We start from the raw sequence: 226,584 nt of genomic DNA on the forward strand, positions 1-226,584 counted from the left end.
TCTACCGCCCCGAGCGGGTCACCTTCTTCTGCCTGGGTGCCGCGCTGCACCCGGTCGAGGAGATCCCGCACGTGGCATCGGTGGTGTCGCTGGCCGACGGGGAGGGGGTGTCCCGGACGCTGGCAACCCTGGAGGTGCTGCTGCGGGACCGGGAGGCATCCTTCAAGCGCTACCAGATCGACGTGGCCGAGTTCCGCGACCGGCGGTTCGGCCCGGCCCGCGGCGCCGGCACCCCGGGCACCGACCCGGACGACAAATTCGGTGACGTGTTCCTCGTCGTCGACAACTTCGGCGACCTCTACGAATCGGACATGGCCACCGGGGATCGGGTGATCCGGCTGGCCCGCCAGGGTCTGTCCTACGGCATCCACGTGATGAGCAGCGCCAGCGGCTGGCTGGTCGGGCAGCGGCAGGCGCTGATCAACATCTCCAACGCCCGGATCCAGCTGCGGTTGAGCAACCCCGACGAGACCCAGATGGGCATCGGCATCGAACATCGCCGGGCCGCCCGCCGGGTCCCGGACCGACCCGGCTTCGGGGTCAGCGCCGAGGGACACGAGCTGCTGATCGGGCTGCCGGAGATCGACGGCCCGGACGGCCGGCTGACGGTACGCCAGACCGGGCGGGCGATCGCCGCGGTGACCGGCGCCGGGAAGCGCGAGACGCTGGCGCGGCTGCCGCGGGCGGTGGCGCTGCGCACCCTGGTCACGGCGTTCGCCGCGGGCCCGGCCGGCGCGGATCCCTGGAACATCCCGTTCGCGCTCGGCGAGAGCGTGCTGGCGCCGCTGGCGCTGCCGACCGGCGCGCTGCCGAACCTGCTGATCGTCGGGCGCCAGGGCTGCGGGAAAACCACCGCGCTGGCCGCGTTCGGCCAGGCCGCGATGGCGCGGCTGGGCGCCGAGCGGCTGCAGATCCACATCATCGACCCGAAGACCAGCCTGATCGGCCGGGTGCAGGGACCGCAGGTCGTCCGGTACGCCTACACCGCCGAGGACATCGACGCCACGATGGCCGAGCTGGCCGAGCTGCTGGCCCGCCGGCTGCCGCCGTCCGGGCTGACCCAGCAGGAACTGCTGGACCGCGAGCCCTGGACCGGGCCGCACCAGCTGGTGCTGATCGACGACGAGCAGGAACTGCGGGCCGCCGGGGCGGTGCTGGGCAAACCGGCGGCCAGCGCGCCGCTGTGGCCGCTGATCGAACGCAGCCGGGAGATCGGGCTGCACGTGGTGGTGGCCCGGGCGCCCGGCAACTGGGCCGGGGTGTCGCTGATGAACCCGCTGCTGCAGCGGCTGACCGCCGCGCGCACCCCGACGCTGTTCATGGACAACGATCCGGCGATGGTGAAGGTGTTCGGCCGGATCAGCGCCGCGCAGTTGCCGCCCGGCCGCGGTCAGTTCGTCACGGTCGAGGGCGAGATCGAGGGCGTGCTGATCGGGCTGCCGGACTGACCGCCTCGGATCAGTGTGCGGCCGACGGGGTCTCGATCGCCGGCGCGGTCGTGCCGAACTGCAGCACGCCGTCGTCGATCCGCCGGTACCGCAGGTTCAGCGCGTCGACCGGCAGCACCGCGCGCAGTCGCCACGGCGATTCGGTGCCGCGCTTGGGAAACGCGTCGATGTCGCGCAGCGCGTAGGTGGAGTTCTGCTCCAGGTACGGGGTGCGCGCCAGGGCCGCGTCGGCCCGGGCCGGCGCCACCCGGTGCTGACCGCGGGCGTCGAGGTGGTTGATCAGCCGGCAGGCGTATTCGGCGGTCAGGTCGGACTTGAGCGTCCAGGACAGGTTCGAATACCCCAGCGAGAACACCAGGTTCGGCACGCCCTCGAGCATCATGTCCTGGTAGCACACCCGCTGCCCCGGATCGATCTCCTCGCCGTCGACCACCAACTCGATGCCGCCGAGGAACTTCAACCGAAACCCGGTGGCGGACACCACGATATCGGCGGGCAGCCCCGTTCCGGACTTCAGCTCCAGGCCGGTCTCGGTGAACTGCACCAGCTCGTCGGTGACCACCCGTGCGGTGTCGCCGTGCAGCGCCTCGAAGAAATCGTTGTCCGGCACGATCGAGATGGCTTGATCCCAGGGCAGATAACGCGGATTGAAGTGGGTGTCCACCGGATAGCCCTTCGGCAGGGCATGTTTCATCGCGCCGCGGAACACCGCGCGCATGAACCGGGGCACCCCCTTGGGCACCCCCTTGCACATGTGGTAGGCGACGGTCATCCGAAAGATGTTCTTGGCGCGGACGATCGACCACATGGCGCGCGCCGGCAGGATCTTGCTCAGCAGCTTCGCCAGGTGATCGACGGCCGGCATCGAGAGCACATAGGAGGGCGACCGCTGCAGCATGGTGACCGACGCGGCGGTGCGGGCGAGCACCGGCAGCAGGCTGACGGCCGTCGAGCCGCTGCCGATGATCACCACCCGCTTGCCGGCATGATCGAGGTCCGCCGGCCAGTACTGCGGATCGACCAGGACCCCGCCGAACCGGGACCGCTGCGGGTAGTCGGGCAGGTAGCCGGCCGCGTAGTCGAAGTAGCCCCCGCAGACCAGCAGGAACGCGCAGCTGATGGTGACGGGCTCGCCGTCGCGCTCCACGTCCAGCGTCCAGCGTCCGGTCTGGCTGGACCACTGTGCCCCGGCGACCCGGTGATTGAACCGGATCTGCCGGTCGATGCCGAACCGGCGGGCGGTGTCCCGGATGTAGGCCAGGATGTCGGCGCCGTCGGCGATGGCGGTGGTGGACAGCCAGGGGTTGAAGCCGAAGCCGTAGGTGAACATGTCGGCGTCCGAGCGGATGCCCGGATAGCGGAACTGATCCCAGGTGCCACCGGCCCGCGGACGGGCCTCCAGCACCGCGTAGGTCTTGTCCGGGCAGTCCCGCTGCAGGTGGTACGCGGCGCTGATTCCGGAGATTCCGGCACCCACGATGACCACGTCGACATGGTTGCTGGCGGCCGGTGCGGGCGGCTGGTCGTCTGACACGCGGAAGGTCTCCTCGGCCGGTGGGCAGGGCATTACAAGACAGGCCGTCACCGTACCGTCAGTAGTTTCGTTTACAAATGAAACACGTTCTAATCCTGTTAGGGTGCGGATTGGTCAGGGCCTTCGGGACCCGATGAAGCGATTAGGAGACCCGTTCATGTCGCGTCTGGACACCCAGGCCCCCCTTCTCACTGACCGCCCCCTCGACGATGACCCGATCGTCATCGTCGGAGTGGCCTGCCGACTGCCCGGCGGGATCGACTCGCCGGAGTTGCTGTGGCAGGCCCTGGAGACCGAACGCGACGTGGCCGGGCCCTTCCCGGACGACCGCGGCTGGGCCCTGGACACCCTCATCAGCGAGGACCCGGACGAGATCGGCACCACCTACTCCCAGGGCGGCAGTTTCATCGAGGACGTCGGTGACTTCGACGCCGGCTTCTTCGGCATCGCGCCCCGCGAGGCCAATGCGATGGACCCGCAGCACCGCCTGGTGCTGGAGGTGGCCTGGGAGGCGCTGGAGCGCGCGCACATCGACCCCACCACGCTGCACGAGTCGGAGACCGGCGTCTTCATCGGCGAGATCTTCGACGACTACCGGGAACGGTTCATCACCCCCGAGGGCGGGATGGGCGAGCACGAGGGCCACCTGCTGCTGGGCAACGCGCGCTGCGTGCTGTCCGGCCGGCTGGCCTACGCGTTGGGCCTGAACGGGCCCGCCATCACCTTCGACACCGGCTGTTCGGCGTCGCTGGTGGCGCTGCACCACGCCATGCTGTCGCTGAAGTCCGGGGACTGCGACCTGGCGATCGTCGGCGGCGTGACGGTGATGTCCGCGCCGTCGTTCCTGATCGGTTTCTCCCGGGTGCGCGGCATCGCCGCGGACGGCCGGAGCAAGTCCTTCGGCGCCGACGCCGACGGGATGGGCCTGGCCGAGGGCGCCAGCCTGTGCATCATCGAACGCCGATCGGATGCGCTGCGCCGCGGCCACCCGATCCTGGCCGTGGTGCGGGGATCGTCGGTCAACCAGGACGGCGCGTCGGGCACCCTCACCGCGCCCAGCCAGCGGGCGCAGGAATTGCTGATCGGCAAGGCGCTGCGCAACGCGGGCCTCGGCCCGGCCGACGTCGACGTGGTGGAGGCGCACGGGACCGGCACCAGCATCGGCGACCCGATCGAGGCGCGCGCGCTGATGAACACCTACGGCCGGGAGCGTCCCGACGATGCACCGCTGTGGCTGGGTTCGGTCAAATCCAACATCGGCCACACCCAGGCCGCCGCCGGCATGGCGGGGGTGATCAAGATGATCGGGGCGATGCAGCACGACCTGTTGCCGCGCACCCTGCACGTCGAGCAACCGTCACCGGAAATCGACTGGACGGCAGGCAATGTCGCGCTGCTCGCCGAGCATCAGGCCTGGCCGCCGAGCGAGCGGCCCCGCCGGGCCGGCATCTCGTCGTTCGGTGTCGGCGGCACCAACGCCCACGTCATCATCGAGGAGCCGGGCGCCCGGGACGTTCGCGCCGCCGACGACTCGGCGGCGTCGCAGGACGCACCGACCGCCGTGCCGCTGCTGCTGTCGGCGAAGTCGGCGGCGGCGCTGCGCAGCTACGCCGGCCGGCTGCGCGGGCACCTGCTCGACGGCCACGCCGGTGACCCCGCCGATGTGGCCTGGTCGCTGCTGAACACCCGCTCGCTGTTCCGGCACCGGGCCGCGGTGGTGGGCGGCACCGCCGCCGAGCTCGCCGAGGGTCTGGCGGCCATCGAATCCGGCGGCTACGCCGGCAACGTCGCGGTCGGGGAGGCCACCGCCCGCCGGGTGGCGTTCGTCTTCCCCGGCCAGGGCTCGCAGTGGGTCGGGATGGGGGTCGACCTGCTGCGCAGCAGCGAGGTGTTCGCCGTCAAGATCGACGAATGCGACGAGATCCTGGCCCAGCACCAGGACTGGTCGGTGCGCAAGGCGCTGGAGGTCCCCGACGACATCGACTGGACCCGCGTCGACGTCATCCAGCCGCTGCTGTTCTCGGTCAACGTGGCCCTGGCCGCGCTGTGGACCTCCTGGGGTGTGGCGCCGACCGCGGTGATCGGCCACTCCCAGGGTGAGCTCGCGGCGCTGCACGTGGCCGGCGCGCTGTCCCTGGCCGATGCCGGCTACCTGGTCGCCAAGCGCAGCCAGGTGATCCGCGCCCACGCCCGCGACGGCGCGATGCTCGCCGTCGAGGCTTCCGCCGAACAGGTCCGCGCCGAACTCGATGGCCGGCCGGGCCTGGAGATCGCCTCGATCAACGGACCGCGCACCACCGTGGTGGCCGGCGACGTCGCGGCGGTGGCCGAACTTCGCGAGCAGCTGGAACGCGGCGGCATCGAGGCCCGCGGCATCGCGGTGGACTACGCGTCGCACACCGCCCACGTCGACGCGCTCAAGGATGAGCTGGCCGCGGCGCTGAGCCGCGACATCACCGTCGCCGCCGCACCGGTCCGGTTCTACTCCGCGGTCACCGGCGAGCAACTCGACACCGAAACCCTGACGTCGGACTACTGGTTCGACAACCTGCGGCAGCCGGTGGACTTCCAGCGCGCCGTGCGCACCGCGATCGCCGACGGCTGCAACGCCTTCATCGAGGTCAGCGCCCACCCGGTGCTGCTCGCGCCGCTGGAGCAGATCGTCGAGGACCGCGGCAGCGACGCCGTCGTGGTGGGCACCCTGTCCCGGGATCGGGGGACCGTGGCGAAGGTGGCCGGCTCGGCCGCCACCCTGCACTGCGCGGGCGCCGACGTCGATTTCACCGCGCTGTTCCCGGACTGGCGGCGCCCGACGGTGGACCTGCCGACCTACCCGTTCGAACGGATCCGGCACTGGCTGGAGCCGGAGCAGTCCCGGCGGCCGCTGCCGGGGGCGACGGCCGTCGACCACCCGTTCCTGACCATGATGGCGCCGCTGGCGGCCGGGCCGTCCACCGCGTTCTTCGGGGCGATCTCCCCGCGCGATGAGCTGTGGCTGTCCGACCACGCGGTACGCGGCAACGTGCTGGTGCCCGGCACGGCGTTTTTGGACATGGCGTTGTTCGTCGCCGACCGGCTCGGGTACGCCGAGGTCGAGGAGCTGACGGTGGTCACCCCGCTGCTGCTCGAGGAGGACGGGGACACCGTCGACGTGCAGGTGGTGGTGGAGGACGCCCTGTCGGAGAACACCGCGGTGGAGAACGCCGGCGCCGACTGCGCAGCCATCACCATCTATTCGCGCGACGGCGAGGCGGACTGGACCGTCAACGCGATGGGCCTGCTGCGCCGCGGGGCTGCGGCGCCGGGGGACGGCCCGTCGGCACTCATCGACGCCGCGGCGTGGCCGCCGGCCGATGTCGAGGCGCTCTCGGTGCCCGCGATGTATGACGACCTGTCCGCCCGCGGCTACGAGTACGGTCCGGCCTTCCGCGGCCTGAGCCGGGCGTGGACCGGCGCCGGCCGCGCGTACGCCGAGATCCAGGCCCCCGCGGCGCTGGGCGAGGTGGGTGACCGCACGCGGATCCATCCCGCCGTGCTCGACGCCGGCCTGCACGCCGGTGTCGCCGGATTTGGCGACGGGTCCGGCGCCGAGGTGCTGCTGCCGTTCTCCTGGCGCGGGGTTCGGATGCACCGCAGTGCCCCCGACTCGCTGCGGATGGCGGTGGTGAACCAGGGCGAGAAGCAAGCCACCATCACCGTCACCGACGATGCCGGGCAGCTGGTGCTGACCGCGAAAGCACTTGAGCTGCGCGCGGTTCCCGCCGACACGACGCTGGGCAAACCGTCCCGGCTGGCCTATCGGCTGGGCTGGAAACGCCACGACCTGCCGCACCGGGAGGACCCGGTGCCGGTGCTGACCCTCGGTGCGGCCTCAGGCGGGGTGTGCGGGGTCGAGGTCCTCGGGCACCTCGAGGACATGGCCGCCCTGACCGGCGCCGCGGCTGCGGTGACCGCCGGCGCCGGCGCCGGCGCGGTGCTCTACCGCGTCGATGCCCCGGCCGCCGAAGCCGCTGCCGATGCCGCCGCGGACGCGGTGGCCACGGTGCTGGCCGACACCCAGCGGTTCCTCGCCGACCCGGCCCTGGACCGCAGCACCCTGGTCGTGGTCACCAGCGGGGCGGTCGGCTGTCGCGATGCCGACATCGTGCAACCCGGCAGCGCGGCGATCTGGGCATTCCTGCGGGCCGCGCAACGCGAACACCCGGACCGGATCGTCGCCGTCGACGTCGACGCCTGGGATCCGCCGCTCCCGATCGGGGACCTGATCGGCAGCGGCGAGCCGGTCGCGGCGGTGCGCGGCGGCCAGGTGTACGTGCCGGAACTGTCCCGGCTGCACCACAACGAGCCGACCCTGAGCCTGCCCGCGGACGCGGACTGGCACCTGCTGGCCGGTGACGACGGGCTGATCGACAACATCCACGTGGCGGCCGACGCCGCCGATCCGGCTCCCCTGGAACCGCACCAGGTGCGGTTCGCGGTGCGCGCCGCGGGCCTGAACTTCCGCGACGTGCTGATCTCGCTGCGGACCTACGCCGGCACCGTCGGCGCGCTGGGCCTGGAGGCCGCCGGCGACGTCCTGGAGATCGGCAGTGCCGTCGAGGACATCGCCGTGGGCGACCGGGTGTTCGGCTACTGCACCGGCGGATTCGGCAGCATCGCGATCGGCGACTGCCGGGCGCTGGCCAAGATCCCGGCGGACTGGGGCTACCCGGAGGCCGCGGCGCTGCCGGTCACCTTCGGGACCGCCTACTCGGCGCTGCACGACCTGGCCGAACTGACCGCCGACGACCGGATCCTGATCCACTCGGCGGCCAGCGGGGTGGGGATGGCCGCGGTCGGGCTGGCCCAGCACGTCGGCGCCGAGATCTACGCGACCTCCAGCCCGGAGAAGTTCCCCATCCTGCGGGCCATGGGGATCCCCGAGCAGCGGATCGCGTCGTCGCGCAACGCCGACTTCGAGCGCGAGTTCCGGGCCGCCTCGGGTGGTCGCGGCATGACGGTGGCGCTGGACGCCTTCTCCGGGCGGATGGTCGACGCTACGCTGCGCCTGATGGCCCCGGAGGGCAGATTCGTCGAGATCGGCCGCGCCGACATTCGCGACGCGCGTGAGGTCGCCGAGCAGTACTCCGGGGTGCGCTACCACGTCTTCGATCCGTTCGAACTGGGGGCCGAGGCGCTGGGCAACCTGCGCGGCGCGGTCGCGGACTTGGTGCACTCCGGTCAGTGGCCACGAATCCCGGTGCGCGGTTGGGACATTCGGAACATCCGGGAGGCGTTCCGGTTGATGAGCACCGGGCGGCACACCGGAAAGCACGTGGTGATCAACCCGGCCTCAATGTCGGCGGTCCGCGGCGGCACGGTCCTGATCACCGGCGGTACCGGCATGGTCGGCCGGCACCTGGCCCGGCATCTGGTGGCGCGCTGGGGAGTCGGCCGGGTCGTGCTGCTGTCCCGTTCGGGGCCGGCCGCGGCGATGCCCGCCGAGTTCGTCGAGCAGTTGCGCGAACTCGGCGCCGAAGTGGAACTGCGGGCCTGCGACGTCGCCGACGCCGAATCGGTGGCACAGGTGGTGGCCGATGTCGCCGCCGCCCACCGGGTGGTCGGCGTGGTGCACGCGGCCGGGGTCCTCGACGACGGCGTGCTGGAGTCGATGGACGCCGAGCGGATCACCACGGTGTTCGATCCGAAGGCCAACGGGGCCTGGAATCTGCACGCCGCGACCCGGCAGTTGGATCTGGAGTTCTTCGTGATGTGCTCCTCGGTGGCCGGCGTTTTCGGCAGCCCGGGGCAGACCAACTACGCGGCCGCCAACGGCTACCTCGACGGGCTGGCCGCCTGGCGTCGGGCGCACGCCCTGCCGGCCACCTCGATCGCCTGGGGCCTGTGGAGCGATTCCAGCTCGCTGACGGCGAAGGTGCTCGATTCCGGTGCGGACTCCATCGACCGACTCGGGGTTCGGGGCTTCTCGCCCGCCGAAGCCGTTGCGGCGTTCGACGAGGCGCTGCTGTCCCCGGGTGCCAGCACCCTGGTCGTTCGGATGGAGGAGGACGCCGCCAGCCTGCTGAAGCTGCGAACCACCCTGCCGCCCAAGCGGTCCCGGTCCACCGAGCCGGCCCGCCGCCCCGCGGATCCGGCCGCCGCGCCGCCGCTGCGGGAGGTGCTCGCCGCGGCGGCCCCCGAAGCCCGGGAGGGCCTCACGATCGAGGCGGTGTGCCGGGAGATCGCCGCGACGGTCGGGATGACCGACCAGGCCGGGGTCGACCCGGACTGCTCCTACCGGGAGCTCGGATTCGACTCGCTGATGGCGGTCGAGTTCCGCAACCGGTTGAACAGTCTGACCGGCCTGCGGCTGCCGGCCGCGGTGGTGCTCGACCAGCCCACCCCGCGGCTGCTGGCGCAATCCATCGTCGCCGCACTGCAGGACGAGGCCGGCGAGGCGGCGTCGGTGCCCGGCGAGCTCGCGGCGGCCCGGTGACATCGGATGAGCTCACCAACCAAAGGGATTGAGATGCGCCGTGATTCGGCGCTCGAGGACGAGATCCGGGAGATCGACACCGGGGTGCCGATGACCCGGTTTGCCCGCGGCTGGCACTGCCTGGGTCGGGCGGCGGACTTCCGCACCGGCACCCCCACCGGGGTTGAGGCATTCGGCACCCGACTGGCGATCTTCGAGGACGACGAGCAGCGGTTGCAGGCGATCGAGGCGCGCTGTCCGCATCGCGGCGGGGACCTGAGCCGGGGTTCGGTCAAGGACGGCAATCTCGCGTGCCCGCTGCATGATTGGCGATGGGCGGGCGACGGGCACTGCGTGGATGTGCCCTACTCCCGGCAGCCGCCGCCGGCCGCGGCCAGGGTCCGGTCTTGGCCGACGCTGGAGGAGAACAAGCTGCTGTTCGTCTGGAACGACCCGGAAGGCAATCCGCCGTCGCCGCAGGTCGCGATCCCCAAGATCCCCGACCTCGATGAGTGGACCGACTGGTCGTGGGACGGCACGGTGGTCACCGGCACCCATCCCCGCGAGTTCGTCGACAACCTGGTGGACTGCCCGCACTTCTTCTACCTGCACTTCGGGGTGCCGTCGCACTTCCGGGTGCTGCTGGAAGGGCACACTGCCGCACAGTATCTGCGGATGACCGGCCGCAAGGACATCGGCCCGGGCAGCGAGCATGACACCACCATGTCGGTGTATTCGGTGGCCACCTATCACGGGCCGGCGTACCTGGTGAATCATCAGGACTTCGACCTGGAGGGGATGAAGATCTACGGCATCGGCCTGTTCACCTACTACCCCGTCAATGCCGAGACCATGCACCTGAACTGGGCGATGTCGATCAAGCGGATCGACGGGCTGCCGGACAATGTGACGCAGTTGATCGCCAAGAGCATGGCCGAGTCCACCTCGCTGGCGCTGCAGCAGGATGTTGAGATCTGGCGGTACAAGACCCGGATCGACAATCCGATGCTCAGCGAGGACGACGGTCCGATCTACCAACTGCGGCGCTGGTTCGATCAGTTCTATGTCGACGCCGACGCCGTCACCCCGACGATGACCGACCGATTCGAGCACGAGGTGGAGATCGAGACCGCGCGCCAGTATTGGGAGCAGGAGGTCGCCGCCGGACTGCAGGCGGCCGCGGCGGCGGCCGATTCGCCGTCCTGACCACGCAACACCGCGAGCCGTCCACACCGTTAGAGGGAGCAGAACCATTCGGGAATCAATGATCGTCTCGGCCGTCCGGACCCCGTTCTCCCGGGCCTTCGTCGGCGGCCTGGCGGGGGCCTCGGAATTCGTGCTGGCCGAGCACGTGGTCGCCGCGGCGATCGACCGCGCCGGCGTGGCGCCGGAGTCGATCGACGACATCCTGCTCGGCGAGGTGTACCAGGGCGGCGGATGCCTGGCCCGGCACACGGCGCTGGCGTTGGGGCTGCCGCCGGACACCCCGGGCGTCGCGGTGGGCGGGTTCTGCGCTTCCGGCATGCTCGCCGTGCATCTCGGGGTCGCCGGCATCCGGTCGGGCATGAAGCGCGCGGTGGTCGCCGGCGGGGTGTCGTCGTTCTCGAACTCCACGGTGTCCTATGTGATGGGCAGTGACCCGCGCAGCGCGGCACCGAGCTGGGCGCCCAGCCATCCCGGCGCCAGCAGCATCCCGGACGGGGAGCTGACCCGAATCATCGGCGAGGCCATCGCCGCCAAGTTCGACATCAGCCGCGCCGAACTCGACGAGTGGGCGCTGCGGGCGCATGGGCGCGCCGCGGCGGCCGTCGACAACGGCGAGTTCGCCGACGAGATCGTCGCGGTGACGCTGCCCGACGGCCAGATCGTCGACACCGACGACACCCCGCTGCGCGGCCTGGATGCCGAGGCCGCGGCGGCCTCCGCGCCGGTGATGGGACCGGGCGGGTTGACCACGGTGATCAACCAGACCGGGCTGACCGACGGGGCCGCCGCGGTGGTGATGTGCGACGACCGGCTGGTCGCCGAGCAGCAGCTCACCCCGCTGGCCGTCGTCACCGGCTGGGCCAACGTCGGCGCGCCGGCCGACGACAGCATGGCGGCGGTGATCGTGTCGGTGCGCCGGGCGCTGGCGGTCGCGGGCAACCGCCTGGCGGACATCGACCTGTTCGAGGTGCACGATTCGTTCGCGGCGATCGGCATCGCCTTCGAACGCGGCCTGGAACTCGACCGCGACAAGATCAACGTGCTCGGCGGCGGGCTCGCGCTGGGGCACCCGTTCGCCAGCTCGGGTGCCCGAGTGGTCACCACCCTGGTGCACGCGCTGCGCCGGCGGAACCTGCGGACCGGCGTCGGGGTGATCGTCGGCGCCGGCGGCATGGCGACCGCCATCGTGCTGGAGACGGTGTAGCCCCGATGACCGATGTGCGGGTGATGGCGGGCACGGACCGGCGCCGCGACCGCTGGCGGCGGTGGCTGGCCGAGACGGCCGGGTTCGCCCGGGCGATGGCCGACCGGTCCGAGCAGCGCCGGCTGGAACGCATCTATCTGCTGTCGGACACCCACAACTGGCTCGGTGAGCAGACCCGGTACCTGAACATGGGCTACTGGCGGAACCCGGCCGGGACGCTGGACGAGGCCAGCGCGGAGCTGGCCCGGCTGGTCGGGCAGCACGCGGAGCTGGGCCCGGGCCTGCGGGTGGTGTCGGTGGGTGCGGGATACGGCGAGGAAAACCTGCTCTGGCGCCAGGAATTCGGCGTCACCGACGGAGTCGGTGTGGAAATCTCGAGCCATCAGCGGCACGCCGCGACCGAGCGGGCGGCGGAGTTGGGCCTCGGCGAGGACGTCACCTTCACGGCGGGGACCGCGGCCGAACTGCCGTTGCCGGACGCCAGCTGTGACCGGGTGATCTCGCTGGAGTCCGCCCTGCACTTCCCGTCGCGCCGGGAGTTCTTTGCCGAGGCGGCCCGGGTGCTCGCCCCGGGCGGCCGGATCGTGCTGGCCGACATCATCCTCAAGGAGAGCGTCTACCGCAGGCTGCGCCGGCTCCCGCTGCGGCACCGGGTCTTCCCGGACGGGCTGTTCGCGCCGGGGACGCTGGCCGAGGCACTGCGGCAGGACGGGTTCGAGGACGTGACGGTCACCGTCATCACCGAGGGCGTCTTCGAGCCGTTCGCGCGCTACGTCGCGCGGCGCAGGCGCAGCACCGAGTATCGCCGGATCCATCCGGCGCTGCGACTGGTGTACTCACCGCCGGCCGCCCGCACCCTCGGCCGGTACTGCGACTACGTCATCGCGGTGGCCGAGCGACGCGAGGACGCCGGGGATTCGGCGCGCTGACGTCAGTGGCTCGGCTGCTGGGGCAGGCGACCGTAGATGGCGCTGAACCACAGGTGGGCCAGGGTGTCGACGACCTTCTCGTCGGCCACCGCCGGCGGCTCACCGGCCAGCGCGGCGTACATCGCGCGCTCGTTGAGCAGGTTCAGGGACACCGCGATGTCGCGGGCGGGCAGCGTGGTGGGGGCGTTGCCGCGCTCGCGTTCGGCCTCGATCAGCGCCGCGGTGTAGTCCACCCATCGCTCCATGAACCCCGACCAGGCCGCCTGGAAGTCCGGGTTGACCGGTTTGACGGCCGCGCCGGCCAGGGTGACCGCCCGGTGGTTGCCGAATGCGGTGAAGAAGGCGCTGATCCCGTTGCGGATGGTGATCAGGGGATCGCCGAGGTCCAGGGTGCCGACCAGGGTTTCGAAGATCTGGTCGGCGTCGGCCATCATCCGCTCGAACAGCGTCAGCAGCACGGCGTCCTTGGAGGCGAAGTAGAAGTAGAAGGTGGGGCGCGACAATCCGGCGCCTTTGGCCAGGTCATCGACGGAAATCTCGGTGAACGACCGGTCGGTGAGGAGGCGTTCGGCGGTGTCGAGAATGCCCTGCTGGCGTTCGTCTCCGGACGGTCGGGTGGAGCGTCGCTCGCGCTTCTGGTCCAGGGTGGTCACACCTCGACCTTATCCCCCTGTTGAAAAATTCAACAGACTGTTGACCGGATCAACACAGTGTTGATATTTTGGGGTCATGACCGAACACGTTGATGTGCTGATCGTGGGCGCCGGCATCTCCGGCATCAGTGCCGCCTGGCATCTGCAGAAGGACTGCCCCAACAAGAGCTACCTGTTGCTGGAGCGTCGCGAGGACCTCGGCGGCACCTGGGATCTGTTCCGCTACCCAGGCATCCGCTCGGACTCCGACATGTACACCCTGGGCTTCAATTTCAAGCCGTGGACCTCCGCGCGCAGCATCGCCGACGGCGGTTCGATCAAGAACTACCTGCGCGACGCCGTCGTCGATGCCGGCATCGACACCCACATCCGGTACGGCCAGAAGGTGCTGACCGCGGACTGGTCGGACGCCGAGAACAAGTGGACCGTCACCGTCGAGGCCGACGGCAAGACCTCGCAGATCACCGCGTCGTTCGCGATGGTGTGCACCGGGTACTACAACTACGACGCGGGCTACCGTCCCGAGTTCCCGGGTGAGAAGGAGTTCAAGGGCCAGTTCGTGCACCCGCAGCACTGGCCGGAGGACCTCGACTATCAGGGCAAGAAGGTCGTCGTGATCGGCTCCGGCGCCACCGCCGTGACGCTGATCCCGGCGCTGGCCAACTCCGGTGCCGGCCACGTCACGATGCTGCAGCGCTCGCCGACGTTCGTCGGTGTGCTGCCCGGCATCGATCCGCTCACCGCGCGCACGCTGAAGTACCTGCCGACCTCCGTCGCGCACCACGTCAACCGGCTCTACAAGGTCGGCTTCTCCACCGCGCAGTACCAGCTGGCCCGACGGTTCCCCGGCTACATGCGCAAGACCCTGCTCACCATGGCCAAGCACCGGCTGCCGGAGGGCTACGACGTGGACCGGCACTTCAACCCGCGGTACAACCCGTGGGATCAGCGGGTCTGCCTGGATCCCGATGCCGCGCTGTTCAAGGCGATCAAGCACGGATCGGCCGACGTCGTCACCGACACCATCGAGACCTTCACCGAGAAGGGCATCAAGCTGGGCTCCGGTGCGGAGCTCGAGGCCGACATCGTGATCACCGCGACCGGGCTGGACATGCAGTTGGGCGGCGGCGCGAAGCTCAGCCGCAACGGCCAGCCGGTGGACCTGTCGGAGTCGGTGATGTACAAGGGTGCGCTGCTGTCCGGCGTGCCGAACGCGTCGGTGACCGTCGGCTACCTCAACTCCTCGTGGACGCTGAAGGCCGATCTGGTGTCCGGCTTCGTCTGCCGGGTGCTGAACTACATGGACGAGCACGGCTACAACAAGGTCGAGGCCGAGGTGCCCGCCGACGTCCAGGCGCAGCCCTTCACCTCGGACTTCAACTCCGGCTACCTGCTGCGCGCGATGGACCAGCTGCCCCGCTCCGGGGACCGCGGTCCGTGGAAGTTCCGGCAGAACTACCTGCAGGATTACAAGATCCTGCGGCGTGACCCGGTGGACGAGAAGTCGCTGCACTTCAGCAAGCACCGCGCCGCGGAGCCGGTGACCGCCTGACGGCCGGGCCTGACTCGACGAGCGGTGTTTTTCCGCGAGGAAGCGAAAACCGCACGGACCCAACCGGGTTCGTGCGGTTTTCGCGTTGCAGGACTAGAGGACTAGGCGATGACGATGCCGTCGTCGTCGCTGTGCACGACGTCACCGGGGCGGAACGTCACCCCGCCGAAGATCACCGGAACGTCGCGCTCGCCGGCGCCGGTCTTGCTGCTCTTGCGCGGGTTGGTGCCCAGCGCCTTGATGCCGATCGCCAGGGTGGCCAGGGTCGCGGCGTCGCGGACCGCGCCGTTGACGATCAGGCCGGCCCAGCCGTTGCTGCGGCCGAGTTCGGCGATCAGGTCGCCGACCAGGGCGGTGTGCACCGAGGCGTCGCCGTCGATGACCAGTACGCGGCCCTCGCCGGGTTCGGACAGCACCGACTTGAGCAGCGCGTTGTCCTGGAAGCAGCGCACCGTGGACACCGGTCCGGCGAACATCGCGGTGCCGCCGTACTGCCGGAGCTGCAGGTCGCAGCTGCGGACGTCGGGGCCGATCTCGTCGACGAGGTCTGCAGTCGGTTTCGGGGTGACAGTCACCCCGATGATGTTACTGACCGGCGAGCTAGCCGGATTCGCGACCGCTGCGCAGCCGCCGGATCAGCAGCAGCACGGCCAGCACGGCCGCCGCGGCCGCCGCCAGCGGCAGCAGTGAGCGGCCGGGGGCTTCCAGTGGCAGCGGCTCGGGCGGGGCCGGGATGGCGGCCCGCTCGACGATGGAGCGGGCCGCCGCGGCGGCCTGCTTCGGGCCGTCGATGACGGGTGCCGGGGCGGCCGGCGCGGGGGCAGGCTCAGCAGCGGGCTTGGGCGCCGGTTTGGGGGCCGGCGTGACCGACCCGGGCGCGGCCGGTGCCTCAGCGGCGGGCGCGGGTGTCGGAGCGGATGCCTTGGGGGCGGGCGCGGCGGGCTTCTCCTGCGCTGCCGGAGCCTGGGGTGCCGGCGCTTGGGGTGCCGACGCTTGGGGTGCCGGAGCCTTCTTGGCGGGGGCCTTTTTCGCCGGGGCCTTTTTGGCGGGAGCCTTCTTTGCCGGGGCCTTCTTGGCGGCTGGCGGCGTGGCCGCCTTCTTTGCCGGCTCGGGCTTGGCGGGCTGGTCCTGCGCGTCGGCCATGGGTGCGGCTCCTTCTCAGCTCAGTGTCTGTAGGGCACGGATGGCCCCATCATGCCAAATGGCGAATGCCGATCAGCACACCCCGAGGCGGGCCAGCAGGTCGGCCTCGATGCCGTCGAGCTGCTGGGAGATCGCGTCGTGCGCCGTGCGGCGGCGCGCCGGGGGCATGGTGTCGGCGGCGTTCACGGCCGTCGCCAGGTCGGTCAGCCGGGCGGTGGTGGCCGCCACGAACTGCTTGGTTTCGGGATCCTTGGGGCGTTGCTCGTGCACCGTCGCCAGCGACTTCTCCGCCCCGGCGATCCGCGCGGAGAGCGCCGCGCCGGGCCCGGAGAACTGGCCGATCTGGGCCAGCGGGACGCCGAGCCGGTCCGCGCGCTGTTCGTCGAGATAGCCGCGAACTGCGATGGCGGCGCGATAGCCGACCGGCACCAGCACCGGGGCCAACAGCCGGGTGACGGTCAGGGTGCGGCGGACCCGGGCCGGCGAAAACAGCCGGCCGTCGCGGGCGGCCTTGGCCTGCAGTTCGGCGGCTTTCAGTGTCGTCTTGTCGGCGTCCAACTGGGCGCGCAGCTGAGCCCGGGTGGCGCGGTTCTCGGCCCGCTCGGAGGACTTGATTCGGCGGTGCTCGTTCTTGGCCTCGTACTTGGCCTGCAGTTTCGCCTTCTTCTTGAGCGCCTTGGCCTCGGCGCGCCGGGTCGCCCTGCTTTTACGCTTCTTGAACAAGCCCATCGGCAAACTCTAGCCCGCGGTCAGTTCGCGAGTTGCTCGCGGCGGCGCAGTTCCTCGGCCGCGCCCGCCAGCTCCTGCTGAGACTCCGGGGACAGCCCCACGGCCAGCGTCGCGATGCGCCGCGCCCCTTCGTCGGCGCGCACCGCGGAAAGCCAGGTCAGTTCGGCGTCGAGCTTGTCGTAGGCGTCATCGTCGGTGAAGTAGGCGGGTTTGATGCGGAAGTAGTTGGCCAGCGCGGTGATGGTTGCCGACGACGGGTTGGTCCGGTTGCCCGACCGGAGCTGCGACAGGTACGGCGCCGACATGGTGATGCCCTCGGACTTCAGCGCCGCGATCACCTCGGCGGAGGTGTGCGGACCTCGTCCGGGCGGGTAGACAGCCTCGAACAGGCGGTTGAGCCGGGCGGCGAACGTCGTGCTCATCTGGCAGTGACCTTCCGTAGGCAAGGCGCTACGCAATCAGGAAGTACTGATTTGCTGACCATCGTAGCGAGGTTGTCGGAGACAACCAAGTGCAAACTTTGGCTGAAGCTTACATTCCACTCCGAATCTGTCGGATCCGGGCCGTCTCATCGCCGTGTGGCGGGCGGATTCTCGTGGTCCGCCAAGCGGAACGGCGTTACCCGGTTACCGGCCGGTAGATTGGCCGCGCGGCACGTGACAGCCGTCAAGTTGTCCGGGACCGCCGGTCCCGGCAACTTTGCGTACCGATGTTGTCGTCGTCGAGCCGGCTTTGCTGTCCGGCATTTGGCCTGGTCCGGGGCGACAAAAAGCGGGACGCCGTGCCATGGCACGACGCCCCGCTTCTGCGGCCGGACGGGTCGGAATCAGCCGAAGATCAGGCCCTTGGTCTTGGCGACGGCCGCCGCGTAGCGGTCCTGCACGTCGGCCCAGTTGACCACGTTCCAGAAGGCCTTGACGTAGTCGGCCTTGACGTTCTTGTACTGCAGGTAGAAGGCGTGCTCCCACATGTCAACCTGCAGCAGCGGGATGATGCCGAGCGGCACGTTCGCCTGCTGGTCGTAGAGCTGGAAGGTCAGCAGCTTGTCGCCCAGGCTGTCGTAGCCGAGCACCGCCCAGCCCGAACCCTGCAGACCGTTGGCCGCGGCGGTGAACTGCGCCCGGAACTTGTCGAACGAGCCGAACTGGTCGTCGATGGCCGCGGCCAGGTCGCCCTCGGGCTTGTCGCCACCGTTGGGGGAGAGGTTCTTCCACCAGATGGAGTGGTTGACGTGGCCGCCGAGGTGGAAGGCCAGGTTCTTCTCGTTGAGGAAGATCGCCGCGTGGTCGTCCTTGGCGCGCGCCTCTTCCAGCTTCTCCACCGCGGAGTTCACCCCGGCCACGTAGGCCGCGTGGTGCTTGCTGTGATGCAGTTCGTTGATCTGGCCAGAGATGTGCGGCTCAAGAGCGCTGTAGTCCCAGTCCAGTTCCGGCAGGGTGTAGTCGGCCACGGAACATCCTTTCTGATTCGGTTATAGAGCCCGGACCCGGTGGCGCCGGCATGCGCCGACACCGCCGAACCCGGTTGTGGGCGGGGTCTCCGCCCGTTGGGGGGTGCAGCCTGCAATGGTCATCGACAGCGATGGCCTTTGGGCCTACCAACCACCTTGCTCCATGTGTACCCGCAAGGCAAGGATGGCGCTTGGCCGGGGTGGCCTCGAGTGAGAACCCTGGGCAGTTGGTGAGGCGTTTCGCCGGCCGGGCGTTATCGAGTGGGAGCCCAGGGACGCTGGTTTTGGCGGCTGGGTTCATCGAGTGGGAAACCAGGGATGCTGGTGAGACGTTTTGATGGCCGTCGTCATCGAGTGAGACTTCAGGGACGCTGGTGAGAACTGTTGCCGGCCGGGTTCATCGAGTGAGAAATCAGGGAGCTTAGTGAGAAGTTTCTGCGACCGCCGTCATCGAGTGAGAAACCAGGGATGTTAGTGAGACGTCAGGGAGCTTAGAGAGAACCCAGGACGGCGCTCGTCATCGAAAGGGAAACCTGGGACGCGTTGTTCGAGTAGACCCCGCCTCAGTTTCTCACTCGATGAAAACCCCCCGCCCTGACGTCTCACCAGCGTCCCTGGGTTCTCACCAAGCTCCCTGAAGTCTCACTCGATTTCGGGCCCCGCCAAAACGTCTCACCAACGTCCCTGAGTTCCCACTCGATGAAGCGCGGCCGGCAACAGTTCTCACCAGCGTCCCAGGGTTCTCACTCGATGCCGACGGCAGCCGGAAGTTCTCACCAGCGTCCCAGGGTTCTCGCTCGATGAGCGCGGCCGCGAAAACGTCTCGCCACGCCCCTGCAGTCTCGCTCGATGAACACCGGCGAACCCAATTGTGGGCGGAAGTGGGGGCCTGCGGTCAGAGAATGACGATGAGCAGCAGGATCGCGAGCACCAGCGCGATCAGGCCGGCGCGCAGCACGGCGGGCAGGTAGGAGCGGTTGTACACCGTCGATGACGCGTTCCAGTTGGTCGGCGCCGTGGATCCGGAGCCGAGCGGCTGTGTCGCCATCTGCGTCCCTTCAAACTAAGTGCAAACATTTGCAAGCGTTTGCAAGCACCGACCCGGTGAATCCCGTCACAGCGAATGGGTGTGTCCGCGATCATATCGACGTCGCGAGCAATGGGGAAATCGGGCGGCTGTTGGGGCGCCCCGCAGCGCCCGAGGGTCGGTGCGGCCCGACCGGCAATTCCGCGCAGCCGGGGTTTGATGCGCCGCCGGGTGCGGCCGCCTCGCTAGGCTGGTCCGGTGATCCAGGTGTGTTCGTCGTGCGGGACGCGGTGGAACGTCCGCGATCGGCAGCGCGACTGGTGCCCGCGTTGCCGTGGCGCGCTGCTGGCACCGGCTGCCGCTGCGCCGGTGCCCGTCGTCGCCGGGCCCGCCGCGGGACGTGCTGCCGCCGGGCCCGCCGCGCGCTCGCCCGGGCTGCCCGCCGGGCTGCGCTGGATTGCGGTGCGCCCGGGCGCCCCGATGCCGCGACGCCCAAGCCGTCGCGGACTCGGGCCGACGCCGCGCTATGCCTACATTCCGCGTTGGGGCCTGTCCGACGGGCTGGCGCCGGTGCCGGCGGAACCGGAGACGCCGGTCCAGCAGGGGCCCGCCCCGGAGACCGTCGAACGGGTGCTGCGGCTGGTGCTGATCATGCTCGGCCTGGCCGCGCTGGCGCACCTGCTGCGCTACCTGCTGCTGATGCTGAACCGGACGATGCTGCTGCATCCGCTGGTGGCCGCCGGGGCGAACGTGTTGACCATCCTCGCCGAACTCGGCGCGCTCGCCGCGCTGCTCGGGCTGGCGATTGTGGCGACGCGCTGGCTGATCTGTCGGCGCGAGGCGGTGTTCGCCGGGCTCGGCCAGGTGGAACCGCGCAGCCGGGAGACGTTGTGGGTGGGTTGCCTGGTTCCGCTGGTGAACCTGTTCTGGGCCCCGGTCTACGTCGTCGAGCTGGCCCGCGCCGACGGCCGCTACGGCCGGTTGCGCCGACCGATAGCGATCTGGTGGGTGCTGTGGGTGCTCAGCGCGCTGCTGTCCACCGCGGTCACGGTGATTTCGCTGCTGGCGGTGCTGCATGCCTACGCCGACGACCTGCAGGGCGTCGCCGACACCACGATGGCGGCGGTGGTCTGCTACCTGCTGGCGGCGCTGGCCGTGGTCGCGCTGCGCCGGGTGTTCGACGCGTTCGAGATCAAGACCGTTGACCGGCCGACCCGCCGCTGGGTGGTGGTGGCCGATGCCGGGGCAGGGGCCAAGCTGGACCGGACTGCTGCCCCCGAAAAGCCGGCCCTCGAAGACTCAGCCCCCGAAACCCCGGCCCCCGAGGACGCGGCCCCGGAAAACCCGGCGGCCTAGCGCGATGATGTCGGTCGGCGGCAACGGCGGGCACCCGTTCGTCGTCGCGCACCGCGGGGCATCCGCCGAGCTGCCCGAACACACCCTGGCCGCCTACGAGGCGGCCCTGCAGCAGGGCGCCGACGGCCTGGAGTGCGACGTCCGGTTGACCCGCGACGGTCACCTGGTGTGCGTACACGACCGCCGGGTGGACCGGACCTCCGACGGCAGCGGCGCGGTCAGCGAGCTGACCCTGGCGCAGCTGCGGGCACTGGATTTCGGCGGCTGGCACCCGGGCGCGTCGGGCCTGGCCGAGCCGGCCCGGACCGGGCTGCTGACGCTGGACCGGCTGATCGAGCTGACCCTGGACTGGCAGCGGCCGGTCAAGCTGTTCATCGAGACCAAGCACCCGGTGCGGTACGGCTCGCTGGTGGAGAGCCGGCTGCTGGCGCTGCTGAACCGGTACGGGCTGGCCGCGCCGCCGTCGGCGGACCTGTCCCGGGCGGTGGTGATGTCGTTCTCGGCGTCCGCGGTGTGGCGGGTCCGCCGGGCCGCGCCGCTGCTGCCGACGGTGCTGCTGGGCGAGACGTCGCGGTTCCTGGGTGGCAGCGCCGCGACGACGGTCGGGGCCACCGCGGTGGGGCCGTCGATCGGCACGCTGCGGGGATACCCGGAGCTGGTGGATCGGGCCGCCGCGCAGGGCCGGGCGCTGTACTGCTGGACCGTCGACGAGCGCGCCGACATCGACTTCTGCCGGTCGGTGGGGGTGGCGTGGGTGGCCACCAATCACCCGGGACGCACCCGGGACTGGCTGGCCGAGGTCGGCGGCTAGTTGCCCGGGGCGCCGGCCGGGCTCGGCGCGGTCGGGTCACCGCCGCCCGGGCCCATCTCGCGGGAGACGAAGTCCTCGACGTCGAACAGGTTGCCGTTGGCGCGGTCGACGACCCGCAGCAGCGTGGTCATGGTGGCGACCTCTTCGACCTGCTCCTTGAGGAACCAGCTCATGAACTCCTCGCCGAGGAAGTCCATCTCGTGGCGGGCCGCGGCGGCCAGCGCGGAGATCTGCCCGGTCACCTCGCGCTCGAAGTCCAGCGCGGCGGCGACGGCGTCGCGCACCCCCTCGAAATCGTTGCGGACCTCCGGGATGCCGGGGATCGGCACCGCGATGCCGCGATCGAGCAGGTAGCGCACCAGCATCAGGGCGTGGTCGCGCTCCTCGGCGGCCTGCCGGTAGAAGAATCCGGCCAGCTGCGGCACGTCGAAGCCGTCGAAATGCACGGCGATCGCCAGGTATTGCTGGGAGGCGGTGAATTCGTTGCGGACCTGTTCGGCGAGCAGGCTGTGGAACTTGGTGTCGGCCGCGGCGGTCTCAGGCATTGGGTCAGAATATCGCAGGTCAGCGGGCTGCGCACCGAAGGACTGCCTAACTCAGGCCAGCTTTCCCTAAGGGTGTGAGCGCGCGGACCGGGCAGACTTCAAGTTAGCTGAGTCACACGCCGGGCGGGTTCAGATGCCGCCGCCGGCGACCGGGGGAGCGGTCGGATCGGCCGAGCCGCCGGTGTTGAGTTCGCGGGCCACGAAGTTCTCCAGGTGGAACAGGTTGCCGCTGGCCCGGTCCACGATCGTCAGCAGCGTCGTCATCGCGGCGACCTCCTCGACCTGCTCCTTGAGGAACCAGCCCATGAACTGCTCGCCGAGGTAGTCGCCCTCGTCGCGGGCGGCCTTGGCCAGCCGGGTGACCTGATCGGTGACCTCGCGCTCCTGCTGCAGGGCCAGCTCGACGGGCGCGCGCACCGAGTCGAACTCGGTGATGACCGCGGGCACCGCCGGGATCTTGACCTGGGCGCCCTGATCCAGCAGGTAGCGCACGATCATCATCGCGTGATTGCGCTCCTCGACGGCCTGCTGGTAGAACCGCTGCGCCAGCTGGGGCAGGTCCTGGCCGTCGAAGTACACCGCCACCGCGGTGTACTGCTGGCAGGCGAAGAATTCGTTGCCGACCTGCGCGTGCAGCAGGTCGAGGAAGCTGGATTCCGGGGCGGCGGTCATGGACTCAGACCCTAACTCAGGGCTGGGCGTCCAGCGCGGACTGCGGGACCGGCCGATCGGCGCGCAGGGCGGCGAACAGGTCGGTGGCGGCCTGCTCGTCCCACATCACCACATCGCCGGAAGAATTCCAGGTCAGCTGCCCGACCGGGACGGTGATCGTGGTGGCGCCGCGCAGTGCCCAGCCGAGTCGGGCCAGGTCCCAGACGTGCGCGTCGGTGTCGACAACCAGCGCGTCGGCCGCCGCCCGCGGAAGCGCCACCCAGTTGATCGGGTTCAGCCACACCGCCGGGCTCTGCGCGCGTTTGAGCACGGCGGTCAGGAACTCACGCTGGTTGGCCATCCGGTCCAGGTCGGCGCGCGGGGTGGTGCGGCTGCGGACGTAGCCGAGCGAACCGGGACCGTCGAGCACCTGGCAGCCGGCGGGCAGGTTGATCCCGGCCAACGGATCGTCGAGCGGGTCGGCCGGGCACACCGTCACCCCGCCCAGCGCGTCGACGACGTCGGCGAACCCGCCGAACCCGATCTCGGCGTAGTGGTCGAGCCGCAGGCCGGTGGCCTGCTCGACGGTCTGCGCCAGCAGCGGGGCCCCGCCGTAGGTGTAGGCGGCATTGACCTTGTCGCTGCCCCAGTCGGGGATCGGGAGGTAGGAATCCCGCGGGATCGAGACCATGGTCGGCGCGGTGCTCGACCCGAGCGCGGGCAGGTGCACCAGCAAGATGGTGTCGGTGCGGCCGTCGCCGATGTCGCCGCCGGTGGCCAGCGTGCCCTGCTGCTGCTCGGACAGGCCCTGGCGACTGTCGGAGCCGACCAGCAGCCAGGTGGTGCCCGCGCCGGCCGCCGGCCGGTCCGGGTATGCCGGCAGCGCGTCGATCCGGTGCAGCTGGCCGTCTAGCCAGAATGCGCCGGCCACCAGCCCGCCGCCGCCGAGCAGCAGCACCGTCAGCAGCAACCGGATGACGATGCGGCCCCAGCGGCGGCGCTTGCGGGGGGCCGACGGTCGCCGCGGTTCGCCGACCGGCGGTGCCGGGCGGCGCGGTGGGGCCGGCGGCGCCGGGGGTGACGACGGGCGGTCGGCCGCCCGAGTCCGGGGCCGGCGGGCCGGGGCAGCCGGTGCGGCAGCGGCGCGCGGCGGTTGCCGGGCGGCCGTCGTCCGTCGCGGCAGCGGCGTCGTCGGTTGCGGGGGCGGCGGGGCGGGCTCGCCGGAGGGCTGCGGCATCGGGCGCGGGGGGTTCGGGTGCTGTGGCGGACCGGGTGGCTGCGGCAGCGGACGTTGCGGTGGGGCCGGTCGCGGCGGCGGGGCCGGGCGCTGCGGTGGAATCGGGCGCTGCGGTGGCGCCGGGCGCTGCGGGGCTCCGGGCGGCGGCCCGGGTGGCCGGGTGAATACCGGGGGCGGCTCGCGCTCGGGCCGTGAGCCGCTGTTCATCCACTCAATTTACGTGCTGGCGGGCCCCGGCCCGGTCAGCGCAGCCAGTCCAGCCGCCCGGCCAGCAGCGCATAGCCGACGAACGCGACGATGTCGATGACGGCATGCGCGACGATCAGCGGCCACAACCGGCCGGTGCGCCGCCAGACGTAGCCGAAGATCAGCCCCATCGCCAGGTTGCCCAGCCCGGCGCCGATGCCCTGGTACAGGTGGTAGGCGCCGCGCAGCGCCGCCGAGGCCAGCAGCGCGCGGCCGGGCCGGACGCCGAGCTGATCGAGTCGGGTCAGCAGGTAGCCGACCACTACGACCTCCTCCGCCCACGAGTTCGCGACGGCCGCCAGGATCAGCGTGGGAATGCGCCACCAGCTGCTGCCGATCTCGGCGGGCACCACCTCGGCGGCCAGGCCCAGCGAACGCGCGGCCAGGTACAGGCCGAGGCCGGGCAGACCGATCAGCGCGGCCAGCCCGAGTCCGCCGAGCAGATCCGGGCCCGGCCGGAACCGTCCCAGCCCGATCCGGCGCAGCGTGGTGCCGGTGCGCCACAGCAGGTAGAGCGCCAGTGCACCCCAGGCCAGCAGCTGGAGGATGCCGGCCAGCTGCATGCCGAAATCGATGAGATCGAAATAGGACCGCCGAGGGTTGAGCGCGACGCGCTGCTCGGCCAGACCGCGCAGCCAGAAGTCGATCAGCGTGAGGGTGGCGGTGAAGGCGCTGAGCCCGAACGTCACCGCCAGGACGATGGCCAGTTCGGTCCGCAGGGCGCGCCGGTTCACCCGGCTACGGTATCCGGCGGGCCGGCCGGAGATCCGGCGACGGCGACGGCGTCAGCGCCCGCGGGCGCGCAGGCCGTTGACGAACGGGCAGCCCATCAGGATGCGGATCGCCTGGCTCAGCCCGGCGGCGTTGTCGACCGGCTTGGCGAACGGCAGCCGCACGTCGTGGTCGCCGGCGTCGGTCTCCACCCGCAGCCGGAAGCCGTACCGGTCCAACCCGAGCGGGCGGACCCGGCCGTGCTGCAGCGGCCCGGGCAGCTTGCGGGTCAGCCGGTCGATGACGTCGCGGTGGGCCGACTCGAGGTGGCGCAGCCAGGAGGTTTCCATCGCGCAGAACGGGTCGGGGTCCGCGGCCAGCAGGGCGGCCACCCCGACGGCCTCGGCGCCGTCGGAGTCCGCGACGACCACCGAGTCGGCCTCCAGCAGCAACAGCGTGTCGGAGTCGCCGACCTGCAGCAGCGCGGGGTTCGGGTCCTCGGCGGCGACCAGGTCGAGCACCCCGGCGACCTCGGACTGCGGAACGGGGCGCAGCCGGCCGCGGATCCAGACCAGCGAGCGGACCGGTTCGCGCAGCGGCAGCGGGGCGTAGTCGGTGAGCTCGAGCACCGCCTGCACGTCGCCGTCGTCGTGGCGCAGGCCGGCGGCCACCCCGCCGGACGGGACGGTGACGGCGAACGAGCCGTCGGCGAGGAGGTGGTGGATCGCCGTCGTCTCGGGCTCGGCCCCGTCCACGGCCAGGATCGCGCCGCCGGCCCGCAGGCAGGCCGAGCGGATGCGCTCCGCGGTGGACGGTGCGGAAATAGTCGCCAGCGGCACGGCAACTCCTCTCGTTAAGTAAGGCTAACCTAAGCATAAATTGAGGCGGGCGCAAGGCCCAACGGATTAGGGTCTGTAGCTGTGGCGCGCATCGCATACCTGGGCCCGGCGGGCACCTTCACCGAGGCCGCGCTGATCCGGCTGGTCGCCGACGGCCTGATCCCCGGCGCCGGGCCGGCCGAGCCGCTGCCGCTGGACAGCACGCCGGCCGCGCTGGAGGCGGTCCGCACCGGGGCGGCCGAGTTCGCCTGCGTGCCGATCGAGAACTCCATCGAGGGGTCGGTGCTGCCGACGATGGACGCCCTGGAGGCCGGGGCGCCGCTGCAGATCTTCGCCGAGCTCACCCTCGATGTCGCGTTCTCCATCGTGGTCGCCGCCGGCCGCGACGCCGCCGATGTGCGCAGCGTGGCGGCCTTCCCGGTCGCCGCCGCGCAGGTGCGGCGCTGGCTGGCCGAACGGCTGCCCGGCGCCACCGTCGTCCCGGCGATCTCCAACGCCGGCGCGGCGCTCGACGTCGTCGACGGCCGGGCCGACGCCGGGGTCTCCACGGCGCTGGCCGCCGCCCGCTACGGGCTGGCCACCCTGGCCGACGGCGTGGTCGACGAACCCAACGCCCGGACCCGGTTCGTGCTGGTCGGGCGCCCCGCGCCGCCGCCGGCGCGCACCGGCGCCGACCGCACCTCGCTGGTGCTGCGGATGGCCAACGAACCGGGCGGGCTGGCCGCGGCGCTGTCCGAGCTCGGCATGCGCGGCATCGACCTGACCCGGATTGAATCGCGGCCCACCCGTCGTCAACTGGGTACCTACGTGTTCTTCGTCGACTTCATCGGCCACGTCGACGACGAGGCGGTCGCCGAGGCGCTCAAGGCGCTACACCGGCGCTGCGCGGAGGTGCGCTACCTGGGGTCCTGGCCGGTGGACAACCCGGCCGGCGCGACCCCGCCGCGGCTGGACGAGGCCGACCGGTGGCTGGATCGGCTGCGCAGGGGCGACCGGTGAGATGAGCGGGCGTCTGCTGCTGGTCCGGCACGGCCAGTCCTACGGCAACATCGACCGCCGGCTCGACACCCGGCCGCCGGGCGCCGAGCTCACCCCGCTGGGCCGCGAGCAGGCCCGCAACTTCGCCCGGCTGCGGCCCGAGGCGCCCCGCCTGCTGGTGCATTCGCTGGCGGTGCGCGCCGTGCAGACCGCCACCGAGATGGGCGACGTCGCCGGGATCGGGGCGCTGGAGGTCGACGGCATCCACGAGGTGCAGGCCGGTGACCTGGAGGGACGCAACGACGACGCCGCGCACGACGAGTTCCGCCGGGTCTGCCTGCGCTGGCACCTCGGCGAGCTGGACGTGCCGATGCCCGGCGGGGAGAGCGGCGCGCATGTGCTCGACCGGTTCGTCCCGGTGCTCACCGAGCTGCGGCTGCGCTACCTCGACGACGAGGCCTGGACCGGCGACATCGTCGTGGTCAGCCACGGCGCCGCGATCCGGCTGGTGGCCTCGGCGCTGTCCGGGGTGGACCGCGGGTTCGCCGCCGACAACCACCTGGCCAACACCGATGCGGTGGCGCTGGCGCCGATCGCCGACGGCCGGTGGAGCTGCGTGCAGTGGGGCGCGTTGGTGCCGCCGTTCGCCCCGGAGCCGCCGGACGCCCCGGAATCTTCGGGTGCCGCCGCGCCACCGCCGGGCTCTGCGGCGTCGCCGGAGCCCGCCCGGGCCGACGAGCGGCCCGACCCGATGGGCTAGCCCCAGCCGAGTTCGTGCAGCCGGTCGTCGTCGATGCCGAAGTGGTGCGCGATCTCGTGGATGACGGTGATCGCCACCTCCTCGACGACCTCGTCCTCGGCCTCGCACATCTGCAGCAGCGCACCCCGGTAGATGGTGATGGTGTCCGGCAGCGCGCCGGCGTAGGTGGAGAAATCCCGCTCGGTCAGCGCGATGCCCTCGTACAGGCCCAGCAGCTCGGGTTCCTCCGGGTGCAGCTCCTCGACCAGTACCACCACGTTGTCCAGCGCCGCGGCCAGCCGCGGCGGGATCAGGTCCAGCGCGTCACCGACGAGTTCCTCGAACCGCCGGTCGGTCATGCGTACCGGCATCGCCGCTAGGGCGCCGGCCCCGGCGGCGGCCCGGGCGGCGGGGGTCCCGGCGGCGGCAGCTCACCCGGCGGCGGGGGCGGCGGGGCTCCGGGCGGCGGCGCGTCACCGGGCGGCGGGGGCGGCGGCGGCCCACCGGGCGGCGGACCCTCCATCGGCGCCTGCTCCGGCGGCGGCGGAGCACCGGGCGGCGGCGGGTTGAACGTGTTGCCCTGGGCCGGCGGGGCGGGGCGCTCGGCGGTCGGGGACGGCGCCGTCGCGGTCTGACCGGGCATGTGCTGGTTGCTGTTCCCGGTGTTGCCGCTCTGGGACTGCGAACCCTGGGACTGCGAACCGGTGTCGTACTGCGGGGAGTAGGTCACCACCGGCGGCACCACGACCGGCGGCTGGTTCAGCCGTTCGGCCGGGATGTCCGGCGGCGGGATCGGCGGCTGACCGTTGATCAGCAGCGGGCCCTTGGCGCTGTTGACCAGCGTCGCCCAGCCGCCGTTGCCCAGCGTCGCACCGATCCGGCAGGCCACCTGGTGGCTGCCGGCCGACCAGCTCGGCAGCGAGATGGTCTTGTAGAACAGCGTCAGGGTGGTGGCCCGGAACGCGACCGGATCCAGGTAGTCGTCGGTCATCTTGGTGCACAGTTCCTTGATGAACGCGTCCTGGTCCTTGTCGTCGGGCAGCCCGCCGGGGAACTTCTCCGACAGGTTCACCACGCCGGTGATCTCCACGGCGTGCGCCTCGCTGCAGTCCACCGGGCTGTCGGTGGGCTGGTTGGTGGTCGGCGCGACGCCCAGGCAGGTGCCGGCCGGCCAGACCTTGGACTGGTCGCCCTCGGCCACCTTGCCGGTGAAGGCCAGCTGGGTGCCGGCCCGGTCGGGCAGCTGCAGGCCGCACAGCACCCGGCGCTCGCCCGCGGACCGCCAGGCGTCCTCACCGGGCCAGAGCATGCTGACGGTGAACCGGCCCTCCGGGTCGTAGCGCGGCCCCAGGTAGTTGCGGACCGCGACCTGGCACTGCTCGGAGACGATCTGCTGCACCCGCGGCGCCGAGGGCGGCGGCGCATCCGGGCCGTACTCCGAGCCCGGGAAGGTCTTCATGTCGATCGCCTCGGCCACCTCGAACAGGTGGTCCTGGGAGCAGTCGACGACGACCGCGTGGTCCGGGGATTCGGTCCAGGTCAGGCAGTCCCCGGCGACGGCCTTGTTGAAGGTGTCGGTGCCGCGCCCGGCCGGGGTGACCGCGTTCTTGATGCCGAGCAGGTCGCCGTTGCCGGTGACCGGCAGCGCCGTCACCACGCCGGCGATCAGCAGCCCGCCCAGCGCGGTGAGCAGCAGGATCCGCCGGGCCGAGGTGGGCTGCAGGGTGCGGCGCCAGGCGCCGCGCGGGGCCGCCTCGGCTTGCAGGTCGTCGGCGGGCAGGTCGTCGGCTTGCAGGTCGTCGGCATGGACGTCCTCGGCGGGCAGGTCGTCGGCGGGCGCCTTCTCGGCCGGCCGCTTGGTGACCGACACCGTCGGGGCGGCCGTCTCGGCCTCGGGCTCGAACTCCGCCTCATCGTCGTCGTCGGGGTATTCCCAGACGTCGTCGGTGGAGCGGGTCTGCAGCGCGGCATCCTCGGCCGCGCCGTCGGCGTCGGCGGGTGCGGTGTCGGCGGGCGCGATGTTTTCGGGCGCGGACTCGGGTGCCGCCTCGGGCGCCGTCTCGGACGCGGCGGTCTCGTCGGGGTCGCGGGCGCTGTCCGATGCGGGGGCGTCGTCGGAGGCGCCGGCGTCGTCGGAGTTCAGGGAATCGGACATCCCGACCATTGTGACAGGCGGGTCCGGGCTGTCCCACTGTTGCGGACAAAAGTAGGGTTGGCGGGCGTGATCGACCTCAAGTTGCTCCGTGAAGACCCGGACCGGGTGCGCCGGTCGCAGATCAGCCGCGGGGAGGATCCCGCGCTGGTCGACACCCTGCTGTCGGCCGACGCGGCCCGGCGCGCCGCGATCGCCTCCGCCGACGCGCTGCGCGCCGAGCAGAAGACGGTCAGCCGGGACGTCAAAACCGCCTCCGCCGACGACCGCCCCGCCGTGCTGGCCCGCGCAAAGGAACTGTCCGCGCAGGTCAAGGCGTCCGAGGCGGAGCGCGATGAGGCCGAGTCGGCGTTCAACGCCGCGCACCTGGCGATCGGCAACGTGATCATCGACGGGGTGCCCGCCGGCGGCGAGGACGACTTCGTGGTGCTCGACACCGTCGGCCAGCCCCCGGCCATCGACGACCCGCGCGACCACCTGGCGCTCGGGGAGGCGCTCGGGCTGCTGGACATGGAACGCGGCGCCAAGGTGTCCGGCTCGCGGTTCTACTTCCTGACCGGCCGCGGCGCGCTGCTGCAACTGGGGCTGCTGCAACTGGCGGTGCGGGTGGCCACCGAGGCCGGGCTGAGCCTGATGATCCCCCCGGTGCTGGTCAAGCCCGAGGTGATGGGCGGCACCGGCTTCCTCGGGGCGCACGCCGACGAGATCTACCGGCTGCCCGAGGACGACCTCTATCTCGTCGGGACCTCCGAGGTGCCGCTGGCCGGCTATCACTCCGGGGAGATCCTCGACCTGTCCGACGGGCCGCGGCGCTACGCCGGCTGGTCGTCGTGCTTTCGCCGGGAGGCCGGCAGCTACGGCAAGGACACCCGCGGCATCATCCGGGTGCACCAGTTCGACAAGGTCGAGGCCTTCGTCTACTGCCGGCCCGAGGAGGCCGAGGCCGAGCATCAGCGGCTGCTGGAGCTGCAGCGGACCCTGCTGGCCCACATCGAGGTGCCGTACCGGGTGATCGACGTCGCCGCCGGCGACCTGGGCTCCTCGGCCGCCCGCAAGTACGACTGCGAGGCCTGGGTGCCCAGCCAGGGCGCCTACCGCGAGCTGACCTCGACGTCGAACTGCACGACGTTCCAGGCCCGGCGGCTGGCCACCCGCTACCGCGAAGAGAACGGCAAGCCGCAGATCGCGGCGACGCTGAACGGGACGCTGGCCACCACCCGGTGGCTGGTGGCGATCCTGGAGAACCACCAGCGGTCCGACGGCAGCGTCGCGGTGCCCGCCGCCCTGGTGCCCTACGTCGGTGCGGAGGTGCTGTCGTGATCGAGCTGGATCTGCCGGAGATGCGGACCTGGGCCGGATTCGGGGTGGCCGGCAACTTCGCCGGGCACCTGGAGCAGGCCGGCGAGGCCGTCGACTTCGCCGGCGTGGTCTCCGAGGGCGAGGCGCCCAAGGGCATCTTCCCCTGGTACCTGCCGGGCGGGCCGGGCCTGCTCGGCCAGTTCCCGCTGTCCACGTCGCGGCTGCGCACGCCGGAGGCCAACGCCGACGGCAGCCCGCTGAACCTGCAGATCGAACCCGAGGTCGGGCTGGCCTGCCGGATCGCCTGGGACGGCGACACGGTGGCCGCGCTGGAGCCGTTCGCGCTCGGCGCGTTCAACGACTGCTCGATCCGCCGGCCCGGCGCGCCGAAGATCAGCGACAAGAAGAACTGGGGACCGGACTCCAAGGGCGTGGCCCCGCGGTTCTTCGAGATCTCCGACCTGTCCCCGACCGGCCCGACGTCGAAGCTGCGGCTGGAGTGCCTGCTGGAGCGTGGCGACGGGCAGCGGCACGCCTACGGGGTGAACAGCCCGCTGCAGGGCTACTCCTACTTCGGCCAGCGGCTGCTGGACTGGATCGTCGACCGGCTGGCCAACCAGAAGGGCTCGCCGGACACCCCGCTGGAGGATGTCGGCGCGCTGCTGGTCGCGGCCGGGCGGCCCACCCATGCGCTGATCGGCATCGGCGCGACCCGCTACACCGAGCTGGGTGCGAGCACCTACCTGCGGCCGGGGGACACCGCGATCGTCCGGGTCTACGAGGAGGACGTGCCGGCCGCCTCGGTGCTGGAGCAGACCGTCAGCTGAGGGCGGCACGGGGCCGTCAGGGCAGCTCCGGCAGCACCTCGGTGAGCCGCTCGACGAACTCCTCCGGGCGCACCGGGGTGAAGGCCGGGTGCCACCAGCCGTCGTCGAGCTCCACGGTGACCAGCGTGCTGCGGCTGGGCCGGGCCAGGTCCATCGGCAGCCAGCGACGCAGATCCGAACTGCCCCACAGCCGGTAGCGGTTCACCCAGTTCAGCGGCTCGGCCCGCCAGCGCCGAATCGCGCCCAGCGGAATGACTTTCGAGGTGCCCGACGGAAAGTGGTAGCGCCGCAGCGTGATTGCCCGGCCGTCCAGCTGGATCAGGCCGTCGTCGTAGGGCCTTGGCGGCGCGGTGCTCACAGCTTCTTCGATCGCAGTTCGTGGCCCTTGGAGGTCAGGCAGCGGCCGTTGTCCAGGTTCCACTGCCAGCCGTGCAGGTTGCAGGTCAGGGTGTTGCCCTCGATGATCCCGAACTTGGACAGATCGGCCAGCAGGTGCGGGCAGCGGCGCTGAATCTCCCAGCCGTCCTTTTCGATCGACGCCGAATCGTCGTGCGCCTCGGCGAACCAGCCGTCGGCGTAGGCGATCCGCTCGTCGGTCAGGCACTTGAAGAAGGTGTACAGGTACTCGTTGTAGCCGCCGACCCGCCAGGCCTTGAACCGGGTGGACAGGAAGATGGTGTTGACCCAGTCCGGTTCGTCGTCGCGCAGCACGGTGCGCACCAGCTCGGGCGCGATCTCGAAGCCGTAGCGGAACTTCTCGTCCGGAATCGTTTCGCGGACAGCGCGTTTCGGGAAGTCCAGCACCACGGTCTCGCCGCCCAGACGCAGCTCAACCGGGTAGCCGATGCCGTCGCAGATCTGATCGGACTGCACCATGATCGGCTCGAACCGCTCCCGCAGCGGCTCCAGCAGTGAATCCCCTTCGGCGGGTGCCCAATTGGCCTTCTCGGCGGCCAGCACCGGGGCCATCCGCTGGGCGTAGTCCGCGATGTAATCGGCCTTGCCGGTGGTGAAGATCGCCTCGACCTGGTCGGTGGGCAGCGGGTGGGTCAGCGAAAGCAGCTCGGTTCCTTGGAAATCCGCGGCACTGCCGGGGATCATCAGCAGGCCGCCGTCGTGACCGTTGCGCCGCATCTGGTCCAGGAACACCATCTGGTCGGGGAAAATGTTGGCCGGGTCGCCGTGATCGTCGTTGAGGAAGCGCAGCTCCGGGTCCAGGAAGCACGGCGGGCCGGCCGACGGGATCACCCAGGTCGCGCCGACCTGCGCGATGTATTGCCGGCAGCGGTCCATCTGGCGCTGGCGCTTCTGCACCCCGAACGCCTCCTTGGCGCGCTCGGGCATGTCGTAGACCATCGGGTACCAGATCGCCCCGGAGTACTGCAGCGCGTGCACATCGACGTGGCCGAACTCGGCGGCCACCATGTCCAGCTCGATCGGCCGGGCGTCGTTCATGTTGAACAGCACGGTCTGGCCGTCGGAGACCACCAGGCCGGAGTCGCCGATCGGCCCGTCGGCCGGCGAGCGCAGCGCGATGATCATCACGTCGAGCTCGCCCTTGGGGCCGCTGACGGTGTGCTTGACCGAGTTGGTGGTCTCGAAGAAGTTGTGGAAGCCCAGCGACTCCAGCTCGCGCCGCAGGTCGGGCACCGGGTAGTCCGGCAGCAGCACCACGGCGTCCTTGTTGACGTGCGCGGTCAGCAGCGCCGGGTCGTAGTGATCCTTGTGCAGGTGCGAGACGTAGAGGTAGTCGCAGTCGCCCAGGGCCGCCCAGTCCAGCTGGGAGTTGTCCGGGAAGACGAACCAGGAGGCGAAGTACGCGGGGTTGACCCACGGGTCGCACAGGATGCTGCCCGCCGTCGTCTCGATCAGGAAGCCGGCATGACCGACGCTGGTGACCTGCACTGATATACCTTCCGAACTGCTCCGAGGATGTCCGGGGGCTGTCCGCGACACCGCATCGAGTTTAACGGTCGACGGATTCGCGGGCGTCGGACAACCGGGTCAGGTCGCGCAGTCGCCGGCGCGCAGCTCCGAGGTCGGGATGCGGGCGACGAACATGCCGGCGTGCACCGGCCCGGTGCGATACGAGGGCAGATAGATCACCAGCTCGTCGCCGTCGAGCAGCCAGGCGCGGTAGCCGTCGGTGTAGCGGGTGTAGTCCGGCAGCTCGGACCGCCCGTCGGTCGGGGTGTAGGTGGACCGCACGTACTTCTTGACCAGTGGTTCCAGTTGCTCCTCGACGGGATCGGTCGAGCAGAACAGGTCGGCCAACGCGAGTTGGCGGCCGGTGTGGCGATCGAAGGTGAAGGTGTCGAGCTCGTCGTTGGGATGCGGGCCGCCCAGATACCAGTCATTGCTGAACAGCACCGAGGTGGTGTTGGGTGCGTCGGTCAGTACCCGGCTGGTCAACCTCGCGCGGCCGTCGCGGATCAGCGCGTCGGCCGGGTGGCCGAATTTGGTGAAGAAATCCCGGAGGAACGCCCGCAGCGGCGGGCCGGTGGTCGGGTCCTCGACCAGCTCGACCGGGAAGTCGGCGCTGATCTCGACGTTGATCTGGTTGGCGTTGGTGGCGGTCGCCGAACATTGCCCGGCTGCGCCGTCCCAGTTCCCGCCCACCTCGGCGCACAGCGCTGCCGAGGGCGAGGGATCGGCGATCGCCGGAGCTGGGCTCGCCGCGACCGCGAGCAGGACCAGAGCCAGGGCTGCTCGCCGGATCCGCGCAAAGTTCACCGCTGAAGTATCTCGCGCGGCCGGGCCGTGCGGGCGCGGAAATTTTCGCGGTGCGCCGCGGGGTGCGGGGTCGATACTGGATCGATGGGCAGCGTCATGACCGAGCGCGGGATCCGGTAGCGGTGACGGCCCGGGTGTTGCGGGGGATCGCGGTCGCCGCGGTGGTGGTGATGCTGGCGGCCTGTCAGCCGTCCTCGGGCACCCCGGCGGAAACCACCCCGGCATCGGCTGCCGCGCCGGATCAGTCCGCAGTGTTCTTCCCGGGGCCGGCGGACTCCTACGGGGTCACAGTGGACCAGACCGATCGCGAGCACCTGGCGCAGTTGTATGCGCTGCGCCAGATCGACCCGTGCGGCTTCATCGCGGCCGAGGCTTTCCCCGACCGCACTCAGCCGGCGCTGCACGGCGACTACAGCTACACCTACAACTCGGTGCCTGCGCTGGTGATCCGCGCTGATCGACGGCGCACTCTTGGCGGCAACGCGTGCGCGGTCGCGTTCCCGGACAGCAAGACCGGGCTGCTGCTGACCGTGTATCCGGGCGACCCCGGCGGTTACACCGGCCCGGCGCCGTTCACCCCCGATCCCGAGCACCCGGGGGTGACCAAGACCACCAGCTGGGGCAAGTGCACGTACCGGGTGCGGCTGCCGCTGACCGCGATGGCCGGGGCGCCGGCCTCGATGCAGGATCCGATGCTGCAGCTGGCCCCGATGACCGACGGCCGCTGGGACCTGGGGGACACCACCCGCTGCGACCTGGCCGGGGCGCTGGCCGGCGATGCCGCCGCACAGGTCCGCGACAGCGGCATCCCGGTGCTGGCCGAGCAGAACTCGGTCGCCGCGCGGTATCTGAGCAGCGACCCGTGCGCGGCCGCGGCGGAGCTGTCCGCTCGGGAATTCGCCTGGTCCGACCCGAAGCCGCAGTCGCAGTGGCCCACCACCTGGCGGCACCCCGGTACCTGCGAGCTGCGACTCAGCGGGCAGGGTGGCGCGGTCATCCGGCGCGGCTTGGGGGCCTGGCCGCAGCTGGCCGACGGCGTCGTCGACCCCGCCACCGGGGAGCGGGCGGTCCGCCGCGAGCATGACGGGGTCACCGTGTTCGGCTTCCCCGGCGACGACGGCTGCGGCTCGTTCGCCCTGGCGAAGGCGGCCGACGCGCTGCCGGTGGTCGACGTCGGATCCGGCGCCCCGGGACTGTCCGCACCGACCCCGATCGTCGTGGTCGAGGTGTTCGGCCGCTGCAGCGATCGGATCGCCGACAGCGCGGTGGCAGCGATCAAGCGCGGGACCCGATAGCGGGCCGCGGATTCCGGTGCTGGGGTACCAACGCCGCGGCGGTGAAAACGTTGAACTCAGCTGACGTCCGGCACCGAATCGGGTGGGCGCGCGCCCGCCGCCGGCAGGGGAGTCCGAACCAGAGACCGCCTTGGCGCGGCTGTTGCGCCGACGGCCTGCACAGATGTCCGCTGGGGCGGCCGCCAGATGGATTATCCACTTGGCACCCCTGATTTCACCCCAGTTGTGCAGGCCGGTGGGGGTGACCGGTGCGGCCGGGCCGCCCGGGCGGTGACCGCGCCGGCACCGCGGCACCCGCAACGCCCCTCCCCACCGAACTTCGCCGCGGATTAGGCTCAGGGGCGTGGAACCCGTATACGGCAGCGCGATCCGTCTGGCCCGGTTGATCTGGCGAGTGCAGGGCCTGAAATTCACCGTCACCGGCGTGGAGAACGTGCCGAAGACCGGCGGCGCGGTCATCGCCATCAATCACACCAGCTACTTCGACTTCACCTTCGCCGGGCTGCCGGTCTACCTGCAGGGCGAGGGCCGGCTGATCCGGTTCATGGCCAAGCAGGAGGTCTTCGACCACAAGATCACCGGGCCGATCATGCGCAAGCTGCGGCACATCCCGGTGGACCGGGCCTCCGGCGCGGAGTCGTTCGCCGAGGCCTGCCAGCGGCTGCGCGAGGGTGAGCTCGTCGGGGTGTACCCGGAGGCGACGATCAGCCGCAGCTTCGAGCTCAAGGAGTTCAAGTCGGGCGCCGCCCGGATGGCGGTGGAGGCCAACGTGCCGATCGTGCCGACCATCGTGTGGGGCGCCCAGCGGATCTGGACCAAGGACCACCCGAAGAAGATGTGGCGGCCGAAGGTGCCGATCTCGGTGGCGGTCGGTGAGCCCATCCAGCCGACCCTGCCCGCCCCGGAACTGACCGCCCTGCTGCACTCGCGCATGCAGCACATGCTCGAGCAGGTGCAGGACTCCTACGGACACCCGCCGGGCGAGTACTGGGTGCCCCGCCGGCTCGGCGGCAGCGCGCCGACGATGGCCGAGGCGGCGCAGCTGGACGCCGACGAGCTCGCCGCCCGCGCCGCGGCGCGGGCCCAGCGGGCCGCGGAACACCCCAAGGACCAGTAGCTTTCGGGATGGAACCGAATTTCCGCGAGCCGCAGACCGCGCCCCTGCTGATCGCGACCGATGTGGACGGCACGCTGCTCGACGACGACGAGCGGGTCAGCGACCGCACCCGGGCGGTGCTCGGCGCGGCGATGGCCGACGGCACCCGGTTCGTGCTGGCCACCGGCCGGCCGCCGCGCTGGATCGCGCCCGTCGTCGACGACCTGGGCTTCGCGCCGATGGCGGTCTGCGCCAACGGCGCGGTGATCTACGACCCGGCCGCCGACCGGGTGCTGTCGGTGCGCACCCTGTCGGTCGAGCAGCTGGTCGAGCTCGCCGAGATCGCCGCCGCGGTGATGCCGGGGGCCGGGCTGGCGGTGGAGCGGATCGGCAGCGGGGCGCACGATGCCGTCACCCCGCAGTTCGTCAGCTCGCCGGGCTACCAGCACGCCTGGCTGAACCCGGACAACACCGAGGTGTCGCTGACCGACCTGCTGTCCGCGCCGGCCATCAAGCTGCTGATCCGCCGGGCCGGGGTGAGCAGCGCCGCGATGGCCCGGCAGCTGGCCCCGCACGTCGACGGCCAGGGCGATCTGACCTACAGCACCGACAACGGCCTGATCGAGGTCGTCCCGGCCGGCATCAGCAAGGCGACCGGGATCGCCGAGATCGCCGCGCCGCACGGCATCGGCGCCGAGGAGATCGTGTCGTTCGGGGACATGCCCAACGACATCCCGATGCTGACCTGGGCCGGGCACGGGGTGGCGATGGGCAACGCGCACCCGGAGGTGATGGGCGTCGCCGACGAGGTGACCGCGCGCAACTCCGAGGACGGGCTGGCGCGGGTGCTGGAGCGCTGGTGGGGCTGACCCCGGCGGTCAGCCGACGCTGATCGGGCTGAAGCGTTCCAGCTGCACCGGCGGCCCGCTGTCGGCGGGCGGCGGCAGCAGCACGGCGACCGCGTCGCTGACCCGGGTGACCTGGCCGGTCTCCCGGTCGAAGTTCAGCGTGCCGTGCTGGAAGTTCTGCACCACCCAGAGCGGCTCCTGGATCTCGGCGCTGGTCGGCAGGCCGAGCAGCCCGCGTTCGAAGCCGAGCGAGGCCCAGGCGGCGTAGATGGCGCCGGTCAGCGGCTGGGCGCCGGTGGCCGGGGACCAGTAGACGGCGCCGCGCTCGAAGGTGGCGTAGCGGGCGTCGCCCGCGGCCGCCGATTCCGGTGAGGTGGGCACGCCGAGTGGGCCGGCCGCCCCGCCGGAGGCCAGCCAGCGGGCCCCGATGGCGCCCTCGCGCAGCCGCTCCTCCAGCGTCGGCGGCGCAGGCGGCACATTGAACCGGGCCGCGATGTCGCGGATCTCGTCCATCCGCCCGTAGCCGGCCACGCCCGGGCATTCGGTGATGCCGACGTCGCGGTGGGCGAAGATGGTCGGCAGGGTGGGGGTGGCCCCGGCCGGATAGAACGTGTACGAGCCGCCGGCCGAGGTCAGCGCGACGGTGCCGTGGGGGTCGACGTGCGCCAGCGCCAGCCGCCAGCCGATCAGCCGGCCGGTGTTGCGCAGCTGGATGTCGGTGGGCGGGACGGTCTCGAAGTCGCCGAGCATGGCCACGCCCCAGGTGTCCCGGTTGAAGCCGCCGGTGTGGGAGCCCTCGACCGGGCGGTCCAGGCCGCCGGCCCGGCCCTCGAAGACCTGGCCGTACTTGTCGACCAGCGCGTTGTAGGCCATGTCGCACCAGCCCAGCGTCTGGGTGTGGTACGCGTAGATCGACTGCATGATCGCCACCGAGTCCTGCGGCGAGTAGTCGTTGCTGCCGGCGGTGTGGTGCACGACGGCGGCCTTGACGCCGGCGTCGTAGGCCGGCGGCCCGCAGGCCCGCAGCCGCTCGTCGGCGCCCCACTGCGCGCGGGTGATGACCTGCGGCGCCTGGCCGGGCAGGATCGCCGCGGCCGGCGGGGAGAACGCGCCGTCGGCGGGCGCCTGCGGCGGGGTGATCAGGATGGCGTTGAGGTTGCCGATCGGCTCGTCGACGTTGACCGGGCGGTAGCCCAGGTCGGTGTCGGCCCGCGGCCGGGCGGGCGGGCTGACCGGCGCGCCGGCCGGTCGGGAGACCTTGATCTGCACCGCGGTGGTGCGCCCGACGAAGACCGCGTCGGTGCCGCGCGGGCCGTCGCGGTTGGCGTCGCTGCCGTTGGATTCCAGCGCGTCGGCCTGGTACCAGGGGCCCCAGCCGCCGTCGTCGCGGCGGGCCCGGACCTGTGCGGTGGTGCCGGTGAGGTCGTCGCCGGTCAGCGCGACGACGGAGAACGGCTGCTGCTGGGAGACCTCCCGGACGGTGGTGCCGCCGCCGACGCCGGCCAGCGGCTTGGTCACGACGGTGGCGTCCAGCGCGCGGGGGGCGGGGCGGTCGGTGGGCAGTCCGTTGATCGCCCACGGCACCAGCACGGCCGTCGCCGCCAGGGCAGAGAACAGCAATCGCGGTGCGCGGGACGACACCAGGCAGATGTTACGGATGTGCTAGATGATGACGCTGTTACGACACGGTATTAATGAGGACTATGTGAACAAGTAACGGAACCGCAGGGGAGCCAGCCGCCCTGCGGTTCCGTCTTGTTACAGGTCTGTCCGGATCAGCCGATCGCTGCGGGTGCGACCGCGGCCGCGACCGGGGCGACCGCTGCCGCGGCCTCGGCGGCCGGGGCAACGGCGGCCGGAGCCGCCGCGGCGGCCGGGCCCGCGCTCTTGATGGCGCCCATGATGGTCGGCATCAGCACGCCCTTGAGCAGGTCGACGGCCTGGCCCGCACCCAGCGAGTTGGCCGCGCTGCTCAGATCGCTGATCAGCCCGGGCTTGCTGGCCGGCATGCCGGTGCCCAGTCCGCCCAGCCCGCCCAGCGACGGATCGCCGAGGATCGGGTAGGTGTCGGCGCCCAGCCCGATCGGCGCGGCGATCGGCTGCTCGCCGGGCAGCCCGATCGGGTTGCCGACGCCCAGCGGGCTGGTCAGGTCGGTGGTGCCCAGCCCGATCGGCGCGGTGCCGCCGGGGGTCAGCGCCGGGTTGGCCAGGTCGCCCACGCCCGGGACGGTCAGGCCGGCGGTCGGCCCGCCCGGGGTGGTCAGGCCGGCCGCGTCGGTCAGCCCGGGCACGGTCGCCGCCGCGGTGCCCGCGGGATCGGTCAGGGCCGGGCTGACCAGCCCCGGGGTGGTCAGGTCGGTCACCGACGGGGTCGCCAGGCCCGGAGTGGCCAGGCCGGGCGCGGTGGCCCCCGGCGTGGTCAGGCCGGGGCTGGTCAGGCCCGGCGAGGTCAGGCCCGGGCTGGTGAGGCCGGGGCTGGTCAGACCGGGCGAGGTCAGGCCCGGGCTGGTGAGGCCGGGGCTGGCCAGGCCGGGGGTGGTCAGGCCGGTCAGCGGCTGTGCGCCGGCGGGGTTCACTCCGGTCGGCAGCGGCGGCATGTTGATGCCGAACTGCGACAGGCCCGAGCTCAGCGCGGACAGCAGTTCATTGGGCAGGTCGGTGATGACGGCGGCCTGGGTGAACTCGCGGTGCTGCGGTGCCGGCTGGGAGTCGGCGACAAGTTCGGCGGCCGCGACGGCGGCAAAAGGACTTGCGACGGCCAGGGCGGCGACTGCGCTCATGGCCCTCGAGAGCTTGCGTCGGCGACGGTTCGGCACGGAAGTCTCCTCAATTCGGTTGCGTATCCCGGCGGCGTCAGGTTCGACATCCGGGGACACTGTCGGCGAGATCGATGTTACGAGTGGGATTGGTGTGAATAGAGTGGCGAGACCGGATCGTGAGGGAATCGCGACACAGGGATGTCCGAAGGGTTATCGAGCCGAGTCACGGGCGCGGTGGGACGGCCCCCGCGCGGCGGTCGGATACCCTGACAGCCGATGACTGACAGCTTCGACCTCTTCGTCGTCGGCTCCGGATTCTTCGGCCTGACCATCGCTGAACGGGTGGCCACCCAGTTGGGCAAGCGGGTCTTGGTTGTGGAACGCCGGCCGCACATTGGAGGCAACGCCTACTCCGAGCCGGAACCCGAGACCGGTATCGAGATCCACCGTTACGGTGCGCACCTGTTCCACACCTCGAACACCAGGGTGTGGGACTACGTGCGGGAATTCACCGACTTCACCGGGTACCAGCACCGCGTCTTCGCCATGCACAACGGGCAGTCCTACCAGTTCCCGATGGGGCTGGGCCTGGTGTCGCAGTTCTTCGGCCGGTACTTCTCCCCGGACGAGGCGCGCGCCCTGATCGCCGAGCAGGCCGCCGAGATCGCCACCGCCGACGCGGCGAACCTGGAGGAAAAGGCCATCTCGCTGATCGGCCGCCCGCTGTATGAGGCGTTCGTCAAGGGCTACACCGCCAAGCAGTGGCAGACCGACCCGAAGGACCTGCCCGCCGCGAACATCACCCGGCTGCCGGTGCGCTACACCTTCGACAACCGGTACTTCAACGACACCTACGAGGGCCTGCCGGTCGACGGCTACACCGCCTGGCTGCAGAACATGGCCGCCGACGAGCGCATCGAGGTGCGCACCGACACCGACTGGTTCGACGTCCGCGACGAACTGCGCGCGGCCAACCCGTCGGCGCCGGTGGTTTATACCGGCCCGCTGGACCGCTACTTCGACTACGCCGAGGGCCGGCTGGGCTGGCGGACCCTGGACTTTCAGGTCGAGGTGCTCGACGGCTGCGGTGACTTCCAGGGCACCCCGGTGATGAACTACAACGACCCGGACGTGCCCTACACCCGGATCCACGAGTTCCGGCACTTCCACCCCGAGCGCGAGTACCCGGCCGACAAGACCGTCATCATGCGGGAGTACTCCCGCTTCGCCGATGACGACGACGAGCCCTACTATCCGATCAACACCGAGACCGATCGGTCGCTGCTGGCGGCCTACCGGGCCCGGGCCAAGGCCGAGACGGCCGCGGCGGGCGTGCTGTTCGGTGGCCGGCTGGGCACCTACCAATACCTGGACATGCACATGGCGATCGCCAGCGCGCTGAACATGTACGACAACGTGCTGGCGCCGCACCTGCGCGACGGTGCCTCGCTGTCCGAACCGCGAAACGATGTCAAGGAATGAGCAGCCGACGATGAGCGACGTACCCTCCGGCCCGATCGGCCCCGGCCAGTCCAAGGCCGTCAGCCTGCTGTCCCGGGTGATCCTGCCGCGGCCGGGTGAGCCGCTGGACGTACGCAAGCTCTACATCACCGAGGCCGACACCAACTCCCGCCGGGCGCACGCCCCGACCCGCACCTCGCTGGACATCGGCGGGGAGGCCGAGGTGTCCTTCGCCACCTACTTCAACGCGTTCCCAGCCAGCTACTGGCGGCGCTGGTCGATCCTGGACGCCGTGGTGCTGCGGATCGAGCTGACCGGCGCGGCCCGCGTCGACGTCTACCGGTCCAAGGCCACCGGCGCCCGGATCAGCGTCGCCGGCGCGCCCGCGGTCAGCGAGAGCGACGACAAGCCCGCGGTGGTGGAGTTCGAGATCAGCCTGGCGCCGTTCGAGGACGGCGGCTGGATCTGGTTCGACATCACCACCGACACCGCCGCCGTGCTGCACAGCGCCGGCTGGTACGCGCCGGTCGAGGCGCCCGGCCGCGCCGACATCGCCGTCGGCATCCCGACCTTCAACCGGCCGGCCGACTGCGTCAGCGCGCTGGCCGCGCTGACCTCCGACCCGCTGGTCGACGCCGCGATCGGCGCCGTCATCGTCTCCGACCAGGGCGACCGCAAGGCCAAGGACCACCCGGACTTCGACGCCGCGGCGGCCCGGCTCGGGGACCGGCTGAGCATCCACAACCAGCCCAACCTGGGCGGCTCCGGCGGCTACAGCCGGGTGATGTACGAGGCGCTCAAGCACACCGACTGCGAACAGATCCTGTTCATGGACGACGACATCCGCATCGAGCCGGACTCGATCCTGCGGGCGCTGGCGCTCAACCGGTTCGCCAAGTCCCCGACGCTGATCGGCGGCCAGATGCTCAACCTGCAGGAGCCCAGCCACCTGCACGTGATGGGCGAGGTGGTCAACCGGGCCAACTTCATGTGGACCAACGCGCCGTTCACCGCCTACGACCACGACTTCGCCAGGTACCCGCTCGACGACGTCGAGGAGGCCGACAGTCAGCTGCTGCACCGGCGCATCGACGTCGACTACAACGGCTGGTGGATGTGCATGATCCCGCGGTCCGTCGCCGAGGAGCTCGGTCAGCCGCTGCCGCTGTTCATCAAGTGGGACGACGCCGACTACGGGCTGCGGGCGGCCGAACACGGCTACCCGACGGTCACCATGCCGGGCACCGCGATCTGGCACATGGCCTGGAGCGACAAGGACGACGCCATCGACTGGCAGGCCTACTTCCACCTGCGCAACCGGCTGGTGGTCGCCGCCATGCACTGGGACGGCGAGGTCAAGGGCCTGGTCGTCAGCCACCTCAAGGCCACCATCAAGCATCTGATGTGCCTGGAGTACTCCACCGTCGCGATCCAGAACCGGGCCATCGACGACTTCCTGGCCGGCCCCGAGCACATCTTCTCCATCCTGGAGTCGGCGCTGCCGGAGGTGCACCGGATGCGCAAGGCCTTCCCGGACGCGGTGGTGCTGCCCGGTGCGACCGAGTTGCCCGCCCCGTCGGGACGGGTCCGGGTGCACAAGCCGCCGGTGGCGCCGCCGATGATCCTGCTGCGGCTGGCCCAGGGCCTGGTGCACCAGTTCCGCCGCGCCGACCCGGCCCACCACCAGCGGCCGCAGCTCAACGTCCCCACCCAGGACGCCCGTTGGTTCCTGCTGTGCAAGGTCGACGGGGTCACGGTGACCACCGCCGACGGCCGCGGCGTGGTGTACCGCCAGCGCGACCGGGCCAAGGCCGCCGGGCTGCTGCGGGCCTCGCTGCGCCGCCAGCTGAAGCTGGCCCGTAAGTTCGACACCATGCGGCGGATCTACCGTGAGGCGCTGCCGGAGCTGTCCAGCAAACAGAAATGGGAAACCGTGCTGCTCGAGGCGGACGTCGATGCCTGAGGACACCGGGTTGCCCGACGGCGCCCGGCCCGACGCCGCCCGGCCCGATAACACCGACTGGCCCGGTGACCCCGACGCGCCCGCGCCGGAGGAGACCGCGCTGATCCTGGTGCAGGCCGGGCTGGCCGGACGCCCCGGCGTGCTGCCCGCCGCCCGCGGCCTGTCGCACCTCGGCGAGCACAGCCTGGGCTGGCTGATCATCGGCGCGCTGGCCGCGGTCATCGTCCCGGCCCGCCGCCGGGAGTGGCTGACGATGGTGGTCGGCACCTTCGCCGCGCACGCCGCGGCGGTGCTGATCAAGCGGGTGGTCCGCCGTCGCCGGCCCGATCACCCGGCGATCGCGGTCAACGTCGGCACCCCGAGCAAGCTGAGCTTCCCGTCCGCGCACGCCACCTCCACGACGGCGGCCGCGCTGCTGGCCGCCCGGGCCAGCGGCTCCCGGCTGCCCTGGCTGGTGGTCCCGCCGATGCTGCTGTCCCGGCTGGTGCTGGGCGTGCATTACCCCAGCGATGTGGCGGCCGGAGCCGTGGTCGGCGCCGCCGTCGCGGCCACCACCGCCGGCATCGCCGACCGATTGGAGCGTGCCGCATGAGCAAGCCCGCCGCTGCGCCGAGCAACGTCGTCGTCGGCGTCATCAAGGCGATGCGTCCGCGCCAGTGGGTGAAGAACCTGCTGGTGCTGGCCGCGCCGTTGGCCGCCTGGGGCGACGACCAGGACTTCGACCACCAGCAGGTGCTCATCCACGTCGGGCTGGCCTTCGTGGTGTTCAGCCTGGCCGCGTCGTCGATCTACCTGGTCAACGACGCCCTGGACGTGGAGGCCGACCGGGCGCACCCGACCAAGCGGTACCGGCCGATCGCCGCCGGGGTGGTGCCGCCGTGGCTGGCCTACCTGCTCTCGGCAATCCTTGGGGTGGCCGCGCTGGTCATCGGCTGGACGGTCAACGCCAACCTGGCCCTGGTCATCGCGATTTACCTGGCGATGCAGCTGGCCTACTGCTTCGGGCTCAAGCACCAGGCCGTGCTGGACATCTGCATCGTGTCCTCGGCCTACCTGATCCGGGCCATCGCCGGCGGCGCGGCCGCCGACATCCGGCTGTCGAAGTGGTTCCTGCTGGTGATGGCGTTCGGCTCGCTGTTCATGGCGGCGGGCAAGCGCTACGCCGAGCTGCAGCTGGCCGAACGCACCGGCGCCAAGATCCGCAAGTCGCTGGAGAACTACACCGGCAGCTACCTGCGCTTCGTCTGGACGCTGGCGGCCACCGCGGTGGTGCTGTGCTACGGCCTGTGGGCCTTCGAGCGCGACGGCAGCACCGGCTCCTGGTACGCGGTGTCGATGATTCCGTTCACCATCGCGATCCTGCGCTACGCCGTCGACGTCGACGGCGGGGAGGCGGGCGAGCCGGAGGACATCGCCCTGGGTGACCGGGTGCTGCAGGTCCTTGCGGTGGGCTGGATCGGAACCGTCGTTGCAGCGATCTTCCTCGGCTGAGCCCGGTCCCGCGCCGACGGCGCGGGCGACCTGGCCGAATTTTCCGTACTCGATGTCGGTACGGGTGAGCCTGTGGTGCTCGGTGGCGGTGATCGCCGTGCTGTTCGGCTGGGGCGCCTGGCAGCGCCGCTGGATCGCCGACGACGGGCTCATCGTGCTGCGCACCGTGCGCAACCTGATGGCCGGCAACGGCCCGGTGTTCAACGCCGGCGAGCGGGTCGAGGCCAACACCTCGACGGCCTGGACCTACCTGACCCTGCTGGGCGGCTGGGTGGCCGGACCGGTGCGGCTGGAGTACGTGGTGCTGGCGCTGTCGCTGGCGCTCAGCGTCGCCGGGGTGGTGCTGGCGATGCTCGGCGCGGCCCGGCTGTACGCGCCCAGCCTGGTCGGCCGCAACGCGCTGCTGCTGCCGGCCGGCGCGCTGGTCTACATCGCGATCCCGCCGGCCCGCGACTTCGCCACCTCCGGCCTGGAGACCGGGCTGGCGCTGGCCTACATCGGGCTGCTCTGGTGGATGATGGTGTGCTGGTCGCAGCGGGTGCGCCGGCCGGTGCCCGACCCGGCCGACCCGACCGGCCCGGCCGGCGAGCGCCGCGCCGTGGCCTTCACCGCGGCGGTCTCCGCGGTCGCCGGCGCCAGCGTGCTGGTCCGCCCGGAACTCGCCCTGCTCGGCGTGCTGGCGCTGCTGCTGCTGTTCATCGCCGCACCCGGCTGGCGTCGCCGGGCGGTGGTTTTCGTCGCCGGCGGCCTGCTGCCGGTCGGCTACCAGATCTTCCGGATGGGCTACTACGGGATGCTGGTGCCCAGCCCGGCCGTCGCCAAGGACGCCTCCGGCTCGAAGTGGTCGCAGGGGCTGACCTACCTGGCCAACTTCAACGGCCCGTACCTGCTGTGGATCCCGGCGGTGCTGCTGGTCGGCACCGGCCTGGTGCTGCTGGTGGTGCGCAGCCGGTCCTGGTGGGTGCGCCACGACGCCCCGCCCGGCGCGTCCTGGCTGACCCGCACGCTGCAGGCGCCGCTGGCCGTCGTCGCGGTGTTCGTCGGCGCCGGCCTGATCCAGGCCGTGTACTGGGTGCACCAGGGCGGGGACTTCATGCACGGCCGGGTGCTGCTGCTGCCGATGTTCTGCATGCTGGTCCCGCTGGCGGTGATCCCCGTCGTGGTGCCGATCGGCCGCGCGGTCTCCCGGGAGGCCGGTTACCTGCTGGCCGGCGCGACCACCGTGCTGTGGATGGCGCTGGCCGGCTGGGCGGCGTGGGCGGCCAACTCGCCGGGGCTGGGCCGCGACGGCACCTGGGTCACCGATTCCGGCATCGTCGACGAGCGCCGGTTCTACTCCCAGGCCACCGGGCACGCGCACCCGCTGACCGCCGCCGACTACCTGGACTATCCGCGGATGCGGGCGGTGCTGGTCGCCATCAACAACACCCCCGAGGGTGCGCTGCTGCTGCCGTCGGGCAACTACGACCAGTGGGACGTGGTGCCGGCCATCCCGCTGCCGCCGCAGCTGCCGGTCAACGACCCGGCCCGGCTGAACCCGCCGCACACGGTGTTCTTCACCAACATGGGCATGCTGGGGATGAACACCGGCCTCAACGTCCGGGTGATCGACCAGATCGGGCTGATCAACCCGCTGGCCATGCACACCCAACGTGTCGAGCGCGGCCGGATCGGCCACGACAAGGAGCTGTTCCCGGACTGGGCGGTCGCCGAGGGTCCGTTCCTCAAGGAGCCGCCCTACATCCCGACCTATCTGGACGAGGACTGGATCGTCCAGGCCGGCGCGGCGCTGGGCTGCCCGGAGACCGACGCGATGCTGACCGCGATTCGGGCCCCGATGGGCCCGCGCCGGTTCCTGTCGAACCTGCTGCACGCCGCGGAGTTCACCAGCTACCGCATCGACCGGGTGCCCGAGTACGAGCTGGCCCGCTGCGGGCTGCCGATCCCGCCGCTGCGCGGCGAGCCGTATACCGGGCTGCCCGCCACCGGTCCGTGACGCCGGTCGCGGTACCCGGCGCCGGTACCGTGTCAGCATGGCTCGCACCCGCAACGAATCCCGGCGCAAACGCCACCTGATCCTCGGCCTCATCGCCGCCGCGGCGGTGGCCGTCGTCATCGGGCTGGTCGTGGTGATCGGTGTGCTGCTCTACGGCAGCCGGTCGACCCCGCCCTCGCCGCTGCCGCCGGAGGCCAAGCCGACCACCGGGCCGAGCACCCCGGGCGCCAAGCCGCGCCCGGAGTTCCAGTCCGCGGACTGCCCGGACGTGCAGCTGCTGGTCATCCCCGGCACCTGGGAGTCCTCGCGCACCGACGACCCGCTGAACCCCGGACAGTTCCCGATCGCGCTGCTGCTGCCGATGAGCCGTGGGATCAGCGCGCAGCTGCCCGGCGAGCGGGTGCAGGTCTACACCGTCCCCTACACCGCGCAGTTCAACAATCCGCTCGGCGGGGACAAGCAGATGTCCTACAACGACAGCCGCGCCGAGGGCACCCGCACCGCCGCCAAGGTGCTGACCGACATGAACGAGCGCTGCCCGCTGACCAGCTACGTGCTGGTCGGGTTCTCCCAGGGCGCGGTGATCGCCGGCGACCTGGCCAGCGACATCGGCAACGGCCGCGGCCCGATCGCCGAAGACCTGGTGCTCGGCGTCACGCTGATCGCCGACGGCCGCAGGCAGGTCGGGGTGGGCCAGTCGATCGGCCCGAACCCGGGTGGGCAGGGCGCCGAGATCACCCTGGCCGAGGTGCCGATGCTGTCCACCCTGGGGCTGACCATGAGCGGTCCGCGCGACGGCGGCTTCGGCAAGCTCAACGACCGGACCAACCAGATCTGCGCGCAGGGCGATCTGATCTGCGACGCCCCGGAGGGCGCGTTCAACATCGCCAACCTGCCCAACACGCTGAACACCCTGGCCGGTGGCGCCGGCCAACCGGTGCACGCGATGTACGGCACCCCGCAGTTCTGGGTGCTCGACGGGCTGACCGCGACCCAGTGGACCGAACAGTGGGCGCGCGGGCTGATCGACAACGCCCCGCACCCCAAGCACGGTTAGCTGTGCTGCCCGGGCGGCGTGAATTCGGTCTCAGTGCGACCCGCAGGAGACCGTTCGCGCGGACCCCGCGGTTGCCCGGTCCGACCTGCGCGGTCGGTGCCGGGCGGCGGGCCGGCGGGCGCCGCCCGGCAAATTTGACCCACCCGGTGGATCCATAATATTAAGAAGAACGTAAGATCGCTTACTTGGGGCGGGCCCTCTGTACGATCTGGAAGATTTGTGCCGCATGCCGGCGCGTTGACAGGAGAGATGCATGGCGTTTCACAACCCCTTCATCATTGACGGCCGCATCGAGTTCCCCCGGGACACCAGCATCGTCGAGCACGTCGAGAACTGGGCGGAGCTGCGCGGCGACGAACTGGCCTACCGGTTCCTGGACTACTCCACCGAGCGCGACGGCGTCGCCTGCGATCTGACCTGGGCGCAGTTCAGCGCCCGCAACAAGGCGGTCGCCGCCCGGCTGCAGCAGGTCACCGAGCTCGGTGACCGGGTGGCGATCCTGTGCCCGCAGAACCTGGACTACCTGGTGGCGTTCTTCGGCGCGCTCTACGGCGGCCGGATCGCGGTGCCGCTGTTCGACCCGTCCGAGCCCGGCCACGTCGGCCGGCTGCACGCCGTCATCGACGACTGCAAGCCGTCGGCGATCCTGACCACCACCGAGGCCGCCGAGGGCGTGCGCAAGTTCTTCCGCAGCCGCCCGGCCAAGGAACGCCCGCGCGTCATCGCCGTCGACGCCATCCCCGACGAGGTCGCGGCGACCTGGGTGCAGCCGCCGCCGCTGACCGAGGAGACCATCGCCTACCTGCAGTACACCTCGGGCTCCACCCGGATCCCGACCGGCGTGCAGATCACCCACCTGAACCTGGCCACCAACGTGCTGCAGGTCGTCGAGGCGCTGGAGGGCGAGGAGGGCGACCGCGGGCTGTCCTGGCTGCCGTTCTTCCACGACATGGGCCTGATCACCGCGCTGCTGTCGCCGATGATCGGCTACCGCTTCACCTTCATGACGCCCGCGGCGTTCGTCCGCCGCCCGGAGCGCTGGATCCGCGAGATGGCCCGCAAGCCCGAGGACACCGGCGGCACCATCTCGGTCGCGCCGAACTTCGCCTTCGACCACGCCGCCGCCCGCGGGGTGCCCAAGGACGGCGCCGAGCCGCTGGACCTGTCCAACGTCAAGGCCATCCTCAACGGCAGCGAGCCGATCTCCGCGGCCACCGTGCGCCGGTTCAACGACGCGTTCGGCCCGTTCGGCTTCCCGGCCAAGGCGATCAAGCCGTCCTACGGGCTGGCCGAGGCGACGCTGTTCGTCTCCACCACGCCGAGCTCGGAGGAGCCGACGATCATCTCGGTGGACCGCGACGAGCTCAACGCCGGCCGGTTCGTCGAGGTGGCCGAGGATTCGGCCAAGGCCGTCGCGCAGGCCGGCGCCGGCAAGGTCGGCATCGGTGAGTGGGCCGTCATCGTCGACGCCGAGTCCGCCACCGAGCTGCCCGACGGCCAGATCGGCGAGATCTGGATCAGCGGGATGAACATGGGCACCGGCTACTGGGGCAAGCCCGAGGAGACCCGGGACACCTTCCAGAACCTGCTGGCCTCCCGGATCGCCGACTCGCACGCCGAGGGCAACGAGCCGGACGCCACCTGGGTGCGCACCGGCGACTACGGCGCCTACCACAACGGCGAGCTGTTCATCACCGGCCGGGTCAAGGACCTGGTCATCATCGACGGCCGCAACCACTACCCGCAGGACCTGGAGTACTCCGCGCAGGAGGCCAGCAAGGCGCTGCGGGTCGGCTACGTCGCCGCCTTCTCGGTGCCGGCCAACCAGCTGCCCGACGAGGTCTTCGCCGACAGCCATTCGGGTTTGCGGCGCGATCCCGACGACAGCTCCGAGCAGCTGGTTATCGTCGGGGAGCGGGCCCCGGGCGCGCACAAGATGGAGCCCGGCCCGATCACCGACGACATCCGCGCCGCGATCGCGGTCCGGCACGGCGTCACCGTCCGCGACGTGCTGCTGACCCCGGCCGGCGCCATCCCGCGCACCTCCAGCGGCAAGATCGGCCGGCGCGCCTGCCGGTCGGCCTACCTGGACGGCACCCTGCGGGCGGGCAAGGTCGCCAACGCCTTCCCCGACGAACTCGACTGACGGCGAACCGGAAAGTGCGCCGCCGCCCGGGCGCCGAGTCTACGAAGCTAAGTGAGGCCTTCGATGTCTGACGACACCGCCAACACCGACCACTCCGAGGCTCCCGCCCCGCGGACCGACATGTCGGTGCCGCAGATGCGGGCCTGGCTGCGTGACTGGGTGGCCGGCGCCACCGGGCAGTCGGCGGACAGCATCAGCGAGTCGACCCCGATGGTCGAGCTGGGGCTGTCCTCCCGCGACGCCGTCGCGATGGCCAGCGACATCGAGGACCTGACCGGCGTCGCGCTGACCGCGACCGTCGCGTTCCGGCATCCCACCATCGAGGCGCTGGCCCAGGTGATCGTCGAGGGCGAACCCGAGCCGGAGGACGTCGACGGCGACGGCGAGGACTGGTCCCGGCCGGCCGACATCGACCCGGACACCGCCGACATCGCGATCGTCGGCCTGGCCACCCGGCTGCCCGGGGACCTGAACACCCCCGACCAGACCTGGGCCGCCCTGCTGGAGGGCCGCGACGCCATCACCGACCTGCCCGAGGGCCGCTGGGAGGAGTTCCTCGACGAGCCCCGGATCGCCGAGCGGGTCGCCCGGGCCCGCACCCGCGGCGGCTACCTGTCCGACATCAAGGGCTTTGACGCCGAGTTCTTCGCGCTGGCGAAGATGGAGGCCGACAACATCGATCCGCAGCAGCGGATGGCCCTGGAGCTGACCTGGGAGGCCCTGGAGCACGCCCGGATCCCGGCCTCGGCGCTGCGCGGCACCCCGGTCGGGGTGTTCGTCGGCTCCTCCACCAACGACTACAGCTTCCTGTCGGTGGCCGACCCGACCGCCACCCACCCGTACGCCATCACCGGCACCGCCAGCTCGATCATCGCCAACCGGGTGTCCTACTTCTACGACTTCCGCGGCCCGTCGATGGCCATCGACACCGCCTGCTCGTCGTCGCTGGTCGCCATCCACGAGGGCGTCAAGGCGCTGCGCGCCGGCGAGGCCGACGTGGTGCTGGCCGGCGGCGTCAACGCGCTGGTCACCCCGCTGGTCACCATCGGCTTCGACGAGGTCGGCGGGGTGCTGGCCCCGGACGGCCGGATCAAGTCGTTCTCCGCCGACGCCGACGGCTACGCCCGCTCCGAGGGCGGCGGCATGGTGGTGCTCAAGCGGGTCGCCGACGCCCGCCGCGACGGCGACGAGATCCTGGCCGTCATCGCCGGCTCGGCGGTCAACCACGACGGCCGGTCCAACGGCCTGCTCGCCCCGAACCCGGACGCCCAGGCCGAGGTGCTGCGCAAGGCCTACAAGGACGCCGGCGTCGACCCGCGCACCGTCGACCTGATCGAGGCGCACGGCACCGGCACCATCCTCGGCGACCCGATCGAGGCCGACGCGCTGGGCCGGGTGGTCGGCCGCGGCAGGCCCGCCGACCGGCCGGCGCTGCTCGGCGCGGTGAAGTCCAACATCGGGCACCTGGAGTCGGCCGCGGGCGCGGCGTCCATCGCCAAGATCGCGCTGGCGATCTACCACGACAAGATTCCGCCGTCGATCAACTACGCCGGCCCCAACCCCTACATCGACTTCGAGCGGGAGCGGCTGCGCGTCGTCGACCAGGTCACCGACTGGCCGCGCTACAGCGGCCACAAGATCGCCGGGGTGTCCGGGTTCGGTTTCGGCGGCGCCAACGCGCACCTGGTGGTGCGCGAGGTGCTGCCCAGCGACCTGGTCGAGCCCGAGCCGGCCGCCGCCGCACCGCAGCCGGCCGGCGCGGACGCGGCCGATGCCGGCGACGCCGGCGTCGGTGGGGTCCGGATGGACGAGTACGGCGAGTTCATCGACGACGCGATGGCCCGCGAGGAGTCCGCGGCCACCGAGATCGAGCTGCCCGGCCTGACCGAGGAGGCCCGCCGGCTGCTGGACGAGGCGCTCGACGCGCAGGCCGCCGCCGAGCTGGCCGACCCGCCGCGCCGAATCGTGCCGCTGGCCGTGTCGGCGTTTCTGACCTCCCGCAAGCGCGCGGCCGCCGCCGAGCTGGCCGACTGGGTCGACAGCGAGGCCGGCCGCGGCACCCCGCTGGAGGCCATCGGCCGGGCGCTGTCCCGGCGCAACCACGGCCGGTCCCGCGCGGTGATCCTGGCCCACGACCACGACGAGGCCGTCAAGGGCCTGCGCGCGCTGGCCGACGGCAAGCAGAGCCCGCTGGTGCTGGCCGCCGACGGCCCGGTCACCAACGGCCCGGTCTGGGTGTTCGCCGGCTTCGGCTCCCAGCACCGCAAGATGGGCAAGGCCCTCTACCTCAGCAACGACACCTTCGCCGCGTGGATCAACCGGGTCGACGCGCTGATCCAGGACGAACGCGGCTACTCGGTCGTCGAGTACATCCTCGACGACGCGATCGACTACACCGACGCGACCGTCGAGTACCCGATCGAGGTGGTGCAGACCGTCATCTTCGCGCTGCAGATCGGCCTCGGCGAACTGCTGCGGGCGCACGGCGCCGCGCCGGCGGCCGTCGTCGGGCAGTCCCTCGGTGAGGCGGCCGCCGCCTACTTCGCCGGCGGCCTGACCCTGGCCGACGCCACCCGCACCATCTGCTCGCGCGCGCACCTGATGGGTGAGGGCGAGGCGATGCTGTTCGGCGAGTACATCCGGCTGATGGCGCTGGTGGAGTACTCCGCCGAGGAGATCGCCACGGTGTTCTCCGACTTCCCCGGCCTGGAGGTGTGCGTCTACGCGGCACCGAACCAGACCGTCATCGGCGGCCCGCCCGAGCAGGTCGACGCGATCATCGCCCGCTGCGAGGCGGAGGGCAAGTTCGCCCGCAAGATGCAGACCAAGGGCGCCAGCCACACCCAGCAGATGGATCCGCTGCTCGGCGAGCTGATGGCCGAACTGCAGGGCATCGAGGCGCACCCGCTGGCCTGCGGGTACTTCTCCACCGTGCACGAGGGCGCCTTCGTGCGGCCCGGCGGTGACCCGATCCACGACGTGGACTACTGGAAGAAGGGGCTGCGGCACAGCGTCTACTTCACCCAGGGCATCCGCAACGCGGTCGACTCGGGCTACACCACCTTCCTGGAGCTCGCGCCCAACCCGGTGGCGCTGATGCAGGTCGGGCTGACCACCATGGCGGCCGGGCTGCCCGACGCCCAGCTGATCCCGACGCTGGCCCGCAAGGCCGACGAGGTCGACTCGATGACCGTTGCGCTGGCGACGCTGTTCGTGCACGGCCACGAGCTGGACTTCCGCACCCTGTTCAGCCCGGCCTCGACCGTCACCGACGGCCCCGCCTACGGCAACATCCCGCCGACCAAGTTCCGCCGCAAGCCGCACTGGCTGCAGGCCCGGTTCACCGGGGACAGCTCGGTGATGATGCCGGGCAACCACGTCGCAACCCCGGACGGCAGGCACGTCTGGGAGTACTCGCCCAAGGGCGAGGTCAGCGCCGCCGACCTGGCCGCGCTGGTCAAGTCCGCGGCCGCCCAGGTGTTCACCGACGCGGTGCTGACCGCCTACGAGCAGCGCGCGGTGGCCGGCGCCGGTTCGCGGCTGGTGACCACCCTGAGCCGGCACCCCGGCGGGGCGACCGCGCAGGTGCACGCCCGGATCGGGGAGTCCTTCACGCTGGTCTACGACGCGGTGCTGACCCGCGGCGGGCAGCCGGGCGCGTTGCCGGTGGCCGCCGGTGCGGTCGCCATCACCGCCGACGCGCTGCCGACCGCGGTCGGTGCGGCCGCCACCGGCACGGTGGCGCTGGCCGGTGAGGTGATCGAGCCGGCCGATGACGCCGCCATTCTGAGCGACCACCTGACCGCCGGGGCCGGGCTGGCCGCCGGGTTCGCCAAGTGGTCGCCGAGCACCGGCGAGACGATCGGTGCCCGGCTGGCCGCGATCGTCGGCGGGGCGATGGGCTACGAGCCCGAGGACCTGCCCCGCGAGGTGCCGCTGATCGAGCTGGGCCTGGACTCGCTGATGGCGGTCCGGATCAAGAACCGCGTCGAGTACGACTTCGACCTGCCGCCGATTCAGCTGCAGGCCGTCCGCGACGCCAACATCAACGACGTCGAGGAGCTGATCAGCTACGCCGTCGAGCACCGCGACGAGGTTGGCCAGCTGCACCAGTTCCAGCAGACCGCCAGCCCCGAGGAGTTCGCCAAGGCCCAGGCCGAGCTGCTCGGGGGGGCGAGCACCGCCGCCGAGATGAAGGAGCGGCTGGCCTCGCTGGACGCCGCCGCCGCGGGCGAGGCTGCCGAGGGTGCCGCTCAGCCGCTGGAGGCCGCGGAGCTGAACCTCAGCGCCACCGACGCCGCCAACACCCACCCGCAGGTCGACGAGCTGCCCCCGCCGCCGACCGACCCGTCCGGACCCGGTGGCGCGCCGCTGCCCCCGCCGCCGTCCGACCCGTCCGGACCGGGCGCGGCCGCCGGGGCGGCCAAGCCGAACCTGGCCGCGGCCGCCGCGGCGCTGAACCAGGAGGCGGTCGCCGCCGCGCTGAACTCCGACGTCCCGCCGCGCGACGCCGCCGAGCGGCTCGCCTTCGCGACCTGGGCGATCGTCACCGGCAAGAGCCCGGGCGGCATCTTCAACGCGCTGCCCGCCCTGGACGACGAGGCCGCGGCCAAGCTGGCCCAGCGGCTCTCCGAACGCGCCGAGGGCAGCATCACCGCCGAGGACGTGCGGGCCGCGGAGAACATCGAGGCGCTGGCGACCACCGTCCGGGAGTTCCTGGAGGCCGGTGAGCTGGACGGCTTCGTCCGGACCATCCGCCCGGCCGACAGCGACGACCAGGTGCCGGTGTATGTGTTCCACGCCGCCGGTGGCTCCACCGTCGTCTACGAGCCGCTGCTCAACCGGCTGCCGGCGGGCACACCGATGACCGGCCTGGAGCGGGTCGAGGGCACCATCGAGGAGCGTGCGGCGCAGTACGTGCCGAAGCTGCTTGAGCTCAACGGCTGGGTCGACGGCGGCAAGGGCAAGCCGTTCCTGCTGGCCGGCTGGTCGCTGGGCGGGGCGCTGTCCTACGCCTGCGCGCTCGGGCTCAAGGAGGCCGGCGCCGACGTTGAGTTCGTCGGGCTGATCGACACCGTGCATCCCGGCACCCCGATCGACACCTCCACCGAGGGCACCCGGGCCCGCTGGGACCGCTACGCCAAGTTCGCCGAGAAGACGTTCAACGTGCAGATCCCGGCGATCCCGTACGAGGAGCTGGAGGTCCTCGACGACGCCGGCCAGGTGCAGTTCGTGCTGAACGCCGTCAAGGACGCCGGGGTGCAGATCCCGGGCGGCATCATCGAGCACCAGCGCACGTCGTACCTGGATCAGCGGACCCTGGACCTGGCCACCCCCAAGCACTACGACGGGCACGTGGTGCTCTATATGGCCGACCGCTACCACGACGACGCGATCACCTTCGAGCCCGCGTACGCCACCCGGGCGGCCGACGGCGGCTGGGGCGCCTACGCTTCGGATCTGGAAGTGGTGAACATTGGTGGCGAGCACATCCAAGCCATCGATGAGCCGTACATTGCCAAGGTGGGTGCGCACATGAGCCAGACCATCGACCGGGTCCAGAACGAATGGAAGGGCCGCAAGTGACCGACGCCGTGGAGCAGTCCGCGAACACCACCGCCGCCAAGCTCGCGCAGCTGCGCGAACGCCTGGAGGTGGCCAAGGATCCCGGCGACGAGAAGTCTCGGGCCCGCCGCGACCGGAAGGGCCTGCCGACCGCGCGGGCGCGGATCCACGCGCTGCTGGACCCGGGCACCTTCCTGGAGATCGGCGCGCTGGCCCGGACCCCGGGTGACCCGAACGCCTACTACGGCGACGGCGTGGTCACCGGCCACGGCACCATCAACGGTCGCCCGGTCGCGGTGTTCAGCCACGACCAGACGGTGTTCCAGGGCACCGTCGGGGAGATGTTCGGCCGCAAGGTCGCCCGGCTGATGGAGTGGGCGGCGATGGTCGGCTGCCCGATCATCGGCATCAACGACTCCGGCGGCGCCCGGATCCAGGACGCCGTCACCTCGCTGGCGTGGTACGCCGAGCTGGGCCGTCGGCACGAGCTGATGCGCGGCATCGCCCCGGAGATCTCGATCATCCTCGGCAAGTGCGCCGGCGGCGCGGTCTATTCGCCGATCCAGACCGACCTGGTGGTCGCCGTGCGCGATCAGGGCTACATGTTCGTCACCGGCCCGGACGTGATCAAGGACGTCACCGGCGAGGACGTGTCGCTCGACGAGCTCGGCGGCGCCGACGCGCAGGCCCGCTACGGCAACATCCACCAGGTGGTCGACGACGAGGCCGCGGCCTTCAAGTACGTCCGCGATTACCTGGAGTTCTTGCCGGGCAACACCTTTGACGACGCGCCGGTGATCAACGCCGGGCTGGAGCCCGAGGTCACCAGCCACGACATGGAGCTCGACACCATGGTGCCGGATTCGGACAACCAGGCCTACGACATGATGGAGATCCTGCTGCGGATCTTCGACGACGGCGACGTGTTCCAGGTCGCCGAGCAGCGCGGCCAGGCCATCATCACCGCGTTCGCCCGGGTCGACGGCCGGTCGGTCGGCGTGATCGCCAACCAGCCGATGTACATGTCCGGGGCGATCGACAACGAGGCCTCCGACAAGGCCGCCGGCTTCATCCGGTTCTGCGACTCGTTCAACCTGCCGCTGGTGTTCGTGGTGGACACCCCCGGCTTCCTGCCCGGCGTCGAGCAGGAGAAGGGCGGCATCATCAAGCGCGGCGGCCGGTTCCTCAACGCCGTAGTTGAGGCCGACGTGCCGAAGGTGACCATCACCATCCGCAAGTCCTACGGCGGCGCGTACGCGGTGATGGGTTCCAAGCAGCTCTCGGCGGACCTGAACTTCGCCTGGCCGACCGCCCGCATCGCGGTGATCGGCGCCGAGGGTGCCGCTCAGCTGCTGGTCAAGCGGTTCCCGGATCCGACCGCGCCGGAGGTGCAGAAGATCCGCGCCGACTTCATCGAGGGCTACAACCTCAACATGGCCACCCCGTGGATCGCCGCCGAGCGCGGGTTCATCGACGCGGTCATCGAGCCGCACGACACCCGGCTGATGCTGCGCAAGGGGATGAACCTGCTGCGCGACAAGCAGAACCTGCACCGCATCCAGCGCAAGCACGGCCTGACCCCGATCTAACCGGGGTTTGCGGCTGCGGGGCTGGGGTCGGGGCTTCGGTTTCGGGGCTTTGGCCTTAACGGCTTCTGCTTTGACGGCTTTGGCCGCCTCGGCGGTCCCTGGGCGCTTGGTGCGACGTTTTTCCGGCCGCGCTCATCGAGTGAGAATCCTGGGACGCTGGTGAGACGTTTTGATGGCCGTCGTCATCGAGTGGGAACTCAGGGACGTTAGTGAGACGTTTTGGCCGGCGTCGTCATCGAGTGAGAAACCAGGGACGTTAGTGAGACGTCAGGGACGTTGGTGAGAACCCAGGACGGCGCTCGTCATCGAAAGAGAAACCTGGGACGCGTTGTTCGAGTAGACCCCGCCACAATGTCTCACTCGATGAAAACCCCCGCCCTGACGTCTCACCAACGTCCCTGAGTTCTCACCAAGCTCCCTGAGTTCTCACTCGATTTCGGGCCCCGCCAAAACGTCTCACCAACGTCCCTGAGTTCCCACTCGATGAGCGCACCCGGCAAAAGTTCTCACCAGCGTCCCTGGGTTCTCACTCGATGCCGACGGCCGCCAACACTTCTCACCAGCGTCCCTGAAGTCTCACTCGATTTCGGGCCCCGCCAACACTTCTCACCAGCGTCCCTGACGTCTCACTCGATGCCGGGCCCGCCCAATGCCTCACCAGCGCCCCGGGGTTCCCCCTCGACCCGGCGCGGCCGGGCACCCGAACCCCCGGCTACGGCTTGATCCGGATCCGGCCGTCCTTCCACAGGCCCGAGTGCGTGGCGGTGCCCAGCTCGATCTGCGCCGGCGGTGCGTCGACGACGGTCTCGAACCGGTGCAGCGAGCCCCAGTCCTGGCCCCAGTCCCGGGACAGGTAGGCGGCCATCACGTGCGCGCGCAGCAGCAGGTCGGTGATGCCCAGCAGGCCGCCGTTCATGCCGTCCTGCCAGGTGTCGGTGCTCTGCAGCTTGGCCAGGTAGTCCGGGCTGATCCGGAACTTGGGCACCTCGGTGACGCCGTTGGCGTGCAGCATCGGCTGCTGGCACGGGAACACCAGGCCGACCGCCCAGTCCATCAGCACCGGTTGCTCGGAGCCGATGTACTCCTGCACGCTGCGCAGCTCCGGGACCCGCGGCGGGGTGACGGCCACCCAGTCGCCCTGGCTGAGCGACCGGTCGTTGGCGACCACCCGGACGAAGGTGGCGTCGGCCGGGATCTGCTCGCGCGGGTAGCGCAGGTTGCGCCAGGACGGCGTCGGGCCGACGTCGTACGGGGTCAGCCGGCCGCCGGGCACCGGGGCGCCGTCGGGGCCGGGATGGCCGTATTCCAGCTCGACGGCCTGGGCCTCGGTGCGGCCCTTGGCGACGCTGTCGGCGGTGATGGTGCCCGCGGCGGTGACGACGACCAGCGGGTGGGCGTCGTCGGCCGGCGGCAGCTCGTACCAGGCCGAGGCCAGCGTCGCCGGCTGCTGCGGTCCCTCGGTGTAGCTGCCGGCCACCGGCACTCGCGCCGGATCCAGCCCGTAGGGCAGCGGCACCGTCGACCCGTTGATGCCCGGGGTCTTGAGCTTGATCGGCTGATCCCAGTCGTAGTCGGTGCCGGGCTTGGGATTGTTCAGCCGGATCGACTCGGCGACGATCTTCTCCGGCACCCCGTTGGCGCTGAATCGAACGGGCTTGTCCCCGCCGAGGGCGCCGAGCGGGCCGAACGGGCCGCCCACCGGGGTCAGGAAGCCGTCGTTGGGGTCCGGTTCGACGAGCACGTCGTCGGCCATCCCGCAGCCGCCGCTGAACGCGCGCAGGTTGGCCCACGCGTTGGAGTAGGTCGGGTACTGGCGCACCGCGCCGATCAGCATCGACGCGACGAACACCAGCACCATGAACCCGGCGGCGATCGGCAGCGGTGCCGCGGTCAGCGCGCGGACCGCCCGGCCCTGGCCGCGGCCGGGCGGGGCGAAGTGCAGCCAGAACGCCCACACCGCGGCGACCGCGAACGCGGCGAACAGCATCGTCGAGACGGTGATCCCGCCGATCGCCGGGACGTCGTTGTTGAACGGCACCCCGTAGGTCGAGACGTACCACCAGCCGTTGGTCGACGCCCAGGTCAGCGCCATCACGAACAGCAGCGCGGCCAGGAACGTCATCCGGTTGCGGGCCGAGCGCAGCACGATCGGGGAGACCAGCACCGCCGTCACCGCGGCCATCGCCGCGCCCACCGCGGCGAACAGGCCGAAGTGGTGCACCCACTTGGTGGGGGTGAACATCAGGAAGAAGATGGTGGCGAAGATGACGCCGATCAGCCGCCACACCGGATCACGCGCCACGCCCGGGATGCGCTTGCGGCGCAGCATGATGAACATGGTGGTGAACAGCGACAACCCGGTGATCATGAAGCCGAACCGGCGCGACATCGAGCCGTCCACGGTCTGCAGGATCAGGTAGTAGTAGCGCAGGTTCTCGGTGTACCACTCCTGGCTGGGCCCGATCGCGGTGCGGATCCGGGTGGCCTCCAGGACGGTGGCCAGGGTCTGGTCGGCGAACACCACCGCCAGGATCACCGTGCCCGCGGCCAGCAGCGGGGCCAGCAGCGGCCAGATGCCGAACTGGCGGCGCTTGCGCACCAGGATGCGGATGATCGGCCGGCCGCCGGCGACCAGCGCGGCCACCGCGATCAGGCCGGTCGGCTGCACCCCGAGGGTGAACGCCGCGGTGATGATGGCCAGCGCCGCGGTGCTCAGCCGGCTGGACCCGATGGCCCGCTCCACCAGCACGTAGGTGACCAGCGCGCCGGTGGCGATCTGGCCCTCCGGGCGCAGCCCGTTGTTGAACGGCATCCAGGCCGCCAGCAGCACCATGCCGGCCGTCCACAGCGCGGGCCGCGACGCCGCCACCGCGGGCCCCAGCCGGGGCAGCACCTCGCGGCTGAGCAGCAGCCAGCAGACCAGCGAGCAGATCAGGTCCGGCAGCCGGATCCAGATGCTGGCGTCGCTGACGTGGGTCATCAGCGCCAGCAGGTTGTAGTACCAGCCGAACGGGTCCTCCGGGCTGCCGAACCAGCGGAAGTAGTTCGACATGTAGCCGGCGTGGTCGGCGACCCGGGCCATGCCCAGGATGTAGCCGTCGTCGCTGGAGTTCGCGCCGGCGATGTACCAGAGCACGAAGGTGCCGATCACCACGACGTCGACCAGGGTGAAGGTGCGCCAGCGGCCCGGGATCAGCCGGCGGGCGCGGTGCCCGTCGGTGCGTTCCAGCCGCCACAGCGCCAGCAGCGCGACCACCGTGCAGACCACCGCCAGCACCATCGCGGCCAGCTTCAGCGTGGTCGGGGTGGTGGTGAACCGGGTGTCGATGGTCGCCGAGAAGCTCAGCCCGGCCGGCGCCGGGCCGGCCAGATCGGTGAACACCCCGACGATCGCCGGGCGCAGGTTCGGGTCGGGGAACCCGGTGCGGGCGGGGCTGCCGTCGTCCTTGGTCAGCCCGACGAAGGTGGCGTAGGTGCCGGCCTCCGAGGAGGTGATCTCGATGCGTTCACAGCGCGGGTCGGCGACCTTGCTGCGGGGCATGCTGGCCACCACCACGTTGCGGTCGGTGACGTCGACGCGGCTGCTGGTGACGGTGACCATCAGCGCGTTGAGCGCGGCCTGCTTGCCCTTGGCCGGTGCGGTGCCCAGCACCAGCCCACCGGTGGGCGGCAGATCCCGGATCACCTGGCAGGGGATCGTCGCCTCCAGCGACACCGGCGCCTGGGAGATCAGCGGCGCGGTGACGCTGCCCAGCTGGCCGCCCTGCGGCCAGTTCAGCGTCGCGGTGGTCTGCACCACCGGCAGCAGCGGGATGGACACCGCCAGGAAGAAGCCGAGCAGCCCGGCGACGGTGGCGATCCACCGGGCGACGGTGACGTCCCGGTCCGCGCGCGGCGGCGACGCCGGGGCGGGGGTGGACGGCGGGGTGAGGGTAGAGGTCATGGCAGGGCCCTGATCGGTCCGGGGCGGTACCAGCCGAAGACGCGCTGGACGCCGGTGTCGATGACGGCGTCGGGCGCCGACGCGGCGGGGACGACGCGGATGAAACGTTCGATGGAACCCCAGTCCCGGTACCAGTCGTCGCGCAGGTAGGTCGGGACGGTGGCCGTGGACAGCAGCGCCTGGATGAACAGGAACGGGCCGCCGGCCTCGGCGGACTGCCACTGGTTCGACGAGATCACCATCTGCTTGAAGTTCGGCAGGATGCGGAACTCGGGCAGCTCGGCGACCCCGAGGTGCTCGGTGAACGGCCGCTGGCAGGGGAAGTTCGCCGCGGTGGCGATGTCGGCCAGCACCGGGGTGGTGCTGCCCAGGAACTCCTGCGCGGTCTGCAGGATCGGCACCCGCGGCGGGGTGAACGCGAACCACTGGTCCTCGGAGAGGTTCGGGTCCTCGGCGACGATCCGGGCCACGTCGGCCTCCGGCGGCGCCCAGGCCAGCGGGAAGCGCAGGTTGCGCCACGCCTTCTGCGGGATGACGTCGATCGGCTGGGACTGGCTCAGCGCCCGGAACCGGCCGTCGGCCTCCCGCACGCCCCACTCCAGCTTCAGCGACTGGCCGTAGTTGAAGGAGCCCTCCTCGTCGTAGGACCAGATGGCCCCCGCGGCGGCGACGGTGACCAGCGGCCGCGCCGGGCTGCGCGCCGGCAGCTGGTACCAGGCCGAGGTGGCCTTGGCGGCGACGGCGTTCTCGCCGTAGCTGCCCATCACCGGGGTGCGGGCCGGGTCCAGGCCGAACGGCAGGAACACCCGGGAGCCGTTGACGCCGACGGGCCCGTAGCCGCCGCCGGTGCCCGCCGCGTAGGCGACCCCGATGTTCGGCTTGTCCGGGGCGCCGGCGGAGTTCACCGTGCCCGGGTTGCCGACCACCGGTTCGGCGGGCTCCAGGGTCTCGTTGACGCCGTTGGGGGTGAAGCCGACCGGGGACGTCCCGCCCAGCGGGCCGTACTTGCCGAACCGCTGCCCGTCGACGGGGGTCAGCAGGCCGGCGTTGGTGTCGGCCTCGACCAGCACGTCGTCGGCCATCCCGCAGCCGGCCGGGGCGCTCAGCGCGGCCAGGTTGGCCTTGCCGGTGGTGTACACCGGGTAGCGGCCGGCGAAGCCCTTGGCCAGCGAGCCGACCTCCAGCAGCACCATCAGCACCGCCACCACCAGCATCGGGGTGGAGGCGAGCATCCGGTTGCGGCGGGTGTCGGCGACCTCGGTGTGCCCGGCGTAGTCCATCCGGAAGTGCAGCCAGCCGGCCAGCAGGCCGGCGACGATCGCGCCGACCAGGAACATCGTGGTGACCGGGTAGCCGGCCAGCACCGGCTGCTTGTCGAACCACGGCACGCCGTAGTTGTTGGTGTAAAACCAGCCGTTGATGCCCGAGGTCGCCCAGGCCAGCACGAACAGCAGGGCCATCACGTACAGCGCCAGGTTGCGTCGGCTGTGCAGCCCGACCCGGGCGAACGCGAACGCCGTCACCGCGCCGAGCGCCCCGGCCAGCCCGGCGAACGCGCCGAACTGCACCGCCCACTTGGTCGGGGTGAAGGTCAGCAGCAACAGCCCGACTGCGGTGGCGCCGACCAGCCGCCACAGCGGGCCGTTGGCGGCGCCGGGCACCTTGCCGCGGCGCAGCAGCACCGCCAGCACCCCGAACAGGCACAGCAGCATCAGCAGCACGGCGAACCGGCGGGTCAGCGAGCCGTCGACGCTCTCCTCGACGGTCAGGAAGTAGTAGCGCAGGAAGTCCTGGTACCAGGCGATGGTGGGGCCGACCTTGTACTTGATCCGCGCGGACTCGGCGACCGCGGCCAGCGTCTGGTCCCGGAACACCAGCACGAAGACCAGGGTCAGCGCGGCGGCCAGCGGCGCGAGCTGCGCCAGCAGGCCCGCCGCGGCGCGCCGGGACCGCAGCACCGCGGCCAGCGCCCGGGTGCCGACCAGCAGCGGGGCCAGCGCGATCAGGCCCTGCGGGGCGGTGGTGACGCTGAACACCGCGACGACGATCGCGACGGCCGTCGGCCACAGCCGGCGGGTGGCGATGGAGTTCTCGACCAGCGCCCAGACCGCGAGGGTGCCGAACGCGATCAGCGGTTCGGGGCGCAGGCCGTTGTTGAACGGCAGCCAGGCGGCCAGGAACACCGCCGCGCCGGTCCACACCGTGATCGGGCTGTCGGCCAGCCGTCGGCCCAGCCGGGGCAGCACGAACCGGCTCAGCAGCAGCCAGGTGCCGAGCCCGGCGAGGGTGGCCGGCAGCCGCAGCCAGACGCCCTGGGTGCTCACGTGGGTCAGCTGGGCCAGCAGGCTCTGGTACCAGTCGAACGGTGCCTCGGTGGCACCGAAGTAGCGGTAGTAGTTGGCGTGGTAGCCGGCGTCGTCGGAGATCCGGGCGATGGTGGTGTTGTAGCCGTCGTCGCTGGAGGTGGCGCCGAGCAGGTGCCACAGCCCCAGCGTGCCGAGCACGCCGAGGTCGGCCAGCCAGGTCGACGGGGACACCCGCAGCAGCCGGCGCCAGGGGTGCGCGGGCCGGCGGCCGGTGCTGGCCGCGTCGATGCGGGCCAGCGCGACGATCGAGATCAGCACGCAGAGCACGCCGAGCACCATCGCGGCCAGCTTCAGCGCGGTCGGGCTGGTGATGAACCGGGTGTCGATGTCGACCCGGGCGCTCAAGCCCGGCACCGGCGGGGACTTCAGGTCGGTGAACACCCCGGCGACCTGCGGCTTCTTGTCGACGGCCAGCGTGTTGGTGGCGCCCGGGATGCCGACGAAGTCGGCGCCGACGCCGCCGGCGTCGGCCCACACGTGGATGACGCTGCACTTGCCGGACTCCACGTCCGCCCGCGGGGCGAACGCGGCGACGGTGTCCCGGATGGCGACGGTGACGGTCTCGGCGTTGGCGCGGATGAACAGGCCGTTGCGGCTGGCGTCGATGCCGGCGGCCGGGATGGTCGACAGCGCCACCCCGCCGGCCGGCGGCAGCGTCGCGATCGCGGTGCACGGCACGCTGACGTCCAGCGACTGCGGGGCGCCGGAGACCAGCGGGGCGGTCACGCTCTCGACGTTGCCGTCGGCGGCCGGTGCCTGCGGCCAGTTGATCGTCGCGGTGCTCTGCTGCACCGGCAGCAGCGGGACCAGACCGCACAGCAGGATGCCGGCGATCCCGGCCAGCAGGGCGATCAGCCGCGCGGTTCGGGTGGTGCCGGGCCGCTGCGTCGCGGCGGGGGCCGGTTCGTCGGGTCGGGCTGGTCGGTCATCGGGCACGAGGATCGATGGTATTCGACGCGGTTAACCGGGTCGCCGAGGTCCGCGGCGCGCCGGTGGGTTGATGCCGATCGGTGACCCTGTCCGGCGCCCGGTGCGTGCCCGCTTCGACCTCAGGACCGCCGCAGCGGCCCCGGGCTCCACAACCCGCTGCGCACCGCGGTGCCCAGCGCCAGCTCGGCGGGCTGGGCCGCCGGGTAGAACTGGTCCAGCCGCTGCAGCGATCCCCAGTCCCGGAACCAGTCGTCCTTGAGGTAGGTCGGCACCGTCACCGCGCGGAACAGCAGCTCGGTGATGCCCAGTGGGCCGCCGCCGAGGTAGTCCATCACCGGGGAGTTGGCCTCGGCGCCGAACCGGTCCGGCAGGATCCGCCACTTCGGCACCTCGACGACGCCGTTGTTGTGCCCGAACGGGCGCTGACACGGGAACGCCAGCCCGACCAGCCAGTCCAGCAGCACCGGGTCCTGGGAGCCGACGACGTCCTGCAGGGTCTGCAGCGACGGGATCCGCGGCGGGGTCACCGCGATCCAGTGGTTGAGGGCCAGGTCGTCGTCGGTGGCGACGATCCGGATCTGGGTGGCCGCGGCCGGGATGGCGCGCAGCGGGGCGCGCAGGTTGCGCCAGGCCGGGGCGGAGCCGACGTCGGCGAAGCCCATCGAGCCGGTCGGCTTGCCGTCCTCGCCGGCCCACTGCACGACGACCTCGCCGGCCTCGAACCGGCCGGCGGCCGAGATCACCAGCAGCGGGTGATCGGCGCTGAGGCTGGCCCGGTCGGGCAGCCGGTACCAGGCCGAGCGCAGCACCGCCGGCTGCTGCAGGCCGGGGCTCCAGCTGCCCATCACCGGGACCGCGCGCGGGTCCAGGCCGTAGGGCAGTTGGGCCCGCGAGCCGTTGATGCCCAGCGCGGCCCTGGTGCCGCCCTCGGTGCCGGGTTCGGCGTCGGTGACCATGGTGGGGTCGGTGTCGGACTGCAGCCCGATGCCGGGCTGGCCGGTCACCGCGTCGGGCGAGACGTTGCTGGGGATCCCGTTGGGCCCGAAGCCGATCGCCGTGACCGCGCCAAGCGCGGACCCGGGGGTCGTCCCGATCGGCCGCAGCACCCCGGCGTTGGCGTCCTGCTCGACCATCACGTCGGTGGCCAGGCCGCAGCTCTTGCCGGTCAGCGCCTGCAGGTTGGACCGGCCCACCGACCACGCCGGGTACTGGGAGATCATCGCCACCGTCAGCGACACCACCTCGAACAGCACCATCGCCCAGGAGGCCAGTGCCAGCGGCGAGTGCAGCAGCTGGCCCATCCGGGTCGGCCGCCACGGTCGCTCCCCGCGGGCGGAGAAGTGGAAGTAGGTGGCCAGCGCCAGCGCCAGCAGTGAGGCGCCCAGCAGCAGGGTGGTGAAGCCGAACTTGACCGCCGGGAACTCGTTGGACCACGGCACCCCGAAGTTGGAGACGTACCACCAGCCGTTGACGCTGGCGAACGACAGCGCCAGCACGAACAGCACGACGGCGCCGAAGATGGTCCGGTTGCGTCGGGAGACCAGCACGTGCGCGGTCACCGCGACCGCGGCCAGCGCCCCGATCGAGCCGGCCAGCCCGGCGAACACCCCGAAGTGGTGCGTCCACTTCGTCGGGGTCAGCATCAGCGCCAGGAACGAGATGACGGTGATGCCGGTGATGCGCCGCGCCGGGCCGCCGGCGGTGCCCGGGATGTGGCCCTTGCGCAGCATCATCGCCACCACCATCGCCAGCGCCGCCAGCAGCGACAGCACCACGAAGCGCCGGGCGATCGAGCCGTCCGGGGTGGCCATGAACAGCCGGGTGTAGCGGGTGGGTTCCTCGAACCAGGCCAGGCTCGGGCCGACCAGCGACTTGAACGAGCTGGCCTGCATCTCGGCGACCAGCGACTGGTCCCGGAAGATCAGGATCACCGCGACCGTGCCCGCGGCGGCCAGCGGAGCCAGCAGCGCCGGCAGCCCGAACCGCTGGGAGCGGCGCGCCAGGATGGTGCGCAGCGGCCCGATCGCCACCACCAGCGCGCCGATCGAGGCGATGCCGGTGGGCCCGGAGAACAGCGTCAGGGCGCCGATGATGCAGGCGATCGCCACCGGCAGCAGCCGGCTGGTGGCCACCGCGCGCTCGACCGAGCACCAGGTCAGCAGGATGCCGACGGCGATGATCGGCTCCGGCCGCAGCCCGTTGTTCAGCGTCAGCCAGGTGACCAGGAACATCCCGGCGCCGGTCCAGCGGGCCGCCGCGGAATGCTTGACCGCCGCACCGAGGCGGGGGATCACCTCGCGGCTGATCACCCACCAGCAGGCCACCGCCATCAGCAGGGTCGGCAGCCGCATCCAGATGCTGGCGGTGGACACCTGCGACCAGGCCGCCAGCAGGTCGTAGTACCAGCCGAACGGCGCCTCGGGGGTGCCGAACCAGCGGTAGTAGTTCGCCATGTAGCCGGCGTCCTGGGACACCTTGGCCATGGTGAAGATGTAGCCGTCGTCGCTGGTGTTGGAGCCGACGAAGTGCCACCAGAGCAGCGTCACCAGCACCACCGCGTCCAGCGGCTTGACCGACCACCAGCGGGCCGGCAGGAAGCGCCGGTGCCGAACCCGGTCGGCGGTGTCGAGCACGTGCAGGGCGCCAAGGGCCACCGCGGTGCACAGCACCCCGAGGATCATCGCGACCAGCTTGAGGGTGGTTGGGGCGCTGCTGTAGCGGGTGTCCAGGTTGGCCGAGAAGCTCAGCCCGTCCGGGGCGGGGCCGTCCAGGTCGGTGAACACACCGATGATCTGCGGCCGGAAGTCGTAGCCGCCGCGCTCGCCGCGCAGCGGCTGGTCGGCGTCGGTGTCGGTCGGGTCGGTGGAGTCGCTGGAGTCGGCCTCGGTCAGCCCGACGAACTCCGCGGTCACCTTGTCGGCGTGCGCGGTGAAGGTCAGCTCCTGGCAGGCCGGGGACAGCACCGCCCGCATCGGCGCGACCACCACCGGGGTGTTGCGCACGATGACGTTCAGGTTCCCGTTGACCCGCTCGATCAGCAGGCCTCGGTCGACGGCCTTGGGCGCCTGCTTGGGCACGGTGGACAGCAGCACCGTCTTGTTGCCGGTCAGTCCGGCGGCCAGCCGGCAGGGCACGGTGATCTCCAGATCGGTGGCGACGTAGGAGATCAGCGGCGCGGTGACGCTGGCGAGCTCACCGTGCTGCGGCCAGTTCAGCTCCGCGGTGGTCTGCTTGATCGGCAGCAGCGGAGTGGCCAGCGCCAGCAGCGTGCCGAGCAGGCCCGCGACGACCGCGATCAGTTTCGCGGTGCGGTAGTCCTTACCGGTTTCGGTCACGGAGGTAGATGGTAATTCGCCGCTGGTCGCGTTCATGCCGATGGTTTCCGGATCGCCAAAATGAACGGCCCGAACGAGGTCACGGTGAAGTGCTCGTCGGCGAACAGCGCGGCGTCCAACTCGACGGTGTAGCGGCGCACATTCGGCTGGTTGGGGTAGACGTCTTCGGCCAGCCGCAGCGTGTAGGTGGCCCCCGATCCGCTCCCGCCGCCGCGGCGCATCAGGAACACCGTGGGCGGATCCCAGGCCAACCCGTCGAGCGCGGCGACGAACTCCTTGGCGGTCTTGAGCTCCGACCAGCTCTCGATCTCGGCGGCCCGCCGGTCGAACTGCGCGAGCGGGTTGGCGTAGTGGCTGGTCAGGCCCTGGAAGCCGTAGTACGGGTAGAACGCCAGGAACCCGTAGTCGGCGGTCAGCACCACGGTGCGGTCCCGGTCCCGGCCGGTGGCCTCGCGGATGGCGGCGTCGATGTCGGCGTAGAAGCGTTCGGCGCCGGGCGGGCGACGGTCGGCGCGCTGGCCGTGGCCGTCGGTGTCGGTGTAGGCGACGGCCAGGTCCGGGCGCAGCACGTTCGGAATGTCCTGGGCGAACGACATCGCCCCGATGAACCCGAGGACGGTCGCGACGGCGATCAGCCGCCGGTTCCACCGGTTGGCGGCGGCCGCGGCCAGTTCGATGAACCCGAACGCGCCCGCGGCGGCCAGCAGCACCGTCAGGGTGGGCTGCAGCCGGAAGGACAGCAGGGTGGTGCCGGCCAGCGTCGTCACCATGGACAGCAGCGACCACAGGTAGATGCTGAGCACCCCGACGGCCAGCGCCCCGGCCCGCACCGACGTCGTCGCGCGGGCGATCAGCCAGCCGGTGCCGAGCAGGCACAGCGCGCCGAGCAGGGAGAACTGCAGCATCGGGAAGGTCAGCACGGCGCCGTCACCGGGCAGGTAGTGCTGTGCGCTGCCGGTGCCCGACATCGGCTGGCGGCTCGCGGCCAGCAGGAACGGGCCCCAGGTGATCAGCGCGATCCCGATCGCGATCGCGGCGACCACGGCCAACCGCAGCAGCGGGGCGATGCTGCGCCGGCGGGCGGCCAGCGTCACCGCCATCACCGTCACGGTCAGCGCGGCCAGGCCCAGCAGCAGGGTGTAGAACGTCGCGGTGACGCCGAGGAAGATGCCGGTGCCGACCAGCGCGGCCCACCCGGAGTAGCCCGCTGCGCTCGTTCCGCTCGCTCGCAGGCCGGTGCCGGATTCGGCCTGCTCGCTCCCGTCACTCGCTGCGCTCGTTCCGCTCGCTCGCAGGCCGGCCCATGCCAGCACGAGGATCGGCGGCAGCAGCACCGTGATGATCGCCGAGTACGGCTCGGCCGACGCGTAGGCCAGCGTGGTCGCCGTAGTCGCCGCGGTCACCGCCAGCGCCTGCTCGAAACGCACCAGCCGGGCCCACAGCGCAAAGGCCGCCGCCGCCGCCATCGCGATCGAGGCGATCGCCCACGGCTTGTACATCTCCCAGCCGGGCGTGCCGGTCAGCGCGGCCACCCGGCCGCCCAGCCAGAACCAGCCCGGCGGGTAGAACGGCGGCAGCCCGGCGTAGGTCATGTCGTGCAGCGCCGGGCTGTCGGTGAGCCGGGTCAGGTACTCGGTGCGGAACTGCTGGTCCACCGACACCCCGAACAGGTACAGCCGGGTCGCCCCCAGCGCCATCCCGAGGGTGCCCACCACGAACGCCGACAGGAACGTCACCGCGGTCAGCCAGGCCAGCGCGCGCCGGCCGCGCCGCCACAGCCAGCCGGCCGCCACCAGCGCGGCCAGGCAGCCGAACTGCGCGACGGTGATCAGCGCATGCAGCTGATTCGACGACGGGAACGCCGGCCACTCGACCCGGCCGATCGCGGCCAGCCCGAGCACCGCGACGACGACGGCGACCAGCGCGGCGGCCAGCAGATGGCCTGCGCCGGTGACTGCGGCGCGCATGTCAGAGCGGCAGTTTGCGGAAGATCGGCCGGGGGATGTGCCGCAGCACGCTCATCAGGTAGCGCACCTGGCCGGGCGCCCACACCAGGGACTTGCCGGCCAGCGCGGAGGTCACCGCGAGCTCGGCGACCTCGTCGGCGTCGACGGTGAACGGGGCCTCCTTGGCGCCGGTGGCCTGCCAGTGCTCGACGGTGGTGGTGGTCCGCACCTGCCCGGGGCGGATCACCAGGACCCGCACCCCGTACTCGGCGAGCGCCTCGCCGAGACCGAGGTAGAAGCCGTCCAGCCCGGCCTTGGTGGAGCCGTAGACGAAGTTCGACCGACGCACCCGCTCGCCGGCCGCCGAGCTCATCGCGATGATCTGGCCGAAGCCCTGCTCGCGCATCTTCGCGCCGATCAGCACGCCGACCGAGACCGCGGCGGTGTAGTTGATGCCGGCCGCCGCGACGGCCTTGGCCTGGTTCTGCCACAGCTCCTCGGCGTCGCCGAGCACCCCGAATGCGACGATCGCCACGTCGACATCGCCGCCGGCCCAGGCCGCGTCGATGACGCCCGGGTGGCTCGCGGTGTCCAGCGCGTCGAAGTCGAGGTAGTCGACCTCCTTGGCGCCGGCCGCCCGAAGCTCGGCGATGGCTGCCTCGCGCTTGGGCGCGTTGGGCAGGTCGGCGAGGATCACCTTGGCGGCGGAGTTGCGCAGGTAGCGCCGGCAGATCGCCAGGCCGATCTCGGAGGTGCCGCCGAGCAGCAGGATGGTCTGGGGGTTGCCCGTGGCATCGATCATGGGGGTGGGAGAACCTTTCTTTACAGCAGCTCGAGGCGGCGGGCCATGTTCGAGGCGAACACCCCGTTCGGATCGGCCTTGCGGCGCACCGCGATCCACTCGTCGATGCGCGGGTACATCCGGTGGAAGCTTTCGGCGGTCACCCGGGAATCCTTGGCGGTGTACACCCGACCGCCGAATTCCATTGCGCGCCGGTCGATCTCATTGAGGAACTCGTTGACGCCGGGTTTGTTCGGGAAGTCCAGGGCGACGTTCCAGCCCTGCATCGGGAAGCTCAGCGGGGCCCGGTTGCCCGGCCCGAACAGCTTGAACACGTTGAGCGCCGAGTACTGACGCTGGGTGTGCATCCACCGGATGATGCCCTTGAACTCCTCCAGCGCATCGGGCGGAACCAGGAACTGGTGCTGCGCGAAACCCGCTGGGCCATAGGCATATTGCCACCCGCTGGTGATGTCGAGCATGTGGTAGAACTGGGTCAGGTTGACGATCTTGCCCTGGTAGTCGCCGCTCATCCGGTAGAACGCCTCGCCGATCAGCGACAGCGACGCCTTGTTCATGAAGTTGACCGGGAACAGGTTCGGGATCGCCGGCAACTGCGGCGCGCTGAACTTCAGCGGATCGCGGGCCAGCTTGTCCGGCAGCTGATCCAGCCGGGCCAGGCTGCCCCGGCTCACCGCGGCGCGGCCCAGCTTGGGCGGCCCGCTGATCAGGTCGAACCAGGCGCTGGAGTAGGTGTAGTTGTCCTCGCTGCCGTCCTGGTGCACCGCGACGGTCTCGTCGAGGTCGGCGGTGGCCACCCCGTCGGCGATGAAGTAGGCGGTCTCGGTGCGGGTCATCGCGATCCGGGCCCGCACCACGATGCCGGTCAGGCCGTTGCCGGCGACGGTGGCCCAGAACAGCTCGGACTCCGGGCCATCGGGGGTGAGCGTGCGGACCTCGCCGTCGGCCATCAGCAGGTCCAGCGACAGCACGTGGTTGCCGAAGCTGCCCGCGCTGTGATGGTTCTTGCCGTGGATGTCCGAGGCGATGGCGCCGCCGACGGTGACCTGGCGGGTGCCCGGCAGCACCGGTACCCACAGCCCGAACGGCAGCGCCGCGCGCATCAGCTGATCCAGGCTGACCCCGGCGTCCACGTCGGCGATCGCGGTCTCGGCGCTGATCGAGTGGATCCGGTTCAGCGCGGTCATGTCGACCACGATGCCGCCGCCGTTGCAGGCCTGGTCGCCGTAGGACCGGCCGAGGCCGCGGCCGAGGATGCCGCGGCGCAGGTAGGCGGGCCCGGCGGCGTCCGCGTCGGCGACCCGGCGGACCGCCTCGGCGATCACCTCGACGTCGGGCGTGCGAAGCACCTGGGCCACCGACGGGGCGGTGCGGCCGAAGCCGGTGAGCGCTTGCGGGGTGAGCGGGAGCTGGGTAGCCATAACAGTCGAAAGGGTAGCCGAGTCGGGGCCCGGACCGCGGTGATGCCAGCTAATGCTGCACAGATGGGGGGAAATCAGGGGGTCCAAGTGGATATTCCACTTGGACCCCCTGATTTCCCCCCATTTGTGCGGGTCAGCCGGGCTGCCGGGCTACTTGATCCGGAAGATCACCGCGCGCTGGACCACGAAATTGATCACCGTGGCGGTGCCCTGCGCGATGACGAACGCCACAGCAACCGCGGCCGGGGTGTAATTCAGCAGCGCCAGGAACAGGTGATTCAGGCCGACCTGCACCACGAACGTGGTCAGGTAGAGCACCCACACCCCGATCAGTCGGGCGGTGCTGGGCGCCGCCTGGAAGGTCCAGCGCCGGTTGATCAGGTACGCGGTGGTGGTGCCCGCGATGAAGCCGACCGCCTTGGCCAGGTCGGGGTGCACCCCCAAGATCAGGTAGAGCAGCACGTACAGGCCGAAGTCCACGATCGCCGACAGGCCGCCGGTGATCACGAACCGCAGCACCTGGGTTCTCAGGGGCAGGCGGCCGGTCACGGGGATATCGTGGGCGCCGGGCTGGACGTGTTCGGACATCGCCGAAATGGTACGGCGCGGCTGGGGCAGGATGGGGACCGTGGTGGACCTCGAGCAGGCATGGCGGGAGCTGCTGGCGCGGTTGGGCGCGACCGGTGACGCGGTACTGGAGACCGGGCGGGCGCTGTTGGAGGCCTGGTCGGACCCGCATCGGCGCTACCACTCGCGTGAGCACCTGTGCGACGTGCTGGACCGGGTCGAAGAGCTCGCCGACGACGCCACGGACCCCGACGCGGTCCGGCTGGCGGCCTGGTACCACGACGCGGTGTATGAGGGTTTCCCCGACGACGAGGAGCGCTCGGCGGTCAAGGCGGAGACCGAACTGTCGGCGCTGGACCTGCCGGCGGCGCTGGTCGCCGAGGTGGCCCGGCTGATCCGGCTGACGGTGCGCCACGATCCGGCTCCCGATGACCGCAACGGCGCGGTGCTCTCCGATGCCGACCTGGCGGCGCTGGCGGTGGAGCCGGAGCGGTACCGGGCGAACTCCGCGGCCATCCGGCAGGAGTACCTGCATGTGCCGGAGCGGATGTTCCGGGCCGGCCGGGCCGCGATGATCGAGGTGATGCTGACCACCCGGGAGCTGTTCTTCACGGTGTCCGGGCGGCGCCGCTGGGAAAAGACGGCCCGGGAGAACCTGGCCCGGGAGCTGGCCGACCTGCGGGCCGCCGACGATGACGGGCAGAACCGCGCGTTCCCCTGGCGTGACGGGGCCGGGGAGGACAAGATGGTCAGTGTGACTGCACCCGATGACGCCCCGATCACCGTTCTGTCCGAAGAGGAGAGCTGGGACCTGCTGTCCGGCTCGGCGCTGGGCCGCCTCGTGACCACGGTCGGCGACCAGCTGGAGATCTTCCCGGTGAACTTCGTGGTGCAGAACCGCACGCTGCTGTTCCGCACCGCCGAGGGCACCAAGCTGTTCGCCACCGTCACCAACGACCAGGTGCTGTTCGAGGCCGACGACCACGGGCTCTCCGAGGGCTGGAGCGTCATCGTGCGCGGTCACGGCGAAGTGCTGCACGGGGCCGACGAGATCGCCGAGGCCGACCAGGCCGGCCTGTACCCGTGGCTGGCGACGGTGAAGCTGCGCTACGTGCGGATCACCCCGACCCAGGTCAGTGGCCGCCGGTTCGTGTTCGGTCCGGAACCCGATACCGGGCAACTGCCGGGCTGAGTCCCGGCGTTCGAGGTCCCGACGCTCAGTGCGCGCGGCGCCCCGGCTTCGGGGCGGCCGTCGGCGCGGGTGTCGACTCGGGCCCGGCGGCGATGCCGTCGAGCAGGGCGGCCAGCACCGGCAGCCCGGCCGCCAGCGGCCGGTCGCCGGCCGGGCGGTACCAGTCGGTGGCTTTGGGGCCGCCGCCCCAGCGCCGCAGCCAGATCCGCAGGTCGCCGAGGGCGTGCGCGTAGGACAGCCCGCGCTGAAACAGCACCGGCCGGGAGCTCGGCTCGATGCCGTCGGGGTCGAGGGTGGCCAGCTGAATGCGCATCGCGGTCAGTGCCGCGGCCACCCGGGTCCCGGAGCGGTTGCGCGCCGGCAGCAGCGTGGCGGCGACGGCCACCCCGGCGCCGAGGATCAGCACCGCGGTCGCCCACAGCACCGGGCCGCCGGCCAGCGCCGTGCCGACCGCGGCCAGCGCGCCGATCGCCAGTAGCCCGAATCCGATGCGGCGCAGCATGATTCGTCGTTCGCAGCGCCACTCGTCGACGGCTGCCGCGGTGCCCACGGCGCCGGCGCCGCCGCGGGCCAGCTCCGCCACCGACACGCTTTTGCGGTCGTTGGGCAGGATCGCCTCGACGACGGCCCGCTCGTGGTCGGTGATCGCGCCGTCGAGCGGGGCCCGGCGGGCGATGTGGAAGTCCACGGCACCGGAGCGATCCGGCGCCTCGGTGATCCACAGGTAGTTGCGCACCGCCAGGTCAAAGACGGTGGCGCCGAAGTCGGCGGGCCGGGCGTGCCCGGCCAGCAGCGCGCCGACCTGCCCGGGCAGCACGCCGTCGGGGGAGACGAAGTCGACGACACCGTCGTGCGCGGCGAGCAACTCGGCCGGGGCGACGGCGCCGGTCACCGCCGCCCGGTCGGTCCGGCGGCGCAGCGCGGCGGCCGCGGTCAGCCCCAGCCCCAGCAGGGTGGCGGCCAGCACCGCCCAGGATGCCGCCCGGTCGGCCGCCGGGCCGCCGCCTGCGGTGGTCACGGTGTCGGTGAACTGCGCGGTGGCGGTGACGGTGCCGGCGGGCAGCAGCACCGAGAAGACGGCGACCATGCCGGCCTCCAGGTGGCGGTGCTCGAAGGAGACCGCGCCGCCGCCCTGGGTCTGGGTCATCGTGCACAGCCGCCGCACGCCGATCTGGCCGTACGCGCAGATCGGCGAGTCCGGCCGCGGCGTCGGGGAACTGAAGGTGCCGGTGAGCGCGGCGACCGGCGCCGACCAGCCGGCGGTCAGGATCCAGGTGAACTGCTGCAGCCCGGGACTGTCGGCGACGGTGCCGCGGACCCGGTAGCGCACCGTGGTGGTACCGGCCGGCGCGACGATCCGCAGCTGGTCGCCGTCGATGTCGGCCTGCGCCCCGCCCTCGGTTTCGATGTCGGAGATCGCGAAATGCTGGGTGCGGTTGCCCTCGACCGGTACCGCCAGCGGGATCACCCCGATCGCCGGGCTGCCCTCGGGCACGGTGGTCGTGGTGCTGACCGCCAGGGTGCCGTCGTCCTGCAGGTCCAGGTCCAGCGCGACGGTGATCGGGGCGGGCGCGGCGTGCGCGGCCGGGGCAAACGGTGTGCACAGGGCGACCAGCAGCAGCGCGGCGAGAAGTGCCGTCCGGGAACGCATGGCACGACGGTAGACCACTCCCGGCGCGCCGGGAGTCGGTGATTGGCGGCCGGGTTGATGTCCCGGCGCGGGCCGGGCCGCCGGTAATCTACCGACGATGTCGTACATGGACCCGTTCGGTCCGGCGCCGCGAACGGGGATGGCCGGGAAACGCCGCCCGTCCGCCGCGGACCCGTGGGCCGCCGCGGATCCCTTCCAGGTGCCGGCCGCCCCGGGGGTGGGCGCGCCGCCGCGGCGCGGCCGCACCGGCAGCGTGCCGGTGTTCTCCGGCGGGTATCACCCGCAGCCGCCGGCGGCGAACCCGTGGGGCGGCACGGCCGGCGGGTGGGCCGACCCCGCCCCGGTCCGCGCCGACCCGTGGGCGGCCGATGCCTTCCAGGTTCCGCAGGCGTCGGGCGTGGGGGCGCCGCCGCGGCGGGGCAACACCGGAGCGGTCCCGACGATGTGGCCCGGCGCCGGCCAATATCAGCCGGGCTACCCGGGTGTTCCGGTGCCGCCGGCCAAGCGTGTTCGCGTCCCGCTGCTGGCTGGGATCGCCGCCGGGGTGGTGGTGGCGTTAGTCATCGCCGGTGGTGTGGTGGTGGCGATGCGTCAGGGCGGGCCGGCCGCACCGATTGCCGGTGGACCGACCACGACCGCGACGACGGCGCCGACGACGACGGCGTCCTCGACCGGTATGACGCTGGAGAACCCGAGCCCGACGGGCCCGGCGCCGGTGCTGGTCACCACCCCGACAGGGGAGGCTGCGCTGTCGCGCAACCCGCTGTTCGCGACGTCGGAGGCCGGCCTGCCGAAACAGCCGTGCAATCCGGTGGGGCTGCCGAAGGACACCGCGACGGCCCAGGCGTTCTACGCCGTGGTGCAGCAGTGCCTGGAGAACGGCTGGCGGCCGCTGATCACCGGCGCGCAGCTGGACTACCGCCCACCGGAGGTCATGGTGGCCAACAGCACGGCGATGTCGTCCCCGTGCGGGGCCGCCGAGGGCATCTGGGTGGCCTTCTACTGTTCGACCAACGAGATGGTGTACATGCCGCTCGACGTGATGAGTTCGACCCCCGGCAATGACGAGCCGCTGATGTACGTCTCGGTCTTCGCCCACGAGTTCGGCCACCACGTCCAGGCGCTCTCGGGCGTGACGGGCGAATCGTGGCCACGCCGCAAGTACGCCGGGGAGAACACCGCCGCCGGCTTGGAGATCTCCCGGCGTGGGGAACTGCAGGCTCAGTGCTTCTCCGGGATGTTCGTCGGCTCGATCACCGACTCCGGCGGAATCTTCACCCGGGCGGAATTCGATGACCGGACGTACGGGGAAGCCCGACTAGAGAACGGGTATCGCGACCACGGCACGCCCCAGCACCAACAGGCCTGGTGGCTGCACGGGGCAGAGCGAAATCAGCTGCGCGACTGCAACACCTGGGCGGCGTCCCCGGACGCGGTGGAGTAGCGCCCGGTCAGACCCAGTAGGACACCCGGGACCGGTACTGGCGCATCGCCAGCAGCGCGACGGCCCAGCCGAGCACGGTCAACACCAGCACCACGACCCAGTGCCGCAGCTCCTGCGGCGCCCCGAGCAGCGGGGCCCGGACAATGTCCAGGTAGTGCATCAGCGGGTTCAGCTCGATGATGGTGCTCCAGCGCTGCGCGCCCTGCTGGCGCAGGGTGGCGTCGTTCCAGATGATCGGCGTCATGAAGAACAGCAGCTGGACCACCGAGCCGAGCAGCGGCGCGATATCGCGGTACCGGGTGGCCAGGATGCCGAAGCACAGCGACACCCACACGCAGTTCAGCATGATCAGCGCCAGCGCCGGGATGAAGGACAGATCCGCCCAGGACCAGTCCTTGGGGAAGATGATCGCGATGACCACGTAGATGATGATGTTGTGCGCGAACAGGATTGCCTGGCGCCACACCAGCCGGTAGACGTGCACGCTCAACGGCGTCGGCAGCTGTTTGATCAGGCCCTCGTTGGCGACGAACACCTCCGAGCCCTCGATGATGGCGGCGTTGATCAGGTTCCAGACGATGAAGCCGAGCGTGACGTAGGGCAGGTGCTCGGCCAGGTCCAGCTTGAACAGCTTGGAGTACAGCCCGCCCATCGCGACGGCGGTGGTGCCGGTGGCGATGGTGATCCAGAACGGCCCGAGCACGCTGCGCCGGTAGCGCTGCTTGATGTCCTGCCAGCCCAGGTGCAGCCACAGCTCGTGCCGGGCGAACCCGTCGGTCAGGTCGCGCACGGCCCGCCGGAAGGTGCGGGAGTCCGAGGCGGTGTCGGTGAACGTCATGAGTCGATCCCTTCGGCGAACCGTTCCTGCCTGCCGAGCCGACGCAGCCGGACCCACTCGGCGAATCCGGCCGGGTCGCGGCGGGAGACCAGGAAGAACCAGCCGAACCGCAGCCACTCCTGGGCCACCAGCTTGCGCATGCCCGGCTGGGCGAGCAGGTAGCCGCGGTTGCGGTAGGTGAAGAACCGCTTGGTCGGGTTATCCGGGTATTGGGTGTGCATCCGGCCGCCGAGGATCGGCTTGAACTCGTCGGTGCCGCACGGGTGCAGGTAGCGGGCGCTCAGGCAGGTGCCGAACGGCAGCCCGGAGCGGACCAGCCGGCGGTGCAACTCGACCTCGTCGCCGCGGACGAACAGCCGCAGGTCGGGGACGCCGACGGCGTCGAGGGTGTCGGCGGCGAACAGCGCGCCGTTGAACAGCGAGGCGATCCCGGGCAGCAGGTCGGCATCAGCACCCGCGGACTCGGCCCGCAGCTCGGAGACCCGCCGCCGCCAGACCAGCCCGCGCCGCAGCGGGAAGGCCAGCCGGTCGGGGTCGTCGATGTTGCAGACCATCGGTGACACCTCGGCCAGCCGGTGCCGACGGGCGCAGTCCAGCAGGGTGCCGAGCACCTCGGGCCCGTCGGGCCGGCCGTCGTCGTCGGCCAGCCAGATCCAGTCCGCCCCGGCGGCCAGCGCGTGCAGCATGCCCAGCGCGAACCCGCCGGCCCCGCCGAGGTTGTGCTGGGAGCCCAGGTAGCTGGTCGGGATCGGCTGGGATTTCACCAGCGCCCGGACCCGGCCGTCCGGGTCGTTGGCGGCGTCGTTGTCGACGACGATCAGGTGGTCGACCGGCCGGTGCTGGGCGGCCAGCACCCGCAGCGACTCGGCGAGCAGTTCCGGCCTGCGGTGGGTGACCACCACGGCGTACACGGTGGCGGTGTCGGGGGTGGTCATGCCGGGCGCGGCTCCCGGCCCTCTTCGGCGAGCACCTCCCGGACGTGCCGGGCGGCGTCCTCGCCCTCGTAGGCGCGCACCACGTCCTCGATGCCGCCGCGCATCCGGATGGTGCCGTGGTCGATCCACATCGCCGAGGTGCACAGCCGGGCCAGGAACTCGTTGGAGTGGCTGGCGAACACCAGGATGCCGGAGCGCTCCACCAGCGCCGACAGCCGGCTGCGGGCCTTCTTCAGGAACTCCGCGTCGACCGCGCCGATGCCCTCGTCGAGCAGCAGGATCTCCGGGTCGATGCTGGTCACCACGCCCATCGCCAGCCGCACCCGCATGCCGGTGGAGTAGGTGCGCAGCGGCATCGACAGGTATTCGCCGAGCTCGGTGAACTCGGCGATCTCGTCGACCTTGGCCATCATCTGCTTGCGGGTCTGGCCGAGGAACAGGCCGCGGATGATGATGTTCTCGAAGCCGGAGATCTCCGGGTCCATCCCGACGCCGAGGTCGAAGACCGGGGCCACCCGGCCGGTCACCCGGGTCACCCCGCGGGTCGGCTCGTAGATGCCCGACAGCAGCCGCAGCAGGGTGGATTTGCCTGCGCCGTTGTGCCCGACCAGCCCCACCCGGTCGCCCATCTTGAGGCTCAGGGTGATGTCCTTGAGCGCCTCGACCACCACCACGTTGGAGCTGTTGCGGCCGATGCTGCCGCCGGCCTTGCCCAGGAACGCCTTCTTCAGCGACCGGGACTTGGCGTCGAAGATCGGGAACTCAACCCAGGCGTCGCGCGCCTCGATGCTCGGTTCGGTCACCGGCGGGCCTACAGATACTGTCCGGTGCCGGGCGCGCCGGTGCCGCGCGGACCCATCGCCCCGGGCGGCAGCGCGCCCTGGCGCATCTGCTCGAGCTGGGCGCGGGCGGCCATCTGCTGGGCGAACAGCGCGGTCTGGATGCCGTGGAACAGTCCCTCCAGCCAGCCGACCAGCTGGGCCTGGGCGATCCGCAGCTCGGCGTCCGAGGGCACCGCCTCCTCGCTGAACGGCAGCGCCAGCCGGTCGAGTTCCTCGCGCAGCTCCGGGGCCAGGCCGTCTTCCAGCTCGGCGATGGACGTCCGGTGGATCTCGCGCAGCCGGGTGCGGCTGGCCTCGTCCAGCGGCGCCGAACGCACCTCCTCAAGCAGCTGCTTGATCATTGTGCCGATCCGCATCACCTTGGCCGGCTGGGACACCAGGTCGGTGACCGAGGTCCCGTCGTCGCCCTCGGTGACGGCGCCGGCCAGCACCCGGGCGTCGGGGCTGCCGATGATCTCGATGTGGTCGTCGTTCGTGCTCACGGTTGCGGTGCTCCTCCGCGCCATTCGTAGATGCGGGCGTGGCCGTTGTCGTAGATCTTGGCCCACGACGCCGACCGGTCCAACGACACTAGCCCGTCGGGCATGACGAACCCGCGCACGACCGTGTCATTGAGCAGTAGATACCGGATACCCAATTTTTGGACGGCCCGGGCGACCCTGGCGTCGTGGTCGGCGTCGTCGGCGTAGGCCCAGATGACGAACCGGTTCCAGCCGGGGCCCTGCTGCACCGGGTAGTCGTAGTGCGTCCACAGCGGGTGCAGGCCGGCGACGGCGTACATCCAGGCGGTCCCGTCGGTGTTGGCGTTGCCGATCAGGGTGTCGCGGGCCCCGGGCTGGCCGGCCAGCCAGGCGAACGCCGCCAGGTCGGCGGGCTTGACCATCGCCGCGTCGTACTTCTGGCCCAGCAGGTAGCTGTTGCGGGGGAAGTAGTGCACGGCCAGTCCGACGGTGCTCAGCACCAGGATCGCCGCCGTCGTCGAGATCCAGAACCGGCGGCCGGGGTCGGCGCGCCGGCGCACCGCCAGCCGCAACCCCGCCACCGCCAGCAGCACCGCGGTGAACAACCCGATGCCGGCGATCGGCGCCGCCAGCAGCGTCACCACCGCGGACAGCCGGCGCGGGTCGCTGTAGAACAGGTCGCTGTACCGGGCGATCACCACGCCGATCGGGCCGCCGAACGGCGCGGCGGAGTGCACGATCGCCACGATCAGCAGCAGCCACACCGCCAGCGGCCACCACACCCGCCGCACGATCAGCACCACCGCGCCCGCGGCGGCCAGCGCGATCAGCGCGTTCTGGATCGGCCAGTCGTTGAGGTGGCGGGTGTGCAGGAACACCGCGTTGAACAGCGCCCGCTTGCGGCCGAGGTGGCTGACGAAGGAGTGCCCGGCGATGACCTCGGCCTGGTCGAGCACCGACAGCAGCTGCGGGGCCAGTACCAGCAGCGACGGCACCGCCACCGCGGCCAGGGTGCCGACGTCGGCGAGCCGGCCGCGGACCGGCCGCCAGAGGATCTGGCAGCACCACCACGCCGCCAGGAACGTCACCATCACCACCCCGCCGGTCAGGTGCACCGAGAACAGCCCGATCACCGCGAGCACGGCCAGTGGGATCCGGCGGCGATCGGACAGGCACGACATCACCAGCACGGTGGTGGGGATGGCCAGCCCGTAGGCGACCAGGTTCGGCATGGCGGCGACGTCGAACTCGACGTAGGGCAGCGCGGTGAACGAGGCGGCCAACGCCCCGGCGGTGGCGGCCGCCCCGGCCGCGCGCCACGCGGTGGTCCGCGGCCGCAGCAGCCACCAGGCCAGCGTCGCCGCGCCGGCGGGGAACAGCCACACCGCCGCGGCCAGCGCGCTGATGGTGTAGGCGGTGGTCGGGGCGGCGCCGGTGAGCTGGGCCAGCACCGCGGCAAGCGCGTGGAACGCCGACGGGTAGTACAGCGGCGCGTGGGTGTCGGTGTTGCGCAGCTCGCCCATGTGCAGCGACGAGGCGTCGCCGGTGTCGAGGATGTACCGGATGGTGTTGGCGTGCCAGACCGAGTCCCAGGTGGACGGGATCTGCTGCCAGCCCGGGATCCCGCGGTACGCCGCCCAGGCGATCAGCGCCGCCCCGAGCAGTACGCCGGCGCCGGCCAGCAGCGCGGGGCCCAGCGAGCTCCGGCGCTCGGCCGGGTCGGGCGCGGTGGCGGGGGTGCGCCGCAGCCGGGCCCGCAGCGCCGGCCCGGCCGCCGCGACGGCGGTCACCGCGGCCAGCGTGAGCAGCGCGGTCAGCGCGTTCCAGCCGATGCCCAGTGCGCCGAACGGGATGATGGCCAGGCCGACGACGCCGTAGGTCAGCGCGGGCCCGACCGCGATGGCGGCCGGCCAGCCGAGCCGGCCGGCGCGGGCGACCAGGGTTCCGGGGAGTACCGCCGCGGCGAGCGCCGCTAGCAGGAGGCCCCAAAAACTCACTGCATTAGTATGGCTGGCCAGTGACCCATCCCGGTTCAGGGAGGGTTCGCGTTCAGGACTGAACCAACATCGCATACCCGGATCCGAAGGGGTGGCCGCCATGGTGTTCGACGTCGCCCGGGTGCGCGGTCTGCACCCGAACCTGGGCGACGGCTGGATCCGGCTGGACTCCCCGCTGGGCATGTTGGTCCCGGATGCGGTGTCCACCACGGTCTCCACCGCGTTTCGCACCTCGGCGCCGATCGACGCGGGCCCGCACCCGTCGGCCCGGCGCAGCGCGACCCTGCTGGACGCCGCCCGGGTGGCGATCGCCGAGCTGGTCGGCGCCGATCCCGCCGGCGTGGTGCTGGGCGCGGACCGTGCGGTGCTGTTGACCCTGCTCGCCGACGTGGCCTCGTCCCGGCTGGGCCTGGGCTACGAGGTCGTCGTCACCCGGCTCGACGACGAGGCGAACATCGCGCCCTGGCTGCGGGCGTCCGACCGGTTCGGCGCCAAGGTGAAGTGGGCCGAGGTTGACGTCGAGACCGGTGAGCTGCCGTCCTGGCAGTGGGAGGACCTGATCACCGGGGCCACCCGGCTGGTCGCGCTGCCGACCGCCTCGGCGACCCTGGGCGCGACGGTGGACCTGCGGACCCCGGCGAAGCTGATGCGCGAGGTCGGCGGGCTGGTCATCGTCGACCACACCGCGGCCGCGCCGTACCGGCTGATCGACATCAACGAGCTCGGCGCCGACGTGCTGGCGCTCAACGCGGTCAGCTGGGGCGGCCCGCCGATCGGCGCGCTGGTGTTCCGGGATCCGGCGGTGATCAGCAGTTTCGCCCCGGTGTCGATGAACCCGCTGGCCATCGGCCCGGCCCGGCTGGAGCTCGGCGTGCACCAGTACGGGCTGCTCGGCGGGCTGGTCGCCAGCATCGAATACCTGGCGAACCTCGACGAGGCGGCCACCGGGTCGCGCCGCGACCGGCTGGCCTACTCGATGGGCTCGGCGGCGGACTACCTCGGCCAGCTGTTCGGCTACCTGGTGGCCTCGCTGCGGTCGCTGCCGCTGGTGATGCTGCTCGGGGCGCCCGATGACAGCATCCCGGTGGTCAGCTTCGCGGTGCAGAACGTGCCGGCCGAGCGGGTCGCGGCGCGGCTGGCCGACAACGGCATCCTCGCCATCGCCAACGCGCCGTCGCGGGCGCTGGACGCGCTGGGCGTCAACGACGTCGGCGGCGCGGTGACGGTCGGCCTGGCGCACTATTCGACGACCGGCGAGGTGGATCAGCTGGTCCGGGTGCTGGCCTCGCTCGGCTGAACCGCGGCTACACCGTCAGCACGATTTTTCCGGTCACCTGCCCGGCGGCCAGCATGGCGTGCGCCTCGGCGGCCCGGGCCAGCGGCAGCCGGGCACCGATGACCGGGCGCACCCGCCGATCGGCGATCATCGGCCAGACGTTTTCGGTGACCGCCGCGGTGATCCGGGCCTTGCCCGACGGCCCGTCGACCGGGCGTCCGCGCAGCGCGGTGGCGATCACCCCGGCCCGCTTGGCCAGCAGCTTGCCGAGGTTCAGCTCGGCCTTCACCCCGCCCTGCATGCCGATCACGATGAGCCGGCCGTCGGCGGCCAGCGCGTCGACATTGCGGTCCAGGTAGGAGGCCCCGACGATGTCGAGGATGACGTCGGCGCCGCCCTCGGCCCGCAGCACGGCGACGAAGTCCTCGTCGCGGTAGTTGATCGCGATGTCGGCGCCCAGCGCGCGGCAGTCGTCGAGCTTGGCCGTCGAACCGGCGGTGACGGCGACCCGCGCACCGAGGGCCTTGGCGACCTGGATGGCGTGCGTGCCGATCCCGCTGGCGCCGCCGTGCAGCAGCACCAGCTGGCCGGCGTGCAGCCCGGCGGTCTGGACCAGGTTGGACCACACCGTGGCGGCCACCTCCGGCAGCCCGGCCGCGTCGACCAGCGGCACCGGGTCGGGGACCGGCAGCAGCTGGCCGGCGGGCACCGCCACGTACTCGGCGTAGCCGCCGCCGGCCAGCAGCGCGCAGACCGGCTCGCCCACCGGCCAGCCGTCGACGCCGGGCCCGGTGTCGGCGACGACGCCGGAAACCTCCAGGCCAAGGATGTCGCTGGCCCCCGGCGGCGGGGGGTATTTGCCGGCGGCCTGCAGCAGATCGGCGCGGTTCACGCCGGTGGCGGCGACCCGGATCAGGACCTCTCCGGGGCCGGGTTGGGGGTCGGCGGCTTCGGTCCAGGCGAGCTCTCCGGGCGCGGTGACGGCGATGGCGTGCATGTCGCCGACGGTAGTCCAGCTCAGATGGGTATTTCGGTTGTCGGCACCGTGAAATATCATGCAGCTATGGAGGGGATCATTGCGGGTCGCACCGCGGGGGACATGCCGGGGCTGGATATAGCCGAACAGCGAGCCTGGGAGAACTACCTGGACTCGGCGTTACGGATGTACGCCACATTGAATCGGGGGCTGGCGGACACGCACAAACTGGGTTTGGTCGATGTTCGGTTGCTCGAATTGTTGGACCGGTCGCCGACCGGTTCGTTACGGATGGGGGATCTGGCCGAGGCGTTGCTGGCGCTGCCCAGCAGGGTGACCAGGCAAATCCGTCGCCTGGAGGGGCTGGGCCTGGTCGAGCGGACGTCGAGTCCCGAAGACGGGCGCGGGGTGCTGGCCGCGATCACCGACGAGGGCCGGGAGACCGTCGCCAAGGCGATGGTGACCTACAGCGAGTCCGTTCGGCTGAACTTTCTCAGCCAACTGTCGCGGCCGCAGATGGCGGCGATGGGGGAGAGCTGCCGGCGGATCGGCTCGGCGCTGCGCACGTCGGGGTCGCCGGCCAAATTCGGCCGGACCTGAGCCGCGCCGGGTCCGCCGGTCACCGGTCGGTCACACCACCGCTACGCTGTCGTGCGGTGGCGTGGCAGAGCGGCCTAATGCACTCGCCTTGAAAGCGAGAGACGGCTAACACCGTCCGGGGGTTCAAATCCCTCCGCCACCGCAGTTCAGGAGGGGTTTCGGGTTCGTGGGCAGGAGTCCGAGAACCCTTCCCTGTCACGCAATGTCACACGCCTGTGGGATTACAGATACGGACACGGGCGGCACCAGGTATCTCGATTCGGAAATGACGCCTCTGTAGCTCCCCGTAAGGCGTGGTGATGTACGGACAGTTACCGTACACTTTGTGTATCCAGTCCACTCACGCCACCGAAAGGGGTGCTCTAAGTTGTCCACGAAGACCAGGCGAATGGAGATTCGCGCCGCAGAACACACCCTGGAGCGCATCCAACGCGCGGCCAGTGTGGTTCACGAGCCTGCCTCGGAGTTCGTCCGCAAAGCCGCTCTAGCGCGAGCGGAGGAAGTGCTGCGACGGGACTTGGTTACCGTCATGCCCGCAGAGCAGTTCGACGCGCTCATGGCATCACTCGATGTTGCCGATGCGGCTCCCCGTCTTTCCTCTGCCGCACGGAAGCCCGCAGTATTCAACCGGCGATGACCGAGTTCGAGTCCTCGCGGCTTGAGGAGGGGCACATCCTTGCCGGGTTCGATTGCGGCAAGGACTCCCTCAACAACTGGCTGCAATCTGACGCACATCGTGTACACGCGGGAAGTGTGGCGCGCGTTCAGGTCTGGACGCCGCTTGGTGAGTCAAAGGTGTGCGCCTACTTCGCAATATGTCCTACGGAGGTGGTGCGCGCTGAGGACGGGGTAACAGGCTCGTTTGCTGGTGGTTACTCGCGCATCCCGGGATTCTTGATTGCACGCCTCGCTCTCGACAAGTCGCTCATTGGGCAGGGGTACGGGGAGCAACTGCTGCTCGACGCCCTTGGTATAGCTGTGGCGGCTGCTGAAATCGGTGGTGGACGACTCATCGTGGTCGATGCCATTGACGACGAAGCTGCTGAGTTCTATAAGAGATACGACTTCGTGCCTGTCAAGAAGCGCGAGCGCCGACTTGTCATGAAGGTCGTCACCGCCGCGGAGGCGCTCAGAAACTAAGATCTCGATGGTCTCTTCGAGCGCGCGAATCTTCTTACGCAGCGCACGCAACTCTTGGCTCTCCGCCGTCGACACCCCGGCCGTCTGGCCGTCGTCAGCGCCCGACCCCTACCCCCACGTGCTCAACCTCAGTGCCTCCGAACAGGACGTCAAGCGCCGCGGGATGTGCGCCCCCGCCAAAAGTGTTTACACTTTATGTGGTGGAGATCCGTATTGAGGAGGCAGCGCGTAGGCACGGGATCGAAGATTGGGAGATACGAGCGATCATCGAGTATCCGGAGTGCCGGATCCGACTCACCCCGCGGCGGGCGGGAGCTGATCCCCACTTGTTCGCCGGGCGGATCTATGACCAGCCGCCGCTGGAGATCATCGCGAACCTTGCCGACGAGGACGCGTGGACCGCGTTCCACGCGATGCTGCTGCGGCGTTCAACTGCACTCGAGGCGGACATGGACAGGTTGGCTCCTGGCCTGTTCGCCGCGATCGTCGACCACCAGCGCTCATGAGAAGGAGGAACGAAATGTCGGCAGAAGATGGTCTGACCAGCGACGACTACGCCGCCATGGCGCAGAGTTACGAGGAAAATCCCCCCCGCCGGGACGAGATGGTGGGCGACCCCTACGTGTCCCCCTCCGCAATGCGGATGGGGCGCCCCCGCGGGGGAGGCGAACCGCGCGGGGCGAGTCCGACGCGTGCGTTGCGGTTGCCTGCCCGTCTGGACGAGGCACTCGAGGAACGTGCCTCCAACACAGGTTCCACAGTCAGTGAGCTGATGCGCGAAGCTGTCACGGAGTACTTGGACCGCCACGGGGTCAGCTCCTAGGCAGCTGCTCCCACCGCGCATCCGCGCCCCTGCGCCACAACCCGCGGCAGTCACCGGCCCGCGCCCTGGCGATCAGGTCGCGTTCGGCGTCGGTGGGCGGGTGCGTTATAAGCGCAGCGAACCCCGCAGCGAGGTGAGCCGGGCGCACTGGTCGAACTCGGTGGTCGCGGAGTTGCCGGTAGTGGGATCTGTGAGTTCCGCTCGGCCCCAGTCCGCGGCCCAGTGGATGGTCCACCCGGACATCGTGGCGAGACCGTGCACCGCGGTGCGATGGTCCTCGGTTATGCGCGCCCCGAGCACCACCGGCACCCTGGCCAGGAAACGGTGATCGATTCTGGTCCGAGCGAAGTCGAGGTCGCCGAGGTGCGTTTCGTCAAGTGATTTGGCCCCACCGTCGTCATGAATTTTGGCCCCTCCTTCGGTTAGTTGGCGCGTCTGGCTTGGGTGGCGGTTTTGCTGGTGCGTAGTCGGTAGGACTTGGTGCCGGTTTCGAGGATGTGGGCGTTGAAGGTGACGCGGTCGACGATGGCGGCGACCAGGCGTGGGTCGGGGAAGACGGTGCCCCATTCGCTGAAGGGCAGGTTGGTGGCGATCGCCACGGAGGCGCGTTCTTCGCGTTCGGTGATGATCTGGAAGAGCAATTCTGCTCCGCGAGGGTCGAGTTGGACGTATCCGAGTTCATCGAGGCAGAGCAGATCTAGGCGTCCGTAGCGGGCTACGACCCGGGAGAGGACGTGGTCATCGGCGGCTTCGACGAGTTCGTTGACCAGTTGCGCGGTGGTGATGTAGCGGACTCGGCGGCCCTGTTCGCAGGCGGCCAGCCCTAGCCCGATGAGCAGGTGGGATTTGCCGGTTCCGGAGTCCCCGAGCAGCACGACCGGCTCGCCGGCGTTCATGTAGTGCCCGGCGGCCAGTTGCCCCAGCAGCGCGGGTGTGATGCTGGGAACGGCGTCAATATTGAACTCCGCCAACCGTTTCAGTCTGGGGAACTTGGCGTCGTTGATGCGGCGGGCACGGCGCCGTTCGGTGCGGTCGTCGACCTCGGCGGCCAGTACTTCGGCAAGGTAGTGCAGATGGGTGTGGCGTTCCCGGTGGGCGATCTCGGCCAGTCGGGTGGCTTCGGTGCGCACCGTGGGTAGGTGTAGTTCGCGGGCGGCGGCACCGATGGAGGCTTGCGCGGCCGCGTCAGCGGTCGCCGGGGTTTTGGTGGTGGTCATGAATCACTTCCGGTCAACAGGTCGTCGTAGTCGGCCAGTGAGGGTGCGGGCCGGTCGTAGCGGGCCAGGGCGCCGATCGCGGCGACGGCGACCAACGGGGTGGCCTCACGGCGAGCGTCGATGATCACCGCCTCGGGGTCCAGACATCCCGAGGCGACCGCTCGGTCCATCGCGGTGACCAGTGCGGCGGCGGCTATGGTGCGGTGCGCCAGCAGGATGGTGATCAGAGCGCGGGTTCCGGCGGCATCACCGCGGGCAGTGCGGGCGGCATCCCAGTAGGACTGGTGGCTGGTGGTGAACACACCGCGGGCCTTGGCCTGTGCCAGAGCAGTCGCCCCGGGCAGGGCGCCGGGTTTGGTCTTGAGGACCTCCAGATAGTGATCCAGGCACAGGACTTCGACGTAGCGTCCGGCCGCACGTTCGTGGCATGCCACCAGCCGGGGCCCGTCATAGATCTCGACGGTCCGTGCGGCCAGGCGCACCGGCAGACGTCGCCCGGCGTAGCGGGCCGGGACGGAGTAGAAGCATTGCCGCACAGACACTCTGGCCCGATTGTCGACACGGGCGTGCAGCAGCTTCGCACAGTCGAACTCCTCGGCCGGCAATTCCATCAATGCGACGGCTTCGGCGGCGAACGCCGCCCCGACGGTGATCGGACGGCCAGTGATCACCCGATCGTCGTCGAGGATGTCGGCGACCGTGATCAGTTCATTGAGCTCACCCAGGGAAGCGGCCGTGGGGACTGGGACGAGGTGGCGTCGCCGGAAGCGGCCGATCTCGCCCTCCACACCGCCCTTCTCATGGGCTCCCTCGATGCCCGGGCGGCAGAAGAACGAGTCGAATCCGTAGTGGCTGCGCAGCGCGGTGAACCGCTCAGACTCGGTGCGGTCACGGCCCTTGAGGACCCGGATGACTGCGGGTTTGAGGTTGTCGTAGCGGATCCGGGCCGGCACCCCGCCGAAGTACTCAAAGGCCAGCGCGTGGCCCTCCAGGAACGCCTCCTGGGCCTGGGTGGCAAATGCAACGTGAAACGCTTTGCCCGAGTAGGACAATCGCATCACGAACATCCAGCACTTCACCACCAGACCGGTGATCGTGGCGTAGAACTCCCCGAAGTCGACCTCGGCCTCGGCGCCGGCCACATGGGTCTGCGGGACCGACACCTCCTGGTGGTCGAGCCCCAGCTCAACCCGGCGACGCGCGACGTAACGCGACACCGTCACCTCCGAGCATGTGGCCCCATGCTCGGCCACCAGCCGCTGCCAGATCCGGCGGGCGGTATGGCGTTGCTTGCGCGGAGCCTGCCTATCAGGGATAAGCCAGGGGTCGATCACCGTCACCCATTCATCGATCGCCGGCCGGGGCCGCGCCGGGTAAGCCTTGCGCGGCGGGGGCACCGCATCAGCGAGTGCTTGACGCACCGTGCGGCGATGGGTGCCATGACGATCCGCCAACTCGCGGATCGACAGGCCCTCGCGCCGCCGGTCCCTCCTGATCTTCTCGAACAGTTCCACCCGTGACCGCATCCTGACCGACCTTCCCTGACCGCGACCGCCAGGGACGACGGGCGACAGGAACGATCTGAACGAGGGTGGGGCCAAAATTCGTGACGACACACCGCCCCACCCGGCCGGAAACGCTCACCAACCCACCGGGGCCAAAATTGGTGAAGAACACCGACCGAAGTGGGGCCAAGTTAGGTGACCACACTCACCGAGGAGAAGTACGGCGTAGGTGCCGCCGCCGACAGGAACAAGGTGGATGAGCCGGCCACCGGTGGCCGCGGCCACCACCGCGCCGATCTCGTATGCCACGTGCCGCGCCGCGGCGTCGGGATCGTCGCCGACGGGGAACGGAACCTCGTCTGCGAGCAGGCTGGGGAGCCCGTCTGCCCGACCGCGCTCGCGGACCATCTGCGCGCCGGCTCCGCCTTCGGGCTGCGTCCAGCAGCCATGCGCCGACCCTAACGGACCTGTTGTCGGGGGGCAGTCAGCCGCTCAGCGACGGCTTGCCCCCGGCCGAGACGGTGACGAACCCAACGATCGTCAGGATGGTGTCCAGCATGGGACTCACTGTGCGGCGCTGTGAAGGTGCTGGGTGATCAGGGCTGACTGTGGATGAGGCGGGCAATCAACGCGAGATCCTTGGGGATGTTTCCGGCCGTCGCGACCACGGACTCATACCAGGTGTCGATCTGCGCCAGATCGCTGGCGGGCAGTGGACCGTCGGCGGCGCGCGCGACCAGCGCCGTCAGGTCCTGGGCCGCGGCGCGGGTGGAGAGGAGCTGCTGCCGGTACCGGTCGGCGGTCTCGGGCTGATATCGGTCGCCCCAGAACACCAGGCCCTCGACGAGGTGCCGGTGGTGGAAGCGGTCACCAGCGATCGCCGCGATCCGCTCCCGTTGCGGAGCATTGGGCCGGGCCACCCGGGCGGCCATCGCGTCGGAGGCCGCTGCGAGCACCGCGTCCATGTCGACGACGGTGTCGGCGGGAAGCCCGGCCCTCGGGTCACATCGCCCGATCGCGGCGGAGGTCCGGTCCAGCAGGTTGGCTGTGTCTGGTGCCGGCAGCCGCGGCGGATCCCCGGGGATCGTGGCGAGCACCATGTCGTACACGAAGATCCGCTGCAGGTAGGCGTACAGAATCACCAGACCGTTGAGCTGTGATTGTGCGGTCACCCGGCCAGCCTAAGCGGCGGCACGCTGGGTCGGGATCGGAAATTCGGCCACCCTGAGCGGCCCTGAGGGGATGGCGAATGCCGTGGCACCTCGTCAGCGCAAGGCCGTCACAGGGCACCTCGATCGGCGCCGGCGATCCGGTGCCGACACCCCGTCGGGGTCTGGACATGTGCGCCCAAATAGTAGTTGCTTGCGAAAGCAACTAGCTTCACCGTTCCAGTCACACTCAGGAGTTTCTCAGCCCGCGTCGAACCATCTCTCTGCGCGATCACTCAGGGGTGACCGCGGGATGGTGCTCTGTGAAGCGCTTTGACCATTATGAACGTTGCTTTTAGGCCCTCCCGCGACGAAATCCTTCCGTTTTCAAACAAATTGTTTGAATCAGCAATCATTCAGGTAACTCTTAGGTAACTCCATCTACGTGAGTTGTTGTCCACGTCACTAGGAGCCTGAGATGGAATCGAGAATCCGCCCGTACACGACCGCCGGGGAAGCCCTGGTGGGTGCCAGCCTGATCGCCGTCACGCCGGTGGCGCCGCCGCCAACCGACATAGCTGTTTCACAGCAACAGGTCGCACTGTCCGCGGCCGTCGACCCGATCGGCCCGTGGACGGACCTCATCAACGAGTCCTCCGCCAATGCCACGGTCCTCGGCCAGACCTTCTTCCAGGGGCCCGGGCCGGTGCTGCAGCAGCTGATCGTCAACCAGCTCGCCCACCTGAGTCAGGTGCTTGACGATCCGGCCAGCATCACGGACATCGCCACCCAGGTCGGCGACAACCTGCAGAAGGCGTTCGAAACCGCCACGTTCCTGGGCGTCAAGCCCGATCCGGAGACGATGGATCCGCTCACGCAGAGCAACGACGCATTTCACGCAGTATTCGCGGCACTGCTGCCGATGTTCCTTCCGGAGGGGGATCCGACCACGACCGGGCTGATCACCCAGGCGGTCAACTTCCTGGCCTCGCCGCTCAGTGGGGTGCTCATCGGCTCGGTCGGGCCGGTCATCAGCCCGCTGGTGGCGATCGCCAACAGTTTTGCGGCGCTGGCAGACGCCGAGGACCCGGTGGCCGGGCTGCAGGAACTGGTGGCCATGCCGGCAAACGCGGCCGGCGCCTTCTTCAACGGTGCCACGCTGAACCTCGATGGGCTGCTGCCGGTGATCTCCGGCGCCCTGCCAATGCCGGAGGGCATCAGTATCGATTCGTTGAGCCTGGCCTTCGGCGGCCTGCTCACACCGGGCGGCACCGCGCTGGGCCCGGAAGGAGGGGAGCCGGCGCTCGAGTACGACCAGGGCATCGGCGGTTCGATCTTCAACTCGTTGGGTCTCAGCGTCGGCCTCTTCGGCGGCAAGCTCGACATCCCCGGAAAGCCCGTCGGCCCGATCGGCGCCCTGGTCAACCTGTCCCAGATGGTCTCGGGTGCGCTCGGCTGGGACGGCACGGGCAACCCGCTCGACGAGATGGAACTCCCGTCGGCGCCGGACATCCTGGAGTCCCCGGCCGCGCTGGCGGCCCCGCAGGGCCCGGCGGAGCTGCCCGCCTCGTTGGCAGACCCGGAGACCCCGACGGTGGACCTGTCGGCCAAATCCGAGCTGACCGCCCCCGCGGCCGACCCGGATGCCTCCGACCCGGCCGATCAGCTGAAGGTCAAGGAATCCGCAGATGACACCCTGACCGCCCTGAGCAAGGCCGACGAGGGCCCCGCGGTCAAGCGGAACCCCCCGGGCAGCAAGCTCGCGGCCGCCCTCAAGGACGGCGGCACCCAGGTCAAGGAGAAGGTGTCCAACCTCGGTAAGACGATCCGGGGCAACCTGTTCAAGAAGTCGAACAAGAAGGCGGCCTCCGATGCCGTCACGTCGGAAACGTCCACCGCGGACAAGTCAACCGCCGACACGTCGGCGCAGAGCACTTCGGCCAAGCAGTCGGCCGACAGTTCCGACAGCACCCCCAGCACCCGGGACCTCAAGCGCAGCGTCAAGAAGAGTGCGAGCAACGACGCGGCCTGACCCCGACGTGAAGCGGCCCCGCCTCCGGGCGGGGCCGCTTCCGGCCGCGGCGCGGCCCGCTCCGGATGGACGCCCGGGGCGGGAGTTTCGGATGTGATTACCGGCGCGGGACCGGCGCCGCTGGGGCGGCGTCGGTGCCCGCGCGGCAAAAGAGTTTGCGGAGTCTGCCGCCGATATTGCCGTTTGCAACGGATTTTCGGGCCGTCGCGGGGGCCGCAGCGAGCCGTCGGGCAACCCCCCTCGGTGCACCCGGCCGGAAACGGCCGTCGCCCCGAAAATCCTCCGCCGGACCGGTCTCCGGCGATGAAAAGCGCACTTACGGTGCGACTTTCGGTCGCGCCGAAACATCGGTTGACCGGCGAAAATTTACGGAACCCCGGCAAAGCGTAATGGCGTCTTCGGTTAGGGTCGTCACACCTCTTGCGCTACTGTGCGGTAGGTTACTGGCGGAATTTGCGAACCCATGACGTCTCTGTTCAGGTCTACCCGCCGTTTTCGAACGGTGACGATCTGATTGCTGATAGGTTCCTGGCCAACTAGAGACGACCCGACGGCAGTGGGAGGACCGGTGACTATGCGCCGCTGCGGCGAACTTGTCAGCTCCGACCTCGTACCCGGATGCCGCAAGGCCCCGATCTGCCCCGCCCGCCCAGAGGATTACCCCCGATGACGATCCAGGACGAGCGCCCCGCGGGTGAGCCGCCGGCCGAAGAGGCGCCCAAGAAATCCAGCGATGGCGTCAAGGCCATCGAGGACTGGAGCACCGGCTGGGTCAAGCGGCACCCGATGGCCTCCATCGAAACCGTCGGAGACCAGTTCGTCCTCGGTGTTCGCACCATTCAGTACTTCTTCGTCGACCTGTTCACCGGCAAGTTCCAGTGGCAGGAGTTCGTCCGGCAGGGCGCCTTCATGGCCGGCACCTCGGTGCTGCCCACCATCCTGGTGGCGCTGCCGATCGGCGTGACCCTGTCGGTCCAGTTCGCCCTGCTGGCCGGCCAGGTCGGTGCGACGTCGCTGGCCGGCGCGGCCAGCGGCCTGGTCGTCATCCGCCAGGCCGCCTCCCTGGTCTCCGCGGTGCTGATGGCCTCCGCGGTCGGCTCCGCGATCACCGCCGACCTCGGCTCCCGAAAGATGCGCGAGGAGATCGACGCCATGGAGGTCATGGGCGTCTCGGTGCTGCGCCGGTTGGTGGTGCCCCGGTTCGCCGCCTCGATCATGATCGCCATCGCGCTGACCGGGGTGGTCTGTTTCGTCGGCTTCCTGGCCAGCTACCTGTTCAACGTGTACTTCCAGAACGGCGCGCCCGGCAGCTTCGTGTCGACGTTCGCCGCCTTCACCAAGACCGACGACATGGTCGTCGCGATGATCAAGGCGGTCATCTACGGCGCGATCGTGGCGATCATCGCCTGCCAGAAGGGGCTGAGTACCAAGGGCGGTCCGACCGGCGTCGCGAACTCGGTGAACGCGGCGGTGGTGGAGTCGATCCTGGTGCTGATGGTGGTCAACGTCGCGATCAGCCAGCTGTACATCATGATGTTCCCGAGAACGGGCCTGTGACATGACCGCGTCAACATATTTCCCGGTCCGGCGGATCTTCACCCAGGCCGTCGACGGCGTCGTCAATCCGATCGCCCGGGTCGGCCACATGATGGTCTTCCTCGGGCAGGCGCTCGCGGGCATCCCGCTGGCGCTGACCCGCTACAGCAAGGAATTCATCCGGCTGCTCTCCGACATCGCCTGGGGCAACGGCTCGCTGGTGGTCGGCGGCGGCACCGCCGGCGTCGCCGTCGTGCTCGGCATGACCGTCGGCGCGCTGGTCGGCATCGAGGGCTACAACTTCCTGAACCTGCTGGGCCTGGGCCCGGCGACCGGCGTCATCTCCTCGCTGGTCAACACCCGCGAGCTGGCCCCGATCGCGGCGGCGCTGGCCTTCGCCACCCAGGGTGGCTGCCGGTTCACCGCGCAGCTCGGTTCCCAGCGCATCGCCGAGGAGATCGACGCGCTCGACGCGCTGGCGATCCGCCCGATCCCGTACCTGGTGACCACCCGGCTGCTGTCCTCGATCATCGCCGTCATCCCGCTGTACGTGCTCTGCCTGGCCACCAGCTATCTGACCACCCAGACCGTCGTCGCGGTGATCAGCGGCGGCTCCACCGGGTCCTACATGCACTACTTCACGCTCATGCTGACCGGCACCGACGTCTTCTACTCGGTGCTCAAGTGCGTGATCTTCGTGTTCATCGCCTCCACCGTGCAGTGCTACTACGGCTTCTACGCCAGTGGCGGCCCGGAGGGTGTGGGTGTGGCCGCCGGCCACGCCATGCGGGCCGCCATCGTGGTGGTCATCGTCGTCAACATGATGCTCACCATGACGCTGTGGAGCATCGATTCCGGCGTGAGGTTCGGTGGCTAGATGGCGCAATCATTCGATACCGACGGGCGCGGGTTCAGTGCTCGCCAACTGTTTTTCGCCGGTGTGGCGTTCTTCCTGGTCCTGGCGCTGACGATCTTCCTGCTGGCGCTGCGCTCCAGCGGAAAGTTCGAGAACTACACCCAGATCGTCGCGAACATGGTGAACGTCGGCGACGGCCTGCCGCCGGAGTCCGACGTGAAGTACCACGGGATGATCGTCGGCCACGTGAAGAACGTCATCCCCGCGACCGGGGGCGACCCGAACTACGTCAACGTCAACATCGATGCGCGGCACGCCGGCCTGATCCCGGCGTCGGTGACCGCGCGGGTGATCCCGGCCAACGTGTTCGCGGTGTCGGCGATGGAACTGGTCGGCGGCGACCAGAGCGGCCCGGCCCTGCGCTCCGGTGACCACATCACCGAGAACACCGAGCTGCCGACGGTGCTGTTCCAGACCACGATCAGCAAGATCCGGGACATGCTGGCGGCCACCGGCCGCGACCGCGAGGACCGCACCATCGGTGTGCTGGAGGCGGTCCAGGTCGCCACCCAGAACAAGCGGCCCAAGCTGCTGACCGCCGGCGCGCAGCTGCAGCGGATCCTTGAGGACCTCGACGGCATCGTCGCCCCCGAGCCGGATGACACCACGCTGTCGGCACTGATCAACGCCACCGAGGGGCTGCAGCAGACCGCTCCCGAACTCGTCGACTCGCTGCACAAGGCGATCCGCCCGATGCAGGTGTTCGTCGAGCAGAAGGCGCAGCTGTCCAACCTGCTGTCCACCGGCCTGAGCAGCGTCGGGCTGGTCCAGACCTCGATCGCCAACCACAGCGACCAGATGGTGCAGATCACCGGCAACCTGACCCCGGTGTTCGGGGTGCTCGCGCAGAAGTCCGAGCACTTCGTGCCGGCCTTCCAGAAGCTCAACCAGGTGTCGGAAAAGTTCTTCGACCAGGCCTGGATCCACGAGTACAACATCGTCAACCAGCGGGTCAACCTGTCGCTGACGCCGACCTACACCTACTCCCGGGCCGACTGCCCGACCTACGGTGAGCTCAAGGGCAACAGCTGCTTCACCGCGCCGACCATCCCGGTGCGCCCGGACCTGCCGCAGACGCTGCTGCCGCAGAACTACCAGCCGCCCAAGGACCTGGCGCCACCGCCGGGCACCATCGTGGGGGAGAACGGCAACCTGGTTGCCGTCGGCCCGCCGCTGATCAACCCCAACCCGAACCTGGCGGACCCGAACCCGCCGCTGCCGCCGGGCTTCACGCCCGCCCCGGCGGTGCCGTTCACCGCCAACCCGCAGAACGGCCCGCCGCCGCCGCTGGGCCCGACGGCCCCGGTCGCGCCGGTGGCACCGTCCTGGCTGCATCCCGGACCCCCGCCCGGCCCGGCACCCGGACCCGCTCCGGCGCCCGGCCCGGCACCGGCACCGGCGGGCTTCCCCGCTGAGGCCGCGCCCGCGTCCTACGGCGGCAACGTCGGCCCGGTCGGCAGCCCGCAGGAGCGCACCCAGCTCAGCGTGCTGACCGGGGACATCGCCACCCCGGCCACCCAGCTGCTGATGGGTCCGGTCGTCCGGGGCACCACCGTCAACGTCTCCGCCACCTCCGAGGAGGGCCCCCGATGAAGTTCCGCGGGACGGCCGTGGGTTTGGCCCTCTTTATGGTCATCGCGATGGGCCTGAGCTACACGGTCTACGTCACCCTGCGCCGGGATATCGCCGGTAAGACCCAGGAGTACGGCGCCGTCTTCTCCGACGTGTTCGGCCTGCGCGAGGGCGACGACGTCCGGATGGCCGGCGTCCGGGTCGGCCGGGTGGAGAAGGTCGAACTCGACGGCGACAAGGCCAACGTCCGGTTCGTGGTCCAGGAGGAGCAGAAGCTCTACGGCAACACGGTCGCCTCGATCGTGTACCAGAACATCGTCGGCCAGCGGTTCCTCGGCCTGACCCGCGGCGGCATCGGCGACACCGCCCCGGTGGAGCCCGGATTCGTGGTCCCGCTGGCACAGACCGACCCGTCGTTCGACGTCGGCAACCTGCTCAACGGCTACCAGCCGCTGTTCGCCACGCTGGACACCGACGCCGCGGAGAACCTGACCCAGGGCATCATCCAGTCCCTGCAGGGCGACACCGGCTCAATCACCGCGCTGGTCACCCAGACCTCCGGAATCGCCGAGACGTTCGCCGGCAAGGACGAATCTCTCGGCGGCGTGATCACCAGCCTGGACAAGGTGGTCGGCAACATCGCCGGGCAGAACGCCGACCTGGACAAGGTCATCAAGCAGACCAACCAGGTGGTGTCGAACTTCAACGGCCGGCGCCCGCAGCTGCGCGATTCGATGGGGTCGATCTCTCGGGTGGTCAAGGAAATCGGGATCGCCAGCAGCAATGTCCAGCCGGATCTGGACCAGCTGATCGGCCGCGAGCCCGGCTTCGTCAGCCACATGGTCTCCATCGAGCCGCAGCTGGCGTTCACCGGCGCGAACCTGCCGCTGATGCTCAAGGGCCTGGCCCGGTTCACCGGTGAGGGCGCGTTCGCCCAGATCTACGCCTGCGACCTGAACCTGACCGGGTTCATGCCCGGGTTCAACGACATCGTTCCCATCGTCGTCAACGCCGCCACCCCGGGCAGCAAGGCGATGTACACGCCGAGGTGCAGGAGCATGGCCAATGGCTAGGGAAAAGACCCTGGAGGACCGCAACCGCACGGTCCTCGGCCTGATCGCGCTGGGCGTGACGGGAGTGCTGGTCGGGGCCATGCTGCTGGTCGGCGCGCTGGGCCTGGGCTACCGGACCATCACCGCGCAGTTCAGCCAGGCGGGCGCGCTGATGCCCGGCAACCCGATCACGGTGGCCGGCATCGAGGTCGGCAACGTGAAGTCGATGAAGCTGATGGGCGACCACGTCGAGGCCAAGCTGAAGGTTCGCGACGACGTCAAGCTGGGCAAGGACACCCGGGCGATCATCAAGATCACCACGATCCTGGGTGCCCGCTACCTGTCGTTGGAGCCCGCCGGTGAGGGTGAGCTGGAGAACGGCAACATCCCGATCGAGCAGACCGAACCGCCCTACGACCTGCAGGCGGCGCTGACCGACATCACCCACAACTACCAGGACTTCAACACCGAGCAGCTGTCCCAGTCGATCGGCGTGCTGGGCAAGCAGCTCAAGACGCTGCCGCCGGTGGTGCCGCAGGCGATGGACAACATCCACACCCTGTCCGGGATCATCGGAGACCGCCGCGACCAGATCGGCTCGCTGCTCAAGACCACCCAGACGGTCACCAACACGCTGCGCAGCCAGCAGGCCAACATCGGCAACCTGGTCCGGCAGGGTCAGGAGTTCGTCGGTGAGTTCGTGGCCCGCCGGGCCGCCTTCCACGCCATGATGTCCTCGCTGACCAAGCTGATGACCACGCTGGATTCCACGGTGATCGGTAACCGCGCGCCGCTGGAGAAGCTGCTCGCCGATTTGGACAGCCTGACCGGGATGCTCGCCCAGCACGACGACATGCTCAGCAACATCCTGCAGATCGCCCCCGTCACGGTCCGCGGCCTGGCCAACTCCACCGGAACCGGCAACGCCATCGACCTGAACATCTCCAACGGCATCATGAATGACTCCTGGATGTGCGCCATCAGCGGTCGGGCCAAGCAGTTCGGCATGATCCAGTACTTCAAGGACTGCAAATGAGTAGCGGACGCAAGCGGTTGACGGTGATCGCCGCGCTGATCGCGGTGGTCGCCCTGGTGGTGGTCGGCGTGGTGATCAAAGAGGTCCGCGACCGGGTGAACACCATGCACCTGACCGCCAATTTCGCCAGCGCCTCGGGTGTGTTCGTCGACAACATCGTCTCGGTGCTGGGCATGCCGGTCGGCCGGGTCACCGAGGTGAACCCGCGCAACGGCTACGTCGAGGTCAAGTTCACCGTCGACGGCGACGTGAAGCTGCCCAAGGACGTCGAGGCGGTCACGCTGCAGACCGCGATCCTGACCGACCGTCAGATCGAGCTCACCCCGGTCTACACCGCGGGCGAGACGCTGGCCGACGGCGACACCATCGACATGAGCCGGACCCACGTCCCGGTCGAGTTCAACGAGGTCCTCGCGACGCTGGACAAGCTGGCCGCCTCGCTGGCCGGCAACCCCGACGGCACCGGACCGGTGTACGACGTGGTGAACAACACCGCGGCCGTCCTGGACGGCAACGGCGAGAAGATCAAGTCGGCGCTCGGGGAGCTGTCCACCGCGCTGCGGCTGTCGGGCGACCGCGGCGGGCAGACCAAGGAACAGACCCAGACCATCGTCAAGAACGTGAACTCGCTGTTCAGCGCGGCCAACGACAACGATGCGCTGCTGCGCCAGTTCGGCTCGTCGGTCCGCCAGCTCACCGACATCCTGGCCGACGAGGACCTGGGTTCGGGCACCACCGGTCGCAAGATCAACGACGTCCTGACCCAGGCCGCCGAGATCATCGCCAACAACCGCGAGCACATCAAGACGATCGTCAACAACGGTGACGTCATCGCCGACACCACGGTCTTCCGCAAGCGGGAGCTGGAGGAGTTCCTCGACGTGCTGCCGCTGACCCTGGAGAACGTCTACAACACCATCGACCGGCAGAACGGCAACCTGCGGATTCGCCTGATGACCGATCGGGTGCTGTTCGAGACCCAGCACATCAAGGAGATGTGCAACATCCTGCGGCTTCGCCAGCTCGGCTGCAGTACCGGAACGATCGCCGACTTCGGGCCGGACTTCGGCCTGACCTATGTTCTGGACGGAATGTCAATGATGGGGCAGAAGTGATGGCCCGGCGCGCGGTCGCCGGCCGCCGGAACCGGGTCGCCATCGCAGCATTGGTGGCGGGGGTCTGCGTCTCCACCGCCGGCTGCGGCGGCATCGAGAGCATGCCGCTGCCCCGGCCCGGCATGACCAGCGGCGGTGGCTACCTGATCAACGCCACCTTCGACAACGCACTGAACCTGCCCGCCTACGCCAAGGTGCGGGTCAACGGCGCCGACATCGGTTCACTGGAATCGATGCGGGCGGAGAACTACGAGGCCATCACCACGCTGCGGATCGACGACGGCGTCGAACTGCCGAAGGGCACCACCGCCGAACTGCGCTCGGCCACCCCGCTCGGTGACGTCTTCGTCGCGCTGCACCCGCCAACCGACCCGGCCCCGGGTACCCCGCTGCTCAAGGACGGCGACGCGATCGAGCGCAAGGACACCGCGTCGGCGGCTACCGTCGAATCGATCCTGAGCTCGGCGGCACTGCTGGTCAACGGCGGTGCGATACAGAACATGACCAACATCGTCAACGGTTTCGGCCGGGCGACCGGGGACAAGGGCGAGGCGCTCGGGAACCTGATCAGCCAGACCAACCAGACGCTGGGCAAGCTGAACGCCCGGTCGGGGCAGATCAAGCAGGCCATGGGTCAGACCGAGGCGCTGGCCCTGGCGATCGAGGGTAAGAACACCGAGATCACCGACGTGCTGCGGGAGGCCGGCCCGGCCACCGCGGTGCTGCGCGACAACACCAGCCAGATCATGGACCTGGTGGTGCTGACCGGCGCGACCACCCGCGAGCTGGAGAAGTTCCCGTCGATCGGCGGCACCGACACCAGCGGCCGCAGCATGGTCGCGGACCTGTCCACCATCGCCGGGGCCTGGAACGACGTGGCGACGGCGCCGGGCACCGACCTGTACGGCCTGAACCGGCTGATGGCGCCGGTGATCAAGTCCACGCCGAGCAACGCGCTGTCGGTGCGGACCAGCATCGACCGGCTGATCCTCGGGCACATCCCGGACATCGGGTTCCCCGGCGACCTCGGCTACCACGGCCCGAAGTGGAATAACTTCCAGCAGCTCGTCGGCGCGTTCAAGTACACGCTGTGGCGGCTGCAGGAGCGGATCGTCGGCAAGGGTCCGGACGTCCCGCAGGTTCCGGTGATCCCCAGCCCGACCGAACCGGACGTGCTGATCCCGGCGCCGCAGGGACCGCCGCCCGGACCGGCGCCCGCGCCGCCGGCCGACGCCGTCGGACCGGTCAATGGTGTTGCCCCGGCGCCCGGCGTCGAGGCGCCGGCACCCGGTCAAACCGTCGTCGCACCGGCTCACGGCGTCGCCCCGGCGCCCGGGCCGGGCCCGGCCCCGGAGGCAGGACAGTGATCGGCAAGATCGCCGACGGCGTCGTCGGCACCGTCCGCTACGGCTACGCGAAGAAGACCTGGCTCTCCTCGGCCGCACTGCTGCTGGTGCTGGCGCTGTCGATGGGCTGGATCATGGTCAACGCGCTGCGGTTCAACCCGTTCGTGCGGACCTACGACGTGAAGGTGGAGCTGCAGGGCTCCGGCGGCCTGCTGATCAACCAGGACGTCACCTACCACGGCGTGCAGATCGGCCGGATCGAGGACCTGACGCTGGACCCCGACGGCGTCAACGCGAACGTCCGGCTGGAATCGGCGGTGAAGATCCCGGCCGAGACCAAGGTGCGGGTGTCCGGACTGTCCGCCGCCGGTGAGCAGTTCCTGGACTTCTACTCCGACACGCCGAACACCGACGCCGGCTACAACGGCCCGTTCCTGGAGGACGGCAGCGTCATCTCCCGCGACCGGGCGACCCTGCCGGTCACCCTGGCCGAACTGTTGGCCAACGGCGACGGGCTGTCCCGCCAGCTGTCGGTGGAGAAGACCAAGATCATCCGCAAGGAACTCAGCCTGAGCCCGGAGGGCCCGGAGAAGCTCGCCGACATCATCGACGGCGGCACCTTCCTGCTGGCGACGCTGGACGGCGTGCTGCCGGAGACCTCCAAGACGCTGCGGACCAGCCGGATCGCGCTGGATCTGATCGGTGACAAGAACGCCGGCCTGAAGGCCGCCGCCAACAACATCGACAGCACCATGACCGGTGCGGACAAGATGCGCGACGGCTACCGCCGGCTGCTGGCCCAGACCCCGGCCACCCTCGGCCAGGTCGATGCGGTGATCAACGACAACTCCGACACCATGGTGCAGTTGCTGGGCAACACCGCGACCATCTCGCAGGTGATGTACCTGCGGGTGCCGGCGCTGAACTCGATCTGGACCGAGTACCGCGGGTCGCTGATGGACGCGATCGGCTCCACCATGCACGACAGCGGCGTCTGGGTGAACCTGGACATCTACCCGCGCTACGCCTGTGACTACGGCACGCCGCGGCTGCCACCGTCCGCGGCGGACTACCCGGAGCCGTTCCTGTACACGTACTGCCGCGACGACGATCCGGCCGTGCTGATCCGCGGTGCCAAGAACGCGCCGCGGCCCGCGGGGGACGACACCGCCGGTCCGCCGGTCGGCGCCGACCTGGGCAAGCAGTCGGATCCGACGCCCAAGGGCCGGTACTCCGTGCCGACCGATTACGGCGGCCCGACGCTGCCCATCGAGCCGCCGCGCTAGCGCGGGCTCGGTTACCCATCCGCAAGGAGCATGATTGATGGTCGTGACGACCAAAAAGAATTCCGACGAACCGAGCGAGGACGCCGAGGCCATCGCGGAGGAGACGGTCGAGGTGGTTCTCTCCAAGGACGAACCCCCGGTCTCCGAGGGCGTGGTGGACGAGGGTGATGTCGCTGAGGGCGAGGACATCGAGGCCGCCGAGGAGGCCGCCGACGCCGAGGTCGACGAGTACGCCGACGCCGATGTGCCGGTCGGCGGCGACCTGGACTGGGTCGGCGGCGAGCCGGCCGGCACCTCCCGCGGGCTGAAGGGCTGGCTGCTGGTCGGCGGGCTGGCGGTGCTGGTGACCGCGCTGCTGATCTCCACCGGCGTGCTGGGCTGGCTGCAGTGGCAGAGCTACCATCTCAACAAGGAACGCGAGGAGCTCAACCGGGCGGCCGCCTCGTACGCGCTGGTGCTGACCAGCATCGACTCCAACAACATCAACGAGAACTTCGACGCGGTGCTCGACGGCGCCACCGGCGAGTTCAAGGACATGTATTCGGAGTCCAGCGAGAAGCTGCGCCAGCTGCTCGTCGACAACAAGGCCTCCGCGCACGGCCAGGTGGTCGAGTCCGCGGTGCAGTCCGTCGGCGACGGCGAGGGCGTGGTCCTGCTGTTCATCGACCAGGCGGTGTCCAACACCAACGTGCCGGATCCGCGGCTGGACCGCAGCCGGATGAAGATGACCATGAAGTACGTCGACGGCCGCTGGCGGGCCAGCAAGGTCGAACTTCCCTAACCGGCCCGAAGGGGGTTGAACAGCGTGCATATCGGCAAAGTTTTCGGAGCGGCCGCCATCACGGTGGCCACGGCATTGAGTTCGGCGCCGCTGGCGTCGGCGTCGGTGGAATCGTTCTGCGGGGAGATCGGCGGCGGCTGGGACGGCGCGTACTGCCACACCACCGCGCCGTCGCCGCGCAAGGCGGTCCGCGACATCAAGCTGGCGTTGCCGGGCGATCTGCTGGACAACCCGACGACCGGGACGGTGCTCAAGGACTACCTGCGCAACCTGATGAACAACTGGCGGGACGCGGCGGGCAAGATGGCCGCCGACAGCTTCGCCGAGGAGAACTTCCAGACGTTCCAGCACGGCCCGGCGCTGTCCACGGTGTTCCACGAGAGCTACCACGCCGACGGCCCGTTCCCGGCGAACGCCTACCGCACGTTCACCTTCGACATGGCCCAGGGCCGCCGGCTGATGCTGGCCGACATCATGAAGCCGGGCCTGGACCCGCTGGTGACGCTGCCGCCGCTGGTGCACCCGTTCCTGATCCCCGCGCTGGACGCCGCGCCGCCCGGGCACACCCCGGGGACGTACCCGTTCGTCGCGGACCGCTGGACGCCGGACAAGGTGTTCTCCGGGGCCTACCGGGCCTGGGCGCTGACCCCCGACGAGCTGATCCTGTACCTGCCGGACTACCCGGTGCCGCGGGACACCCCGGTCGACTACAACCCGCAGATCATGCAGTGGTCGATGGATGGCGGCACCGTGCAGGTGCACGTGCCGCTGGGCGCCCTGGCCGGGGTGCTGAAGCCGGAGTACGGCGGGTCCTGAGCCCCGGCTACTCGCCGGTGAAGTTCGGCGGGCGCTTGGCGAACATCGCCGCGATGCCCTCGCCGAGGTCCTTCGACGGCAGGAACGCCGCGTTCCAGGTCGCCACGTAGCGCAGGCTGGCGGCGACGGCGGCGGTGCGCTGCTCGTCGAGCACGTCCATCACCCCGCGCACCGTCAGTGGCGGGTTGGCGGCGATCTGGGTGGCCGTCGCGAACGCGGCGTCCAGGCAGGCCTGCTGGTCCGGGTAGACGTCGTTGACCAGGCCGATCTTCTCGGCGCGTGCGGCGTCGATGTCCTTGCCGGTCAGCGCCAGTTCGCGCAGGTGACCGTCGGACAGGATCTGCGGCAGCCGGGCCAGGCTGCCCATGTCGGCGACGATGGCCAGCTTGACCTCGCGGACGGAGAACTTGGCGTCGGAGCTGGCGTAGCGGATGTCCGCGGCGGCGATCAGGTCGACGCCGCCGCCGATGCACCAGCCGGAGATCGCGGCGACGACCGGGGTCCGGGTGTCGGCGACCGCGCTGGTGGCCCGCTGCATCGCCAGGATGTGCTGCCGGAAGTCCAGCCGCGGCCCGGCCTGGGCGCCCTCGGCCAGCACCCCGGCCAGTGCGCCGCCCATCGCCGCCACGTCCAGCCCGTAGCTGAAGTTGGGCCCCGAGCCGGTCAGCACGATGGCCCGGACCGCCGGGTCGGCGTCCAGGGCCTCGAACACCTCGGGCAGCTCGCGCCAGAAGTCCGGGCCCATGGCGTTGCCCTTGCCGGGCCCGATCAGCGTGACCAGGGCGACGTGGTCGCGGACGTCGACGGTGACCGAGGCGTAGCTGTTGGCGGCTTCACTCATGCTCGGGACAGTAGTCCCTGCCCGCCGCGCCGGCGGCCGGAACCCCGGCTAGATCCAGCTGCGGGCAAAGGCCAGGAAGGCGTCGTTCTCCTCCGGCGCGCCGATGCTGACCCGCACCCCGTCGGTGCCGTACGGGCGGACCAGCACCCGGGCCTGCTCGGCGCAGCGGGTGACGAAGTCCGAGGTCTGCTCGGGGGACAGCGGCAGCCAGACGAAGTTGGACTGCGCCTCGGGCAGCCGGTAGCCCAGCGCCCGCAGCTCGGCGCTGACCCGTCGGCGTTCGGCGACGACGGCATCGGTGCGGGCCATCAGCTCGTCGGCCGCGTCCAGCGAGGCGATCGCGGAGGCCTGGGCCAGGCTGCTGACGGTGAACGGCACGTACACCTTGCTCAGCGCGGCGATCAGATCCGGCTGCCCGACGGCGTAGCCGACCCGGGCGCCGGCCAGCCCGTAGGCCTTGGAGAAGGTCCGCAGCACCACCACGTTGGGGTGCCGGTGCACCAGGCCGATGCTGTCGGGCACCAGGCCGTCGCGCACGTACTCGATGTAGGCCTCGTCGATGGCGATGACGACGTCGCCGGGCACCGCGGCCACGAAGCGCTCCAGCGCCACCGGGTCCACGACGGTGGAGGTCGGGTTGTTCGGGTTGCAGATGAAGATCAGCCGGGTCCGCTCGGTCACCGCGGCGGCCATCGCGTCCAGGTCGTGGATGTGCTCGCGCAGCGGCACCGGCACCGGGGTGGCCCCGGCGACCCGCACCTGCAGCGGGTACACCTCGAAGGCCCGCCAGCCGAACATCACCTCGTCGCCGACGCCGGCGGTGATCTGGATCAGTTGTTGGCACAGGCTGACCGAGCCGCAGCCGGCGGCGATGTGCTCGGCGGTGATGCCGGGGGATCCGATGTGGGTGGCCAGCCGGGCCCGCAGCGCGGCGTAGCCGTTGTCCGGGTACCGGTTGAGGGTGTCGACCGCGCCGTCGATCGCGGCGCGCACGCTGGGCAGCGGGCCGTGCACGGTCTCGTTGCTGGCCAGTTTGATCGCGCCGGGCACCGTCTTGCCGGGGGTGTAGGCCGGCAGATCGGCCATCAGGGGGCGCAGGCGGGCGGTCATTTGGTCAGCATAAGTGAGTCGATGTAGTGTCTACCTCCGGCGGTTCTGGTACCTCGTTTCGCCTGGCGGAGGTGGTCCGGTAACCTCTGCAAGGTCGAGGAGGCGTGCCAGAGCGGCCGAATGGGACTCACTGCTAATGAGTTGTCCCCCTTACAGGGGACCGGAGGTTCAAATCCTCTCGCCTCCGCCACACAACTGAATAGTCACGCGCCCGTAGCTCAACGGATAGAGCATCTGACTACGGATCAGAAGGTTAGGGGTTCGAATCCCTTCGGGCGCACACTAAAAACCCCCTCCGGCCTGGGCCGGAGGGGGTTTTGCCATGCGTGGGCAACGCTGCGCGACGGATGCTGGTTGCGGCGCTGCGGGCCCAGGCTCGCGGGGTTCGGGGGCCCGATCGTTGGCCGCGACGAGAACCAGACGGGCGGAGCGCCGCAACTGGCCCGCGATTCAGAACTATTTGATCTATAGAGGGCCTCAGATAAAATAGGCCAGGGCATGTCGGGCAGCTAACGAGTGTAGATCAGGAGATGGATCAGGTGCCGTATAGGACGTTGAAGTCGATCTTCCATCAACGGGATCGCGCTGGCGTCGAAGCCGAGGAACGATCTCGACGCGAGTCTCCTGCCGCCATCCACTGGGACCTGATCGGCGGATCTCAGATGTTCGCGCTGATGACGCCCGAAGTCGCAGCGTTGATCGAACGGATCATGAGCTTCGAGCCCAAGATTCAGGCCGAGTGGGACGGGCTGCCAGAAAGGGCGCGAATCCACTATCTGAACCGCATGGTGATCGACGAGATTCAAGCGACCAACGAGATCGAACAGGTTCGGTCGACTCGGAAGGAGATCAGCGCGGCGATCGAGGCGGTTCGGGCGGAGCAGCCAGCCGCGAACAAGCGATTCATGGAGATGGTGCGGCTCTATCTCGGCATCGGCAGCGACAAGGCCGAAAGCCCGCAGACGCTCGACGAAATCCGGGAAATCTATGATGCGGTGACAGCGGGCGAGATTCGTGACGAAGACGCCCCCGACGGGCTGCGGTTCCGGCTGGGGCCGGTGTCGATCGAGTCAGGAACCAAAACCGTGCACACCGGAGTGGTGCCCGAGTCGGCGATCGACGACGCGCTCACTGTCATGCTGAGCCAAGGTCGCGACGACTCGATCCCCCGGCTGATCAGAGCCGTGGCCGCACACTTCATCTTCGAGTACGCGCACCCGTTCTATGACGGCAACGGCCGAACCGGGCGATACCTTCTGGCGCTGGACCTCCGTCAGGTGCTGGCTCCGTACGCGAGCCTGGCATTGTCGGCGACTGTCGCCGACAACAAAGATCGCTACTACCGTGCGTTCGCCGACGCGGAGAATCCGTTGAACCGCGGCGATCTGACGCCCTACCTGATCGTGATGCTGGAGATCATCGCTGAGGCGCAGCATCGCTTGCTGCTCGACCTCTCCGAACGTCGAGGGACGATCGATGCGATTGCGGCGCGGCTTCGCGTTCTCGTGAACGATAAGGAATTTCCGCTGAACATCGGACTCGATCGCGCGTCGGTGCCACCGGTAGATCCCGGTGACATCGCCAAAATGCTGTTCCCCCTGGGCCAGGCCCACCACTTCGATGTAAACCGCGCCGTCAAGTTGAAAACCCTGGCCGATGCGATGGAGCGATCCACCCAGTTCGCCCGGCCGCGACTCCAGCGTCTGGACGACGCTGGGCTCATTGAAACGGTGACGAGGAAACCACTACGCTTCCGACTCACACCGCGGGGCGCATCGCTTCTTGAACTGGACGGGTGATGACTCTCCGGAAGATTAGGGGTTCGAATCCCCTTTGGGCGCACAGTGAAAACCCCCTCCGGCCTGGGCCGGAGGGGGTTTTGCTATCCGTCGCCCGGTGCCGACCGGCGGCAGTTCGGGCCGGTGAGTGGACTCGATTCGATCGGCGGTGCCCACCACCATTGATGGTCGGGCCGGTGTCTGCCACACTGTCCCCATGACCGAGTTGACACCTGTCGAGTTACTCCCGGGTGAGGCGCCGCTGGACGCCGATTCGCTGATCTGGCGGTGGTTCGGCGACAACCGGATGTATCTGATCGGCCCGCGACCGGCCGTGCTGCAGAACATGCTCGCCGAGCTTGGGCAGGGCGTGCTGGACCACTCGGTGTTCTTCACCGACACCGCCGAACGGCTCAAACGCACCGTCGGCCCGATCCTCGGCACCGTGTACGGCTCGCCCGAGGACAACCCCGGGATCGCCGTGCGCGACTTCCACGCCGAGATCAAGGGCGACATGCCCGACGGGTCCCGCTACCACGCGCTGAACCCGGAGACGTATTTCTGGGCGCACGCCACCTTCGTCGAGGCGGTGCTGTACTTCGCCGACACCTTCGTGCACCGGCTCAGCGACGCCGAACGCGAACAGATCTACGCCGAATCCACCACCTGGTACCGCCGCTACGGTGTCAGCGACCGGATCCTGCCGGCCGACTACGCCGCCTTCTGCCGGTACTGGGACACCATGATGGACAGTGTCGTGGTGCCGCACAAGACCGCGGCCTACGGCGTCGGCTACGTCACCAAGGGATTCCCCAAGCCCAAGGCCGTCTCGCCGCTGGCGTGGAAGATCATCGCCCCGGTGTTCAACCCGGCCGCGGCGTTTCTCACCACCGGCGGCCTGCCGCCGCGTGCCCGCGACCTGCTCGGACTGCCGTGGACGGCCCGGCAGGACCGCCGCTATCAGCGGTTCGCCGCGCTGTGGCGGTCCCGGCCGGTGAACTGGGTGTGGGACCGACTGCCGATGACGGTGCGCTACCAGGGCGTGGCCCGGCGGGCCTATGCCCGCGCGGGGGTGCGGCCGTAGCCGCCCCGATCAGCTCACCGCGCTCCAGATCGCCACGACCAGGCCGACGACGGTCAGCACCCCGACAATGGAGGCGGCCGTGATTGCCCGGCCACGGCGCTGCCGCCGGGCGTAGTAGACGGCCAGGGCGATGCCGATGAAGATCAGCGTGGAGTAGACCACCAGCGCGATCGTCATCACGGCTGGGTTGCTCGCGGGGTGCACCCGCCAAGTATGGACAACCGGGTGGGCCGCCTCGGACGCCGGTCGGCCGTCGATATCGTGGTGGATCTGCCGGTGGTCGCACCTTTGTCGGTCCGGTTTCGCGACGGTGACGCTTTTGGCCGTCGATTTCAGCGACGGTGACACTTTCGTCGGGCCAGTGTCGCGACGGTGACATGTTTGGTAGGAGAATCGGGTTCTCGCTACCAAACATGTCACCGTCGCGATGGGCCACTGCAAGAAACGTCACCGTCGCGCGGATCCGCAACCAAAAGTGTCACCGTCGCGAAGTCAGGGTGACGCCGCGGCCGTGACGGTGACACATCTGGTTGTCCGCGTCGCCTCGCCGTCGGCCCAGCGGCCGGCGCTGATCAGCCCCGCCCCGGCTCTACCGGAAGGCCGCCTGCCCGGTCAGCGCCTTGCCGATGGACAGCAGGTGCATCTCCGAGGTGCCCTCGTAGGTCAGCACCGACTCCAGGTTGTTGGCGTGCCGCAGCGGCGAGTACTCCAGGGTGATGCCGCTGCCGCCGAGCAGGGTCCGGCACTCCCGGGCGATCGCCAGCGCCTCGCGCACATTGTTGAGCTTGCCGAGGCTGACCTGCTCGGGCCGCACCCCCTCGGCGTCCTTGATCCGGCCCAGGTGGATCGCCAGCAGCATGCCCTTGCCGAGCTCGACGGTCATGTTCGCCAGCTTCTCCTGGGTGAGCTGGAAGCACGACAGCGGCCGGTCGAAGACCTCCCGGGACTGGGTGTAGGCGATGGTGGTCTCCAACGCGTCCCGGGCCGCGCCGAGGGCCCCGAACACGATGCCGAACCGGGCCTCGTTCAGGCACGACAGCGGCGCACCGAGGCCGATCGCGCCGGGCAGCTGCGCCGAGGCGGGCAGCCGCACGTTGTCCAGCACCAGCTCGGAGGTGATCGAGGCGCGCAGCGACAGCTTGCGGTGGATGACGTTGGCGGTGAAGCCGGGGGTGTCGGTGGGCACCAGGAACCCGCGCACCCCGTCGTCGGTCTGCGCCCACACCGTCGCGACGTCGGCGAGGTTGCCGTTGGTGATCCACATCTTGGTGCCGTGCAGGATCCAGTCGGCGTTGTCCCCGGCGCCGTCGCGACGGGCCCGGGTGCGCATCCCGGCCGGGTTGGAGCCGAAGTCCGGTTCGGTCAGCCCGAAGCAGCCGATCGCCTCCCCGGTGGCCAGCCGCGGCAGCCACTGCTGCTTCTGCTCCTCGGAGCCGTAGCGGTAGATGGAGAACATCGACAGCGAGCCCTGCACCGAGACGAAGCTGCGAAAGCCGGTGTCGCCGGCCTCCAGCTCCAGGCAGGCCAGCCCGTAGCTGACGGCGTTGGTGCCCGCGCAGCCGTAGCCCTGCAGATGCATGCCGAGCAGGCCGAGGCGGCCGAACTCCCGGCCGAGCTCGCGCGGCAGGGTGGCCGATTCGAACCAGTCCCCGACGTTCGGCTTGAGCCGGGTGTCGACGAATTCCCGCACGGTGGCAGCGATATCGCGTTCGTCGTCGTCGAGCAGCCGGTTGGTGTCGAACAGTTCCAGCGGCGCGTAGGTCTTGTCGGCGGGCTGGTCGGCGGTGGCGGACATGAGGGCTCCTGACAGTTGGTGACCGCCCCAGCGTAGGGACGGCGGGCGGGTTCCCGCAGCGCCACAGCGGCCCAATCCGGTGTGCGGGCCCTCGCGCCCGGCCGGCTCAGTCCAGCCGGGTGTCGGGGATCGCGTCCTCGCCGGCCAGGAACTCCCGGGCCCGCATGAACCCGTCGGAGTGCCAGGCCGTCAGCACCCAGATGACCCCGATCACCGGCAGCGGCCCGAGCGCCGCCCACCACCGGGCACCCGGGGGCACCACGTCGGCGATCACCTCCGCCCGCGGGACGTCGCCGACCATGGCGGGCAGCCAGTCGTTGAGCAGAATCGTCAGCATCCGGGTGATCTCGAACGGCCCGACCGTCGTCGCCATCACCCAGGACAGGCAGGCCACGATCAGCGCCCACGGCCAGGCCAGCATCAGCGACTGATCGTCGACGATGTCGGCCGCCGACCGGATCGACTCGGCAATGAACGCGAAGCCGAGCACCGCCAGCAGCACGCCGATCTGCGCCGCGAGCAGATCGTCGAGCACCGAGTTGGACGCCTCGTCCGGGCGCCGGCTGGGCAGCCCGATCGCCAGCGACAACAGGCCGGCGACCAGGGCCAGCAGCGTCATCTCCGAGGCCCCGTCGCTGATCCGGCGGAACGACGCGTCCAGCGTCGAGACCACCAGCCGCGACGTCGAGCGCGGACGGGTGCGGTAGAGCACCATCACCACCAGCCCGGACACCACGATCGACAGCAGCCAGGCGACCACGGCCGTGCAGACCACGGTCAGCGCCAGCGAGCTGATCAGCGGCGCCAGCACCGCGTCCTCCTCCGCGCTGCCGCGGATCACCAGCAACGGCACCGCGCCGACGGCCAGCACGGCCACCGCGCGGACCAGCAGCGGCACGGTGAACGCGGTGATGTCGGCGAACTCGGTGCTATCCAGGTTCGGGTGCCGGCGCCGGATGGCGGCCCACTCCGCGCGCAGCACCATGCGGGTATTGGTCAGGCGGTTGTTGTCCGACATGGCCGGATCTTAGGAACTTTCCGGCCCGGCGTCCCCGACCGACGCGCGCCCGCACCGGATTTCGGCGGCGCGCCGTCGGCGCCGGTGGCATGCTCGAATGGCATGGAGCAGAACCCGCCCGCACCGATCATCGCGGCCGCCCACGCCCGGCAACTGCAGACCCTGCCGCTGGACGACGACACCGATTTCGCCGACGCCGACCGCGGCTTCCTCGGCCGACTGTCGCCGGGCGTGGTCACCGCCGCCGACGGCCGGGTGGTCTGGGACAACGACGCCTACGACTTCCTGGCCGGCGACGCCCCCGCCACGGTGCACCCGAGCCTGTGGCGGCAGGCCCAGCTGTGCACCCGGCAGGGCCTCTACCAGGTCGTTGAGGGCATCTATCAGGTGCGCGGGCTGGATATCTCCAACGCCACCTTCGTCGAGGGCGACACCGGCGTCATCGTCATCGACCCGCTGGTGTCCACCGAGACCGCCGCCGCCGCGCTGGCGCTGTACCGGCAGCACCGCGGGGACCGACGCGTCGTCGCCGTCATCTACACCCACAGTCACGCCGACCATTTCGGCGGGATCCTCGGGGTGGTGACGCCCGCCGAGGTGGCGGCGGGCACCGTCCCGATCCTGGCGCCGGAGCGCTTCCTGGAGCACGCCGTCGCCGAAAACGTTTACGCCGGAACGGCGATGGCCCGTCGCGCGGCCTACATGTACGGCATCGCGCTGGACCGCGGGCCGTTCGGGCAGGTCGGCTCCGGGCTCGGGCAGGTCCCCTCCACCGGCGAGGTGGCGATCATCCCGCCGACCATCGACATCACCACCACCGGCCAGCGGCACACCCTCGACGGCGTCGAGATCGAGTTCCAGATGGCGCCCGGCACCGAGGCGCCCGCCGAAATGCACTTCTACTTCCCGCAGTTCCGCGCGCTGTGCATGGCCGAGAACGCCACCCACAACCTGCACAACCTGGTCACCCTGCGCGGCGCGGTGGTGCGCGACCCGCACGCCTGGTCGGGCTACCTGACCGAGGCGATCGACACCTTCGCCGACCGCTCCGATGTGGTCTTCGCCTCGCACCACTGGCCGACCTGGGGGCGCGAGCGGATCCGCGAATACCTGAACCTGCAGCGCGACCTGTACGCCTACCTGCACGACCAGACTCTGCGGCTGCTGAACAAGGGCCACACCGGCGCCGAGATCGCCGAGGACTTCCCGCTGCCGCCGGCGCTGGAGCGGGCCTGGCACTGCCACGGCTACTACGGGTCGGTGAGCCACAACGTCAAGGCGATCTACCAGCGCTACCTCGGTTGGTTCGACGGCAACCCGGGCCGGCTGTGGCCGCATCCGCCGGAGGCGCTGGCGCCGCGCTACGTGGCCGCCATCGGCGGGCTGGACCGGGTCGTCGAACTCGCCCGGGAGGCCTACGACGCGGGCGATTACCGTTGGGCAGCAACCCTTCTCGACCACGCGGTGTTCACCGACGACACGCACGGCGCGGCGCGGGCGCTGTACGCCGACACCCTGGAGCAGCTGGCCTACGGGGCCGAGAACGCCACCTGGCGCAACTTCTTCCTCAGCGGCGCCACCGAGCTGCGCGGGTCGAACTTCGGCACCCCGACCGTCGTCGCCTCGCCGAGCATGCTGAGCCAGCTGTCCCCGGAACAGATCTTCGACGCGGTGGCCATCAATATCGACGGGCCGCGGGCCTGGGACCTCGACCTGGCCCTGGACCTCGGCTTCGCCGACACCGGCACCAACTACCGGTTGACGCTGCGCAACGGCGTGCTGGTCTACCGGCGGGTGCCCGCCGACCCGGCGACCGCGGGGGTGACGCTGACCCTGGCCGACAAGAACCGGCTGCTGACGCTCGTCGCCGGCGACGGCGACTCCGACGGGCTGCGGGTCGACGGCGACCCGGCGGTGCTGGCGTCGCTGATCGCGGTGCTGGACCGCCCGGACCCGGGGTTCAACATCATCACGCCGTGAGCGGGGCGTGGGGCTTGCGGCTGGGGGCTTGTGGCTTGGCCTTAAGCCTTGCGGCCCACCGTGATCATGTCCGCCACCGGCTGGATCCAGGCCGGCCGCGGCACCCGGTGCTGATCGATCACGGTGAACCCGGCGTCGGTGAACAGCGCGCGCATCTGCGCCGGGGTGGGGGCGTGCGCGGGGGAGGTGCCGCCGGTCAGCCGGGACACCGGGCCGGCCGGGGCGAACGTCGTCACCGCCGCCACCCCGCCCGGGGCCAGCACCCGGTAAAAGTCCGCCAGCGCGGCGGGCTGGTCGAAGAAGTGGAACGCCGAGGTGGTCACCACCGCGTCGAGGGCGCCGTCGTCGAACGGCAGCGCCTCGGCCGGGCCGGACAACCAGGTCACCGCCGCCGACCGGGCCCGGGCCTGCGCCAGCATGCCGGCGGCCATGTCGACGCCGTAGATCTCCTCGGGGTCCAGCTCGCGCTGGATCCGGTCGGCGAGAATCCCGGTGCCGCAGGCGATGTCGGCGATCCGCCGGGAACCCTGCGCGCGCAGCGCGGCGATCACCTCGGTCTGCGCCGGCCGGTACACCCAGCCCTGCAGGATCGGCAGGTTGTAGACCGGCGCGGCCAGACTCCAGAACCCGGTGACCACGTCGTTGAAGACCCGGCGCTGCACGCTCGACATGACGCAGACGCTACCCGCCGGCCGAGCGCACCGAATCAGGTGATGGTGATCCCGCCGTCGACGGCGATGGTCTGCCCGGCCACGTAGCCGCCGGCCGGCGAGGCCAGCCACACCGCCGTCGCCGCCAGCTCGGCCGGATCGCCGGTGCGACCCAGCACCACCCGCGGCAGCTGGGAATCGAGGTAGCCGGGCAGGTAGCTGTCGGTCATCTCGGACTTGAAGAAACCGGGCGCCAGCGCGTTGATCCGGATGCCCTTGCGCGAGCCCCACTGCTGGGCCAGGTCCCGGGTCAACCCGATCACCCCGGCCTTGGACGCGGCGTAGGCGGCCTGCGGCAGCCCGGCGGTGGTCAGGCCGAGGATGGAGGAGATGTTGATGATCGACGAGCCCGGCGTCATCACCCGGGCGCAGGCCTGGGCCATCCAGTAGGACCCGTTCAGGTTGATGTCGATGACGGCGCGGAACTGCTCGGGGGTCTCCCGGGTCGCCGGCACCGCGGTCCCCACCCCGGCGTTGTTGATCAGCACGTCGACGCGGCCGAACTCCGCCATCGCGGCGTCCACCAGCCCTTGGCACTGCGCGGGATCGGCGACGTCGGTCTGCACGATCAGCGCGCGCCGGCCGGCGGCCTGCACCAGCGCGGCGGTGTCGGCGAGCTTCTCCACCCGGCGGGCACCGAGCACCACGTCGGCGCCGGCCTCGGCGAAGGCCTGCGCGAACGCCACGCCGAGCCCGGCCGAGGCGCCGGTGACGATGGCGACCTTGCCGTCGAGGGAGAACAGATCGAGGACGCTCATGCGGACTCCTAGGGGTGGTCGGTGCGGTTTCAGGGCGTGTCGATGAGCGCGGTGGCCCGGTCGATCAGGCGCAGCGTCGCCAGGTGCAGGTGATCGCCGATCTCCCGCGGGGCGAGCCCGGCCGCGGCGCGCGCGTTGGAGCCCTCCAGGATCACCCCGGCCTTGAAGCAGGCCATCACGGTGTACCAGGTCAGCGCCGACAGGTCCCGGTCGGCGTGCCGGGCGTAGTGCGCGACCAGTTCCTCGGTGGTGGGCAGGCCGGGCGCGTCCATCAGCGGGTTGCCCAGCACCGATTCCTCGCCGGGGGCGCGCCAGGTGGCCAGCATCCAGCCCAGGTCCACCAGCGGGTCCCCGATGGTGCACATCTCCCAGTCCACGATCGCGACGACCTCGGGGCCGGTGCGGGAGAACATCACGTTGGCGGCGTGATAGTCGCCGTGCATGATGCCCGGCGTCCAGTGCGCCGGGACGTTCGCCTGCAGCCAGTCGGTGACCGCGTTCAGGCCCGGAATGTCGTGGCCCGGGTAGTTCTCCAGCGCGCGGTAGCCGTCCAGCTCCGAGAGCCAGCGCGGCACCTGCCGCTCCAGGAACCCCTCGGGCTTGCCGAAGTCGGACAGTCCCGCCGCGACGTGGTCAACGGCGTGCAACCGGGCCAGCGACTCGGCCATCGACAGGCCCATCCCGTGCTGCAGCGCCGGGTTGTCGCGGTGCGGGGCGGGCAGGCCCTCGCCGGCGTTGAACCCGTCGATCGGCTCCATCAGGTAGAACACCGCGTCGCCGAGCACCGCGGTGTCCGCGCAGACGGCGATCAGCCGCGGATGCGGGACATCGGTGCCGGCCAGCGCGCCGAGCACCCGGGTCTCGCGCATCAGCACCTTGTTGCTGATCGGGCGCAGGTTCTGCGGTCCGCGGCGGAAGACGTAGTCGCGGCCGTCGCGGGTGAACCGCAGCAGAATGTTCTGGGTGCCGCCGGTGATTTCGAGCAGGTTCTCCAGCGGGCCGCTGCCCAGCCCCTGCTCGGTCATCCAGGCTGCGACTTTGCCGAGGTCCTCCACGCCGATCAACCTACCGGTGCCCGTTGCGGCCGGGGTCTGCCGACACGGCGTGCACAGATGTCCGCTGGGAGAGGAGCCAAGTGGATTATCCATCTGGCTCCTCTCCCAGCGGACATCTGTGCAGACCCGCCGCCGGCACCGGCGGCGGGAATGCGGGCCGGGGCCGGGTTTCGCACAGCGCGCGCACAGGTTCGGCCTAGGTCGGGCCCAGCCGAGGGCGAATACTGGAAGGGATATGACGCGAAGAACCGAACGAGTCGATATGCGTCGTGCCGATGGCAGCCCGATCAGCCTGCTCGTCGTCGACGACGAGGCGGTGCTCGCCGAGATGGTTTCGATGGCGCTGCGGTACGAGGGCTGGGACGTGACCACCGCCGCCGACGGCGGGTCGGCGATCAGCGCGGCCCGCAGCGCGCGGCCCGACGCCGTCGTGCTCGACGTGATGCTGCCCGACATGAGCGGCCTGGAGGTGCTGCGCCGACTGCGCGAACACATCCCCGGCCTGCCGGTGCTGCTGCTGACCGCCAAGGACGCCGTGGAGGATCGGATCGCCGGGCTGACCGCCGGCGGCGACGACTACGTCACCAAGCCGTTCTCTATCGAGGAGGTGGTGCTGCGGCTGCGGGCGCTGCTGCGGCGCACCGGGGTGACCAGCGTGGACAGCGGCGCGCAGATCGTCGTCGGTGACCTGGTGCTCGACGAGGACAGCCACGAGGTCACCCGGGCCGGCGACCCGATAACCCTGACCACCACCGAGTTCGAGCTGCTGCGCTTCATGATGCACAACGCCCGGCGGGTGCTGTCCAAGGCGCAGATCCTCGACCGGGTGTGGAGCTACGACTTCGGCGGCCGGTCCAACATCGTCGAGCTGTACATCTCCTACCTGCGCAAGAAGATCGACAACGGCCGCGAGCCGATGATCCACACCCTGCGGGGGGCCGGATATGTGCTCAAGCCGGCCGGCTGAGCACCGCGGCCGGTGGTGGCCGGGCGGCTGGTCGCTGCGCACTCGGCTGCTGTTCGGCCAGGTCGGGCTGCTGGCCCTGGTGTGCCTCGGGATCGGCCTGGGCGCCGAGCTGGCGCTGCGCGGCTACCTGCTGCACCAGCTCGACGGGCAGGTCCACGAGGTGGCCCGGCGTTCGGCGGTGCTGTCCGGGCTGCCGCCGCCCCGGCCGGCGATGGCCCGCGAACTCGGCCAGCATCCCGGGCCCGGCCCGGCGTTTCTGGACGCCCCGGGCCAGCCGATCGGCGTGGTCGCGGCCGTCGTCGATGACCGCCCCGGGTCGATTCGGCTGCTCAGCGCCGGAAAACTGACCCGAAACGGCGAGCGCATCGGGCTGAGCCCGGCCGCCCAGGACCAGCTGCTGCAGTTCGCGCTCGAGTCGGAGCCGCCGCCCCCGCCCCCGCCCGGCGCGGGTCGCGACGGCCGGCCCGAACCGGGGCGCCGGCCCGTCACCGTCGACCTTGACGGGGTGGGCAGCTATCGGCTGAGCACCGAGCACGACCGGTTCGGCCGGCTCACCGTCTCGGGCCTGCCGACCGCCGGGCTGGACGCCACCCTGCTGCGGGTGCTGTGGACCCTGGTGGTGCTGTCCGGGGTCGCGCTGCTGATCGCCAGCGTGCTGGGGGTGCTGATCACCCGGCGCGCGCTGGCGCCGCTGACCCGGGTGGCGGCCACCGCCAGGCGGGTCGCCGGCCTGCCGCTGGACCGCGGCGAGGTGGAACTGCCGGTCCGGGTCCCCGAACGCGACGCCGACCCCCGCACCGAGGTCGGCCAGATGGGCTCGGCGCTCAACCGGATGCTCGAACACATCGCCGCCGCGCTGTCCACCCGCCAGGCCAGCGAGACCAGGGTGCGCACCTTCGTCGCCGACGCCAGCCACGAGCTGCGCACCCCGCTGGCCGCGATCCGCGGCTACACCGAGCTGGCCCGGCGCCGCGACGACGAGCTGCCGCCGGAGGTCGCGCACGCCCTGGGCCGGGTGGCCTCGGAATCCGACCGGATGACCCACCTGGTGGAGGACCTGCTGCTGTTGGCCCGGCTGGATTCCGGCCGCCCGCTGGAACGCGACGAGGTGGACCTGTCGCACCTGGCCGTCGACGCGGTCTCCGACGCGCACGTCGCCGGCCCCGAGCACGTCTGGAAGCTGGAGCTGTCGGCCGAACCGGTGCTGGTCACCGGCGATGCGATGCGGCTGCAGCAGGTGCTGGGCAATCTGCTGACCAACGCCCGGCTGCACACCCCGGCCGGCACCACGGTGCGGCTCGCGCTGGCCCGAGATGATCGGGGTGCGGTGCTGACCGTCGCCGACGACGGCCCGGGGATCCCCGCCGAACTGCAGCCGGAGGTGTTCGAGCGGTTCTCGCGCGGTGACTCGTCACGGTCGCGGCGCGACGGCGGCACCGGGCTGGGCCTGGCGATCGTCGCGGCGGTGGTGCGCGCCCACCACGGCGGCATCGAGCTGAACAGCGCGTCCGGGTCCACCGAGTTCGTCATTCGGCTGCCGTAGACCGCCGGGGCACAGCGGCCGGGAGTCACAGCCGGCGCATAGCAAGCGCCCACACCGGCCCCACCTCGCCGCCCGAGGATCAACGCATGACCGCGCTCCTGGACAACACCGCCACCCCCGCGGGTGCGCCGGCCGCCGCCCGGCCGGACACGAACACCGCCCGGCCGAACACGAACACCGTCCGGCCGAACACCGTCCGGCCGAACGCGGCCCGACTGGCCGCCGAGAGCGGCGTGCCGGTGCTCGACGTGGTGGTGCCGGTGCACAACGAGCAGGCCGCGCTGGCCGACTCGGTGCGACGGCTGCACCGTTACCTGGACCGCCAGCTCGGCTTCAGCTACCGGATCACCATCGCGGACAACGCCAGCGTCGACGACACCGCGCGGATCGCCCGCGGCCTGGCCGCCGAACTCCCCGAGGTGCGCGTCGTGCGGCTGGAGCAGAAGGGCCGCGGCCGCGCCCTGCACACGGTGTGGGAGGACTCCGACGCCCCGGTGCTGGCCTACATGGACGTCGACCTGTCCACCGACCTGGCCGCGCTGCTGCCGCTGGTGGCCCCGCTGATCTCCGGGCATTCCGACATCGCCATCGGCACCCGGCTGGCCCGGGCCGCCCGAGTGGTCCGCGGACCCAAGCGCGAGTTCATCTCCCGCTGCTACAACCTGATCCTGCGCGGCGCACTGTCGGCCAAGTTCTCCGACGCGCAGTGCGGGTTCAAGGCGATTCGCGCCGACGTCGCGCACGCCCTGCTGCCGCTGGTGCGCGACACCGGCTGGTTCTTCGACACCGAACTGCTGGTGCTGGCCGAACGCAGCGGGCTGCGCATCCACGAGGTTCCGGTGGACTGGGTCGACGACCCGGACAGTCGCGTCGACATCGTCGCCACCGCCGTCGCGGACCTGCGGGGTGTGGCCCGGCTGCTGGCCGGCTTCGCCACCGGGCAGATCCCGGTCGCCGCGATCGCCGCGCAGTTCGGCGCCGGTGGGGGCGCCGCCGAGCTGGCCGGCGGGCAGCGTTCGCTGCTGCGCCAGGGCGTGCACTTCGCCGCGGTCGGGGTGCTGAGCACGATCGCCTACCTGCTGCTGTTCCTGGCGCTGCGCGGTGGGCTTGGGCCGCAGGGCGCGAACCTGGTCGCGCTGTTGGTCACCGCGATCGGCAACACCGCCGCCAACCGCCGGTTCACCTTCGGGGTGCGCGGCCGGGGGCGGGCGGTCCGCCATCACTTCGAGGGCCTGCTGGTGTTCGGCGTCGGACTGGGCCTGACCAGCGGGGCGCTGGCGCTGCTGCACGCCGCGACCGAGCCGCCGCGGGCCGTCGAGCTCGCCGTGCTGGTGGCGGCGAACCTGCTGGCCACCGCGGCGCGGTTTGTGTTGTTGCGCGGCTGGGTGTTTCACCCCGGCCGCACCCAGACGGGCCAGCCGCGATGACCGTCATTGACCGGGTGCCGCACACCGAGCCGAGGTCGCCGGGTGCCGGTGCGCGGCCGCGCTGGGAGCGTCCGGCGCTGGCGGTGCTGCTGGTGCTGACCGCCGGGCTGTATCTCTACGCGCTCGGGTCGCTGGGCTGGGCAAACCAGTTCTATGCCGCCGCCGTCCAGGCCGGCACCCAGGACCTCAAGGCCTGGCTGTTCGGTTCGCTGGACGCCGGCAACGCGATCACCGTCGACAAGCCGCCCGCCGCGATCTGGGTGATGGCCGCCGCCGGACGGATCTTCGGGTTCAACCCGTGGAGCATGCTCATCCCGCAGGCGCTGATGGGCGTCGGCGCGGTCGCGCTGCTGTATGCCGCGGTGCGCCGCACCAGTGGACCGGCCGCCGGTCTGCTGGCCGGCGCCGTTCTGGCGGCCACCCCGGTCGCCGCGTTGATGTTCCGCTTCAACAACCCCGACGCCCTGCTGGTGCTGCTGCTGGTCGCCGCGGCCTACGCTATCGTGCGGTCCCTCGAAGGCCAGACGACCCGCTGGGTCGCGCTGGCCGGGGTGGCGCTGGGCTTCGCGTTTCTGACCAAGCTGCTGCAGGCGCTGGTGGTGACCCCGGCGCTGGCGCTGGTGGTGCTGGTCGCCGCGGCCGGGACGTGCTGGGCGCGGATCCGGGCGCTGCTAGCCGGGCTGGCCGCGATGATCGCCTCGGCCGGCTGGTACGTCGCGCTGGTCGACCTGTGGCCGGCCGATGCCCGCCCGTACATCGGCGGGTCCACCGACAACAGCCTGCTGCAGTTGGCGCTCGGGTACAACGGCCTGGGCCGGGTGCTCGGCGGTCAGGGCAACCCCACTCACGGCGCCGGGCCGGGACCGGGCGGTCCCGGCGGCGGCATGTTCGGCGGCGATCCCGGGTTGACCCGGTTGTTCCGCGATGCGATGGGCACCGAGATCTTCTGGCTGTTGCCGGCCGCGCTGATCGGGCTGGCGGCGGGGCTGTGGCTGGTCCGGCGTGCCGCCCGCACCGATGCGACCCGGGCGGCGCTGCTGCTGTGGGGCGGCTGGACGGTGATCACGGCGCTGGTGTTCAGCTACATGAAGGGCATCATGCACCCGTACTACACGGTGGCCCTGGCCCCCGGGGTGGCCGGCGTGCTCGCCGTATCGGTGACCGAATTATGGTGTCGCCGAACACGTTTGGGCCCTCGCCTGGTGCTGGCCGCGATGCTGGCTGCCACCGGGGCGACGGCCTTCGTGCTGTTGGGCCGCACCCCGGACTGGCTGCCCGGGCTGCGCTGGGTGCTGTTGGCCGGAGCCCTGGCGGTGGCGGTGGGTCTGGCGTTGCGGGCCGGCGGGGCGGGGCGGTTGAGCGCCGGGCTGGCGGTGGCCGCGGTGGTGCTGGGTCTGGCCGCACCCGCGGCCTACACCGTGGCGACCGTCGCGCAGGGCTCCGCCGGTGGCCCGATCCCGACGTCGGGTCCGGGCCGGCACCACGGCGGCCCGGACTTCGGCACGGCCGCCACCCCGACCCTGGACGCCATGCTGACCGCGACCGACAACCGGTGGGCGGCGGCGGCGGTCGGCTCGCACACTGCCGGCGACCTGGAGCTCAAGACCGGGACCTCGGTGATGGCGATCGGCGGGTTCATGGGCGGCGACGAGTCGCCGACGCTGGAGCAGTTCCGGCGCTACGTCGACGAGGGGCAGGTGCGCTACTTCGTCATCGGGCACGGACCCGGCGGCCGCGGACCGGGAGCGCCGGGCGGACCGGGTGCGCCGGGCGGACCGGATGCGACAGGCGGGCCAGGCGGGCCGGGCAGGCCGGGCGGGCCGGGCGGGTCGGGCGGGTTCGGGCCGAGCGCCGACAGCGCCGGAAACCAGATCACCGAGTGGGTCAAAGCCAACTTCACCGCCGCGACCGTCGACGGGCTGACCGTCTACGACCTCGGCTGAGGACTTTCACCCCCGGATTACCCGCGCCCGTGCGGCCGGGGCGGGGAACGGCGTGCACAGATGTCCGCTGGGAGCGCCGCCAAGTGGATTATCCATCTGGCTCCTCTCCCAGCGGACATCTGTGCAGACCCGCCGCCGGCACCGGCGGCGCGAGGGGTTCTTACGAGCCGGATTGCGCGGCCTTGACCAGGTCCGCCACCGCCACCGCCGGATCGGCCAGCACCGCGGGGTCGACGGTCGCCTTGGCCCCGATCAGCGCCTTGATGTCGTCGAGGCCCTCCCAGATGTTGACGTTCATCCCGGCCAGCACCCGGTTGTCGTCGTCGAGCCAGAACGCGGTGAACGCGCGGCCCGCGACGTCGCCGCGGAACACCACCCGGGCGTAGTCCGGCGCGTGCCCGACGTACTCCATGCCCAGGTCGTATTGGTCGGTGAAGAAGTACGGCAGCGCGGTGTACTCGGCCGGTTCGCCGAGCATTCCGGCGGCGGCCACCGCGGGCTGGTTGAGCGCATTGGCCCAGTGCTCGGTGCGGATCCGGGCGCCAAGCAGCGGATGCTCGGCGGCGGCGATGTCGCCGACGGCGAAGATGTTCGGGTCGCTGCTGCGCAGCGCGGCGTCCACCAGCACCCCGCCCTCGCCGATCGCCAGGCCGGCGGCCTCGGCCAGCTCGATGTTCGGCTGCGCGCCGACGGCAACCAGCACCGCGTCGGCGGTGATCGTCGACCCGTCGGCCAGCCGCAGCCCGGTGGCGGCTCCATCTGCGGTGCTGATCTCGGCGACCCCGGCACCCAGTCGCAGGTCGACGTCGTGCTCGCGGTGCAACCGGGCGAACACCTCGCCGATCTCGCTGCCCAGGGATCGCTGCAGCGGCACCTCGGCGCCCTCGACCACGTGCACCGCCAGCCCGCGCCCGCGGGCGGTGGCGGTGACCTCCAGCCCGATCCAGCCGGCGCCGATCACCGCCAGCGAGCCGGCGTCCTTGAACAGCAGGTCCAGGGCCACCGCGTCGTCGATGCTGCGCAGGTAGTGCACGCCGGTGGCATCGGCGCCGGGCAGCGGCAGCCGCCGTGAGCGGGAGCCGGTGGCCAGCAGCAGCTTGTCGTAGCCGAGGGTGCTGCCGTCGGCGAGGGTGACGGTGCGCGCGGCGGGGTCGATCGACGCGGCGGGTGTGCCCAGTCGCAGCTCGACGTTGTGGTCGGCGTACCAGCCGGCGGGCTGCACGGTGAAGTCGGCGAGGGTCTTGGCGCCGGCCAAAAAGTCCTTGGACAGCGGCGGGCGTTCGTACGGCAGGTGGTGCTCGTCGCCGATCACCACGAGCCGGCCGTCGAAGCCGCGCTCGCGCAGCGCCTGCACGGCCTTGGCGCCGGCCAGGCCGGCTCCGACGATGACGAAGGTCTGGGAATCGGCCATGATCAGTACTCCTTCGGTGCTCGCACCTCTTGCATTACGCAACAGTTGCGCCCGGGGGCTTTGTTCCCGGCTCGGCGCGGCGGCCGACGGGCATTCCGGCTGCTCCGGTGGTACCCGGGGCGCGGGCCGCCCAAACGCCGGCCCGAACCCCGGACACTAGAGTTTTGGCGTGCAACTGCTGCTGATCCGCCACGCCCTGCCCAACCGCAGTGAGTCGGGCCAGGGGTCGGACCCGGACCTGTCGACGATGGGTCTGGAGCAGGCCGGCCGGCTGCCCGCCGCGCTGCAGCGGTACCCGATCAGCCGGATCGTCACCAGCCCGCAGCGGCGGGCCATCGCGACGGCCGGACCGCTGGCCGCCGCCCGCGGCCTGGACGTCGAGATTGACCCGCGGCTGGCCGAGTACGACCGCGACCTCACCGAGTACCTGCCGGTCGAGCAGCTGCGCACCGAACGCCCCGAGCAGTGGGCCCGGATGGCCGCCGGCCTGCTGCCCGACGGCGTCGACGAGGCGGAGTTCCTCGGCCGGGTCTCCGATGCGGTCACCGACCTGGTGGCCGCCGCCGGCCACGACGACACCGTCGCGGTGGTCAGCCACGGCGGGGTGATCAACGCGCTGCTGCACCGGTCGCTGGGCACCCGGCGGATCTTGTCGTTCGCCGTCGACTACACCTCGGTGACCCGGCTGTACTACTCGCGCAGCGGGAACCCGGCGGTCATCGCGGTCAACACCACCGAGCACGTTTGGGACCTGCTGCCGCACCGCCAGGCCCGACCGGCCGCCGACGGGGCCGGCCGCTGAGGCGTCGTCAGCCCTTGAGTTTTTGGATGTCCCGCTTGGCCGAGCGGCGGACCTGAACGATCCGGACCGCACCGACCGCCACGGTGATCAGGCCGCCGGCCACCGCGGCGAACAGCGTCGCCACCCCCAGCGGCAGCTGCCAGTGCCAGCCGAGGAATTGGAACGGGGTCTGCGCGGTGTTCTGCGCGATGAAGATCAGCAGCACGATCAGGATCAGGAAGCCCAGGATCAGCGCCGTCCAGAGCGCGGCGGCCCGGGTGAACCTGCTGGACTCCAGCGTGCCCGCAGCCCGGGGCGCGGCCGGCGGGGTCGACGACGCGCCGTCGCGGGCCTTGGGCGGGTGTTCCTCGCTGCTCATGGTGTCATTTTGCCCCGGCGGGTCCGCCGCGCGCGCGGGGGACGGGGTGAACCGGAACCGGAACGTTACGTTCGGCGCTGGTCGGGGCCGGTGCGGGCTTCGTCTCTATTTCCGCCAGCGGGGCACCAGAACCGGTGCCGTTCCCTTACGGTGGAACCGTGACGGGTACAGCGGAAAACGAGCAGCAGAGCCCCTGGCCGGCGATCCTGACCTGGCGTGCCCACGATGCCCGCCGGATGGAATCGGTGCGGGTGCAGCTGTCGGGAAACCGGCTGAAGGCCTACGGCCGGATCGTCTCCGCGCACACCGACACCGCGCCGGCCTTCTCCGCGTCCTACGACCTGGTCACCGACGAGTCCGGTGCCACCAAGCGACTGTCCATGACGGTCACCCTCGGCGAGCGGGAGCGGCAGCTTTCGATCGCGCGCGACGAGGAGAACATGTGGCTGGTGCAGGCGCCGTCCGGGCAGACCTCCCGGGTCGGCTTTGACGGGGCGCTGGACGTCGACGTGGTGTTCAGCCCGTTCTTCAACGCGCTGCCGATCCGTCGCACCGGCCTGCACCGTCGCACCGAATCGCTGACCCTGCCGGTGGTCTACGTCTGGCTGCCCGAACTGGAGGTCAAGCCCGCGACGCTGAGCTACGCCAGCCGCGGCGACGGCGGCATCGACCTGACCTCGCCGGTCGCCGAGACCCGGATCACCGTCGACGACGGCGGTTTCATCGAGGATTATCCGGGCCTGGCAGAGCGGATCTGATCACCGCCCCACCCCGCCCGGCGGACGCCAGCGCGGCCCGCCAATCGGGTTCGCCGACGGTGACGGTCAACAGATCGGGCCGCGGGAAGTTTTCGTAGCGCACCCGCGCGGCGTGCCCGGCCTCCACCAGCTCGGCCACCGAGCCGTGCTCGGCCAGCGCGTCCCGGGCGCCGGTCAGCAGTTTTATGCTGCGGTCCAGCATGTCCCGCAGGTTGCCGGCGTTGGCCTCGCACATCGCCCGGACCAGATCCGGGGCGGTGGCCGCGACCCGGGTGCCGTCCCGGAACGATCCGGCCGCCAGCGCAAACGCCAGCGGCACCTCGCCCGCGGTGTCGGCCAGCGCCTCGGCCAGCAGGTGCGGCAGGTGCGAGATCGCGGCGGCCGCGGTGTCGTGCTCGTCGGAGCGGGCCGGCACCACCACCGACCCGCAGTCCAGCGCCAGCCGCATCACCGACATCCACACCCCGGCGTCGACGTGCTCGTCTACGGCGACCACCCACGGCGCGCCGGCGAACAGCCGGGCGTCGCCGGCCTCCCAGCCGGAGTGCGCGGTGCCGGTCATCGGGTGCCCGCCGACGAACCGGTCGCGCAGCCCGGCCGCGGTGACCGCGTCGAGCACCGCGCCCTTGACGCTGGTCACGTCGGTCAGGGCGCAGCCCGGTGCGGTCTCGGCGATTCGGGCCAGGAGGGCGGGCAGCGCCGGCATCGGGACGGCGAGCACGATCAGCGCGTCCTCGGCGGCGGCGCGGGTCAGCACCGCGGTCAGGTCGTCGTCGGCGTCGAAGCCGGCCGCGGTGGCGGCGCGGACGCTCTCGGTGCCGCGGTTGTAGCCGAAGGCGCGGTATCCGGCGGCGGTGGCCGCGCGCAGCAGGGAGCCGCCGATCAGGCCGAGGCCGAGAACGCAGATCGGGGTCCGGTCAGGGGTGGGTGACACGGTTTCAAGGTTGACACATCCGCCGACGGCCCGCTGGTGGAGCGACCGGTGGCGGACTACCGTAGGCGCCCATGGGTACACAGCCGGAGGGCCATGCGGTCTCAGTGGTGCAGGTCGACGGCAAGTGGCGCTGCGCCCCGTTGTCGGACCGGGCGCTGAGTGACCTGTCCGCAGCCGAGACGGAGCTGCGCGAACTGCGCGCGGCCGGTGCGGTCTTCGGCCTGCTCGACATCGACCACGAGTTCTTCGTGATCATCCGGCCGGGCCCGACCGGCCCGCGGCTGCTGCTCTCGGATGCGACCGCGGCGCTGGACTACGACCTGGCCGCCGAGGTGCTCGAGCGGCTCGACGCCGACATCGACGACGAGGACCTGGAGGACTCCGACCCGTTCGAGGAGGGCGACGTGGGGGTGCTCGCCGACCTGGGCCTGCCGGCCGGGGTGCTTGGGGTGATCCTGGCCGACACCGATCTCTACGCCGACGAACAGCTGACCCGCATCGCCGAGGAGCTGGGCTTCCTCGACGAGTTCTCGGCGGTGCTGGACAAGCTCGACTCGTGACCGGGCCGGCGCCGGGTGATGAGGCGCTGATCCGGGCGGCGCTGGCGGCCGCGGCGGCGGCCGGTCCCGACGACGTGCCGATCGGCGCGGTCGTCGTCGACGCCGACGGGGTGGAGCTGGCCCGGGCCGCCAACGCCCGCGAGGAGCTGGGGGATCCCACCGCGCACGCCGAGATCCTGGCGCTGCGGGCGGCCGCGGCCGTCCACGGCGACGGCTGGCGGCTGGCGGGCGCGACGCTGGCGGTGACCGTCGAACCGTGCACGATGTGCGCCGGGGCGCTGGTCGCCGCGCGGGTGCACCGGGTGGTGTTCGGGGCCTGGGAACCCAAGACCGGAGCGGTCGGCTCGCTGTGGGATGTGGTGCGCGACCGGCGGCTGACGCACCGCCCGCAGGTCCGCGGCGGGGTGCTGGAGGCGCAGTGCGCGGCGCTGCTGACGGAGTTCTTTGCCGCGCACCGCGACGATTAGGGCCAGCGCCGCGGTGCCGGTAGACTGCCACGCGGTGGCGTGTCCGAGCGGCCTAAGGAGCACGCCTCGAAAGCGTGTGTGGGGTAACCCCCCACCGAGGGTTCAAATCCCTCCGCCACCGCCAGAAACCCCGCACCTGCCTGCGCAGGTCGCGGGGTTTTTTGCGTGATCGGGACGGGGTGCGGGGGAGTGTCACGACTGGGGTCGCGGCGGGCCCGAATTGTCACGAGATGTCACAACTCCACGGAACTGTGGAGACTCGGGGGACGTGACGGGAAAAGTTCCGGTCAGTGGTGTCACGTACATGAGATAGCGTCATATTTCTGATAGGAACTTCCAAGTTTCGGGACATGGTGGGGACGTGACGCGTATGGCGAGAAGGCTGTCGACGGTCGTGGCCGCAGCGGTGGTGGCGCTCGCGGGGACGGTGGCCGCGGCTCCGACTGCAGAGGCGGCGACCTACTACGGCGCAGTCGTCTACAAATGGACCAAGGACGGTGGGTACACGACAGGCCGATTCGTGAACTACTCGTCGAGCGCGGATCTGGTCTTGGACATCCAGAAGAGCTGGCCCGGGGCGGGGTACGTGACCTTCTCGTCGGGACGCTGCGGGGCGCTGGCCTACTACGAGTACACGACGATCGCGGGGACCAGCAAGCAGCGCGGTATCACCAGGGCGACGGGACGCTCGGCGGACGCCGCCAGCTCAGCAGCTATGGACGAAGCTCGTTCCAGTTCGTTCAACGGCCACGTCAAACTCCTGCGGTACCAGTGCCAGGGCTAGCCGAGATGAGGCCGACAGTTAACGAGCGCCACCCCGCCAGGACTCCCCAGTGACCGCGCCGTCACACGCCGCTCGTCCCTCTCCCTGGACGCCCAGGGCGTGGTACTTCGGCGTGATCGTCGTGGGAGTCCTGATCCTGCTGGCGCTCGTCGTTGACCGGAGACAGTGCTACCCCCCTGGTGGTTCGCTGACGAATTTCCTGACCACGCCGACTACCATCTCCGCGCCGACCACCATCTCCACGCCGCCGACTCCGCAGACCGAGTGGCCGAGTGCTCCAGCGATGGTCACGCCGCTGCCTGGCAAAGCGGACGATCCGTTCATCGACTGGTGCCGTCGAACCTATCGGGACTCCAAGACTGAGCGGATTCAGTGCTACATGGACAAGGGGCTGATCGAGACCCCTGTCGGATGGCCGGAGTGGACCCGGCAGACGCAATCCGCGCAGTCCTCCTATACGAGTGCGACCTCCAGCGTCAGCGCTGCGAACTCCTCGAACAGGGCGTCGTACGACGCCAGCGTCAAGGCCGCGCAGGAGCAGTGCGCCAGCACGAAGGGCTTTGCCAGCGTCGCGCTCTGGTTGGCCGCAGTCCTCGCAGCGCTGGTCACGGTTTTCCTGTGGTACAGGCGTTTCCGCGCGAAGCGCACCGACAGGGGCAGGACGCCCGTCCCCGACCCCGAGCGAACAGAGGAGATTGTCCGACCGCGGGCGGCGCCAGAGGGGTTTAGCACCGCCCACTATGACCCCGAGCGAACCGAGGAGATCGTCCGACCCCAGCCCGCCCGTCCGCCGCGTTCCATCCCGAAGCTGCCGAGAGGCGTCGGTGACGGGCTCGTCTCACGCGCCAAGAATGTGCGATTGCCGAAGGCGCCTAAGCTGTCGAGCCGAGGGGGAGAGGGGTCCGTCTCAAGAGCCAAGGATGTGAGACTGCCCAGCGAGTTCGCCTCACGGGCCAAGAATGTGCGACTGCCGAGTGGGCTCGTTTCGCGTCTCAAGGACGTGAAGCTCCCGACTGGACTCGCCTCGCGCCTGAAGAATGTGCGGCTGCCGAAGAACCGCAAACTGCTCATCGGCGTGGGCGGTGGAATCGCCGCACTCGTCGTGCTCATCGTGATCGTGACTGCGTTCTCTGGGGGGAACGACGCCCTATCGAAACGAGACTTGGAAGCGCAGATCAGGTCAGTCGCCGCGTTCACCTGGGGGTCGGGTACGACCGTCAAATGCAATGGAGGTTTGCCCAACGAGGTTGGGGCAACGCAGACGTGCACTGCGGTGAGCGCGGACGGGGATAGGCGGGAGACCGTCAGGGTCAAGGTGATCGAGGTGAACACCAGCGGCGTGCCTAACTGGTGCACGCTGAACAGCCGAACGAACGAATGCAGTTACTAGCCCTCACCCCGACGCCCTACCGTCGACCCATGAACCCCTGCGAGTTCCACTGAACCCCTGCGAGTTCCACGGGATCGCCGCCGATGGCCGCGAGGTCGGCTGGTCGTACGGCGACTGGTGGGGCGACCGCGAGCTGCGGTGGAAGGCCCACACGATCCGGGGCGATGATCGAACGCTGCGCGGAACCGCTGCGGCCATCGCGGCTGCGGTCGGCGAAGGCGGTCACGTCAGCGAGTCCGTCACCGCGTTGCTGGCCGACAACGGGACATGACGGATCGCCGCCAGGCCGTGTCGTGCGGACGCCCTACGGTCGACCCGTGAGCACCGATCCCGACGACGACGCAACCTGGTGGGCGGCGCAACCCGATGTCGGGCCGTACTACATGGACGTGGGCGACGCCGCCGGGTGGTCATCGGAGAGCGGGTGGTTCGATCCCATCGACGCCGAACTCGACCAGATGGGGTTGCTCGGCGACGATCAGCTCGACCTCTCGACCCGACTCCACTGGGTTTCACCGCTCTCGACGGGGAGGCCCTGGGTTTCACCGCTCACGGAGCCGCCAGGGTGCATGATCCTGTTCGCCGGTGAGCGCGCCGGGGACAACCTGGCATGGATGCACGGCGGTCTGGCGGTCGGCGAAGCGGGCGGTTGGTGGGTCGGAGATGAGGAGTTGATCGAGGTCGCACGACGGATTCGGGCACGCATCCCCGACGATCTGTGCGCGGTCGCGTTCGTCATCAGCATGATTTGCGAAACGACGGACGACACGACCTCGCTGTTCGCCGATGAGTACCGCTCGATCCACGGCACACCCGACGGCGCGGTGACATTCTTGGAGTCCTAACCTCGCCCGCCGGGTAGTCCAAGCACCACGGCCACCTGATCGAGGTCGTGCCGGAGCGCGGCCACCTCCACTCGATTCAGCAGCAGGCGCGTCACGCCGACGCGGATCTCCACCACGTCGGCGCCGATGGTCTCGGCGGTGACTGGCCGTGCATCCATGATCCGATTCTCCCTCCTCGCGCGGCACCAGGGAGCCCCGTATCTCTCCCCACGAGCCACCCCTCTCCCCGAGACCCGATACATGGATCGTGCGAGCGTCGGCCTCGATGAGAGAACCGGCGAGTGCCTGTGCTCCAGCTCCCTCTACTGCGTACCGTGCGCCGATCACCGCTGGAATGGTGTGTGGCGAGTGGTACGGAGCTACACCGCTCAGCCCTGGATGAACGACTCGCCCGCGTAGATTCCAGCCCAGCGTCCGTCGGGCTGGGTGACGGCCAGCATGACGCCGCCTGGTGAGAGCGGGTGCTCGGTGATCACTCCGCGAACCACCGCGCCGTTCGCGGTGACGTAGATCGCCGGGGTGCCGATGAGCCGACGGCGGTAGCTGCGGCTGACCGCCAGGAGTTCGCCGTCGATGGTGACCTCTCGCGCGGCGGTCATGTGGCGATCCTCTGCGCGATCAACACCCGATTCCCGTCGGGGTCGCTGGCCGCGATCACCTTGCCGCTGAGTCCTTCGACGGGTTCCCACGGGACGCCGAGCGCACCGAACGCGGCGGTCACCGCGCCGAGTGAGGGCACGGTCAGGCTGAGTGCCGTGCGGGTCGTCGGCCACCGCTCCGACGATGGGTGAAGGCCGATCACGACGGGGCCGATGCCGCCGTGGAGATCGGAGTCGAAGGTGATGCCCAACGCGGAGTAGAAGGCGACTGACGCGGGCACGTCGGAGACAAACAACGTCACGGCCAGGAGTTCGGGTTCGGTGTTCATCGCTGCGACGGTGAGCCCAGCAGCGGATCGCCTGCCCGCCAGCGTGTGAGGAACGAAATGCGGTGCCTCATGTCCCGCAACGTCAACACGTCGTCGGCGGTGAGCGAGCACTCGGCGGCGGTCTTCGGATCGTCGTTGACGATGCCCTTCACGATGCGCTCGGCGGTCACGAGGTACTCGTGGAGAACCTGATCGGAGGCAAGCAACTTGTCGCTCTGCACCCGCAGCAGGATCAGCTCGACGCGACCGAGCCGGATCGGCGGTTCGTCTCCGATCTGCACAGTGAACCCGTCGCCGTCGGGGGCGACGTTGACGTCGCGGATGATGCTCACGGTTGGTCCTCCATGTCGGGGCCGATCATCGCTGGAACCAGCGTCACGCGCAGCTCGCCCTCGGGACACGCCAGCACGGCCCAGGGGCGCCGCGCGAGCTGGCGCTCGATCTCGTGGATGATCTGCGCCGCGTGACGACCGTCCGGCTCGTCCACGCGCAGATACGCGGCCACGGCCAGCAGCAGGCCGAGCGACAATCGCGGCCCAGCGTCGCCCTCGCGCGGTGCGTCGAGGAAAGTGCCGCCTTCGGTTCGCACCTCGCCAGTGCCCCGCAGCGTCAGGGTCACCTCGCACCAGAGCGATGGCACGGGTTCTGGTGTCGGCGCGTTGTGTCGGTAGGCCGTGGTGTCGTAGGCGGTCACGCTGCGTCCTCCTTCAAGGATCGGTACAGGGTGCTCCGCGCGACACCGAGCGTCGCCGCGACGTCGGCCACGCGGTGCCCGCCAGAGACCAGAGTCCGCGCCTGCGCGAGTTGGTCAGCCGACAATGCCGTCGGACGGCCAAGTCGTGCGCCCCGGGCCTTGGCGGCTTCGAGTCCGGCGGCGGTGCGCTCACGGATCAGTTCGCGTTCGAACTCGCCGAGCGCTCCGAACACCGCCAGCACCATGCGGCCCGACGCGGAGCCAGTGTCGATGGACTCCGTGAGCGACCGCAGATGGACGCCGCGCTCGGCCAGCAGCGCCACCAGGTCTAGCAGGTTGCGGAGGCTGCGCGCGAGGCGGTCGAGTCTCCACACGACGAGGGTGTCACCGCTGCGCAGCGTGTCCAGGCAGCGGTCGAGTTCGGGCCGACTCGCCACCGACCCGCTCACGCCGTGATCGACGTAAACACGTTGGGCTCCAGCCGATTCCAGCGCCCGCAGTTGCAGCGCGGGGTCTTGATCCACCGTCGAGACGCGGGCGTATCCGATCAACATTGCTGCAGCATCCCGGAAAGGTCGGACATCCTCAATATGAGATTCCGTCATATCGGACAGGGTTTCGGGACTGGGTGACCTGGGCGAACGCGGCGGACAGTGAGAGTCGTTGTGCGGTAGCGGAAGTATTCGTTTCTCGGACAGCAGGTTGACTACCGTGGGTTCTCGCTCCGAGGCCGATTCATCGACCTGGCACCTAGATTTGACACATGCGAACAGCGGCCTACGTGAGAGTGTCCACGGCCAACCAGACCGTCGAGCAGCAGCGTGACCAGATCCGCGCAGCGGGATACAAGCCCGCTTGCGTGTTCAAGGACAACGCCAGCGGCGCCGCTGGTTCGCCGCGCCCTGGGTGGGATGCGTGCCTTGGTTGGCTTCAGCCCGGCGACCGCCTGGTGGTCGCCGCCGTGGATCGCCTCGGGCGCTCCGTCCACGAGGTGACGAGTGCGCTGCACAGTCTGTCCGAGCGCGGCGTGGTCGTCCACAGCGTGCGCGAGAACGTGGACACGTCAACGGCTATGGGCAAGGTGATGATCGGGATGCTCGCCAGCGTCGCCGCCTTGGAACTGGAACTCGGGCGGGAGCGCCGGGCCGCGTCCAGGAGCGCCCGCGTGGCGCGGGGGCTGCCCGCGACATGCCCACCCAAACTCAGCGCCGACCAGCAGGCCGAGCTGGTCAAGCTCTACCACGGCGGCACGTCGGTCTCCGACCTCGCAGAGCGGTTCGAGGTGTCGCGCCGTTCGGTGTTCCGCTATGTCCGTCAAGCGAAGCAACGTCTCGTCGCCTGATCGACTCTCAGGGCACCGTGGCCCGTGCTGGACAGAGCGGGGCGTGGTGCGTCACTGTGGCGCCACGAGGTGGAGCTTGGCCTTGAATTGCGGACACTCCAGCACCGCCCACGGCTGCCGCGCGAGCTGCGGGTTCACCTTCTCGGAGACCGCGAGGCACACGGGGTCGGACGGCTCGTCCAACCCCAAAGCCTCAGCGAGATCGAAAATCCCGCACAGGAGCTGCGGGAACGGCTCGCCGGGGTGCAGATAACCACCGACCGCTGTTCGCGTATGACCATCGGTGGTGACGGTGACGCGGCACCACACCCAGCCGTCGTCATCGGTGTAGGGCTCGGGGTCGTAGTCCTCGGGCTCGTCGGGCTCCGGCTCGTCGTCGGCTAGCCGCTCGATCTTCTGCACCGTGCTGCTCAACCTGGTCTGCACCGCGTCATACGTCCAGTCCCACTCCAGATAGAAGCTCTGACCCACCTTCGGCCAGGCCCCGATGTTCCAGATGCGCTGCGGTTGGCCGTCGCCGATGAACTGGCCGCGGCCCGCTCCGGGGATGCGGGTGTAGGTCATCCGATCCAAGTCCCAGATGTGCTGGCTCCCGCGCGTCGTGACGAGCCAGCGCCCGCCCATGCCAGGGCCGAGTTCGGTGACAGTTTCGGGCGTGCCTTCGGTGCTCATGGGTCGACGCTACGGCGTCGGTCGGACACTGGCGACGCCGAGAAATCACGTCCCACCAGCGACGCGGGACGTGACAATTCGGGGCTCCGGCATGTCGGGATGACGCCGTACGGTCGACCGCATGAGCACCATCGACGATCACCCGCTAGCACCGCTGATGCCGTACCGATCCTCAACGTGCATCGGCATCTCGGTGCCGCGCGGCTGGGAGAAGCTGGTGCTCGATCTGCACGAGAAGCTGATCGCCGTCGATCCCAAGCTGGTCTATCACCAGGTGAAGGAGAAGTACGGCGAGGTGCGCGTTTACATCAGCAGCACGGTGCCGGAGACTCGTGACCTGATCCGCGAGGCCGAGCTCAAATCGCGGCGCACCTGTGAGAGCTGCGGCGACGCGGGAATGATGCACCAGTCCAATCGCGGCTGGTACCGCACGCTATGTCCGTTGTGCGCGAACGAGTACCAGCAGGGCTACACGCCCGTCCCGACGAAGGGCGAGTGATGAGCACCGAGCACGGCGTCGAGACCGCCACCGAGCTCTGCGAACACGACACTGGTGTCTGGTGGGTGCAGACCACTGGCGGCACCGTGCATGTGTGGGATCTCGACCGCCGAACCATCACCCGCTCACCTGGGATCGACAGCGAGACAGGCGAGATGCGCTGGGACGGCGAGCCGCGACCGCTGCTGGCCGTGTTCGCCTGGCCGCGCGTGGGCGAGCAAGCGCTGTTCATTCTTGAGCATCCCGACTACCCAGACCGCATCACGTACCGCACGTGCTCGACCGTCACTCGCATCACGCGGGCGCCGCGATGAACACCGATGACCCCTTGGCCCCGCTGCGCGCATCCGTCGTCCCCGGCGGTGCCGTCCACGTGCCTCGCGGCTGGGTGGTCTTGGTCGCCGAGCTGCACGACGAACTCGTGGCGCTCGACCCCACCATCGCGTACCGCTGGGTGAAAGAGAGCTACGGCGGGTTGTGGGCTGATCCCGTCACCGACAACCGCGAGGTGCGCCTGGCGATCCGACGGTTTGAGCAGGCGTCGTACCGCACCTGCTCTGTCTGCGGGAGCCCCGGCGCGCTCCACGGGAACCCGCGCGGTCGGTATCGGGTCTGGTGCCCAGACTGCGCCGCTGGGTGGCGCGGGCGCGGCTACGGACTCGTGCCAGAGACCGTGGGGACGGACAACCCGCACGCCTACGACCGCTACAGCGCCGACGGCGAGGGGTTGTGGTGCGAGGCGACGATCACCACGGCTGACGGTGAAACTAGAAGCCGCACATCGGATTACCTGTGTCTCGGCCCGCCTCCCTGGGTGGGCTGCGGCCTAGAGCAGGTGTTCGCCGATCTGGGCCTGCCGTACCTCGATGACGACGCCTACTGCGCTGCGGCTGATGCGATCGAGAGCCAACTGGCGACGGGCACGACGGCCACGGTGGAGCTTGCGTCTGGCGAGCTGAGGATCGTGCTGGTGGAGCCGCCGAAGGTCGGGGCGTAGGGGGTATCGCACCGACGGATCGACGCCTATGCCAGGTTCAGTCCGTCTTCGCTCTCAAACAGGATCTCCACACCTCCACCGCCGCGTGACGGCTCGGACTTGACCAGCGCGCCGTCGGCGAACAGCTCGTCCACCTGGTGGTTCGACCACTGCTGAAGCGCCTCCCAAAGCTCGGGGTCAGTGCGCTTTCTCATCGACTTGGACAGCGCCGACAATGCGTCCTCCAGCAGGAAATTCTCGTCCGCGGTGGCGACCATGACTGCGATCTGGTCGGACGCCTGATCCGCCCACGCCCCTTCGCTGGAGAGGTCTGCCGCCGTAATGCTCTTCTCGACCATCTCGTTGATGAAGGACATGAAGCGGGGATTGTCGGTGATCGTGACCGCCGCCGCCCCTGTGGCCTGGACACTCTGGGAGAAGCGTCCGAAGGCGATGTTGGTGACGGTTTTGTTCAGCAGCTTGACGTGTGTGGGGTCCAGTTTGGTCATGTTTGAGTCCTTCTCGGTTACTTGGAGCCCCGACGCTACAGAGACTTCACCACCCCGAATGACACCAATTTTCGGCCTACGCGGCTGTCCGAATCTGCCCGCACAGTCACGCCGACGTGCTGGATCGTCATGTGCCAGCAGTCGCTATTGCTGGCTTGCTGGCATGGCCGTTCTTTGAGTCTTTGAGCACCGCGGCTCGCACCGAAGGATGTGGAGAGTGGTGCCCGGGCCACCGTGCCGCCTGGGCCGATCTCTGAAACTTCTGCATCGGGGCGCTTGCTGCGCGGTTTACGGTGGGCTCACACCAAAACGGAGGGGAGCACGTCATGGGGAAACGAACTGGAGCCACGATCTTGGCCGCCGTAGCAGCGGGGGCAACGCTGTCCATCGGCGGCGCGGGCATAGCCCAGGCGTCGGTCGTGCAGTGCGGCAGCGCCAACGGCTACAGCGTGTCCGCAGAGTCCGCCACCACCTCGTGCGAGTTCGCGTTGAGCGTGGCGCGGAAGTTCCCCGCCGGGTTCACCGGGCAGAACACGTCGGTCACCGCCACCAGCCCCGTCACAGGCAAGGCATACGAGGTGGCGTGCAGCCGCCTGTACCAACGCACCATCGAGTGCACGACCTTCAGCACAGGAGTGCAGATTTTCCTGAACTCGTGAGCGCACCAGGCTGGCTGTCGGCATTGACGTGTGCGGCGGCGCTTCTCGCTGGATGTTCGACCACGATGCCGGGTGAAGCCCAGCGCGACCCGAGCGTTTCCGCTGACGCCGCAGTGCCCGCCTTGCTCAACCCAGGCGGATACCCCACCGCGCCGCGAACGCAGTTGGGCGCGGCGGGCGAACGCGGCGGGCAGATGGAAGCGCACCGGATGTTCGACGCGCTGGTGCTGCCGTTCCAAATCGAACCGACCCTGACCACGAACTGGGACACAGGCCTCTACAAGAACGCGCGCGCCACCAAAATGGGCATGGCCTCGCCGATCTCCGAAGCCGTGGGCGACCACGGGTTCGTGGTCGGAATCCAGGTCACTGGAATCGCGGGAGCGGACCCGCGTATCGCCGACCTGTCTCTGAGCAACGGATGGCTGCGCTTCCCCGACGACGCGAAGGCCACCGCCGCAGTCGCGGATATGGCGACCCGAGCCAAGACGGTCAGCCTGCCGATGGACCTCACTGGCAAGCCGAGCGCCACGCAGCCCGTCGCCGTGCCGAGACACCCGGGGACCGCGGCGGTCACGTTCACCACCGACCCCAGGGCAGTGCATGTGCTCGCGTTCACCGCCCGCGGCCCGTACGTGCTGACCCAGCATGCGTGGTCCACGCGTGACGGCGTGGACGCCGCCGAGCTGGTCGCAAAGACCCTTGACGAGCAGATCCCCCTGGTCGACAGCTTCGTCCCGACGGCCATCGACGCGCTGGCTTCACTGCCGCTGGACCCCACCGGCATGGTTGCCCGCACGATGGAACCGCCCGAGGACTATGGCCGCACGGTGGAAAAGGGCAGCTACGGCCCACACGGCGGGCTTGCGCAATTCCAGTATCCCGCCCCACTGGAACCGATATTCACCGCCGCCGGAGTGACGACGGTGACGCTCGGCGAGACCGTCACGTACAAGGTCCGCGACGCGGACGCCGCGATCACGATGGCCTCGGCACTCGCCGCCGTGGAGAACCCGTACCGCGAATACGAGCCGAGCGATTCCGTGCCTGGTCTGCCTGGATCGCACTGCCGAGTGTTCCGCTCCTCGACGTTGAGGGATTACTCCTGCACAGCCGCGGCGGGCGATGTCGTGTTCGGCTATTCGGGCGCGCAGGAAGACCAGGTGCACCAGGTGATGTCTGCGCAATACCTCATATTGGAGGCCAAATGACGTACTGGGATTCATCCGGCCAAGGGCAGCGAGGCTGGCCTGGTGATCCGTTCGGCGGCGCGCCCGACGCTCCACCCGTGACCTACGGGAATCAGCCCGCCCCCACCTTCCACGGCGGTCAACCCGTCCCCACGCCGCCCGCCGGACCGACGAACCCCCTCGCGGTCCTGTCGGTGGTTTTCGCGTTCGTTGCGCCTCCTGCGGGGATCGCGCTCGGCCACGTCGCGCTGTGGCAGATCAAGAAACACAACCAGCCGGGGAGACAGCTCGCACTCATCGGCACCGTCCTGTCCTACGTGATGACGGTTCTGCTGATCGTCGCTCTGGTGGTGTGGCTGCTGATGAGCCGCGACGAGCCCACACCAGCAGCCGCGCCCACCAGCACCACCGCGCCTTCGGCTGCACCGCCGACCACCACCACCTCGACTGCCCCGACCGGGCCGCTGGCATGGGGCACGCCCGAGCAGATCCTCACCGAGGAGCAAGACGATGTGGCCGTCGGCCTGGATGGGAGCGTCTACCTCGCCGACCAGGATCGAGGGGTGATCCGATACGACCCCGCGTCCGGCACCCGCGAGACGCTGCCGTTCAGGTCGGGCGTCCATAGTGTCGCCGTGGACCAGTCGGGCAACGTCTACGGCTGCGGTGGAGACGTGTGGAAATTGACGAAGGGTTCGTCCACGCCAGAGAAGCTGCCGTTCACCTCGCTGGAATCCTGCAAGGACGTGTCCGTCGACGCGGCGGGCAATGTGTACGCGGCGTCCATCTTCGGCGCGCACCAGGTGTTCAAGCTCGACGCGGCGTCGGGCTCGGCGACTGTCCTGCCGCTCACTGGGTCGCAGGAACCGACCGCCATCGAGGCCGACGCGGAGGGGAACCTCTACGTCGTCAACACCCCGCCCAGCTTGATCGGTTCTTCGACACTGAGGCTGGACGCCGCAACCGGCGAGCAGACAACCGTGGACATCCCCAAAGGCAGCATCAAAGGGATAGCCACGGATTCCAGCGGCAACCTGTACCGGGCGGCGAATCCATGGCAGTTGTACATGCGGGACGCCGCGACGGGCGCTGTGAAACTCATCCTCGACGACCCGCGCAACTCAGCGTCCAGGTTCGACTGTAAGGGTATGGCGACCGACTCCCAAGGCAACCTTTATTGTGTGGGCCTGAATGGGCTCTGGAAGGTACCTCGCAAGTAGTCCAGAACCGTCACCTTCCCATTCCCTGGCGACTGCGGCGCGGGGCACGGCTACCAGGCAGCGGACCCATGCCAGCTTGCCAGCACCCGCTGACTTGCTGGCATGGGTTTCGTCGCGGCGAGCAGATGAGCACTGGGGCTCGCGGGTGGGTGATGGAGAGTGGTGCGGGGCTATCGCCTCGACACGAGGTGCGGGTTCTCGCGCGCTTCGATCTCGGCTCGGGTTGGGCCGAACAGCACGTCATCGAACCTCGGGTCACCGCTGCCGATCAGCCCGCCGTCAAACGAGTTCTCATCGTCCACAGTGCCGAGCAAGTTCGGATCAGAGGTCAACACCTCGGGGCGATCACCGCTGCGACCACGCCCGCTGGGCTGTCCACCGAGACCGCCCATCATCCCTGGCATCATGCCCGTGCCGCCCATGCGGCCCTGGTTTGACGCAACGGTGGAGTCGCCGATACGGGCGGTCTGGCCGAGCATGTTCTGCCCTGCACCGCTGACATCGCCCTTGGTGACACCGTGGATCACGGAGCCGCGATCAGCGCTCGGGCTGGTGCCAGGAGTCGTTTCGGGAGTCTCGCGGCCTGGCCGCTCACGCACGCCGTCCTTGTCTCCGATGGTGGACTTCGGCTTCGTCGCCGGGGGTGTCCACGCGGCGGTCGGGGTGATCCCCGGAGTTGTGTTGGTCGGCGCGCTGGTGGCCGTCGGCTGCGGGGCCTGTGCGGCGGTCATCAGGGGAACTCCCGTGCTGGCGTTCGGGGTGTTGGCCGAGGACAGGCGGGTTCCCGCTGGGGTCTCCTTGTCCTCGGTTCCCCACGGAGGTTCGCCATCGGTGCCGATCCCGTTGGGGCCGTAGGTGTTGGGAGGACCGCTGGGCGCAGTCGGCGAGGCGGTGTAGCCAGACTCGGGGACCGACGGCCACTGGGTTGTGGCGGTGTCCCGCGCGTGCTGTTTGATCGCCGCGTCGCGATCCTCTCGGAGGAATCCAGCGCGGTTGATGATCGCCTGGTCGCCCTGTCGCGGCTGGGCGTACTTCTGCTGGAGGCGCACACGCTCAGCGGCGTGCTCGGCTTCCTTCACTTCTCCTTCGCTGGGTGCGGCGGCGAGCGCGCGGTCGAACTGATCCTGTACGCCAGCCACTTTCGCGGTCGTGTACGCCGAGTCGCTGATCCTCTCAGCCGCGTTCTTCATCGCTGTCAGCTCGCTGATGTGGTCATCGAGGACGCCGCCGGACTGGCCTGCCAGCAGCGTTGCCGGGGTCAGCGCGGAGGCTTCGGTGAGCAGCGACTCGGCCCATGACGACCAGCCGGTGGCCTGGGTGGCGTACGGGTAGACGGCGGTCATCGGATCACCTCATGAATAGTTCGAGAAGCAGGTGGTTGGGTCTGTGAGCCGCATCCCCGCATTGAAAGCGTCTGTGCGCGTCGGGTTCCGTCCGATGGTCGTGAGCGGCAGCGCGGCGGTCACCTCGGCGGGGTCGAACTCCCGCGCGTTGACGTAGAACCCGCTCAAGCAGTCCGCTGACAACTCGATCCCCTTGACGCCGTTGCGAATCGGGCCTGATGCGCCGCCCACGAACTCCCCGGCGTAGCGCTGGATCGCGTGTCCGTATTCATGTGATAGGACGAGGGTCGCGGCCATCGGGCCGTGCGGCTGCGACAGCAACTCGGCCATCTTCGGCTCGGAATAGACGACCTGTCCCGTGTACGAGTCGCCGCACATAGCTGCGGTGGAGTTCTCGAAGTCGCCGCCGCTGCACGTCGGAGCGTCGGGATCGGAAACCAACGTGACACCAGTGTCCACGTTGGCGTCGCTGGTCTCCCAGTACGCCTTCACGTCCGCGAATATCGCGGCGGGTGTGGAGAACGGCTGCATCCCTGCGGGCGCGGTGGTGGTCGTGCTCGTCGTCGTGGTCGCCGAGGACGACGTGCTGGTGATCGTGGATCGCGGCGTGCCCGGTGCGGGGGTGCCGCCCGTGGTGGTCGAGCAGCCAGACACGATCAGCGCCGCCGCCGTGGCGGCGACCAGGGGACGTAGACCTCGGGCGTTCATCGGGTGGCTCCTACCTGCGAGGTCACGATTTCGGGCAGCTCGCGGACGCGCGCGGGAGGAGTCCACGGCGGTGGATCGGGGAGCACCAAGCGGGCCTTGGTAGAGCCAGGGATGGCGCTGGGCGGCACGCCAGGAGGCGCCGTGGCTTCACCCGCGATGGCGGTCGAGCAGCCAGACACGAACAGTCCAGCGACGGCGAGCGCGGCGGAGAGGGGTCGTAGACCCGTGCGGATCATCGCAGCGCTCCCGTCGGGACGGGATCGGTGTTCGGCGGCGTGGGCTCTGGGTCGGGGAACTTGTCGGACAGCGCCGCCTCCAGATCGCGCACGGTCTGCTCGGACAAAACCGCCTTGAGGTTGTCGGGCACGGTCGGCTTCTCCCTCATGCCTCCGCCCGTGATCGAGGTGCGGTTTCCAGGGCCGATGGTGGGTGCCGCGCCCACGGGCGCGGGGCCAGTGCCGCCCGGCGTGTTCGCCGACGGCGTGGTCGAAGCTGGAGTGCTCGCCGACGCGGTGTGCGTTCCTGGAGTGGACACGTTCGGCGAGGGCGCCGTGGCGTGGGTCGGAGCGGTGGCCACGGGTGTGGCGGCAACCGCGGCCAAGGTGTCGCTGGCGACAGGTCGGTTCCCCTCGGGCTCCTGCCTCTCCTTCCGCGAGTTCGGGGCGTTCTGCGGGTTCATGTGCCCGAGCATGCGGCCCTGCGGCTGGGTGACGCCCGTGAACTGCGGCTGCTGGGCTGTCGCCTGCGGTGTCTGCTGGCCGAGCATGGTGGACGACGGCGCTACGAGGCTCGCATCGCCGCGCGAGAGCTTGGTTTCCGGCTCGACGATCTCTGGGAGCTGGCGGACGGGCTCGGGCATCGGCGTCATGTACTTGCCCCTGCCTGGCTCGGGGTGCATCGGGGCAGTGGGCGGCGGCTTCTCGGGTTCGAGCGGGCTCTTGGGCGGCTCGGGGTTATCGCCCGTCTTTTCCTCGCCAGTGTCTGCGCTGTCGCCCCCGTCTCGCTTGTCCTTGCGCTCGATTCCACCCTTCTTCCCTGGCTCACCCTTCCCTGGCTCACCCTCCGTACCACCTGGGTAGTGAGCATCGGGCAAGCCGACCGACTCGGGCTCGTCGAAATGCGTCGTCGAAGTCTGCTCGGCGTGCTTGTCGATAGCCTCCTGACGCTCCTTCGCCAGCTCGTCCGCGCGGGCGATCACCAGCTCTGCAAGCTCGGGCTCGCACTGTCCAGCGCGGAGCATCACCTGCGCCTGCTTGGCTTCGGCCTCGGCCTTCTCCACCCGATCCTTGGTCGCGGGGCACGATGCGAGTTCGCGGTCGAAGCTGTCCTGCACGCCGCACACTCCAGCCAACTCGGACGCGGAGTCGGACAGGCGCTCAACACCGCCCACGATCACCGTGAGCTCGTCGATCGCCTCCGAAATCTTCCCGCCGTACTGCCCGCGGAGCAGCGTCGCGGGGTTGATCCCAAGCGCGAGCGCATCGAGTTCGGACGCGAAGGAACTCCACCCCTGCTGCTGGGTCGCATATGGGTACGTCATCGTCCCGCCTCCTCGGCGCCGCGAGCCATCTGCCACACGGTTTGGGGGGCCATCCCGATCGCGTCGGCGATGGCGGTGTACGTCATTCCCCGGCTGTGCAGATCGCGCACGATTTCACGACGCTCATATGCAATACAACGCATGCCTTCCTGGGATCGGTACAGCGCGCGCGTCACGTCCCTTAGACGTTGCAGCGCCGCGGACACCGTATCCGTCGGATTTTCGCAGGTCACGGTCATGGTCGGCACTGTAGTGCCGATTCTCGGAGGGGGTCTGATATCCGTGAACCCCCCTGACTCACCGCGCGGACACCCGTTCCGCTCACATGCGTAATTCTCATGCAGCGGGTGAGGTGAGGTACGCACCAATCCCCACGAGCCCCGCGTTCTCCACTGCCCACGGTGCGCCTTATCGCGTATCGGGTTGCTGGTGGCAGGACGACCATGCGAAAGGAGCACCGTGGCCCGTGGCTCGTCGAAGGTGGGTGGAGAGAGTGGAGTGGTGCGGTCTACGACCCGTTGTCGATGATCGCCCGAACCTCGCGGACGAACGCCACCGACGGGCACAGTTCCAGGGAGTCGAGAATCTGGTCGACGGTGAGGGGCGGGTTTTTCCGCTTGTCCGACATCTCGATGAGGGCGCCGATGACCGCGCCTTGGCTCAGGTCAAGCAAGTCGAGCAGGAAGTCGCTGGTGCTGATCGCGTGCAGGCCCCACGGTTCGAGCGCCTGGTTGGGGAAGTCCCGGACGTTGTCGGTGACGATCGCCTCCGCGTTGCCCTGGATGGCAGCGGCGACGATGTGGCGGTCGTTGTCGTCGGCCATCCCCGTGATGCGGTCTTCGAGCGGCTCCCACCCCGTCACCAGTGCGTCCTCGAAGGCGTTGTTCATCGCGTCGAGGCGTCGTGCCACCCGCTCTGGAGTCATCAACTCGTTCGCCAGCAGAATCGCGTACTGCAACTCGCCGATGACGGCGTCACTCCAAAGCGGATGGTACAGCCCACGCCCTGCCAGCGTGAGCAGCAGGTCTGCCTGGGCGATGGGCACCAGCGAGCAGGTGTCCAGCACGACGCGAAAGCCAGACATCAGCCGTTGGTTCCCCCGCGACCCGCACGCGCCTTTCGCGCCTCCTTGACGGCGGCTGCGAGGGTCTCGTGGCTGAGGTCGTAGAGGTTGTCCTCCTCGGCGTCGCGGACGAGTTGGGTCAGCGCCTCGTCACGCTCCGACTTGCGCCGCTTCTGGTAGTCGAGAACCTCGGCCAGCCGCAACCGGCGGTGTCGGCTTCCGCTGGGGGTGTCGCACTTCAGCTTTCCCTGGTCGATCAGCTTGATGACCGTGGGTCTGCTGACGCCGAGCAGGTCGGCGGCGTCCTGCGTGGTCAGCAATTGGTCGACTGGGGCTATGGTGACGCCACGGCGGCGCCCCATTGCGGCGACGACGCTCTTGAGCACCTCGTAGACCTCCATCGGCAGCGGGATCTGCTCGCCGTCGGGTCCGAGCAGGGCCGCGGGGTGTTCGTGCTGTTCCAGGAACTTGGACAGGTCGAGAAGTTCCCCCAAGTCCTCTGGGGGCAGGATTGTGCCCTTCTTCAGTGCCTTCGTCATGGTTGCCAGTATGCGTCATAAATCGAAATATTCGCAATGTGTTGTTCGCCTCGGGGTGTCACCTGGGATAAGCGCGGCTTGGGGGTCGCTACCCTCGTCCCATGCGCGACGAGGTGAAGAAGTGGCTGGAGCCGATGGCCCGCGAACTGCTGTCGCGTCCCGACGCCCTGGCCGTGCTCGTCGCCACCGACCTCAGCCGATTGCCTCCGAACGCCTTGGAGCTGCTCGGCCAGCTCGGCGGGGACAGCCCTCTCTCAGCGGACGAGACCGACCTGGTGGCCGTCGGCGCTGTCGTGCGGGAAGCCCTCGGTTGGCAGCACTGGCCCGAGACGCCGCCGTCGGTGAACTAGGGGGTTGGGCGACGCCTTACCGTCGACGCATGGACGACGCCGAGCGACGCGACAGGGCGCTGCGGCGCCTCGCGCGCTTCGACCGCATACGGGAAGCCGCCGCTCTTGCCGACCAAGCGGTGGTGGCCGAGAGGTTCGGGATCGACGACCGCGAAGCGGCCCGGCTGGTGCGTCAGGTGGAGCGGTGGGACGACGGGGACGAGGCCGAGGAACTCATCCTGCGCGCGTGGGTGGACGGCGGTGATCGGGATGAGCTGGTCGCAGAGCTGTCGCGGCGTGAGTACACCTTCCCCGAATACGCGCCGTACCCGTTCGAGGGGCGGCTGCCGGGGACGTGGGATCGGGTGGTGCGGGCGATGCTCCACGGCTACTTGAGCGATGACGAGTTCGAGCGGGCGCGGGGCGTCGTAAAGCCAGAGCGGGAGTGAGGGCTACTTCAACCCGCGTATGACCCGCTGATCGACCGTCGCATGACCTGGCGGCGGGGTTGTGACGGGATCGCGGCCTGGTGGTGATGTGGGCGGCGGCGCCCCTGCGCCCTTGCTATCGTGACCTGGACACCGATGGGGCGGTCAGTCAGGAGGGGGTTCGTGGACAAGGACGTTCTGCAGGTCGATCTTGCCGCGTTGGGGCGCTTGGCTCCGCAGTTGCGCACACTCGGTGACACCGTCAAGACGCCGACCGCGAGCAACGTCAGCGGCTCGTGCGCGGAGATCCCGACACTGACCGCCGTTCGCGGCGTCCGTGAGCAGACCTTCCCCGCGCACCGTGCAGCGGTGTCGACGCGGTGCTCTCTGGTCGCCGACCGCGTGGACAACGCGCGGATCAACTTCGCCGAGGCCAGCAGCGACCGCGCGGCGGTGATCGCAGGGACCGCGCCGTCGGCCTCCGCGCCCAAGACGGTGCTGGTGTAGCCGACGGTGGTGACCCTCGATCAGGTGATGGGCGCCAACCATGAGGTGGTGTTGGCCGAGATCCGTTCCTGGACGCAGACCGCCGACGACCTGGACACCGCGGCTGAGGACTACGTGCGGATGGTGGAACACCCCGGCGGCACGGTGTGGTCGGGCCGCACCGCCGAGGCCGCGGTGACTCTGGCCTACAGCGACCGCAAGGTGATCGGCGCCGACGCCGACGCGATCACCAAAATGTCGACCAACGCCGAGAACGCGATGGTCGCCCCCGTGGCCGCGCTCGGCGACGTGCGGGCCATGATCGAAAACGCCCGTCAGCTCGGTTTCGACGTCAACCAGGACCTGTCGGTCAGTTGGACCAGACCGACGGGCATGAGCGACAAGCAAGCCGAAGCCTACGAAAACGCCGTCGCGCCGTTTAGCCAGCAGATCCAAGCCGCGGGGAAAGCCTGGTGGGACGCCGAACTGGTCGCCGCCGAGAAGATGATCACACAGGCCAACGGCCTGGCCCTGCCGTTCGACGACGCGGGCAACCCAGGCGCCGTCGAAGAGCGCAACGGGCGGATCGTGCTGGTGGACAACGACATGTCCCCTGGGATGGACGCCGAGGGCGGGGGTGGCGGTGGTAGCTGGATCGCACCCAGCGACCGTTTCGCGGCTGCTGAGGAGTTCATCTACAACGAGATGTCCACGAACGTCAACTCGCCGTGGGTGAGCGCAATGAAAAAGTCGATGGAAAGCATGAATCCCCTTGAAAAGGCCGACGCCATCCATGCGTTCTACAACCTCGTCAAAGAAGGTGGGCCCTGGGACCACAAGCCGCAGATACGCGCGTTGGTCGGCGCGCAGAACGGCGATGATCTCTTCTTCCAAGAACCGGGTAGCGACCGCCAGGTGTTCTACGACATCTACTCGAACCTGCACTACGGATACATCGGCCGCGCCTCTGGACTGCCCGAATGGCTTCTCATGGAGGCCGCAGGCGGGGGGCTCCCTGGAACTGGTGTCAACGACCCTGGCGACGACATCACGATGAAAGCGGGCATCACGCTCTTTGAGAAATATGGACCTGGCATGACGGCGGCGCAGTTCCACGCGGGCATGATGGACGCGATCAACGAGCTGACGGCGGCACAGGCCGCGGGCTCGGATATCACGCAGATCCGGATAGCGGGCAAATGATGCCGAAGTGGGTGAATCCTTCGCTGGCGGTGATCCTCGGACTCGTAGCCGCACTGACAGTTCGATTAGTGCTGCTCGCCATGTGGGACACCTGTAGCGACGCATCCAATTTCGCCAAGGGATGGTCTCTGTTGGTAGCGCAGCCGATGGCGTTCTTCCTGGCTGCGTTGACCTCGGCTGCGGCGTTCGCCCTGGCCCAACGAATCCCTGGCAAGTGGTCGGGCGCGCTGTCGGTGTGCGTGAGCATCATCGCGGCGGGGGCGGTGACGTTGGCCGTCATCGGATACGAGTTCGACCCCGCGAACTCGATACCGACGTCCGCATGTCCTGGTGGTGTGCCCGCGTGGTGGCCCTTCCCTGTCTAGGTTCCCATGGAGGCCGCGCAGAAGCAGGGAGCCGACGTACCGCAGATCAGGAAGGCCCCTGGCTGATGGCGCTGCGTAGCTGGATCGTCGGTCTCGTGCTCGGCCTGGTCACGGCGGTGGTCGTCGTGGCGATCGTGTCGCGCCGTTGGGTGGAGTGCGACATCGGGGTGAACAACGCGGCCAACTCGTTCACGCTGTTGCTGTTCGTGGCGCCCGTGGTGTTCCTGGTGGCGGCACCGGTGTCGGGTCTCGGGTACTGGGTGATCGCCCGCTGGTCGACGGTGGCCGCGTACATCGGCGCGGTCGTCCTCGCCGTCGTGGTCGGCGGCGTCGCGGTGTGGGTCAACTACAACCCTGGCGGGGACTACCCGACTCCGATGTGCGCGAACAGCGCCCTCGGCCCGTGAATGGCGTGCGACGATCGGGTCATCGGCCCCGAACGAATAGAGGTTCCTGTGATTGTGTTTCAGCCAGAGGCGTACCGAGAAGCAGCCTCCAGTTTCGATACGCTGGCGGCGGGGTTGGACGCGAACCCACTGGAGCAGGCGTCTGTCCTGCAAGCGGTCACCGCGCGGCTGGGCGTCCTCGCTCGGGACCGCAGTTCCTCCACGCTCAGAGCGATCGGCGACCTCGCTGACCGCCTTGCGGCAGGTGGCGAAATCAGCGCCGAGAAGGTCGTCGAGATCGCGGCCACGCTGCGCAAGGTCGCAGACGGCGAGGAGCAGACCGTGATGCGGACCCAGGCGCTCTTCAGATAGGACTGGAATCTCTCTCCAGCCCTCCCGCGAGGCCGGGCGCTACGCGTCGGGGTTGACGTTGGCGGGCGGGAACGTCACCGGGTTGACCTTCTCGGATGGGATGACGGCGCCGTTGGGCAGCAGCGCGCCCGCGTAAACGCACACCTCGGTGCTGGTGCCGAAGGTCACGGACAGCAACGCGACGACGGGGTAGCCCTCGGCGGTACGGATTCCAGGGGCGATCGGGGACACGGCGACGATCTTGTAGTCGGTCATGGTGTCGTTCCTTCGGTCGGTGTGAGTGGACGCCGGACGGCGCCGCACATCGACGCTAAGCACGCGGGGTGGCGATCCAGCCTGGTGACACGGTGGGGTCGGCGCGGGCACGGCGTGTCGCGGCGAGGCGCGCCGAAGTTGGTCGTCATGGCAGCCCGCGGCGCGATCAGTCCTCTGGCGTCAGCACGCGGGTGAGGATCTCGTCGGACGCGCCCAGTAGGCGAAGCAAGTGCGCCCTCACGACGCGTTCGAGGACGTCCGCCGCCTCGGACAATTCCCGCCGGTCGTAGGTCTTGGTTCCGTGGGAGAGGCCGTTGCGGACAACGCGAAGTGCGTCCAGGGTCGAGTTGATGTTGGGGTCGTCTGCCCGAACGGACTTGACCAGGGCACCTCCGGCGAGTTCTGGCTCGACGTCCACGGGCAGCTCGCCGAACATCTCGCGCAACACTGAGTCCAGCCCGAGGGGAGAACGCTTCGGGAGGGATTTCTTGACGAACTTGAACGTCGCCCCGTCCAGCAGCTCCTTGCACCGCGCTAACGCTGACTCGCGCTTGGCCGAGAACTTCGACTGCGCCTCCTCGAAGCGCTTCTCATGCCCGCACAGCCCCTCAAGCGCCTGTAGCAGCAGGAGGTATCGCGCCCTCGGATGCTGGTTACGCCCGACCGCCGTGATGTCGTAGGTGTTCAGAATCGGATTCTCGTCCGCCAAAAGGGCCTGCCAGCCACGCAACAGCTCCAGCAGCGACTGGCCGTCCGAGGCGATGCTCACGTCCGAGACGTGCTTGTCCCGAAGCGAGTTGGTGGACGTGTAGGGCTCCTGGGTCACCGATGCGTTGAACACCTGGCAATGGCGAAGTTTGCGCGGACGGTCGTCACCGTCGATGACGGGGACACACGTGAGGTAATTGATGTCGACCCGCCTACCCGTCGCAGCGGCAACGAGGCCCCGCAGGGGCCACGCCCATCGGGTCAGGAACTCGGCCAACGAGATCGGTTCGGTGAGCTTCACCGAAACCACGGGGCTGAACGCCAACCCGAAGCCGTACCAACCGTGGACGCCGGTGGAACGCTCGTAGTGGAGCGACACTTCCGCGCCGTCATCACTCCACTTCTGAAGACTGGCCTTCTCGATCTTGGCGCCGAAAGTCGGGTCATCGTGCCCGTACGGATCGTCGAAGGGCATATGCACCTCCGCGAGGGGACTCTGGCCCGCGAAGGATTCGAGATACGGCACCTGGATCACACCCCCGTCGACCAGGACGGGGCTGGTCGCTGGAACTGCGTGCCCGACGAGCGCCGCCCAGGCGTTGAAGTACGCGTTGGCCCCCTTGAAGGACACGACTCCGTGGCGACTGCGCCCGCCGTAGACAGTGAGGAGAGGGTCGATGAGGACGACGTCCAGGCCGCCGTTGAGCTCGCCGCACGAGGGGGTACGCGAAGTCCTGCGGGAACCTAGAGCTTTTCAACGGAGCTCTCCCGAAGACTCCGCCGCCAGGCTGGCTCAACCCCGGCAGGTCGACCTCACCGGAGACTTCCCACGTTTCGGGTTCTGGGGGCTTGGACAGCGTCCACGTCACCCGATGGGTTCCGGCTTCGATGATCGGCTTCAGCGCCTGCCCTGACATACCGCCCCCTTCGCCGCACAAGCATAGGCGCGAGGCGGCAGGGTCATCGCCGCCCGACTACCCCTCGGCGGCGGGCGGGCCGAACCGCGCGGCCAGCGGGCGCGGACGGTTCGGGTCTCGGTCGTCCCTCGGCGCTGAGCTAGGCGGCAGCGGGATGGAGGCACAGCGCTCCTGCACGGGCGCGGCATTGGTGAGCACCACGGGGGTGGGCTCGTCGGTCTCGGCGGGGTCGGTTGGCATAGCAGCCTCCTTCGGTCGGGGTTTCGCGGCGGGATGGTAAGCACACCGATCACGGGGTCGGGGTGTGCGGCGCGGTCATCAGGACGGGCACCGTGGTGATCGCAGCGTCCCACCCACGGACAGCAAGACACCTTTGCGCGATCCGCACGCGCTTGCGCGATCCGCACGGTGTGCCGCTGCCAGGGAGTTGATGAGGCGTCAACCGCCGGCCGCGGATTCTGCATGGGGTTGCGTGGATCGCATGGGGTGTGGGGTGCTCCAGCAAACACCGAAACCATGTGTCACCAGTGACGTCAGTGTCATCGTTCTGGTGACACAAGAAAATCGGACGGCAGTCGACCCCGAAACACAGCGAGTGCAGGTTCCGAAACACCGCAGGTAGACGGGGTATTTAGTTCATCTTCTCAAAAAATCGTTTTGCGTATAGAGAGTGAACACGGAGTTCCTACGCTGTGGCGTCAAACGTGATGACACTGACGCCACTGATGACACAAGCCCGCAAACGCTCCCGTGGTTAACCCGCTGCGTGGGTGCGTTACTCGTCCGCGTCGGCCCACGAGTCCGCCGCCGCGCGGAGTTCCGCCGTCAGCGCTTTCGTGGCCAGCCCTCGGCTACGCACGTTGGGGTCGGCGCGGTGGTCTCGCTCCGCGCTCATGCTCCGTCCCCATAGCTCGGCCATGATGCGCTCGCCGATCTCGCGGTCCATCCCGAGCGACTTGCACACCGCCGTGTCGGCGCGTGTCCAACCCTGCTGCACTTCGGTCCGCACTGGGTCGGGGGTGACCCCACCGATCCGAACCGCGTCACGCAAAAGGCTGGCGCCCGGCTCTCCACGCACCACGGCGGCGAGATCGGCGCCACGCACCAGCACGCCTGGGGCCAACTCCACGGGACCGTCGGTGTCCACGATGTCGGCCAGGGCGGTCGCCCCGCCCGTCACGGTGCTCAGCGCAGCGGACAGCAACAGAAGTGTCGGCAATGTCGGGGACACTTCCCCTGCTTCGCATTGGGCCACCCGGGTCGCGGTCCAGCCGAGTCCGTGGCGCTTACAGGCAGCGGCGAACGTGTCCTGAGTCAGCCCAGCTTCCATGCGCAACCGCCGCACGTTGCGTCCGACCACCTCGGAGAGTCCCTGCACGCCCGCTCCTCCTGTGCCCGTGACCTGGGCGTTCCGTGAATGTGTACCAAGTGTCGCACAAATCCGATTAGATTGCCACGGTTTCCTGTAACATTCTGTAGAACGGAGAAAGGAGACCCCCGTGACGACCCCCGTGACCCCCGCCGAACTGCAACACAGCGACACTGGGCTGCTGACCATCCCCACGGCAACACGAATCCTCGGACTCAGCATCAACACCGTGCGCGCTGCCGTCGCGTCGGGCGAGATCCCGACCGTGCCGATCGGTGACCGACGCTACGTGTCCAGGAGCACCCTGCTGGACCTGCTCGGCCTGCCAGACCTCGTGCCTGGCGCGGTACCCGCCTAGAACCAGAAAAGCGCCCAGGCTGCCACCCGAGCGCTGATCCGAAATCCGAGACCCCGCGACCACTCCCATGACCGAAAGGCTCACACCGATGGTAACACCAACCGTCGCCGACGAGGCGGTGAAGCTCGCCTCGCAGGGTGTCGCCGTCCTCCCGCTGCGGTCTGGCGAGAAGGCGCCCGCCACCCCGAACGGGATCAACGACGCCAGCGCCGACCCGCAACGTGTCGCCGAGCTGTTCGCCGCGCACCAGGACGCCGGACTCGGTATCGCGCCAGGACGCGGCCCCGTCCCGTTCCTCGTGCTCGACGCCGACGACGCCACCGCCTTCGAGTTTCTGACCAAGCTGCTCGGGGAGCCCACCGCGTACACCGCCGGGCACGAGAGCGGAGGCCACGCGGGCGGGGCGCATTGGTACGTGATCCTGCCCGCTGGCGTCGCGTTCCCGAACCTGACCGTCAAGAGCGGCAAGGCGCTCGGTATCGACCTGATCGGCGCGGGCGGCAACGGCTACGTCGTCGCGCCTCCGACGACGCTGACCAACCGCCCGCAGCCCTACCGCTGGAACGGCCCGATCCACACCGTTGCCGCCGACCACAAGGTGGTGCTCTGGCTCAAGAAGCTCGACACCGAGGAGGCCGCAGCCCGCACCCGTAAGGCCGAGCGCAATGAGGGGCCGTCGGCGACACCAGCCCTCGACGAGTGGATGCGTGACACCTCGTGGTCCGACTTGCTCGCCGCCGACGGATGGCAGAGCGCCGACAAGGACGACCGCTGCGGGTGCCCAATCTGGACGCACCCCTGGGTCGCCAGCACCGAGCGCAGCGCCACCGTGCACGAGGAGGGCTGCCCGCAGTCGCAATCGGACTTCCCTGGCGGCGCGCTGCACTGCTGGAGCACGGAGGCGCAAAACCGCTGCGGCGGGGTGAGCGTCAGCAAGTACATGTACGCGGCGAACGTGCGCCACGGCGGCGACTACGCCGTCGCGCGGGAATCCGAAGGCGTCCCCGACGAGGAGGGCTTCGGCCTCGGAGGCGGCGCCGCAGTCGACCCGTCGCTCATCGACTTCGGCCCCGTGGCACCCGCACCGGCTCCCGTGACTCCGATCCCGACCCCGCTGATGAACGCGGCTTCGGGGCCGCAAGTCGGCGGGTCGGCCCATAACGTGAAGGGTCGGTGCCTGCCAGACGGGCAGTGGATCATGGACGCGGCCACCGCAGCTCGTTGCGGGTGGAGCACGCCCGCACCTCGGCTTGAAAACGGTGGAAACGACGACACGTTCTCTCCGTGGGATCGGGATGCCTTCCCCGAGGGACACCCCTGCGCCCCAGACCTCCTGCAGAAAATCTTCGACTTCAACGACTTCACCAGGACGGTTTTTCAGAACGCCCGCGCCTACTCACCCGTGCGCACCGGCCCCGTCGCTCTCCTGATGACCGAACTCATCCGCGGCGGCGTCCGCGCGAACCCGATGTTCATGCCTCTCCCCGGCTCTCCGTTGTCGTCCTACGTGATCCGCGTGGGTGACTCAGGAAAGGGCAAGTCGGTGGCCGCGCGCACCTCGAAGTGGACGCGATTCGCGGGCCAGCATCAGATGCTGCCCGTGATGCGCGAGGACTGCGAGGTCACCCGCAAGCTCGGATCGGGCCAGGTGCTCAGCCGGATGCTCGCCGAGCAGGTGGAGATCCCCGATCCGAGCGATCCCACTGGGCAGAAGAAGAAGGTGGTGTGGCAGCAGACCGATCCCTCCCTGGTCTGGTTGGAAGAGCCCGAAGCCCGTTCGCTGCTCAAAAGGTCGAAAGGCGACGCCTCGGTGATCTTCGACAGCCTCAACGAAGGGTGGGCTGGCGAGAACCCAGGCACGGAGACGATGACCAACGGGCACATCCCGCTTCCTCGCCCATTCAACGTGTTCTTCACCAGCGGCATGCAGCTCGCGGTGTGGGGGTTGCTGGTTGAGCAGGACACTGGCTTCCTGCAGCGGCTGCTGCTGGTCGCGGTCAGCGATCCGTGGCGCACCACGAGCGACACGATCTGCGCGCCTCCCTCGGCGGGCTACGTTCCGCCAGATATTCCGCAGGAGGCGCTGTCGGCGGGCTACTTCACACTGCCGCCCGAGGTTCACGCCGCCCTAACGCTGGCAGACAGCAACTCCGCTTTCGAGCACACCGCCTCGGACGATGACTGGGAAGCGCACCTGCTCCAGATCCGCATCAGGTTCGTCTGCCTGTTCGCGCTACGCATGGGCACGACGACCGTGACCTCGGAGATGTGGGAGTGGTCGGCGTATCTGATCGAGCACCACCGGCGCGTTCGCGCGTGGACGATCGCCGCCGCCGAGCGCAAGGGCGACAAGAAGCTCGTGGACAAGGGTGTGGAGATCGCCAAGGTCAAGACCGCCGAGGCCGCGGCTCGGTCGACCCGTGTGCAGAAGGGCGCCGAGCGCATCATCGAGCACCTGGGCACCCTGGCTGGCGGATCGGACACGGGCCGCAACGTCCAGCGCGCCCTGTCCCGCTTGGACGACGTCTACGAACCTTCGCTCGCTCTGCTCGTGAAGAAGGGGCTCGCTACCACCGAGCCTGGAAAGCGCGCCGGTTCCGTGATCGTCCGCCTGGTTACCCCCGCCGCCGAAGGAGGTGTTGCATGAACCAGCCAACTGCCATCACCGTGGCGCTCCTGGACGAGAACAGCCTCACCGTTCATTTCAAGTTCGACGAGCTGGTCGTCCTGGCGATGCGCACCGTCCACGGCGCGGTGTGGGCTCCGAAGCTCCACGCCTGGGTCGTGCCGAGGTCACAAGCCGACGTACTGGAAGCCGCGCTCAGCCCGTGGGTTCCCTACGTGATCTGGCACCTGGCCGAACCCGTGAACCCGCACCACCTCTACGTGATGTTCAGCAGGTGGGCCAGCGGCGCTGGGCCGCTGCCCGACCTCGGCCAACCCTGGGCAGAGCTGTTGTTTCGCGCGGTCGGGCCAGGGAGGGCAGACGCGGTGTTCAAGAGCTTGGCTCGCGTCTTGCATCCCGACGCTCCTGGCGGGGACGCCGAGTTGATGAAGGCATTGGTGGCCGCACGACCGGTGGCCACGAAGAACGAGAAGGGACAGGTGGCATGAGCACTGACGGATTCGCCATCACCCGCGGCGCGCGCCGCGAGATCCTGCTGCGCGGGCCGCTGACCGAGCAGCAGCTCGGGGCGAGCGACGAGGAGGTGGCCTACCTCGACGCCCATAGCGAGTTCCAGCTCGACGCGCACGGACGCTGGCAAGCGCGCCGCTTGCCGGGCATGACGGCCCTGACCCCCGACGACCGGCGCGACGCGATGACCGCTGCGCGGTTGCTGATCCTCAACCTTGAGTCGGTGCCGGGCGGCGTACGGGATCGTTCCGCGCCGCTGAGCGACGCGCTCGGTGATCGCGCCGAGCGCATCTATGCAGCGGCGCGGGACGGGCTCATCGCGGCGGGGCTCGTCGCAGCGGAGCGTGGAAAGTTGACGGATCGCACTGGAGACCTCTACCGCATGCAGCGGCCCGCATGGACGCCGAAATGGACGCAGTCCGCCGTGGTGGTTCCCGTGCAGGAGGCCCCGGCACCCACCCCCGTGGAGCCCGAGCCCACCGCGCCGAAGCCAGCGAGGGTGGTGGAGAAGGTGGCCGCACCGAAGCCCGCGACGGTGGAGAAGCCCGCGCCCGCGCCGGTCGTCAAGCAGCCGCCGACCCCCGTCACCCCTGACATCACCGCCGCGATCACCCGCTTGGCCGAGGCAAGCGAACGGCAGGCGGAGATCCTGTCGGTGGCGGTCTCCGAGGGGCGCTTGGAGCGCCCCGTGCGCTCCGAGCACGACGCCGCGCGGGACGATCTCGCGCGCCGCCTCTGTGTCCTCGTGGGAGCTGAGGGACAGATGCGCCGGGGACAGATCACCGCTGGGAGGTTGTCGAAGCCGCAGCGCAAGTTGGCGTCGGATGCTTTGACGTTCGCTCTCGGATACGGCGCGCTGAAGCACAGCGCCGGGTGGTACGAACTCGGCGACCCAACCCGCATCGGCTGGACGCGCGATGGGTTCGTGCGCGCCGTCGAGGAACAGGTGGAGAAGAAGCGCAAAGCCACCGAGCGCAAAGCCGCAGCGGACGCTAACGCGGCCATCGCGGCGACCCGTGATCGGGTGACGGGGAGGGCGTCGTGAGCATCGCAGCAAACCCCGCGGAGCGCGGGGACGTGATCTTCGACGGGCGACTCGCACCCGAATCTGGTGTGCATCGGAGCCCGTCGGGACGCCAGGATGTCGACGGAGAACCGAAGGCGTCGGAGGGCGAGTGGAGCATGGCTAGCAAAGCAGGATCGCAGAGGGAGAAGGTCGTGACGAACATGGAACGCAATGGGTGGGACGCCCCGACCAAGTGGTTCGCCTGGGCCGTGCTGCTCGCCTTCACCGCGCTCAGCGCATACATGAACGCGGCCTACGCCGCGCTGTCCGGCTCCGTCGTCTGGTTCCATGCGGGCATCCCCGGCGTCGTTCTCGTGCTCGGGGTTTTCCTCGAACTCACCTACCTCTCGTCGGCGCACCGGGCCGCGAAGCGCATCGTCATCACGGGCTTGGCCGCGTGCTTCGGCACCGTCCTCGTCGCCTCCTATCTCGCTGTCCTGTCCGTGACGACCGCGTGGAACGGAGCGGCGCCCGCGTGGGTGAACGCAGCGCTCGCGGGCATCCCTGACGTGGTGATGGTGCTCGCCGCGACGATGATCCTGAGCCTCCGGCTGCGCACGCACGCGACCGCCGCGAAGGCTCCGAAGAAGGCCACGGAGTCCCGCTTCAAGCGTCTCGCGGACGCGGCCACGGCCCGCGCGGAGTCGGCGCTCGCCGTCCCGCCGTCGCCGCAGGTCACCGCCGTCACGGACGTTCGCGGACGCTCCACGGAGGTGCTCACGCAGCCTCACGGAGCATCCGTGGAAGCCACCGCCGAGGTGTCCACGGACGACCCAGCGGGTGTCCGTGGAGCCTCGACGAGCACCGTCGCGGACGCGCCCGTGGAGTCCACGAAGGCCACCGCGTCGACTCCGCGGACACCTCGCCGGACGACCGCGAAGCCGTCGGTTGACCCCGAGCTGGTGCCGTTCATGGAGCAGGCCGAGCGCATGGTGGCCGACGGCATCGTCGCTCGCAAGACCCCGCAGGAGATCGCGGCGGTCATCCGAGCGATCGACGAGGGCGCGACGGACAACGCGATCAAGAAGGCGGGGATCGCCAGCGCTGGTACGGCACAGAAGGTGCGCGCCGAGCTGGAGTACCAGCGCGCCGCTGCGCCGCTCGCCGCCGTCGGCTGATCCCAGCACCCCGACCAGGAGGCCCGCCCCGTCGTCACCGGGGCGGGCCTTCTCGCATCTCACGGTTGGGTTCGGAACCCAACCGTTGGGTCGGTGATCGCGGGAAGCGGCGAAATCGGGTGGTGGTTGTCTCGAAATCTAGCTGTGAGCTGCATGGATATGAACACCCACGGCGTCCGAAATCAGGGCGAATCGGCGCATCCTCGGCGTTATCGGTTGGGTTTTCGTTGGGTCGTGTTGGGCTGCAACCCAAGCCGCATATAGGAGTTCTCTGGCCCTGTTTCCGACGGCTGCCACGAGTCTCTGCCCGTGGACCCAAAAGGCGGTGGATCTGAGTTTGCTGGGCAGATCGTCAAAAGTCTCTGAACAGCACACGTCACCGGGGGGCGCACGGATTTCGAGGTTAGCTGAGCGATCCATCCTAACCTCACAGGTTAAGGGCGGTATTGGGACCGCCTTCACCTAATCCGAAAACGGAGGTTTTCGAAATGACCACCTTCCTTCCCGTCCCGTTGAGCCCCAGCGAGGACTTGGACCCGATCACCCCCACGCTCCAGCAGGTCGTCGGGGTCGGAGACCCCAGCGCCGCTGGTGCCGGTGCCCTGGATCGGGTCGCCGCGCACCTCGCCCAGCTCGGCGGTCACGTCCCCGCTGGCCCCTGGTATGCCGACGTGAGCCCTGGCGCCGTCACGGCGCTTGTCGCGATCACCGTGCTCCTGCTGCTCATCGCAGCGTTGGTCGGCTACGGAGTGCACCAGAGCTGGAGCGCCCGATGAGCGCGCGCGTCGCGGCGCTCGGCGCCGCACTGGCCGTCACCGCCGGACTGGTCGTCTCTGTGCCGACCGCGCCCCCGGCGAGCGCCGACGCCGAGTGCCCGCCTGGGTACGTCGTCGGCACGAACCGCCAGACTGGTTTCCAACTCTGCATTCAAATGGCACCCAGCGCGGGAGCGCCCAGCAGCAGCCCGTCGGCGCCGTCCACTAAGTCGCCGGACACTGGTGGGAGCACCACGACATGACGCACCCAAATCACGCTGCGCGCCCCGCACCACGGCGCCCGCGACTCTGGCACGCGCTCGCCGTCGCGGCTCTCGGCGCCTGGATTCTGGCCATGCTGATCCGCCCGAGCTCCTGCGACGCGATCGCCGCGAACTCACCGAGCATCACGCCGCCGTCTCCGCCGACCACCACGGCACCCGCCTGGGCGCGGTCGCCGGTGCCGATCAACGCGCGACCCGGGCTCACCGCCTCCGATTTCGTGCAGTGTGAGATCGGTTCCGCAAGCGGGGGCGACGCCGACGCGCGCCTGGAGCGCCTGGAGTGCATGACGGATCGAGGGCTCATCGCGCCAGTGCCGCAGTACGAATCATGGAAGAGCAGCGTGGCGAGCGCCGAGAGTTCGTACGCCAGCGCCACCTCCTCGGCGGCGTCGGCGCAGTCCGCGGCGGACACCAAGCACCGCGCGGAACTGGACCGCTGCACAGGGTCGCGGGGTGGTCTCAGCAGCACCCTGCAGGTGGTCGCGTTCATCCTCTCAATCGCCGCCGCGTTCGCTGGATGGCGCCGCGTCAAGGAAGTCGGAGAGCAGCGAGCAAACATGCAGACCGCGTTCGGCTGGGATCGGACGTACCCGCCAGGCTCCGAGATCCACTCTGGTGACCGTGAGCTGGCAGCCGCTATCAACGGCGCCGAACGCGCCGCCGCTGAGCTGGAAAAGGGCTCCGTTGTGTGGTTCGGCGGGGACGGTTCGGGTGCCGAGGAGTTGCGCGGGATCGCCCTGCGCGCGTCCCGCGAGCAAGGGAACCGGGAGCGCGGACACTTCGCCGCAGCGCCTGTGTACGCGCCCACCGAAGACCCCGAGATCGACCTGCCCGATGGCGACGAGGACGCCGAGGTTCCCGTCGCGCAGGACGCGAGTGACTGGGTGAGCAAGCTGCAATCGAAGGGAGACGAGTGGTGAAAATCGAGATCAACGTGCCCGACATCGGCACGGGTGGGCTCGACCGTTTTGTCACCCGGCGCACGGTGGGGATTGCCGCAGCGGTCACCGCCGCGTGTGGGCTCTGGACGGCGTGGACAGCGGCGACGAGCGTCGGAGACGCTCTCGCATACGTCGACGCGCTGATCCTGCTGACAGCGGCGTTGTTGCTTTGGGTTCTCCGGCCCGACGACGAGCCCGTCGTTGACTACGAGGACGGCCTCCGCACCATGTCCTCGTACCACGGCGCACGGTACGACGACGGCCACGACGATCAGTACCAACCGCCACGGTACGAGGTCGAACAACCGACCTACGACTACCCCGAACCGACCGTGCCCGAGCCGACGCCACCGACCCCAGCGCCGATCCTGCGTCGCGGGCGGTACGACGACCTCCTGGGGGGTGACGACTGATGGGCATGTTCCGTCGGCTCGACCCCGTGCAGCATCGGGATCGCTTCAGGCACGAGCTGAAGATGGATCGCGACGAGTTCGCCTGGCGGCAGCGCCGGGAGATGAACGAGGACAAGCGCGAGGATCGCGCTCGTGAGCTTCGCCTGAAGGCACAGCAGCAGCAAGCGACCGCCGCGCAGCGCGCCGCCGACCAGCGGGAGAAGGAAGCCGCGCGCGCCGAGGCCGCGGCATGGAGCCGCCCCGTCACGCGGTACACCGGCGGCACCAGCCGCGGTGACCGCCACCTCGGCGAACCGCTGATCGTGGAGCACTTCGCGCTGCCCGTCTCGGTCGCGGTGCTTCCCCCTGTCGGATCGGGAGCCCCGCCGCTCGTCAGCGCCGCCGAGGTCTTCCTCGACGCCGACCCCGCGCTGCGCGACGACGCCGAGTGGATCTCCACGGTGGGCAAGCCGGTTCACGCCGCGTTCAAGACGGTCGACCAGCGGTACGGCGGTCTGTTGAGCCGCTTGCGCGATCACAACTGGTGGCGCGACGTCTGCAAGGCGGCGGGCGTCGTCCTCACAAGCGCTGTGGACGAGCCGCGCAAGACGCCGCGCGGGCTGCCCGTCACCCGGAAGGTGACAACTCACGATCTGCCGACGATCACCGACCTCCGCATCGCCGAGGACGGCCTCCGCATCCGCATCGGCGCTCGCGTCGGCGACACCGCCGCACGGTGGGCGAAGGGCTTGGACACCCTCCGCGCCGCGTTCAAGAGCGCGGGCGCGAACGCGAGCAAGATGCGCGTGATCGAAGACCGCGCGGGAAATGTGGTGCTGGTGCTCGACGACGCCCCGAGCACCTTCCCGAAGGCCGTGGCGCCGCCCGCCGTGGAGCCGGTGACGAGCACCGCGCAGGCCGCGAAGCTCTACCCCTCACTGGTCTGGCCACTCGGAGTGGACAGCAAGGGCAAGCCGATCACCGCGACCCTGGACAAGTTCCCGCACGTCCTCGTCGCGGGTTCGACTGGTGGCGGCAAGAGCGTGTGGCTGCGAACGGTCATCGAAGCTCTGCGCCTGCAGGGAGCATCTGTGTACGTCGCGGACGGCAAACGGTCGGACTACGTCGCTCTGGCCGGGCTGCCGGGTATCCGCATGGTGAGCACCGAACCGGCCGCACACACGGTGGCCGTCGCCGAGGTCTACGAGACGATGGAAAGCCGCCGTGAGGAGGCGTCGCGGGCGAAGGCTGCGGGCGAGGCGAACCCCTACGCGAAGTACCCGCCGATCCTCCTGGTGCTCGACGAATTTGCCACCATGCGAAGCGACTGGGTCGGCCTCGGCGGGCGGGACAAGGACGCGTCAGTCGCCGACATGATCGCGGCTCTGCTCCGCGTCGGTCGTGAACCCAGGTGCCACGTCATCCTGAGCAGCCAGGACATCTACGTGGAAAACGTCCCCCAGGGCTGGCAGGACAACATGCCAATGTTCGCGTCGTTCGGCGCACCGTCACCCCGCACTCTGTCCAGCGGCGCGATCCCCGAGCGGCTGCGGCCCGATGCGCAGCGCATCGGCGACCGCATCACGCGGGAGACCCCCGGCAGGGCGCTGTACGTGGATCGGGAGAACTTCCTGATCCGCGAGGTGCAGACGTACTACGGGTACAGCCCTGGTACCACGAGCCTCGCGCCCAAGGCCGATCCGAAGGTGGCGCCACCGACCCCCGAGGTGCGCGCGGCGTGGGAACTCGCTTCCGAGACCGCCGAGCAGGTGCCCTGGCTGTACCCCCGCGTAGGCATCAAGGCGCTCGACGGGGCGTGGCGCAAGGGCGCGTTGCGCGACATCGCGGCGACCCCGACGGTGGCGCTCACCGACCGCGACGGGAACGTGAAGCCGGGTCTGGAGAAGTTCGACCCGACGAACCCCGATTGGCTGGGCGCCGAACGCCTGGGCGGTCGGAAGCGACGTGCTGACGGGTTCGACGACGAGCCCGCACCGCTTGCCACCGTGACGCCGATCAAAGCTCCGCGCGCCACGGCGCCCGCCGACTCTGGCGCGGCAACCGCCACGGCGAGTGACCCGCTCGCTGGACTCGTCCCGAGCGCCGCCGAGCTGGCCGCGATGAGCGTCAGCGAGCGGATCGAAGTGCTCCGTCTGGTGGCGCAGATCAGGGGCGGCGAGGCAGCACCCGCGCCCGAGCCTGTGGTCGAGACGACCCCCGCGCCCGATCCGACGCCTGAGCCCGTGGAACCTGTGGCTGAGACGGCACCCGAACCAGTCAAACCCTGCCCCGCGGCGTTCGACCCCGCCGCGGCCAGCGACTTCTGAGGAGACCCCGACCGATGACCCGCACCGTGTTCGCCGTGGATGTGACCGCGACGATGCTGAGCCTGAGCCTGCTCACCGAGACCTCCGACGGCAGCCCCGCCGTGCCGATCAAGAAGTTGTTGCCAGTACCGCCCGCCGGGGATCTCGCACACACGCCGCGCAAGACGTGGGACAGGGCGCTCCGCGCGGTCGACGCGGCAGCCGAGACGATCCTCCCTGGCGGCATCCCGACCCTGGTGATGATGGCGCGTCAGCAGTGGGCCGACCTCGGGCGCGACCAGAGCGCCGGACGACGCTTGGAGATCCACGCGCTGCTGGCCGACCGCCTGCACGCGGCGGCCGTCCCAGTGGCCGAGTTCCCGTACCCGACGGTGCTCCAGTGGCTGCACGACGGCCAGACCTCGCGACGGGTGGGCACAACGCGGGCCAGGCCGTCAGTGATGGACGACATTGCGCGCGAGGTGGAGCGGGTGTGGGGCGTGAAGCAGCCGACGTACGTGTCGAAAGACACGGAGAGGGAGATCTCCTACCCGTTCCGACGGCAGGTGATCGCGCTCGCCGCAGTCGGCGGCATGGCCGTCGGTATCCCGACCGCGATCGACGTCACGGCGAAGCGGCTGGAGCTGCTGAGCGGGATCACCGTGAAGCCCAGCGGCAAGGAAGAGCCGAACGCCTCGATCCAGTGGCCCACAGAGCGCACGCCGCCGCCGGATGTCACGAAGTGGGCGATGCTCCACGAGCACCCCGAGAATCTGGAGCCGTTGGACTTGGAAGGCGAGGCCGAGCGGGCGGCGCGCAGGGAGAAACGGCGCGCGGTGCGCGAGTACAAGGCGTCGTTGGTGGGTGCGTCCGCCTGAACCTCACCTACCCCTCGCGAGGTTCCTCGTCCAGGAACACGAAACTCGTTCCGTCCCAATCCTTTGGGTCTCTCGGCGGTTCGCAAACTGCTATGGGGCGCTCACCGAGGTAAATGGCAGTCGTAAGCCCGCCACCGCCGCGCAGCACATAACGGATGTGCTGGTCAAGCCAACGAGCATCGGCTATCCGAACCCGCAGTTCGGCTCTCGTGACGGTGACGGGGGCTCTCTCGATGTCATTGGCCTGTACCCAGATGGTCTGCGTCAGGCTGAGTGTGTCGGTGTCGATCGACGACAATTGCGCAGCGTGGGAGATTGCGTCGCGGGTCTTCTTCACTCGGTAGAAGACGTCGGTGAACATCGACAGGTCGCTTGGGCACTCCAAATCCGCCGCTATATCGAGGACGAGCCGGGGGCGCTGATTATCGCGCATACGGCTGATCGCGTTCTGGTCGGCGAGGAAACGCTCCAGCCCCTTCGCCCGCCGGGACACGTACATCTGGGCGAGGTTGTCGACCCCCTCTTGGACGATGCTGAATGCGCCAACGAGAGTCAGAGCGAGGGCTGCGATATCCGCGGTTTCGTGGTTGTGAGGCACGGCTGCAACGCTAGCTTTCACGGTCTCCGCCTGACCCGGCGCGGCCCGGCCGCGCATCGCCGTGGACTAGCTCGGCACCGCCGGACAGGCAGCTCCACTGCCCAAACCCGCTCGCATGTTGTCGGCCCCGGTGGTTTCATCGAGCGATGAGTTACCAGGACGACCCCGAGGGGTACCGGCTGCGGATCGAAGCCAAGCTCCAGCCGGAAAACATCCGGGCCACACTCGGGTTCGCGGCGCTCTATCAGATGACGCACGAGATGATCCAGGATGCGGTGCTCGACAAGGTTCGGGACTTCTACCGCATCGGGATCGGCCCCGACGGCGAGATGACCGCCGAGGAGCAGCAGCGGTACCGGACCGAAGTGTTGTCGCTTGTGCCGAAGAACGGGTTCAAGTCGTCACTGGTGTGGTTGGTGCGTTGCGACGCGATCACGCAAGCGCAGGCAGACCGGCTTGATGACATCTACGCGCATCGGCACGCCGTCACGCACGAGCTGATCAAGTTCGTCATCGATCCCGACTCGGACCTCGACCCGGCATTGTTCGTGGACGCGCTCGAAACCCTCAAGGCGTTGCACCGGTTCTGGATCGAGGTGGCACTGAGCACCGGAGGGTTCCTCCTCCCCGACGGCACCCTGACTGAGGACGCGGACGCCGAGGAGGTCACGCCGCTGTCGCTGATGATCCTTCAGCAGTGCATCGACGCTTACCTTGACGGACTGCCGAAGCCAGAGGAGCAGCCGTCGGCATGACCGTAGCGCGCAAGAGGCCCCCGGACCAACCAACTCGGTCCGGGGGCCTCTTGCGTGATCTACTCGTCGCGGATCTCGGCCAGGATGGCCTGGGCTTCGTCCTCGGTCAAGACCGTGGCTTCAACGCCGTGCTCGGCCAGGGCGGCGAGCACTTGCTGAACGGCGGTCATGCCACCGCCGCCTGGCCCGACGCCGCAGCCTTCACGGCCTCGACGAACTCGGTCATCTCGCGTGCGGAGCCGACCCGCGCAATCCGCATCCCGGACACGAAGGGCGGCACCCGCTTCATCCGCAGAGCGGTAGTCAGAAACCACGCCGGGTGCGCATCCGCAATGGTCTCCTCGATCACCATGGCGTCGCGATCCGCGCAGAGCAGAGGATCGGCCCTGGCGACGTTGGCCGTGAACACCGGCAGCCGGTCCGCGATCCACAAGTGCGGTGTGCACCTGTAGCGCCCAAATGTCGGGTCGAACCGGTGAAGCACCGCGACGCGGGGCGCAACGCCGGTTGCCAGGTCCGCGATCGCCGACGCGAACCTGTAGGACAATCCCTTCCCTCCGGCTCCCGATTCGGCGAGGTGCGACACCGTTGCGGTGAACGCCGCCAACGCATCTTCGGTCTTGGTCATGGTCATGGTCTTCATCACGCCGCTCCCTCCGCGCTCAGGTACTCCTCCGCCGCGCGCAGCAACTGGCCCTTGATCGTGATCCAGGCCCAGATTTCCAGCTCGTCCCGCAGCATCTCAGTTTTCGGATGCGCGGACGGGGTGCCGAGCCAGCCTTGCGACTGGACCCAAGCGGTCCGCAGGGCGTCATACTCCGACGTCAAGGCGGCGAAGGCTTCGGGCCAGATCGACGATCCCGGAACCCGGCCGGGGTCGAGCGGGATTCCTTCGTCCAGCCAATCGGCGAGAACGTCGGCAAACCCGGTAGAGTCTCCAGTGACAGCGGACATGTGTGCCTCCATATGCACATCGTTGTTTCAGCGATTCCCCTTCTAGCCAAGGGGTTTCGCGCTGCCCGCCGTCGGCGGGCATGGTGGGCGCCGGGGACTCGAACCCCGGTGTCGGCCAGTCGCCCTCCCGATCTAGACCAGCTCGAACCGCTGCCAGGACCGCTCGGCCTGGCCAGGGACGGCCTCCTCCACGGTCTGGAACGTCACGGGATCACCGGGGTTCTTCACCACCCCCCACGTGAGCGCGGTGAAGGCGTCGATGGCGTGTTTGTTGTCCGACATCCGGGCGACCGGAATCCCGTCTTCGTTGAGCACATAACTCAAGTCGTCGTCTTCGGGATCGGCGACGATGGTGTACGTGTGGTCGGGGTTGATAGGCATGCTGTTTCCTTTTCTCGCCCGCCGCGAGTAGGCGGGAAGTTCTGGTGTGTTGCGGTGTCTGTTAGACGCCGGACGTTTCGCTGACGATGAAGTCCTCGACGGGAACCCCGTCCCGATGCGCGGCCAGGGCGCGCTCGGCCAGTTCGGTGGTCTCCCGTCCGTCCAGCTCACCGGGCAGCCGAGACCGTCGCGCCAGCGCATCGACGACGTAGCGGGTGTCCTCGCGGGTCAGCTCCATCAGCGAGGTCGAGCGACCCCAGCGCGCCGCCAGATCGCGCGCTGGCTTGCGCTTGAGCGCGGCGATGACATCATGGGGAGTGATGTCGGCAACCAGGTCTGTATGCGGATTCGTATGCGGAGCAAAGACTTTCAGAAAATAGTCATGCCCGTGGTCGCTGAGACCACGACAGGTTTCGTGGACCTCTGCCGCACGGCGGGCGGATTCATCCAGCTCCGTCAGCCCGTCCAGGGTGTCCGGCGCGGAGCCCCGCCACACCACACCCTCGTAGAGCTTCCCCGACTCGGTCCGCACATTATCCAGCGCGGCCTCGTCGTCGGGGGTGAAGACCTTGAACCTGCGCGCGCCCGGCGAGTAGCCGCTGCGGGCGCGGCGGTCCTTCACCCACAGGCGGTAGTGGACGACGGTGTACTCCACCATCTCCACCGTCGCTGGGACGAACTGCTGCACCAGGGCGTCGATCTCGGACGCCAGGTGTTCGCGGTCGGGGTCGGCGAGTTCGGGACGAAGCTCGCCGACGAGTTCCAGGGTCGTGCTCATGGTGTTACTCTTTCTCTAGTTGTTCGTTGAGCCGCCGTCGTCGCATCCCCATGCGCGGCGGCTCTTCTTTTGTCCCGCAACAGAATCGGTGCGGATCGTGGGTGCCGGGGGCTCGGACCCCAGTGCCTGCCAGTCACCCCTCTCGACTCCTATGCGGCGGTTGGGATGTAGGTGTCGAAGGCGAAGTTGCCGATGGTGACGGGAGCGACGAATCCGTCGGCCACCAGGGAGTCGATCGAGTCCTGGGCCTGTTTCAAACCGAATCCGGTGTACGCGGCGGCGAGCAGCGTGCTCAGCCCGCCGGGTTCGCATAGAGATATGGCCGCGTAGACGATGAGCCGGTCCAGTGCCTCCGCGCTCTCGCACACGGCTGCAAGTTCTTGGAAAACCCTGCGGTTCACGGTCATAGTGGGACCCGCTCACGGATCATGCACGCCGGGCAGTCGCGGACGTTGAGCGGCGCGATCCAGGCGCACACTGGGCACTGCGGCACGTCACGACGCAGGTAGGCGGCGACTTCCTCCACGGTGGGGAGGGGGATCGGGGACGGGATTGCCGACAGGACGTTCACGACCATCTCGGCGGTCATGGCGGACACCTCATGGCGTGTCGGCCCGGCGGTTGTCATGCCGACACCCGATCTCCGCGCGCGGGGGCGAGCAGTCGCTCGACCTCACTGCCAGGGATCAGCACGCGGCGACTCACCCGCGTTGGCGTCAGCTCGCCGTCGCCGATCATCTTGTAGACGGTGCTGCGGGAAACTCGGAGCACCGCCGCGGCTTCATCGACGGTGTAGACGGTTGGCGCGGCGGGCTGGGCGCGCTCGGCCAACCGCCGCTGCACCTCATCCTCGATCGCCTTCTCCAGCTCGGTCATGCTCAGGTCCTGTCATGCGTCTGAAAAATCCTTCCGTTTCGGAAGGAATATCCATACACTACACGACGTGGACGAGAATGCAAGGAAAAACCAGACACGGCGTCCAGAATTTCCATACATGTGCCATACTTGCGGCGTGATCGGAGGTCTTGGTCGGACGTCGTGGACCGTTGCCCATGTGATGAAAATGGAGCGGCGAAGACGCAAAATCTCGCTACGGGAGCTTTCGTCACGCATGCCAGAGGGTCTGAGGTTGTCGCACGCAACGCTCTCGGAGATCGAGCGAGGGGACCGGCGTGTAACGGTCGATGACCTCACTGTGATCGCGTGTGCGTTGGGCATTTCGCCAGTGACCCTCTTGATGCCTGTCCACAGTCCAGATATCGGAGATAACAGGCCCGTGGCAGAGCTGACCGGGACGCCTGAACTGCCTGTGCGGCGGCTATGTGACTGGGTGAGGGGAGATGCGCCGCCCACGGAGACAGAGGATGCGCACGAGATTGAGGCGTATAGGCGGCAGAACCTCCCCCGTTGGCTGTGGGACGCCGATGCGTCGGCGTCAGATGGAGCCATAGGAGAAGGCCACGGGCGCAGAGGGGAGGGGAACGATGGCTAGACAGCAATTGCCCCCGCAGATCAAACGACTGGTCATCGGAACTGACGCCAAGGGCCGCGAGGCCGTGCGATACCAGGTCACCGTCGACGTCGGGAGGCGCGGCGGCAAACGCAAGCAGAGCCGCCGCAGGTTCAAGACAGAGGCCGAGGCGCGCGGGTTCCTCGGGCCGATTCTGGGGGACAAAGCTCGCGGCTTGCACGTGGCGCCGAACGCGCTCACGGTGCGGGAGGCAGTTCGCCGGTGGCTGGCCGCGCAGCGCATCGAGCAGAAGACGTTGGACGCCTACACGAATAACTTGCGCCCGTTGGTGGAAGTCCACGGCGGCGATCCGATCCAGGGTATCGACAAGGCCGACATCGAAGCGCTGGTGCAGGCGCTCATCGCTGGCACCACGCCGCGTGGGGTCTGGGCCGCGACGAGCATCAACCCGTTCCTGTCGCGGCTCCGGGCATTGATGGACGATCTCGTCGGGCAGGGCGTCCTGGCCCGCAACCCCGCGCGGCTGGTGAAGAACGTCCGCCGCGAGGACACCAAGAAGCCAGAGGCACCAGAGCGGGTGACGCTGACCGCCGAGCAGGTGCGCCGGTTCCTCGATCACGTCGAAGGTAAAGAGGACGAGGCGCTGGTGTTGCTGTCCCTCCTGGGGATGCGCCGCTCGGAGATCGTCGGCCTGCGGTGGTCTGCGGTCGACCTTGACGCGAAGACGTTGACGGTCGAACGGGCTGTCGTGCCGACGAGCGTCGGGACGCAGGACAAGAAGCGAACCAAGACCGAGAGCAGCAAGCGCGAACTTCCGCTGCACGACGACGCGGTGGAGGCGCTGAGCCGTGTCCGGCGGCGCTACCTCAAGGAGCGAATGGCTTCGGGTTCGGCCTGGCGCGGCGAGAAGGACGGCCACGTCTACTTCAAGCCAGACGGCACACGGTATGCCCCGGAGACCGCGAACCAGCGGTGGAACCGCGCGGTGAAGGCCGCAGGTCTTCCGCACCTGAAGCTGCACGAGGGACGGCACACCGCCGCGACGCTCCTGCTGCTTCAGGGTGCGCCGCTCGCGGTGGTGGCCGCGTGGTTGGGCCATGCGAACGCCGATGTCACGCTGAGGGTCTACGCCCACGCGCAGAAGCAGGCCATCGAAGCGGCGGCGGCGACGTTCCAGGGGCTCTACGGCAAGAAGCCCGCGGGGGAGTCCAAGGCCGAGTGACGCACACCCGTTCGATCCCGCCCGCCGCGTTGTCACGGAATCCCATTCCCTCTGTGACACCGCGCCGTTTCCGTCCTCTACCTGCGCGTACGACGGCCCTCGTTGTCACACGGGTGTCACAACTCCTGCACTCAGCCGTGGAAACCGCCGACGCCGACCTGCGGTTTCTGGGAAATCCATACACTCACGACCTGGGAAAACGCCCGTGAGCACGCCTCGAAAGCGTGTGTGGAGTAACCCTCCACCGTGGGTTCAAATCCCACCGCCACCGCCAATTAGCAGGCAAGACGCCCAGGGTTTCGGTTCACACCGATTCGCTGGGCGTTTGTCATTGTGGCAGCTCCGAGGAACTCCGGGTCGGGCGGGACACCCCTCGGTTGGTGGCCCGTCGGCGCAGTCTCGCGCGGCCGATACGGTGTCGGCAACCGGAGAGAGGTCCTTCATGCGAACAGTGCGCGCCAACCTGGCTGGGCTGGCGGCCGTCGCGGTGGCGGCGGCCGCGTTGTCCGGGTGCGCGAGCGACCGACCGGCCGAGGTCGACGCACCGACCGACCCGGCCGGTGCCCCGGTTGCCCCGGAGGCACCCCCGCAGCCGCATCCGGACGCGTCGGGTTCGGTCTTCGTCGACGGGGCCGACCAGCACATCTCCGGCCCGGTCGGCTGCGAGACGCTCGACGGCGTCGCCACCATCAGGGTGTCCACCCGGGTTCCGCTGGCCTGGGTGAAGCTGAGCAGTTTGGCGGCCCCGGCGGTGCTGGAGGTGATGGTCCACGCCGAGGACTATCTGCTGGGGCCGACGGTGACGGGCGCGGCGGTGACCAAGGACGGCAACACCTACCGCGTCACCGCCACCGCGCAGCGGTTGGTGACCAGCACGGTGCAAATGGATCAGGTCCCCGTCGAGATCACCGCCACCTGCCCGTAAAGCGGTTGCCGAATGGGTGTCCGGCACCCCCGGCCCGGACAATTGCCGAATCAACCACGCAATTACGCTACGGCAGGTATCAATATTGGCATGACGCAGCAGAACGCCGATTCGGCAGACCTGTCCGCCGCCTACGCCGGGCTCCTCGACGAGGTCCGCGCCGCCGAGAAACGGTTCACCGAGGCCGACCCGCCGCTGGACGAGAAGGACATCCTGGATGGCTACCGGCTGGCGTTCAGCCTGCTGCGGGTGGCGGTGGACACCTACGTCTGGGGCGACAAGGACAACCCGATCTTTGTCGACGTCATCAGCCCCTACCAGAAGTGGGGCGGGGACAACTCCGACGCGTTCTACCAGATCGCGCCGATCGACCCGACGCGGCGCTACCGGGTCACCGGTAACCGCGGCGACGCGGTGTACCTGTCCATCACCGTCTACGGCGGCCCCGGCGACGGCGGCTACAGCACCCGCATCGTCGGCACCCTGAACGACCGGAGCCTGGAGTTCGACGCCGACGGCAACTTCGAGTTCACCATCGGCCCCGACCCGGTGCCCGGCCCCTGGCTCAAGACCGAGCCCGACGCCGAGGTGGCGCTGACCCGCGACTACCTGGTTGACCGGGTCAACGGGGTCCGCCCGTCCTGGCGGATCGAGGCACTGGACCCGCCGGCCCGCCGCCGTGACGACGCGGCCGATCTGGCCCGCCGGATGCGCGCCGCCCGCAAGTGGCTGCATGAGCAGCTGGCGATGCTGCCGGTCCGGGTGGAACCCCCCAACGAGCTCAAGGACCCCTACCCGGTGCCGTCGGTCACCTACGGCTGGGCGGCCGGCGACGCCGCCTACGCGATGGGCGGCTACCAGCTCGAACCCGGGCAGGCGCTGGTCATCGAGGGCACCTCGCCGCCGTGCGTGTTCTGGAACCTGTGCCTGTGGAATCCGTTCCTGCACAGCTACGACTACACCTACGAGCGGGTGACCATCAACAACGACCAGGTGCACTACGAGCCGGACGGCTCCTGGCGGATCGTGGTCAGCGAAACCGACCCGGGCCACCCGAACTGGGTGTCCACCGCGGGCCGCCGGCGCGGCCTGCTGTGGTTCCGCTGGTTCCTGCCCGAGTACACCCCGGACCGGCCGTCCTGCCGGGTCGTCGACGTCGCGGAGCTGGGCCGGTGATCACCCGTCCCGCACCGATCCGCTTCACCGACCTGGCGACCCCGGTCTATCCCGAAGCGGCACAACCGATTCGCGACGGACTGGCCGGCTACGGCGCCACCGTGTCGCTCACCCCGGAGGCGATGCTGGCCGCCGCCACCGCGCGCACCGGGCTCGACGACTACGGCGACCCGGCCTTCATGGAACGGCTGGAGGTGCTGTCCACCGGGCTGCGCGAGGACGCCGGGCTGTCCGCCACCGGCGTCGGCATCGTCTTCGAGCAGGTGGTGGGCAACCTGGTCAACCGGCTGCGCCTGCAGGCGTTGTTAACCGAGCACCCCGAGATCGCCGACGAGCAGATCACCGCCCCGATCATCATCTGCGGCCTGCCGCGCACCGGAACCACCCACCTGCACAACCTGCTGGCCGCCGACCCGAACCTGCGGCCGCTGCCGTACTGGGAGAGCCTGGAACCGTTCCCCGCGCCGGAGGAGCGCGACGACGAGCAGCCGCGCCGGGACCGCTGTGCGGCCGGGCTGGCGATGATCGACGCGGTGATGCCGGAGTTCAAACGCATGCACGACATGACCGTCGACCACGCGCACGAGGAAGTCCAGCTGCTGGCCAACGACATCTCCGGGATGCTCTTCGAAACCACCTACCACCTACCGGGTTTCGCCGAGCACTACCGCAGCCACGACCAGAGGCCGTCGTACGCCTACCTGAAGCGGAACCTGCAGGCGCTGCAGTGGCTGCGTGGCCGGCGGCGCTGGGTGCTCAAATCGCCGCAGCACCTGGAGCAGTTGACCGTGCTCGCCGAGACCTTCCCGGACGCGACGTTCGTGCTCACCCACCGCGATCCGGTGGAGGTGATCCGCTCGATGGCCACCATGATCGTCTACGCATCCCGAATGGCGTGCAGCACAACGAATCCCGCCGCGCTGGCGGCCTACTGGTGCAACCGCGCCGACGACCTGCTGTCGGGCTGCCTGCGCGACCGTGACGCGCTGCCGCCGGATCGCACCGTCGACATCCGGTTCGACGACTTCATGGCCGACGAAATGGGCACGTTGGCAAGCATCTACCAGCTCGCCGGACAACCGTTCGACGACGAGGTACGGACCGCGATGGCAGACTTCCTGGCCGCCAACCCGCGCGGGCGATACGGCGGCGTCGAGTACGACCTGGCCGGCCTTGGCCTGGACGCCGAGGTGATCGCCGCCCGGCTGGCCGACTACCGCCGGCGTTTCGTCGCCAACGATGAGGAGCAGCCGTGACCGAAGCCATCGAGGCGACCGCCTGGGTCGCCACCGCCCTGGGTGAACCCGAGCAGGTGCTGCGCAGCCAGCAGGTCGAGGTCCGCGCCCCCGGTCCCGGTGAGGTCCGGGTCGCCGTCGACGCGTTCTGCCTGAACTTCAACGACATCGACATCATCCGCGGCCGCTACACCACCCTGCCGCTGCCCGCCCCGTTCGTGCCGGGGATGGAGAGCGTCGGGGTGGTGGAAAGCGCGGGCCCCGGCGCCGAGCACTGGGTCGGCCGGCGCATCGTCGGGATCCCGGTGATGGCCTTCGGCGGCTACGCCTCCTACGCCATCGTCGACGCCGCCACCGCGCTGGACCTGCCGGACTGGATCAGTGACGTCGACGGCGCGGCGCTGCACTACCCGTTCCACCTCGGCTGGTTCGCGCTGACCGAACGCGGCCGGTTGCAGCCGGGCCAGACGCTGCTGGTGCACGCCGCCGCCGGTGGCACCGGATCCGGGGCGCTGGTGCTCGGCAAGGCGCTCGGCGCCCGCGTCATCGCCACCGCGGGCAGCGACGAGAAGGTGCGGTTCTGCCGCGAGCTCGGCGCCGACCACGCCATCAACTACCGCGACGAGGACTGGGTCGAGCAGGTGATGGAGCTGACCTACGGCCGCGGTGTGGACGTCGCCTTCGATGCGGTCGGCGGCGGCGTCACGGTGCAGACCTTCAAGTGCATGGGCTACAACGGCCGGCACCTGATGGTCGGCTTCGCCGAGGACATCGCGCTGGAGGACGGCGACTACCTGTCGCCGCGCCCGCTCGCCTACGGCAACTTCGACCTGTGCGGGGTGTGCCTGGTCTACGTCAACGACCCGCTGGCCATCCGGCGCACCCTCGGGTTCAACTGGCCGGCCCGCTCGGCCGGCCTGGAGGCCCACGTGCGGATCCTGGAGTTGATCCGCACCGGCGCGATCCACACCGTGGTCGGCGAGGAGCTCGATTGGGCGGACCTGCCCGCCGCGCTGACCCGGATGGCCGACCGTCGGACCACCGGCCGGTTGGTGGTCCGCACCGGCGCGCACCACCGGACTCCGCCGAAGATCACACCCCCGCTACTCCGGTAACGGTGTTCCGGGGTGCGGCGAGCGGGTCTAATTGATGCCATGCAGCTGATGTCGCCCCCGGACGCCATGTTCCTGATCGCCGAATCGCGGGAGCATCCGATGCACGTCGGCGGCCTGCAGCTGTTCGAGCCGCCGGAGGGCGCCGGGCCGGAGTTCCTGATGGACCTGCACGCCCAGATGCTCGAGCACACCCATTTCGACCCGACCTTCCGCAAACACCCGGCGACCGTGCTGGGCGGCATCGTCGACATGGGCTGGACCGTCGACGACGAGGTCGACTTCGAGTACCACCTGCGCCGCTCGGCGCTGCCCAGCCCGGGCCGGGTCCGCGACCTGCTGGAACTCACCGGGCGGCTGCACGGCAGCCTGCTGGACCGGCACCGCCCGCTGTGGGAATCGCACCTGATCGAGGGCCTCAACGACGGCCGGTTCGCGCTGTACACCAAGGTGCACCACGCGCTGCTCGACGGTGTTTCGGCCAGCCGGATGTTGCAGCGAACGCTGTCCGACGACCCGAACGACACCAAGGTCCGAGTGCCGTGGGATCTGCCGCAGAGCCGGCGGGCGGCCCGCGACGACGACGCCGGCAGGTCGCTGCTGGGGATGGCGACCGGCGTGGTCGGCACCGCGCTGGGCTTCGCGCCGTCGACGCTGAAGGTGGCCCGCGCGGCGATGCTGGACAACCAGCTGACCCTGCCGTTCCAGGCCCCGCGCACCATGTTCAACGTCAAGATCGGCGGGGCCCGGCGGTTCGCCGCGCAGTCCTGGCCGCTGGAGCGAATCCGCCGGATCAAGTCCGCCGCCGGCGTCACCGTCAACGATGTGGTGCTGGCGATGTGCGCCGGTGCGCTGCGCGCCTACCTGGCCGAGGAGAACGCGCTGCCGGACGCCCCGCTGATCGCGATGGTCCCGATGAACCTGCGGGAGGACGCCGAGGGCGCCGGCGGCAACCAGGTCGGCGCGCTGCTGTGCAACCTGGGCACCGACCTCGCCGACCCGCAGGAGCGGCTGCGCACCGTCAGTGCCTCGATGCGCGACAACAAGTCGGTGTTCGCCGGGCTGCCGAAGCTGGAGACCCTGGCGCTGTCGGCGATCAACATCGCCGCGCTGGGCCTGGGCGCCGTGCCGGGGTTCGTCTCCACCGCGCCGCCGCCGTTCAACCTCGTCATCTCCAACGTGCCGGGACCGCGGGAGCAGCTGTACTGGAGCGGCGCCAAACTGGTCGGCAACTACCCGGTGTCGATCGTGCTGGACAACCTGGCGCTGAACATCACCCTGGCCAACAACGCCGGGAACCTGGAGTTCGGGCTGATCGGCTGCCGGCGCAGCGTGCCGCATCTGCAGCGACTGCTCACCCACCTGGAGGACGCCCTGGTCGCCCTGGAGGAGACCAGCTGAGATGTCGGCCCGCAGCGCCGGGATCCTGCTGCACCGGGTGCGCGACGGCCGGCGGCAGGTGCTGATCGTGCATCCGGGCGGACCGTGGTGGGCCGGCCGGGACGCCGGTGCCTGGTCGATTCCCAAGGGTGAGTTCCTACCGCCGGAGGATCCGTGGACCGCGGCGCGCCGGGAGTTCGCCGAGGAGATCGCCCTGCCGGTGCCCGACGGGGACGTGCTGGACCTGGGGGAGGTGCGGCTGGCCTCCGGCAAGCGGGTGCACGCCTTCGCCGTCGATGCCGAGTTGGATCTCACCGGGCATCGGGTCGCCGAGGTGAGCAACACCTTCGAACTGCACGGCCGGCGCTACCCGGAGATCGACCGGGCGGAGTGGGTCGATCTCGATGTTGCCCGGGTCCGGCTCAATGCCGCGCAGGTGCCGCTGCTGGACCGGCTGGGACCCTGACCACCGCAAACGGCAACGGCGGCCCCCGGGTTGGGAGCCGCCGTCGTCGTTTGGTGGGTTGGTCAGGGGCAGGTGATCGCGAGCTCGAACGCCTTGTTGACCGGGGCCATCGGGTTGGCCAGGTCGGCGCCGATGGCGTTGCCCTTCACCTTGTAGGTCTTGCCGTCCTTGCTGGCGGTGGCGTCGCCGCCGGCCGGACTGACCGACAGCCCGACGCCGTCGACCGTGCCGAGCCCGACCGAGGTGACCTTGGAGGCGTCCTCGGCGACGACGACGGACACCCCGCCGTCCTCACCGGCGATCGCGATGGTCATGTCCGCGCCGGTCGGCGTGCACACCGCGACGCCGCTGATGTCCTGCTCCTCGCCGTCCACGGTCATCTTGGCGTGGCCGGGTTCGGGATTGCCCTTGACCGCGTCGGTCGCCGACGTGACGGCGCTGGTCACCGACGACATCGCGTCCTTGGCCTGGTCGGAGGCCGATTTATCGCTTGAGCAGCCGGCCAGGCCGGCGGCGACGATCGCCGCGCTGCCGACGGCGAGCACCAATGTTCGTTTCACCACAGCTCTCCTTAGAGTCGAGGCCAACCCGGTGGGCGGACCTGCGCTCAGTATTGTCCGGCGGCGGCCGGGACAACAGGTTTCATGTGAAACACGATGTGGTTACGGGCAGGACACCGAGAGCTCGAAGGCGGTGCCGACCGGGTTGACGGCGTCGCCGCCGGAGGTGCCCATCCCGGTGCCGCTGATGGTGTAGGACTTGCCGTCGCGGCTGAGTTGGGCGGGCTGCCCGGACACCGCGGCGACGTAGACCAGCGCGCTGTCGGTGCTGCCGACCTCGCCGATGTGCACCGACTTCACCGTCGGATTGTCCTCGTCGGTCACCTTCACGACGGCCTTCTCGGCGCCCTCGATGGTGATGGTGGTCAGCCCGCCGTCGGTTTTGCAGGACACCGAGGTCACCGGGCCGAGGTCGTCGTCGCCCAGTCGCAGCGCGTTGGCCGCCGACGAGCCGGAGTCACCCCCCGAGCAGCCCGCCACCAGCAATGCCCCGGCCAGGGCGACCGCGCCGGCCGTACCGAACTTCCTCAGCGTCATCATGCCCACGAGTATGGCCGTGGGCGCGGCCTGGGACCAATCTGCTGATTGAATGGCCGCCGTGGGCGACTACTTCACCGTCGGGGATCGGCTCGAGGGCCGCGACGGCCGCACCGGCGTGATCCACACGCCCCGCGGCGACATCGCGACCCCGGCGTTCATTCCGGTGGGTACCAAGGCGACCGTCAAGGCGGTGCTGCCGGAGACCATGAAATCTCTTGGCGCGCAGGCGGTCCTGGCCAACGCCTACCACCTCTACCTGCAGCCCGGCCCGGATATCGTCGACGAGGCCGGCGGGCTGGGGCGGTTCATGAACTGGCCCGGCCCCACCTTCACCGACAGCGGCGGGTTCCAGGTGCTCTCGCTGGGTTCGGGGTTTCGCAAGGTGCTGGCCATGGACACCACGCGGCACCGGGCCGACGACATCGTCGCCCCCGGCAAGGACCGGTTGGCCCGCGTCGACGACGACGGGGTGACCTTCACCTCACATTTGGACGGCTCCACCCACCGGTTCACCCCCGAGGTGTCGATGGGCATCCAGCACCGCCTCGGCGCCGACATCATCTTCGCCTTCGACGAGCTGACCACGCTGGTCAATACCCGCGCCTACCAAGAGGATTCGGTCCGTCGCACCCACGACTGGGCGATCCGCTGCCTGGCCGAGCATCACCGGCTGGCCGCCGCCGCGCCGGATCGACCGGCCCAGGCGCTGTTCGCGGTGGTGCAGGGCGCCCAGTACGAGGACCTGCGCCGCGCCGCCACCCGCGGCCTGGTCGGCATGGGTGAGCAGGACGGGCCGGCGCACGGACTGAGCTTCGACGGCTATGGCATCGGCGGGGCGCTGGAGAAGCAGAACCTGGCCACCATCATCGGCTGGGTCATCGACGAACTGCCCGAGGACAAGCCGCGGCACCTGCTCGGCATCAGCGAACCCGACGACCTGTTCGCCGCGATCGAGGCCGGCGCGGACACCTTCGACTGTGTGTCCCCGTCCCGGGTCGCCCGCAACGCCGCGATCTACTCGGGAACCGGCCGCTACAACATCACCGGTGCGCGCTACCGGCGGGACTTCGGCCCGCTGGATCCGGACTGTGACTGCTACACCTGCGCGAACTACACCCGGGCCTACATTCATCACCTGTTCAAGGCCAAGGAAATTCTGTCGGCGACGCTGTGCACGATCCACAACGAGCGGTTCATCATCGCGCTGGTCGACCGGATCCGCGCCGCCATCGCCGACGGCAGCTTCGACGAGCTGCGCGCGGAGGTGCTGGGCCGGTACTACGGCACCGGCTGACCGGGTTCGGCCGGCCGGCTCAGCCGCGGCCGAACCGGAACCAGCTGCGCTTGGGCTTTTCGGCGCGCGGGTGTCCGCCGCACCACTGCCCGGCCGGAACGCTGCGCTTGACCGCATCGATGTGCATGCCGCAACCGGCCCAGGTGGTTTTTCCGCACTCGCGGCACTTCGCGGCTCGACACATGACGACGTCCCTTTCGTTGACCGGGCGGTTGCGCCCGGTTCGTGCCTCGAATATACCCCAGGGGGTATAAATCGGGGGAATCCGACCGACGGTCCGGCCGCCGCCGCATCGCCTGAACGCATCTGACCTGCGGGGATTTCGGCCTCGGGCACAATGGCCGGATGAGTGCCGCCGAGGACCAGGCCGAGGTGCAACGGCTGCTGCGCGCCATGCTCGACCCGGCCAACCGCGCCGACCCGTACCCGATCTACGACCAGATCCGCGTGCTCGGTCCGATGCGGCTGCCGGAGGCCAACCTCGCGGTGTTCGCCCGCTACCCCGACTGCGAGCAGGTGCTGCGCCACCCGTCGTCGTCGAACGACCGGTTGACCTCCACCGCCGCGCAGCGCGAGGTGGCCGCCGGCGCCGCCGCCCGCCCGTTCGGCCAGCCCGGATTCCTGTTCCTGGACCCGCCGGATCACACCCGGCTGCGCAAACTGGCCCAGCAGGCGTTCTCCCCGCGGGTGGTCAAGGCGCTGGAACCGGAGATCGTCGGCCTGGTCGACGAGCTGCTGGGGCGACTGGAACCCGGCGCCGAATTCGACCTGATCGCCGAGCTGGCCTACCCGCTGCCGGTCGCGGTGATCTGCCGGCTGCTCGGGGTGCCGCTGGAGGACGAGCCGCGGTTCGGTGCGGCCTCGGCGCTGCTGGCCCAGGGCCTGGACCCGTTCGTCGCGGTCACCGGGCAGCAGTCCGCCGACATCGAGGAGCGGCTGGCCGCCGGGAAGTGGCTGCGCGGCTACCTGGGTGAACTGGTGGAGCGCCGCCGCGTCGAACCGCGCGAGGACCTGATCTCGGAGCTGATCGCGGCCGAGGAGGACGGCGACCAGCTCTCCGGCGAGGAGATCGTCGCCACCTGCAACCTGCTGTTCATCGCCGGCCACGAGACGACGGTCAACCTGATCGCCAACGCGGTGCGCGCGCTGCTGCGGCACCGGCCGCACTGGGCGGCGCTGAGCGCCGAGCCCGGCCGCGCCGCCGCGATCGTCGAGGAAACCCTGCGCCACGACCCGCCGGTGCAGCTGACCAGCCGGATCGCCGCGGCGGACCTGACCATCGGTGAGCTGGCCGTGCCCAAGGGCGACATCATGATGGTGCTGACCGCCGCCGCGCAGCGCGATCCGGCGGCCTACGACCGGCCCGCGGAGTTCGACCCGGACCGCGGCGCCATCCGGCACCTGGCCTTCGGGCTCGGCCCGCACTTCTGCCTGGGCGCGCCGCTGGCCCGGCTGGAGGCGACGCTGGCGCTCTCGGCGCTGGCCGCGAAGTTCCCGGACCTGCGGCCGGCGGCCGAACCGAGCTACAAGCCCAATGTCACGCTGCGCGGGCTGGCGGATCTGCCGGTGATCGGCTGAGCCACCGACCCGGGAGGGGTCAGGCGGGCCGGAAGATCCAGGGCTGCCGGGGCAGCCGGGCCGGGTCGAACTCGGCGAGCATGCCGGGCAGGTCGGCGGCGGTGTAGCCCAGCGAGTCGGCGATCTGCCGCAGCGCGGTCGGCACCCCGATCTCGGCCAGGCCGACCGCACCGTCGCGCTTGGCCAGCCGCTTGCCCTCGGCGTTCAGGGCCAGCGGAACGTGCGCGTACACCGGCGCGGGCAGACCCAGCAGCGCGGCCAGATAGGCCTGCCGCGGCGCCGAGGACAGCAGGTCGTCGCCGCGGACCACCTGATCCACCCCGGAGCCGCCGTCGTCGACGACCACCGCGAGGTTGTAGGCCGGCACCCCGTCGAAGCGGCGCAACACGAAATCGTCGACCACCCCGGTGTAGCTGCCGTGCAGCAGGTCGGTGACGGTGAACTCGTCGCGGTCGGCGCGCAACCGCAGCGCCGGCGGGCGCCCCGTCGCCGCGCGCCGGCTGGCCCGCTGGGCGTCGTCCAACTCCCGGCAGGTCCCCGGATACGCCCCCTCCGGGGCGTGCGGGGCGCGCGGAGCGGCCAGGATTTCCCTACGGCTGCAATAACATTCGTAGGCCATTCCGGCGGTCAGCAGCTGCTCGACCACCGCGTCGTAGCGGTCGGCGTGGGCCCGCTGATACTGCGGCGGCTCGTCCCAGCTGATCCCGATCGCGGCCAGATCCGCGAGCTGGCGGGCGGCGACATCGGGAAAGGTGCGGTCATCGAGATCCTCGACGCGCAACAAAAACCGCCGGCCGGTGGACCGGGCGAACAGCCAGGCCAGCACCGCGGTGCGCAGGTTGCCGATGTGCAGGTCGGCCGACGGGCTGGGGGCGAATCGGCCCGCCCCGGCGGCCCCGCTGGCTTCGGTCACACCCGCAGAATCTAATGCCGGGGCGGACGAAATGTCTCCAGCCCTGGCGAACTGCGGGCGCCGTTGCAAGGATGGGATGGTGCAGTTACCGGTGTCACCCCCCGTCGCGCCCATGCTGGCCAAGGCGGCGACCACGGTGCCCACCGACGCCGGAGTGTGGTCCTATGAGCCCAAGTGGGACGGTTTCCTTCACTGAATTTTGCAAGTGTCGGTAGGCCGTATGTGGCCAACCTCGACCTTGTTATCGACAGTTAGTTAGGCGGAGTCCCCGCTTGAACCCCCGCGTCGGTCAGGTCTGATGGCAACCCTTTCAATGATCTTGAATGCTGGCTGGGCGGCTAGACAGGGCGGGTGGTGGCGCGTTGGGGCCACCAGCTGGCTTCGCCTAGGAGTGTGGCGATGGCGGGGACGGTGAGGGTGCGCACGACGAAGGTGTCGAGCAGTAGGCCGCATCCGATGATGAATCCGGCTTGGATCATGATGGCGATGGAGCCGATCATGAGGCCGAACATGCTGGCGGCGAAGATGATGCCGGCTGAGGTGATGACTGAGCCGGTATTGGCGACGGTGCGGAGGACGCCGACGCGGATGTTGCCGGTGGATTCTTCTTTGAGTCGGGAGACGAGCAGCATGTTGTAGTCGGCGCCGACGGCGACGAGGATGATGAACGCCAGTAGCGGTACTGGCCAGGCGATTTCGTATCCCAGTCCGTATTGGAAGACCAGGACGCCGATGCCCAGTGATGCGGTGTAGTTGAGCACGACGGTGCCCAGCAGGTAGAGCGGGGCCAGCAGGGCGCGCAGCAGCAGGACCAGGATGAGGCCGACGATGGCCAGGGTGGCGATGGCCAGTTGGATGAAGTCGTGGGAGAGCAGTTGTCGGATGTCGGAGTTGACCGCGGGGAAGCCGGCGACGGAGACGGTGGCGTCGCTTAGGGAGGTGTTGGGGCGTGCGGCCTCGGCGACGTCGGTGATCTCCTGAGCCAGGTCCATCGCGTCGACCGAGTAGGGGTCGTGGCGGGATTCGATGGCGAAGCGGGCGGTCTTGCCGTCGGGTGAGAGGAATTGTTCTGCGACGTCGGCGAACTGGCGGTTCTCGAAGGCGTTGGCGGGCAGGTAGAAGCCGCTGGAGGTATCTGATCCGGTGCTGGCGCGGGCCGAGTTTTGTAGTTGGGTGGCGATTTGGCTCATGCCGCTGAGCATTTCGATGTTGCTGTCGGCGAGTGTGTTGACTCCGGTCGCCAGTGCTTGGGCGCCGGAGGCGAGTTGGCTGATGCCGTCTTGGAGTCGGCGGATGTTGGCGGCCATGTCGGCGGGGTCCCCGAGTGCGCCGAACGCTGCGTCGAGAGAGGTGACGGCGGTTTTGACGTCGGCCAGGGTGTCGGCGACGGTTGAGTTCTGCCCTACTCGGTCGCCGAGGCCGGCGACTTGAGTGAAGAAGCCGCCGTTTCGCAGTGTCACCAGAACCTGGGCTTGATCTCGGATCTGGGCGCATTGGGGGGTGGTGGCGCACCAGGGTGAGGTGTTGAGGGCTGCGACCAGTGGGTCGATGGTGGCGATGGCGGAATCGGCTTGTTCGGCGAGCGGCCGCAGTCCCGGCCCGGATTGCAGGGCTTGGTCGATGGCCGGTGCGGCCGCGGAGAGCTGTGTCAGCAGGGGCCGGAACTGGTCGACTTGTTGGCCTGCGGTCTGGGCTTGGGTGAGGATGCCGGTCAGCGGGGTCAGGGCGGTGCGCAGTGTGGTGTCGAGTTGTGCCAACCCATCGGCGAGTTGGTCGGCGCCGTCGGTGAGTTTGGCCAGGTCGTCCTTGCGGGCGTTGCCGTCGGCCACCGCACCGGCCATCTTGTCGCCGATTTGGCCGTTCTGCCAACCCAATTGGGCTTGGTCGAGGCGGGTTCCGGCGGGCCGGGTGACCCCGGAGACCTTGGTGACGCCGGGGACTTGCGCGACCCGGGAGGCCATCTCGTCGAGGTCGGCGAGCCCCTTGCCGGTGCGCATGTCGGTCGGTGATTCCACCAGGAGGAACTCGGTGAGGACGATGTCCTTGCGGAAGTGGCGGTCCAGCATCTGGTAGCCCTGGTTGCTGGCGGTGGTGGCGGGTTGTCCCTTGCGGTCGTCGAAGCTCATCGTCATGGTCAGCGCGGCCGCCGAGAGTGCCAGCAGGATGACCAGGCTGGCGACGAGCAGGGGCACCGGCTTGCGCACCACCGCGACGGCAACCCAGTTCCAGTAACGTCGGGTTCTGTCGGATTTGGGTTCACCGATGCCGTACTTGGCGGCGAGTGCCAGCACCGGCGGCAGCAGCGTCACGGTGGCGATGAACCCGACGAGCACGGCGACCGCGCACGCGGGTCCCAGGCCGGCGAACACGCTGAGCTTGGCGAACACCATGGATAGAAATGCCAGCGCAACGGTGGCGGCCGAGGCCAGGATGACGCGGCCGATGCTGGCGGTGGCGTGGATGGCTGCCTGATCGGGCGGTGTCTGCGCGCGGCGCTGCTCGTGGTAGCGGCTGATCAGGAAGACGGTGTAGTCGGTGCCGGCGCCCAGCAGGATCGCGGTCATGAACGCGACGGTGAACTGCGATACCGGCATGCCCAGCTCACCCAGCGCGGAGAGCACCCCGCGGCCGACGGCCAGGCTGATACCGATCACGAGCAGTGGTAGTAGCGCGGTGAACACCGACCGGTAGACGATGAGCAGGATCAGCGCGATCAGACCTGCGGTGGCGATGGAGATGAACAGCAGATCGTGTTCGGCGGCGGCGATCTGGTCGCTGAACGTCGCTGGCGGACCGGTGACGTTCACCGTGGTCGACGACCCGGCGAAGGACTCGGCGGCGATGTCTCGGACCGCGGTCACCGCTTCGGCGGCCGTGGGATCACCCAGGGTGCCCGCTACACCGACGGGGAGATACCAGGCCTGGCGGTCCTGGCTGACCGCCTGGGTGGCGGTGATGGGGTCGGCTAGCAGATCTCGTACGAGCCGCACGTGCTCGGTGTCGGCGCGCAGTCGCGAAACCATGGTGTCGTAACGCTGCCGTGCCGATGGCGTGAGACCTGCCGGGTCTTCCATGGCGACGAATAGCGTTGTCTTGGAGCCTTGTTCGCCGAAGGCTTCGCTCATCCGGTCGACGGTCTGGAACGACGCCACATCGCGGGGAATCAAATCGACCGATTGCTGGCGAACCACGGTCTCCAACTGCGGGAACAGCAGCGCCAACACCGCGGCTAACCCGACCCACGCGCCGATCACCAGTGCTTTGTGTCGGACGGTGAATGCGGCCAGTGCACCCAGGCGCTCGCTGTACTCCCTGGAGGTCGTGGTGACCGTGGCCCGTTCGCGGACGCGCATGGTGGCCGGGGGCGGTGCGTCGGGCTCGCTGTTCGGGCTGGTCAACCGTCTCTCCGCGCTGGATCGATGTTGGGGACGCGGTCAAGCGTCAAGCGCCGGGTCACCGCGCCGCGGCGGGAGTATCGGCGACTTGGTCCTCCTCGGGAACGTCGTGGCGCACGACGTGGACCCTTCCGCGGGGTAAGCAGGCCATGTAGCCGTGGCGTTTGCCGTACAGCTCCCACGCGGTCGCGTGCTCGTCGGCGGCGACGGTGATGCGGTGTCCGCTGGAGAGCTGCAGGTGCAGCGTCCCGTCGTCATCGCAGGTGGCGTGCGTGCAGGTACTGCCCGCGAAGTTCAGCAGTGGACGCTGAACGTCGGGCACGTCGTTCGGGTCGATCATCACATCTTCGGCTGGGTAGCCACCTTCCGGTGGCAGCGTGAGCTGCAGTGGCCGCGTGATGACCAGTTCGTTGTAGTCCTCCAGGCTGATCATGAGGCCTTCGTGAAGCCCGATCCGCTGGACCTGACAGTCTTCGATCCACTGGGTGATCATGATGGCCCCTTCGGTCTTCGGTGAACCATAACGATACTGTAAGTATCGCACCAATACTATTAGTAGCGTTAACGAATCACTCTTGGAGTTCGCGTGCGAGCAGGAGTCGGGTTGCATGGTCGAGCCGTTGGCAACACTCGGCGGTGGTGGCCCGCTGCCGGACCCAGGCGGTGAGGTTGGCAAGCCAGACGTCGGCGACGACCGCGGCGATCTGCATCTGACGCGACGTGGGGTCCCCGCCGGCGATCGCTCGAGCCATCATGCGTGCGATGAACTCTTCGGCCTGCACGACGTCGACGGTGCCGTCGGCGACGACGAACGCGCGGGTGACCGCCTCGGTCAGCGCCGGCCTGTCCTGCCATTCGCGGCGCAGTCGCCCATTGAGGAGCAATGATCAATACCTGTGGATGAGCCTCGGCGTGGGGGCGTGAAAATGGGCGCACCTTCCCGAGGATGATCATTACGGAATCAGGTATTCGATCAAGACCGGCGTTGGCGCGCTGGTTGGGAAGGTACGCCCATGCTCACCGTAGTTCACGATGGCCAGGAGACCAACGACGAAACCGGCGGACGCTCATTGCTCGATGAGATCGTTCGCGACGGCGCTCGGCAGATGCTGGCCACGGCGTTGCAGGCTGAGGTCGCTGCCTACGTGGCTCAGTACGCCGACCAGCTTGATGACAACGGTCACCGACTGGTGGTGCGCAACGGCTACCACCAAGCCCGTGAGGTGCTGACCGCGGCCGGCGCAGTCGAGGTGAAAGCTCCGCGGGTCAACGACCGCCGCCTCGACCTGGACACGGGCGAACGCAAGCGGTTCTCCTCCGCGATCCTGCCGGCCTGGGCGCGCAAGTCTCCGCAGATGAGTGAGGTCCTGCCGCTGCTGTACCTGCATGGCTTGTCGACCAGCGATTTCACCCCGGCCCTGGAGCAGTTCCTCGGCTCCGGTGCCGGGCTGTCGGCATCCACGATCACCCGGCTGACGTCGCAGTGGCAAGACGAGGCCGCCGCGTTCGGTCGCCGCGATCTGTCGGGCACCGACTACGTCTACCTGTGGGTTGACGGCATCCATCTCAAGGTCCGTCTGGACCAGGAGAAGCTGTGCCTGCTGGTGATGCTCGGTGTGCGCCGACGGGCGCAAGGAACTGGTGGCGATCAGCGACGGCTACCGTGAATCGGCCGAGTCGTGGGCCGATCTGCTGCGCGACTGCAAACGGCGCGGCATGACCGCCCCCGTGCTCGCCGTCGGTGACGGTGCGCTCGGGTTCTGGAAAGCGGTGCGTGAGGTGTTCCCGGCCACCAAAGAGCAGCGGTGCTGGTTCCACAAGCAGGCTAATGTTCTTGCCGCACTGCCGAAATCAGCACACCCGTCGGCCCTGGCGGCACTCAAGGAGATCTACAACGCCGAGGATATCGACAAGGCCCAGCTCGCGGTGAAAGCGTTCGAGGTCGATTTCGGCGCCAAGTACCCCAAGGCGGTCGCCAAGATCACCGACGACCTCGATGTGCTGCTGGAGTTCTTCAAGTACCCGGCCGAACATTGGATCCACCTGCGTACGACCAATCCGATCGAAAGCACCTTCGCCACAGTGCGTTTGAGGACCAAGGTGACCAAGGGGCCGGGATCGCGGGTGGCCGGTCTGGCCATGGCCTACAAGCTGATCGATGCCGCCGCGGCCCGTTGGCGGGCTGTCAACGCCCCGCACCTGGTTGCCCTGGTGCGCGCTGGCGCGGCCTTCCACAAAGGCAAGCTGCTTGAGCGTCCCGCCGACATCACGCCGCAGACACCGCCCTCAGACGACGATCAGCACGCCGGGACGGAGGTCGCCTGAAACACCCCGATCCACAGGTATTGACAATTCCTCCCCATTGAGCACTTCCAGCCGCTGCCACGGAGTGTCGGCGGTCGTGGCCCAGTCGCCCTCGTCGTCGAGGCGCGCGAATTCGCGGGTGAGCACCGAGACGAGCAGATGTGATTTGGATGGGAAGTAGCGGTACAGAGACCCCACTGCAATACCGGCGCGGTCGGCGACCACCCGCATCCGCACGGCCACGTAGCCACCGTCGGTGGCGATCGCCGTGGCGGCATTCAGGATGGCCTCTCGGCGCACAGTTGCAGTGGGTGGGTGTGGCGCTGGGTCCAGTCGTGTTGACGTCATTCGCGAATTCGGTTGCCTTCCAGAGGTATTACTCAGTAAGTTCCCGTGCCAGCGATGACGCCGGCGACGGTGGTGATCGGCAGGACGACCGCGCCGTGGCTGTAACCGTGAACGAACGCCGAAGTGGCGGCGTCGGCCAACTGGCTGCAGGCTGGCCCCGACGAGGGGGCAACTTCCAGTGCGATGACCAGGGCAACCGCCAGGCGCGACACCACCAACGTCCACAATTGGCCGCGGGACAAGTGGGCCAATGTCGGTCCAGCCGGATCGTCGGACGCCATCACACCCCTCGGCGAATAGATACCCACAGTTTCGCTGCGCTACTCTTGGTACCATAATGCGGTGACCAGTTTCGTCGTTAGCAAGTCCTCTGAAATGGTGTTGCGGTGACTGCACCGTCCACGCCAATACCTGACGACGACGAGATCGACCCCCGTCGCGTGCGGTCGCGGAACCGCCTGCTCGACGCCGCCGCCCACCTACTGAGCACCGGCGGGGTCGAAGCCGTCACCATCGACGCGGTCACCAAGGCCTCCAAAGTCGCCCGCACCACTCTCTACCGTCACTTCAACAGCTCCTCGCAACTGCTGGCCGCCACCTTCGAACGGCTGCTGCCCCAAGTCATCCCGCCGGCGCCGTCGACGGGGTCGCTGCGCGACCAACTCATCGAGTTGCTGAACCGTCAAGCATCCTTGTTCGCCGAAGCGCCCCTGCATGTCACGACTCTGGCCTGGCTCGCCCTCGGACCAACCGCCAACAGCAGCGCCGGGGACGGCACAGACACCTCCGCCCCAACCGGAGCGCTGCGCACCCGCGTGATCGATCAATACCGCCAACCGTTCGATGCCATCCTGCACAGCCTTCAGGCCCGCGAGGAACTCGACGACTTCGACGTCGAACTGGCCATGTGTCAACTCATCGGACCACTTGTGTTCGCACGGATGACCGGACTGCGCAGCATCAATCGGGACGACTGCGAACACGTCGTTGACGACTTCCTCGCCGCCCACCAACGGGCACACGAGGCCGCAACAGGCGGCCGCCCACAGCCACCGACGACGCCGCGCGGATGAACGTCAGCGGCTGCCCGTCATCAATGCACGTCGCGCCGAACAGACACGTCGAAGCCGGGATCGGGTTTGGCACGCGCCCAGATTGCCGGGACGGTAGCCATTGTTCGTCGGTTCGTACACATTTGGATGGGCGGTGCCGCCCCCGGGATTCCAGAGGAAAGAACGCAGGCTCGATATACAGTTAGTCGACCAACGGGCTGGCCACCTGCGACGTCGACGGGGATCTTGCCCAGCGAGATGAAGACACCTCCAGCAGAGCGAAAAGCAATCGTGCACATTAGCTTTCGCCTTCCTTGGTGAGCCCGGGAATAATGTCGCCCAGCCCGAAGCTGAGTGGCTTTTCGAGTTGGGCGTAGGTGCATGATCGCGGGTCACGGTCGGGACGCCATCGATTGAACTGGGCGGTATGGCGGAACCGTTCGCCCTCCATGTGGTCGTAGCGCACCTCGACCACTCGCTCGGGTCGAAGCGGGACGAACGAGAGATCCTTGCCGGCATTCCAACGCGAGATTTCGTTCTTGCGCGGCGTGCGGTCACCGGCTTCGTGGGCGGCCCAGTTCCACGGGTGCCCATCGAAACTGGTTACCAGCGATTGCATTTCGCTGAACAACTGTCGCCGCTTGGCCATCGGGAACGCGCCGATGACGCCGACCGAGGCGAGGCTGCCGTGGTCGGTGTAGAGGCCGAGCAGCAGGGAGCCGATGGCCTCCGCGCTGGATTTGTGGACTCGGTAGCCGGCGATGACGCAGTCAGCGGTCCGCTGATGCTTGATCTTGAACATGACGCGCTTATCGGGCTGATAGGTCAGCGTCAACGGTTTAGCGACCACCCCGTCGAGGCCGGCCCCCTCGAACTCCTCGAACCACCGTCGGGCGGTCGTGGGATCGGTGGTGGCCGGTGTGACGTGAACCGAGGGCCCGGAGTCGGCCAACGTCGCGACGAGTGCTGCGCGTCGCTCGGTGAACGGTCTCCTGGTGTAGTCCTCATCGCCTAGGGCGAGTAGATCGAACGCTACGAAGGACGCGGGGGTCTGTTGGGCGAGCATCCGCACTCGCGAATCGGCCGGGTGGATGCGTTGTTGCAGCGCCTCGAAGTCCAGGCCGTGGTCTGTGGCGATGATGATCTCGCCATCAATGACGCAGCGTTGCGGTAGTTCGGTTTTGATCGCTGTGACCAGTTCGGGGAAGTACCGGGTCAAAGGCCGCTCGTTACGGCTGCCCAGCTCGACCTCGTCGCCGTCGCGGAAGCAGATTGACCGGAAGCCATCCCACTTCGGTTCATAGGAGGCATCGGGAGGGATTGTCGGCACCGACTTGGCCAACATCGGTGAGACCGGTGGCATGACGGGAAGCTTCATCGCTTCATTGTGGTCCCTGCTCGGCGAACGGGTTAGTGCCGGTGGAAAGTAGTTGCTGAGCCTGGGATTGTCGGGTGCGCAAATGCTTAATGCTCTCTTCGAGGGCGGCAACCTCGCCCAGCCATGCGCGGTCCTTCGCTTCGGCGAGACGCTGTTCGGCGTTCTCGGTCATTTCGTTGATGCGGCCCAGCTGGGCGGGGTCGACGCGCAGGAATCGGCATCGCGTGCAGGCGTGCTCGTGCACGCACGCCGTGCCGTAAGGGCGGTGGCACTCACCCAGCGCCACCCGACGCAGCAGGAAGTGCTCTTCGAAATCGGCCCACTCGTCGTCGTCGGCAACCTTGGCCTCCTCGTATGGACGCAGTTGGCGGCGCCGCTCGATGAACGCCTGATGGGCGATGATGAGGTGCTCGGGAAACACCGCGGTGTAACCGCGGGTGGTGTCGAGGTTGAGGTGGCCCAGCAGCGCAGCAGCGATGTGCAGTGGCAGGCCGTTGTTGACAGCGTCGGTGGCGAACAACCGGCGGAAGTCGTGCGGGGTGAAGTGAACCTGTTGACCGGCATCGGTGAGCCCGGCGACGCCGGCGAGGTGTATCAGGATTCGGCGGACGTAGTGCCGACCCAGCACTTCGTGGCGGATGCCCAGAGGGCGCGCAAACAGGTGCGGAAACGGTTCGCTGTGGACCTTGTCGTTGGTGTCGTAGGCGATCGACAGCGGCACGTGATCCTTGCCGGCCTTCGCGCGGCGCAGCACTTCCAGGAGCACCCCGACCAATTCTGGGGTCATCGGGATGAGACGTTCGCAGTCGGTCTTGGACGGCACGATGTGCAGCAACGGCACCAGCGTGGCGGTGGTGGAAGCGGTGTAGTGCCGCAGCGACAACTGGGTCAGTTCGAGTAGCTCCTCGATGCGAATACCCGTGTGTCGCAATGTTTCCACGATCGCGTAGCCCCAGAACCCCTCCGCTTCGAGCGCGGTCACGTCGATGCGCGGGGCGCTACCACGGATCCAGGGCGGTCGCTGCTGTCCGGGTGCTAGGTGCACCCAGGTCCGCACTCGGGCGTCGCCGTCGCGCCGCAACGGTGGGCAATACCGCAGGAACGTGTAGCCCTCGACCACGAACTCCTGGTCGTGCGTGCAGTCCAGGGCTCGCTGTAGAAAGGTGGCGGTCCGGTCCTTGTGCGCGGTAGCCGCGGCCAGCAGTGCCGGCAACAGCGGCGTCAGCATGCGGGTGCGGTCCTGCATCGAGGCCTTCTGGCGGCGTTTCTGCTTCGCCGCGGCGCGACTGAGCTCCCGAGGTACCGGGCACGGCGCGACCCAGAAACCCCAGCGGACCGGGTCGTCGTGCGACCACTCGGCCAAGTCGCGGTACATCCCACGGATGGCGAACAGAATCGAGTGGACTTCGCGTCGCGGCCGGCCGTCGAGGGTCAGCGCCAACCGTTCCCGCCACGCCGTCACCACCTCGGCCGACAATGCGAGATTGGCTTGGTCGGGATTGATCTGCAGGATCTCCCACCAGAACAATCGGATCAAACGGTAAGCCAGGCCTTCCAGTGAGCTGTAGTCCATGCCGGGCTTGATCTCTTCGAGGTAATCGACGAGCAGGTTGCGCACCCCCGAGGCGGGGATGCCGTATCTGTCGACCAACGTCGCGGTGCTGTGCTGGCGTGTGTTGCCTCGCGCCGACCATGTCGCCCGCAGAGTCGGTGCCTCCTCGGCCAGCGGGCCCAGGGCGACCAGAAGCTCCCAGATGAGGTGCTCTCGGCGCTGTCGTCCCGAGGTGCGCACCACGTCGGCGTAGAAGAGTAGATCGTCGCCGCATAGCTGAGCGATGTCCTTGCCGGTGCGGATCATCACCCGCGCCAAGGCCTTTTCGGCGTCGTCCTGGTATTTGGGCACCGCGTCGCGGTAGGCGGGCAGCCCGCGCAATCGATCCAGGTCCGGCCCGCCGTCGCGGTCGAGGAATTTGCGGAGGGCCACCCGCTTCTGAGAGTCGAGCAGCCAACTGTAGGACGGCCGCAGCACTCGGGCCTGCAACAGCGCGTTGACCGCGCTGATCGTGGGTGACCAGTGGTCGTAGTGCGGCAACGCATCATGCTCGAACCAGGTGCGTGGCGCGGCGTCGTAACCGCTGGCCAACCAACGCTGCTCCCACGTCTGCCCGGAATATTGAGCAAGCACACCGAGCATCGCCCGGGTTCCCCTCACGATGGGCTGGCGCGCCCGGTGTGTCAGTGTCCGGTGATGCTCGGCCACGAAGTCGCACAGCTCGTCGGCGGTCAGTGACTGCATCATCGCGCCGCGCGCCCCGACTGGCAGCGGTGGGGGCGCGTGGTTGGCGTCATAGCCCCACAAGGGGCGCACCTGGCCGGCTGGGCCATAGCGGCTGTCTGCTGAAATCGCAGCCAGATGCGGTGAATCCGGCCGCGATAGCAGTTGGACCTTGGGGCTCATGGCGCGCCGCGTCGCGGCGGCCTGCTGACGTGCTGGTGACCGGGTGTCCTCGGTACTCACTCCGGCAGGCCCAACAGTTCCCGGACCGCCGCGGCGTCGTAGGCAGGTTCGATCGTCGCTACGTTGGTCTTTGGCCGAGCGTAGTGCTCGAGCACTTTGCCGATCAGATCTTCCAGACGAGGCTGGGTGTAGATCTGTGTCGTCGTCACGCTGGCATGCCGCAAGACGGTCTGCACATCGACCAGCGTGAACGCGGGGTCGGCTAGCATCCGCGCGGCGGCAGTGTGGCGGAAGTCGTGCAACGACCAGTTCGCACCCAAGCTAGCGTTGGCGCGGCGCAGCACCGCGCGCATCGCGTGATAGTTCAGCGGCGCCGGCTGAGAGCGTCGGGTCCACCACACCGGACCACCCGGCTCGATCGGGGGTTGCTCGGACAGATACAGCGCCAGCCACACGAAGGAGTCCACTGAGGCCGGAACGGTTTCCCGCATGCGGCTGCCCTTGCTGGTGACCGTAATGGTGTAGCGGCCAGCATCCAGATCGCCGTGACGCAAGCCCAACAACTCCGATGCCCGTACGCCCGAGGACAAGTAGAAGCTCACGAGCGCTCGATCGCGGTGGCTGCGCAGCGCGTTGAACAGCGATGCGGCAGCGTCATCGGGGATCGCTCGCCACACCGGCCGAGGGGTCTTCTGCCGATAGTTGGCGCGCCGGAAGATCGTGAAGTCTTCCATCGGATTGTGGTGAGCATGCGGTCGACCACCGTTCCTGGCGCGTTGTGCGGGAACGGGATTGACAAGCGGACCCAGATCGGCGGCACAGGCGTGTTCGTAGAATCCGAACAACACCGACAGTTGATGGTTGATGGTGCGCGGCGCGTACTTGGTGGTCAATTCCGCCTTGCCGGTAACCGCGTTCACCGACCCCGGCGGTGGTCCGTCCGGACGTCGGCGCAGACGTTGCGGATTGGGCGCCTCTCGTAGGTGCTCGACGAAGGCGCGGACGTCTACGCGCTCTGCTCGCTCCCAACTGATGAGGCGTTCATGCAGGAATCGGAACCACCGCAGAAGGTCGAACGCGTAACTTCGAATTGTGAGTGGACTGCAATCCGACGCCGCCAGTTCGCGAAGGTATGACGTGGCCCCCAGATGTTCGGCATCGGGGAAGATCACCCGCCACGGCAACCCGCTCGGTGCCGACTCCACCCGACCCACCTCACCCATAACCGGATCCTCCGCCCGCCGCAGCCACGCCATCGGAAGGCTCGCCGAAGTTCAGTCAACTAGACGGGCGCTGGTGTTCCGCGACGGCGACGAGATCACCGTGCAGTCCCGCGCCGGCAAGGACCTCGGTCGCTACTTCCCGGAACTGCTCGACGCGCTGCGCACCGAGGTCGCCCCGCGCTGCGTGCTCGACGGCGAGATCGTCGTCCCGCGCCAGGTCGACGGCCGCACCCGGCTGGACTGGGATGCGCTGTCGGCCCGAATACACCCGGCGGACAGTCGAATTGCGCTGCTCGCCCGGGAAACCCCGGCGCATTTCATCGGATTCGACGCGCTGGCCGACGCCGACACCGCGCTGCTGGACCGCCCGCTGACCGACCGCAGGCAGGCGCTCGGCGCGCTGGTCACCGGCGGGCAGTGGTGCCACATCACCCGCAGCACCGACGATCCCGAGCTGGCGGCGCGCTGGCTGACCACCTTCGAGGGCGCCGGGCTCGACGGCGTCATCGCCAAGCGGCGCGGCGGCCACTACCTGCCCGGCAAGCGAGAGATGGTCAAGATCAAGCACGCCCGCGACGCCGACGTCGTCGCGATCGGCTACCGGGTGCACAAGTCCGGCGAGGGCGTCGGCTCGATTCTGCTTGGCCTCTACGACGACGGCGCGCTGCAGATGGTCGGCGGCGCGGCGTCGTTCAGCACCGCCGCCCGCGCCCAACTGATGGCCGAGCTCGAACCGCTGCGGCTGGCGCAGGACCTGGTGCGCGACGGCGAGCCGAGCAGGTGGAACTCCGCCGCCGACAAACGCTGGATCCCGATCCGCCCGGACCGCGTCGCCGAGGTCGGCTACGACCAGATGGAGGGCGCCGGGCCGGGCCGGCGGTTCCGGCACGCGGTGCGGTTCCGTCGCTGGCGGCCGGACCGCGACCCGCGCAGCTGCACCTTCGACCAGCTCGACGTGCCGGCCCGCTACGACCTGTCCGACGTACTGGAGGACCGATGAGCCCAAAGCCCGCGCCCGAGGAACTCGACGTCGACGGCATCGCCGTGCGAATCACCAGCCGGGACAAGGTCTTTTTCCCCGACCTCGGCGCCGCGGGCAGCAAGGGCGCGCTGGTGGACTACTACCGCACCGTCGCGCTCGGACCGATGTTCGCGCCGCTGCGGGACCGGCCGACGCATCTGCAGCGCTTCCCCGACGGCATCGACGGCGAGGAGGTCTACCAGAAGCGGCTGCCGCCGCACCACCCCGACTACCTCGACAGCGTGCGGGTGACGTTCCCGTCCGGGCGCACCGCCGACGAACTGTGCATCACCCACCCGGCCGCGATCGTCTGGGCGGCCCAGATGGGATCGGTGACGCTGCACCCGTGGCCGGTGCGCCGCGCCGACGTCGACCACCCCGACGAACTGCGCATCGACCTCGATCCGCAGCCGGGCACCGCGTTCCCGGAGGCCCGGGCCGTCGCGCTGGAGGTGCTCAAGCCGCTGCTCGACGAGCTCGGCCTGGTCGGCTATCCGAAGACCTCAGGCGGTCGCGGCATCCACGTCTACCTGCGGATCCGGCCGGACTGGGATTTCGTCGCGGTGCGCCGGGCGGCCATCGCGGTGGCCCGCGAATGCGCCCGCCGATCCCCGGAGCGGGTGACCGATTCGTGGTGGAAGGAAGACCGCGGCGCGCGGATCTTCGTCGACTTCAACCAGGCTGCCCGGGACCGCACGATGGCCTCGCCGTACTCGGTGCGCAAGACCCGGATCGCCACCGTGTCGATGCCGCTGAGCTGGGCCGATCTCGCCGAGGCGGATCCCGACGACTACACCCTGCCCACGGTGCCCGGGATCATCGCGGGGCGGCAGGACCCGTGGGCCGGGATGGAGGACGACCCGCAGTCGCTGGAACCGCTGCTGGCGCTGGCCGACGCCGACGCCGAGCGGGGCCTCGGTGACATGCCGTACCCGCCGAACTACCCGAAGATGCCGGGGGAGCCGCCGCGGGTGCAGCCGTCGAAGAAGGTCGCCGAGCACTGGGACGACCAGGGAAATCCCGTCGAGAAGCACTGACCGGCACCCGAGGACCTAGGGTGGTCCGGATGAGCGGGGGAGTGCAGACGATTCGCAAGGTGCTGGCGGCGCTGGCCATCGTCGGGATGCTGGCCGGCGGGGTGGCAGCGGCGATCTACCTGGTCACATCCGGCGCCCAGCGCGCCGATCCGGTGGCGTCCACCCCGGAGAGCTTCGCCCCGACACCGACGATGCCCAAGCCCGATGAGTTCCTGGTCGGAGTGACGGTCACCGAGCACCATTGCGGCACCCCGACCACCTGCACCTACGTGTATTCGATCGCGCCGAACTATCACGGCGGGCATCCGCTGCCGGAGCGTGCCTTCACGGTGTTCTACGAGATCACCGGTGGTCATCAGCCGCAGCCGGGCAGCTTCACCGTCAGCGATGGGCAGGCCAAGATGTTCAAGGACGTCTCGGTCGACGGTCCGCCGGGCGCGCGGCTGGCCGCCCGGGTGCTTCGGGTGGAGCCGGTCGTCGGGCCCGTGCCGGCGCCGGAAAAGACCCCGGAGAAGGCGCCCGAGCCGGCCCCGGCTCCGGCTAACTGACCGGCCCGGAGATCACCGTGACGTCGGCGGTGCGGGCGGCGCCGGTGCGGTCCACCCAGTTCAGCGTGATGACGTCGCCGCCGTGGCGCTGGTCCAGCAGCCCGGTCAGGGTGTTGGCGGAGTCGATCGGGGTGCCGTCGATGGCGGTGAGCACATCACCGGGGACGATCCCGGCGCGCTCGGCCGGACCGTCGCGCATGATCGAGCGGATCGGCAGGCCGTTGGGCCGCGGGGGTCCGCCCGCGTCGATGCCGATGCCGAGCATCGCCGAGGGCCCGATGTGCACGTACGGGGAGCTCTCGGCGGCCCGGATCTGGCTGGCGATGCCCAGTGCCCGGTCGATCGGGATGGCGAAGCCCTGGCCGGCCGGGTCGGCGCCGCCGCCGATCCGGTAGGTGATGGTCGCGGCGGCGTTCATGCCGACGATCTGCCCGGCGGAGTTGACCAGCGCGCCGCCGGAGTCACCGGCCCGCAGGTTGGTCGAGGACTCGATCAGCCCGCCCATCCGGTGCGAGGTGTGGGTGGTCTCATCCTCGACGTCGACGGCGCGATCCAGGCTGGTGATCTGGCCGACCTCGCGGGTCAGCGGATGCCCGGTGCCGTTGGCGTTGCCGATGGTCAGCACCGGTTCGCCGAGCACCAGCGACGCCGAGGAGCCCAGCGGCGCCATCGGCAGCCCGCCGGCGCCGCGCAGCTGCAGCACCGCGAGGTCGTTGGCGCGGGAGTAGCCGATGACGTCGGCGTCGAAAACCTGGCCGGTCGCGGCGCTGGTGGCGCGGATGGCGTTGGCGCCCTGCACGACGTGGTGGTTGGTCAGCACCACGCCTTCGGGGGACAGCACGATGCCGGTGCCGTTGCCGACCAGGCCCTGGAAGTTGTTGAGGGTGTCGATTTGCACCAGCCCGGGCTCCACCGCGGCGGCCAACGCGTTCGGATCCATCGGCGCGGCGGGGTCTGCGCCGGCGGTCGCCGGCGTCACCAGCAGGGCACCCAGCACGAGCAGGGGTGCGAGCAGGGCGGCCGACAGTCGTCCCACGGCGAAGCGGCGAAGGTGGTTCACGGGCATGTCTGTATCTCGGTCCCTGTGTCCTTGTCGTTACCGCGGCGTCGACGGGCTCTCATTGAGCCGCGCTGCGCCGGGTCCCCGGTTGGCCGACCGGTCAGCCGCGCGGCCTGCGGTTGCGCAGCCGGTACCTGTTCCCCGCCGGTGCGGCGGCCTTCTCGGCGTCGTCGGCGGGCTTCCACTTGGACACCGGCGGCTCCTCCGGGTCGGCGGCGGTGGCCTCGGCCGGGGCGTCTTCGGAATCGTCGGACTTGGACTCGGCGTCGGACTCGGAATCGTCGGACTCGTCGTCGGACTCGTCGTCGGCCTCGTCCTCGTCGGCCTCGTCAGCCTCGGCCTCAGCCTCGGTCTTCGCCTCGGGCTTGGTGAGCTTGATGGTCTTCACCGGCTCCAGCGGCGGGGCCGTCTCGGCGGCGAAGGACAGGTAGAACGCGAACGCGCCCAGCAGCGCGACCGCGGCTGCGGCAGCATAGATCGCGAACAGCCACGCCCCGGCGGTGTCGAGGTCGAGCCAGATCTCGGTGATCGCGGTGGCCAGCACCAGGATCCCGGAGGCCAGCGCGCCGGCGATCGACCAGGCGTGCAGCGTCAGGGACAGCTGCGGGCTGCCCAACTCGGGCTTGCGGGTGCGGCGCAGGTCGAGGTACACGGGTGCGGCGGCCGAGGCCAGCAGCACCGCCGTCACGATCCGCAGCACGGTGCCCGCGGTGGGGGACAGTTCGCCGGCCAACTCGGACCAGCGCGGCAGCGTGAAGAAGAAGTACAGGACCCCGGCCACCGCCAGGGTCCCGACATGCCAGACCACCGTGATCCAGCGCGACATGTTCCTCCTGGAAATTGAGAACCGGGTGCCCGCCGGGGCGATAAGCGGATCGGCGGACACCCGGGTCAGGTGCGGAGGATAGGGGATTTGAACCCCTGAGGGCTGTTAACCCAACCCGCGTTCCAGGCGAGCGCCATAGGCCACTAGGCGAATCCTCCGGGTCGTACTTTACCGCAGCGCCGGGGGCGCCGATGACCGGCCGGGCGCGCCGACCCGGTTGGCCGGCCGCCGGGACGCCGCGCGGCCCCGAGCGTCGTCGCGCTCGCGGCCCACCGATCGGCGCCGTATACACTGCTTCGTGGACCCCGCGCGGCGTCCATCCTGTGAACTCCCCCAGGGCCGGAAGGCAGCAAGGGTCAATGGGCTCTGGCGGGTGCGCGGGGTCCCCTTCTCGCAGTGCCCGCCCGTCATCGGTGAGAGGCCCCCAGGTGTCCTTCCATTCCCTCGGCCGCGCCGAATTGCAGGCCGAACACGATTCCCAGCGGCAGGCATACGCCGACCTGGTCGCCAAGAACCTGAAGCTGGACCTGACCCGCGGCAAACCGGCGCCGGAACAGCTCGACCTGGCCGACGACCTGCTCGGCCTGCCCGGTCCCGGTGACTTCCGCGACGCCGACGGCGTCGACACCCGCAACTACGGCGGCCTGACCGGGCTGACCGAGCTGCGGGCGATCTTCGGCGAGCTGCTGGGCATCGCGGTGCCGAACCTGATCGCCGGCAACAACGCCAGCCTGGAATACATGCACGACGTGGTGATGTACTCGCTGCTGCACGGCGGGGCGGATTCCCCGCGGCCGTGGATCGACGAGCTGCGCGACGGCGCCGGGGTGAAGTTCCTGTGCCCGTCGCCGGGCTATGACCGGCACTTCGCCATCACCGAGTCCGTCGGGATCGAGATGATCGCCGTCCCGATGCTGGAGGACGGCCCGGACCTCGCCGTCGTCGAGGAGCTGGTGGCCGCCGACCCGGCGATCCGCGGCATGTGGTGCGTGCCGGTGTTCGCCAACCCGACCGGGGCGGTGTACTCCCCGGAGAAGGTGGCCCGACTGGCCCAGATGCCGGCCGCGGCTCCCGACTTCCGGCTGTTCTGGGACAACGCCTACGCGGTGCACACCATCACCGAGCAGTTCCCGGAGCAGGTCGACGTGCTCGCGCTGGCCGAGGCGGCGGGCCACCCGAACCGGCCCTACGTGTTCGCCTCGACCTCGAAGATCACCTTCGCCGGCGCCGGGGTGTCCTTCTTCGGGAGTTCGGCCGCCAACATCGCCTGGTACCTGAAGTACGCCGGGAAGAAGACGATCGGACCGGACAAGGTCAACCAGTTGCGGCACCTGCGGTTCTTCGGCGACGCCGACGGGGTGCGCCGGCACATGCTCGGCCACCAGCGGATCCTGGCGCCAAAGTTCGCGCTGGTCGCCGAGATTCTGGAGGACCGGCTGGCGGCGTCGAAGATCGTGTCCTGGACCGACCCGAAGGGCGGCTACTTCGTCAGCCTCGACGTGCTGCCCGGCACCGCCCGCCGGACGGTGGCGCTGGCCAAGGACGCCGGGATCGCGGTCACCGCGGCGGGGGCGTCGTTCCCGTACGGGGTGGACCCGGCCGACACCAACATCCGGATCGCGCCGAGCTTCCCGTCGCTGCCGGACCTGCGCGACGCCATCGACGGCCTGGCCACCGCCGCGCTGCTGGCCGCCACCGAGGAACTGCTGGGGCAGTAGCCGCGCCATTCCGCACGTCGTCGGTGCGCGGCGATCCTGACCAGCGCGATGTGCGGCACGGTCGGAGCAGGTGGGTAGCCTGCTTCCGTGGCCCTCTACCGCAAGTACCGTCCGGCGACGTTCGCCGAGGTGATCGGCCAGGAACACGTCACCGAGCCGCTCTCGACGGCACTGACCGCCGGCCGGATCAACCACGCCTACCTGTTCTCCGGCCCGCGCGGCTGCGGCAAGACCTCCTCGGCGCGGATCCTGGCCCGCTCGCTGAACTGCGCGCAGGGTCCCACCCCGACGCCGTGCGGGGAGTGCGATTCGTGCCAGGCGCTGGCGCCCAACGGCGGCGGCAGCGTCGATGTCACCGAGCTCGACGCGGCCAGCCACGGCGGTGTCGAGGACACCCGCGAGCTGCGGGACCGCGCCTTCTACGCGCCGGCCCAGTCGCGGTACCGGATCTTCATCATCGACGAGGCCCACATGGTGACCACCGCGGGCTTCAACGCGCTGCTCAAGATCGTCGAGGAGCCGCCCGAGCATCTGATCTTCGTGTTCGCCACCACCGAGCCGGACAAGGTGCTGCCGACGATCCGGTCGCGCACCCACCACTACCCGTTCCGGCTGCTGGCCCCGCGCACCATGCGTTCGCTGATCGAGACGATCACCGCCGCCGAGGACGTCCGGGTCGACGACGCGGTGTACCCGCTGGTGATCCGGGCCGGCGGCGGCTCCCCGCGCGACACCCTCAGCGTGCTCGACCAGCTGCTGGCCGGCGCCGACGGCAACCACGTCTCCTACCAGCGGGCACTGGCGCTGCTGGGCGCCACCGATGTGGCACTGATCGACGACGCGGTCGAGGCGCTGGCCGCCGCGGATTCGGCGGCGCTGTTCGGGGCGGTGGAATCGGTCATCGACGCCGGGCATGACCCGCGCCGGTTCGCCACCGATCTGCTGGAGCGGTTCCGGGACCTGATCGTGCTGCAGGCGGTGCCCGATGCGGCGGCCCGCGGTGTCGTCGAGGCGCCCGAGGACGAGCTGGACCAGATGCGGTCGCAGGCCGAACGGATCGGGACCGCCACGTTGACCCGCTACGCGGAGGTGGTGCACGCCGGGCTCGGCGAGATGCGCGGGGCGACCGCGCCGCGGCTGCTGCTGGAGGTGATGTGCGCGCGGCTGCTGCTGCCGTCGGCGGCGGACACCGAGGCCGCGCTGCTGCAGCGGGTGGAGCGCATCGAGACCCGGCTGGACATGTCGATCCCGGCCGGTGAGGCCGCCGCGTCGCTGCCGCCGGGCGACGGCGTGATCGGTGCCGGGAAGCAGTTCACCCGGCGCAGTCAACGGTCGGAGGAGCCCGAGGCCGAGCCCGCGCCGGCTCCGCCCGCGCCGGCACCCGCACCCGAGCCGCCGGCGCCCGAGCCTGCACCCGAGCCTGCACCCGCACCCGAGCCGGCACCGTCGCGCCCGGCACCGGCCCGCCCGGCGCCGGTCGCCGAAACCCGGCCGCCGGCGGCCCGGGCACCCGAGCAACCCGCCGCTGCACCCGAACCCCCGGCACCCGAACCCCCGGCGCCCGAACCCCCGGCCCCCGAACCGCCCGCCCCGGCGCCCGAGCAACCCGCTGCCGTGGCACCCGGCCAACCGGACGCCGCCGCGGTGCGCAGCATGTGGGCCACGGTGCGGGAGAAGGTCCGGGAACGCAGCCGCACCACCGAGGTGATGCTGTCCGGGGCGACGGTGCGTGCCGTCGACGCCGACACCCTGGTGCTGATGCACGAGTCGGCGCCGCTGGCCAAGCGGCTGTCCGAGCAGCGCAACGCCGACGTCATCCGGGAGGCGCTGCGCGATGCCCTCGGCGTGGACTGGAAGGTGCGCTGCGACACCGGGACCGGTGCGCCCGTCGCCGACCAGCCGGTCCGCCGCGGCGGCGCACCGGCGCAGGCCCCGGCGCCCGAGGCTGAGGATCGCCGTCAGGCCGAGGCCGAGCGTCGTCGCGCCGAGGAGGACCGGCAGCGCGCCGAAGAGGAACGCATGATGGCCGAGGCGGCCGCCGAGGACGTCGATCCCGGGCCGCGCCGCGATCCCGAGGAGATCGCCCTTGAGCTGCTGCAGAACGAGCTCGGGGCCCGCAAGATCGGCGACTGAGCGCGCAGCTACCGCGGCATGTCCGCGATGGCACAACCGATGCGCATCGCGATCCGCCGCACCCGCCCCGCCATGACCTCGATGTGGCCCGACGTTCGGCGCCGGGACGTCAGTTGGCCTGCGCCGTGTCCGGGCCGCCGGCCTGGGCGAGGATCGCCCCGCCGAGCCAGCGCCGGACGAATGCCCGCAGCCCGGCGCGGTCGCGCTCGGGATCGTTGGGCGCCGCGAAGAACGACAGCATGACCCGCAGGGTGAATTCGACCAGCTCGGTCAGCGCGGCGTTGTCGTAGCCGTGGGCGGCCCAGTCCACGTCGAACCGGGTGACCATCTGCAGCCCGAGTTCGCGGGCCTCCGGTGAGGCGATGCCGCCGGGGTGAGTGCCGGCCAGCAGGACGCCGAGGCGCGGGGTGCGGGAGGCCTCCTCCAGGGTGAACAGCACCCCCTCGGTCATCGCCTCGGCGGGCTCGTCGAGGCCGTGCAGGTGTTCGGCGAGTCGGTCTAGGAAGCCCGCGGTGGAGGCGATGCCGGCGGCGCGCATCAGATCGTCGGCGGTGCGGAAGTACCGGTAGACGGTCTGCCGGATCACCCCGAGGGACGCGGCGACGTCGGCGATGCTGATCGCCGAACCGGTGCTGTCGAGCAGGTCGACGGCGGCGGCGACGATCCGCGCGGTGGCCTCGGTGTCGTCCGCCGGGGGTCGCCCACCCCATCCGCGCCTGCGTGCCATGGCCCCGGACGGTAACCGATATTGACGAACGGCGCGACGACGGGTAATCATACCAACATACATAATGCAGTTTGACTGTATGGTGACTGACGGAAGGGGCCCGCGCCCGTGACCGACCTTCAGGTGCGCAAGATGCGCTTCGGTTTCGCTGACGAGCCGGTGCCGTTCCTGTGGAACGAGACCAACCCGGCGTTCTCCTCGATGGCCAACGCCGTGTCGTTCCTGGCCGTCGCGTTCGAGAAGATGATCGGCCAGATGATTCCCGAGGCGATGCCGCTGATCGACGATCCCGCGGTGGTCGCCGAGGCCGAGGCCTTCGTTCGTCAGGAGGGCCAGCATTCGATGGCGCACCGCCAGCACGTCAAGGCGCTGATCGCGAGGTACCCGGGCCTCAAAGACACCCTGACGCAGGTGACCGCGGCATACGACGACCTGTCGGCGAACACGCCGTTGCGCTACCGGTTGGCCTACACCGCGGACCTGGAGGCCACCTTCACCCCGGTCTTCAAGCTGATGCTCGACAACGACGACACCCTGTTCGCGCCCGGCGACGACCGGGTCGCCTCGCTGTTCCTCTGGCACTTCGTCGAGGAGGTCGAGCACCGCAGTTCGGCGTTGATCATCTACGACGCGGTGATCGACGATCCGTGGTACCGAATGCGGGTCGCGCCGTCCGTTTTCCGGCACGTCTGGGCGGTGTTGCGGATCGCCTGTGCAGGTTTCAACGCCCAGGTACCGCTGGCCGACCGAAAGGTCGACGCGATCAGCATGTTTGGCATGCAGGCGCGCAAAAAGGCGCTGCTGCAACGCCTCCCGTTCAGCAAGACCCCCAACGACGGGCCGGTCGGTTCGGCGTTCGGGCACCTCCGGGCCCGACAGATGCTGACGGCGTTCGGTGGTGTGGTGCGCAGTCAGATCCCGGGCCACAACCCCGCCGGGGAGCAGCTGCCCGCGCTGGCCGGACAATGGTTCGACCGTTACGACGCCGGCTACGACGTCACCCGGTGGTACACCGCCGCACAGTCGGGAGCGACCCATGCTTGATCTGTGTACGACGACCTTCGAGAACCTCGCGCATTCGATGGGATTCTCCTGCGCGACGGCCGGCGGGCTGGTGGAATTCCGCAGCCCGTTCGCGCTGGAGAACGCGACGTTGCCGGTGCTGGAACTGACCGTGATTCTCGGGGCGGTGCTGGCCCTGGTGCACGCCATCGTCCGGCTGCGCCGGCATCGCGACCCGACCAACCTGGTGCTGTGGTTCGGGGCGATCGCCTATCTGCTGATCATCGAGCCGCCGCTGTACTTCCCCGGCGCCTTCGGCATCGAGGAACACATCGACACGATGTTCGCGCACAACGTGTTCAGCGTCGACTTCCTGTGGGGCCGCCTGCCGCTGTACATCGTGGCGATCTACCCGATGATGGCCACCGTCGCCTTCGACGTGGTGCGCAGCCTCGGGGTATTCCGGCGCTACGGCACCCTGGTCGGCGCGGTGTGCGTCGGATTCGTCCACCACGCGTTCTACGAGATCTTCGACCACCTCGGCCCGCAGCTGCGGTGGTGGGAGTGGTCGATCGATCACCCGATGAACCAGCCGATGTTCGACGCGGTGCCGCTGCCCAGCGTGGTGGTGTTCGCCGCGCTGTGGCCGATGTCGTTGGCGTTCTTCGTGCAGCTGTTCGTCGGGCGGCACGTCGACGCGGGACGCCGTTTCTCCGGCCCGCAGGTGCTGTGGCGGACCGTCGTGGTCGGGCTGCTGGCCTCGCTGGGGACCGCCATCCTGCCGCTGCCGGCCACCGTCACCCAAGCGGTCACCGGCAGCGTCACCGCCACCGGCGTCGCCTACGCGCTGGAACTCATCGTCATCACCGCGGTCGCCGTGCCGGTGCTGGTGCTGCAGTGGCGGCGGTTGCGTGCGGGTACCGAGCCCGGGCCGCGCTACACCAGCCCGGTGATGATGGGTTATGCCGCCGGTTATCTGGCGGTGCTGTCTGTGCTGTGGCTGACCGCGCTGCCGGCCTACGTCGGTGCGGTCGACGGCCGCACCGCGGCCGGCGATCCGGTCGGCAGCCTGGGCTACGCGGTCGGCTGCCTGGTCATCGCCGGGCTGTGTCTGGTGGCGGTGCGCACCAGCGGTCCGGGCGCGGCTGCCGGCCGGCGACCCGAGCCGGTCGGCGCGGCCGCAGCCGGCTGACCGGCCGCGGCCGGTCGGCCGGTCCCGGCGCTCCGGGCTACGGCGTCCACCAGGGGCGTAGCGGTAGCCCGCAGTCGCCGCCGACGTCGTCGAGCCGGACCGCCAGCACCTGGTGCAACTGCACCACGTTCGACGCGAAGCCCAACCGCGACCCGGCCATGTACAGGCCCCACACCTTGGCGGTGGCCAGGCCGACCTCGGTGACCGCCGCGTCCCAGTTGGCGACCAGGTTCGCGCCCCAGTCCCGCAGCGTCAGCGCGTAGTGGTGGCGCAGGTTCTCCTCGTGCAGCACCTCCAGGCCGGCGTCCTGCACCTCGGTGATGATCCGGCCGGAACCGGTCAGCTCGCCGTCCGGGAACACGTAGCGGTCGATGAAACCCCCGGCGTCGGCGGGCCCGGTGTTGTCCGGCCGGGTGATGCAGTGGTTGAGCAGCAGCCCGCCCGGGCGCAGCCGCGATGCCAGGAAGCCGAAGTACCCCGGATAGTTGTGCACGCCGATGTGTTCGGTCAGCCCGATCGAGGACACCGCGTCGAACCCGGACTCGGCGACGCCGCGGTAGTCGCCGAACCGCACCGCGGCGAGCTCACCGAGCCCCTCGGCCGCGATGGCGCGCTGCGCCCACGCCGCCTGCTCGCGGCTCAGCGTGACGCCGACGGCCCGCACGCCGCGGCGCGCCGCGTACCGCACCATCGCGCCCCAGCCGCAGCCGACGTCGAGCAGCCGGTCGCCGGGAGCCAGCCGTAGCTTCTCGAACACCAGCCGGTGCTTGTTGTCCTGGGCGGTCTGAAGGTCGGCCCCGGTCTCGGGATAGCACGCGCAGGTGTAGGTCATCGACTCCCCGAGCACCAGCTCGTAGAACCGGTTGGACACGTCGTAGTGGTGGTGGATCACCTCGGCGTCGCGTCGCCGACTGTGCCGCAGCCCCTCGGCCAGCCGGCGCCACCGGGGCAGCATCTCCTGGGGTGGCGGGGCGACCGGCCGGAGCCGCTCGATGCCGACCGAGCGCAGCACGTCGAGCAGCACCCGCGCCGGGGGACGTTTCAGATCGAGCTCGGTGGCCAGGGTGCGCAGCAGCTCGTAGGGATCGCCGGGATGCACACCGGTGACATCCAGATCCCCGGCGACGTAGGCGCGGGCCAGCCCGAGGTCGCCGGGCGCGGTCAGCAGGTAGCTGGCGCCGCGGGGGGTGCGCAGTTCCAGGCTCAGCGGTGCGTTGACCGGGCCGGTGCTGGATCCGTCGTAGGCGCAGAACCGCAGCGGCAGTTCGGTGCCGGCGGCGAACACCTCCAGCACCTCGGCGAGCGACATCCGCGGATGCGAGGAGAGCTGCCCGGTCGGGGCTTGCAGTTGGTTGGTCCTGGGTTGGTTGGTCCTTGATTGGGCACTCACTGTCGTTGCACCGCCTTCGCATACAGATCGAGCAGCCGGGAATCGGGGTCGTAGGCCGCCTTGGCGGCCCGGTACGCCGGCCCGCCGTAGAGTTCGTCGAACTCCTCTCGCGGGTAGAACGCCTCGGAGTACAGCGACTTGTGGCCGCCGAGTTCGGCGACCTTGGCCTCGATCAGCCGGTTGGTGTGCCCGGGAGCCGGGCCGGCGGGCACCGAGGACCAGAAGCCCACGTTGACGTAGCTGCGCCCCGGGCGGATCGGGTACAGCGGCCAGCCGTCGGCGTCGCGCAGCCGCAGCGGGCACAGCCAGACCGGTTCGATCGGCACGGTGCCGGCGAACCAGGTCAGGAATTCCGCGGTCCGGTCGATGGGGACCTCGATGTCCTGCACCACCCGTTCGCGCAGCGGCGCGGGCGGCCGGGTCAGCCGGCGGCGTTCGATCCGGTCGCCGATGTCGTAGCGCTGGTCGACGTCGACGAGTTTGCGGTAGACGCGGGAGTTCCGGTAGCGCCGCGGCCAGCAGCGCCGGATCCGCGGATGCTGGGCGCCGAACACCCGCGAGCACCAGAACCAGTCGGTGTCCCAGCGCCACAGGTAGTCGGCGATGGTGAGCCGGTCGGTCTTGCCGGCCGGGCGGCCCGCGGGGTGCTGGATGGAGCGGTAGTAGATGTCGCGGCCGGTGTAGTCGCTGACCGGGCCGGGGGCCGCGGTCCGGGTGCCCAGGCACAGGTAGCACTCGGTGGGGGAGAACATCACCCCGTCGAGGTAGTCCACCGGTTGCCCGGCGTAGCCGCGGGTTTCGACGATGCCGTCCATCGCCGCCACCAGCTCGGGCAGCGAATCGAAGCGCAGGTGCCGCAGCGCCACGAACGGTTCGACCGGCTCCAGCTCGATCCGCAGCCGCACCGAATAGCCCAGCGTGCCGTAGGAATTCGGGAAGGCGCGGAACAGCTCGGGGTGCTCGGTCGGCGAGGCGGTGACGACCTCGCCGGCGCCGGTGAGGACGTCCATCTCCAGCACCGACTCGTGCGGCAGGCCGTTGCGGAACGACGCCGCCTCGATGCCGAGGCCGGTGACCGCACCGCCGAGGGTGATGGTCTTGAGCTGCGGGACCACCAGCGGGGACAGCCCGTGCGGCAGGGTGGCCGCCACCAGGTCCTGGTAGCTGCACATGCCGGCGACGTCGGCGGTGCGGGCCACCGGGTCGACGGCGATGACGCCGCAGAGCCCGGACACGTCCAGGCCCGGGGTGGTGCTGCGGCGCCGCGCCCGAAACAGGTTGGAGGTCTTCTTCGCCAGCCGCACGGTCGCCCCGGCGGGGATCGCGCGGTAGCTGGCGAGCAGCCGCTCAACGCCGGCGTCGTGCGTCGTCGACCGGGCATCCGTGGCTGGAACCCACACGGATATACGCTAGTCCGCAAATGCGGCCTGTGCGACCGTTGCGCGACGCCTGCCGCCCCACCCCGAGCACCGATACGAGGAGCCGCACGCCCATGGCACGCATCAGCGCCACCAGTACCGTTTTGATCGACGCCGAGCCCGACGCCGCGCTGGCCGCGGTCGCCGACTACCAGAACGTCCGCCCGGCGATCCTGTCCGAGCACTACCGCGATTACCGGGTGGTCTCCGGCGGCATCGGCGCGGGCACCGTCGCGACCTGGAAACTGCAGGCCACCGAGTCGCGGGTGCGCGACGTGCGGGCCGAGGTCGACATGGCCGGCAAGACCGTCATCGAGAAGGACGCCAACTCGACGATGGTGTCCAACTGGACGGTCGCGCCGGCCGGCACCGGCTGCACCGTGACGGTGAAGACCAGCTGGACCGGCGGCGGCGGGGTCAAGGGGATCTTCGAGCGGATCTTCGCCCCGCTGGGCCTGCGCGGCATCCAGGACGAGGTGCTGGCCAACCTCAAGCGCCGGCTGGAGAAGTCCGCCTAACCGCCCTGCGCTTGGCTCAGATCGCGCGGTTCTGCTGCAGGCTCAGCAGGTAGCTGGCGATACCGCGGACGACGGCGTCGGCGAACTTCTGCCGGCCCTGCTCGGACTTCATCAGCGCCGAGTCCACCGGGTTCTTCATGTTGCCGAGCTCCACCAGCACCGACGGGTACTGGGCGAGGTTCAGCCCGGCGATGTCGGCGCGGCCCATCAGCCCGCTGGAGCCGATGTAGGTGGCCGGCGGCAGACCGGAGGCCTGGATCTGGTCGCGCATGGTCTTGGCCAGCGTCACCGCCGGCCCGGCCTGCGCCTGGTTCAGCGGCGGGTCGGAGTACAGCACGTGGAAGCCCCGCCCGGTGGCCGGGCCGCCGTCGGCGTGGATGCTGACGATCGCGTTCGGCCGGACGCTGTTGGCCAGGGCGGCGCGCTGGTCGACGCACGGGCCCTGGGAGGCGTCGTCGCCGCGGGACATCGCGGTACGCACCCCGTATTTGCTCAGCGCCTGCCGGATCCGCAGGGTGGTGTCCCAGGTGAAGGTGTGCTCGGGGTAGCCGTCGTCGGTGGCGGTGCCCGAGGCCTGACAGTCCTTGGTGCCGCCGCGGCCGGTGGTGACCTGGACGCTGTCGCCCTCGCTGCGGGCGTTGTGGCCGGGATCGAGGAAGACGATCATCCCGGCGATGCTGGCGGGTGCGGCCGAGGCTGACGGCTCGGCGACCGTGACGCTCAGGGTGGATGCCGCGACGAGCATTGCGGTGGCCACGGCGGCACCGACACGCGAGCGGGTGGGGACATGCACGGCGCCACGCTAACCTCGCGATGACTAGGCTGTTAAGCGCGAAAGCGCCGCAGCGCAAATGCGGAACCAAGTCGAGACCCAAACGCAAGGGGACTGTCATGCAACCCGGAAATGCACCCGATATGTCGGCGTTGCTGGCGCAGGCGCAGCAGATGCAGCAGCAGTTGATGGAGGCCCAGGAGAACCTGGCCAACAGCGAGGTTCGGGGCCAGGCCGGCGGTGGACTGGTGCAGGTGACGATGAAGGGCAGCGGCGAGGTCGTCGCCGTCGCGATCGACCCCAAGGTGATCGACCCGAGCGACCCCGAGACGCTGCAGGACCTCGTCCTCGGCGCGCTGTCCGACGCGGCCACCCAGGTCACCCTGATGGCGCAGTCGAAGCTGGGGCCGCTGGCCGGCGGCATGGGCCAGGCCCTCGGCATGCCCGGCCTCTGAGCCGTCGATGTTCGAAGGACCCGTCCAGGACCTGATCGACGAGCTGGGCAAGCTGCCCGGCATCGGCCCCAAGAGCGCCCAGCGCATCGCGTTTCACCTGATCTCGGTGGAGCCGCCCGAGATCGACCGGTTGACCGGGGTGCTCGGCCGGATCCGCGACGGGGTGACGTTCTGTTCGGTGTGCGGCAATGTCTCCGACGCCCAGCGCTGCCGGATCTGCGGCGACGCCCGCCGCGACGGCACGGTGGTCTGCGTCGTCGAGGAACCCAAGGATGTGCAGGCGATCGAGCGGACCCGGGAGTTCCGCGGCCGCTACCACGTGCTCGGCGGGGCGCTGGATCCGCTGTCCGGGGTCGGCCCCGAGCAGCTGCGGATCCGGGAACTGCTGAACCGGATCGGTGAGCGGGTCGACGGCGTCGACATCACCGAGATCATCGTCGCGACCGACCCGAACACCGAGGGCGAGGCGACGGCCACCTACCTGGCCCGGGTGCTGCGCGACATCCCCGGCCTGACCGTCAGCCGGATCGCCTCCGGCCTGCCGATGGGCGGCGACCTGGAGTTCGCCGACGAACTGACCCTGGGCCGGGCGCTGGCCGGGCGCCGCCAGCTTTAACGCGGGATCAGGCCCGGCGCGGGGCGGCCAGCCGCTCGCGCCGCAGCAGCGCCACCTCGGGCAGCTCCAGCGCCGCCAGCGGCCCCACCACCTGCGACAGCAGCAGGTCGGCCAGCTCGGGATTGCGGGCCAGCGCGCAGCCGTGCAGATAGCTGGCGATCACCGACCCCTGCACCGCGCCGTCGACGCCGTCGCCGACCCGGTTCCCGTCGCCCTTGGTGACGGCGGCCAGCGGCCGGGCGTCGGGGCCCAGCACGGTGCCGCCGCGGTGGTTCTCGAAGCCGGTCAGCGGCTCGGTCAGCCCGTCGATCAGCGGTTCGGCGGTGACCTCGCCGATGCTGCGCCGCGGTTGCGGGGTGGTGGTCACGTCGAGCAGCCCGACGCCCTCGACGCGTTCCCCGGAGGCGGTCTCGTACCAGTGCCCGAGCACCTGGATGGCCGCGCAGATCGCCAGCACCGGCGCGCCGCGGTCGGCCGCGCGCTGCAGGCCGGGGTGCCGCAGCAGGTGTGCGGTGGCCAGCCGCTGGGCGTAGTCCTCGGCGCCGCCGAGGGTGTAGATGTCCAGCGAGTCCGGCACCGGGGAGTCCAGGGTGATGTCGACGATCTCGGCGTCGATCCCGCGCAGCCGCAGCCGCTGGCGCAGCACCACCGCGTTGCCGCCGTCGCCGTAGGTGCCCATCACGTCGGGCAGCACCAGCCCGATCCGCACGGTCATGGCAGCCTCCGGTTCAGCTGCAGGAACGCGGTGTAGTTGGCGACGAGTTCGACGTGCCCGGGCGGGCAGGCCGCGATCGCGGCCAGTGTGTCGTGGGTCAGCCGGTGCTCGACGCCGGCGTAACCGAGCCGCACCGCCAGGTCGGTGCCGCGCTCGCCCGCGGCGATCACCGGCAGCCGCCGGGCCGGCTCGACGAAGTGCTCGAAGTTGACGTCCCACAGCCAGGACAGGTCCTCGCCGTCGGGCACCTGCCCGTTGACCGCGATCACCACGCCCGCAGCGCCGGTGGTGTCCACCATGGACAGCGCCTCGTGCCAGCCGGCCGGGTTCTTGGCCAGCAGCATCCGCACGCTGTGCGGGCCGACCTGCACGGTCCGGTACCGGCCGGCGACCTCGTCGACGGTGCCCGCGGCGGCCACCGCCGCGGCCGGGTCGACGCCCAGCGCCACCGCGGCGGCCACCGCCTGCGCGGCGTTGCCGCGGTTGACGGTGCCGGGCAGCGCCAGCCGCATCGGCAGCCGCAGGCCGTCGGGCCCGTGGAGAAAGTCCTCGTCGTACCACCACGCCGGGTCGGGGCGACGGAAGTCGGTGCCGGTCGAGGCCCAGCCGGCGCCGTCGCGGACGATCACCTCACCGCTGCGCGGGCAGCTGACCGAGTCGTTGGCCCAGCTGCCGCCCGCGGCGACCCACACCACGTTCGGGCAGTCGTAGGCGGCGGAGGTGACCAGCACGTCGTCGCAGTTGGCGACGACGACGGCGCCGGGGTGGCGGGCCAGGCCGGCGCGCAGGGTGCGTTCGATGTGGTTGATCTCGCCGACCCGGTCGAGCTGGTCGCGGGACAGGTTCAGCAGCACGATCGCCGCGGGGTCGACGGCGTCGGCCACGTGCGGGACGTGCATCTCGTCGACCTCGAGGGCGGCCAGCGCGGCGGTCTTGTTGACGGCCAGCGCCGAGATCAGCCCGGCGTCCATGTTGGCGCCCTCGGTGTTGCTGGCGACGCCACCGGGCAGCGTGCCCAGCGCGGCGGCCAGCATCCGGGTGGTGGTCGACTTGCCGTTGGTGCCGGTGACGATCACCGAGCGGCGACCGGCGGCGAGCTGACCGAGCACGGTGGGATCCAGCTTCATCGCGATCAGGCCGCCGATCATCGCGCCGGCGCCGCGCCCGGTCGCCTTGGAGGCCCGGCGCGCGATCGAGCCGGCGGCCAGGGCCAGGCGTCCGCGGGCGGTGATCACGGGCCAAATGCTACGCACGGCCCGGCCGGCCCGGCATCCCGATGACCCCGATAGCGACCGGCGTCACGCGCGGCGGATCCGGTTTTGGCGGTGTCGCCCGGGATTGTCGGGCCGGCGTGCCATCCTGACGGGGTGAGTCAGACGTGGGGACAGCCGGCGACCCAGGCGGTGAACGGGTGGGCCGTCGTCGACGTCGAGACCTCCGGCTTCCGGCCGGGTGCGGCCCGGGTGCTCAGCGTCGCGGTGCTGGCGCTGGACGCCGACGGCCGCATCGAGCAGTCGGTGGCCAGCCTGCTGAACCCGGGCGTCGATCCCGGGCCGACGCACATTCACGGGCTGACCGCGGAGATGCTGGAGGACCAGCCGACCTTCGCCGAGATCGCCGGTGACATCGCCGGGCTGCTGGCCGGGCGCACCCTGGTCGCGCACAACGCCGGATTCGACTACTCGTTTCTGACCGCGGAGGCCGAGCTGGCCGGCGCGGAGCTGCCGATCGACCGGGTGATGTGCACGGTGGAACTGGCCCGCCGGCTCGACCTGGGGCTGGACAACGTGAAGCTGGAGACCCTGGTCCGCAACTGGGATCTCACCCAGAGCCACCCGCACGACGCCTTCGACGACGCCCTGGTGCTGTCCAAGGTGCTGCGCCCGCTGTTGGATCGGGCCGCCGAGCGCGACGTGTGGCTGCCGGTGCGCCCGGTGGGTCGGCGCCGCTGGCCCAACGGCCGGGTCACCCACGACGAACTGCGGCCGCTCAAGGCGCTGGCCGCGCGGCTGCCGTGCCGCTACCGCAACCCGGGCCGCTACTCCGGCGGCCTGGCCCGGGGGATGCGGGTCGCGTTGTCGGCGGAGTGCTCGCGGACCCACGAGGAACTGCTGGAACGGCTGCTGGACGTGGGGCTGGCCTACGCCGACGCGGTCGATCCGCAGACCTCGCTGGTGGTCTGCAACGACGCCACCCCGGCGCAGGGCAAGGGCCTGACGGCCCGCACGCTCGGGGTGCCGGTGCTGTCCGACGAGGCGTTCATGGCCGGGGTGCGGCACCTCGCCGGCGGGGCCGACGGCGGCGCCGAGCCGCCCGTCGACGCCGACGAGGGCCAGTTCACACTTTTCTGACCCACCCGCAGATTCCATTAATCTGGTGGACGGCAGCGCGGGAACGTGGTGAACGCCGCGCGCCGGAGAAAAGCTCGGCGGAGAAAAGACTGGGGACGTCAATGGTGCCAGCGGGGACGCGCACGGGGTTCGGTGACCGCGCGCGCACGCTGCTGCGCGACGTCGTCATGCAGGCGACCGTCGAGATCGTCCGCACCCAGGGCTGGGCCCGCACCCGGATGGGCGACATCGCCGCCGTCGCCGGGATCAGCAAGCCCACGCTGTACAAGTACTTCGGTTCCCGCGAGGAGCTCGCCCGCGAATACGTCGACCGGGAGGTCGACCAGGTGCTGCAGACGGCCCGCACCGTGTTCGAGCGCTACCCGGGCGACCCGGAGCGGGCGTTGACCGAGGGGCTGCAGCACATCGTCGAGGACCTGAGCCGCAACCCGCTGATCCGGGCGGTGTTCACCGACGACGCCGTGGCCGCCAGCCTGTTGCCGCTGGTCACCACCCACGGCGAACGCCTGCTCAAGCACGCCGTCGACGAGATTGCGGCGATCAGCAGCGTCGCGCTGCCCGGCGCGCTGCCCGAGGACATTCGCGCCTACTCCGACACCCTGGTTCGGTTGATGATCAGTCACGCGATCCTGCCCAGCCCCTCGGTCGAGGACAGCGTGGATTCGATGCTGCGGGTGGCGCTGCCGCTGGTGCGCGCCGCGCGCGAGAACGGCAACGCCGCCGCGCCGACCCCCGGCGGGGTCGACGCGGCCGGCGGTTAGCCCAGCGCCTTGGCCTTCAGTGCATCGAACTCGGCGTGGGTGATGGTGCCGGACTCCAGCAGTGCCTTTGCGTCGGCGATCTCCTGGGCGGGCGAGCGGCCGGCGGCCTGCCGGATGTAGTCGTCGGCCTGCTGCTGAGCCGCGTCGGCGGCGGTCTTGGCGCGTTCGGCCATCCCCTTGCCTCGGGCCACCAGGTACACCAGGGCGGTCAGGAACGGGAAGACCAGCAGGAAGATCACCCAGATCGCCTTCAGCCAGCCCGAGGTCTTGTGGTCACGCCAGAACAGGTCGGTGAGGATCTGGAACAGGATGATCAGGTAGGCGAAGAACGCGAACACCATGAGCGTGTACCAGAGCAGGCCTCCGACGCCCTGCCAGTCGATCTCCATGTGCACGGTGGCCTCCTTCGGGGCGCCCGGCGCGACGGTGTCGGCCCTGGCGTGACGCCCAGCTACTACCGGTGATAGTACAAGGGCTCAGCCGCGGGCTGCGCGGTTCACCGCGGTGTTGGAACCGCGGTTCACCGCTTCGCCCGCAAACAGGCCTCGCAGGCTCAGCCGCGGGCTGCGCGGTTCACCGCGGTGTTGGAACCGCGGTTCACCGCTTCGCCCGCAAACAGGCTTCGCAGGCTCAGCCGCGGGCTGCGCGGTTCACCGCGGAGACCACCGCCCGCAGCGACGCCGTCGTGATCGACGGCGCGATGCCCACGCCCCACACCGTCTTGCCGCCGATGTTGGCCTCCACGTACGCCGCGGCCTGGGCCTCCTCGCCCGCAGACATCGCATGCTCGGAGTAGTCCAGCACGTTGACGTCGAAATCGATGGCGCCCAGCGCATCGCAGAACGCTGCCAGCGGACCGTTGCCGGCGCCGACGATCTCCCGCTCGGCGCCGTGCACCTTGACGATCGCGGTGATGGTGTCGGTGCCGCCGTCCTCCTCGGCCGCGACGACCTTCTGCCGGATCCGTTCCAGCGGGCGGACCGGTGCCAGGTACTCCTGCTGGAAGGCGTCCCACATCTCCTTGGGCGAGACCTCGCCGCCCTCACCGTCGGTGATCTGCTGGATCGCCTGGGAGAACTCGATCTGCAGCCGCCGCGGCAGCACCAGACCGTGATCGGCCTTCATGATGTAGGCGACGCCGCCCTTGCCGGACTGCGAGTTCACCCGGATGACGGCCTCGTAGGTGCGGCCGACGTCCTTCGGGTCGATCGGCAGGTAGGGCACCTGCCACAGGTAGTCCTCGACGTCCATGTCGGCCGCGTCGGCGTCGATCTTCATCTGGTCCAGGCCCTTGTTGATGGCGTCCTGGTGGCTGCCGGAGAACGCGGTGTACACCAGGTCCCCGCCGTAGGGGTGCCGCTCGGGCACCGCCAGCTGGTTGCAGTACTCGGCGGTGCGCCGGATCTCGTCGATGTTGGAGAAGTCGATCTGCGGATCCACCCCGCGGGAGAACATGTTCATCCCCAGGGTGACCAGGCAGACGTTCCCGGTGCGCTCACCGTTGCCGAACAGGCAGCCCTCGATGCGGTCGGCGCCGGCCTGGTAGCCCAGTTCGGCGGCGGCCACCGCGGTGCCGCGATCGTTGTGCGGATGCAGGCTCAGGATGATCGAATCGCGCCGGGCCAGGTTGCGGCTCATCCACTCGATCGAGTCGGCGTACACGTTCGGCGTCGCCATCTCGACGGTCGCCGGCAGGTTGACGATCAGCGGCCAGTCCGGGGTCGGGTTGATCACCTCGGCGACCGCGTCGCAGACCTCCTTGGCGTACTCCAGTTCGGTGCCGGTGTAGGACTCCGGGGAGTACTCGTAGCGCCAGCGGGTCTCCGGGTGCCTCTCGGCCTCGGCCAGGCACAGCCGCGCACCGTCGGTGGCGATCTTCTTGACCGCTTCGCGGTCGGCCCGGAACACCACCCGGCGCTGCAGGATCGACGTCGAGTTGTAGAAGTGCACGATGACGTTCGGGGCGCCCGCGCAGGCCTGGTAGGTCCGCGCGATCAGGTCGGGCCGGCACTGCACCAGCACCTGAATCGTGACGTCATCGGGGATCGCGCCCTCTTCGATGATGGAGCGCACGAAGTCGTAGTCGGTCTGGCTGGCCGACGGGAACCCGACCTCGATCTCCTTGTAGCCCATCTGCACCAGCAGGTCGAACATCCGGCGTTTGCGCGCCGGGCTCATCGGGTCGATCAGGGCCTGGTTGCCGTCGCGCAGGTCCACCGCGCACCAGCCCGGGGCGCGGTCGATGACCTTGTCCGGCCAGGTGCGGTCGGGCAGCGAGATGTTCTCCACCTCGTCGGCGAAGCTGCGGTACCGGTCGGCCGGCATCGAGGATCCGCGCTGGGTGTTCCAGGCGGGCTGGCCGGGGTTGCGCGGGCCGGCCGGAGTGTTGATCGCGCGCACCGACGAGTAGGCGTCGACGGACATCGCGTCGCCGGCGGAAGAAGAAGTGGTCATGAGAGTGGCTCCGAGGGTCTAGCTGGAATGTCCGACCGGCGCATCGCAAAAACCCGCGACGGGTTGCCAGTCTGGATCAGACCCCGTCGCGGCGCCCGAGAAGGAGCACACGCTGCACGTTGCTGATGGTACTCCCGGTGACGTGTGTGCCCAAACTGTGCGGGGCCGGGGCCGCAGATGGGGCGCCGGAACGCGTTCTTGACCCGGTCGACCGCGGTCGCACCCAGGCGGTTGGCCTCGGAACCGCCGGGGTGGCCGCACTATCGTGGCGGTGTGAAGTTTCGCGACGGCGGCGCCGGCCGGCTCAGGATCAGGCCGGGGACCATCATGGTCCTGGCCGTCATCTTCTCGGCGGTCGCCGCCGTGTTGCATTACGGCCCGTGGTTCAAGGACGAGCCGTCCGAGGAGTGCAAACCGGTCCGGGCGATGCTGGACTTCAACCGCGAGCAGACCACTCTGATCGGCGACAAGACCGATGCCGGCCCGCAGGACTACCGGGTTTGGGCCGACGGGCTGGCGGATCGGTCCGGGAAGGTGACCGACCCGGAACTGGCCGCCCGCGCGGTGAAGCTGGCCGGGCTGGCCAGTGAGTTCGCGACGGTGTACGCGGTGGTGGGGCCGAACCCGCCGCGCACCGACGGCAAGCCGCCGGAGGGGGTGTTCCGGATGTCCGGGCTGAACGCCCAGATCGGGACCGAGTTGCAGCAGCTCGACGCCCTCTGCCCGGCCGGCTGACCGACCCCGGGCGGGAGGAAATCCGTCGGCGTGGTTGCCCTATCCTTGGTGGCTGAGTCCGGTTTATGGACGCGCACCCCAATGGAAGGGCGAACAGTGGCGCTCGTCGTGCAGAAATACGGCGGATCCTCGGTGTCCGATGCCGACCGGATCCGGCGGGTCGCCGAGCGGATCGTGGAGACCAAGAAGGCCGGCAACGACGTTGTCGTGGTGGTCTCGGCGATGGGCGACACCACCGACGACCTGATGGACCTGGCCAAGCAGGTGTCCCCGGCGCCGCCGGCGCGCGAGCTGGACATGCTGCTGACCGCCGGTGAGCGGATCTCCAACGCGCTGGTCGCGATGGCGATCGAGTCGCTCGGCGCGCAGGCTCGCAGCTTCACCGGCTCGCAGGCCGGCGTCATCACCACCGGCACCCACGGCAACGCCAAGATCCTCAGCGTCACCCCCGGCCGGCTCCGCGAGGCGCTCGACGACGGCCAGATCGTGCTGGTCGCCGGGTTCCAGGGGGTCAGTCAGGACACCAAGGACGTCACCACGCTGGGCCGCGGCGGCTCGGACACCACCGCCGTCGCCGTCGCCGCCGCGCTGGGCGCCGACGTCTGCGAGATCTACACCGACGTCGACGGCGTGTACACCGCCGACCCGCGCATCGTCTCCGGCGCTCGCAAGCTGGACACCGTCAGCTTCGAGGAGATGCTGGAGATGGCCGCGGCCGGCGCCAAGGTGCTGATGCTGCGCTGCGTGGAATACGCCCGCCGCTTCGACCTGCCGATTCACGTCCGGTCGTCGTACTCGGACAAGCCCGGCACCATTGTCAAAGGATCGATCGAGGACATTCCCATGGAAGATGCAATCCTGACCGGAGTCGCCCACGACCGCGGCGAGGCCAAGGTCACCGTCGTCGGACTGCCCGACACCCCCGGCTACGCCGCCCGGGTGTTCCGCGCGCTGGCCGAGGCCGACATCAACATCGACATGGTGCTGCAGAACATCTCCAAGGTCGAGGACGGCAAGACCGACATCACCTTCACCTGCGCCAGCGACAACGGGCCTGCCGCGGTGGAGAAGCTGACCTCGCTGCAGGGCGAGATCGGTTTCTCTCGGGTGCTCTACGACGATCACATCGGAAAGGTCTCGCTGATCGGGGCCGGCATGCGCAGCCATCCGGGCGTCACCGCGACGTTCTGTGAGGCGCTGGCCGAGGCGGACATCAACATCGACCTGATCTCCACCTCGGAGATCCGAATCTCGGTGCTGATCAAGGACACCGAGCTCGACCGCGCGGTCGCCGCGCTGCACCAGGCATTCGACCTCGGCGGCGAGGAAGAGGCCGTCGTCTACGCCGGAACGGGGCGCTGATCGTCATGGTGAACGTGGGTGTGGTGGGCGCGACCGGTCAGGTCGGCCAGGTCATGCGGACGCTGCTGGAGCAGCGTGATTTTCCGGCCGACGGGGTGCGGTTCTTCGCCTCGGCCCGGTCGGCGGGCCGCAAGCTGGTGTTCCGCGGCGTCGAGATCGAGGTCGAGGACGCCGCCACCGCGGACCCCAGTGGCCTTGACATTGCGCTGTTTTCGGCCGGGGCGACGATGTCGCGGGTGCAGGCGCCGCGGTTCGCCGCGGCCGGTGCGGTGGTCGTCGACAACTCGTCGGCCTGGCGCAAGGACCCCGACGTGCCGCTGGTGGTCTCCGAGGTGAACTTCGCCCGGGACGTGCGCGGGGTGACGCTGCCCAAGGGCATCATCGCCAACCCGAACTGCACCACCATGGCCGCGATGCCGGTGCTGCGGCCGCTGCACGAGGAGGCCGGACTGACCCGGCTGATCGTGTCCAGCTATCAGGCGGTCTCCGGCAGTGGGCTGGCCGGGGTGCGGGAGCTGGCCGGTCAGGTCCGCGCGGTGATCGACGGCGCCGAGGCGCTGGTGCACGACGGCGCCGCGGTGGATTACCCGGCCCCGGCGACCTACGTTGCCCCAATTGCCTTTAACGTGGTTCCGCTGGCCGGTTCGCTGGTCGACGACGGCTCCGGGGAGACCGACGAGGACCAGAAGCTGCGCAACGAGAGCCGCAAGATCCTGGGCATCCCGGAGCTGGCGGTGAGCGGGACCTGCGTGCGGGTGCCGGTGTTCACCGGGCATTCGCTGTCGATCAACGCCGAGTTCTCCCGGCCCATCTCGCCGGAGCGGGCACGCGAGATCCTGGCCGCCGCACCGGGGGTGAAGGTCGTCGAGGTGCCGACCCCGCTGGCCGCCGCCGGCGCCGACGAGTCGCTGGTGGGCCGCATCCGCGCCGACGAGGGCGTACCCGGCGGGCGCGGGCTTGCGCTGTTCGTCTCCGGGGACAACCTGCGAAAGGGTGCGGCGCTCAACACGATTCAGATCGCCGAGCTGCTGGCCGCCGAGCTGTAGTCGCGGCGATGCGACGGATCCCCGGGCTGCTCGGATTCGTCGCCGCGGCCTGCGCGGTGCTGCTTGCCGCCCCGGTCTGCGCGGACCCGGCGCTGCCGGCGCTGGCGCCGGGGCAGGTGTTGCGGGTCGGCGCGACCGCCGGAACCGGCACCGGCACCGCCGATTTCAACATCGGCGCGACCGATCTGTGTGAGTTCATGGAGTTCCCGACCGAGCTGTTGCAGATCTGCGGCGACAGCTTCGCCGGCCCGGGGGTGGGCTTCGGCGGCTGGTACACCCCGATCGCGCTGCACGTGGACCGCGATTCGCTGGACTCACCCGAAGGGGTGCGCTACGTCGGGGTGACCGGCCGGGACGCGCCGCTGCTGGCGGACCCGAAGCCGCCGGGAACCTCGCAGCTGCCGGCCGGGGTGGTGTCGATCAACCGGGAGAACTACCTGCTGGTGACCACCACCGCCAACCTGCAGCCGCAGAGCTCCCGGCTGGTCAAGGCCGAGGCCGCCCGCACCGGCTGGCCGACGGTGCCCGGGTCGGTGCGCTCGGGCGGGGACCGGTCCCAGATCAGCGGCTACTACGACCCGGTGCCGACCCCGGATTCGCCGACCGGCTGGGTGTTCGTGGTGGCCAACAACTTCAACCGCAGCGCCCCGGTGACGCTGTACCGGGTGCCGCCGGCGAAGTTCACCGACCGCGGCGCCTGGCAGGGCTGGTCGGCCAAGGGCTGGGGCACCGCGGCGACCCCGCTGTGGCCGGACAAGACCGGCGAGCTGAGCTTCCAGCAGGTCGACGGCCGCGCGGTGCTGTCCTACTTCAACTCCAGCACCGGAAACATGGAGGTCCGGGTCGCGGCCGACCCGACCCTGCTGGGCAGTGCGCCGGTCACCACGGTGGTGGTGGCCACCGACTGGCCCGATCCGGTGGACGCGCTGCCGCCGCCGTGGGACAACGGGCTGGCCCAGCCCTACGGCGGCTACATCGCGCCGGGTTCGACGCTGGATGCGCTGCTGGTGTTCGTCAGTCAGTGGAACACCACCACCCGCGACCGGGCCCCGTATCGGGTGCTGCAGTACCTGGTCAACCCGTTCAAGTAGCCGCGCAGCCCAAGACTGCGGTTTGTGACGATCGTCACGCCGATGGTGCTAATCTCCTGAGAAGTCACTGAGATTCGGCTAAGGGGTCGGTATGTCGAAGAACCGGCGCCTGCGCGCCAAGAGCCTGACCACTGCGGCGGCGGCGCTCCTCACCGCGACCGCGTTGACCACCGGGGTGGTCGCCCCGAGCGCGAACGCCGCCGCCGCCGCGCCCGCGGTACTGGCCCAGCGCAACGCCGAGGTGCAACTGGCGGCGCTGACCGACACCCTGGGCGACCTGATCCAGCGGTGGCGGACCGCCGCGGACAACAACCAGTCGGTCACCGAGCCCGGCGCCGGGTTCGAGGCGATGCCGCTGGCCGAGCTTCCGCTGTTCGGGCAGGCGCCGGATCCCGGCGACATCCCCGATCTGACCCTGGGGCTGGGCGGCCGGCTCGGCAACGCCGTGCAGCGGGTCGGCATCGCCGCGGCCGATGTCATCCCCGGCACGGTCAACCTGGGACCGGTGTGGGAGGCCTTCGGGCTGGACCCGAACACCGCGATCAGCGATGTCCTCGGCGCCATTCTCACCAGCGCGGTGACGGATATGCCGCTGCCCGAGGGCCTGCCGGCGCTGATCCTCCCGTTCCTGCGGGCAGGAAATGTCGAGACCGTGGGGCAGTTGCTGGACCTGATCAGCTTCACCCTGACCGACCCGCTGAACATCGCCGGGCGTTCACCCGGGCTGAACGTGGTGACCACCGCACCGCTGTTCGCCCTCGGCAAGGCGCTGGGCATCGATGCCGGCTGGTCGCCGATCTTCCCCGACGCCATCGCCGACGCGGCCAACGCCAGCACAGCGCTCGGGATCAACCCGGTGAAGGTCGTCAACGACCTCAACGGATTGATCCCGTCCCGTCCGATCATCCCGAACCAGGCGCTGAAGGCATCGCTGACGGTGGCGGCCGCGACGCTGCGGGCGGCCGGCTTCACCAACCTGGACCTGCGGGTGCCGGTGGTGGTCGGGATGGGGCTCGGCGCGTTCGCGGCCGGCGAGGCCTACCCGCAGATCCGCGACGCGGCGCTGGCCCACACCGGCCCGAATGCGACGGTGCTGGCCTCGGTGCTGCTGGCCAACCCGGGCCGGGCCAACGGCGGCCTGTTCGCCCGGTTCTACCCGCTGGCCTCCCTTGCCGGCATCAACACGATCACCCGGGATCAGGAGGGCTCGGGTCTGAACCTCGATGGTTCCACCTTCATCCCGATCAAGATCGACGCCACCGTTGCGTACAACCCGCTGTCGGACGTCCCGGCCTGGCCGAACCCGTTCGCGCTGGCCAACACCGCGGCGGCGGCGGTCCTGCCGACGTACCTGCGCGGCATCGACACCGACCTGCAGAAGGTGATCGAGGACGAAACCGGGATCGACATCGAGCATCCGGATTTGGACGACATTCCCTCGAACGTGTACGTCACCCTGCCGGTGAGCACCCTCCCGCTGCTGGAGCCGCTGGCGCTGCCCACCGTCGCGACCAACCTGTTGCTGAGCTCAACCGGGGTGCAGTTCAACAATCCGCTGGTCACCGCGTTGGACCCGGCGGCAAAAATGCTGGTCAACCTGGGCTACACCGACGTCGACCAGGGCGACGGGTACAACCGCACCTTTGACCGGAGTGACGAGGTGACCCCGTTCGGCACGCTGCCCGACGTCGACTGGCGCAAGGTCCCCGGCGACCTCGTCGACGGGCTGGGCACCGGGATCCGCAATGCGGTCGACCAGGGCCTGATCAAGCGCGACGACGACGCCACCCCGGCGCTGGCCCGGGGCAGCCAAACCCCGAAGCTGGCCGGCGGAAAGCTGGTGTCCCAGCTGCGGGCCGCCGGCGATGACGCCAAGGACCGGCTGCAGCGGCTGACCGGCAAGACCACCGCGGCCAAGGACACCGCATCGGCCACCGGATCGGACACCGCGCGCAAGACCCCGATCCGGGACGCCGCGGCCAAGGCCTCGGCGCAGCTCAAGAAGGCCGGCGAGGATCTGAGGGCCACCGTCAAGCAGGTCCGCAACGAGATCAAGACGAAGGTTCGCGCGGGCGCTGACCAGGACTAACGTCCCCGCCAGGCGCCCGGCGGCTATCGTGGTCGGCGAACATTCAAAGCAGTTTCATAGCAGGCACCCATGCGGTAGCGGGTGCCCGATGAGGAGCATGACGACATGACCGACACCCCTGACACACCCACCGAACCGACCACCGCCGCCACCGAGTCGAATCCCGCCGCCGCACCCAAGCCGAACCGGCTGTACCAGGCCGCGGCCTGGGTGGCGATCGTCGCCGGCACGCTGTTCATCGTCGGCACGGTGTTCTTCGCCGGCATGATCGTCGGGCACCGCGCAGACGGCCATGGCGGCCAGCAACGCGGGCACGACAGCGGCATGATGCAGTCCCCGCACCACCGGATGGGCCCCGGCGGCATGGGTGGCATGGGCGCCGGCTGCCCGATGATGAGGGGCGGCATGCAGTCGGGGATGAAGTCCGACGAGGACGATTCCGACGACGCCCGCACGCCTCGCGGCCCGGGGTCGCAGGCCCCCGCGCCGGCAGCCCCCGGGCAGCCGCCCCGCTGACAACAGAACCTCAACGGCCCGCCCGTGCCGTTTCAGACCCCTCGGCGCATTCCACCCCTCGGGAGTGCGCCGAGGCCTATTTTCGGGCCGGATTGGCGCGGACGAATGACCGGGTTCCCTGGCATGATCGGCGCATGGGCTTGCCGGGACATCGTCGGATTTCGATTCTTGCGCTGACCGCCGCGGCGGCGGCGGCGGTCGCAGCGACGGGGACCGCGGCGGCCCGGCCGTCGGACCCGGGCGTGGTCAGCTACGCGATCATGAGCAAGGGCTCGGTCGGCAACATCGTCGGCGCTCCGATCGGCGCCGAAACCGTGTCGTCCTTCCCCTACCAGGGCTACTCCGTCGACATCCCGGTGTGCAACAACTGGGCCGACATCGGCCAGCCCGAGGTGTACAACGATCCGGACCTGGCGTCGTTCAACGGCGCCAGCTCGCAGACCTCACCGACCGACACCACCCACCTGGTGCGCCAGGCGGTCGGGGTGTTCGCGACGCCCGCGGCGGCGAACGCCGCCTACCACCGGGTCGTGGACCGCACCGTCGGCTGCGCCGGGCAGACCGCCACCCTGCGGCTGGACGACGGCCGGATCGAGGTCTGGTCGTTCAGCGGCGGACCGGCCGGACCGGCGGACGCCTCCTGGGTCAAGCAGGAGGCCGGCACCGACCGGCGCTGCTTCACCCAGACCCGGCTGCGGGAGAACGTGCTGCTGCAGGCCAAGGTCTGCCAGTCCGGCAACGGCGGCCCGGCGGTCAACGTGCTGGCCGGGGCCATGCAGAACACCCTCGGGCAGTAGACCTCACTCCGGCCAGGTGTTCTCCGCGACGAACTCCTCCAGCGGCCGGGCGAACGCCCACCGGTCCAGCTCCAGCGCCGGACGATCCGGGAAATCGGGCACCGGCCCCAGGCACAGCACCGCGATCGGTTCGGCGCTCTCCGGCATCCCAAGCAGCTCGCCGAGCTTGACCGGGTCGAAGATCGAAACCCAGCCCATGCCAAGGCCTTCCGCGCGGGCGGCCAGCCACATGTTCTGGATCGCGCAGGCCGCCGACGCCAAATCCATGTGCGGCATGGTGCGGCGGCCGAACACCCAGCGTTCGCGGTGCTCGCACAGCGCCACCACGAACAGTTCCGCGCAGTCCAGCACGCCCTCGACCTTGAGCGCCAGGAACTCCGACTCCCGCTCGCCCAGGGCGTGCGCGGTCTTGGCGCGTTCGGCGTCGACCAGCCGGTGAATGTCGCGGCGCAACCCGTCGTCGGTGATCCGAATGAAGCGCCACGGCTGCATCAGCCCGACGCTGGGCGCGGCGTGCGCGGCGGCCAGCAGCCGCGCCAGCACCTCCGGGGCCACCGGGACATCCGGCACGAATCGGCGCATGTCACGGCGCTCGCCGATCACCCGGTACACCGCATTGCGCTCGGTGTCGCTGAAGGCGGCCTCGCTCATCGCGCTCAGGCGGGTTTGTGGGCGCGCAACAGCAAGGCCGGCATCTTCATCCGGCCCTTGGCATCCCGCTCGATGGGCGGCGCCGGGGTGCCCTCGGGCAGCGGCGGCACCGTGGCGTGGATGTAGGCCGGGCGGATCTCGTCGACCACCCAGTACGGGTCGACGGCGGCGCGCAGCTCGTCGGCGTCGACCTCGTTGGGCTTCTGTTCCTGCTCGGCGGGGAAGGCGCCCTTGGCGAACGCCAGCACGACGTACTTCGCGCCCGGGGCGGCGGCGGCCACGATGGAGCGCTGGTAGCCGTCGCGGCCCTCAACCGGCAGCGAATGAAACAGCGTCGAGTCGACGATGGTGTCGAAGCGCCCGTCGTAGCCGGTGAACGCGGTGATGTCGCCCTGCTCCAGGGTGACGTTGTCCAAGCCGCGCTCGGCGGCCGCGGCCCGGGCGGCGGCGATCGCCGTTGGGCTCAGGTCGATCCCGACGGCGGTCTGCCCGCGGGCGGCCACGGTCAGCGCCAGTTCGGCGTGCCCGCAGCCGGCGTCGAGCACGGTGCCGGTGATCTCGCCCGCCTCGATCAGGGCGGCGAGTTCGGGTTGCGGCTCACCGATGTTCCACGGCGGCGGGCCCTCGAATCCCTCGGATTCCCCGCGATATGCACTGTCCCAATCCAATACCTCGTCGGCCATGCCGTTCACGCTACCCGCGATCGTCGGGCCCGGACCAGCACGTCGGGCCCGAGCCTGCCGACCTCGACGTCGATCTCGGTGCCGCTGCGTTCGGCAGCCGCGGCGACCAGCGTGCGGATCGCCGACGGGCTGTAGGACCGCAGCGACGAGATCATCACGTCGTGCAGGAACGGAATCACCGGGGCCAGCGGCGCGACGAAGGCCAGCCGGACCAGGTGCAGCGGCGACGGCGGCCGGCTGAGGTCGACGACGATCACCTCGCGGGCCACCCGGGTCGCCTCGGCGAACATCTGCGCGGCGCCGGTCGGTGACAGGTGGTGCAGTCCGAACGCGAACACCGCGACGTCGAACTCGTCGTCACCGGCGTCGAGGTCGGTGGCGTCCAGCAGCCGGACCCGGGCCCGGTGCGCGGCGCGCAGCGGGCCCTCGGTCAGCGCGGCGACGGCCTGCGGGTCGATGTCGCTGACGGTCACCGTCAGGGTCGGGTGGTCGGCCAGCAGCAACCGGGACAGCTCACCGCGGCCGGCGCCGAGCTCGAGCACCGTCGGGTCGGGCCGCTCGGCGACCGCGTCCAGCACGCACTGCGCGACCCGCTGGTGGGTGTGCAGCATCCGGTCGGTCCACTCCTGGCCTTCGATCGCCTGCCGGCGCAGCTGCGGGTCGGCGTCGTCGCGGTCGGGGTACTCGCTGAGGCCGGTCTGCAGCAGCCGATCCAGCAGCGAGGCGTCGAATCCGCCCCGCGGCATCCGGGAAATGTCGGTGCGGGGCGCGGTCATAGGACCATCATGGACGATTGCAGCACCCCCCGAGGCAAGGAGCACCCGTTGGCCGAGTTCGTCGCCGCCATCGACCAGGGCACCACCAGCACCCGGGCGATGATCTTCGATCACGCCGGCCGGGAGGTGGGCCGCCACCAGCTCGAGCACGAGCAGATCCTGCCGCAGGCCGGCTGGGTCGAGCACAATCCGGTGGAGATCTGGGAGCGCACCTGGTCGGTGCTGATGTCGGTGATGACCTCGCTGGATCTGACCCCGGGGGACCTGGCGGCGCTGGGTGTCACCAACCAGCGGGAGACGGCGGTGGTGTGGAATCGGCGTACCGGCCGGCCGTACTGCAACGCGATCGTCTGGCAGGACACCCGCACCGACCGGATCGCCGCCGCGCTGGAGCGCGACGGCCGCGGCGAGGTGATCCGGCACAAGGCCGGACTGCCGCCCGCGACGTATTTCTCGGCGGGCAAGGTGGCCTGGATCCTGGAGAACGTCGACGGGGTGCGGGCGGCCGCCGAGCGCGGCGACGCGATCTTCGGCACGCCGGACACCTGGGTGATCTGGAACCTGACCGGCGGGGTCAACGGCGGGGTGCACGTCACCGATGTCACCAACGCCAGCCGGACCATGCTGATGAACCTGGAGACCCTGGACTGGGACGACGAACTGTTGTCCTTCTTCGGGATTCCGCGCCGGATGCTGCCGCGCATCGCGCCGTCATCGTCGCCGGAACCGTACGGCTACACCAGCGAGCAGGGGCCGCTGGGCGGGCGGGTGCCGATCACCGCCAGCCTGGGTGATCAGCAGGCCGCGATGGTCGGGCAGGTGTGCCTGAGCGCGGGCGAGGCGAAAAACACCTACGGCACCGGCAATTTCCTGCTGCTGAACACCGGGGAGAACATCGTCCGGTCCGCCAACGGGCTCTTGACCACGGTCTGCTACCAGTTCGGTGACGCGAAACCCGTTTACGCACTGGAGGGTTCGATCGCGGTGACCGGATCGGCGATCCAGTGGCTGCGCGATCAGCTCGGCATCATCGGCGGCGCCGCGCAGAGCGAGGCACTGGCCCGTCAGGTGCCCGACAACGGCGGAATCTATTTCGTCCCGGCGTTTTCCGGGCTGTTCGCGCCGTACTGGCGGGCCGATGCTCGCGGCGCGATCGTCGGGCTGTCCCGGTTCAACACCAACGCGCATCTGGCCCGCGCGGCGCTGGAGGCGATCTGCTACCAGACCCGCGACGTGATGGAGGCGATGGAGGCCGACTCCGGCGTACGCCTGGAGGTGCTCAAGGTCGACGGCGGCGTGACCGCCAACGAGCTGTGCATGCAGATCCAGGCCGACGTGCTCGGGGTGGAGGTGGTGCGCCCGGTGGTGGCCGAGACGACGGCCCTCGGCGCCGCGTACGCGGCCGGGCTGGCGGTCGGCTTCTGGTCCGATCCCACCGAGCTGCGGGCCAATTGGCAGGAGGGCCGGCGGTGGTCGCCGGCCTGGAGCGCCGATCAGCGGGCCGCCGGTTACGCCGGCTGGCGCAAGGCGGTGCAGCGCACCCTGGACTGGGTGGACGTCGAGCCGTAACCCGCGGGCCACCAGCTCCCCAGTTCCCCGGTCCCCAGTTCCCCGGCGCCGGGCTCCCAAATCCCCGCGAGCGCTCACCCTTGGCCGCGACACGCCGTCGCGGGTGTGCACAGGTGAGCGCTGGACGGGAGTCGGTCAGCTCTCACCGAGGATCTGGTAGACCTCGCGGCGGGCGGAGTTGACGATGTCGAGGATCCGCTGCTGCTGTTCGGGGCTGGCCGCGTGGCTGGACTGCGCCACCGCGC

At 69.9% G+C, this 226,584-nt stretch carries 212 protein-coding genes, 5 tRNA genes, 1 other RNA gene and 4 pseudogenes (2 of these 222 cut by a window edge); 122 read left to right on the top strand and 100 right to left on the bottom strand.

What is annotated here, in order from left to right:
- Positions 1–1,448, top strand: the 3' portion of a protein-coding gene (gene eccCa / locus G6N10_RS13875; RefSeq protein WP_234810424.1) for a type VII secretion protein EccCa. It extends 2,629 nt beyond the left edge of the window; only the last 1,448 of its 4,077 coding nucleotides appear in the window; the start codon falls outside the window, past its left edge; the stop codon is at positions 1,446–1,448.
- Between the two features lie 10 nt (positions 1,449–1,458).
- On the opposite strand, the gene G6N10_RS13880 is transcribed toward eccCa, so the two are convergent.
- Entirely contained in the window at positions 1,459–2,982 is a 1,524-nt protein-coding gene (locus G6N10_RS13880) for a flavin-containing monooxygenase (protein WP_244960457.1), read from the bottom strand.
- A gap of 157 nt (positions 2,983–3,139) precedes the next feature.
- On the opposite strand from G6N10_RS13880, the gene G6N10_RS13885 reads away from it, so the two are divergent.
- Genes G6N10_RS13885 through G6N10_RS13900 form a run of 4 tightly spaced genes read left to right on the top strand, consistent with a single transcriptional unit; the run spans position 3,140 to position 12,775 of the window.
- On the top strand, positions 3,140–9,457 hold the full coding sequence (locus G6N10_RS13885; RefSeq protein ID WP_163742442.1) for a type I polyketide synthase: 6,318 nt from the start codon (positions 3,140–3,142) through the stop codon (positions 9,455–9,457).
- 33 nt (positions 9,458–9,490) lie between these two features.
- Positions 9,491–10,642: a 3-ketosteroid-9-alpha-monooxygenase, oxygenase component gene (locus tag G6N10_RS13890; protein WP_163742445.1), complete on the top strand. Its 1,152-nt coding sequence runs from the start codon at positions 9,491–9,493 to the stop codon at positions 10,640–10,642.
- 58 nt (positions 10,643–10,700) lie between these two features.
- Positions 10,701–11,846, top strand: a complete 1,146-nt coding sequence (locus tag G6N10_RS13895) for a thiolase family protein (RefSeq protein WP_085092853.1) — start codon at positions 10,701–10,703, stop codon at positions 11,844–11,846.
- A 5-nt stretch (positions 11,847–11,851) separates the two neighbouring features.
- The gene (locus tag G6N10_RS13900) at positions 11,852–12,775 is read left to right on the top strand and encodes an SAM-dependent methyltransferase (protein WP_085092851.1); all 924 of its coding nucleotides are present in this window, start codon (positions 11,852–11,854) and stop codon (positions 12,773–12,775) included.
- A gap of 2 nt (positions 12,776–12,777) precedes the next feature.
- Here the strand turns inward: G6N10_RS13900 and G6N10_RS13905 are convergent, their stop codons facing one another.
- The gene (locus G6N10_RS13905; protein WP_085092849.1) at positions 12,778–13,428 is read right to left on the bottom strand and encodes a TetR/AcrR family transcriptional regulator; all 651 of its coding nucleotides are present in this window, start codon (positions 13,426–13,428) and stop codon (positions 12,778–12,780) included.
- A gap of 76 nt (positions 13,429–13,504) precedes the next feature.
- Here G6N10_RS13905 and G6N10_RS13910 point away from each other — a divergent pair, with 76 nt between their 5' ends.
- Positions 13,505–14,980, top strand: a complete 1,476-nt coding sequence (locus G6N10_RS13910; RefSeq protein WP_085092847.1) for a flavin-containing monooxygenase — start codon at positions 13,505–13,507, stop codon at positions 14,978–14,980.
- Positions 14,981–15,081: 101 nt separating this feature from the next.
- Here the strand turns inward: G6N10_RS13910 and rraA are convergent, their stop codons facing one another.
- From rraA to G6N10_RS20055, 6 genes are all read right to left on the bottom strand, one after another.
- Positions 15,082–15,555 (bottom strand): ribonuclease E activity regulator RraA, encoded by a 474-nt coding sequence (rraA, locus tag G6N10_RS13915; RefSeq protein ID WP_085092845.1) that lies wholly within the window; start codon positions 15,553–15,555, stop codon positions 15,082–15,084.
- Positions 15,556–15,580: 25 nt separating this feature from the next.
- Entirely contained in the window at positions 15,581–16,123 is a 543-nt protein-coding gene (locus tag G6N10_RS13920) for a hypothetical protein (protein ID WP_085092843.1), read from the bottom strand.
- A gap of 72 nt (positions 16,124–16,195) precedes the next feature.
- Complete coding sequence (locus tag G6N10_RS13925; protein WP_085092841.1) at positions 16,196–16,852, bottom strand: DUF6474 family protein; 657 nt, start codon at positions 16,850–16,852, stop codon at positions 16,196–16,198.
- A 20-nt stretch (positions 16,853–16,872) separates the two neighbouring features.
- Complete coding sequence (locus G6N10_RS13930; protein WP_085092839.1) at positions 16,873–17,274, bottom strand: transcriptional regulator; 402 nt, start codon at positions 17,272–17,274, stop codon at positions 16,873–16,875.
- 404 nt (positions 17,275–17,678) lie between these two features.
- Positions 17,679–18,302 carry a superoxide dismutase gene (locus G6N10_RS13935; protein WP_085092837.1) on the bottom strand — a complete coding sequence of 208 codons (624 nt, stop codon included), beginning with the start codon at positions 18,300–18,302 and terminating at the stop codon, positions 17,679–17,681.
- An 895-nt stretch (positions 18,303–19,197) separates the two neighbouring features.
- The gene (locus G6N10_RS20055; protein ID WP_165757648.1) at positions 19,198–19,350 is read right to left on the bottom strand and encodes a hypothetical protein; all 153 of its coding nucleotides are present in this window, start codon (positions 19,348–19,350) and stop codon (positions 19,198–19,200) included.
- A gap of 237 nt (positions 19,351–19,587) precedes the next feature.
- Here G6N10_RS20055 and G6N10_RS13940 point away from each other — a divergent pair, with 237 nt between their 5' ends.
- Together G6N10_RS13940 and G6N10_RS13945 are read left to right on the top strand one after the other, a co-directional pair.
- Positions 19,588–20,685 (top strand): DUF4328 domain-containing protein, encoded by a 1,098-nt coding sequence (locus tag G6N10_RS13940; protein WP_085092835.1) that lies wholly within the window; start codon positions 19,588–19,590, stop codon positions 20,683–20,685.
- Positions 20,686–20,689: 4 nt separating this feature from the next.
- Positions 20,690–21,496, top strand: a complete 807-nt coding sequence (locus G6N10_RS13945) for a glycerophosphodiester phosphodiesterase (RefSeq protein ID WP_109750383.1) — start codon at positions 20,690–20,692, stop codon at positions 21,494–21,496.
- Here the strand turns inward: G6N10_RS13945 and G6N10_RS13950 are convergent.
- From G6N10_RS13950 to G6N10_RS13970, 5 genes are all read right to left on the bottom strand, one after another.
- On the bottom strand, positions 21,493–22,041 hold the full coding sequence (locus G6N10_RS13950; protein WP_085092833.1) for a ferritin: 549 nt from the start codon (positions 22,039–22,041) through the stop codon (positions 21,493–21,495). The two genes, G6N10_RS13945 and G6N10_RS13950, sit on opposite strands and share 4 nt — an antisense overlap.
- A 129-nt stretch (positions 22,042–22,170) precedes the next feature.
- On the bottom strand, positions 22,171–22,713 hold the full coding sequence (locus G6N10_RS13955; RefSeq protein ID WP_085092831.1) for a ferritin: 543 nt from the start codon (positions 22,711–22,713) through the stop codon (positions 22,171–22,173).
- Between the two features lie 16 nt (positions 22,714–22,729).
- Positions 22,730–23,929 (bottom strand): LCP family protein, encoded by a 1,200-nt coding sequence (locus G6N10_RS13960; protein WP_244960458.1) that lies wholly within the window; start codon positions 23,927–23,929, stop codon positions 22,730–22,732.
- Between the two features lie 242 nt (positions 23,930–24,171).
- Positions 24,172–24,909, bottom strand: a complete 738-nt coding sequence (locus G6N10_RS13965; protein WP_234810715.1) for a CPBP family intramembrane glutamic endopeptidase — start codon at positions 24,907–24,909, stop codon at positions 24,172–24,174.
- A gap of 51 nt (positions 24,910–24,960) precedes the next feature.
- Positions 24,961–25,725, bottom strand: a complete 765-nt coding sequence (locus G6N10_RS13970; RefSeq protein WP_234810714.1) for a DUF2470 domain-containing protein — start codon at positions 25,723–25,725, stop codon at positions 24,961–24,963.
- A gap of 81 nt (positions 25,726–25,806) precedes the next feature.
- Here G6N10_RS13970 and pheA point away from each other — a divergent pair, with 81 nt between their 5' ends.
- Both pheA and G6N10_RS13980 read left to right on the top strand, forming a co-directional pair.
- A complete protein-coding gene (pheA, locus tag G6N10_RS13975; RefSeq protein WP_085101264.1) occupies positions 25,807–26,724 on the top strand; it encodes a prephenate dehydratase in 918 nt (305 codons plus the stop codon).
- A 1-nt stretch (position 26,725) separates the two neighbouring features.
- Positions 26,726–27,463 (top strand): histidine phosphatase family protein, encoded by a 738-nt coding sequence (locus G6N10_RS13980; protein WP_085101261.1) that lies wholly within the window; start codon positions 26,726–26,728, stop codon positions 27,461–27,463.
- On the opposite strand, the gene G6N10_RS13985 is transcribed toward G6N10_RS13980, so the two are convergent.
- Positions 27,460–27,813 (bottom strand): metallopeptidase family protein, encoded by a 354-nt coding sequence (locus tag G6N10_RS13985; RefSeq protein ID WP_085101258.1) that lies wholly within the window; start codon positions 27,811–27,813, stop codon positions 27,460–27,462. The genes G6N10_RS13980 and G6N10_RS13985 overlap by 4 nt on opposite strands.
- Before the next feature lie 5 nt (positions 27,814–27,818).
- Complete coding sequence (locus G6N10_RS13990; RefSeq protein ID WP_407664028.1) at positions 27,819–29,237, bottom strand: septum formation family protein; 1,419 nt, start codon at positions 29,235–29,237, stop codon at positions 27,819–27,821.
- Positions 29,238–29,663: 426 nt separating this feature from the next.
- Here G6N10_RS13990 and serS point away from each other — a divergent pair, with 426 nt between their 5' ends.
- Positions 29,664–30,914 carry a serine--tRNA ligase gene (gene serS, locus G6N10_RS13995; RefSeq protein WP_085095658.1) on the top strand — a complete coding sequence of 417 codons (1,251 nt, stop codon included), beginning with the start codon at positions 29,664–29,666 and terminating at the stop codon, positions 30,912–30,914.
- Entirely contained in the window at positions 30,911–31,720 is an 810-nt protein-coding gene (locus tag G6N10_RS14000) for a DUF5718 family protein (RefSeq protein WP_085095656.1), read from the top strand. Before serS ends, G6N10_RS14000 begins: the two co-directional genes overlap by 4 nt.
- A gap of 16 nt (positions 31,721–31,736) precedes the next feature.
- Here the strand turns inward: G6N10_RS14000 and G6N10_RS14005 are convergent, their stop codons facing one another.
- The 3 genes from G6N10_RS14005 to G6N10_RS14015 all read right to left on the bottom strand — a co-directional run bounded on the left by G6N10_RS14005 (position 31,737) and on the right by G6N10_RS14015 (position 34,453).
- Positions 31,737–32,078 carry a hypothetical protein gene (locus G6N10_RS14005; RefSeq protein WP_085095654.1) on the bottom strand — a complete coding sequence of 114 codons (342 nt, stop codon included), beginning with the start codon at positions 32,076–32,078 and terminating at the stop codon, positions 31,737–31,739.
- Complete coding sequence (locus G6N10_RS14010; protein ID WP_085095652.1) at positions 32,075–33,625, bottom strand: Rieske 2Fe-2S domain-containing protein; 1,551 nt, start codon at positions 33,623–33,625, stop codon at positions 32,075–32,077. The genes G6N10_RS14005 and G6N10_RS14010 overlap by 4 nt, the downstream gene beginning before the upstream one ends.
- A gap of 99 nt (positions 33,626–33,724) precedes the next feature.
- A complete protein-coding gene (locus G6N10_RS14015) occupies positions 33,725–34,453 on the bottom strand; it encodes a DUF3298 domain-containing protein (protein WP_163742454.1) in 729 nt (242 codons plus the stop codon).
- A gap of 122 nt (positions 34,454–34,575) precedes the next feature.
- Between G6N10_RS14015 and G6N10_RS14020 the strand changes: the two genes are divergently transcribed.
- The 3 genes from G6N10_RS14020 (at position 34,576) to G6N10_RS14030 (ending at position 37,713) form a co-directional block, all read left to right on the top strand.
- Positions 34,576–35,748: a hypothetical protein gene (locus G6N10_RS14020; protein WP_163742458.1), complete on the top strand. Its 1,173-nt coding sequence runs from the start codon at positions 34,576–34,578 to the stop codon at positions 35,746–35,748.
- A gap of 343 nt (positions 35,749–36,091) precedes the next feature.
- Complete coding sequence (locus G6N10_RS14025) at positions 36,092–36,865, top strand: lysophospholipid acyltransferase family protein (protein WP_085095646.1); 774 nt, start codon at positions 36,092–36,094, stop codon at positions 36,863–36,865.
- 8 nt (positions 36,866–36,873) lie between these two features.
- Entirely contained in the window at positions 36,874–37,713 is an 840-nt protein-coding gene (locus tag G6N10_RS14030; RefSeq protein ID WP_085095644.1) for a Cof-type HAD-IIB family hydrolase, read from the top strand.
- 9 nt (positions 37,714–37,722) lie between these two features.
- On the opposite strand, the gene G6N10_RS14035 is transcribed toward G6N10_RS14030, so the two are convergent.
- Together G6N10_RS14035 and G6N10_RS14040 are read right to left on the bottom strand one after the other, a co-directional pair.
- Positions 37,723–39,333: an N-acetylmuramoyl-L-alanine amidase gene (locus G6N10_RS14035; RefSeq protein WP_407663983.1), complete on the bottom strand. Its 1,611-nt coding sequence runs from the start codon at positions 39,331–39,333 to the stop codon at positions 37,723–37,725.
- Between the two features lie 134 nt (positions 39,334–39,467).
- A complete protein-coding gene (locus G6N10_RS14040; protein WP_085095640.1) occupies positions 39,468–40,508 on the bottom strand; it encodes a hypothetical protein in 1,041 nt (346 codons plus the stop codon).
- Between the two features lie 219 nt (positions 40,509–40,727).
- Between G6N10_RS14040 and glf the strand changes: the two genes are divergently transcribed.
- The 9 genes from glf (at position 40,728) to G6N10_RS14085 (ending at position 57,719) form a co-directional block, all read left to right on the top strand.
- A complete protein-coding gene (glf, locus tag G6N10_RS14045) occupies positions 40,728–41,933 on the top strand; it encodes a UDP-galactopyranose mutase (RefSeq protein WP_085095638.1) in 1,206 nt (401 codons plus the stop codon).
- A 10-nt stretch (positions 41,934–41,943) separates the two neighbouring features.
- On the top strand, positions 41,944–43,875 hold the full coding sequence (locus tag G6N10_RS14050) for a glycosyltransferase (protein WP_085095636.1): 1,932 nt from the start codon (positions 41,944–41,946) through the stop codon (positions 43,873–43,875).
- On the top strand, positions 43,868–44,467 hold the full coding sequence (locus G6N10_RS14055; protein ID WP_085095634.1) for a phosphatase PAP2 family protein: 600 nt from the start codon (positions 43,868–43,870) through the stop codon (positions 44,465–44,467). The genes G6N10_RS14050 and G6N10_RS14055 overlap by 8 nt, the downstream gene beginning before the upstream one ends.
- Positions 44,464–45,366, top strand: a complete 903-nt coding sequence (locus G6N10_RS14060; RefSeq protein ID WP_085095632.1) for a decaprenyl-phosphate phosphoribosyltransferase — start codon at positions 44,464–44,466, stop codon at positions 45,364–45,366. The genes G6N10_RS14055 and G6N10_RS14060 overlap by 4 nt, the downstream gene beginning before the upstream one ends.
- A 52-nt stretch (positions 45,367–45,418) precedes the next feature.
- On the top strand, positions 45,419–47,362 hold the full coding sequence (gene zomB, locus G6N10_RS14065) for a terminal beta-(1->2)-arabinofuranosyltransferase (protein ID WP_109750487.1): 1,944 nt from the start codon (positions 45,419–45,421) through the stop codon (positions 47,360–47,362).
- A 37-nt stretch (positions 47,363–47,399) separates the two neighbouring features.
- Positions 47,400–48,419: a carboxylesterase Culp6 gene (gene culp6, locus G6N10_RS14070; RefSeq protein ID WP_085095628.1), complete on the top strand. Its 1,020-nt coding sequence runs from the start codon at positions 47,400–47,402 to the stop codon at positions 48,417–48,419.
- Positions 48,420–48,672: 253 nt separating this feature from the next.
- Positions 48,673–50,565 carry a long-chain-fatty-acid--AMP ligase FadD32 gene (gene fadD32 / locus G6N10_RS14075; RefSeq protein ID WP_085095626.1) on the top strand — a complete coding sequence of 631 codons (1,893 nt, stop codon included), beginning with the start codon at positions 48,673–48,675 and terminating at the stop codon, positions 50,563–50,565.
- A gap of 63 nt (positions 50,566–50,628) precedes the next feature.
- Positions 50,629–56,151 carry a polyketide synthase Pks13 gene (pks13, locus tag G6N10_RS14080; RefSeq protein ID WP_085095624.1) on the top strand — a complete coding sequence of 1,841 codons (5,523 nt, stop codon included), beginning with the start codon at positions 50,629–50,631 and terminating at the stop codon, positions 56,149–56,151.
- Positions 56,148–57,719 (top strand): acyl-CoA carboxylase subunit beta, encoded by a 1,572-nt coding sequence (locus G6N10_RS14085; RefSeq protein WP_234810539.1) that lies wholly within the window; start codon positions 56,148–56,150, stop codon positions 57,717–57,719. The genes pks13 and G6N10_RS14085 overlap by 4 nt, the downstream gene beginning before the upstream one ends.
- A 712-nt stretch (positions 57,720–58,431) precedes the next feature.
- Here the strand turns inward: G6N10_RS14085 and G6N10_RS14090 are convergent.
- From G6N10_RS14090 to G6N10_RS14120, 7 genes are all read right to left on the bottom strand, one after another.
- Complete coding sequence (locus G6N10_RS14090) at positions 58,432–61,662, bottom strand: arabinosyltransferase domain-containing protein (RefSeq protein WP_085095619.1); 3,231 nt, start codon at positions 61,660–61,662, stop codon at positions 58,432–58,434.
- Positions 61,659–64,883: an arabinosyltransferase domain-containing protein gene (locus tag G6N10_RS14095; RefSeq protein WP_234810540.1), complete on the bottom strand. Its 3,225-nt coding sequence runs from the start codon at positions 64,881–64,883 to the stop codon at positions 61,659–61,661. The genes G6N10_RS14090 and G6N10_RS14095 overlap by 4 nt, the downstream gene beginning before the upstream one ends.
- A 194-nt stretch (positions 64,884–65,077) precedes the next feature.
- Positions 65,078–68,329 carry an arabinosyltransferase domain-containing protein gene (locus G6N10_RS14100; RefSeq protein WP_085095615.1) on the bottom strand — a complete coding sequence of 1,084 codons (3,252 nt, stop codon included), beginning with the start codon at positions 68,327–68,329 and terminating at the stop codon, positions 65,078–65,080.
- Positions 68,326–70,260, bottom strand: a complete 1,935-nt coding sequence (locus G6N10_RS14105; RefSeq protein WP_085095613.1) for an arabinofuranosyltransferase — start codon at positions 70,258–70,260, stop codon at positions 68,326–68,328. The genes G6N10_RS14100 and G6N10_RS14105 overlap by 4 nt, the downstream gene beginning before the upstream one ends.
- Position 70,261: 1 nt before the next feature.
- Positions 70,262–71,041: a decaprenylphospho-beta-D-erythro-pentofuranosid-2-ulose 2-reductase gene (locus tag G6N10_RS14110; RefSeq protein WP_085095611.1), complete on the bottom strand. Its 780-nt coding sequence runs from the start codon at positions 71,039–71,041 to the stop codon at positions 70,262–70,264.
- 20 nt (positions 71,042–71,061) lie between these two features.
- On the bottom strand, positions 71,062–72,462 hold the full coding sequence (locus tag G6N10_RS14115; RefSeq protein ID WP_085095609.1) for a decaprenylphosphoryl-beta-D-ribose oxidase: 1,401 nt from the start codon (positions 72,460–72,462) through the stop codon (positions 71,062–71,064).
- A 150-nt stretch (positions 72,463–72,612) separates the two neighbouring features.
- Positions 72,613–73,050, bottom strand: a complete 438-nt coding sequence (locus G6N10_RS14120) for a GtrA family protein (protein WP_085095607.1) — start codon at positions 73,048–73,050, stop codon at positions 72,613–72,615.
- A gap of 31 nt (positions 73,051–73,081) precedes the next feature.
- Between G6N10_RS14120 and G6N10_RS20735 the strand changes: the two are divergent.
- Both G6N10_RS20735 and G6N10_RS14130 read left to right on the top strand, forming a co-directional pair.
- Positions 73,082–73,480 (top strand): annotated as a pseudogene (locus G6N10_RS20735) (HD domain-containing protein); the annotation flags it as partial.
- Between the two features lie 294 nt (positions 73,481–73,774).
- On the top strand, positions 73,775–74,221 hold the full coding sequence (locus tag G6N10_RS14130; protein WP_085095672.1) for a pyridoxamine 5'-phosphate oxidase family protein: 447 nt from the start codon (positions 73,775–73,777) through the stop codon (positions 74,219–74,221).
- 25 nt (positions 74,222–74,246) lie between these two features.
- Here G6N10_RS14130 and G6N10_RS14135 read toward each other — a convergent pair whose 3' ends face one another.
- Positions 74,247–75,872, bottom strand: coding sequence for a DUF2207 family protein (locus tag G6N10_RS14135; protein ID WP_163742462.1), 1,626 nt, complete (start codon positions 75,870–75,872; stop codon positions 74,247–74,249).
- A gap of 97 nt (positions 75,873–75,969) precedes the next feature.
- Between G6N10_RS14135 and G6N10_RS14140 the strand changes: the two genes are divergently transcribed.
- Positions 75,970–77,316 carry a neutral zinc metallopeptidase gene (locus tag G6N10_RS14140; protein ID WP_163742466.1) on the top strand — a complete coding sequence of 449 codons (1,347 nt, stop codon included), beginning with the start codon at positions 75,970–75,972 and terminating at the stop codon, positions 77,314–77,316.
- A 7-nt stretch (positions 77,317–77,323) separates the two neighbouring features.
- Here the strand turns inward: G6N10_RS14140 and wzm are convergent, their stop codons facing one another.
- From wzm to G6N10_RS14165, 5 genes are read right to left on the bottom strand one after another with little or no spacing between them, the layout of a single operon-like run.
- On the bottom strand, positions 77,324–78,154 hold the full coding sequence (gene wzm / locus G6N10_RS14145) for a galactan export ABC transporter permease subunit Wzm/RfbD (RefSeq protein WP_085095600.1): 831 nt from the start codon (positions 78,152–78,154) through the stop codon (positions 77,324–77,326).
- Positions 78,151–79,089: a galactofuranosyltransferase GlfT1 gene (glfT1, locus tag G6N10_RS14150; protein ID WP_085095598.1), complete on the bottom strand. Its 939-nt coding sequence runs from the start codon at positions 79,087–79,089 to the stop codon at positions 78,151–78,153. Before glfT1 ends, wzm begins: the two co-directional genes overlap by 4 nt.
- On the bottom strand, positions 79,086–79,892 hold the full coding sequence (gene wzt, locus G6N10_RS14155; RefSeq protein WP_085095596.1) for a galactan export ABC transporter ATP-binding subunit Wzt/RfbE: 807 nt from the start codon (positions 79,890–79,892) through the stop codon (positions 79,086–79,088). The genes glfT1 and wzt overlap by 4 nt, the downstream gene beginning before the upstream one ends.
- An 8-nt stretch (positions 79,893–79,900) precedes the next feature.
- Complete coding sequence (locus tag G6N10_RS14160) at positions 79,901–80,437, bottom strand: bacterial proteasome activator family protein (RefSeq protein WP_085095594.1); 537 nt, start codon at positions 80,435–80,437, stop codon at positions 79,901–79,903.
- A complete protein-coding gene (locus G6N10_RS14165; RefSeq protein WP_085095592.1) occupies positions 80,410–82,389 on the bottom strand; it encodes a DUF6541 family protein in 1,980 nt (659 codons plus the stop codon). The genes G6N10_RS14160 and G6N10_RS14165 overlap by 28 nt, the downstream gene beginning before the upstream one ends.
- Before the next feature lie 100 nt (positions 82,390–82,489).
- Here G6N10_RS14165 and G6N10_RS14170 point away from each other — a divergent pair, with 100 nt between their 5' ends.
- Positions 82,490–83,686, top strand: a complete 1,197-nt coding sequence (locus tag G6N10_RS14170; protein ID WP_085095670.1) for a cysteine desulfurase-like protein — start codon at positions 82,490–82,492, stop codon at positions 83,684–83,686.
- A 7-nt stretch (positions 83,687–83,693) separates the two neighbouring features.
- Here G6N10_RS14170 and G6N10_RS14175 read toward each other — a convergent pair whose 3' ends face one another.
- A complete protein-coding gene (locus G6N10_RS14175; RefSeq protein ID WP_085095590.1) occupies positions 83,694–84,662 on the bottom strand; it encodes an NAD(P)H-quinone oxidoreductase in 969 nt (322 codons plus the stop codon).
- Positions 84,663–84,728: 66 nt separating this feature from the next.
- Here G6N10_RS14175 and G6N10_RS14180 point away from each other — a divergent pair, with 66 nt between their 5' ends.
- The 6 genes from G6N10_RS14180 (at position 84,729) to G6N10_RS20740 (ending at position 87,204) form a co-directional block, all read left to right on the top strand.
- A complete protein-coding gene (locus G6N10_RS14180; RefSeq protein ID WP_085095588.1) occupies positions 84,729–85,241 on the top strand; it encodes a MarR family winged helix-turn-helix transcriptional regulator in 513 nt (170 codons plus the stop codon).
- 55 nt (positions 85,242–85,296) lie between these two features.
- Positions 85,297–85,383 (top strand) — tRNA-Ser (locus tag G6N10_RS14185).
- Between the two features lie 246 nt (positions 85,384–85,629).
- The gene (locus tag G6N10_RS14190) at positions 85,630–85,878 is read left to right on the top strand and encodes a type II toxin -antitoxin system TacA 1-like antitoxin (protein ID WP_234810538.1); all 249 of its coding nucleotides are present in this window, start codon (positions 85,630–85,632) and stop codon (positions 85,876–85,878) included.
- Positions 85,875–86,381, top strand: coding sequence for a GNAT family N-acetyltransferase (locus G6N10_RS14195; RefSeq protein WP_085095584.1), 507 nt, complete (start codon positions 85,875–85,877; stop codon positions 86,379–86,381). Before G6N10_RS14190 ends, G6N10_RS14195 begins: the two co-directional genes overlap by 4 nt.
- Positions 86,382–86,581: 200 nt before the next feature.
- Positions 86,582–86,887 (top strand): hypothetical protein, encoded by a 306-nt coding sequence (locus tag G6N10_RS14200; protein ID WP_133055131.1) that lies wholly within the window; start codon positions 86,582–86,584, stop codon positions 86,885–86,887.
- A gap of 137 nt (positions 86,888–87,024) precedes the next feature.
- The gene (locus G6N10_RS20740) at positions 87,025–87,204 is read left to right on the top strand and encodes a ribbon-helix-helix protein, CopG family (RefSeq protein ID WP_407664029.1); all 180 of its coding nucleotides are present in this window, start codon (positions 87,025–87,027) and stop codon (positions 87,202–87,204) included.
- A 422-nt stretch (positions 87,205–87,626) separates the two neighbouring features.
- Here G6N10_RS20740 and istB read toward each other — a convergent pair whose 3' ends face one another.
- Positions 87,627–88,421 (bottom strand): IS21-like element helper ATPase IstB, encoded by a 795-nt coding sequence (istB, locus tag G6N10_RS14210; RefSeq protein WP_085095576.1) that lies wholly within the window; start codon positions 88,419–88,421, stop codon positions 87,627–87,629.
- Entirely contained in the window at positions 88,418–89,947 is a 1,530-nt protein-coding gene (gene istA / locus G6N10_RS14215) for an IS21 family transposase (RefSeq protein ID WP_085095574.1), read from the bottom strand. The genes istB and istA overlap by 4 nt, the downstream gene beginning before the upstream one ends.
- A gap of 174 nt (positions 89,948–90,121) precedes the next feature.
- Here istA and G6N10_RS14220 point away from each other — a divergent pair, with 174 nt between their 5' ends.
- The gene (locus G6N10_RS14220; RefSeq protein ID WP_085095572.1) at positions 90,122–90,388 is read left to right on the top strand and encodes a hypothetical protein; all 267 of its coding nucleotides are present in this window, start codon (positions 90,122–90,124) and stop codon (positions 90,386–90,388) included.
- Positions 90,389–90,522: 134 nt separating this feature from the next.
- On the opposite strand, the gene G6N10_RS14225 is transcribed toward G6N10_RS14220, so the two are convergent.
- Positions 90,523–91,098: a hypothetical protein gene (locus G6N10_RS14225; RefSeq protein ID WP_085095570.1), complete on the bottom strand. Its 576-nt coding sequence runs from the start codon at positions 91,096–91,098 to the stop codon at positions 90,523–90,525.
- Between the two features lie 454 nt (positions 91,099–91,552).
- Between G6N10_RS14225 and gjpA the strand changes: the two genes are divergently transcribed.
- From gjpA to G6N10_RS14280, 11 genes are all read left to right on the top strand, one after another.
- Positions 91,553–93,106, top strand: a complete 1,554-nt coding sequence (gjpA, locus tag G6N10_RS14230; protein ID WP_085095568.1) for an outer membrane porin GjpA — start codon at positions 91,553–91,555, stop codon at positions 93,104–93,106.
- A 666-nt stretch (positions 93,107–93,772) separates the two neighbouring features.
- Positions 93,773–94,663, top strand: a complete 891-nt coding sequence (locus G6N10_RS14235; protein WP_085095565.1) for an MlaE family ABC transporter permease — start codon at positions 93,773–93,775, stop codon at positions 94,661–94,663.
- Position 94,664: 1 nt separating this feature from the next.
- The gene (locus tag G6N10_RS14240) at positions 94,665–95,519 is read left to right on the top strand and encodes an ABC transporter permease (RefSeq protein ID WP_085095563.1); all 855 of its coding nucleotides are present in this window, start codon (positions 94,665–94,667) and stop codon (positions 95,517–95,519) included.
- Positions 95,520–97,151 carry an MlaD family protein gene (locus G6N10_RS14245; RefSeq protein ID WP_085095561.1) on the top strand — a complete coding sequence of 544 codons (1,632 nt, stop codon included), beginning with the start codon at positions 95,520–95,522 and terminating at the stop codon, positions 97,149–97,151. It abuts the gene before it with no gap.
- Positions 97,148–98,203: an MlaD family protein gene (locus G6N10_RS14250; RefSeq protein ID WP_085095559.1), complete on the top strand. Its 1,056-nt coding sequence runs from the start codon at positions 97,148–97,150 to the stop codon at positions 98,201–98,203. The genes G6N10_RS14245 and G6N10_RS14250 overlap by 4 nt, the downstream gene beginning before the upstream one ends.
- Complete coding sequence (locus G6N10_RS14255) at positions 98,196–99,218, top strand: MCE family protein (RefSeq protein ID WP_085095557.1); 1,023 nt, start codon at positions 98,196–98,198, stop codon at positions 99,216–99,218. Before G6N10_RS14250 ends, G6N10_RS14255 begins: the two co-directional genes overlap by 8 nt.
- Positions 99,215–100,333, top strand: coding sequence for an MCE family protein (locus G6N10_RS14260; protein ID WP_085095555.1), 1,119 nt, complete (start codon positions 99,215–99,217; stop codon positions 100,331–100,333). The genes G6N10_RS14255 and G6N10_RS14260 overlap by 4 nt, the downstream gene beginning before the upstream one ends.
- Positions 100,333–101,700, top strand: a complete 1,368-nt coding sequence (locus tag G6N10_RS14265; RefSeq protein ID WP_085095553.1) for an MlaD family protein — start codon at positions 100,333–100,335, stop codon at positions 101,698–101,700. Before G6N10_RS14260 ends, G6N10_RS14265 begins: the two co-directional genes overlap by 1 nt.
- Complete coding sequence (locus G6N10_RS14270) at positions 101,697–102,965, top strand: MlaD family protein (RefSeq protein WP_085095551.1); 1,269 nt, start codon at positions 101,697–101,699, stop codon at positions 102,963–102,965. Before G6N10_RS14265 ends, G6N10_RS14270 begins: the two co-directional genes overlap by 4 nt.
- A gap of 37 nt (positions 102,966–103,002) precedes the next feature.
- Positions 103,003–103,746 carry an Rv1363c family protein gene (locus tag G6N10_RS14275; protein WP_275994832.1) on the top strand — a complete coding sequence of 248 codons (744 nt, stop codon included), beginning with the start codon at positions 103,003–103,005 and terminating at the stop codon, positions 103,744–103,746.
- 15 nt (positions 103,747–103,761) lie between these two features.
- Positions 103,762–104,562, top strand: coding sequence for a mannan-binding protein (locus G6N10_RS14280; RefSeq protein ID WP_275994833.1), 801 nt, complete (start codon positions 103,762–103,764; stop codon positions 104,560–104,562).
- Positions 104,563–104,569: 7 nt separating this feature from the next.
- Here the strand turns inward: G6N10_RS14280 and G6N10_RS14285 are convergent, their stop codons facing one another.
- Positions 104,570–105,403, bottom strand: a complete 834-nt coding sequence (locus G6N10_RS14285; protein ID WP_085095549.1) for a crotonase/enoyl-CoA hydratase family protein — start codon at positions 105,401–105,403, stop codon at positions 104,570–104,572.
- A gap of 48 nt (positions 105,404–105,451) precedes the next feature.
- Positions 105,452–106,513, bottom strand: coding sequence for a pyridoxal phosphate-dependent aminotransferase (locus G6N10_RS14290; protein ID WP_085095547.1), 1,062 nt, complete (start codon positions 106,511–106,513; stop codon positions 105,452–105,454).
- 98 nt (positions 106,514–106,611) lie between these two features.
- On the opposite strand from G6N10_RS14290, the gene G6N10_RS14295 reads away from it, so the two are divergent.
- From G6N10_RS14295 to G6N10_RS14310, 4 genes are all read left to right on the top strand, one after another.
- A tRNA-Ser gene (locus G6N10_RS14295) sits at positions 106,612–106,703 on the top strand.
- A 17-nt stretch (positions 106,704–106,720) separates the two neighbouring features.
- Positions 106,721–106,793 (top strand) — tRNA-Arg (locus G6N10_RS14300).
- A 250-nt stretch (positions 106,794–107,043) separates the two neighbouring features.
- Entirely contained in the window at positions 107,044–108,312 is a 1,269-nt protein-coding gene (locus G6N10_RS14305) for a Fic family protein (RefSeq protein ID WP_234810536.1), read from the top strand.
- Between the two features lie 196 nt (positions 108,313–108,508).
- Positions 108,509–109,375: an oxygenase MpaB family protein gene (locus tag G6N10_RS14310; RefSeq protein WP_085095545.1), complete on the top strand. Its 867-nt coding sequence runs from the start codon at positions 108,509–108,511 to the stop codon at positions 109,373–109,375.
- Between the two features lie 9 nt (positions 109,376–109,384).
- On the opposite strand, the gene G6N10_RS20060 is transcribed toward G6N10_RS14310, so the two are convergent.
- The 3 genes from G6N10_RS20060 to G6N10_RS14320 all read right to left on the bottom strand — a co-directional run bounded on the left by G6N10_RS20060 (position 109,385) and on the right by G6N10_RS14320 (position 112,188).
- Positions 109,385–109,552 carry a hypothetical protein gene (locus G6N10_RS20060; protein ID WP_165757668.1) on the bottom strand — a complete coding sequence of 56 codons (168 nt, stop codon included), beginning with the start codon at positions 109,550–109,552 and terminating at the stop codon, positions 109,385–109,387.
- A gap of 412 nt (positions 109,553–109,964) precedes the next feature.
- Entirely contained in the window at positions 109,965–111,170 is a 1,206-nt protein-coding gene (locus G6N10_RS14315; RefSeq protein WP_085095543.1) for an acyl-CoA dehydrogenase family protein, read from the bottom strand.
- Between the two features lie 106 nt (positions 111,171–111,276).
- Positions 111,277–112,188 carry a hypothetical protein gene (locus G6N10_RS14320; protein WP_085095541.1) on the bottom strand — a complete coding sequence of 304 codons (912 nt, stop codon included), beginning with the start codon at positions 112,186–112,188 and terminating at the stop codon, positions 111,277–111,279.
- Positions 112,189–112,290: 102 nt separating this feature from the next.
- Between G6N10_RS14320 and G6N10_RS14325 the strand changes: the two genes are divergently transcribed.
- A complete protein-coding gene (locus G6N10_RS14325; RefSeq protein ID WP_085095539.1) occupies positions 112,291–114,168 on the top strand; it encodes an alkyl/aryl-sulfatase in 1,878 nt (625 codons plus the stop codon).
- 41 nt (positions 114,169–114,209) lie between these two features.
- Here the strand turns inward: G6N10_RS14325 and G6N10_RS14330 are convergent, their stop codons facing one another.
- Genes G6N10_RS14330 through G6N10_RS14340 form a run of 3 tightly spaced genes read right to left on the bottom strand, consistent with a single transcriptional unit; the run spans position 114,210 to position 116,661 of the window.
- Positions 114,210–114,839, bottom strand: coding sequence for a class I SAM-dependent methyltransferase (locus tag G6N10_RS14330; RefSeq protein ID WP_085095537.1), 630 nt, complete (start codon positions 114,837–114,839; stop codon positions 114,210–114,212).
- Between the two features lie 35 nt (positions 114,840–114,874).
- Entirely contained in the window at positions 114,875–115,636 is a 762-nt protein-coding gene (locus tag G6N10_RS14335) for an SDR family NAD(P)-dependent oxidoreductase (protein ID WP_085095535.1), read from the bottom strand.
- A 29-nt stretch (positions 115,637–115,665) separates the two neighbouring features.
- Positions 115,666–116,661, bottom strand: coding sequence for a phosphotransferase family protein (locus G6N10_RS14340; RefSeq protein WP_085095662.1), 996 nt, complete (start codon positions 116,659–116,661; stop codon positions 115,666–115,668).
- A 292-nt stretch (positions 116,662–116,953) separates the two neighbouring features.
- Between G6N10_RS14340 and G6N10_RS14345 the strand changes: the two genes are divergently transcribed.
- From G6N10_RS14345 to G6N10_RS14360, 4 genes are all read left to right on the top strand, one after another.
- Positions 116,954–117,658, top strand: a complete 705-nt coding sequence (locus tag G6N10_RS14345) for a response regulator transcription factor (RefSeq protein ID WP_085095533.1) — start codon at positions 116,954–116,956, stop codon at positions 117,656–117,658.
- Positions 117,636–119,201 carry a sensor histidine kinase gene (locus G6N10_RS14350; RefSeq protein ID WP_085095531.1) on the top strand — a complete coding sequence of 522 codons (1,566 nt, stop codon included), beginning with the start codon at positions 117,636–117,638 and terminating at the stop codon, positions 119,199–119,201. The genes G6N10_RS14345 and G6N10_RS14350 overlap by 23 nt, the downstream gene beginning before the upstream one ends.
- Before the next feature lie 86 nt (positions 119,202–119,287).
- Complete coding sequence (locus G6N10_RS14355) at positions 119,288–120,628, top strand: bifunctional glycosyltransferase family 2/GtrA family protein (RefSeq protein ID WP_085095529.1); 1,341 nt, start codon at positions 119,288–119,290, stop codon at positions 120,626–120,628.
- The gene (locus G6N10_RS14360) at positions 120,625–122,571 is read left to right on the top strand and encodes an ArnT family glycosyltransferase (RefSeq protein WP_163742472.1); all 1,947 of its coding nucleotides are present in this window, start codon (positions 120,625–120,627) and stop codon (positions 122,569–122,571) included. The genes G6N10_RS14355 and G6N10_RS14360 overlap by 4 nt, the downstream gene beginning before the upstream one ends.
- Before the next feature lie 160 nt (positions 122,572–122,731).
- Here the strand turns inward: G6N10_RS14360 and G6N10_RS14365 are convergent, their stop codons facing one another.
- A complete protein-coding gene (locus G6N10_RS14365; protein ID WP_085093182.1) occupies positions 122,732–123,982 on the bottom strand; it encodes an NAD(P)/FAD-dependent oxidoreductase in 1,251 nt (416 codons plus the stop codon).
- A 169-nt stretch (positions 123,983–124,151) separates the two neighbouring features.
- Between G6N10_RS14365 and G6N10_RS14370 the strand changes: the two genes are divergently transcribed.
- A complete protein-coding gene (locus tag G6N10_RS14370; RefSeq protein ID WP_085093184.1) occupies positions 124,152–124,784 on the top strand; it encodes a histidine phosphatase family protein in 633 nt (210 codons plus the stop codon).
- 7 nt (positions 124,785–124,791) lie between these two features.
- Here G6N10_RS14370 and G6N10_RS14375 read toward each other — a convergent pair whose 3' ends face one another.
- Entirely contained in the window at positions 124,792–125,142 is a 351-nt protein-coding gene (locus G6N10_RS14375; RefSeq protein ID WP_085093186.1) for a LapA family protein, read from the bottom strand.
- Positions 125,143–125,300: 158 nt separating this feature from the next.
- Between G6N10_RS14375 and G6N10_RS14380 the strand changes: the two genes are divergently transcribed.
- Entirely contained in the window at positions 125,301–125,900 is a 600-nt protein-coding gene (locus tag G6N10_RS14380; protein ID WP_085093188.1) for a putative glycolipid-binding domain-containing protein, read from the top strand.
- Here G6N10_RS14380 and G6N10_RS14385 read toward each other — a convergent pair.
- Entirely contained in the window at positions 125,863–126,807 is a 945-nt protein-coding gene (locus G6N10_RS14385; RefSeq protein ID WP_085093320.1) for a prephenate dehydrogenase, read from the bottom strand. The genes G6N10_RS14380 and G6N10_RS14385 overlap by 38 nt on opposite strands.
- 98 nt (positions 126,808–126,905) lie before the next feature.
- Between G6N10_RS14385 and G6N10_RS14390 the strand changes: the two genes are divergently transcribed.
- The 6 genes from G6N10_RS14390 (at position 126,906) to G6N10_RS14415 (ending at position 130,880) form a co-directional block, all read left to right on the top strand.
- Entirely contained in the window at positions 126,906–127,394 is a 489-nt protein-coding gene (locus G6N10_RS14390; protein WP_085093190.1) for a tRNA adenosine deaminase-associated protein, read from the top strand.
- Entirely contained in the window at positions 127,391–127,861 is a 471-nt protein-coding gene (locus G6N10_RS14395; protein ID WP_085093191.1) for a nucleoside deaminase, read from the top strand. The genes G6N10_RS14390 and G6N10_RS14395 overlap by 4 nt, the downstream gene beginning before the upstream one ends.
- A 33-nt stretch (positions 127,862–127,894) precedes the next feature.
- A tRNA-Ser gene (locus tag G6N10_RS14400) sits at positions 127,895–127,985 on the top strand.
- 270 nt (positions 127,986–128,255) lie between these two features.
- Positions 128,256–128,645: a hypothetical protein gene (locus tag G6N10_RS14405; RefSeq protein ID WP_163742475.1), complete on the top strand. Its 390-nt coding sequence runs from the start codon at positions 128,256–128,258 to the stop codon at positions 128,643–128,645.
- A gap of 112 nt (positions 128,646–128,757) precedes the next feature.
- Positions 128,758–130,035, top strand: a complete 1,278-nt coding sequence (locus G6N10_RS14410; RefSeq protein WP_085093195.1) for a DUF4333 domain-containing protein — start codon at positions 128,758–128,760, stop codon at positions 130,033–130,035.
- A gap of 317 nt (positions 130,036–130,352) precedes the next feature.
- Complete coding sequence (locus G6N10_RS14415; RefSeq protein ID WP_085093197.1) at positions 130,353–130,880, top strand: hypothetical protein; 528 nt, start codon at positions 130,353–130,355, stop codon at positions 130,878–130,880.
- Here G6N10_RS14415 and G6N10_RS14420 read toward each other — a convergent pair.
- The 6 genes from G6N10_RS14420 to G6N10_RS14445 all read right to left on the bottom strand — a co-directional run bounded on the left by G6N10_RS14420 (position 130,877) and on the right by G6N10_RS14445 (position 133,056).
- Complete coding sequence (locus G6N10_RS14420) at positions 130,877–131,038, bottom strand: hypothetical protein (protein ID WP_163742477.1); 162 nt, start codon at positions 131,036–131,038, stop codon at positions 130,877–130,879. The genes G6N10_RS14415 and G6N10_RS14420 overlap by 4 nt on opposite strands.
- A 210-nt stretch (positions 131,039–131,248) precedes the next feature.
- The gene (locus G6N10_RS14425; RefSeq protein WP_085093199.1) at positions 131,249–131,479 is read right to left on the bottom strand and encodes a hypothetical protein; all 231 of its coding nucleotides are present in this window, start codon (positions 131,477–131,479) and stop codon (positions 131,249–131,251) included.
- Positions 131,476–131,808, bottom strand: a complete 333-nt coding sequence (locus G6N10_RS14430) for a VOC family protein (RefSeq protein ID WP_085093201.1) — start codon at positions 131,806–131,808, stop codon at positions 131,476–131,478. Before G6N10_RS14430 ends, G6N10_RS14425 begins: the two co-directional genes overlap by 4 nt.
- A complete protein-coding gene (locus tag G6N10_RS14435; protein ID WP_085093203.1) occupies positions 131,805–132,140 on the bottom strand; it encodes a hypothetical protein in 336 nt (111 codons plus the stop codon). Before G6N10_RS14435 ends, G6N10_RS14430 begins: the two co-directional genes overlap by 4 nt.
- The gene (locus G6N10_RS14440) at positions 132,137–132,502 is read right to left on the bottom strand and encodes a hypothetical protein (RefSeq protein ID WP_085093205.1); all 366 of its coding nucleotides are present in this window, start codon (positions 132,500–132,502) and stop codon (positions 132,137–132,139) included. Before G6N10_RS14440 ends, G6N10_RS14435 begins: the two co-directional genes overlap by 4 nt.
- A complete protein-coding gene (locus G6N10_RS14445; RefSeq protein WP_085093207.1) occupies positions 132,499–133,056 on the bottom strand; it encodes a recombinase family protein in 558 nt (185 codons plus the stop codon). The genes G6N10_RS14440 and G6N10_RS14445 overlap by 4 nt, the downstream gene beginning before the upstream one ends.
- A 209-nt stretch (positions 133,057–133,265) precedes the next feature.
- Between G6N10_RS14445 and G6N10_RS14450 the strand changes: the two genes are divergently transcribed.
- Positions 133,266–133,844, top strand: coding sequence for a recombinase family protein (locus G6N10_RS14450; protein WP_085093209.1), 579 nt, complete (start codon positions 133,266–133,268; stop codon positions 133,842–133,844).
- A 51-nt stretch (positions 133,845–133,895) separates the two neighbouring features.
- Here G6N10_RS14450 and G6N10_RS14455 read toward each other — a convergent pair whose 3' ends face one another.
- Positions 133,896–134,516: a hypothetical protein gene (locus G6N10_RS14455; protein WP_085093210.1), complete on the bottom strand. Its 621-nt coding sequence runs from the start codon at positions 134,514–134,516 to the stop codon at positions 133,896–133,898.
- A gap of 121 nt (positions 134,517–134,637) precedes the next feature.
- Here G6N10_RS14455 and G6N10_RS14460 point away from each other — a divergent pair, with 121 nt between their 5' ends.
- Genes G6N10_RS14460 through G6N10_RS14470 form a run of 3 tightly spaced genes read left to right on the top strand, consistent with a single transcriptional unit; the run spans position 134,638 to position 136,012 of the window.
- Positions 134,638–135,015, top strand: coding sequence for a hypothetical protein (locus G6N10_RS14460; protein WP_085093212.1), 378 nt, complete (start codon positions 134,638–134,640; stop codon positions 135,013–135,015).
- Positions 135,015–135,329 carry a hypothetical protein gene (locus tag G6N10_RS14465; protein WP_085093214.1) on the top strand — a complete coding sequence of 105 codons (315 nt, stop codon included), beginning with the start codon at positions 135,015–135,017 and terminating at the stop codon, positions 135,327–135,329. The genes G6N10_RS14460 and G6N10_RS14465 overlap by 1 nt, the downstream gene beginning before the upstream one ends.
- Positions 135,326–136,012, top strand: coding sequence for a hypothetical protein (locus G6N10_RS14470; RefSeq protein ID WP_085093216.1), 687 nt, complete (start codon positions 135,326–135,328; stop codon positions 136,010–136,012). The genes G6N10_RS14465 and G6N10_RS14470 overlap by 4 nt, the downstream gene beginning before the upstream one ends.
- Positions 136,013–136,038: 26 nt before the next feature.
- Here the strand turns inward: G6N10_RS14470 and G6N10_RS14475 are convergent, their stop codons facing one another.
- Complete coding sequence (locus G6N10_RS14475; protein ID WP_085093218.1) at positions 136,039–136,500, bottom strand: hypothetical protein; 462 nt, start codon at positions 136,498–136,500, stop codon at positions 136,039–136,041.
- A 353-nt stretch (positions 136,501–136,853) separates the two neighbouring features.
- Between G6N10_RS14475 and G6N10_RS14480 the strand changes: the two genes are divergently transcribed.
- The 3 genes from G6N10_RS14480 to G6N10_RS14490 all read left to right on the top strand — a co-directional run bounded on the left by G6N10_RS14480 (position 136,854) and on the right by G6N10_RS14490 (position 139,569).
- Positions 136,854–137,159, top strand: a complete 306-nt coding sequence (locus tag G6N10_RS14480) for a hypothetical protein (protein ID WP_179962840.1) — start codon at positions 136,854–136,856, stop codon at positions 137,157–137,159.
- Between the two features lie 65 nt (positions 137,160–137,224).
- Positions 137,225–138,370: a DUF7373 family lipoprotein gene (locus G6N10_RS14485; protein WP_085093222.1), complete on the top strand. Its 1,146-nt coding sequence runs from the start codon at positions 137,225–137,227 to the stop codon at positions 138,368–138,370.
- Positions 138,367–139,569, top strand: a complete 1,203-nt coding sequence (locus G6N10_RS14490; RefSeq protein ID WP_085093224.1) for a DUF4190 domain-containing protein — start codon at positions 138,367–138,369, stop codon at positions 139,567–139,569. Before G6N10_RS14485 ends, G6N10_RS14490 begins: the two co-directional genes overlap by 4 nt.
- 170 nt (positions 139,570–139,739) lie before the next feature.
- Here the strand turns inward: G6N10_RS14490 and G6N10_RS14495 are convergent, their stop codons facing one another.
- The 6 genes from G6N10_RS14495 to G6N10_RS14520 all read right to left on the bottom strand — a co-directional run bounded on the left by G6N10_RS14495 (position 139,740) and on the right by G6N10_RS14520 (position 144,762).
- Positions 139,740–140,912, bottom strand: a complete 1,173-nt coding sequence (locus G6N10_RS14495; protein WP_085093226.1) for a hypothetical protein — start codon at positions 140,910–140,912, stop codon at positions 139,740–139,742.
- Between the two features lie 9 nt (positions 140,913–140,921).
- A complete protein-coding gene (locus tag G6N10_RS14500) occupies positions 140,922–141,620 on the bottom strand; it encodes a hypothetical protein (RefSeq protein WP_085093228.1) in 699 nt (232 codons plus the stop codon).
- Between the two features lie 232 nt (positions 141,621–141,852).
- Positions 141,853–143,160: a hypothetical protein gene (locus tag G6N10_RS14505; RefSeq protein WP_085093230.1), complete on the bottom strand. Its 1,308-nt coding sequence runs from the start codon at positions 143,158–143,160 to the stop codon at positions 141,853–141,855.
- Complete coding sequence (locus G6N10_RS14510; protein ID WP_085093232.1) at positions 143,157–143,399, bottom strand: helix-turn-helix domain-containing protein; 243 nt, start codon at positions 143,397–143,399, stop codon at positions 143,157–143,159. Before G6N10_RS14510 ends, G6N10_RS14505 begins: the two co-directional genes overlap by 4 nt.
- A gap of 269 nt (positions 143,400–143,668) precedes the next feature.
- Positions 143,669–144,244: a VapC50 family PIN domain-containing toxin gene (locus tag G6N10_RS14515; RefSeq protein ID WP_085093234.1), complete on the bottom strand. Its 576-nt coding sequence runs from the start codon at positions 144,242–144,244 to the stop codon at positions 143,669–143,671.
- Complete coding sequence (locus tag G6N10_RS14520) at positions 144,244–144,762, bottom strand: helix-turn-helix domain-containing protein (RefSeq protein ID WP_165757651.1); 519 nt, start codon at positions 144,760–144,762, stop codon at positions 144,244–144,246. Before G6N10_RS14520 ends, G6N10_RS14515 begins: the two co-directional genes overlap by 1 nt.
- Positions 144,763–144,863: 101 nt before the next feature.
- On the opposite strand from G6N10_RS14520, the gene G6N10_RS14525 reads away from it, so the two are divergent.
- From G6N10_RS14525 to G6N10_RS14555, 7 genes are all read left to right on the top strand, one after another.
- Positions 144,864–145,112, top strand: a complete 249-nt coding sequence (locus tag G6N10_RS14525) for a hypothetical protein (protein ID WP_085093238.1) — start codon at positions 144,864–144,866, stop codon at positions 145,110–145,112.
- A gap of 29 nt (positions 145,113–145,141) precedes the next feature.
- A complete protein-coding gene (locus G6N10_RS14530; RefSeq protein WP_085093240.1) occupies positions 145,142–145,540 on the top strand; it encodes a hypothetical protein in 399 nt (132 codons plus the stop codon).
- Between the two features lie 162 nt (positions 145,541–145,702).
- Positions 145,703–146,026, top strand: coding sequence for a hypothetical protein (locus tag G6N10_RS14535; protein ID WP_085093242.1), 324 nt, complete (start codon positions 145,703–145,705; stop codon positions 146,024–146,026).
- Between the two features lie 9 nt (positions 146,027–146,035).
- Positions 146,036–147,208 carry a polymorphic toxin type 44 domain-containing protein gene (locus G6N10_RS14540; protein ID WP_085093244.1) on the top strand — a complete coding sequence of 391 codons (1,173 nt, stop codon included), beginning with the start codon at positions 146,036–146,038 and terminating at the stop codon, positions 147,206–147,208.
- The gene (locus G6N10_RS14545) at positions 147,205–147,573 is read left to right on the top strand and encodes a hypothetical protein (RefSeq protein WP_133055084.1); all 369 of its coding nucleotides are present in this window, start codon (positions 147,205–147,207) and stop codon (positions 147,571–147,573) included. Before G6N10_RS14540 ends, G6N10_RS14545 begins: the two co-directional genes overlap by 4 nt.
- 65 nt (positions 147,574–147,638) lie before the next feature.
- Positions 147,639–147,980 carry a hypothetical protein gene (locus G6N10_RS14550; RefSeq protein ID WP_085093248.1) on the top strand — a complete coding sequence of 114 codons (342 nt, stop codon included), beginning with the start codon at positions 147,639–147,641 and terminating at the stop codon, positions 147,978–147,980.
- 48 nt (positions 147,981–148,028) lie between these two features.
- Positions 148,029–148,331, top strand: a complete 303-nt coding sequence (locus G6N10_RS14555) for a hypothetical protein (RefSeq protein ID WP_133055085.1) — start codon at positions 148,029–148,031, stop codon at positions 148,329–148,331.
- Positions 148,332–148,370: 39 nt separating this feature from the next.
- Here G6N10_RS14555 and G6N10_RS14560 read toward each other — a convergent pair whose 3' ends face one another.
- From G6N10_RS14560 to G6N10_RS14575, 4 genes are all read right to left on the bottom strand, one after another.
- Entirely contained in the window at positions 148,371–148,586 is a 216-nt protein-coding gene (locus G6N10_RS14560) for a hypothetical protein (protein WP_085093251.1), read from the bottom strand.
- A 166-nt stretch (positions 148,587–148,752) separates the two neighbouring features.
- Complete coding sequence (locus G6N10_RS14565) at positions 148,753–149,925, bottom strand: HEPN domain-containing protein (RefSeq protein ID WP_085093252.1); 1,173 nt, start codon at positions 149,923–149,925, stop codon at positions 148,753–148,755.
- Positions 149,926–150,268: 343 nt separating this feature from the next.
- Positions 150,269–150,451 carry a hypothetical protein gene (locus tag G6N10_RS14570; protein ID WP_133055086.1) on the bottom strand — a complete coding sequence of 61 codons (183 nt, stop codon included), beginning with the start codon at positions 150,449–150,451 and terminating at the stop codon, positions 150,269–150,271.
- Between the two features lie 535 nt (positions 150,452–150,986).
- Entirely contained in the window at positions 150,987–151,589 is a 603-nt protein-coding gene (locus G6N10_RS14575; RefSeq protein ID WP_133055087.1) for a helix-turn-helix domain-containing protein, read from the bottom strand.
- Positions 151,590–151,710: 121 nt separating this feature from the next.
- Between G6N10_RS14575 and G6N10_RS14580 the strand changes: the two genes are divergently transcribed.
- From G6N10_RS14580 to G6N10_RS14625, 10 genes are all read left to right on the top strand, one after another.
- Positions 151,711–151,938, top strand: coding sequence for a helix-turn-helix domain-containing protein (locus G6N10_RS14580; protein ID WP_085093256.1), 228 nt, complete (start codon positions 151,711–151,713; stop codon positions 151,936–151,938).
- Between the two features lie 88 nt (positions 151,939–152,026).
- Positions 152,027–154,585, top strand: a complete 2,559-nt coding sequence (locus G6N10_RS14585) for a bifunctional DNA primase/polymerase (protein ID WP_163742481.1) — start codon at positions 152,027–152,029, stop codon at positions 154,583–154,585.
- Positions 154,582–155,052 carry a hypothetical protein gene (locus tag G6N10_RS14590; RefSeq protein ID WP_085093260.1) on the top strand — a complete coding sequence of 157 codons (471 nt, stop codon included), beginning with the start codon at positions 154,582–154,584 and terminating at the stop codon, positions 155,050–155,052. The genes G6N10_RS14585 and G6N10_RS14590 overlap by 4 nt, the downstream gene beginning before the upstream one ends.
- Positions 155,049–156,119 carry a hypothetical protein gene (locus tag G6N10_RS14595; protein WP_085093262.1) on the top strand — a complete coding sequence of 357 codons (1,071 nt, stop codon included), beginning with the start codon at positions 155,049–155,051 and terminating at the stop codon, positions 156,117–156,119. The genes G6N10_RS14590 and G6N10_RS14595 overlap by 4 nt, the downstream gene beginning before the upstream one ends.
- Positions 156,116–157,258, top strand: a complete 1,143-nt coding sequence (locus G6N10_RS14600; protein ID WP_163742484.1) for a hypothetical protein — start codon at positions 156,116–156,118, stop codon at positions 157,256–157,258. The genes G6N10_RS14595 and G6N10_RS14600 overlap by 4 nt, the downstream gene beginning before the upstream one ends.
- A gap of 488 nt (positions 157,259–157,746) precedes the next feature.
- Entirely contained in the window at positions 157,747–158,034 is a 288-nt protein-coding gene (locus G6N10_RS14605; protein ID WP_085093266.1) for a hypothetical protein, read from the top strand.
- Positions 158,035–158,368: 334 nt separating this feature from the next.
- Positions 158,369–159,217 (top strand): hypothetical protein, encoded by an 849-nt coding sequence (locus G6N10_RS14610; RefSeq protein ID WP_133055089.1) that lies wholly within the window; start codon positions 158,369–158,371, stop codon positions 159,215–159,217.
- Positions 159,214–159,651, top strand: a complete 438-nt coding sequence (locus G6N10_RS14615) for a hypothetical protein (RefSeq protein ID WP_133055090.1) — start codon at positions 159,214–159,216, stop codon at positions 159,649–159,651. The genes G6N10_RS14610 and G6N10_RS14615 overlap by 4 nt, the downstream gene beginning before the upstream one ends.
- Positions 159,651–161,957 (top strand): FtsK/SpoIIIE domain-containing protein, encoded by a 2,307-nt coding sequence (locus G6N10_RS14620; RefSeq protein ID WP_085093274.1) that lies wholly within the window; start codon positions 159,651–159,653, stop codon positions 161,955–161,957. Before G6N10_RS14615 ends, G6N10_RS14620 begins: the two co-directional genes overlap by 1 nt.
- 14 nt (positions 161,958–161,971) lie before the next feature.
- The gene (locus tag G6N10_RS14625; RefSeq protein ID WP_085093276.1) at positions 161,972–162,814 is read left to right on the top strand and encodes a hypothetical protein; all 843 of its coding nucleotides are present in this window, start codon (positions 161,972–161,974) and stop codon (positions 162,812–162,814) included.
- 7 nt (positions 162,815–162,821) lie between these two features.
- Here the strand turns inward: G6N10_RS14625 and G6N10_RS14630 are convergent, their stop codons facing one another.
- Positions 162,822–163,412 (bottom strand): hypothetical protein, encoded by a 591-nt coding sequence (locus tag G6N10_RS14630; RefSeq protein WP_133055091.1) that lies wholly within the window; start codon positions 163,410–163,412, stop codon positions 162,822–162,824.
- Between the two features lie 146 nt (positions 163,413–163,558).
- Between G6N10_RS14630 and G6N10_RS14635 the strand changes: the two genes are divergently transcribed.
- Positions 163,559–164,167, top strand: a complete 609-nt coding sequence (locus tag G6N10_RS14635; protein WP_085093280.1) for a hypothetical protein — start codon at positions 163,559–163,561, stop codon at positions 164,165–164,167.
- Between the two features lie 166 nt (positions 164,168–164,333).
- Here G6N10_RS14635 and G6N10_RS14640 read toward each other — a convergent pair whose 3' ends face one another.
- The 7 genes from G6N10_RS14640 to G6N10_RS14670 all read right to left on the bottom strand — a co-directional run bounded on the left by G6N10_RS14640 (position 164,334) and on the right by G6N10_RS14670 (position 167,156).
- The gene (locus tag G6N10_RS14640) at positions 164,334–164,810 is read right to left on the bottom strand and encodes a hypothetical protein (protein WP_133055092.1); all 477 of its coding nucleotides are present in this window, start codon (positions 164,808–164,810) and stop codon (positions 164,334–164,336) included.
- On the bottom strand, positions 164,810–165,121 hold the full coding sequence (locus G6N10_RS14645) for a hypothetical protein (protein WP_133055093.1): 312 nt from the start codon (positions 165,119–165,121) through the stop codon (positions 164,810–164,812). Before G6N10_RS14645 ends, G6N10_RS14640 begins: the two co-directional genes overlap by 1 nt.
- A 132-nt stretch (positions 165,122–165,253) precedes the next feature.
- A complete protein-coding gene (locus G6N10_RS14650; protein ID WP_085093286.1) occupies positions 165,254–165,502 on the bottom strand; it encodes a hypothetical protein in 249 nt (82 codons plus the stop codon).
- Between the two features lie 61 nt (positions 165,503–165,563).
- Positions 165,564–166,280 (bottom strand): hypothetical protein, encoded by a 717-nt coding sequence (locus G6N10_RS14655; protein ID WP_085093288.1) that lies wholly within the window; start codon positions 166,278–166,280, stop codon positions 165,564–165,566.
- Positions 166,281–166,429: 149 nt separating this feature from the next.
- Positions 166,430–166,687 carry a hypothetical protein gene (locus tag G6N10_RS14660; protein ID WP_133055094.1) on the bottom strand — a complete coding sequence of 86 codons (258 nt, stop codon included), beginning with the start codon at positions 166,685–166,687 and terminating at the stop codon, positions 166,430–166,432.
- Positions 166,684–166,869, bottom strand: coding sequence for a hypothetical protein (locus G6N10_RS14665; protein ID WP_133055095.1), 186 nt, complete (start codon positions 166,867–166,869; stop codon positions 166,684–166,686). Before G6N10_RS14665 ends, G6N10_RS14660 begins: the two co-directional genes overlap by 4 nt.
- Positions 166,870–166,904: 35 nt before the next feature.
- Positions 166,905–167,156, bottom strand: coding sequence for a helix-turn-helix domain-containing protein (locus G6N10_RS14670; protein WP_085093294.1), 252 nt, complete (start codon positions 167,154–167,156; stop codon positions 166,905–166,907).
- A gap of 187 nt (positions 167,157–167,343) precedes the next feature.
- Between G6N10_RS14670 and G6N10_RS20745 the strand changes: the two genes are divergently transcribed.
- The 8 genes from G6N10_RS20745 (at position 167,344) to G6N10_RS14710 (ending at position 175,267) form a co-directional block, all read left to right on the top strand.
- Positions 167,344–167,772, top strand: a complete 429-nt coding sequence (locus tag G6N10_RS20745) for a helix-turn-helix domain-containing protein (RefSeq protein WP_407664030.1) — start codon at positions 167,344–167,346, stop codon at positions 167,770–167,772.
- A complete protein-coding gene (locus G6N10_RS14680) occupies positions 167,765–168,973 on the top strand; it encodes a tyrosine-type recombinase/integrase (protein ID WP_085093298.1) in 1,209 nt (402 codons plus the stop codon). Before G6N10_RS20745 ends, G6N10_RS14680 begins: the two co-directional genes overlap by 8 nt.
- Positions 168,974–169,415: 442 nt before the next feature.
- Positions 169,416–169,898, top strand: coding sequence for a lipoprotein LpqH (locus tag G6N10_RS14685; protein ID WP_085093300.1), 483 nt, complete (start codon positions 169,416–169,418; stop codon positions 169,896–169,898).
- A 90-nt stretch (positions 169,899–169,988) separates the two neighbouring features.
- Positions 169,989–171,074 carry a DUF1214 domain-containing protein gene (locus tag G6N10_RS14690; RefSeq protein ID WP_085093302.1) on the top strand — a complete coding sequence of 362 codons (1,086 nt, stop codon included), beginning with the start codon at positions 169,989–169,991 and terminating at the stop codon, positions 171,072–171,074.
- On the top strand, positions 171,074–172,330 hold the full coding sequence (locus G6N10_RS14695; RefSeq protein ID WP_085093323.1) for a sulfotransferase family protein: 1,257 nt from the start codon (positions 171,074–171,076) through the stop codon (positions 172,328–172,330). The genes G6N10_RS14690 and G6N10_RS14695 overlap by 1 nt, the downstream gene beginning before the upstream one ends.
- Positions 172,327–173,424, top strand: a complete 1,098-nt coding sequence (locus tag G6N10_RS14700; RefSeq protein WP_085093304.1) for an NADPH:quinone oxidoreductase family protein — start codon at positions 172,327–172,329, stop codon at positions 173,422–173,424. Before G6N10_RS14695 ends, G6N10_RS14700 begins: the two co-directional genes overlap by 4 nt.
- A gap of 39 nt (positions 173,425–173,463) precedes the next feature.
- Positions 173,464–174,822 (top strand): WS/DGAT/MGAT family O-acyltransferase, encoded by a 1,359-nt coding sequence (locus tag G6N10_RS14705; protein ID WP_085093306.1) that lies wholly within the window; start codon positions 173,464–173,466, stop codon positions 174,820–174,822.
- Between the two features lies 1 nt (position 174,823).
- Complete coding sequence (locus G6N10_RS14710) at positions 174,824–175,267, top strand: NUDIX hydrolase (protein ID WP_085093308.1); 444 nt, start codon at positions 174,824–174,826, stop codon at positions 175,265–175,267.
- Positions 175,268–175,329: 62 nt separating this feature from the next.
- Here the strand turns inward: G6N10_RS14710 and G6N10_RS14715 are convergent, their stop codons facing one another.
- Entirely contained in the window at positions 175,330–175,827 is a 498-nt protein-coding gene (locus G6N10_RS14715) for a lipoprotein LpqH (RefSeq protein ID WP_085093325.1), read from the bottom strand.
- Positions 175,828–175,929: 102 nt separating this feature from the next.
- The gene (locus G6N10_RS14720) at positions 175,930–176,367 is read right to left on the bottom strand and encodes a lipoprotein LpqH (RefSeq protein WP_133055096.1); all 438 of its coding nucleotides are present in this window, start codon (positions 176,365–176,367) and stop codon (positions 175,930–175,932) included.
- A 49-nt stretch (positions 176,368–176,416) separates the two neighbouring features.
- Between G6N10_RS14720 and tgt the strand changes: the two genes are divergently transcribed.
- Both tgt and G6N10_RS14730 read left to right on the top strand, forming a co-directional pair.
- Positions 176,417–177,661: a tRNA guanosine(34) transglycosylase Tgt gene (tgt, locus tag G6N10_RS14725; RefSeq protein WP_085093312.1), complete on the top strand. Its 1,245-nt coding sequence runs from the start codon at positions 176,417–176,419 to the stop codon at positions 177,659–177,661.
- Positions 177,662–178,006: 345 nt separating this feature from the next.
- On the top strand, positions 178,007–179,239 hold the full coding sequence (locus tag G6N10_RS14730) for a cytochrome P450 (RefSeq protein ID WP_085093314.1): 1,233 nt from the start codon (positions 178,007–178,009) through the stop codon (positions 179,237–179,239).
- 19 nt (positions 179,240–179,258) lie between these two features.
- On the opposite strand, the gene gluQRS is transcribed toward G6N10_RS14730, so the two are convergent.
- A complete protein-coding gene (gene gluQRS / locus G6N10_RS14735) occupies positions 179,259–180,152 on the bottom strand; it encodes a tRNA glutamyl-Q(34) synthetase GluQRS (protein ID WP_234810438.1) in 894 nt (297 codons plus the stop codon).
- A gap of 76 nt (positions 180,153–180,228) precedes the next feature.
- Between gluQRS and G6N10_RS14740 the strand changes: the two are divergent.
- Positions 180,229–180,339, top strand: a pseudogene (locus G6N10_RS14740) (ATP-dependent DNA ligase); the annotation flags it as partial.
- 151 nt (positions 180,340–180,490) lie between these two features.
- Here G6N10_RS14740 and G6N10_RS14745 read toward each other — a convergent pair.
- From G6N10_RS14745 to G6N10_RS14755, 3 genes are all read right to left on the bottom strand, one after another.
- Positions 180,491–183,505 carry an MMPL/RND family transporter gene (locus G6N10_RS14745; RefSeq protein ID WP_085093329.1) on the bottom strand — a complete coding sequence of 1,005 codons (3,015 nt, stop codon included), beginning with the start codon at positions 183,503–183,505 and terminating at the stop codon, positions 180,491–180,493.
- Between the two features lie 100 nt (positions 183,506–183,605).
- Entirely contained in the window at positions 183,606–184,040 is a 435-nt protein-coding gene (locus G6N10_RS14750; protein ID WP_085093316.1) for a DUF6188 family protein, read from the bottom strand.
- A gap of 76 nt (positions 184,041–184,116) precedes the next feature.
- Positions 184,117–184,431 (bottom strand): hypothetical protein, encoded by a 315-nt coding sequence (locus G6N10_RS14755; protein WP_085093318.1) that lies wholly within the window; start codon positions 184,429–184,431, stop codon positions 184,117–184,119.
- A 129-nt stretch (positions 184,432–184,560) separates the two neighbouring features.
- Between G6N10_RS14755 and G6N10_RS14760 the strand changes: the two are divergent.
- Positions 184,561–185,872: pseudogene (locus tag G6N10_RS14760) on the top strand (IS256 family transposase).
- Between the two features lie 30 nt (positions 185,873–185,902).
- Here G6N10_RS14760 and G6N10_RS14765 read toward each other — a convergent pair.
- A pseudogene (locus G6N10_RS14765) lies at positions 185,903–186,199 on the bottom strand (TetR/AcrR family transcriptional regulator); the annotation flags it as partial.
- A 32-nt stretch (positions 186,200–186,231) separates the two neighbouring features.
- Positions 186,232–186,480 (bottom strand): hypothetical protein, encoded by a 249-nt coding sequence (locus tag G6N10_RS14770; protein ID WP_133055043.1) that lies wholly within the window; start codon positions 186,478–186,480, stop codon positions 186,232–186,234.
- A 105-nt stretch (positions 186,481–186,585) separates the two neighbouring features.
- On the opposite strand from G6N10_RS14770, the gene G6N10_RS14775 reads away from it, so the two are divergent.
- Positions 186,586–187,272 (top strand): TetR/AcrR family transcriptional regulator, encoded by a 687-nt coding sequence (locus G6N10_RS14775; protein WP_085092394.1) that lies wholly within the window; start codon positions 186,586–186,588, stop codon positions 187,270–187,272.
- 277 nt (positions 187,273–187,549) lie between these two features.
- Here the strand turns inward: G6N10_RS14775 and G6N10_RS14780 are convergent, their stop codons facing one another.
- The 3 genes from G6N10_RS14780 to G6N10_RS14790 are packed head-to-tail and all read right to left on the bottom strand — an operon-like array spanning position 187,550 to position 192,310.
- Positions 187,550–188,629, bottom strand: coding sequence for an ATP-dependent DNA ligase (locus G6N10_RS14780; RefSeq protein ID WP_085092393.1), 1,080 nt, complete (start codon positions 188,627–188,629; stop codon positions 187,550–187,552).
- A gap of 4 nt (positions 188,630–188,633) precedes the next feature.
- Positions 188,634–191,087 (bottom strand): tyrosine-type recombinase/integrase, encoded by a 2,454-nt coding sequence (locus tag G6N10_RS14785; protein ID WP_085092392.1) that lies wholly within the window; start codon positions 191,085–191,087, stop codon positions 188,634–188,636.
- 56 nt (positions 191,088–191,143) lie between these two features.
- Complete coding sequence (locus G6N10_RS14790; protein ID WP_234810393.1) at positions 191,144–192,310, bottom strand: tyrosine-type recombinase/integrase; 1,167 nt, start codon at positions 192,308–192,310, stop codon at positions 191,144–191,146.
- On the opposite strand from G6N10_RS14790, the gene G6N10_RS14795 reads away from it, so the two are divergent.
- From G6N10_RS14795 to G6N10_RS14805, 3 genes are read left to right on the top strand one after another with little or no spacing between them, the layout of a single operon-like run.
- On the top strand, positions 192,255–193,310 hold the full coding sequence (locus G6N10_RS14795; protein ID WP_456152507.1) for an ATP-dependent DNA ligase: 1,056 nt from the start codon (positions 192,255–192,257) through the stop codon (positions 193,308–193,310). The two genes, G6N10_RS14790 and G6N10_RS14795, sit on opposite strands and share 56 nt — an antisense overlap.
- Positions 193,307–194,368 carry a DNA polymerase domain-containing protein gene (locus tag G6N10_RS14800; RefSeq protein WP_085092390.1) on the top strand — a complete coding sequence of 354 codons (1,062 nt, stop codon included), beginning with the start codon at positions 193,307–193,309 and terminating at the stop codon, positions 194,366–194,368. Before G6N10_RS14795 ends, G6N10_RS14800 begins: the two co-directional genes overlap by 4 nt.
- Before the next feature lie 29 nt (positions 194,369–194,397).
- Positions 194,398–194,916: a hypothetical protein gene (locus G6N10_RS14805; RefSeq protein ID WP_085092389.1), complete on the top strand. Its 519-nt coding sequence runs from the start codon at positions 194,398–194,400 to the stop codon at positions 194,914–194,916.
- Here G6N10_RS14805 and G6N10_RS14810 read toward each other — a convergent pair.
- The 3 genes from G6N10_RS14810 to G6N10_RS14820 all read right to left on the bottom strand — a co-directional run bounded on the left by G6N10_RS14810 (position 194,909) and on the right by G6N10_RS14820 (position 196,960).
- Positions 194,909–195,976: a S1C family serine protease gene (locus G6N10_RS14810; protein WP_234810392.1), complete on the bottom strand. Its 1,068-nt coding sequence runs from the start codon at positions 195,974–195,976 to the stop codon at positions 194,909–194,911. The genes G6N10_RS14805 and G6N10_RS14810 overlap by 8 nt on opposite strands.
- A 100-nt stretch (positions 195,977–196,076) precedes the next feature.
- Positions 196,077–196,802, bottom strand: a complete 726-nt coding sequence (locus G6N10_RS14815; RefSeq protein ID WP_085092387.1) for a lipid uptake coordinator LucA — start codon at positions 196,800–196,802, stop codon at positions 196,077–196,079.
- 72 nt (positions 196,803–196,874) lie between these two features.
- Positions 196,875–196,960 (bottom strand) — tRNA-Ser (locus G6N10_RS14820).
- Between the two features lie 139 nt (positions 196,961–197,099).
- Here G6N10_RS14820 and ffs point away from each other — a divergent pair.
- From ffs to G6N10_RS14835, 3 genes are all read left to right on the top strand, one after another.
- An RNA gene (gene ffs, locus G6N10_RS14825) (signal recognition particle sRNA small type) lies at positions 197,100–197,194 on the top strand.
- 36 nt (positions 197,195–197,230) lie between these two features.
- Complete coding sequence (locus G6N10_RS14830; RefSeq protein WP_085092386.1) at positions 197,231–198,520, top strand: aspartate aminotransferase type Ic; 1,290 nt, start codon at positions 197,231–197,233, stop codon at positions 198,518–198,520.
- Between the two features lie 87 nt (positions 198,521–198,607).
- Positions 198,608–200,653, top strand: coding sequence for a DNA polymerase III subunits gamma/tau (locus G6N10_RS14835; protein ID WP_163742493.1), 2,046 nt, complete (start codon positions 198,608–198,610; stop codon positions 200,651–200,653).
- Between the two features lie 109 nt (positions 200,654–200,762).
- On the opposite strand, the gene G6N10_RS14840 is transcribed toward G6N10_RS14835, so the two are convergent.
- A complete protein-coding gene (locus tag G6N10_RS14840) occupies positions 200,763–201,380 on the bottom strand; it encodes a TetR/AcrR family transcriptional regulator (protein ID WP_085092692.1) in 618 nt (205 codons plus the stop codon).
- 108 nt (positions 201,381–201,488) lie between these two features.
- On the opposite strand from G6N10_RS14840, the gene G6N10_RS14845 reads away from it, so the two are divergent.
- Positions 201,489–202,424 carry a metal-dependent hydrolase gene (locus G6N10_RS14845; protein WP_085092693.1) on the top strand — a complete coding sequence of 312 codons (936 nt, stop codon included), beginning with the start codon at positions 201,489–201,491 and terminating at the stop codon, positions 202,422–202,424.
- A complete protein-coding gene (locus G6N10_RS14850; RefSeq protein WP_085092694.1) occupies positions 202,417–203,574 on the top strand; it encodes a DUF7802 domain-containing protein in 1,158 nt (385 codons plus the stop codon). The genes G6N10_RS14845 and G6N10_RS14850 overlap by 8 nt, the downstream gene beginning before the upstream one ends.
- A gap of 37 nt (positions 203,575–203,611) precedes the next feature.
- Here the strand turns inward: G6N10_RS14850 and G6N10_RS14855 are convergent, their stop codons facing one another.
- Positions 203,612–204,883: a class I SAM-dependent methyltransferase gene (locus G6N10_RS14855; protein ID WP_085092695.1), complete on the bottom strand. Its 1,272-nt coding sequence runs from the start codon at positions 204,881–204,883 to the stop codon at positions 203,612–203,614.
- Positions 204,884–204,960: 77 nt separating this feature from the next.
- Positions 204,961–206,364, bottom strand: coding sequence for an FAD-binding oxidoreductase (locus tag G6N10_RS14860; protein ID WP_085092696.1), 1,404 nt, complete (start codon positions 206,362–206,364; stop codon positions 204,961–204,963).
- 92 nt (positions 206,365–206,456) lie between these two features.
- Here G6N10_RS14860 and G6N10_RS14865 point away from each other — a divergent pair, with 92 nt between their 5' ends.
- Positions 206,457–206,900, top strand: a complete 444-nt coding sequence (locus tag G6N10_RS14865) for an SRPBCC family protein (RefSeq protein ID WP_085092697.1) — start codon at positions 206,457–206,459, stop codon at positions 206,898–206,900.
- Positions 206,901–206,916: 16 nt separating this feature from the next.
- Here G6N10_RS14865 and G6N10_RS14870 read toward each other — a convergent pair whose 3' ends face one another.
- Positions 206,917–207,645: an Rv3717 family N-acetylmuramoyl-L-alanine amidase gene (locus G6N10_RS14870; protein WP_085092698.1), complete on the bottom strand. Its 729-nt coding sequence runs from the start codon at positions 207,643–207,645 to the stop codon at positions 206,917–206,919.
- A gap of 146 nt (positions 207,646–207,791) precedes the next feature.
- On the opposite strand from G6N10_RS14870, the gene G6N10_RS14875 reads away from it, so the two are divergent.
- Entirely contained in the window at positions 207,792–208,127 is a 336-nt protein-coding gene (locus G6N10_RS14875; RefSeq protein ID WP_085092699.1) for a YbaB/EbfC family nucleoid-associated protein, read from the top strand.
- Positions 208,128–208,134: 7 nt separating this feature from the next.
- Positions 208,135–208,743 carry a recombination mediator RecR gene (gene recR / locus G6N10_RS14880; RefSeq protein WP_085092700.1) on the top strand — a complete coding sequence of 203 codons (609 nt, stop codon included), beginning with the start codon at positions 208,135–208,137 and terminating at the stop codon, positions 208,741–208,743.
- A 7-nt stretch (positions 208,744–208,750) separates the two neighbouring features.
- Here the strand turns inward: recR and G6N10_RS14885 are convergent, their stop codons facing one another.
- On the bottom strand, positions 208,751–209,458 hold the full coding sequence (locus tag G6N10_RS14885; RefSeq protein ID WP_085092701.1) for a type 1 glutamine amidotransferase: 708 nt from the start codon (positions 209,456–209,458) through the stop codon (positions 208,751–208,753).
- A complete protein-coding gene (locus G6N10_RS14890) occupies positions 209,455–210,693 on the bottom strand; it encodes a Mur ligase family protein (protein WP_085092702.1) in 1,239 nt (412 codons plus the stop codon). Before G6N10_RS14890 ends, G6N10_RS14885 begins: the two co-directional genes overlap by 4 nt.
- A 132-nt stretch (positions 210,694–210,825) precedes the next feature.
- Here G6N10_RS14890 and G6N10_RS14895 point away from each other — a divergent pair, with 132 nt between their 5' ends.
- The gene (locus G6N10_RS14895) at positions 210,826–211,809 is read left to right on the top strand and encodes a DEDDh family exonuclease (RefSeq protein ID WP_085092703.1); all 984 of its coding nucleotides are present in this window, start codon (positions 210,826–210,828) and stop codon (positions 211,807–211,809) included.
- Between the two features lie 104 nt (positions 211,810–211,913).
- On the top strand, positions 211,914–212,570 hold the full coding sequence (locus G6N10_RS14900) for a TetR/AcrR family transcriptional regulator (protein ID WP_163742498.1): 657 nt from the start codon (positions 211,914–211,916) through the stop codon (positions 212,568–212,570).
- On the opposite strand, the gene G6N10_RS14905 is transcribed toward G6N10_RS14900, so the two are convergent.
- On the bottom strand, positions 212,567–212,959 hold the full coding sequence (locus G6N10_RS14905) for an SHOCT domain-containing protein (protein ID WP_085092705.1): 393 nt from the start codon (positions 212,957–212,959) through the stop codon (positions 212,567–212,569). The two genes, G6N10_RS14900 and G6N10_RS14905, sit on opposite strands and share 4 nt — an antisense overlap.
- Before the next feature lie 241 nt (positions 212,960–213,200).
- A complete protein-coding gene (gene leuA, locus G6N10_RS14910; protein WP_085092706.1) occupies positions 213,201–215,024 on the bottom strand; it encodes a 2-isopropylmalate synthase in 1,824 nt (607 codons plus the stop codon).
- A gap of 273 nt (positions 215,025–215,297) precedes the next feature.
- On the opposite strand from leuA, the gene G6N10_RS14915 reads away from it, so the two are divergent.
- The 7 genes from G6N10_RS14915 to G6N10_RS14945 all read left to right on the top strand — a co-directional run bounded on the left by G6N10_RS14915 (position 215,298) and on the right by G6N10_RS14945 (position 222,660).
- On the top strand, positions 215,298–215,759 hold the full coding sequence (locus G6N10_RS14915; RefSeq protein ID WP_085092707.1) for a hypothetical protein: 462 nt from the start codon (positions 215,298–215,300) through the stop codon (positions 215,757–215,759).
- A 96-nt stretch (positions 215,760–215,855) separates the two neighbouring features.
- A complete protein-coding gene (locus G6N10_RS14920) occupies positions 215,856–217,121 on the top strand; it encodes an aspartate kinase (protein ID WP_085092708.1) in 1,266 nt (421 codons plus the stop codon).
- A 5-nt stretch (positions 217,122–217,126) separates the two neighbouring features.
- A complete protein-coding gene (locus G6N10_RS14925) occupies positions 217,127–218,167 on the top strand; it encodes an aspartate-semialdehyde dehydrogenase (RefSeq protein ID WP_085092709.1) in 1,041 nt (346 codons plus the stop codon).
- An 8-nt stretch (positions 218,168–218,175) separates the two neighbouring features.
- On the top strand, positions 218,176–219,258 hold the full coding sequence (locus G6N10_RS14930) for a DUF4185 domain-containing protein (RefSeq protein ID WP_085092710.1): 1,083 nt from the start codon (positions 218,176–218,178) through the stop codon (positions 219,256–219,258).
- Positions 219,259–219,349: 91 nt separating this feature from the next.
- Positions 219,350–221,347 carry a PE-PPE domain-containing protein gene (locus tag G6N10_RS14935; RefSeq protein ID WP_085092711.1) on the top strand — a complete coding sequence of 666 codons (1,998 nt, stop codon included), beginning with the start codon at positions 219,350–219,352 and terminating at the stop codon, positions 221,345–221,347.
- A gap of 105 nt (positions 221,348–221,452) precedes the next feature.
- Entirely contained in the window at positions 221,453–221,863 is a 411-nt protein-coding gene (locus G6N10_RS14940) for a hypothetical protein (RefSeq protein WP_085092712.1), read from the top strand.
- Positions 221,864–221,997: 134 nt separating this feature from the next.
- A complete protein-coding gene (locus G6N10_RS14945; RefSeq protein WP_085092713.1) occupies positions 221,998–222,660 on the top strand; it encodes a sensor domain-containing protein in 663 nt (220 codons plus the stop codon).
- A 3-nt stretch (positions 222,661–222,663) separates the two neighbouring features.
- Here the strand turns inward: G6N10_RS14945 and bluB are convergent, their stop codons facing one another.
- From bluB to G6N10_RS14960, 3 genes are read right to left on the bottom strand one after another with little or no spacing between them, the layout of a single operon-like run.
- The gene (bluB, locus tag G6N10_RS14950; RefSeq protein WP_179962841.1) at positions 222,664–223,311 is read right to left on the bottom strand and encodes a 5,6-dimethylbenzimidazole synthase; all 648 of its coding nucleotides are present in this window, start codon (positions 223,309–223,311) and stop codon (positions 222,664–222,666) included.
- Positions 223,312–223,316: 5 nt separating this feature from the next.
- Positions 223,317–223,994, bottom strand: coding sequence for a class I SAM-dependent methyltransferase (locus G6N10_RS14955; RefSeq protein ID WP_085092730.1), 678 nt, complete (start codon positions 223,992–223,994; stop codon positions 223,317–223,319).
- 5 nt (positions 223,995–223,999) lie between these two features.
- Positions 224,000–224,770, bottom strand: a complete 771-nt coding sequence (locus G6N10_RS14960; RefSeq protein WP_109750377.1) for a class I SAM-dependent methyltransferase — start codon at positions 224,768–224,770, stop codon at positions 224,000–224,002.
- A gap of 9 nt (positions 224,771–224,779) precedes the next feature.
- Between G6N10_RS14960 and glpK the strand changes: the two genes are divergently transcribed.
- Entirely contained in the window at positions 224,780–226,339 is a 1,560-nt protein-coding gene (glpK, locus tag G6N10_RS14965; protein ID WP_085092715.1) for a glycerol kinase GlpK, read from the top strand.
- 135 nt (positions 226,340–226,474) lie between these two features.
- Here the strand turns inward: glpK and G6N10_RS14970 are convergent, their stop codons facing one another.
- Positions 226,475–226,584, bottom strand: the final stretch of a protein-coding gene (locus G6N10_RS14970) for a PadR family transcriptional regulator (protein WP_085092716.1). 604 nt of this gene lie beyond the right edge of the window; the window shows 110 of its 714 coding nt (coding positions 605–714); the start codon falls outside the window, past its right edge; it ends in the stop codon at positions 226,475–226,477.

It is taken from the genome of Mycolicibacterium fallax (assembly GCF_010726955.1).
GTDB classification, from domain to species: domain Bacteria; phylum Actinomycetota; class Actinomycetes; order Mycobacteriales; family Mycobacteriaceae; genus Mycobacterium; species Mycobacterium fallax.

Bases quoted from the DNA above. Each gene is read 5' to 3' on its own strand.
- G6N10_RS14495 (WP_085093226.1), bottom strand. From the start codon at position 140,912: ATGACCGCCGTCTACCCGTACGCCACCCAGGCCACCGGCTGGTCGTCA.
- G6N10_RS14475 (WP_085093218.1), bottom strand. From the start codon at position 136,500: ATGACCAAACTGGACCCCACACACGTCAAGCTGCTGAACAAAACCGTC.
- G6N10_RS14190 (WP_234810538.1), top strand. From the start codon at position 85,630: ATGGAGATTCGCGCCGCAGAACACACCCTGGAGCGCATCCAACGCGCG.
- G6N10_RS14060 (WP_085095632.1), top strand. From the start codon at position 44,464: ATGAGCAAGCCCGCCGCTGCGCCGAGCAACGTCGTCGTCGGCGTCATC.
- G6N10_RS14520 (WP_165757651.1), bottom strand. From the start codon at position 144,762: ATGACGAAGGCACTGAAGAAGGGCACAATCCTGCCCCCAGAGGACTTG.
- G6N10_RS13980 (WP_085101261.1), top strand. From the start codon at position 26,726: ATGAGCGGGCGTCTGCTGCTGGTCCGGCACGGCCAGTCCTACGGCAAC.
- G6N10_RS14250 (WP_085095559.1), top strand. From the start codon at position 97,148: ATGAAGTTCCGCGGGACGGCCGTGGGTTTGGCCCTCTTTATGGTCATC.
- G6N10_RS14790 (WP_234810393.1), bottom strand. From the start codon at position 192,310: ATGGGTGAGGTGGGTCGGGTGGAGTCGGCACCGAGCGGGTTGCCGTGG.
- G6N10_RS14785 (WP_085092392.1), bottom strand. From the start codon at position 191,087: ATGAGCCCCAAGGTCCAACTGCTATCGCGGCCGGATTCACCGCATCTG.
- G6N10_RS14260 (WP_085095555.1), top strand. From the start codon at position 99,215: ATGAGTAGCGGACGCAAGCGGTTGACGGTGATCGCCGCGCTGATCGCG.
- G6N10_RS13955 (WP_085092831.1), bottom strand. From the start codon at position 22,713: ATGACCGCCGCCCCGGAATCCAGCTTCCTCGACCTGCTGCACGCGCAG.
- G6N10_RS14195 (WP_085095584.1), top strand. From the start codon at position 85,875: ATGACCGAGTTCGAGTCCTCGCGGCTTGAGGAGGGGCACATCCTTGCC.
- G6N10_RS14730 (WP_085093314.1), top strand. From the start codon at position 178,007: ATGAGTGCCGCCGAGGACCAGGCCGAGGTGCAACGGCTGCTGCGCGCC.
- G6N10_RS14840 (WP_085092692.1), bottom strand. From the start codon at position 201,380: ATGGCACGCAGGCGCGGATGGGGTGGGCGACCCCCGGCGGACGACACC.
- G6N10_RS14960 (WP_109750377.1), bottom strand. From the start codon at position 224,770: ATGACCGCGCCCCGCACCGACATTTCCCGGATGCCGCGGGGCGGATTC.
- G6N10_RS14925 (WP_085092709.1), top strand. From the start codon at position 217,127: ATGGTGAACGTGGGTGTGGTGGGCGCGACCGGTCAGGTCGGCCAGGTC.
- G6N10_RS14640 (WP_133055092.1), bottom strand. From the start codon at position 164,810: ATGAAGACCATGACCATGACCAAGACCGAAGATGCGTTGGCGGCGTTC.
- G6N10_RS14515 (WP_085093234.1), bottom strand. From the start codon at position 144,244: ATGTCTGGCTTTCGCGTCGTGCTGGACACCTGCTCGCTGGTGCCCATC.
- G6N10_RS14560 (WP_085093251.1), bottom strand. From the start codon at position 148,586: ATGACCGACTACAAGATCGTCGCCGTGTCCCCGATCGCCCCTGGAATC.
- G6N10_RS14320 (WP_085095541.1), bottom strand. From the start codon at position 112,188: ATGTCGGACAACAACCGCCTGACCAATACCCGCATGGTGCTGCGCGCG.
- G6N10_RS14750 (WP_085093316.1), bottom strand. From the start codon at position 184,040: ATGATCACCCAGTGGATCGAAGACTGTCAGGTCCAGCGGATCGGGCTT.
- G6N10_RS14310 (WP_085095545.1), top strand. From the start codon at position 108,509: ATGACCGAGTTGACACCTGTCGAGTTACTCCCGGGTGAGGCGCCGCTG.
- G6N10_RS14885 (WP_085092701.1), bottom strand. From the start codon at position 209,458: ATGACCGTGCGGATCGGGCTGGTGCTGCCCGACGTGATGGGCACCTAC.
- G6N10_RS14530 (WP_085093240.1), top strand. From the start codon at position 145,142: ATGGACGACGCCGAGCGACGCGACAGGGCGCTGCGGCGCCTCGCGCGC.
- G6N10_RS14660 (WP_133055094.1), bottom strand. From the start codon at position 166,687: ATGACCGTGAACCGCAGGGTTTTCCAAGAACTTGCAGCCGTGTGCGAG.
- G6N10_RS14120 (WP_085095607.1), bottom strand. From the start codon at position 73,050: ATGTCCGAACACGTCCAGCCCGGCGCCCACGATATCCCCGTGACCGGC.
- G6N10_RS14865 (WP_085092697.1), top strand. From the start codon at position 206,457: ATGGCACGCATCAGCGCCACCAGTACCGTTTTGATCGACGCCGAGCCC.
- G6N10_RS13885 (WP_163742442.1), top strand. From the start codon at position 3,140: ATGTCGCGTCTGGACACCCAGGCCCCCCTTCTCACTGACCGCCCCCTC.
- G6N10_RS14525 (WP_085093238.1), top strand. From the start codon at position 144,864: ATGCGCGACGAGGTGAAGAAGTGGCTGGAGCCGATGGCCCGCGAACTG.
- G6N10_RS14940 (WP_085092712.1), top strand. From the start codon at position 221,453: ATGACCGACACCCCTGACACACCCACCGAACCGACCACCGCCGCCACC.
- G6N10_RS13960 (WP_244960458.1), bottom strand. From the start codon at position 23,929: ATGCCGCAGCCCTCCGGCGAGCCCGCCCCGCCGCCCCCGCAACCGACG.
- G6N10_RS14545 (WP_133055084.1), top strand. From the start codon at position 147,205: ATGATGCCGAAGTGGGTGAATCCTTCGCTGGCGGTGATCCTCGGACTC.
- G6N10_RS20055 (WP_165757648.1), bottom strand. From the start codon at position 19,350: ATGGCGACACAGCCGCTCGGCTCCGGATCCACGGCGCCGACCAACTGG.
- recR (WP_085092700.1), top strand. From the start codon at position 208,135: ATGTTCGAAGGACCCGTCCAGGACCTGATCGACGAGCTGGGCAAGCTG.
- G6N10_RS14135 (WP_163742462.1), bottom strand. From the start codon at position 75,872: ATGCGTTCCCGGACGGCACTTCTCGCCGCGCTGCTGCTGGTCGCCCTG.
- G6N10_RS14935 (WP_085092711.1), top strand. From the start codon at position 219,350: ATGTCGAAGAACCGGCGCCTGCGCGCCAAGAGCCTGACCACTGCGGCG.
- G6N10_RS14815 (WP_085092387.1), bottom strand. From the start codon at position 196,802: ATGTCGCGCTGGATCACGGTGGTCTGGCATGTCGGGACCCTGGCGGTG.
- G6N10_RS14710 (WP_085093308.1), top strand. From the start codon at position 174,824: ATGTCGGCCCGCAGCGCCGGGATCCTGCTGCACCGGGTGCGCGACGGC.
- G6N10_RS14670 (WP_085093294.1), bottom strand. From the start codon at position 167,156: ATGACCGAGCTGGAGAAGGCGATCGAGGATGAGGTGCAGCGGCGGTTG.
- gjpA (WP_085095568.1), top strand. From the start codon at position 91,553: ATGGAATCGAGAATCCGCCCGTACACGACCGCCGGGGAAGCCCTGGTG.
- G6N10_RS14870 (WP_085092698.1), bottom strand. From the start codon at position 207,645: ATGCTCGTCGCGGCATCCACCCTGAGCGTCACGGTCGCCGAGCCGTCA.
- G6N10_RS14490 (WP_085093224.1), top strand. From the start codon at position 138,367: ATGACGTACTGGGATTCATCCGGCCAAGGGCAGCGAGGCTGGCCTGGT.
- G6N10_RS14455 (WP_085093210.1), bottom strand. From the start codon at position 134,516: ATGAGCACCGAAGGCACGCCCGAAACTGTCACCGAACTCGGCCCTGGC.
- G6N10_RS14050 (WP_085095636.1), top strand. From the start codon at position 41,944: ATGAGCGACGTACCCTCCGGCCCGATCGGCCCCGGCCAGTCCAAGGCC.
- G6N10_RS14550 (WP_085093248.1), top strand. From the start codon at position 147,639: ATGGCGCTGCGTAGCTGGATCGTCGGTCTCGTGCTCGGCCTGGTCACG.
- G6N10_RS14590 (WP_085093260.1), top strand. From the start codon at position 154,582: ATGAACCAGCCAACTGCCATCACCGTGGCGCTCCTGGACGAGAACAGC.
- G6N10_RS14170 (WP_085095670.1), top strand. From the start codon at position 82,490: ATGGTGTTCGACGTCGCCCGGGTGCGCGGTCTGCACCCGAACCTGGGC.
- G6N10_RS14645 (WP_133055093.1), bottom strand. From the start codon at position 165,121: ATGTCCGCTGTCACTGGAGACTCTACCGGGTTTGCCGACGTTCTCGCC.
- G6N10_RS14875 (WP_085092699.1), top strand. From the start codon at position 207,792: ATGCAACCCGGAAATGCACCCGATATGTCGGCGTTGCTGGCGCAGGCG.
- G6N10_RS14505 (WP_085093230.1), bottom strand. From the start codon at position 143,160: ATGACGTACCCATATGCGACCCAGCAGCAGGGGTGGAGTTCCTTCGCG.
- G6N10_RS14650 (WP_085093286.1), bottom strand. From the start codon at position 165,502: ATGCCTATCAACCCCGACCACACGTACACCATCGTCGCCGATCCCGAA.
- G6N10_RS14115 (WP_085095609.1), bottom strand. From the start codon at position 72,462: ATGGCTACCCAGCTCCCGCTCACCCCGCAAGCGCTCACCGGCTTCGGC.
- glfT1 (WP_085095598.1), bottom strand. From the start codon at position 79,089: ATGACCACCCCCGACACCGCCACCGTGTACGCCGTGGTGGTCACCCAC.
- G6N10_RS14130 (WP_085095672.1), top strand. From the start codon at position 73,775: ATGGTCAGTGTGACTGCACCCGATGACGCCCCGATCACCGTTCTGTCC.
- G6N10_RS14340 (WP_085095662.1), bottom strand. From the start codon at position 116,661: ATGACCGAGCAGGGGCTGGGCAGCGGCCCGCTGGAGAACCTGCTCGAA.
- G6N10_RS14110 (WP_085095611.1), bottom strand. From the start codon at position 71,041: ATGATCGATGCCACGGGCAACCCCCAGACCATCCTGCTGCTCGGCGGC.
- G6N10_RS14805 (WP_085092389.1), top strand. From the start codon at position 194,398: ATGAGCGGGGGAGTGCAGACGATTCGCAAGGTGCTGGCGGCGCTGGCC.
- G6N10_RS14930 (WP_085092710.1), top strand. From the start codon at position 218,176: ATGCGACGGATCCCCGGGCTGCTCGGATTCGTCGCCGCGGCCTGCGCG.
- G6N10_RS14635 (WP_085093280.1), top strand. From the start codon at position 163,559: ATGAGTTACCAGGACGACCCCGAGGGGTACCGGCTGCGGATCGAAGCC.
- G6N10_RS14685 (WP_085093300.1), top strand. From the start codon at position 169,416: ATGCGAACAGTGCGCGCCAACCTGGCTGGGCTGGCGGCCGTCGCGGTG.
- G6N10_RS14240 (WP_085095563.1), top strand. From the start codon at position 94,665: ATGACCGCGTCAACATATTTCCCGGTCCGGCGGATCTTCACCCAGGCC.
- G6N10_RS14465 (WP_085093214.1), top strand. From the start codon at position 135,015: ATGAGCACCGAGCACGGCGTCGAGACCGCCACCGAGCTCTGCGAACAC.
- G6N10_RS20740 (WP_407664029.1), top strand. From the start codon at position 87,025: ATGGGGCGCCCCCGCGGGGGAGGCGAACCGCGCGGGGCGAGTCCGACG.
- G6N10_RS13950 (WP_085092833.1), bottom strand. From the start codon at position 22,041: ATGCCTGAGACCGCCGCGGCCGACACCAAGTTCCACAGCCTGCTCGCC.
- G6N10_RS14585 (WP_163742481.1), top strand. From the start codon at position 152,027: ATGGTAACACCAACCGTCGCCGACGAGGCGGTGAAGCTCGCCTCGCAG.
- G6N10_RS14180 (WP_085095588.1), top strand. From the start codon at position 84,729: ATGGAGGGGATCATTGCGGGTCGCACCGCGGGGGACATGCCGGGGCTG.
- G6N10_RS14620 (WP_085093274.1), top strand. From the start codon at position 159,651: ATGGGCATGTTCCGTCGGCTCGACCCCGTGCAGCATCGGGATCGCTTC.
- G6N10_RS14140 (WP_163742466.1), top strand. From the start codon at position 75,970: ATGTCGTACATGGACCCGTTCGGTCCGGCGCCGCGAACGGGGATGGCC.
- G6N10_RS14090 (WP_085095619.1), bottom strand. From the start codon at position 61,662: ATGACCTCTACCCTCACCCCGCCGTCCACCCCCGCCCCGGCGTCGCCG.
- G6N10_RS14745 (WP_085093329.1), bottom strand. From the start codon at position 183,505: ATGCGCGTCCGCGAACGGGCCACGGTCACCACGACCTCCAGGGAGTAC.
- G6N10_RS14350 (WP_085095531.1), top strand. From the start codon at position 117,636: ATGTGCTCAAGCCGGCCGGCTGAGCACCGCGGCCGGTGGTGGCCGGGC.
- G6N10_RS13930 (WP_085092839.1), bottom strand. From the start codon at position 17,274: ATGAGCACGACGTTCGCCGCCCGGCTCAACCGCCTGTTCGAGGCTGTC.
- culp6 (WP_085095628.1), top strand. From the start codon at position 47,400: ATGGCTCGCACCCGCAACGAATCCCGGCGCAAACGCCACCTGATCCTC.
- G6N10_RS14275 (WP_275994832.1), top strand. From the start codon at position 103,003: ATGGTCGTGACGACCAAAAAGAATTCCGACGAACCGAGCGAGGACGCC.
- G6N10_RS13900 (WP_085092851.1), top strand. From the start codon at position 11,852: ATGACCGATGTGCGGGTGATGGCGGGCACGGACCGGCGCCGCGACCGC.
- G6N10_RS14470 (WP_085093216.1), top strand. From the start codon at position 135,326: ATGAACACCGATGACCCCTTGGCCCCGCTGCGCGCATCCGTCGTCCCC.
- G6N10_RS14290 (WP_085095547.1), bottom strand. From the start codon at position 106,513: ATGACCGCCCGCCTGCGCCCCCTGATGGCCGATCTGCCGGCCTACACC.
- G6N10_RS14595 (WP_085093262.1), top strand. From the start codon at position 155,049: ATGAGCACTGACGGATTCGCCATCACCCGCGGCGCGCGCCGCGAGATC.
- G6N10_RS13910 (WP_085092847.1), top strand. From the start codon at position 13,505: ATGACCGAACACGTTGATGTGCTGATCGTGGGCGCCGGCATCTCCGGC.
- G6N10_RS14175 (WP_085095590.1), bottom strand. From the start codon at position 84,662: ATGCACGCCATCGCCGTCACCGCGCCCGGAGAGCTCGCCTGGACCGAA.
- G6N10_RS14570 (WP_133055086.1), bottom strand. From the start codon at position 150,451: ATGCCAACCGACCCCGCCGAGACCGACGAGCCCACCCCCGTGGTGCTC.
- glpK (WP_085092715.1), top strand. From the start codon at position 224,780: ATGGACGATTGCAGCACCCCCCGAGGCAAGGAGCACCCGTTGGCCGAG.
- wzm (WP_085095600.1), bottom strand. From the start codon at position 78,154: ATGACGTTCACCGACACCGCCTCGGACTCCCGCACCTTCCGGCGGGCC.
- G6N10_RS14055 (WP_085095634.1), top strand. From the start codon at position 43,868: ATGCCTGAGGACACCGGGTTGCCCGACGGCGCCCGGCCCGACGCCGCC.
- bluB (WP_179962841.1), bottom strand. From the start codon at position 223,311: ATGAGCGAGGCCGCCTTCAGCGACACCGAGCGCAATGCGGTGTACCGG.
- G6N10_RS14100 (WP_085095615.1), bottom strand. From the start codon at position 68,329: ATGAACGCGACCAGCGGCGAATTACCATCTACCTCCGTGACCGAAACC.
- G6N10_RS14430 (WP_085093201.1), bottom strand. From the start codon at position 131,808: ATGAACACCGAACCCGAACTCCTGGCCGTGACGTTGTTTGTCTCCGAC.
- G6N10_RS14680 (WP_085093298.1), top strand. From the start codon at position 167,765: ATGGCTAGACAGCAATTGCCCCCGCAGATCAAACGACTGGTCATCGGA.
- G6N10_RS14325 (WP_085095539.1), top strand. From the start codon at position 112,291: ATGGAGCAGAACCCGCCCGCACCGATCATCGCGGCCGCCCACGCCCGG.
- G6N10_RS14330 (WP_085095537.1), bottom strand. From the start codon at position 114,839: ATGTCGAGCGTGCAGCGCCGGGTCTTCAACGACGTGGTCACCGGGTTC.
- G6N10_RS14355 (WP_085095529.1), top strand. From the start codon at position 119,288: ATGACCGCGCTCCTGGACAACACCGCCACCCCCGCGGGTGCGCCGGCC.
- glf (WP_085095638.1), top strand. From the start codon at position 40,728: ATGACTGACAGCTTCGACCTCTTCGTCGTCGGCTCCGGATTCTTCGGC.
- G6N10_RS13985 (WP_085101258.1), bottom strand. From the start codon at position 27,813: ATGCCGGTACGCATGACCGACCGGCGGTTCGAGGAACTCGTCGGTGAC.
- istA (WP_085095574.1), bottom strand. From the start codon at position 89,947: ATGCGGTCACGGGTGGAACTGTTCGAGAAGATCAGGAGGGACCGGCGG.
- G6N10_RS14235 (WP_085095565.1), top strand. From the start codon at position 93,773: ATGACGATCCAGGACGAGCGCCCCGCGGGTGAGCCGCCGGCCGAAGAG.
- G6N10_RS14855 (WP_085092695.1), bottom strand. From the start codon at position 204,883: ATGTCGCTCGCCGAGGTGCTGGAGGTGTTCGCCGCCGGCACCGAACTG.
- fadD32 (WP_085095626.1), top strand. From the start codon at position 48,673: ATGGCGTTTCACAACCCCTTCATCATTGACGGCCGCATCGAGTTCCCC.
- G6N10_RS14420 (WP_163742477.1), bottom strand. From the start codon at position 131,038: ATGGATGCACGGCCAGTCACCGCCGAGACCATCGGCGCCGACGTGGTG.
- leuA (WP_085092706.1), bottom strand. From the start codon at position 215,024: ATGACCACTTCTTCTTCCGCCGGCGACGCGATGTCCGTCGACGCCTAC.
- G6N10_RS14460 (WP_085093212.1), top strand. From the start codon at position 134,638: ATGAGCACCATCGACGATCACCCGCTAGCACCGCTGATGCCGTACCGA.
- G6N10_RS13890 (WP_163742445.1), top strand. From the start codon at position 9,491: ATGCGCCGTGATTCGGCGCTCGAGGACGAGATCCGGGAGATCGACACC.
- G6N10_RS14315 (WP_085095543.1), bottom strand. From the start codon at position 111,170: ATGTCCGCCACCGCCGACCAGCCCGCCGACAAGACCTACGCGCCGCTG.
- G6N10_RS14345 (WP_085095533.1), top strand. From the start codon at position 116,954: ATGCGTCGTGCCGATGGCAGCCCGATCAGCCTGCTCGTCGTCGACGAC.
- zomB (WP_109750487.1), top strand. From the start codon at position 45,419: ATGTCGGTACGGGTGAGCCTGTGGTGCTCGGTGGCGGTGATCGCCGTG.
- G6N10_RS14690 (WP_085093302.1), top strand. From the start codon at position 169,989: ATGACGCAGCAGAACGCCGATTCGGCAGACCTGTCCGCCGCCTACGCC.
- G6N10_RS14800 (WP_085092390.1), top strand. From the start codon at position 193,307: ATGAGCCCAAAGCCCGCGCCCGAGGAACTCGACGTCGACGGCATCGCC.
- tgt (WP_085093312.1), top strand. From the start codon at position 176,417: ATGGCCGCCGTGGGCGACTACTTCACCGTCGGGGATCGGCTCGAGGGC.
- G6N10_RS14030 (WP_085095644.1), top strand. From the start codon at position 36,874: ATGGAACCGAATTTCCGCGAGCCGCAGACCGCGCCCCTGCTGATCGCG.
- G6N10_RS14285 (WP_085095549.1), bottom strand. From the start codon at position 105,403: ATGAGTGAAGCCGCCAACAGCTACGCCTCGGTCACCGTCGACGTCCGC.
- G6N10_RS14335 (WP_085095535.1), bottom strand. From the start codon at position 115,636: ATGAGCGTCCTCGATCTGTTCTCCCTCGACGGCAAGGTCGCCATCGTC.
- G6N10_RS14610 (WP_133055089.1), top strand. From the start codon at position 158,369: ATGCTGATCCGCCCGAGCTCCTGCGACGCGATCGCCGCGAACTCACCG.
- G6N10_RS14605 (WP_085093266.1), top strand. From the start codon at position 157,747: ATGACCACCTTCCTTCCCGTCCCGTTGAGCCCCAGCGAGGACTTGGAC.
- G6N10_RS14655 (WP_085093288.1), bottom strand. From the start codon at position 166,280: ATGAGCACGACCCTGGAACTCGTCGGCGAGCTTCGTCCCGAACTCGCC.
- G6N10_RS14625 (WP_085093276.1), top strand. From the start codon at position 161,972: ATGACCCGCACCGTGTTCGCCGTGGATGTGACCGCGACGATGCTGAGC.
- G6N10_RS14780 (WP_085092393.1), bottom strand. From the start codon at position 188,629: ATGAAGCTTCCCGTCATGCCACCGGTCTCACCGATGTTGGCCAAGTCG.
- G6N10_RS14705 (WP_085093306.1), top strand. From the start codon at position 173,464: ATGCAGCTGATGTCGCCCCCGGACGCCATGTTCCTGATCGCCGAATCG.
- G6N10_RS14360 (WP_163742472.1), top strand. From the start codon at position 120,625: ATGACCGTCATTGACCGGGTGCCGCACACCGAGCCGAGGTCGCCGGGT.
- G6N10_RS14720 (WP_133055096.1), bottom strand. From the start codon at position 176,367: ATGATGACGCTGAGGAAGTTCGGTACGGCCGGCGCGGTCGCCCTGGCC.
- G6N10_RS14905 (WP_085092705.1), bottom strand. From the start codon at position 212,959: ATGGAGATCGACTGGCAGGGCGTCGGAGGCCTGCTCTGGTACACGCTC.
- G6N10_RS14945 (WP_085092713.1), top strand. From the start codon at position 221,998: ATGGGCTTGCCGGGACATCGTCGGATTTCGATTCTTGCGCTGACCGCC.
- G6N10_RS14305 (WP_234810536.1), top strand. From the start codon at position 107,044: ATGGATCAGGTGCCGTATAGGACGTTGAAGTCGATCTTCCATCAACGG.
- G6N10_RS14955 (WP_085092730.1), bottom strand. From the start codon at position 223,994: ATGGCCGACGAGGTATTGGATTGGGACAGTGCATATCGCGGGGAATCC.
- G6N10_RS14375 (WP_085093186.1), bottom strand. From the start codon at position 125,142: ATGAGCAGCGAGGAACACCCGCCCAAGGCCCGCGACGGCGCGTCGTCG.
- G6N10_RS14665 (WP_133055095.1), bottom strand. From the start codon at position 166,869: ATGACCGCCGAGATGGTCGTGAACGTCCTGTCGGCAATCCCGTCCCCG.
- G6N10_RS14255 (WP_085095557.1), top strand. From the start codon at position 98,196: ATGGCTAGGGAAAAGACCCTGGAGGACCGCAACCGCACGGTCCTCGGC.
- G6N10_RS14365 (WP_085093182.1), bottom strand. From the start codon at position 123,982: ATGGCCGATTCCCAGACCTTCGTCATCGTCGGAGCCGGCCTGGCCGGC.
- G6N10_RS14390 (WP_085093190.1), top strand. From the start codon at position 126,906: ATGGGTACACAGCCGGAGGGCCATGCGGTCTCAGTGGTGCAGGTCGAC.
- G6N10_RS14425 (WP_085093199.1), bottom strand. From the start codon at position 131,479: ATGACCGCCGCGCGAGAGGTCACCATCGACGGCGAACTCCTGGCGGTC.
- G6N10_RS14445 (WP_085093207.1), bottom strand. From the start codon at position 133,056: ATGTTGATCGGATACGCCCGCGTCTCGACGGTGGATCAAGACCCCGCG.
- istB (WP_085095576.1), bottom strand. From the start codon at position 88,421: ATGACCACCACCAAAACCCCGGCGACCGCTGACGCGGCCGCGCAAGCC.
- G6N10_RS13945 (WP_109750383.1), top strand. From the start codon at position 20,690: ATGATGTCGGTCGGCGGCAACGGCGGGCACCCGTTCGTCGTCGCGCAC.
- G6N10_RS14265 (WP_085095553.1), top strand. From the start codon at position 100,333: ATGGCCCGGCGCGCGGTCGCCGGCCGCCGGAACCGGGTCGCCATCGCA.
- G6N10_RS14485 (WP_085093222.1), top strand. From the start codon at position 137,225: ATGCCGGGTGAAGCCCAGCGCGACCCGAGCGTTTCCGCTGACGCCGCA.
- G6N10_RS20745 (WP_407664030.1), top strand. From the start codon at position 167,344: ATGGAGCGGCGAAGACGCAAAATCTCGCTACGGGAGCTTTCGTCACGC.
- G6N10_RS14510 (WP_085093232.1), bottom strand. From the start codon at position 143,399: ATGACCGTGACCTGCGAAAATCCGACGGATACGGTGTCCGCGGCGCTG.
- G6N10_RS14850 (WP_085092694.1), top strand. From the start codon at position 202,417: ATGCTTGATCTGTGTACGACGACCTTCGAGAACCTCGCGCATTCGATG.
- G6N10_RS14450 (WP_085093209.1), top strand. From the start codon at position 133,266: ATGCGAACAGCGGCCTACGTGAGAGTGTCCACGGCCAACCAGACCGTC.
- G6N10_RS14770 (WP_133055043.1), bottom strand. From the start codon at position 186,480: ATGGCGTCCGACGATCCGGCTGGACCGACATTGGCCCACTTGTCCCGC.
- G6N10_RS14500 (WP_085093228.1), bottom strand. From the start codon at position 141,620: ATGAACGCCCGAGGTCTACGTCCCCTGGTCGCCGCCACGGCGGCGGCG.
- G6N10_RS14105 (WP_085095613.1), bottom strand. From the start codon at position 70,260: ATGCGCGCCGCAGTCACCGGCGCAGGCCATCTGCTGGCCGCCGCGCTG.
- G6N10_RS14160 (WP_085095594.1), bottom strand. From the start codon at position 80,437: ATGGCGCGGAGGAGCACCGCAACCGTGAGCACGAACGACGACCACATC.
- pks13 (WP_085095624.1), top strand. From the start codon at position 50,629: ATGTCTGACGACACCGCCAACACCGACCACTCCGAGGCTCCCGCCCCG.
- G6N10_RS20060 (WP_165757668.1), bottom strand. From the start codon at position 109,552: ATGACGATCGCGCTGGTGGTCTACTCCACGCTGATCTTCATCGGCATC.
- G6N10_RS14245 (WP_085095561.1), top strand. From the start codon at position 95,520: ATGGCGCAATCATTCGATACCGACGGGCGCGGGTTCAGTGCTCGCCAA.
- G6N10_RS13925 (WP_085092841.1), bottom strand. From the start codon at position 16,852: ATGGGCTTGTTCAAGAAGCGTAAAAGCAGGGCGACCCGGCGCGCCGAG.
- G6N10_RS13895 (WP_085092853.1), top strand. From the start codon at position 10,701: ATGATCGTCTCGGCCGTCCGGACCCCGTTCTCCCGGGCCTTCGTCGGC.
- G6N10_RS13920 (WP_085092843.1), bottom strand. From the start codon at position 16,123: ATGGCCGACGCGCAGGACCAGCCCGCCAAGCCCGAGCCGGCAAAGAAG.